Source organism: Candidatus Methylospira mobilis, assembly GCF_009498235.1.
In the GTDB taxonomy this organism is placed as follows: Bacteria; Pseudomonadota; Gammaproteobacteria; order Methylococcales; family Methylococcaceae; genus Methylospira; species Methylospira mobilis.
On the sequence record NZ_CP044205.1, the window covers coordinates 2,528,002 to 2,758,687 of the forward strand.

Consider the following 230,686-nt stretch of genomic DNA (forward strand, 5'->3'; position numbering starts at 1 on the left):
AGCCGGATGAGCGAGCGCCTTACCCAGCGCATCCAGTTCATCGGTCAGCAAAATACCGGCGCAGGCAATCGGAGCATAACGGGCGACGCCATAGGTGGAGGCTTCGGCGCGATGCGCGGTCCCGAACGCGTCCATCACAAAAATATCGCATAGCGCGGCATACTTGCGTGCTGTTTCGTCCAGATTTTTCTTCTCACCGATATTGAAGCGGCAATTTTCCAGTACGACCAGTTCGCCCGGAGCCACATCGAAACCTCCGTCGACCCAATCGCGAATCAGGCGCACCGGCTTGCCCAGACGCGCAGCGATGCTGTCGACCACCGGCTGCAATGAATTTTCCGCGGACCAGACCCCTTCCTCGGGACGTCCAAGGTGCGACGTGACCATCACGCGCGCTCCGGCATCCAATGCAAATTTCAGCGTCGCCATTGAAGCGGCGATACGCGCGTCGGATGTGACCTTGCCATCCTTGACCGGCACATTCAGATCGGCGCGTATCAGCACCCGCCGATCGGCCAGGTCCAGAGCTATCATTCGTTTGAACGTCATAAAAACTCCTCGCAACACTTGCTTCTGTTATCTAATCTTCACGCCATTTGATCGAGCACCCGATACTGGGGATCTGCTCGCGCGGCCCCGAACCGGTCAATGCCACCTGCTTCATTGCCTCGAACAGATCGCGCCGCACACCCTTGGCAGCGGGCTCCTTGCGGCTCTCGTCCAGACGCCCGCGATATTGCAGTTCCAGCCGGGCGTTATAACCGAAAAAGTCCGGCGTGCACACCGCGCCATAAGCTCTGGCGATCTGCTGCGTATCGTCGTACAAATACGGAAACGGAAATGCGAACTCATGCGCAACCTTCACCATATTGTCGAAGGAGTCTTCCGGATAATCAGCAACATCGTTCGGCATAACCGCTACCGAATGAATTCCGTAGCCGCGTAACTCCAACGCATCGCGAACGATACGCTCGCGCACCGCTTTAACATAAGGGCAGTGGTTGCAGATAAACATCATCAACAGCCCGTTCTCGCCGCGGCACTGTTCCAGCGTCCATATCCGGCCGTCGACTCCCTGCAAGGAAAAATCGACGGCTTTTCGGTCAAAGTCGCACACGGGTGTTTCTAAACGCGCCATAAAACTCAATTCACCATTTATGGATGATCTTGGGATAATACCAAATTACCGCCCAATCAGGCCAGAAAAGCCAATTCGAATGCAGAAAATCGCGATAATCAAATTTGGCCGCGCGCACTCGGATGCAATAAGGATATGATCTATGCGCGCCCGCCATAATGACAGCCGCTACGCTTACTTAAGCACTTGTGGAATCGAAAGAACTGTGTTTTCCTGATTTGAAGGCCGGAGACAAAGTGCGGCGGCAGATTGAATAAAGTTTATTTCAAGTGTGCCGATTCCATATGAGCATAACTCAAAATCGCTTTCATTTATACAGACGTATATCAGCAGACTTTCTCCGGGAATGAGGGATGGCGACTAATTCCAGCTTTACGCGCCCGCCAAAGGCCGGGACACTCATAGGCCGCGAGCGCCCTATCGCCGCATTCGCGGAGGCGAAAAACCGGCTGACGCGCGAGCATCGCCATGTCATCGTTTTCCACGGCGCAGAAGGCATGGGTAAGAGCGCTCTGTGCGCGCATCTACGCCAGGCGCTGCTGGACAAGGAAAGTAAAACGGCCCGTTTTGCTCATATCGATTTCGCATCCACGCTCAACCGCATGGCTGATCGCGGATTGCTGCGGCTACGCGCGACATTAAGCCATAGCGGCACGATCAGATTTCCCTGCTTCGATATCGCCCTGGCCCTGTATTGGCATAAAATCTACCCGCATGAAGACATGCGCAGACTACTGAATGAAACCATTGAGGATAGCGAAAACACTTTTGAAGATACCAGCCATATTACCGACGCGCTGCCTGCCGGCCTGGCGCTAGGCTATCAATGGCTCTACATCCTGCGTTGCAGAACAGCGGAACCTTGGGTCAGCCGCGGCAATCAGGTCTTGCGCGACATAGAGCGGCTGACGCCTCAGCAGCTTTTTGAAAAACTCCCGTTTTACCTCAGCGAAGACATCAGGCAGTCTCTCGACGAAAACCCGGACAAAAAAACAGTTTTTTTTCTCGACACCTATGAGGCGCTGAAGGAATTATTGCCGGCAGAAAACGGCGACAGCGCTTATGAAGCCGATACCTGGATACGCCAACTGCTGGAAGCGACTCCGGGCGTATTATTCGCTTTCTTTTCCCGGCATGCGCTCAGCTGGAAACAAAAAGAATCGGACAACTGCCACAATTACCTGGGTAATCAACACCTGCTCGAACCGTTGACTGAAACTGACGCCGAAGCGCTGCTGGGCAGCAAATCCATTACGGACAAAAGTATACGCGACGCCATTTTCCAGGCAAGCGAAAACTACCCGCTGTATCTGGAACTGCAAACCGAACATTACCAGGGCTTGATCGCCAACGGTAAAACACCGCAACGCGAGGATTTCATTGGCGCCAAAGATACGCTCATCAAGCGCATACTCCCTTTGCGCAGGCGCGATGAGGGTGAAACACTCAAACTACTGTCCGTCGCGCGCGCATTCGATCAGGAGCTGTTTGGCGAGATTATTCGAGGATACGGTACCGGTCTTGCGCAATCCGTACTCGGCGATCTGATCAATACGCCGTTCATCCAGCGCTACCCGGATCAATATTACCGCATGCATCCGGCGATACGCGCGCAGTTGCTGGACGAACTGCCCCCGGATCGGCGGGATGCACTGCGCAACTATTTGTTCCAGCGTTTCGATACGCTGTGCCAGCCTCCCAGCACCAAAGAACTTAAACCCGAACACGAGGACGCCTTTGACGAAGCCTTTTATTACTGCGACACAGACCGTGGCGAAGGCTGGCGCGTACTGGACTGGCTGGAAGCACGCCTCGATATTTTCGAGAAGGCCTCACGCTACGATTTTGCAAAGCCTTACCGGCTTTGGGCGGTGATCTTTGCCGCGCAACATTCTGACGAAAAAAACAAATTACAACTGGCGTCCACGCTGAATAATCTGGCCATGCTCCACGACGTGCAAGGCGAGTACGAAGAGGCCGAGCCCCTGTTTAACCGCACGCTGGTCTTACTGGAAGAGGCGCAAGGGCCAGAACATCCCAATGTCGCCACCTGTCTTAACAATCTGGCCATGCTTCATGAGTCGAAAGGCCGATATAACACGGCCGAGCCGCTTTATCGGCGCGCCTTGGCCATTCAGGAAGCGTCGTTGGGCTCCGAACACCTGAACGTAGCCGGCACCCTGGATCACCTGGCCAGATTACATGAAGCCCAAAACCGCCCGGACGAAACGGAACCGCTCTATCGCCGCGCACTGGACATCAAGAAAAAAATGCTGGGAGAGGATCATCCCGGTGTCGCCGCCAATCTCAATCAATTGGCCAGACTCTACGATACGCAAGGCCAGTACGCCGCAGCTGAGCCGCTTTACCGCCATGCATTGGCCATCTGGGAAAAAACGCTGGGAACCGAACACCCATATGTAGCAACAAATTTGAATTATCTGGCGCGGCTGCACCACGCTCAAGGTGAATACGCCCTGGCGGAACCGCTCTATCGCCGCGCCTTGAACATATGGGAAAAAACATTAGGGCCGGATCACCCCAATGTCACCGGCTGCCTCAATCAATTGGCCAAACTCCATCACGACAGCCACCAGTACAGCGAAGCGGAGCCGCTTTACCGCCGCGCCTTGGCCGCGAAGGAAAAAAACCTGGGCGCCGAACACCCCGAAGTTGCCGAAACGCTGAATAATCTGGCCGAGATTTATCAGGCTCAAGGCCAATTCGAGCAAGCCACGCCGCTCTATCAACGCGCGCTGGCCATTCACGAAAAAAACCTGGGAGAGGAGCACCCGCATGTCGCAGCCAGCCTTTGCAACCTGGCCAAGGTTTATCATGCGCAAGGCCAATATGATCAAGCTATCCCTATTTATCGCCGCGCATTGGACATCAGGGAAAAAAAACTGGGCGCGGATCACCCCGACCTCGCCGTCAGCCTGAACAATCTCGCCAAACTGTATCATGCGCAAGCGAGATACGATGAGGCCGGGCCGCTTTATCAGCGCGCCCTGGCCATCAAGGAAAAAACCCTTGGAGCTGAGCACCCGGATCTCGCCAAAATTCTGGCTTCCCAGGCAAAACTTCATGAGGCGCAAGGTCGACATGAATTGGCTGCTCCGTTATTTCAACGCGCACGCGCAATAATAAAAAAAACGCGCGAACCGGGAAGCTCAAGCACGCAACACGTCCCGATACAACAGCCCGCCGCGGACGCTCCAAACGGACCTGCCGCAACAAACGCATCTCCGCCCTTTCCAGCCGAGGGGTTTTCCGGCAGAAAACCAGACGTCGCGCATACGATAAGAAATACGCAATCCGCGGTGGAACAGCGCCACGCCCCCCCCAGCCAGCATGATATAGCCATACAGTCTTACCAGACTGCCTCTACCGTCAGCACGCCGCATCAGGAACTGGCGTATGGCGATATAGATCGGGAGAAACCGCTCGGTAACTATAACCCGCGTGAATCGCGCATTGAAACCGCGATACCCGATCAACCGGCCCCGCCTGCGCAAACGCCTATACCCGGCCCGGTAATTTTAAATGCGGCTCAGGAGCCTGATGGCGGTCAGCAAACGGACGCTTCGAAAAAATCCAATAAAAAAACCGCATGGTTTTATAACCGGGCAATGAACTTTTTCAAGCAGATACCGGGGATAAACCGCCCGAACACTTCTATCGACCTGATCCCTTCGGAGCAAAGCCATGGCGAACCGGATCAGGACAGACGGAAAGCTGCGCCCCAGCCCGTCAGGAGCTTTCAAAAAGACAATCCGAGTCCGGACACTTTTTCCATTGATTCAACGGATCAAAGCCGCAATGAACCGGGTAGAAACGACCCGGAGGCGGTCCCGGAGCCTGTTCAAAACCTCCCCAAAAGCAATCCGAATCCGGAGCCTTCATCTATCGATTCAACGGATCAAGGCTACGGTGAACCGGGCCCGGACGATCAGGAGGCTGCGCAGGAGCCTGTCGATGAGCTTCTGAAATACAATCCGAATCCGGACGCTTTTCCCATCGATTCAGCGGATCAAAGCCACGGTGGACCGGCTCAGGACGATCAGGAGGCTGCGCAGGAGTCCACCCCTGATCTTCTGAAAAACAATCAGAGCCCAGAGCCTTTCGCTATCGATTCAACAGATCAAAGTCACGCTGAACCGGCTCGGGACGATAGGAAGGCTGAGCCGGAACCTGCCCGTGACCTACCGAATAACAATCCGAATCCTGAGCGGTTGGCTGTCGATACGACAGGCCAAAGCCACGAGGAACCCGGTCCGGACGATCAGGTGACGGCATTGAACCCTGTCCCGGATCTGTTGAGAAACAACCCGAATCCAGAGCCCTTGCCTATTGATTCAACTGCAAGCCTATCGGAAAAAATTGACAATGCCCCGGACTCGTATGATGCAACGGTATTGATTTACAACCGAGAAATAACCGTCAAGGAAAAAACACTGGGGCCGGAACATCCCGAAGTTGCGGAACTGCTGCAGCAACTGGCAAGAATCCATGATGCGCAAGGGAATCGCGACGACGCTGCCCCCTTGTATAATCGCTCGCTGGAAATCAAGGAAAAAACATTGGGAGCGGACCACCCCGATGTAGCGGAAGTACTGCAGCAACTGGCCCGGCTTCACGACGCGCAAGGCCAGCATGACTTGTCCGCGCCGCTGCACCAGCGAGCCCTGGTCATCAAGGAAAAAAGCCTGGGAACGGATCACCCCGACATCATCGAAAACCTGGATAGTCTGGCCATGCTGCGCAGCAAACAAGGGGATAGCACGGAAGCGGTGCAACTGTATCGCCGCGCCTTGGCAATCAAGGAGCGCACCTTGGGACAGGAACACCCCGATGTCGCACAAAGCCTGATCAATCTGGCCATGCTACACGATGCCCAGGGGCAATACAAAGAGGCTTTACCGCTTTATTTCCGCGCATTGGCCATAGAAGAGAAAACTCTGGGGCCGGAACATCCTGGCGTCGCCAAGTGCCTGCATAACCTGGCAAGACTGCACTATGCCCAAGGCGAATACGACGAGGCTACCGCGCTCTACCGACGCGCACTGGACATAGAAGAGAAAACCCTGGGACCGAACCATCCCGATGTAGCCCTGAGCTTGAATAATCTGGCCATGCTGCGCCATGACAAAAAACAACTGGATGAAGCGGAACACCTCTATCGCCGAGCCCTGGACATTTTCGAAAATGCGCTGGGCGCGGAACACCCGGGGGTTGCAACCAGTTTGAACAATCTGGCAAGACTCTATCAGGATAAAAAGCAGTATGAAGGCGCCCGCCAGCTCTACCGGCGCGCGTTGGCGATCTGGGAAAAATCCCTGGGGCCGGAACACCCCAACGTAGCGAAGAGTCTGAATAACCTGGCTTCGATCTATTACACTCAGGGTCAATACGACGAGGCCGAACCACTGTATATCCGCGCGCTGGCCATCAAGGAAAAAGCCCTTGGGCAACGGCATCCGGATGTAGCAACCGGCCTGAACAATCTGGCAAGATTATTCCACGACAAAAATCTGTACGACAAAGCGGAGCCGTATTATCGTCGCGGTCTGGAAATCTGGGAAAAAACATTAGGGCCGAATCATCCCAATGTCGCAAAAAGCTTGAATAATCTGGCAAGACTCTATCATGACAAAGGCCATTACGAACAAGCGAAGCCGCTTTATCTTCGCGCGCTGGCGATCTGGAAAAACACTTTGGGACCGGATCATCCCGATATCGTATCCATCAAGAACCTGATTCAAAGGTGCAGCTACGGCTACAAGCCGCAAGACTAAAGCCGAGCGGAATCAGGGCAATCGCGCTTAAATTGACTTGAAAACGCCGATAAGGCCGGCTGGAATAATGACTATTTGCTTCGGGTAAATAACCTGAAAACAGGTGACATCGTAGCCTTCGGTTCACATCTCAACGGTAACTTCGTTCTCGATACTCTTTTCGTTATTAAGGACAGGGTGAACGTCAATAGCGGCGGGCTTTGTTCACGCTTCACTCATGTGAATGACAGTGATCCTGCCCAGTTTCAGCAGACACATTGCCAAGCGACATTTTTAAGTTCAAAGGCCTCAGGGGACAAATAGCCCAGTTTCGAATGAAGCCGTTTCCTATTCTAATACGCTTCGATGTAATCGAAGACGTGTTGTTTGGCATCGTTCCTGGTCGGGAATCGCTCTGCGTGGATCGCCTCGACTTTAAAGCCGTGATTCCAACTTTCCATGGCGGCATTATCGTAGCAATCACCTTTCTTGCTCATGCTGCAAATCAGTTGGCGTTTGGCCAGCAAAGCCTGATAGGCATTTGAACAATACTGACTACCTCGATCCGAATGGACGATAACCCCTTTCGGTCAATGCCGCCGCCACAACGCCATCGTCAGCGCATCACAGACCCGTGTAGCGGTCATACGTTCAGCGATGGCCCAGCCCAGAACTTTACGCGAAAATAATTCAAGCACAACCGCCAAATAAAGCCAGCCTTCGCCAGTCCAGATACAGGTTATATCCGACACCCATTTTTGATTTTTCACCGGCGCTTCAAAATCCTGTTCCAACCGGTTGGGCGCTACCGGCAAGTTATGATTGCTGTGGGTCGTGGCCTTGTATTTCCGTGCTGCTTTCGCACGCCAGCCCCGGGATTTCATGATGCCGGCCACCGTATTACGACTGGTGCGATACCCTTCATCATTAAGACGCTTAGCGATCCTGATCGAACCTGCTCGCCCTTTTTCAGCGTCGAAAACACGCTTAACCTCATTAGCCAGGTCTTTACGCGCTTGCTGACGCAGCAAAGGTGGGCGCTTTCTCCATTGATAATAGCCGCTACGAGAGACTGACAAAAGGCGGCACATCAAGGCGACGGCGAATTCAGCTTCAAGCGATTGAATCATGGCGTACTTTACCTCGGTTGTTTGGCGAAGTACGCCGCCGCTTTTTTTAGAAAAGATACCTCGTCTTCCAGACGGCCAACCTCCCGTTTCAGCCTGGCTAATTCGGCCTGCTGAAGCTTCTGATCTTCAAAAGGTTGGCCTGTTTGACGGCTTTTGGTTTGCCAGTTGTAGAGCATGGCTGCAGCAATACCGAGGTCCCTGGCTGTCTTAGGGACGCCATTTGCGCTTGAGTTTGGGGTGATTCGTTTCTTGCTCTGGAGTTTTCATGGGACTCCTCAGGTTGGGAGATTACTCTCTTAGCTGAGGGTCTGTGAAGTTTGGGCAAGATCACAATTATTGTCGGCGTTAGCCCTGGACATTCAGTTTAACCGCTGACTGCCTTGCCATGTTCATCAAACTCAAGCATAGTTACGTCGCCATCGATATCAATAACTTCGGCGCGCATCAAGACACCGTTTTCATGATAAACGTAGCGATGCTGAATCTCCAGCTCGCCGTAAACCAGCTTGTGCAGAGCGGTTAGACGCCCCTGCTCATCGAAGTAACCGCAGAAATAGGTATTCCGGTTTTCTATCTGCTGTTCATCCAGCTCGTTCACCAGGTTGAAAGGCAACTGCACTCCGGTGTAACTTAAAAAAAAGCGGCGCGTTCCGGATGGTTCTTCAGACATGCTGACTCCATAAGGGGTTACAGTGATAATGAATCGACATCGCTTTATTCAGTCTGCCGCGCAAATAGTTTGTGATCGACAACAGAAGCAATCAGGTGCTGAACAAGGTTATAGAAAATGATGGGCAACATCACTTGCGGATGATCGGCCAAAGCCACCGACGCCAAAACCAGCCCTGTGCCATTATTATTCATGCCAAGACCGAACATCAGCGAAACCCTGCTGTTGCGGTCGGCGTGAAAGAAATCCGCCAGCAGATAACCGGACGCGAACGCGGCAACGCATAGCGTGGTGACAACCAGCAGGATCAGCGCCAGGAAATCCACATCGGGTTGAGACAACGCCTGGGGCAAGGTCAATGAAGCATTCGAATAATTGAGCAGTATAAGCACAATATAATTGATGAGCTTCAATACCGGTTTCATCTCCGCAAATACAAGCTCTCCGATAAGCCGGCGCGCCAGAATACCGAGCAGCGAAGGCAGAATAACCCAGATGCCAAGAAAAGAAATCACGCCTCCCGACGCCAGCTCATGTAAATCCTCTGAGTAATCGCCAGAGGTCACAAAGCCGACCGTATGCAATACCAGCGGCGTCAGCAGCGGACTCAAAAAAGTGGTCAGTAAGACCAGACCAAGACTCAAGGCCAGGTTGCCATTGGCGTTTTGCGCCCACGCGGTGGAAGCGCCCGCTATCGGCATCGACGCAACCAGCGCCAGACCGACCAGTATCTGCTGCACTTCCTCTGAATTATGCCAGAGCTTCATCAGAAAACTGACGCCGACAATAAAAATCAACGGGGTCAGCAAATTGCCGCCTACCCCACCCAGCAGCAGATACGGTCTGCTGAACAGATGCGTCAATTCTTCCGTTTTGACGCCCAGCCCTGCATTGAACAGCAAAGTCGCGAGCATGATAAGCGGCAGGGAAAAAACCAGATCGCCGCCGAAGATATTAACGCCGCCCAGGTTGACATGACGTATCCATAATCCCAATCCCGGCAGTACGCTTGCAAGCAGATAAGAGGCGACAATTACCCAGATGAAATATTGATGGATGAAATGAACGATGGCGGCAATCAGATTTTTGCTGGGGCTCATGTACCGGACTCCTGGAAGATCGCCCAATCAGGAAGCTGCCTGATTTAAACGCGTATATTTCTGTTTCAGTTCATCTTCCGTTTCAGCATGATCGGGGTCTAGCTCTATACAATCGACCGGACACACTTCTATGCATTGCGGTTTGTCAAAATGCCCCACGCACTCGGTGCACAGCGCCGGATTGATTACATAAATGTCTTCGCCCTGCGAAATCGCGCCATTCGGGCATTCCGGTTCGCATACATCACAATTGATACACTCGTCGTGTATGATCAAAGCCATAGTCGATACTCTCAATTCAATACAGTAAATTTTTCCGACAGCGCCAGACGCACGCCGTCGCTGACAAACTCGGAAACATCGCCTCCCAGCTTGGCTATTTCGCGAATTACGCTGGACGAAATAAACGCATATTTCTCCGCAGGCGTCAAAAACAGGGTTTCCAGATCCTGGCATAGATGGCGATTCATGCCCGCCATCTGGAACTCGAATTCGAAATCGGACACCGCCCGCAATCCGCGCAAAATTACAGTCGCCCCCTGTTTTCGCGCACAGTCGACCAACAGACCGTCAAAACTGATCACCTCGATACACGGCACATTGGCCAGCGCATTTTGGGCCAACGCCAGCCTTTCCTGGCTCGAAAACAAGGGGGTCTTGCTCTTGTTTTCGGCAACAGCCACGATCACGCGATCAAAAATACGACCGGCGCGCATGGCCAGATCCATATGACCGTTGGTAATCGGATCAAAGGTTCCCGGATAAATCGCACAGCTTGTTTTAACTGTCATTAAGGGCTCCCTTGTCGACTCTCTTAAATGATTCCGCCGCCCATGTCGTCATGCGGAGTGACGCCGAAACAGCGCATAGGCCACATCGCCGGACTGCTTCTGCCGCAACACTTCCCAGTTTTCCGGCAGATCGTTTAATTTCGCCTCCCGTTCCGATTCAATATAAATACGCGCCGTTGCGGCCAGCCGGCCCGCGGATTCCAATGCACGGCAAACCGGCGGCGCCAATGATAGCCGGAACGGCGGGTCCAAAAAAACAATATCAAAAACCGGGCTCGCCGTTTCCAGGTAAGCAAGTACCGGTTGTTGCATTATCTGCACGCGATCGGCAGCTTGCAATACCGCAATACTGCGCTGCAGTGCCTGACAAACGGCCGGCGCCTGTTCGACCATGACTACCCGCTGTGCGCCGCGTGAAGCCGCTTCGAAACCCAGCGCGCCGCTACCGGCAAACAAATCCAGGCAGCTTGATCCGCTCAGATCCTGACCCAGCCAATTAAACAGGGTTTCACGCACCCGGCCCGGCGTCGGACGCAGACCCGGCGCATCGGGAAACAGGAGTTTACGGCTACGCCAGACCCCGCCGATAATTCTCAGTTCGTTTTTTTCGGCAAAACCGTGCGCGCCGCGCTGCCCATTAACCGGCAGGGAAGCAACGACACCCTGTTCATTTTTCATGCGGCTTTTCCGTACCGGGACCCACCAGTACGGTTTGCAACGCATCCGGCTTGATTCTGGCTTTGAAGGCCTTTTTGATATCGGCAACCGTGACCGCTTCGACCTTCCCGATAAAGGTATCCAGATAATCGAGCGGCAAGCCGTAATAAGCAATCGCGGCGACTTGCTCTATCAGTTTCTGATTGCTGTCGATACGTAAAGGGAAGCCGCCGGTGATGTTTTTGCGTGAGTCCTGCAACTCCTGCTCGGACGGCCCTTTTTCGATAAATTCACGCACGGTTTGCATCATCACGCCCAACGCGGCATCGGTCTGATCATTCCGCGTCTGCAGGCTCATCAGAAACGGACCCTCGACCCGGAACGGATAGAGATAACTGGAAGCGCTGTATGCCAGACCGCGTTTCTCGCGTACTTCTTCGAATATACGCGATACCATGCCGCTGCCGCCGAGAATATGGTTGCCGACATAAAGGGGGAAGTAATCGGGGTCCCCTACCCTGAGCACGGGCAGACCCGACAACACATGCGTCTGCTGTGATGGAAACGGCTTTTTGACGATGTTTGCCGCTGCCGGAGCATTAACCGGCGGCAGCGGAGGCGCGGCTTCACCGGACGGCAACCCGCCAAGCAGATTTCCTGCAACGGTTTCCGCCTGCTGGCGGCTGACATCGCCAGCCAGTACGATGATCGCATTGCGCGCCGTGTAATAGCGTTGATAAAACGCAAGCAAATCGTCTCGCGTCAGTTTCTCTACCGTGTCGGGATTTCCCTCCTTCGGGTGCGCATAAGGATGATCGCCGTACAGCGCCGAAAAAAGCGCAAGCGCAGCCAGATCGGCAGGCGATTCGTCACGCTGCCGCAACGCAACCAGCAGATTATTCCTTTCCCGGTCAAAATCCTTTTGATTGAACAGCGGATGCGTCAACACCTCGCGTGCGGTATCCAGCGCGGTTGCCAGCAATTTTTCCTGGGTCAGGGTACGCAACGATACCCAGGCCGAGTCGCGCGTTACGCCGCTGCCCAAATGCGCGCCCACGCCTTCCAAACGCTGGGCTATGGCGTCCGCATCCCATGAACCGGCGCCGGTATCGAGCAACCCCGATGTCATCATCGCCTGTCCGTACCGGGCCTCGTCGCGCGCGCTGCCTGCATCGAATACCACGCGCACGTCCAGCATCGGCAAGCCTTCGGTCGGTACGAAATAGGCGCGCGCGCCGTTTTGCAAGACCCAGGTTTGAATTTTCGGCGTGGCCTCCACTACGGAAGCCCAGCACAGCATCAGAAAAATCAGACCTCGCATCATTGTCTTAACGTACATGCTGGCCTCCCAGCGGCGCGCTGTCTTCCGGCGCGGCGCTACCTTCGGGTATAGGCAAAGGTTCGAGGTAGCCTACGCTGAGCCGATCCGGGATCAGGTATTTTTTGGCAACCTGCCGGATCTGATCCGCAGTCACCGCGTTGACTTTATCGACATACTGATCTATCACCTGCCACCCCAAACCCACGGTTTCCGCCACACCCAACTGCATGGCCTGATAAAAAATCGAATCGCGCTCGAACACCTTGCCCGCCAGCACCTGGGCTTTCACCCGATCCAGCTCTTCCTGGGAGACAGGCGTTTCCTGCAATTGCCTGACTTCCTCCAGCAGCGCTTTTTCGAGCTCCGGCAGGGATTTTCCTTCCGCCGCCGTACCCTCCAGGCTAAACAGCGAAGGCAGCCGCGAATACGGATCATAACCGGCGCTTACCGACGACGCCAATTGCCGTCCGCGAACCAGATGCGTGGCAAGACGCGCGCTATTGCCGCCGTCCAGTATTCCGGCCAGCACTTCCATGGCGTAAGGCTCCCACGCTTCGCTGGCCCCCTTTAACACAGGCACCTTGTATCCCATCACCAGGAACGGCAGTTTGGCCGGCACCTTCACCGTGATACGGCGCTCGCCCAATTGCTCCACTTCGCCCTGCGGTTTCGCAGGCAACAGCTTCGACGGCTTCAGCGCGCCGAAATACTTCTTCGCCAGTGCAAACACCGCCCTGGGTTCGACATCGCCGACCACCACCAGCGTCGCGTTGTTCGGCGCATACCATTGTTTGTACCAGCCGCTCAGATCGTCCAGAGCCAGACCGCCAATATCGTCAGGCCAGCCGATCACCGGATTGTGATAAGGGCTGTTGAAATACGCCAGCGCGTCGAAATGTTCCGCCAGACGCGCGCGCGGCTGATCGTCGGTGCGCATGCGGCGCTCTTCGAGTACTACCTGGTGTTCCTTGGCGTACTCTTCCGGCAGCAAGCGCAGATTGCGCATGCGATCCGCCTCCAGTTCGAAACTGATGGCAAGACGCGATCGTTCCAGCGTTTGAAAATACGCGGTATAGTCCTGACCGGTAAAAGCATTTTCACTGCCGCCATTAACTGAGATAATGCGTGAAAACTCGCCGGGCGGATGTTTTTGCGTACCCTTGAACATCATGTGTTCCAGCATGTGCGATACGCCGGTGACGCCGCCGTACTCGTAGCTGGCTCCGACCTTGTACCAGACCTGGGACACCACGACCGGCGAACGGTGATCTTCCTGCACCACGATTTTGAGGCCGTTGCCCAGCACGGTCTCCGCAACGGGCGCTGCTACCGCCCCGGCATCGAAAGATAAGACCAGAGAGACAAACCAATATAAACTTCGAGGCTTGAACATAGATAAACCATATCCTCTAATAAAATATGCGACTATTCAGCGCCCAGTATGCCATGAAAAGCATCCAACCCAGAAGGGCTGAGTAGTTACACAGGATAACCCAAAACAGACAACACCATGACCTACCCTTTGTTAAGCAGGGCATCGAAAGCCCTGAGCTGGAAAACCTACCTCGGCCTGTGCAAGCTGAACGTGGTTGGACATATCGTTTTCACCGCGATCATCGGCATGTTTCTGGCGGTGCCCGGCATGCCGCCGATTGCCACGGTCATATGGGCCTCGATCGGCATCGGTCTGGCGGCGGCATCCGCGGCCGCGCTCAATCACTTTCTCGACCGCAAGGCCGACGCCGAAATGGCGCGAACGCAGAACCGCCCCTTGCCCAAGGGAGATATCAGCTCACGCGAAGCCGTTGTTTTTGCGTTGGTGCTCGGCGGCCTGGGCATGCTGGTCCTGATTACATTCGTCAACCTGCTCACTGCGGCACTCACTTTCCTGTCGTTGATCGGCTACGCGGTTGTTTACACGGTCTATCTCAAACATGCCACGCCGCAGAATATCGTCATCGGCGGCGCGGCGGGCGCGGCGCCGCCTGTATTGGGATGGTGCGCGATCACCGGGCAGGTGCATCCGTACGCGCTGCTGCTGTTTCTTTTGATCTACGTCTGGACGCCGCCGCACTTCTGGGCCTACGCCATCGCCAAGCGCGACGACTATGCCAAGGTCAACATCCCGATGCTGCCGGTCACGCACGGTATCGAGGTCACGCAATTGCATGTGCTGTTATACACGGTGCTGCTGCTGCTGGTCAGCCTGCTGCCCTACCTGACCGGGATGAGCGGAGAGATTTATCTGGCAGGCGCAATTATATTAGGAGGGGTATTCCTGTATTTCGCATGGAAACTCAAGCAGGAAGCCAGCCAGCGCAACGCGATGCGCACCTTCGGCTATTCGCTGGTGTATCTGGTCGGGATTTTCAGCTTTCTGCTGGTGGATCATTATGTGAAGCTGAACTCGTTGTGGGAGTGATAAGCGGTGAAGCGATGGGAAGTTTGTCTGTCATGCTGCTATTTTGCCGCCTCGGGATGGTTTCAGCAAACTTGGCGAACGGTTACAGCGTTTGTCCTTGTGGACATCAAGACGGCTTTCGGTGTCTTGCTGCGTCAGCAACAGCGCGCGCATCCGTTCGGTTAACGCATGCAGGATATCGGAGGCGCTTTCCAGCTCGCGTTTTTCCTGTTGCAGCGCGGCAATTTCCATCGCCAGCGGCTGCCAGTCGAGCTCGCGAAAGTCGCCGTACTCTCGGAAAGCCGGGACAGCGACACCATGCGCAGCTTGAGCGATTTTTGTTCGCCCTGCAATGCGCCGATGCGTACACCGAGTTCGCCCATACGGTTTTCGATCAGGCGCGCATGTTTTCCAGCGCCCTGATTTTTCGGCATTGGACCAGCCCAGCACGTAGCGGCTGCGGTCGTCGAGACGGTGGCGGTGGTCTTTTTCGTGGCGTTCGCCGGGTGCCTTGATTTGACCGTTGCGCATAACCGCGCGGGTTTCGCAGCGGAGGTGACGATACGGGAGGCGCGCTGTTATCCCATGCCTTCTTTGCCTCCCCAAGTACAAAGCACTGCCATGCCTGGAGATTCTGTCTATTCCTCAGTTTGAAGTGAAACAGGTCGTTTCCTGATCAGAAATTCAAATGACTGCATTAAGGAGTATCGATAATGACAATATGCTTGACAAAGCGATGCGTAACTGTTTTCGGGCGCAGGTTTTTGTATCGTTGAAATTCGGACCGCGATTAGCAGGCAGACGGCAAGCTCACCGAAGTTCAGGGCTGCAACGCCGCCAGCACCGCCGAAGATGAACTGCCGCCGCTATCGGCCGTCATGCCCTGACTCTCTTTATTGCGTCCGAAATAACTGCGTATGCCCTCGAATATCGAGCTTGCAATGCGGATCTGATAGCGTTCATCAATCAGATTTTTCTCGTCCGCGGGATTGGAGATAAATGCCGTTTCCACCAGTACCGACGGCATATCCGGCGATTTCAGTACCACAAAACCCGCTTTTTGTATGTCGTGATGGTGCAGTCCGTGCTTTTTTTCAAGCGCGCGCAGTATGCGCCGCGCCGCGCGGTCGCTGGATTTCATCGCAGCCGACTGGGAAAGATCGAGCAAAACCGAAGCCAGCAGCTTGTTTTTGTCGCGCAATTTGACGCCGCCGACCAGATCGGCGGCATTTTCACGGTCGGCCAGCCACTTTGCCGCCACGCTGCTCGCGCCGTGTTCCGACAGGGTAAATACCGAAGACCCCCTGACATCGTCATGAATATAAGCATCGGCATGCAGGGAAACGAACAAATCGGCATGGGCGTTGCGCGCGATTTCGGCACGATGCGCCAGGTCGATAAACGCATCGCCCTTGCGCACCATGACCGCCTTCATATTCGGCTCGGCGTTGATCAAAGTCGACAGTTTCTTTGCAATCGACAATACCACGTCCTTTTCGCGTATGCCGGCGCTGCCGATCGCGCCGGTGTCCTTGCCGCCATGCCCGGCGTCTATCGCCACCACCCACTGCGGCCTGGTTTTGCTGTCGTACTTGACGGTGTCGGCCATGGCGGGCGGCGTAGCCGATTTTGCGGATTTATTTTTGTTTTTATCGGCCGCTGCCGGGACAGCGGCAACGGCGGCGGACTCTTCCATGGGCCTCAAACGTACCCGGACTTGTTTACCCTGCCCGCTGCTAGATAAGCGGTAACGGTCGCCGCGCGCAGGCGCCAGAGCCAGTTTGAGTCCGAGCTTGTCGCTACCGTTATGCAGGCGTATGGCCTTCACCGGCGCAATCGCGCGCGGCGTCTGATAGGACTGCGCCAGTTGCGCATGCGGAATATCTATGCGCACCGCGTCGCCGTTGGAGGTCACGCCAACCTGCGCCGCAACCGGGATATCGAACTGCAGCGTTGCCGATACGACGCCGTTGGCGTTTACGTCCAGCGTCATTTTCTCCAGCCGAGGCGACGCGGCTGCGTTTGCAGCGGCGCACAATCCCGGCCAAAGCAGAAAAATGACAATCAGACGTAACATTCGACCCCAAAATATAGTCAGAAAGACGGAAAATACGACAAACGCCGACTCGGAATACTCCTATGATATATACTATCAAAAAAAACCGGGCCGGAAAACAGCAAATGTTCGTTATTTTATGATAGAGTACAAATTAGGTTCGGTAATTGTTCAGCCTAGCCGCCGGAGAGAAAGTGAGGTGAGTCAGGCGAGTGCTTTCAGGGAAGGACTTGCAGCGTGGCAATAACACTGACACGCTTCCGGGTGTCTCGACTGGCTTGCCTCACTTCCGACTACACCGGTCTCGCTAAAAACCCAAGCTGAATAGTTACATTAGTTCTTTGATTCCTCAATCAAACGCAGAGCGAACACGAATTAATCAAGCGCGCTTCCAGTGCCAGATATCAGCAGGATGCCGTCCGGCAAGCGTCCAATCTACAGCCATACTGTTTTTTTCAGTATAATTATGAACACGCTGCATAAATCTCCGCTGGGAAAACACAGCGCCTATTCCGACCAGTACGATCCCGGCCTGCTGTTCGCGGTTCCTCGCACACGGCAGCGCACCGGGATCGGTATCGGCCATGAAACGGCGCTGCCGTTTCATGGTTACGATATCTGGCATGCCTACGAACTGTCCTGGCTGAACCTGAACGGTTTGCCGCAAATCGCCATCGGACGCCTGGGCTTTCCAGCTTCATCTCCGAATATCGTGGAGTCCAAATCGCTCAAGCTGTACCTGAACTCGTTCAATCAAACGCGGCTGGAAAGCGCTGCCATCTTAAAACTTGCGCTGGAGCAGGACTTGCACGCGGCCAGCGGCACCGAAATCATCGTGGAAATCGTGCTGCCGGAGCATTTTTCGGAGTTGCGGCTGTCGGAACCACCCGGTTTGCTGCTGGATACGCTGACACCGTCAATAAGTCATTACCAGCCGCATCCTGAATTACTGACCCATACGGATACGCCGGCCAGGGAAGCGCTGGTCAGCCATCTGCTGAAATCGAATTGCCCGATTACCGGCCAGCCCGACTGGGCCAGCCTGCTTATCGACTATGGCGGTCCGCGCATTGATCACGAAGGTCTACTGGCCTATATTGTATCCTATCGCCAGCATGCCGGTTTTCATGAGCATTGCGTCGAGCGAATTTTCATGGACTTGATGCGGCGCTGCCGACCCGAATACCTGACCGTGGAAGCGCGCTATACCCGGCGCGGCGGCCTGGACATCAATCCGGTACGCAGTACCGAACCGTTTCCCTATGCGCGCGCCTCCGGCCGTCTGGCCCGGCAATAATGCCGGGAACCCCGGAAGCGCGGCAGGCAAGGCCGCAAACAAGGGAATGATTCACTTCGCAACCCAAGACCTACGGCCTGACCCCATTGAATAGACTCCCCGAATTGCATTCCACCCTGAAGCTGCTTCGCAAAGCCTACGAACGCACCGGCATCGCCGCTGCCGATCACACGGGGGCCACCGGCGTGATAACCTCGCTCACATTGGCCGAAGCCTTTCTCGAAAAAATTATCGCCTGCGCACAACAGCCGACACGCGCCGTCCAGATAGCCGTGCTTGGCCCAACGCAAGCCGGCAAAAGCACCGTGGTCAACCTGCTGCTGGGCGAACGGCATGCGCAAACCAGTCCGCTGGCCGGCTTTACCGTGCACCCGCAGGCGTTTGCCATCAATCCGGACGCATCCGTTCCCGAGCCGCCGGACGCTTATCTTCACGGTTTCAAACGCTGCGCGATCCGCGATTTGCCCGCCGGAAACGGCGATGCCGACTATGCCCGGTTCGGCTGGGAACAGTTGAATCTGCCTGTCGATCATCCGCTGACGCATACCGTCCTATGGGATACTCCCGATTTCGATTCTGTAGACGCCGGCCGTTACCTGCCCGGACTGCTCAGAACCATAGCGCTTGCCGACATTGTGCTGATCGTGCTGAGCAAGGACAAATACGCTGATCAATCGGTCTGGAACATCATCGAACTGATCGCCCCGCTCAGGCAGCCCACCGTATTGTGCCTGAACAAGATCGATGCCGGCTCGGCAGCGGCGCTGGCGCAGGCGTTACGGAATAAATGGTCGCAACACCGCCAGGATGCGCCAGCTGCTTTGCTTGTCCTGCCTTATCGCAAACACGAGCCCGGCGCGGAACCGCAACTGGGTTCCGCCGAACTGTTGCAGGCAGTGCAAAAGCTTGCCGGCCGCAAAGCCGGCAGCGATGCCGCGCAGCGGGCCTGCAACCTTGTTGCGCAACACTGGGCCGGGTGGGTAGCCCCGGCCATGGAAGAGCGGCTGGCGCTGCAGCGCTGGCATAAGCTGATCGATGACAGTATCAGCGAGGCGCTTAAACTGTACCGGCGCGACTACCTCGATCATCCACGGCATTACCATACCTTTCAACGCGCCCTGGCTGAATTATTAACGCTGCTGGAAATACCCGGCCTGGCGCGCGGCATTGCGCTCACGCGGCAGTTGCTGACCTGGCCGTTCAGACAGATCGCCCGAATAGGACAAAGCGGGAGACCATCTTCCGTTGCCGACGACGACAGAGAAATCGCACTGCTGGCGCAAATTTTCGATCACATGCTGATAGCGGTAAGCGAAGCGGCGTTGTATGCCGCGGAAGACGAACAAACGCTACGCAGCTGGTGGCGCGAACTCGCGCAAAAACTGCGTTTGGAACGCGCATCGGCGGCAAGCGCTTTTCTGAGCGCGGCGTCCGCCTATCATCAGGCTTTCAGACCCGAAATCGAACAGACCGCACAATTACTGCATGCCCATCTCAGCCGGCAACCGGCGGTGCTCAACAGTCTGCGCGCCACGCGCGCCTTTGCAGATACGACCGCGCTGGCGTTGGCACTGCACACCGGCGGCATCGGCGTTCAGGACTTCATCATCGCGCCGGCGACGATATCGATAACCTCGCTGCTGACGGAAAGCGCGCTCGGACATTACCTCGGCAAGGCGCAGGACGATCTGAAAGAGCGCCAACTGCATCGGGTCGGCGCGTTGTTTCTTGATCAGGCGGAACAGGCGTTGCGCGCCCTGCCCTTGCGCATCGATCCCGGGAAGCGCTTCAATATCGCGCCGGAACGTCTCGAATCCGTAGAAAAACTGCTGGACCGACATGCACGCTGAAACCCACCCATATTTTATCGAGGCGCTGGACTGGATCAGGCAGGCCAAACAGCAAGGCTGGATCAAAGCCGACATCGGCGCCTTGCAACGGACCCTGGAACCTCCCGCAGCGGCTTTTCAATTTGACGGCGCAACTCAGCGCCCATTGATAGTCGCCTTCGTCGGCGGCACCGGCGTCGGCAAAAGCACGCTGCTGAACCGGCTGGCGCGGCAGGAGCTGGCGCTTACCAGCGTGGAACGGCCTACATCGCGGGAAGTTTCGCTCTATCTGCATCAATCGCTGCTGATCGAACATCTGCCCGGCGACCTGCCGCTTTCGCAAACCAGACACGCGCATCATCAGGACGAGCGCTACAGGCATATACTGTGGATAGACATGCCGGATTTCGACAGCACGGAAACGCACAACCGCGAACAGGTGCTGCGATGGCTGCCGCACATCGACGTACTGCTGTATGTGGTAAGCCCGGAACGCTACCGCGACGATCAGGGCTGGCAGATACTGCGCAGCGAGGGGCGCGAACACGCGTGGCTGTTTATCATGAATCAGTGGGATCGGGGAGACCCGCTGCAATTGCGGGATTTCGGCAAGCTGCTGGCGCAAGGCGGATTTGCAGATCCGGTCATTTTATGCACCGACAGCAGCGAACAGCCGGACGGAAATAGCGCCGGCGACGACTTCACCTTGCTCGAAGAAACGCTGCGGACGTTGGCGGACAGCCACATCGGCGCACAACTGGAAAGCCGCGCCCTGTCGATACGCATGCAAGAAACGCGCGAACTGCTGATGCAAATTGGCCGACGAATGGGGTGTATCGAAGATATCGTCCGTCTGAAAAAAATCTGGCGCGGGATTTGGCAAAAGCAAAGCGAGGAATTGCTGCGCGCGCTGGAATGGCCGATACGCGACAACGCCGCGTTACTGGCGCAGAAACTGTTTACTCCGGCCCTGCAAGGCAGCGGCGCCGGGGACATCGCGCCGCAGCGCCAGGACATGCTGATCTGGGACGACCACGCCCAAATGCAATTGCAGGACACGCTGCACACATTAACGCTGGAAGCCGAAAACCTGCGCCTGCCGTTTCAACCGTTACGCGAAGGGCTGATCCCGCTGCAAACCGCGGCGGCGCAACAAATACTCGCATCCGCCACGCGCGGTTTGCGTATGGCGCAGGCGCGTCCCGGCAACAAGGCGCAACGCTTTTTTTTAAAATCCGCCATGCTGTGCGAAGTGTTTCTGCCGTTGGCGGCGGCCGCATGGATAGGCAGAGATATAGTCCTCGGCTATTATCTGGGCAGCCTGAATCAGCGCGCTTTCCTCGGAGCGGACTTTGCAATCCACGCGCTACTCCTGACAGGCATATCCTGGCTGCTGCCGTTTCTGCTGCATCGCGCGCTCACGCCCTCAGCCGAGCGCGTCGCCGCCCATGGCTTGCGCAAGGGAATCGAAAGCGGATTCGGGCAGATAGATCAAATAGTCTGCCGCATACTCGATGCTTATGAAGCAAATTGGAAAGAACAGCAGGCTTGCCTTGACAGGCTGTGCTCAAGCAGTAGAATCGAAACAAGTGATCCTTTACCCAAAAACCGGTTATTGGAACGGATGCTGACAACGACTAACCAATCTAACCGCTCATGACGCAAGCATCGCCCTCTATCACGCAAATGCTTGCACCACGCACGGTTTCCCTCACCCAACCCGCTCCGCGTCCCACGAACTGCGTTGCAGCGCAGTCCGGCTACGGCGGTGCGAAGCATGCTTCGCAAAATTCCGCCTTCGCCCCGGTGGAAGAGGAGGGCCTGTGTTCGCTTCGCGATTTACACGGTAACGCACCAATATCTTCGCTTATTCCCCGGAATAATGGCGGTTATGACATCTAAGCGGACACCATCCGGGGATGGGATGTCGGCCACCGGCATTGCGATCATACGCAACGGAGAGCAAATTATTATCCGTTTCTCAGGGTCGTGGCGCCGCGACAGCGGTGCTGTCGACAGCGCAAAACTCATCAAGGATGTTTTATCGCTCCTCCCAAAACGCATCGCGTTCCAATGCGAAGTACAAAACGATTGGGACAGCCGCCTGCCTGCGTGTCTGTTCAGGCTGCTGAACGAATGCAGACAACGCAACGTCAACGCAGACATTTCCGCGTTGCCGGACGGATTGCAACGCCTGGTCAAACAGGCCATGACCGTGCCGGAACGGCAGGACGCCAGACGAGACGGTCCCAAAACGCCGCTGCTGGCCATCATCGGCGAAAACGTGCTGGCGGCAAAAACCAACGTCCACGAGTTCCTCGGATTTATCGGCTTGATGCTATTAAGCCTGCTGACCCTGATACGCGGCAAAGCCAAGATGCGCCGCGTCGATCTTATGTTGTTCATACAGGAAGCGGGCGGCAACGCCCTGCCCATAGTCACGCTGATCAGCATACTGGTCGGACTGATACTCGCTTTCGTCGGCTCGATACAGCTATCGCGCTTCGGCGCGCAGATTTTTATCGCCGACCTGGTGGGACTCGGCATGTTCAGGGAAATGGGCGCGCTGATGACTGCCGTCATCGTTGCCGGGCGTACCGGCGCCGCCTATGCTGCGCAACTGGGCACCATGAACGCCAACAGCGAAATAGACGCGCTGAAAACCATGGGCATATCGCCGATGGAATTCCTGGTGCTGCCGCGCCTGCTTGCATTGATGCTGATGATGCCGCTGCTGGTGCTATATGCCGATTACCTGGGCGTGCTGGGCGGCGCGATCGTAACTACCGGCACATTCGACATTTCCTGGCTGCAATACATCAATGAAACCAAGCGTATCGTACGCATAAACGCCTTTTTTCTCGGCATGTTCAAAGGCTTGGTCTTCGCTACGCTGATTGCCGTCGCCGGCTGTCTGCGCGGCCTGCGTTGCGGACGCAGCGCATCGGACGTCGGCAACGCGACCACCGGGGCAGTGGTCGACAGCATCGTCTATATCGTTGTTGCCGACTCGCTGATAACGATCATGGCAAACAGACTGCATATCTAACGATGTCAATACCGGATTTAAATTCGAAACAGCATGTCGTCGTTAAAAACATGACCATGGCCTATGGTGAGTTTGTCATTCAGCGCAATCTCGATTTTACCGTCAACGAAGGCGATGTCTTTATTATCATGGGCGGCAGCGGCTGCGGCAAAAGCACGCTGCTCAAGCACATGATCGGATTAATGAAGCCGGCGCACGGCGATGTCGTTCTACACGACAAGAGCCTGTGGCAATGCTCGCCCGAACAGCGTGAAACACTGATGCGCCGTATCGGCGTGCTGTATCAAAGCAGCGCGCTGTTCAGCTCACTGACGCTGGCTGAGAATGTCGCCTTGCCGCTGGGTGAATTTACCCGCTACACAGCGAGCGAAATTCGCGATATTGCCTCCTACAAACTGGCGCTGGTCGGCCTGGCGGGCTTCGAAGACTATTACCCCGCGGAAATCAGCGGCGGCATGCAAAAACGCGCAGGGCTTGCGCGCGCGATCGCACTCGACCCGGAAATTCTGTTTTTTGACGAACCCTCGTCGGGTCTGGACCCGGTCAGTTCCAGACTGCTGGACGACCTGATCATCAGCCTGCGCGATATCCTCGGCACCACCATCGTCCTTGTCACCCATGAACTGGCCAGTCTGTTTGCGATCGGCACCAATTCCGTTTTTCTGGATTCGGAGTCGAAAACCATGCTGGCCACCGGATCGCCTCATACCCTGCTCGCGGAATCCCGTGATCCGCGTATCCAGCAATTTCTCACGCGAGGAGAATATCATGCATAATCACCGCAGCGTGTGCGGCACCCATCAGGGAGAATGTCTTCCATGAGTAAACCGGCAAACACCTATGTCATCGGCGCTTTTACCGTAGGCGCCCTGATCCTGCTGATAACCGGCATCATCTTTTTCGGCGGGAATAAAATGCTGGTCAAGGATGTCGATCGCTTTGTCATTTTTTTCGACTCATCGCTGAACGGACTCGACATCGGCGCCGCGGTCAAGCTGCAGGGTGTGAAAATCGGCACGGTGACGGAAATTCTGCTGGAAGTGGATTCGGAAAAGAAAAAAATCTACAAACCGGTGGTCGTCGAAATTAATCGCCAGACCTTTGTCAATAAATATGGACAACCGGTCGCCATCCGTAAACAATACGGCGAGGACATGGACCATAGCCGGTCGTTGATTGATGCCGGACTGCGCGCGCGCCTGGAAACTCAAAGCCTGTTGACCGGCATGCTTTACGTCAATTTCGGATTTTATCCGGACGAACCGGTGGTATTAACCGGCATCAACTACCATAATCTGGAAGAACTGCCCAGCATTAAAACCTCGATCGACGAGTTGCGCACCACCGCCGACGAAATTGCCAAAAAAGTGCGCGCGATGCCGATCGACCAGATTGTGCGAGACCTTGCCGATAGCATGAGTGAAATTCGCACCATCCTGAAATCGGATGAGCTGCGCGACTCGCGTATTGCTTTGGCGCATACGCTGACCTCGCTGGAAAAGTCGGTTACTACCCTGAATCAGAACATGCAGCCGCTGTTGAACAATACCAACGGTTTATTGCAGGATACACGCGGCATGGTCAAGGATATGCACAAGGAGATAGCTCCGCTGTTAAAAAGCGCCGAAACCACGATGACCACAGCCACCCTGACGCTAAACAACGCCAAGGGCGCAATGTCTTCGGTAGAAAGCGCTATCGGCCCAGAATCCAACCTGAACGAGGCGCTGGTTGCGTTAAAAGACGCGGCGCGCTCGATCAACGAACTTTCGGATTTTCTGGAACGCCATCCGGAAGCGTTGATTTCAGGAAAAGACTAGCAGGTAATAACCGTGATGCACGCAAAATACACCCGATTAATCCCGCTCTGCTCGTTCCTGCTGCTATTGGCAGGGTGTTTTGGAAAATCCCCCGCCCCGGATTTCTACCTGCTGGAGCCGCTCGCGGAAACGGGCGCGACGCCACGAACGCAACAGGCGCGACGTCCGGTCATCGCGCTGAGCCCGGTATCGTTGCCCAAATACGTGGACCGCACCCAGATCGTTCAGGCCACCGCCAGAAACAGTTATCAACTCAACGAAACCCAGCGCTGGGCGGAACCTCTGAGCGACAATATAGATCGGGTACTGGCGGAAAACCTTGCACGCCTTGTTCCGGCCGATGTGGTTTCGCCCAATTCATCGAGTCTGGCGCGTCAGGCTGAAATCAGGATACAGATAACCATCGTCGAATTTCATGTCACTCCCGAGCAATCGGCCCTGCTGCGCGCGCAATGGAGCATACGCGATGGCGACAAAATCGCCGAATCCCGCCAGAGCGAATACCGCATCCCCGCCTCGTCCAGCGACTACAGACTGATGGTCAATGCGCTGAACGGCTGCATCGATCGGCTGAGCCGGGACGTTGCCGATGCGGCCAGACAGCAGATACGACCGAATAGTTGAATTAACTGATTTAATCCTTCGACAGGTTTACTATGAACGGAGTGTTTCATTCAGCGTTTTCCCAGGGATTTCATGGATGAACACGCACGCGGAAACCACCGACTTCCAGCAATGCGCGGCGTTGGTCGCAAAAACTGACGTAGAGCGTATCCTCGATAATGTAATAAATAGCATCCTGCTCATAGCGCTTTCCGATATCGCAAACGGCGTGAAAGCCGATATCGACCGCCCACCCTGGCTCCGCATGTCCGTCGGCCGGTGAAAAACCGGTCAGCCGCCGCATCCAGCGTCGCTGCCGGCGCAACTCGGCTTCCAATTGCCTGTCTGCGGCCAGATTCCTTGAATCGGGCCAGGTTTCGCCGGTCGTGGCATAGGCGGTGATGATCGCAAACTCGGCCGGCCAGACCTCCCAGCTTTCCCGCCGTTCGAAATGAGTGTCAAAGTACACGCGGTTCATGAGCTGAATACACCGTAACAGAACGGAGACTCAAAATTTTCTACCGCTGCAACAGTAACGATATTTAAAATCGCTGTTTGTCATATGGGGCCGGTTTTGGCGATTGAGTTAGAGAACACCAATCGCGTTTCGATGACGGAAGAAGCGCCGCCCGGCATCTACCGGCGCACGAATTTACCGGCAACGTGCGAGGCTTCAATCCGAGCGCGGTCGGCGTTATCTGTCAAGGATAAGATTCCCTACGGTTTCACCGCTTGCACGTCGCTAAACTGATTACCCCTATTATCGCGAATCTCCGCCTTAAGCTCGCCCGCCTTGTCGGGTTTGAAATAAAAACGGAAATTGGGATCGGCGCTGACCGCTATATCGGTTTGCGCGGTCATGACCGGCTTGCCGTCGAAGCTGACTTTCACCTGCTCCACAAAATGAGCCGGCTTGATGGATCGCGTCAGCTGATCCATCTGCATGCCGGTGATATTGGGATGACTGATCAGCAACTGCACCTGATTGGGCTGCTGCAATGCCAATTTGTCTCCTTCAAGCCGGAACTTCATCTTGCCCATGCGAGCGATCGCCGCATCCATATCGGCGCCGATCGGAGCGGAACAGCCGCCGCTGGCTTTGACGAAAACCCGCGACATGGTCAGTTTTCCGTCGCTGGTCTCGGCAATGGCTCGCACCGGCGTATAAGCGTTGACGCGCACGCGCAGGCCGATATCGGCTTTGCCGCTGTCAGGCGTAAAAGTGAAAGCCGCGGCGAACGGCACCGGGTTGTTGTCAATGATGAGGGTAATCGCCTTGATATATTTTTCCGGCGTCTGCGCAATTTTACTGGTAACGGAAACAGGCACCAGCGCCGGGTCTTCGGCACGGTAAGGCGCGGTCAGCTCGATAACACCGCTGCTTTCCTGGATTACTTTGTCGCCAAAAAACTTTTGCTTGAGTCCACCGTTCCAGGCAGCGTCTTCTTCGCCGCCGGCCAAAATCCCGGCAGAAAAACCCACTGCCAGGAAAAACAAAACGGCCTTGAATTGATTTATGCGCTTAAACATATTCTTATCCTCGTGATGTTGTTGTTTGTTGTTTTTGTGTAAATCAAAAGCATTTGTCCACGAAAAACACAAAAGTCACGAAAAAATGAACAGGGCTGCAACGGGCAGTTTGCTCCGTCCCGCGCTTATAGAATTTGCGTGCTTTTCGCGTCTTTCGTGGACCGTGACTTCTCCTGATTCCTGCGTGTATCGATCATTAACTATTCCCATTCCAATTCCGCAAACGCAGTCGAGATGTTGCGTTTATGAAACTCATCAAACAATTGCCAATTCCGGCGGGCGGATAGCCCTATTCCGTTCATGGCGGCTTCCATGGTTTTGCCCTGCCTGATATATTCCCGGATTTCGGCGCGCAGCATTTCCAGGTAACCCAGTTCCGCATCCGACGCGGCCGGCCAGTCCGCGCTGACCGGTCCATGACCGGGTATCGCATGCCGGGCGGGGATCGCACGCAATTTGGCCAGCTCCGCCAGCCATCCGTTCACGCTGCCGTCGACGACAGGAACGTGCGTCATGAAAAGCAGATCCGCCGCCCACAGCGTCTGCGTTTTTTCGTCGTAGACCGTCAAGTCGCTGTCGGTGTGCGCCGCAGCATGCGCGGTCAAACGCAACGTGCGCCCCCCCAGATCCAGTTTCAGCGCATCGTCTACAGCGATATCAGGTGGAATGAAGTCAGCCGGTTCCAGCACGATGTTCAGGCGTTTTCCGGCATTTTCCAGATAATACCCCGCGCGCAGACTCATGGCCTGCGCGAGCTTCCGGTGACCGACAAAATGCACGCCCGGCAGTGCGAAAGCCCGGTTTCCGTAAATGTGGTCCGGATGCACATGGGTATTGATCACATAACACACAGGAAGCGGGCTAAGAGCTTCGACAGCGACTTTTAACGCGCGCCCCTGTTCGGGGCTGCCCCCGGAGTCTATAATCGCCACACAGCGCGTCCCGGCGACGAATCCGATATTGGCGATTTCGCCGTGGTTCAGCGTATCGGGCAACTCGTCGCGGCCCTGATGCACGAAAATCCCCTCCGCCACCTGCATCAATTCGAGCGGCGCGGCGGCGGGCGCCGAAGCACAGCATATACCCCATAGAACCCCCAGCAGAATAATATGCCATTGTCGTCTATACCGGTTCACTCGCCTCGTCTCCAGCCCAAAATATTAGCAATGACTTATTATCCTCGCATCGCGCGTCTACTTTCAAGTCAGAAAACTACGATTCATATTGACATTTCAGCCCGGATAATTCAATTTACGCACCCAGACGGACTATCGGGTAAATTTCCCGCTGCAACAGGGAAAAATTCCCAAAAAACCGTTGTACCTTAGGCTTAAACTGGCATTAACTGAACGTATTCCGTAACTGCGGGATATCTGGAGGATATCATGAAACAACCCGTTAAAAGCTGGCTGATCGCAACATCGATTGCATCCCTGCTGGCAGCGCCCGGGCTCTCCCAAGCAAACGCTGAAGTAGATAATCTGAGCAAAGACCCTTCGAACTGGGCAACATGGGGCGGCAACTACGCCGGCACCCGTTACAGCACCCTGGATCAAATCAACACCCACAACGTCAAGAACCTTCAGGTTGCCTGGACTTTCTCCACCGGCGTACTGCGCGGACACGAAGGCGGCCCTCTGACCGTCAATGGCGTTGTTTTCGTTCATACCCCCTACCCGCACAAGGTTTACGCGCTGGATCAATCCACCCAGAGCGTAATCTGGGAATACGCCTATACGCCTGACAAGGATATCGATCCGAACCAGGTTATTTCCGTTATGTGCTGCGACGTGGTCAACCGCGGTCTGGCTTACGGCGACGGAAAAATCTTCCTGGCTCAGGGCGACGCAACCCTGGTAGCCCTGGATGCAAAAACCGGTAAGCTTGCATGGAAGATCAAGAATGCCGACCCTAAAGTCGGCGCAACCAGCACCAACGCGCCTCTGGTCGTCAAAGACAAAGTCATCACCGGTATGGCCGGTGGCGAATTCGGCGTGCGCGGCTTCCTGGCCGCCTACAACATCAAGGACGGCTCGCTGGCATGGAAAAAATACAGCATGGGTCCCGACGCAGAAGTCGGCCTGAATCCCGAAAAAACCACAACCTGGGTTGACGGCAAAACCGCGCCTGTCGGAAAAGACTCCAGTCTGAGCACCTGGAAGGGCGACCAGTGGAAAATCGGCGGCGGCAGCACCTGGGGCTGGTACAGCTATGACCCCGCGCTGAACTTGGTTTACTACGGTTCCGGCAACCCTTCGACCTGGAACCCGGTACAGCGTCCTGGCGACAACAAGTGGTCCATGTCGATCTGGGCTCGTGACGCCGACACCGGCGAAGCCAAATGGGTTTACCAGATGACTCCGCACGACGAATGGGATTACGACGGCATTAACGAAATGGTTCTGCTCGACCTGCCGATGAAAGACCGGAACGGCAAGGATCATGACAAACTGCTGGTGCATTTCGACCGTAACGGCTTCGGCTATACCCTCGATCGCGTAACCGGTGAACTGCTCGTTGCCGAGAAGTTCGACAAGGCAGTCAACTGGGCCAGCCATGTCGACTACAAGACCGGCCGTCCGCAGGTTGTGAAAGAGTACTCCACGCATCAGAACGGCACGGACGTCAACACCAAGGGCGTATGCCCTGCGGCTCTGGGATCGAAAGACCAGCAGCCTATCGCGTTCTCGCCGAGAACCAAGCTGGTTTACATTCCCGGCAACCACGTATGTATGAACTACGAACCATTCGAAGTTGAATACACTGCCGGTCAGCCTTATGTAGGCGCTACCCTGACCATGTTCCCGGCCGGCGTTGACGCTGTAACCGGCATCAAGAACGGCTCCACCAATCTGGGCGTATTTACTGCGTGGGATCCGACTACCGGTAAAATCGTATGGTCCAAGGATGAGCCGTTCTCAGTATGGTCCGGCGCTGTTGCAACCGCGGGCGATGTCGTGTTCTACGGCACGCTGGAAGGTTACGTCAAGGCAGTTGATGCACGCTCCGGTAACGAGCTGTATCGCTTCAAGACGCCTTCGGGCATTATCGGCAACGTAAACACCTGGTCTTACAAGGGCAAGCAGTACGTTGGCGTTCTGTCCGGTCTCGGCGGCTGGGCCGGTATCGGCATGGCGGCTGGTCTTGACGGCGAAAGCGAAGGTCTGGGTGCGGTCGGCGCTTACAAAAGCCTCGCCAACTTCACCAAGCTGGGCGGCGTTCTGACTGTGTTCTCACTGCCTAACAATTAATTATCTGCTGCTCGTAGATCGTTAATCGCCAAGGAACGCCCCGGTCGAGCAATCGACCGGGGCGTTCTTCATTTTTGCGGGCATTAAAACTACAATATCCGCTGAAATTGCAACTACTCAGCTAGCGTGTCCACTTTCAAAGCAACCCTGTCATTCCGGAAGTAAGCGCGCCGCTGTGCGGCCTGTTCACCGCACAGCGTCGATCAAGCAGAATAATCCGGTATTCAGTTCCAAACGACCCCACAAAACATCAACCAGGATAACTCATGAAAATAAACCGTCTTTTCCCGCTCGCGCTGGGAATAAGCTGTATCCTCGCCGCCCCGGCGCAAGCCTGGGAAGGCCAAACGCTGAAAGTCTGTTCCGACCCCAATAATCCGCCCTATTCCGACACTAAAGGCCAGGGATTCGAAAACAGGCTGGCTGAACTGATCGGCAAGGAATTCGGCAAAAAAGTCGAATACACCTGGTTTCCACAGCGCATGGGATTCATACGCAATACGCTCAAGGCCAAGCTGCCCGATTCGGAAGAATACAAATGCGACCTGATCATGGGACTTCCCACCGGTATTGAAATGGCGGCCACAACAGAACCTTATTACCGTTCAACTTATGTTCTGGTCATCGCCAAAAAGCGCGGCTGGGACGACATCGCCGGCAGCGACGACCTCGCCAAACTGGATGAAGGCAGGCGCGGCAAACTCAAAATCGCGATGTTCGACGGCTCTCCCGCCACAACCTGGCTGCTGAATCATAACCTGGTGGAACACGCCATTCCGTATCAGAGCATGACCGGCGATGCGAGCGTCAACACCACGCAATTGCTGGAAAAAGACTTCGCCGCCGGCAAACTCGACATGGCCATCGTCTGGGGGCCAATCGCCGCTTACCTGGAAAAACACGCAAAAGCCGGTCAACTCGTGCTGATAGCCATGAAAGCGGAACCCGGCGTACGCTTCAGCTTCCCGATTTCGATGGGCGTCAGAATCCCGGATAAGGACAGAAAAGCCGAATTAAATACGTTCATCGGCAAGCACGGTGCTGAAATCAATAAAATATTGCAGGATTACCATATTCCGCTGGTAGCCGGAGAATAAGTCATGACGACCTTAAGCAGAAAAATCATGTATGGCGCGATCAAACCGGTAATCAGTCTACTGATTACCGGTTTGTTGGCGTCGGCTGCAGGGCCGGTATTTTCCGCCCCACGCACCACCGTTCCACCCCGTCCGGTAGCGGCAGCCCCGCCGCCCCTTGAACCAAGCCTCACTCTCCCCGGCATAATCCCGTTAAACCAGCAAACCGTAAGCTACTCTTGCGGAGATGGTACGTCACTATCGGTAGCCTACATCAACACCCAGGACGGACAAAGTTTTGCCATACTGCCGATAGATGGAAAAAATCGCTTATTCGTCATTCTGCCTTCAGGCTCCGGCGCGCGTTACTGCTCGGGTCCTTATGTCTGGTGGAACAAGGGCGCGGAAGCCACGCTGTGGGACGAACGGAATGCCCGCCGTCCGCTGCTTGGCGGAACTTGCAGCTCAGGCAAATAAGAGCGGTTTTTGCCCATATGTCGCAAACCCTAAGGGGTGAGAATCTTGGTGCCGCTATCGAGGCTGACCGACCGGTTTCTCACCTCCACTGCTCCTGAATCAAGCTTGGTCGATGTTTCAACCATACTGACGGAGCGCTGTCTCACCTCCGTGGTAGTGTCATCTACATTAACTTCTTTCTGCTCCAGCACCACTTCATTTTGCGCCAGCGCTACGTCTTTTTGCTCTACCTCCACTCCCTTTTGCTCTACCGCCACGGTCTCTTTCTTAACTGCCGCTCCGGTAGCCTTTACCTCCGTTCCTAATGACTTAAAATATGCAGTTATCTGCTGTCCCTTAAACCCCTTCGCTTCAAGATGAGCGCCTTTAACCCACTCCCACTTCATAATCGACATATCGAACTTAAACGTATAAAAATTTATATATCCTCCAACATATAAATTATCGCAAAGTCCGACATATAAAGAGTTTTTTGCGCCAATCGTGACACTATTTTCAGCTCCGGCGAAATAGGACGTGGTATCGCCGTAGGTATATGTCGTCTTGTCTTCTGCAATCCACGAGGTAATGCTCCCATTCACGTTCTCGGTTGAGTTCCCCTTGATATTTTGAGTAATGTTTCCATTCGGGGCATTCAGAATTATGTCGCCCTGACTGGATGTCAAAGTAATATCATCGCTATAAGCCGTCAGCGAGATTCCGTCAGTCGGGGCAGCGGGCGATACCGGCGGGGAAGCCAAACCGGAACCCGTTGTTACGCCGAAGTTTCCGTTGTCCGTGTTGATCCAGATGTTGCCCGGCGCGGAACTGCCGGCAACCGCGCCGGCAAGCGCACCCATGCGCAGCGAAGCGTTGCCGAGCGGCGTATTCATCAATATATATTGATTACCGGCCTGATCGTGCAGAATGATTTCATTGCCACCAGCCGTGAGTATTCGTGATTGCCGCTGATTGTCGTTGGTCACCACGTTGGGGCTTATCGAGTTCGGCATAGCCCCGGTTATCACCGGCTGATCAGGATCGCCGTTGATAAAGGACAACAGGACTTCGGCACCCTTGAGCAACGGAAGATGCATGCCGTAGTCGCTGCCTGCGTATTGCGAAGACTTGCGTATCCAGGCCGAACTGCGTTGCGCTCCCTTATGAGTAATATCAAACGGCACCTGTATCTTGTATTCGCCTTTCTCATTCAGCTCGGCATATTCTCCACTGCCTTCCGCATCGACAAAGCCGATCAGTGTGCCTTCTATCTTCGGCCAGACATGTTTTATTTCCGGGCGGAACTGCACATCGGCAGAGATAGCGGAAATCTCAGCCAGATAAAAATCGGCGGAATGGCTTATCTCACCTTCGGCGGGTAAACGCAAGCCATCCGTCAATAAACCGGCTTGCGAACCTTGGTGCCGGACGGCGGTCAGCAGGTAACGCCGATTGAAACCCTGGCGAGGATGTCCCTGAACCTCCATAAATTCGCCGCAACGCAAACCTGTCGCTGTGCTGCTGCCTTGATATATATCGCCTCGCGAGCGAATGCCTTCGGCGCGCAGTTTCGCTAATTGCTCGGCTTCCGCATTGGTCTTTAAATTGTTACCGAATAAATAGACTGCACCGGTCCCCTCAGGATCAACTGCCGCCTTACCTTGAATCTCATGGCTGGCGCGCTGTTCGTTATAATCCATCACCACCACCTGCCTGGGAAGACTGCGGCTTTCCAATGTCAGGGTATTAATCCGGCGTTTCCGCCCGGGTTCGGAACCTTGCTCACCCGGCGGTTGATACTGGAGCACCAGCGCCTGATCCTTATGCGCCATGCGGGTATCGCTGAACACGACTTTTTCATTAGCCCCGGTATCTTCGTACCACCAATAAATACCCAGGCGATCCGCCCAGCGCGCGATAAAATTAAAATAGCTTTCCTTGTACTGGCAGACGTAATCCTGCTTCGGGTAATTGCTTACCTCTTCCCGTAGCCTGAGGTCATAATCGTTGCCGGTCAACCCGCTGTTTTCCAGGATGACTTTAAAAATCTCCGGACGGGATTTATCCAGATACACCTCGGAAAGGTAATAGGTCTCCGACCGCCAAAACTTCGGTACCAGCACTGCCCGGTAGCATGTCCACCCGCCTGTCTGGTATTGATAGGATAGCTCCTGCACCAGGCCACGATAAATGGTTTCCTTTCCACCTTCGCTGCCATCGTTAAGCGTAAACCGGGCCGGTTTACCCACCAGCTCGCGTTCGCTGATATCGCTATTCCTGGAAACCAGCAGCAACTCAAAGCGGTAAAGCGCGGCCAGCGCTTCTTCGCCCTCGAAACGCACCACCTCAAATGCATCCCGGGCAACATTGTCGCAAATAAAGCTGAAGCGGCGTTCCTTTCCGTTGATCTGACTGTATGTGTTCATAGTGCTATCCGATTGGCATTTTGTTTGCCGAAACAACAAACGTATGTAATTGTACAAATCATATAATCATTAAGCGGCAGGGGATTACGTATTACCTGACATACGCAAGCGCAAATGCTCGCTTCAAAGGAGACAAGCGTAACTTCTCTTGCGGCTACGCCCGGAACAGGCCTTGCCGAATGGGCGCCGGCACTCCCTTGCCGGTACAACAGGTTAATTCAGCAGCAATTCAACTCCGAATTACTCCGATACAATGGTAAACGCCCCCTCGGCATCCATTCCCAAACATATTGCGCTGAGCATGACGCCTTCGGTCATACGCGTGAGTATGGTCTGCGAAAGCTGCGGCAGCAGGCTGCTACGTAATATGAAATCGATATTGCGCGCACCGGTTTCAATTTCGGTGCAGCGCTCCGCGATCTGCGTAACCACCGCATCGTCGTAACTTAACTGAATCTTGTTGTTCTGCCGCAGACGGTCGACTATTTTGTCGAGTTTGAGACGAATAATCGCCGTTAACGCGTCGATACCCAGGGTGCGGTAAGGAATAACCGTCATGCGCGCCAGCAGCGCCGGTTTAAAATGCGCCGACAGGATAGGACGCACCGCCGATAACAGCACATCGCCCGGCACCGGCTCGCCGCCAGCTGTCATTTCGGTAATTACGTCGGATGAGAGATTGGATGTCAGGAAGATAATGGTATTGGAAAAATCGATTTCCTTGCCTTCGCCATCCGACAGCACGCCTTTATCGAACACCTGGTAAAATAGATTCATCACATCCAGATGAGCCTTTTCCACTTCATCAAGCAATACCACTGAATAAGGCTGCTTGCGCACGGCTTCGGTCAGCACACCGCCTTCGCCGTAGCCCACGTATCCCGGCGGCGAACCGATCAAACGCGAAACATTATGCTTTTCCTGAAACTCGCTCATGTTGATGGTGATGGTGGAGCGTTCGTCACCAAACAGCAAATCGGCGAGCGCCAGCGCGGTTTCGGTTTTACCCACCCCCGAAGGCCCCACCAGCAGGAATACGCCGACCGGTTGATGCGGATCTTTCAATCCGGACTTCGAGGTTTTGATTACCTCGGCTATCAGATCCAGGCCGTCGTCCTGTCCTCTGACGCGAGCCTTCAAATGCTCGGCCAGATGCAGCACGGTGCCTATCTGGTCGCGCAGCATTTTACCCAGAGGTATGCCGGTCCAATCGGACACCACTTTGGCAATGACGTCAGGGTCGACCTCGACCCGAATCAGCGCGTTATCGCCCTGCAAAGCTTTCAGTCCGGCCTCGGTCTCAGACAGCTTGTTGCGCGCCACATTCAGTTCCGTTTCCGGCGCGGAAGCCTCCAACAACTGCGCAAGCTCGGCACGCGCTGCCAGCAAGGCTTCCGCCGCGCCTTTTTCCTCTTCCCAATGGCGGCGGATCGTTTCCACTTCGGCTTGCAGCAGCGGTATGCGCTGTTCGATTTCAGCCAGCTTTTCACCGTCATGGGACTGCTGATGGTCGCGGTCACGCAACAAGCCTTTTTGTTCGCGCTCCAGCGCCTGGATTACGCGCTCCTTGTCTTCCAGTTCGGCTGGTTTGGCCGATAACGCCACCTTGACGCGCGCGCAGGCGGTATCGAGCAGATCGACCGCCTTATCCGGCAACTGACGGCCGGTGATATAGCGCGCGGCCAGCTCGGCGGCGGCAATGATGGCGTCGTCGCGCACAACGACGTGATGCGCCTGTTCGTAACTGTCCCGTAAGCCGCGCAGGATTACAATTGATGTGGCGACTGTCGGCTCGTCGAGCCCTACCAGCTGGAAACGGCGCGCCAGCGCAGCGTCCTTTTCGAAGTACTTCTTATATTCGGCCCAGGTGGTCGCAGCAATGGTTTTCAGCTCACCGCGCGCCAGCGCCGGCTTCAGCAGGTTGGCAGCATCATTGGTGCCGGCTGCGCCGCCTGAACCTATCAAGGTATGCGCCTCGTCTATGAACAGGATGATCGGCTTGCTGCTGCCCTTGATTTCATTGATAACCGATTTAAGACGATTCTCGAACTCGCCTTTTACACTGGCTCCGGCCTGCAGTGAAGCCATGTCCAGGCCGAGAATAGAAGCGGATTTCAGCGAATCGGGAACGTCGCCCTGCACGATACGCAACGCGAGCCCTTCCACAACGGCGCTTTTGCCGACACCGGGATCGCCGACGCAGATCGGATTGTTTTTACGGCGGCGCGCCAGAATATCCACCATTTGACGGATTTCTTCATCGCGTCCGAATACCGGATCCAGCTTGCCGGCCTTGGCTTTGGCGGTAAAGTCCTCGCAGAACCGGGCAATGGCGCTGCCCTCAGCACCCGTTGCAGCCCCTGAGCCGGCGGCCGCGCTACCGCCCTCGCTGCGGTCATGTCCGACGGTCTCTTCCAGCGACCCCGCCGTCGATGCGGTATAACTGGCCAGTAGCACATCGCGGTTTAACCCGCGGATCAATTGAACGTAATCGCCGCTGGCATAGAAAGTCGCACGTCCGACCACCGCTGCCAGTATCGCACCCGAGCGCACCTGCCGTTCCAGCAGGTTTACCGAACTGATAAGCCAGGCATCCTGCAATAACTCCAGCAGCAATGGCGAAAACACCGGGCGTCCGCTGTTACCTGCTTTGAAACTATCCAGCGCTTCATCCAGCGCGCGCCTGAAAATACCGGGATCGACCTGATTGGCGCTCAACAGCAAAGTCAGATCCGACGCCGGCTCGTCAAGCAATTTGCGCAGCAGATGTTCGGTGGTGATTTCATAATGGGTTCTTGCCAGACAAATCCCAGCGGCGCCTTCAAGCCCTTGCTTGCAAAAGCTGTTCAAATGTCCGACGAGTTGCTTCAAATCGACAATCAGCATGATCTATTTCCTTTATGGATAATTCAATGACAGAGTACGTACTCTCGTGAGCTTTCTATCTGTCCGGGATCAGGCTGACTGGTATGTCCCAGCCAGGTATCAAATCCCAGACTATTCCATTTTCCAGCCTTCAGGCGCGCCGAAGCCAGCACCTCCGGCTTGATGTTTAACCTCAATAGCACTCGCAACGGTTGGCGTAAATAGAATTTCAGCAAATGTTTCAGTTGTTCGGCCTGCACAGACCCCGGAGCAAAGCCGCGAAAAGCGGCGTCGTCCAGTTGCGACAGTTCTATGCGTATCGTTGCGCTGCGATCCGCCACCCGCGCGCCCAATATCGCTGTTTCTCCCAAAAGGCTGCACGCACGTCCCAAACGCGTCAACTGATCGACGGCTATAGGCTGGCGGTACATCACACAGGGGTGAATTTCGATATTCTTATTGTTGAAATAATCCCTGAGCAAAGTCGTCAGATCCGACAGAGTTTTGCGTTGCTGGTTAAAAATGCCCAGGTAACGCAGGATGCGGTGGCTATCGCTGATCTGACTGCGAACCGTGGGTTCGGACAATCCGGCAAACGCGTAAAGATACTTCAGATAGGATTCGCTATGCTCTTCATACAACTTGAAGGGAAGCTGATGTTTCAGCCAGGCCCGATAAAACAAATCATAGAGGCGGTTGGTCAGCATGTCGAGAAATTCACGGCAAGCCTTGCCTCCATCTCGATATTCCGCCAGCAGGTCTTCGGTATAGAAGGTCGGCAGCGGTGAAGTTACGCCGTAAAGTCCTAGAAAGCTGGCCGTTATCCTGACATGCCTGGGCCCCATAAGCTCAATGGCGGCGATGTCGGTACCCGGAAAAGAAAGCCCGAGATACGGGCGATAGTCCACCCGCACGTCTTCGAGCAGCTTCAGCAGGCGAACTGCCTGAAAAAAGCCGTATTCCTTGCCTTCCGCGCTTAACCTGGCAAGGATATCAGTCGATGATTCGCTACGCGTTCCGGCCATTTGATTATCTCGCCCAAGCCGGTGGTGACCAGCTCGAATTTACTGTAAGTATTGATTTCCGAGCTGGCTGCAAAAAAACGATCCATCACGCAGCCGAACAGATATAAATCGCCCTTGCCGTTAAAACAGCTTTCATCGCAATACAATCTGATTCGCCGCCCTCGCAACGGCGTACCGCGAAAAAGACGCGATTCATCGAATATTTCCATCCGCTTCAAACCGTCGATACGCCTCAGGTTGCCTTGAGATGCCGCGCTGACCGGATGTCCGCCGGTTGCGAGCAAACGCAACAATTCGCGCAAAGCCTCCACACTGGTAATACCGTTATAATTCAGCGATAAAAACGAAAGCACGCTCCACAGCATTCCCCCGTGTAAACAAGGCTCGCGTTGCGGCGTCGGCGCATTCAGGTTTTTGAAGGTAAAGCGCTCCGGAGAGCTGTCGGTTTTTACCGATATATCCCCCGGCCTCAAGCGTTCGGGAAGCCCGCCGTTGGAACAGGTCATACGGATGGACAAGGTCTCGTTTTTTTCCGGGACGCCTTGCGGATAAACGACCGATATCAAGGTTTCTATGCCCTTGCCGCTCAGATGCGGACGCCTGAACAAGCGGTAAATATTCTGCGCCTGTTCAACCGATACGGAGAAATGGCTGATTTCCTGATAATCGATTTCATTATGTTCTCCCTGCCGCAGGCCTCTGACCTGATCCACTCGGTAAACGGCATAGTGCTGCTGCCTGTCGTCCTGTGGACGAATACGGTACTCGATTTGTTTATGGTCGATCTGAATGGGATCCGCGGCATAATTGAACAGATTCAACGCAGGCACCACATTCAGCATGAACACATCGCTTTTCAAATGCAGATCGTAGATGCCGGGGTCGAACTCTATCTCGATGCTGAATTCGTTTCCCGAGCGTTTTTTCCAGTTCGAGAGACCTTCTATATCGATAAAAAGCAACTTCTCGGGCATTTGCAGGTAGTCCTGGAGAAGCTGGTGTTTCGGGAATGCCTGTGGAGGATAAGGCGTTAAATAAACGTCGTATTGCCGGCAAACCAGTGCTTCGACGCCCAGCGACACCGGCTGTTTCCCGCCGTCCACCAGCCTGACGCGCGTGGCGGTTTCCTGCAAGGCATAAAACCAGTTGCATGCTTCGCGCATGTCCAGTCCCAGGAACAAGCGCAAGCTCTGCGCCTTGAACTCGGCAAGATCGATACCATCGGCGGCGAAACGCAATTGCAATACCGGCGCCTGCCCCGCCGCCTGTTTAAGCGTTGAGCCGGCCAGCTTGATCGGATGAACATCGAGATCGGCTATGGTTTTGAAACGGCAGGAAGTGCCGTCCACCGGTACCGAAGCCAACTCGGTGTTGCGTTTAACTACGGCGGTATCGTTCAGCTTCAGGGCCGGCAAAAACTGTATCAGCGCCGCGCATGGCAACTGCCGTAAAAACTGGGGGAAGATGAGATTGCTCATTTCCTGAGCAATCTGCGGAAAATCATCGTCCAGCTTCTGCCGCACCAGCCCGGTCAGAAAGGCCACGCCTTCCAGCAAACGCTCGACATCCGGGTCGGCGGAAGCGCCGGTAAGCATCGGCGCCAGCGTGGGATTGGCCTCCGCAAACTCGCGCCCCAGCTCCCGAAGCGCAGACAACTCCGACGCATAATAGTTATTGGTGAAATTTACCATGCTTTACGACCAGGATGTACTGATACGCCCGTCGGGCTTGACCGTGGTACTCAGACGCAACGGTATTTCCTTGTCATCCACGTCGATAAAACCCTCGAGCTGAAAAGTCAAAACAATTTCGCCGTCTTCGCGTCCCTTTACCGTAATGGCGGGCTTTTTCAGCCGCGGCTCGAACAAAGAGATGGTTTCGACAACGGCATCTTGCAATGAACGAATGGATTCAGAGGTAAATCCGCTCGATACATTAGTGAAATCGGGAATACCATAACGCTCATCTATCGGAACAGAACCGCGCTTGGTATTCAGCATATAATTCAGGTGAGAAAGTACGGAATGTATCAGCACATCGACCTGAGTCTGATAGGTTCGCTTGGAACCCCGCTCCCAGCGGCTGATGCGCTCCAGTAATCGCTCTTCGTGCATGGAACGTCACATCAGTTAAAAATACGCCCGGACGTGCACAAGCTATGCGTTTGTACGCCCGGACGTATTTGCATTACCTTGAGGCTTATTGGCCGGTCCAGGAATCGACAGCTTCTATGCCGCCATCTTTCCAGGTAGTGGTAATTTTTCCATAAGTGAGCGCTACAATCTCCCAAGTAGGATACTTGGTGAAATCAGGATCCAGAATATTCTGTGTCTCGTGCTCAACCGAGATGACCACCGCATTCTCGATTTTTTTCGTAAAGTAGACAACTTCCTGACCATTTTTGTCAATATGGGTGAATTCAAGCAAAGCTTCGGTAATGGTTTCACCTGTAGTCAGCGCCTGCTGAATCTTTGGGCTGGATGCGTCGACCGATTTCCTGACAAGAAACGGATGATGAACGCGCTTACCTGTTGCCAGACCTGTCTGCAAACTTACCGGAATATCAATCTTGTGCTCATGCCCCTGGACCAGAATCTTTTTTTCATGGCCTTTAATATCGCAAGAACCGTCGATTTGACCCTGTTTTGCGCCTTTCAATGAAAAATAACTTGGTAATGCCATTTTATCTACTCCTTTACATTAAAAAAACAAAAAGCAATTAAAACTGCTGAAATATCATTTTATTTCAAGCATACCGACCAGAAAAAACGTAAAGGGAGCCCCCTATATTCGAATGAGGCCCGACCTTTAAACCAACCCGATACCGGCCGGTCTCCCCTTCAACATTTTCGACCACGACTTCTGCCTGATACAATGGTCTCCAACTGCGGACTTCGGGGAGAAGGTTATCCATGTCCGCTACATATTGACTAATCCATTTATTCAATTCCGACTCCTAGTCGCCACGCTTTCTCCATATACCTATGCTGTTCACACCGCATGACCATTATACAATTCATCAAGCGGCGACGATTAACATATATAACATTCGAGTCGAAAGTTGGCAATTAAGTTCCGTTTTCCTGCAAAAAAATAAAACAAAAAAGCGAAAACATTACTTCTTACTTCTTTTCCAGCTTGCCGACCAGAGAAAGCGTAAAGGAAGCGCCCATGTATTTGAAATGCGGCCTTACCTTTAAACCAACCCGATACCAGCCGGCCTCGCCCTCCACATCTTCAACCACGACTTCCGCCTGACGCAAAGGTCTCCGGCTGCGGACTTCGGGGAGAGGATTATCCATATCCGCTACATATTGACTGATCCATTTATTCAATTCCGACTCCAGGTCGCCACGCTCTTTCCATGTACCTATGTTCTCACGCTGCATGACCTTGATGTAATGCGCAAGGCGGCTCATGATTAACATATAGGGTAATTGAGTGGAAAGACGGTAATTAAGTTCCGCTTCCTTGCCTTCTTTTGAGTTTCCATAAAATTTCGGTTTCTGAACCGAATTCGCCGAAAAGAACGCGGCATTGTCCGAATTTTTGCGCATGGTCAAGGCAATAAAGCCCTGTTCAGCCAGCTCATACTCGCGGCGCTCGGAAATCAATATCTGCGTCGGAATCTTGGTCTGTATTTCCCCCATCGATTCGAAGGTGTAAACCGGCAAATCGCCGACCGTTCCACCGCCCTGCGGACCGATGATATTCGCGCACCAGCGGTAATCGGCAAAGCTCTCGGTGAGGCGCGTCGCGAATGCAAAAGAGGCATTACCCCACAAAAACTCCTGGTTGCCGCCCGAAACACTTTCCTTGTAGTTAAACGACTTGACCGGAACAGTGTCCGGACTATAGGGCACGCGCAGCAGGAAACGCGGCACAGTCAACCCTATGTTGCGCGCATCTTCAGATTCGCGGAAAGCTTTCCACTTGGTGTACTTCGGGGACTCGAATATGGACGCCAGATCCTTGAGGTTGGGCAATTGATCGAAATTGTCGATACCGAAAAACTCAGGACCCGCCGAAGCAATAAAAGGCGCGTGCGCCATTGCTGAAACACTGGCTACATACTGAAGCAACTTCAAATCCTGCACGCCAGGCCCAAACTCATAGTTTGCTATGACCGCTCCCACCGGCTCGCCGCCAAACTGTCCATACTCCGCGGTATAGGCGGTTTTATACAAGCCTGACTTGGTAACCTCGGGCGCGTCCTCGAAGTCTTCCAGCAATTTGTCCTTGGCAACGCTGATCATCTGCAAACGGACATTCTCGCGGAAATTGGTTCGATCCACCAGAAACTTGAGACCACGCCACGCCGATTCCAGCTTTTGAAATTCGGAGTTGTGCAGAACCGCATCGACCTGCGCGCAAAGTTTTTGATCCAGCGCGTTGATCATTTCATCAACCTGACTCTGCGTTACACGCTCGATTGAAGTCTGCGGCTCCAGCAACTGACTGATAAAAGCCTGTAAGCCCTGCTTGGTAATCGAATAAGACTCGTCATCCGGCTTGATGCGGGTCGCCTGCACCAGTTCGTCCAACAAGGAAAGTTCACCCGCGTCTGCCGCGCCCGCTGCCGCTTCGGCCAGCTTCTCGTTTTCTTCTGCCATTAGAAACCTCTGATTTTTGCTTATTTGTCGTCCTGAATACCGAGTTCCGACAGCAAACGCGCACGTGTGCCGTCATCCTGCACCAGATCCTGCAAACGTTTTCTGAACTCCGGAATATTGCCCAGCGGCCCTTTAAGCGCCTTCAACGCATCGCGAAGATGAATCAGACTCGCCAGTTCAGGTATTTTTTCGACAATCGCGTCAGGCGAAAAATCGTTCAGCGAGTCAAAGTTCATTTTCACAGCCAGGTCCGTCGCTTCGTCGCCCGGGTTACCCAGTTTATTCGGAACGGTCAGGTCCAAGGATAAATTTTGTCCCTTGAGCACGTCATTGAAATTATCCTTGTCGATATTGATCGGTTTGCGATCCTCTATCGGTGTACTGTCATCCTTTAAGGTAAAATCCCCCAGCACCATCAACTTGAGCGGAAGTTCTATTTCCGCCTGGGCATTGCCCGTCGCCGGACGATATACAATATTTACCCTTTCTTTAGGTGCAACCGAACCTTCGTTGGCCATAGCCGATCCCCACAATCTAGTATGTTTATTCAGCCTGAGCGCTAGGTTATACAGCACAACACGCTGCGAGCCGCCGCTACCTCAGGTTCCTTCGGGTCTTCATTTATAACATGTAAATATGACATATTCACTACTTGCTTGTTCCGCTCTTTGGCAGCGCCCATCGATTCTGCCGTATAAAAAACGGTGGTCTTTTATAACATGGAGAGTATGACATAGTCATAATTTGTAAGTTCCGCTGCAGGAAGCACGCTGCTATCTCTTTGTATTAACTGCAAAGGGCAACGGGCGCTTCGACTGGCGAACAGCGCACGAAATCATTGCCGGGAGCGGCATAACGACAAGCCGGCGCGCGCCTTTGCGAGAACACCAGTGAAAGTGCTTGCTTAGTATTGCCCCACCATCGCGTAAGCGTCGCCCTCTGACGCGCAAACGGTTGCGCCACGCCTAGTTGTCCCCTCACCCAGCCCCGCTCCTCGGGGACCGCACTGCAGTACAGTCCGGCTACGGCGGTGCAAAGCATGCTTCGAAAGTTCCGCCTTCGCCCCGGCGGGAGAGTGAGTCAGGCATTCGCTCCGCGATTCGCACGGTAAAGAGAACGGGTTTATTGCTGTGAATATATACTGTGAGGGCCGGAGTGAGGCTGGCAGGATCGGCAATTGCAGGGTCTCAAAATCGGGAGCCTGATATTCAGTTTTTGACAACGTGCGAACAAACGTGTAAAACAGCATCCGCTAGGGTATTTACCTATAAGCATTTGAAATAATAGGTATTTTCTATATAAATAGGTAATTAAGCATGATCAATAACAGCAAAACGCGTCAAAACGGTTTTACCTTGATAGAGTTAATGATTGTGGTCGCCATCGTAGGCATATTGGGAACCGTGGCGTTTCCCGCCTACCAGGATTACGCCATACGCAGTCAGGTATCGGAAGCAATATCGCTGGCCGGCGCTGCAAAAACAGCAATCACCGAAGTTTACATGCAATCCGGCAAAGCCCCGGCGAACAGAACGGCGGCAGGATTAAGCGCTATCGGCAGCGATACATCCGGCGCCTACGTGTCGGCGCTCGATATCAAAAACGGCGTCATTACCGCGACGTTCAGCAGTACGCCGCCGCAGCGAGCCCACACCGGCATAAATGCGAAAACGCTGACTTTCGTTCCGTTTTTAAGCACAGAGGGAGGCGTCGCCTTCAAATGCCGCGCGCTCGGCTCCTCAGCGACGACAGGCTCTGGCACCTTGATGACCGGCTCGGCTGATAGCAGCGGCAGTCTGGAAGGAAGATACGCGCCGCAGGAATGCCGGCTATAACGCGCGACCGCTATTGCCGATCAGAACGGACGAATTCTGCTGTTCCAGCCGGCGATGACCCAAGGTATACCTGACTCGACACGCGAACATGATGAATAGCCCCGATAGAAACCGGTTGAGGCGCGCCTTGCGCCTCAACCACGATAATGATGGTACAGGCCGACCCTCCCCCTGCATGCATAGGTATGATATCTACACAAGCTCCCTCTCCTGTGGGACCCCGTGAACGGATACGTAACCACAACGCAAGCCCGTTGCCGTAGTTTTTCCCTGATATTGCCTGCTGCGGCAAAGTATGGCTTCCGCACGTAATTTGGCAATTTCCTCAGCTTCCGCGTTACTTGTAAGTTTTTCTCCATACAGAAAAACTTCACCAATGCCATGGATGGGGTCAACCTGCGCACTTCCTTTTATCCCGTTATCGGCGCGATAATGCTGGTAATCCATGGTAGTCAATTGTAAAGGCACGGATCAGGTTTCAAGCGTCAGTTCCAGAAGAAGGTTTTTTGAGCCGGGGGCGGCATCCAAGGTCGGGCTGGTACTGCAATTCCCAAGTATGCGCAGTATGTGCGGTATTTACATCGCTAAAAACTATCTTTTTGCATATGCCGCCACTAATATTTTCGGCCTGATACCACCAATAAATACCCAGCCGCTCGGCCCAGCGCGTTATGAAACCCAGATAACTTTCCTGATATTGACATATATAAGGCAACGCTGGAAACTCATGCCCATCACTATACCTCCCATTATTTTTAAGTTTGACTTCATAGCCGGCGTTCGGACCGGTGCTGTCCGTAATTCAGTCTGAAATTCTCCGGCCTCTTTACGCACTCGCAACTATCAAGCCACGACATAAAGATTGTCCGATTTTACGAAAACTCAATATCAGATAAACGCAATTTATTATCAAAAAACGAAAATAACACAAAATATTTTCAGTTTTAGTTAGTCAAATATTGAGCAGGGGACTGCCCGCGGCTTAAAGCGCTAAAGAATGAGAGAATCAAATTGGCAACTGATTAGGCAATGCATAAACCGGTTATCGTCGATTCCGTGCAAAACACGGCAAAAGCCCATCACCGAACGGTTTTATGCCATGGGAAGGTTGATATCCCTCCGTCGTCGGTTTTATAGGAAGTCAAGTACTGCAGGAGTCTTTTGTCGTACCGTATCGCACCTTTGCAGGCTGGGAACAGAAGCTCTATCGGTAATCTCAGCAGTTTTGCGCGCGCGCCAGGGTTTCGGAAGGGCGCTCGCCAAAACGCACGTAATAGTCGCGCCCAAATACGCCCATATGCGTAAAGCCGCAAGACAGCGCAATGCCTGTTACCCTGTCGCAGGAAGTAGCCAGCTTCAGACGGTTATGGGCGAGCGTAAGCCGCTGCTCGCGTATCCACTGCGTGGGCGTGCAGCCAAAGCGGCGCTGAAAGCCGTATTGCAAACTACGTGCAGACAGACCGCTGATGTGTTCCAGTTCAGAAAGTGCCAACGGTTTATCCAGATTTGCCTGTATATAGTTGCAAACCTGTTCCAGGTTTCGTTGATCGACTTTTTTGTTGCTCTTACTGTTATCGATCAGAAAGAGCTCGGGCAACAACATCATCGCAAATGTTCGATAGAGCGTATCATCCAGCCCCAAAAGCGCCAATGCTTGCGGCTGGTCTTGCAGCAGATCTATCTGAGCAAAGTATGAACGCAGCAGTTTATCGAATGATATCCCTGCTGCTCGTAGCGGTACTTCCCTGTCTTGTTCATGGGCGGAATTTACAAACTTGCGCGTGCTTTCCAAGCCGGTCATTGCGCGAAGCGTATGTTCCAAACGTGACTTTTGTACGTCAAAATACACGCCGGCGTATCCATCGCCCGTTACAGTTTCGCTCCGCCCGCTGGAAAGAAGAAATGCAGTGTGGCCAGTCCGCTGGTAGTACTTGCGTTTATTTGCAGTAACGCAGCATTGTCCGGAAGTTGGAATGCCTAATGAGGTAAAAGGAAGCCTGTCCCCCTTCACCAGGAAAGGAGTAAGAGCACCTGCGAGAATGTGCATTTCACCTATGTTGATTGCCGTGGTTTTATGATGTATTTCAGCGGATAGAGGTGCTATGTCATAGTCGCCTGAAAATCCAAGACTGATGCTTTCTGCGGCCGAATCGAGAGATAAACCGCTCAGCGAGTTTCTGTCGCCAAAAGGCAATGCGGACAATTTTTTTGCTTTAGTCTTCATACATAAACCAGGCTTCTTGCAGAGCCAGGTACCGGCTGGGAGGCTGTCCGGGAACTCTACAACTAAAACTTTACATACATACATTCACTCGGACGGCGTTTTTTGATGAAATCTGCAATTCATTATCCGCCACAGTGGAGCAATTATAAACCCTGCGCAAGTCGATTCCTGCAATGGTTTCTTGCCGGCGCACGGGGCCAAGGCAGTCCGTCCGAATTACCCTTATAAAAATGTTGTCATAGGGTAATGAAGAGGTTGGCGGCCTTAGGTCCGCAGGTTGAACAGCAACAGCCAATCTTGCCGCTTTCGCTAGCATGGCCATCAGCCATGAAGGCAGTCCCGGCTTCGCGCCGCACCAGCAGCGGTATGCCGCCGTTACAAACGCTTTTGGCAAGGGCGTTGCACAGTGATCCGATAGCGCACCGCCTTAAACTCGTAATCGAAGCTGGTTTGTTCAGATAGACAACTAGCAAATCTACAACTCTCGGTTTTTGAGCCTGAGCGATTTCAGCGCTTTCCAAAAGTAGTTTTCGTGCGATTATGGAAAAACTCGACATTGCCGTCCGTAAATAAAAGCAATATCCGATAAACGAAAACCACTATCCAGAAAACGAAAAACGCAAAAATAATTAAGTTTTTTCCTAAAAAACTAATATTCACGAGCGAACAAATTCACAGTTCTGGTGTAGACTCCAGAAACTAATCCACGGGGGTATTCATGAGCGACGAAAAGAAATTGACCACCAACGCCGGATGTCCGGTTGCTCACAACCAGAACATCATGACCGCCGGGCCACGCGGCCCCCAACTGTTGCAGGACGTCTGGTTTCTGGAAAAACTCGCGCACTTTGACCGGGAAGTTATTCCCGAGCGGCGTATGCACGCCAAAGGTTCCGGCGCATACGGCGCCTTCACTGTGACCCACGACATCAGCCAATACACGCGAGCCAGGATTTTCTCTCAAATCGGCAAGAAAACGGATTTGTTTGCGCGATTCACCACCGTGGCCGGTGAACGCGGCGCAGCGGATGCCGAACGCGATATTCGCGGTTTTTCGGTGAAGTTCTATACCGAAGAAGGTAACTGGGATCTGGTCGGCAACAACACGCCGGTATTCTTTCTGCGCGATCCGTTGAAATTCCCCGATCTGAACCATGCGGTGAAACGCGACCCGCGCACCAATATGCGCAGCGCGAAAAACAACTGGGATTTTTGGACCTCGCTGCCGGAAGCCCTGCATCAAGTCACCATCGTCATGAGTGACCGGGGCATTCCCGCCAGCTACCGCCACATGCACGGCTTTGGCAGCCATACATTCAGTTTCCTCAATGCCAGAAACGAGCGTCACTGGGTAAAGTTCCATCTGAAATCGCAACAGGGCATACGCAACCTGACCGATGCCGAGGCTGAAGCTCTCATCGGCAAGGATCGTGAAAGCCATCAGCGCGACCTGTTTGAAAGTATAGAACAGGGCGACTTTCCGAGATGGACGCTGTATGTACAGATCATGCCGGAAAAAGATGCATCCAAGGCACCCTACCACCCGTTTGATCTTACCAAGATATGGCCGCACAAGGATTACCCGTTGATAGAGGTGGGGGTTATGGAACTGAACCGCAATCCGGAAAACTTTTTCGCGGAAGTGGAACAATCGGCATTTAATCCTGCGAACATTGTACCTGGCATCGGCTTCTCGCCCGACAAAATGCTGCAAGGGCGGCTCTTCGCCTACGGCGATGCCCAGCGCTACCGTTTGGGTGTGAATCACCACCTCATTCCTGTCAATGCTCCGCGCTGCCCGGCACACAGCTACCATCGCGACGGGGCCATGCGTGTGGACGGCAACCATGGCGGCACGCTGGGCTATGAACCGAACAGCTATGGGGAGTGGCGGGAGCAGCCGGATTTTGCCGAGCCGCCTATGGCCCTGGAAGGCACGGCTGATCACTGGAACCATCGCGAAGACTCGGATTACTACGCTCAGCCCGGAGCGTTGTTCCGTTTGATGACGCCGTCGCAGCAACAGGTTTTATTCGAGAACACTGCGCGCTCTATCGGCGATGCGCCGCGTGAAATTCAGTTTCGCCATATCGGCAACTGCCAGAAAGCTGATCCGACATACGGCAAGGGCGTTGCTGATGCTTTGGGTATTGCATTGAGCGAGATATCAGCCTGAGCGAAATAGATGAGTTGGCTCACAGGCGTTCAGAGACCGGCCCCAAGCGCAGTCGAAAAGCCGGAGTTACAAACACGGATGATAACTGTATCGGTATACCACCCGAGGAAAGGAACCGTGTTTCCACATCAAACCTTGCAGTGCAAGGGCAATGTGAACTCCAATGTAATTTTCCGCGTCAGTTAACCAGCGGCGCTCGGTGAGGGGAAAAGATGAAACCACGAATTATCGATTTTATACTCGGCGGGCTCAAAATACAAGTGCAACACTATGATAAGGTGTTGCAATGGAAAAGAAATATAATCACTTAAGTGCAGAGGATCGTGCCGCGATCATGTTGATGAAGTCAGATGGACATAGCCTGAGGGCGATGGCTTTGAGATTACAGCGATCTCCGTCAACGATCAGTCGCGAATTGTTACGCAATCCAGTCAAGTCTGGTAGCTATTGCGCAGGTACGGCGGGGATACGAGCGAGGCAGTTACGCCATATGGCTCGAAAGCCGCGCAAATTATTACCGGATAGCCTGCTTTTTGGCGTAGTCGATTACTTTCTGCATGAAGGTTGGTCGCCTGAACAGATTTCTGGCACACTCAAGCGCGTGTATGCAGAGCAGGGAGCCCTTACGGTGTCACATGAAACGATATACACCGCACTGTATGCCTTCCCACGCGGTGAATTACGCAGCGAACTGTTGAGCTGTTTGCGGCAATCTCACACGGGCAGACGTCCTCGCGCCAGAGGAACCGATCGGCGTGGTCAGATACCTGATATGAACAGCTTGCATGTACGTCCACCGGAGATTGAAGACCGGCTGGTTCCAGGGCATTGGGAAGGTGATCTGATCAAGGGGTCAGGCAATCGTTCTTCGGTAGGCACGCTGGTCGAGCGTAGCAGCCGCCTTGTGATGCTGGCGGCTATGACGTCCGGCACGGCTGAAGCCGCACTGGAAGGCTTCAGTAACGCATTGAACCGTGTCCATGAGCCGATGCGCAAAACCATGACCTATGATCAAGGTAAGGAAATGAGCTGCCATAAAACGCTCAGTGAGCGAGCGGGCATCACCATCTACTTTGCCGACCCTCATAGCCCTTGGCAACGCGGAAGTAACGAGAACACCAATGGACTACTGCGCCAGTATTTACCCAAAGGAACCGATTTGTCGACCTACTCGCAGGAGCAACTGGATGAAATCGCATACAGACTGAACACGAGACCGAGAAAAATTCTCGGGTTTAGAACCCCCTTGGAAGTTTATGCCGAATTCCTGCATAATTGCCAAAAGGATGAGGCTATGTGCGAATCAACAACCGTTGCACTTGGAATTTGAAACCGCCCTCATAACAGGAATATTAGCAATGGCCTCAACGCCCGCAGCCAATGCATCCAGAGGAGATTTTCAAATTGTTTATCAAGGTCGGACAGTTGATGATTTAGTGATAAATTACATGCAAAGAAACCATATTCCAGGCCTATCGCTCGCGATCGTCCAGGCGCCTTATATACCCAGAGTCGTTGCTTACGGCTTAGCCGATACTTCAGCAAAAACACTTATATCCAGCAACACAGTGTTTAATGTGGGCCAAATTACCAATGCCTACACAGCCGTCGCCGTCATGCAACTCAAGGAAGAAGGAAAGCTGGGATTGGAAGATCCTGTAACAAAATACCTGCCCAATGCCTCAAAGGAGTGGAACAGCATTAAGATTCGTCATTTGTTGACGCACTCATCGGGCCTGCCTTCCTATAACGAAGCGTCCGGCTTTGATTATAGTCAGGATTACAACCTTGACTCTATTATCGATATGGTTAAAAAGATTCCGGCGCGTTTCAAAGCCGGCCACGATACGTACAATAGCGCTACGGATTTTTATTTATTAGGCGCGATCATTGAAAAATCGAGTGGCGTCTCTTACCAGGAATACATCACAAAAAATCAAATTGAGCGCGCAGGTTTAAAATATACCTTCTTCCCATCCAGCCTCGAATCGGTTAAAAATGAGTTGCATAACGGAAGCCAGCCTTTTCTGCACGCGGAGTTCAAGCAGAATCCGGTTTTCATTAACCCGGCCGAACCGGCCGTGGGTTATCGTGACGCAAATAACGGTTGGACGGCTGTAAAACCAAATAAGCAATCAGCCACTTTTGCAGATTCAGGAATAATGGCGTCCGCTCAGGATATCAGTATATGGGATATTGCATTAGCCGGAGAGATTCTGGTTAAAAATCCGGAGAATCGTGAATTTCTATACCGCTCAGTCAAACTGGATAATGGCAAAATCAGCCCGGGGAATGCCGGCTGGCAATTTCCGGGGCATCCTGGTTTGATGTATATCAAAGGTAATATTCCCGGCTTTTCGACTTTCCTAAGCCGGTTTACAGCGCCAACGGAATTACTCTGCGTAACCTTGTTGGCCAACAAGGACAATATTCGTGACCTGGATGTGTTGGCGCGTCAAATTGCAGGCGCTTACGATCAAAAACTGGCAGCGCCTGCAGGATCGGCATGGGTAGTATCCCGCGAAAGTCCCTATACTGTAAATGAAACGCTTGATCGGGTAAGTAAAGTGCTCGAAGCAAAGGGCGCCAAAGTATTCGCCCGTATCGATCACGGCGCCAATGCAGCCGGAGCAGGAAAAGCCATGAAGCCGAAGCAGGTATTAATCGTCGGTAATCCTGCTGTGGGAACAGACTTGATTATTGCCAAACCAACAGTGGCAATTGATTTACCTTTACGCATTATGGCGTGGGAAGACGATACCGGCCAAGTATGGGCCAGCTTCACTGATCCGGTCGAACTTGGCAAGCAATATCATATAGAAGGACAAGAACAAGTATTAAACAATATGTATCAAGCCGTATATGCAGCTGTAGATAAAGCAACTACAGCCTATTAATTATCGTCTTCAGTGTCAGCCTGCGATCATTTGCAGGATGACGCATGGTTTTTATCATAACTGTTCGCTTTTGCTACGACACAAACGCAAAAGATACTACCTGTCACAATCAACGGAGGAAAATCCACAATGGGCACTTTGAACACGATTATCACCAAAGACGGCACGGAAATTTATTACAAGGATTGGGGATCCGGACAGCCCGTCGTCTTCAGCCACGGCTGGCCGCTCAACGCCGATGCCTGGGAAAAGCAGATGGTCTATCTGGCATCCAACGGCTATCGCTGCATCGCGCATGATCGCCGCGGTCACGGGCGCTCAAGCCAGTCATGGAAAGGCAATGAAATGGATACTTACGCCGACGATCTGTCGGAACTTATCGAAGTGCTGGACCTGAAAGCCGCCACATTGATCGGACACTCAACCGGTGGCGGAGAAGTCGCCCGTTACATCGGACGGCATGGCACCAAACGCATCGTCAAGGCCGTGCTGGTAGGCGCGGTAACGCCGCTGATGCTCAAGACGGACGCCAACCCCGGCGGCCTGCCGATTGAAGTGTTCGACGGAATTCGTACCGGCGTAGCCACCGACCGTTCACAGTTTTTCAAAGACCTCGCTACACCGTTCTACGGCGCCAACAGGCCGGACGCGAAGGTCAGCCAAGGCGTACGCGACGCATTCTGGTTGCAGGGCATGCAGGGCGGCCTTAAAAGCGAGCTCGACTGCATCAAGGCATTTTCCGAGACGGACTTCACTGAGGACCTCAAAAGGTTCGACGTGCCGACCCTGATCATACACGGCGGCGACGATCAGATCGTGCCGATCGACGCCTCGGCTCGCGCCGCGTCGCAACTTATCAAGAACGCGACACTGAAAATATACCCCGGCGCTCCCCACGGCCTTGCCGACACGCATAATGATGAGCTCAATACCGATCTGCTCGCCTTTCTCAAAAGCTAGGGAAAGTGGATATTTACAAGATTATTTGTAACTATTCAGCATAACCCGCTGGAGAGGAAGCGAGGTGAGCCAGGCGAGACCTGCTACGTCCATGGATGGGCGTAGAGAGCTTCCAGGGAAGGACTTGCAGCGTGGTTAATATTCCGCACGCTTCCGCATGTCTCGACTGGCTTGCCTCAACCCGGCCGCTTCGGTCATGACTCTAAAGCACTCGCTGAATACTTACGATTATTTGATCATCAGGAAAACCAACCATGACAACCTCAAACCAGAATATAAGCGCAAAAATTGATATAGGTATTTCCGAAACCGACCGACTGAAGATTGTGCAGGGACTGTCCGGCCTATTGGCCGACAGTTACACGCTCTATCTGATGACCCATAACTTTCACTGGAACGTCAGAGGCCCCATGTTCAATACCCTGCATCTAATGTTCATGGCGCAATATACGGAGCAGTGGAATGCCCTGGACCTCATAGCGGAACGCATCCGCGCGTTGGGATATCCCGCACCCGGCACCTACAAGGAATTCGTCAAGCTTGCTTCGATACAGGAAATCGAAGGCGTGCCAAAGGCATTGGACATGGTTCGTCACTTGGTGGCGGCGCAGGAAGCCACTGCACGTACCGCCCGCAGCCTTTTTCCTGCAGTGAACGACGCCAACGACCAGCCTACCGCCGACCTGCTGACGCAACGATTGGAGATACATGAGAAAACTGCCTGGATGCTGCGCAGTTTGCTGGAAGAGTAAGCACCCGCTCAGAAGAGCGGGACGAGACTTCCTGCCGGGTAAGTGGGAAAAGATTAATGGAAAAGCCGGCCCGAAAGCCGGCTTTTCTGCCGCTACGAAACCTTATAAGCCAAGATCGGTAATAAAGCGGTTGGTGTAACCCAGAGTGGAAACACTGGGCACAGAACTGCAGGTCGAAGAAGCGGTGGATTGGGAGCAAGGAGTATCCCGGTCCAGCGACCAGAAGTGCAAACCGGCCAACTGGTTGCTTATCGCCCATTGCGTCATGCTATCGACATTAGCCAGCGAGAATATCTCGCTGGATACGTCGTTGACGCCTATCATCGGCGTCAGCTCTATCTTGCTGTACGGCGTGCCGTATTTCGCATTCAGGTTCTTCGCCGCCTGGATAGCGCTAAGCCCCATATCGCAAACGCCGTTCGACACCACGCAAACGCTGCTGCCGGGCGCACCGAAATCCATGGCCATCAGGTTGATGGTATAGTTGGTCACGGCATACTGTTGTATCGCCTGCATCACATAATAGCCGGTGACATTCAAATCGCCATACGGGTTAGATGCCGCCGTTCCGTTAGAGGAAGCCAGGGTTGCTATGGTAAAGCTGAAGCGCAGCTTGGGATAAGCCGATTGCACGGCGGCCACCTGCTGTACCAGACTGTTGATCTGCGCCTGGGTTTGTCCTGCTTCTATATCGAAATCGATGCCGACCAGATTTTTCGAGGCATAGCGATTGATAAAAGTAGTCATTCCTGCAGCGCTCGAACAGGTAAATGCACCCGCAGCCCCGCCGGTCGAAACCACGTAGTTGACATTGGCGTTGGCAAATGCCTGCACATTAGCCTGCGCCAGCGCATCAGCGGCTACACCCGCCCAGTTTTCACTACCGCACTCACCGGTCGCAAACGCCCATGTCACAGCAGGCAGCTTGGCCGGTATGACATTCAGTATCGGAGTCAGCGTGCCGGTAATCGCCGTAGACATCACATTGGTATTCCAGTTCAAGGAAGTGCCGATATCCTTGTAAGGGCTGAACAACAGGCCGCTCGCCGTTCCGGTACCGGCCGGAGTAGTCGAACCACTTGAACCTGAGGAAGATGAGCCGCTTCCGGATGAACTGCCGCTGGAAGATGAACCACTGCCGGAAGACGAACCGCTTGATGAACTACCCCCTGCCGCAGCAGCTACCGATGAGGCGAAAACAACCGTCTCGTAAGTACTTCCGCTTGCCGCAGTCTGCAAATCAGCCGGCGTCACGCCGTTGAATCCGCTGGACGTAACGCCGCCCGCAGGCAATGCGGCCGCCCAGGACGCCGGCGTCAAAGTTGTGGTGCCGTCAGCGGCGATATTAACCTGAAAATTCCACGGACCGCTTTGAAACACATTATGAGCCGTCGCGGAATCCGGGAATTTCAAAATAGCCTGCCAGCCGCCGGCCCCCGAGGGTAGACTGCCTGACGACATGTTCTGGACCGCTACCGTACCGCTATACCCGCCGCTCCATGTATTATTGATGGAAAACAGCACTTGCAAAGCTGGAGTTGCGGTTGTTGCAGAACCGCTGCCGGATGATGTCGACGATCCGGAACCGCTGCCGGTTGAACTGCCGTTGGAGCTGGAAGAACTGCTCGAACCGCTGCCGGCAGCTTGCCCTGCTTCGAGATTGGCTATGGTCTGCTGAGACGCTTGCGCCGACAAAACCGAAATCACGCACGGCTGGCCGTTAAAGGTGCAGTTAGCCAAATCCACCGTCGGATTCAACACGCCCGACGCATTGAAACCGATGCTCAGCGCGCTGTTTGCGGCCACCGCGCTCTCCCACGATGGTGAAGTCAGCGTGAAAGTATGAGTGGATGCGTTATAACTTGCGTTTGCATTCCAGAAAGACGACGCCTGAACTTGCTGGCCCAGCCCTGCAGACTGAAATGTCAACGTCCAGCCATTGCTCACGGCTGCAGGCACCCACACAGCCAGAGAGCCGGTATACCCCGCCCACGAATCCGTAGCGCTACCCCATGAAGAAGCCGCGCTAATAATCGCATTTGGCACCGGTGCGGGCAAAGTCGCCGCAAAGGCGGGGAATCCGGCCACACATGAAAATATCAAGGCAGGCAATGCGCCTGTCAGTAATCGCAGCTTGCTTTTCATCTTGAACCTCCGTAAAAATAAAGCGTTAAAAACAATAGATGAATAGACGGCTACCGCCATCCGAGTTTCCGACACCGCGCAGATCGCGGCGGATCGCGCTTTTTCCAAATAGACTCCTGCTTTCTCTGCTGAGTTAAAGCTTTTACAGCTTGTAAAATAAGATGACAGACAACCGTATTAGTTCAATAACAATTTTGTAAGAGGCGTTATTCATCCCATGAATTTACGAGGCGTAGACTTAAACCTGTTAACGGTATTCGAAGCGGCATATGAAGAGCGCAGCCAGATCAAGGCCGCGGAACGAATAGGAATGACCCAGCCCGCCATCAGCAATGCACTGGGCCGCCTCAAGCATATTGCAAAAGATCCTCTTTTTACCGGAAAGTCCAGCGCCGGACTGCAACCGACGCCGCGCGCGGATGAGATTTACGATCAGATACATCAGGCGCTGAACCTTGTCCGAGCCGGGTTGACCAATGATATCGAATTCGAACCAGCAGACAGCCACCGGCATTTTTCGCTGTCGATATGCTATGGCGGCGGCTCGGTGATAGGACCCGCGCTGTACCGGAACGTCAACCGCGAAGCGCCGAACGCGCGTTTATCGATCTATTCGATCGACCCGGAAAAAGAAGCGACGGCGATGCTGCGCGACCACAGTCTGGACATCCTGGTGCATTACAACAAGTACGCCGATCCGGGCTTGATGCACGAGCTGATCTATCAGCACCAGCCTGTCATCATTGCGCGACGTGAGCATCCGCGCATAGGCGAGATGTTCACGCCCGAACAGGCGCTACAGGAACGTTTTGCGATAGTTTTCGGACATTTCCCCACTCTTAGCGTTATTTCCGAACAGGAAAACTGGTTCGATCAGGTCTACGACAGAATCGCACTGCAGGTTCCCAATGTCATGGTTTTGCTATTGGCTGTAGCGCAAACCGATCTGCTGGCGCTCACGACGCAGCAAATCGCGCACACGTTCAAAAATCTATTCGATATCAAATGCTATCCCGTACCCTGGCAGATCGAGAGAGTCCCGCTTTACATGATCTGGCACCGCTCGGCCCAGGCGGACCCGGCCCATAGATGGCTGAGGGAAAAAGTGAAGGAAAGCATACGGCACACCTGGATACCTCCTATCGATCAACGCGAGTACATAACGCAGGAATGGATTTTCAGGCATGATACGTTTACCCAGCAACGGCATGTTCAATGAAACGGCCCGCATGCCTTGTCGCTTTATATGCACTGCTCATGTTATCGATGCCGGTCTTTGCCGAGGCCGGCGAGGAAGATAATATCAGCGAGGAAGTGCAATGCCGGCGCATGGATCGCCGGAGCGACGATTACCGATTGGAAGAAATCGGCCACGTCGGCGTATACGGCAATCAGCAGGCCGCGCAGAATTGCAATCAAGCGTTCCCTGACTGCGGCTACCGGTGCGTCGCCTGTATATACAATTATCAACACGATGGAGAGGTCTGCGAAGACCGAAGCGGCAACCGTTTCCTGAACTGAGTTGCCGTCTTGCTCATTTTATGGGCTCCTGCAGGAATAAGGCTTAATTTAGGAGCGGTTAAAAAACAAGTACGACATGAATTGCTTATATATTACTGATTTTTTGGTTATTTTAAGGTATAACTGTAACGGTTTCTGATTAACAGATTCCTAGAACCAGCGCCGCACTTTTTTCTTGTAATTCGAATAATAGACGCCAAATTTCGCCTGCAGATGGCGTTCTTCGGCACACACAACCCAATAATGCATTACCAACAAAAGCGGCGGCGTCAGCAGCAAAATCCAGCCTTGATTTACGATGGAGCCCGCACCAAGATAGCAAAGCGTCAACGAAACATAAACCGGATTTCGCGAATAAGCATAGGGGCCGTCCGTGATCAAGGCCGATGCCGGTTTGCGCACATCCAAGGTCGTTTGATGGCGGCGAAAACGAAGCAGGACCGGCGCTATAATTAATATACTGGCGATGAGCATGGCCGTACCGGTAAACTGAGCGAGCGGATCGGGAAATAGCGGCCACGGCCAAAAATAGTTGAGCGCCATACCGGACAGGAACGCAGTTGCATACAAAAACGGAGGCGGTACGGCGACGCCTGGCCCCTGAAGCGGATCGGAGCTGCAACGTTTTAGTTTGTCGTTAATCCGGCCCAAAACCAGTACTCCTCGTCAGATCAATTACAGGTGTTATGGATTATTAAAGCATACAAACGCTGCAAGCGATGCATGCGCATCAAACAGACGTCTGGAACTGGAACGGATCACAAACGCGCTATGTGCACAAATATCGGGAAGATTGCATGGTAAATCGGTTACTTCTATTTCGGTTATTTATAATTCTGGCGCTATTGCATCTCGAAGGATGCGCGACAACGGCGTTACCCGACGCAGGCCTTATCAAGCGCTACGACTATGGTTACACCACGCCCAAACTGACTTTTGCGCTGCACTCGCATCTGATCGTAGTCGACCTGCGACCGGAAATCATATCGGGACACAAAGCACCCGGCTATGTTGGCGAGGCGTTCAATGTATTCGGCGCCCCGATTGATGTAACCAATGCCGATGGCTGCCAGGCGATGCACACCACGCATACCACGGAGCGCTGTCTCCCGTTCCACGAAAGCGTATACAATGCAATTCTGCGGCCGGGAGGCGGCATATCAGACTCATACAGACTGTTCGTCATCATCAATCAATGGAAAACCGGGATACGCAATGGACTCGCGCTAAACTACGATCTGGCCGCTATCGTCGAAGACAAGGATCGAAATGTTGTCGCCAAAACCCATATCATGGGATCGGATGAAAGCATAGATACCAGCGGCATCGGAGCGATCCACTTCAGAAATCACAATCAGGCTGCCGAAGAAATGAGCAAGATAGTCTCAGGCGCTCTCGCGCGCAAGCTGGAAATACTGCTGGGCGGCGACATCGCTCAGGCTTTGCGCAATCATGAATAAAGTTCAGCATGGATTACCGCAGGCGGTGCACAACATGACGAGGAGTAACTATGACCCTTGCGAATTTCAGGAACGGTAGCTGGTCCTGGAAGCGATTCGGTAAGGTGCTGTTCAGCCCCAGGCCGGATAACCTGGAACCGAAATTAGAAGCGGTCAGACAACAACTGCCTACCCCGGTGTTCTGGTTGCTGGGTAAAACCCAATCCGGCAAAACCTCGCTGATACGCGCATTGACCGGCAATGACAGCGCAGAAATCGGCAACGGTTTTCAGCCTTGCACCAAAAGCTCGTGTTTTTATGATTTTCCATCGCCCAGCCATCCACTGATCCGATTCCTCGATACCAGGGGATTGAGCGAGACCCGCTACGATCCGCAGGAAGACTTGTGCTGGTGTGCAAGGCAGGCGCACTTATTGCTGGTGGTGCTGCGCGCGCTGGATATGAATCAGGCCGAAGTGGTTGAAGCGGTAAAAACCATACACAGGCAGCACCCCCAATGGCCGGTGATCGTGGTTCAAACCGCGCTGCACGAAGCGTACCCCGACCCGCAATACGAGCATATCCAGCCTTACCCTTACCAGCATTCGCCATTTCATCAAGAAGTGCCTCATGCCTTGGCGCAAGCCCTGCTGTATCAGCGCGACTGGTTTAAGGATATCCCGGCTTATTTTGTGCCGGTCGATTTCACACTGCCGGAAGACGGCTACGAACCCGCCGATTATGGCGTCGATGCGTTATGGGAGACCATAACGGCCGCTCTGCCGGAAGGCGTCGTCGTTTTACTGCACGGCACGGAACAGCACAAGGAGTTACTGAGTTTCCATGCCAAAAAAGCGCATCCGCACATCATCAGTTATGCACTGCTCAATACCGCCGTGGGGGCCATTCCGGTGCCTGTGGTCGGACTGCCGCTGGTGCTGGCCGTGCAGGCCAAGCTGTTCCACAGCATTGCATCGATCTACGGATTGACGCTTACGCCCAAACTCTACGCCGAATTTACCGCCCTGGTCGGCGCAGGCGTCGGCGCGGGATTGCTGGCGCGCGAGCTGTTCAAGCTGCTGCCGGTCTACGGCTGGGCAGTGGCGGGAGGCTATTCCGGCGCGATGACCTATGCGCTGGGTAAAATGTTTTGCGTCTATCTTTACGGCGTTAACAGCGGCGCCCTCCCGGACCGTGAAACCTTGAAACAAACCTACCGCGATGCGTTCGCGCAGGCGCGCCTGCTGATCAGGCTCCCGCACAGCCCCAATACCCGGACGACCGATTCATGCCGATGCAATTAACGCGCTTCGCCTTGTTGCTGGGCGTATTTTTTCTGCTGCCCTGGCTGGCGCTGATCGGTCTGGGCGCTTACTGGCTATGGGAACAGAACTGGCTTTACTATGCGTTAGGCATCATCCTCGCCAACTGCCTGCTGTGTTATCGCCTGCTGAGTCGGCGCAGCAAACACGCGCGCGCGCCGCTGATCAAGCCTATAAAGATTTCTCCCGACCCCAACTGGCCGGACGCTGCACAGCCGGCCTGGAAGGAGATAGAGCAAAAGGCGGAAAGCTGGAAAACCCGCAGCGATTTATTCGCCGATCCGCACGCGATACTCCACTTAAGCAACGAGGTCTTGACCATCGTCGCCCGGCAATTTCACGCCGGCTCAAAAGATCCGATACTGGAATTCCCGCTGCCGTATCTGCTTAAACTGATCGTGCTGGTGTGCGAAGACATTCAGCATGAAGTGCTTGACAAGATACCCGGCAGCCATGCGGTCACCGTCGGCGATTTACGCCGCATCAAGCAGTTCATCGACAATGTTGATACGCTGAAAAAAGGCGTTAACGTCGCGCATTCCCTGTTCAACTGGCCGGGCGCAGCGCTGGGAACCGCGCATAGCTGGCTGGTGGGCAAAGGGATGAACGTCGTTGCCGCCGAAGTCCGGCAGCGGCTGGTCAACGCCTATATCCGCAAGCTGGGGTTTTATGCAATACAGCTTTACAGCGGCCAGCTCAGTCTGGACGACATTGCTCCGGGCGACATCTTGAGCCAGTATGCACAACAGGATATTGCGCAGGCAGATCGCGCCAATACAACGGTGGAACCGTTGCGTATTCTGATCATCGGACAGGTCAGCAGCGGCAAGTCCAGCCTGCTCAACGAAATATTCGGCGACATCAAGGCCGCTGTCGGCCGCCTGCCCGTCACCCCGGAAATAACGCCTTATGTTCTGGAGCATGACGGATTCAAAAAAATCATCGTGCTGGATAGTCCCGGCTACGGCGGCCTGGCACATAACAACATCCCGGAGGAATTGAAACGGGAATGGGACAAAGTGGATATTATTCTATTCGTCTGCCATGCCGCGCAGGCGGCAAGACAGGCGGATGCGGAACAGCTGAACGCGCTACGCGGCTATTTCCAGCAGGAGCGTAAGAATCAGACACTGCCGGTAATACTGGTGGCGGCGACGCATATCGATCTGCTGCGACCGGTCCGCGAATGGCAGCCGCCCTATAACATACAGCAACCGCAGCGCGCCAAGGAACGCAGCATCCGGCAGGCATGCGAGGCCATCGCCCATGATCTCGGCCTGGAACTGGAGCAGGTTCTGCCGGTATGCATGGCGCCGGATCGGCCGGCCTACAACATAGAGGAAGGCTTGATTCCGCTGATGCGCGAACATCTGCAGGACGCCAAGCGGGTGCTTTTTCTGCGCTGCCTGCGCCATCAGCAGGATATTGGCTACTGGCGGCGCTGGCGCGATCAAATACGGCGGAGCGGGCAAATCATTTTGAGTCTGATGCCGTAATTCTCGAACCTGAAACGTTAACAGTACAAACATAAATTCGCGATTTTTTCAATCCGGGCGTTCATTACTGCGTCGCAATATATCTTGCCCCACCCGACGGGATTGCTGCAAAATTGATCTCAAGAAAGCCATCACATTAACGGACTACCCCACTCGTTGCTTGGGTACTCGAAAGATGAATATAAAAGTTTAAGGATAAGAAGGACCATGCACTCATTCAATCAGCTCAGCGATTCGAATCGCCGTTTCACTTTTTCTTGCGCTAACCTGACACAGAATACTTTCGAAGTGGTGCGCTTCGAAGGCGAAGAAGCCTTGTCTTCGCTCTATCGTTTCGAACTGCTGCTGGCATCGAAGGATGGAGATATTGACGAGAGCGCGCTGATCGGCACAGCTGCGCAATTTTCGTTGAACGACGGTATCGCAAACGGGCAGGCTGCCGTTTATCAGGGCCTGATTCAGGAGTTTTCTTACGAATGCGAGAACTGCGGCTGGACTTTTTACCGCGCGATTTTGGCGCCCAGGCTGTGGAAGCTGGAAACCTTCGTGCTTTCCGAAATTTATCTGGACAAGAGCCGTCCCGAAATTTTCAACACCATCCTCGAAAACGCCGGGATGAACCGTAACGATTTCGAAATGCGTTTATCCAGCGACGGCGCCAATGCACCCAAACTGGACTATATCTGCCAGTATCGCGAAAGTTATCTGGCCTTTATTTCCCGCTGGGCTGAGCGGCTTGGCGTCTACTGGTGGTACGAGCAGATAGACGGTCAGGAACGAGCTGTTTTTACCGATATCCGCACCGCGCATAAAGACGAAGCGGTCACGCTGCATTATCGGCCGCCGGGCGGGCCGGATGCGCAAGTTACGCAAACGCGCCTCTGCCAGAGTCTGCGGCGTGTCGCAAAGAACTTGCCTAAACAGCTGGTTATACGTGATTTCAGCGCGAACCGCGCCAGCCAGGAACTCAAAGGCACTGCGCCAGTTAACATTGAGACCGGAACCGGTGAGCAGCACTTTTTCGGCAGAAAACTGAAAACCGTGATGGAGATCGAACAACGCGCCAGAATCCAGGCCGAAGCGCTGCGCTGCCGCGCATTGCGCTATTTTGGCGGCAGCACCGCGACCGGCCTGCGCTGCGGACATTTCGTGCAGTTGGCCGATCACCCCCGCAATAGTTTCAACCGTCGTTATCTGCTGACCGAAGTGAAGCATCGCGGCTCGCAGGCCGGCATGCTGCTGGATGGATTGGGCATCGCATCGGAACAGGACGGCAGCGATTTTTACCAAGCCGATTTTACCGCGATTCCAGATGATGTGCAGTTTCGTCCGGAAGAGCTCAATCCGTGGCCAAAAGTTATTGGCACAATCAATGCGTTCATTGATGCAGAAGGCAGCGGTCACTATGCTGAATTGAACCAGTACGGTGAGTACAAGGTGCAGGTGCCTTTTTTCATGACCCAAAAAGCTGCCTATCACGGTTCCGCGTGGATCCGCATGGCGACACCGTACGCCGGCAGCGATCACGGTATGCATTTCCCGCTGCTCAAAGGCACGGAAGTGTTGCTGTCGTTCGTCAACGGCGATCCGGATCAACCGGTGATCATGGGCGCAGTGCCAAATTCGATCAATCCCAATGTGGTGACCAACGCCAATCAGAAGCAGTCGCGTATTCGTACCGCCGGTGGTAACGAGATCACATTGCACGACGAGGAAGGCAAGCAGCATATGCTGCTCAAGACACCGAGCGGCAATACCTGGATGCGCATGGGCTCCCGCGGATTTGATCCTGCAGCGTCGAGTTATTCATATACATCAAGGGCTAGACCCGGCATGGCGCAGCAATGGCAAGCACCGCCCCCAAAAGCGCAATGGATGGGAGTGCAGCAAATGTGGCAGGGTAGAGAATTACCGGTAAATCCTTCACGGCAGCAACAGCAAAATACGTCTACGCCAATGTCCACTCAAGATAACGTATATAACACAAGCGGTTCAGAAGGATTTGAGATTAACACAGATGAATCCTTCGGGCTGAGTGCAGGCGGCGGTGTTCAAATTTCAGCTGATGTAACCAACGTTGATTCTGTGCAAGCGCCCTCTAATACTACAGGCATTACTTTTACCGCAAACTCTGGAAATATTAACTTGTCTACGAAGTCATTACCAGGGTTAATGAACGATATAACTGGCTTATATGAGGATTTAGAAGGCTATATTGCTTCGAGCTCTCAATGGGGTAAAGATATTCTTGATATAGCTTCTTTTGTTCCATATATTGGTACCATTATCGGCAGCGCTTTTCAGCCGGAAAATAATATAAACATTTATTCTGGCGGCGGGCACTATGTTTATAGTACGAAATATGTGAATTTCTGTTCTGGCAGCGCTGACAAAATAAACTTGTCATCAGATAATACGCGCGCTTTATACGGCATATCTGATCAAGCATTACAGATAACGCATCAAGCTGTATTTAACACTGACACGTACGCATATCAGATTAGTTTGGTTAGCGCCGCCCTAAAAAGCGCCAATGTTGTTCTGTCAAACATTAGTTCCAGTATTAAGAAAAAAATAGCGGAAATAAAGAATTCGGGGACAGAGTTAACCTCTATTGATTTGAAAGCGAATGATACTGGTGTAGAGCTTGTTGAACTTGGCAGTAAAATAGAGAGCGCGGAAACAAAAGTAAATAGCGTGACCACAAAGATTGAATCTAATGATGCAGATATATCCAGTAGTAGCGCTGTAATACAAAGCAATAAGATTAAATGTGTCAACGGATTACACTTATTTACTGCTGGTTAAAAAGGTGGCAAAAAACATGATTTTCATCATATAAAAATGAACAAACAACTGCAATCCCCTCGCTTTGATCTCGACAAAGCAATAATGAAAGCCAACTCTAACATTATTCCGTGGAGCAGTGGCGGGGACCTATCGTTTTATTTGTTTAAATTAAGATTGTGTGTTCCGGCGCAGCAGTCCAGGATCGGGCTATTGATCAGAGATTCCCTGGCGAATCTCTGATCAAGTCCATAGCGGAATACTATTTACTTTATATTCAATATATTGGAATTTTAAAATCGGCAAAAACGGCACTTAATCAAAGCATCCCTAGAGACAAACCGCTCCGAAATCTCTAATGCATCATTTCCTCCGCTTTTGAACCATGATATTGTCTGATCGAAAAATAGCAGCTTTAAAAAAACGCATCGCTTCCAGAAAGCTTATAACCATTCAGTTCAGCTTTACCATGCCACTACCTCGGTTACCCATGCAAGAAAACAACATCAAAACCATCTACCGCTCCGACTACGCCGCCCCCGAATATCTGGTCGGACACATAGAACTGACATTCCTGCTCGACGCCGCGCAAACGAAAGTCAAATCCCGGCTGCGCATGCAGAAAAACCCGGAATCGGCCAATCCGAACGCGCCGCTGGTGCTGAATGGAGAAGCGCTGCATCTGGAATCGGTGTCGCTGAACGGCGTGCCGCTGAAACCCGGTCATTACCAGCTCAGCGACGAATTGCTGACATTGCCGAACGCGCCCAAGGTGGACGTGTTCACGCTGGAAATCGAAACGCTGATATCGCCGCAAAGCAATACCGCGCTGGAGGGGCTGTATCTCTCCACAAACATGCTGTGCACGCAGTGCGAAGCGGAAGGCTTCAGAAAAATCACCTATTACCCGGATCGCCCGGACGTGATGGCGCGCTTTTCCGTTCTGCTGATTGCCGACAAGGAAAAATACCCGGTACTGCTGTCCAACGGCAACCAAGTCTCCAGCGGCGAACTGAAACATAATCGCCACTGGGTCAAATGGGAAGACCCGTTCCCCAAGCCCTGCTACCTGTTCGCGCTGGTCGCCGGACAACTGGACTGCCTGGAATCCGCTTACGTCACCGGTTCCGGACGCGAAGTAACCCTGCAGATTTACGCGGAAACGCACGATATCGACAAATGCGAACATGCGATGCGCTCGCTGGAACACGCGATGCGCTGGGACGAAGCGGTATACGGACGCGAATACGATCTGGATCGGTACATGATCGTCGCGGTCAGCCATTTCAACATGGGCGCGATGGAAAACAAGGGATTGAACGTCTTCAACACCAAGTTCGTGCTGGCGCGCGGCGATACCGCCACCGACGCCGATTACGAGCATATCGAAGCGGTGATCGCCCACGAATACTTCCACAACTGGACCGGCAACCGCATCACCTGCCGCGACTGGTTCCAGCTCAGCCTGAAGGAAGGACTGACCGTTTTTCGCGATCAATCGTTCAGCGCGGATCGCGGATCGCCCGCCGTGCGGCGCATTGAAGACGTCAACCTGCTGCGCACGCGCCAGTTTGCCGAGGACGCCGGACCGCTCGCGCATCCGGTCCGTCCCGACTCCTACATCGAAATCAACAATTTTTATACGCTGACCGTCTACGAAAAAGGCGCGGAAGTGGTGCGCATGCTGCATACACTGCTCGGGACCGAAGGTTTCCGCAAGGGCAGCGACCTTTACTTTGAGCGCCACGACGGACAGGCCGTCACCTGCGACGATTTCGTCAAGGCGATGGAAGACGCCAACCAGCGCGACTTTACGCAATTCAGGCACTGGTATGCGCAGGCGGGTACGCCGAAGCTGACGCTGAAAACGGATTACGACGCCGTCGCACAGCGGCTGACCCTGAATGTAGAGCAATTGTGCGCGCCGACGCCCGGTCAGCCGGTCGAGCAGCCTTTACATATCCCGCTGAAACTCGGGTTGATATCGCCATCCGGACAGGATTATGCGCTCCGTCTCGAAGGCGAAGAGGCGGGAACGACAACCACGCGCGTCCTCGACGTCACTCAAGCGCAACAGCAATTCCGCTTCGTCGATATCCCGGAAAAACCGCTGGTCTCCGCATTACGCGGGTTTTCCGCGCCGGTCACGCTGGAATACGAGTTAAACACCGAACAACTGGCTTTTCTGCTGGCTCATGACAGCGATGCTTTCAATCGCTGGGATGCCGGCCAACGGCTGTCGAGCCGGCTGATTTTGAATTTAACCGAGGAGCACCCGGCGCAAAGCGACGTCGAATTGTTGATTGGCGCTTTTCAGCACCTGCTGGAACAGCATTGGGACGACCTGGAATTACTGGCCCAACTGCTGACGCTGCCCAACGAGGATTATCTGGCCTCCCAGGTAAAGGTCGTCGACCCGGTCGCCATCCATAACGCGCGCAACAACGTCAAAAAACGAATCGCCGTTTGCCTGCAAACAGATTTTTCCCGGCTCTATGCACGGCATCACGTATCGGGAGACATTCTGCTCGATCGTTCCGGCATCGGACGCAGAAAACTCAAAAATACCTGTCTGGTTTATTTGACCGCGCTGGATAACGGCGAAACATCCGCTTTGGCTGCCGAGCAGTTCGCCCAGGCGCGCACCATGACCGACCAGACCGCCGCCCTCGCCTGCCTGCTGCGCAGCAGCGCCGCCGAAAAAAACGCCTGTCTGGAACAATTTTACCGGCAATGGGAAAACGAAGCGCTGGTAATCGACAAATGGTTTACGCTGCAAGCCGCCTGCCCGGTCACCGGCACGCTGGAACACGCGGAAGCGCTGCTGCAGCACGCTGCCTTCGACTGGGAAACCCCTAACCGCGTCCGCTCGGTAATCGGCGCTTTCTCGCAAAGCAATGCAGTCAACTTCCATCGCGAGGACGGTTCCGGCTACCGGTTTTTAGCCGATGCGATTCTGCGCCTGAACGCCATCAACCCTCAGATTGCCGCACGCATGCTGACGCCGCTGGCGCAGTGGCGCCGCTACGATACCCAGCGCCAGGCCGGCATCAAACAGGAACTGGAACGCATATTCGCCCATCCCGGACTGGCGCGCGACGTTTACGAGCTGGCGCAAAAAAGCCTGATTACGGCATAAGGGCCAAACCTTAAGGAACGGGTTTATAAACCCGTTCCGGGCCGGTAGGCGAAAACCTCATTATTCGCCGATGCGTTCGGGCTGCGCATACCCCAACCAGGTATCCAGTAAATCATGCGCCTCCTCGACGCCGACGCCATGCAAAACCGAAAAAAGCTGTAGCGTAATCGGAATATCGGGAATCCTGCTGTGCAATTCGCGGCCGACTTTCAACAGCATGCCGCGCGCCGCGCCGCGTCCCAATTTATCTGCCTTGGTCAAAGCGATATGCAACGGGCGCTTGTGGTGCGAACACCAGGTAATCATTTGCCAATCGAAGTCGGTCAAAGGATGGCGAATATCCATCAGCAAAAAAACCCCCGCCAGCGACTGGCGTTCCAGCAAATAGGTTTCCATGGATTTGCGCCAGTTTTTCTGCATGGCGTCAGGCACCTTGGCGTAACCGTAGCCGGGCAAATCGACCAGACGGCGCTGCTCGTCGACCTCGAAAAAATTCAGCATCTGCGTTCTACCGGGCGTTTTGCTGGTGCGCGCCAGGGTTTTCTGCCTGCAAATAGCGTTTATCGCGCTCGACTTGCCCGCATTGGAACGTCCGGCGAAAGCCGCTTCAAAACCATGATCCGGAGGGGTATCGCTAAGTTTGAGTGCGCTGATAAGATAGCGTGTGCGAAAATATAAATGGTTCATAAGCTATCGTCGAAATAAGGGTGCGTTTAGTCTAACCGCAATCGGTCTTCGACGCATACCGGCGCTTTTTGCTATCTTGCCAAATGCAACGTGCTTTATTTTTAACTCAGAGATTCTATATGATAAAAAAAACAATACGGCTGGGACTCATCAGCCTGCTGGCATCGGCCCCCACCTTCGCGGCCAACGATAGCGGCGACGCGTCCGCAGGACGCGGCAAAACCGAAATTTGCGCCGGGTGCCATGGCGAAGAAGGCAACGCCGCCGCGCCGATATTTCCCAAGCTGGCCGGCCAGCAGCTATCCTACCTGGAAAAACAGTTGAAAGCGTTTCGCTCCAGGGAACGCGTAGACCCGACCATGAATGCGATGACGCAATCGTTAAGCGATGCCGATATCAAGGATATCGCCGCCTACTACAACCGGCAGCAGATTACGCTGGAAAACCGGGAGCAGGATCATCGCGGCGAAAAAATCTACCGCTCCGGCAACCCCGTCAACGGCGTCCCGTCATGCGTCGGCTGTCATGGACCCACCGGCGCGGGCAACCCGGCATCCGGTTATCCGGCCTTGCACGGACAATTCAGCGCCTATCTGAGCAAAACGCTGCTCGATTATAAAAACGGCGACCGCAGCAATGACCCTAATCTGGTCATGCGCTCTATCGCCTCGCGCCTGACCGAGGCCGAAATCAATGCGGTCGCGAATTATGCATCCGGACTTTATCAATAAACCATTTTTCCTACAGGAGGACACTCATGATTAAATCACTGCTTGGCGGCTGTCTGGCCGTATTCCTGGCATTCCCGCTGACGGGCAGCGCGGCGGCGGAACACAACGCCGCTGCCCCGCAGGATAGCGGTTACGAGCGCGTCACGCCGCCGCAGCCGGTAAGCGACCCGTCAAAAATCGAAGTGATCGAGTTTTTCTGGTACGGCTGCCCGCATTGCTTTCATTTCGAACCTGACTTGAACGCCTGGCTGAAAAAGAAACCGGCCAACGTCAACTTCATCCGTCAACCGGCGGTCTTTAACGAACATTGGGCGGCGCACGCCAAGGCGTTCTATACAGCCGAAGCGCTCGGCGTGCTCGACAAGATGCATGGCGACTTCTACGACGCAGTCCAGAACAAGAAGCGCACGCTGGAATCCGAAGACGATCTCGCCGATTTTTTTGCCGAACATGGCGTTGACAAGAACGAGTTTCATAAAGCCTATCGATCTTTCAGCGTGGACGCGCGCACACGCCAGGCCGAAGCATTGGGACCGCGCTACGGCATCACCGGCACGCCCAGTCTGGTAATCAATGGGAAATACCGAGTCAGCGGCAGCACTGCAAAGTCGTTTACCAATATGCTCGATGTTACCGATACGTTGATTAAACAGGAAAGTCAAAAAGCGAAAAAGTAGGAAACCACTCAGTACCCTTCCACTTCGCACTCAGGCCAGGATATCCCGGAAAACTCAGAGGGGCAAAGTGCAAGAGCAACTTCCGCTTTGCGAAGCCTTGTTTGTAGCCGTTACATCGGTTAGCAGTCCTGTCCTCCGCAAAGTTGGGGGCAGAACTCTCTTTCCGGTTTGCTCTGCCGTTTTCAAACCAATCTGTGGGTTTACAACACGAGGACAATTAAATTTGGGTTTACCTTGGCTCATGCCCCATACTCAGTCTTTGCCGGTGGAATTTGCTATTATTCGCGGTTTGACGCAGCCGAATTCTTAACCGGCATATCCTTTACGCATACGAATCACCTTTTTCTTTGGAACAACATATGCTGCACGAAGCAATCGATTGGCTTATTAACACCATAGGCAGCCTGGGCTATACGGGCATTTTTCTGCTAATGGCGATGGAAAGCTCGGTAATACCGATACCAAGCGAACTGGTAATGCCTCCCGCCGGCTATCTGGTGCAACAAGGCCGCATGGAACTGGCGCCTGTCATACTGAGCGGTACCTTCGGCAGTTTGCTGGGTGCTTATGTCAATTATTTTGTCGCTCGCTATCTGGGACGCCCTTTTCTGTTGAAAGTAGGCCATTACGTGGGTATTAATGAACACAAGCTGGGCTATATCGAGAATTACTTTAATTCTCACGGCGAAATCTCGACCTTCATCGGACGCCTGCTGCCGGTCGTGCGTCATCTGATTTCGCTGCCTGCCGGCCTCGCCGCCATGAATCACCTCAAGTTTTCCATATATACCTTACTGGGATCCGCGCTGTGGATATCGACGCTTACCTGGATCGGCTATTTGCTGGGAGAAAACAGGGAGCTGGTTCTACAATACTCGCATCAGGCAGTATTGGCGGCAATAACCGGAAGCATTCTTCTAGTTGTCATCTACCTGGCGTATCATCGGCGAAAAAAGCTGAAACTGGCGCAAGTAGCGGAGTAGCCGCCCGGGAATAGCTGCCGTCCGCCGAAAAATGCGCCGATTGCGCGTTTTCGTAACAAAGCTGAAACACGAGCCATGAGCGAAGCTGAACAATAAATTCAGTACATCCTGAAGCCAAAATCACTGGAGATATTATGGGTAAGCATTATCATGTGACAGGTAAGCATTATCTGAACGCACTGTTTTCACCGCAAAGCATCGCGCTGTTCGGCGCCAGCGAGAAGCCGAATACGGTAGGCGGCAGAGTTTTCGCCAATCTGCTGTCCGGCGGTTTTAGCGGCCCGGTTTACCCCATAAATCCGAAATATCAAACCATACTCGATCATACCTGCTATGCCAATGTCGAGAGCATAGATCAGGATATCGACCTGGTGATCGTGGCTACGCCTGCGGCAACCGTTCCCGAGATTATCCGTTCGTGCGGCAAACGAAATGTGAAGGCGGCAATCGTGCTCTCGGCCGGTTTTGGCGAAATAGAAGGCGGAAAAGCGCTGGAGCATGCGCTGCTGGAAGCCGCTCGGGACAACGGTATAAGAATACTCGGACCCAATTGCCTGGGTTTCATGCGTCCGGCGCTGGGCCTGAACGCCACTTTCAGCAACAACATCTCCCATGCGGGCAACCTCGCCCTGGTTTCCCAATCGGGCGCGATCTGCACCGCCGTGCTCGACTGGGCCGACTCGCATCAGATCGGACTGTCCAGCATGGTCTCCATTGGCGATGCCAACGATCTGGATTTCGGCGATATCCTCGATTACCTGGCGCTTGATCCGGAAACGGAAGGCGTGCTGCTGTACATCGAAGGCATCAGAAACGCGCGCAGTTTCATGAGCGGACTGCGCGCGCTCGCACGCATCAAACCGGTGATCGTCATTAAAGCCGGCAGACATCCGGAAGGCTCGAAAGCTGCGCTATCGCATACCGGCTCGCTGGTCGGCGCGGACGACGTATTCGACGCCGCGCTCAGCCGCGCCGGCGTGGTGCGCGCATATACCATAGAACAGCTGTTCTCGGCTGCGCGGCTGTTGTCCAGTTCGTGCCGGATACGCGGCAATCGTCTGGCGATCATCACCAATGCAGGCGGCCCCGGCGTGATGGCTACCGACTGCGCCGTCGAACAGGGTATACAACTTGCCGAAATCAGCGAGGCTACGCGCAGCAAACTGGATAGCGTGCTGCCGGCGCATTGGTCGCGCAACAATCCGATCGACATCCTCGGCGACGCAACGCCCGATCGCTACCGGACGGCGGTCGAAATCTGTCTGGCCGACGAAGGCGTCGACGGTGTGCTGGTGATGCTGACGCCGCAAGCAATGACGGCGCCCGCACAAGCCGCCGAAGCCGTAGTCGAAGCGGCAAGCAAGCAGGACAAACCGGTGCTGACCTGCTGGATGGGCGAGCGATTGGTTGCGGAAGGACGCGAGGTTTTCATCAAATCCCAGGTGCCGACCTTCAGCAATCCGGAAAGCGCACTGCAAGCCTTTGGCTTCCTGGCCCAATTTCAGCACAATCAGGCGCTGCTGATGCAGGTTCCCGGCCCGCTGGAAGCAACCGACGCGCCGGATGTGGAAGGCGCGCGCCTGATCATCGAATGCGCGCTGGCGGAAAACCGCCGATTGCTTTCCGGCCTGGAAACACGTGCGGTATTACGCGCCTTTAATATCAATATGTTGCCGGCCATGCCGGCGCGCACTCCGAATGAAGCACTGGCCGTGACCGAATATCTGGGCGCGCCGGTGGCGATGAAAATCCTGTCGCCGGACATTACCCATAAATCCGATGTCGGCGGCGTGCGGCTCGGCATCAACAGCGCGCAGGCAGCCCGTCAAGCTTATGCTGAAATGCTGGACAATGTTAAACAGCACAACCCCGATGCGACCCTGGAAGGCGTCAGCATCGAAAAAATGTACACTGGGGCCAACGGCCGGGAAATTCTGATCGGCGTAATCAACGATCCGATTTTCGGTCCGGTAGTTACCTGCGGGTCGGGCGGGATTGCGGTTGAAGTGCTGCGCGACCGGGTTATCGCACTGCCGCCCCTCAACGCGGCCATAGCACATTCCATGATCAGCCGCACGCGCGTCGCCAAACTGCTCGGACGCTTCCGACATCTGCCGCCCGCCAATATCGACGCGCTGGTCAGCGTGCTGCTCGGCGTCTCGGCAATGGTATGCGAATTGCCGGAGATACAGGAAATGGATATTAACCCACTAATGGTCGACGATGAAGGAGCATGGTCGCTGGATGCGCGTATTGTGGTCGGCAATCATGCCAATATGCACCACTACAGCCATATGGCGGTTCACCCCTACCCGACAAAATGGATACAAAATATACAATTGTCGGATGGCACAGGCATCGTATTGCGCCCGATCCGTCCGGAAGACGCAAACATGGTGAAGGATTTTGTACGCTCCATGTCGCCCGAGGCGCGCTATTTCCGCTTTATGGATACCGTAAAGGAACTGAGCCCTACGATGCTGATGCGTTTCACCCAGCTGGATTATGCGCGCGAGTTCGCATTTATCGCCGTTCTGGAGCAGGGGGAGTTCGAAGCGCCGCTGGGCATCGCTCGTTACGTAGGCAACCCCGATCACGAAAGCGGCGAATTTGACATCGGCGTGGCCGACGACTGGCAGCATAAGGGTATCGGCACCCGATTAATGACCTGTCTGATGCAAGCAGCCCGCGAACAGGGATTGCACGCCATCACCGCCGACGTTCTGGTCAGCAACACCAAAATGACCAGACTGCTGGGCGATCTCGGCTTCGATAGCCACACATCCAGCAACGACCCCAGCTTGTTGAGAGTTTCCAAGAAGCTTTGATGACCGGGCTTGAGTCGCAGCCAACGCCTGCTTTCGATGTTGCGTCGTTTCTGCAAACACTGACGCAACTGCCCGGCGTTTACAAGATGCTGGATGCGCAGAACGAAGTGATTTATGTCGGAAAAGCAAAAAACCTCAAAAAAAGAGTATCGAGCTATTTCCTGAACCGCGGCGATGTTGCGCCCAAGCAGCAAGCCATGGTCGCGCGCGTACAGCGCATCGAAATTTCGGTGACGCACAGCGAAGGCGAAGCGCTGCTGCTGGAAAGCCAGTTGATCAAACGCTTGCGTCCGCGCTACAACATCACGCTGCGCGACGACAAGAGCTATCCGTATATTTACGTCTCCACGCAACATCCGTTTCCGCGCGTCAGTTTCTACCGGGGAGCCCGCAAAAAAGCCGGGCGCCTGTTCGGCCCTTTTCCCAGCGCAAGCGCGGTCAGGGAAAGCCTCAAACTATTGCAGAAAACCTTTCCGGTCAGGCAGTGCCAGGACTCTTATTACAGCAATCGCTCGCGGCCCTGTCTGGAATATCAAATCGAACGCTGCACGGCGCCCTGCGTCGACCTGATCAGCCAGGAAGACTATGCCGTCGACGTCAACCATACCGTCATGTTCCTGGAAGGTCGCAGCAACGACCTGATCGGCGATCTCGCATTACGCATGGAGCAGGCGGCGCACGAGCTCGAATTCGAAAAAGCGGCGCAATACCGCGATCAGATCGGCAACCTGCGCACGCTGCTGGATCAACAATCGGTCAGCGGGGAAAAAGGCGATCTCGATATTCTGGCCTGCGCGATCAAAGGCACGCTGGCTTGCGTGCAGATGCTGTTTATCCGTTCCGGTCTGCAGATCGGCGATCACTCCTTCTACCCGGAGATACATCAGGAATTCGAGCCATCCAGCATACTGGAAGCCTTCATTCCTCAGTATTATTTGAATCACGAAGCGCCCGGAAGCCTGCTGCTCAGCCATAACATCCGCGATCGGGAACTGTTGCAGGAAGTATTAAGCGCACAAGCCGGACACTCGGTAAAAATCACATCCAATCCGCGAGGCGAACGCCTCAAGCGTGTGCAACTGGCGCTCACCAATGCCGAAAACGCGTTGATGGCCCGTTTTGCCGGCCGGCAGAATACAATGGACAGATTATTCAACCTGGGAGAAGTCCTGGCGCTCCCTGCCCCGCCCGCGCGCCTGGAATGCTTCGATATCAGCCACACGCAAGGAGAAAAAACGGTGGCGTCCTGCGTCGTTTTCGATATGCAAGGCCCGGTAAAATCGGCCTATCGCCGCTTCAACATCGAAGGAATTACCGGCGGCGACGATTACGCCGCGTTGTCGCAGGCGGTCAAACGCCGTTACCAGCGTATCGCATCCGGCGAATATCCGGCGCCGGACATCCTCTTGATCGACGGCGGCAAGGCGCAGGTCGCCGCGGTAACCGAAGTTATTAACACCCTTAATATCAACAATTTATATATTCTCGGCGTCGCAAAAGGCCCCGACAGAAAACCTGGGATGGAAATGCTGTTCCCTTCCGGACAAAACCAGCCTATTCTATTGCCTCCCCATGCGCCCGCACTGCTGCTGATTCAGCAAATCCGCGATGAAGCGCATCGTTTTGCGATAACCGGACACCGCCAGCGCAGGGCAAGGGCGCGCAAACAATCGACGCTGGAATCGATACCGGGGCTGGGTCCGAAACGCAGGCAACAGTTATTACGCCAGTTCGGCGGCCTGCGCGAAATCAGCCGCGCCAGTGTCGACACACTCAGCCATATCGACGGCATCAGCCGGGAATTAGCCAAACGCATTTATGAGACATTACACGAACAGGACCCGCCGATATGACCATTAATCTGCCTACCAGCCTGACCTTGCTGCGTATTCTGCTGATTCCTGTTCTGATTGCGCTGTTTTATTTACCCTGGAACTATGCTCATGTGGCATGCGCTTTGGTTTTTGGCATAGCGGCGCTGACCGATTGGCTGGACGGTTATCTGGCGCGCAAGTTAAGATTAACCACGCCGTTCGGCGCGTTTCTCGACCCGGTAGCCGACAAACTGATGGTTGCCGTAACGCTGGTATTGGTCGTTCAGGCCGACCCCAATCCGTGGGTGGCGATTGCCTCGGCGGTTATTATCGGGCGGGAAATCACCATAGCCTCGCTACGCGAGTGGATGGCCGAAATAGGTCAACGCAAAGCGGTCGAAGTCTCGGCTATGGGCAAGTGGAAAACCACCGCGCAGATGACGGCGATAATAATACTATTGCTGGCGATGGATGTGTTCCAGCACCCTTTGCAGCTGGCGGGTCAATACCTGCTGCTGCTTTCGGCCATACTGACGTTATGGTCCATGATTCAATACATGCGGGCGGCTTTGGACACGCTGAAAGATTAATCTGAGATTTAGCAGAAAACGATGAAAATACTTTTCGTATGCATGGGCAACATCTGCCGCTCCCCCTCTGCGGAGGGCATTTTTCAAAATATTATCGACGGACGGGGCGTGGCCGATTTATTCGAACTCGATTCAGCGGGAACTCACGGCTATCACGCAGGCAGCCCGCCCGACCAGCGCGCGCAAAAAGCGGCTTTGGCCAGAGGAATCGATTTAAGCCGTTTGCGCGCCCGCTCCGTGGAGCATAGCGATTTTGAGATATTCGATCATATCCTGGCCATGGACCACGACAACCTGTCCGGATTGCTGTCCATGTCCCCCAAACAATACGCGCACAAAGTCGAACTGTTCCTGAATTACGCGCCCGAACAGCCTCAAAGGGAAGTACCCGACCCTTATTACGGTGGCGCGCAGGGCTTCGAACATGTCCTGGACTTGATCACCCTCGCCGGCGAGGGCCTGCTGACGGCCAGTCTGGAACGTATGAGAAGCTGAAGTTGCGCCGCTCTCTATTCAGCTACCCGGCTCCGGTGCCAACATAAGGCTGTCGAGACACGAGTGCCTGCGCCATCCATAAATCGCCTCGACAACCTCACCCGCAGCACCAAAGCCGATTGCTCCGAATAGCTACCAAATTTACTTCGTTTTTTTACCGGGCTTACTACTAGACGATCCTTTTTTCCCTGCAGGCGCTGGGGACGAGCCTGAACTTTTCGAACCGGACTTGGCGGAAGATGGTTTTGATGCCTGCGCATCCGTATGACCCGTCGCCGATGTCCGGTAATGGCTACTCTTGGACGAATGACTACTTTTGCCGTGAGATGAAGCGTGCCCACCCCTGCTCTGGTGGGCAGAGTTATTCGATTCGTCCCCGGACGAATACGCAACGTTTTTGGCATGGTGCTGATGGCCCAATAAAACCAGTCTGGTGCCCGCCCGCAACGTGCTTCTACCGCTCATATGATTCCAAGTTTTGATTTGCGCCTCACTGACGCCATACTGCCGCGCAATCGAAGCCAGCGTGTCGCCGCGACGCGTCGTATAGGCGCTTTGCTGTTCGTCGTTAGCGGCATTGCTGCGTATCGTTTCATGAACAGAAACCTCGCCGCCCGAGGACTCATAATGCCGCCGCGCACGTTCGGGCGGCTGGTAGTGGTAGTCCTCCGCCGCCGGGCTACTTGGGGCGAATTCCGTAGACAAGGCCTCAGCCGCCGCATCGTCCGGCGCATCGCTGCTCAATTGAACCCCGCCGTCATTCAGCAATTGCCCATAATCCTTACCGCCAAAAACACTGGCCCTGGAGTCCACCATTTGCGGTAGCTGCTCCTTGAAGCTCTTGTATTTGTGTGCGGGAACGAACAGGCGATAAGTACCGTCGACATCGGCTACCGGATGCTTGAAGCCCGGATTCAAATCGAGCATTTGATCGAGCGTCAGATCCGCCGCCTGCGCCGCCAGCGCCAAATCGAGTGGAGAAGTAACCTTGACCGTCTTGTACATGGCCTTGTTCGGAATAGGCCGGATATCGACTCCATATCGCGCAGGATCGGCAAATATACGGGAAACGGCAAGCAGGCGAGGAACATAGGTGCGGGTTTCCTGCGGTAAATCCAGCGACCAGAAATCGGTCGCAAGTCCGCGCGCCTGATTTCTCTGCACCGCCTTGCCTACATTGCCTTCGCCGCAGTTATAGGCGGCGACCGCCAACAGCCAATCCCCCTGAAAATCGTTCTGCAGTTTTTTAAGATACTTGATCGCCGCGCGCGTGGATGCATAGACATCGCGGCGTCCATCGTAGGAGCGGCTGCGTTTTAAACCGAAATTTCTGCCTGTGGACGGAATGAACTGCCAGATGCCCGCAGCGCTTGCCGGCGATACCACATGCGGCTGGAATGCGCTTTCTATAACCGGCAGTAACGCAATTTCGCCGGGAACATCATATTTTTCGATCTGTCTGACGATGGAATATAAAAAGGGTTCCGCCCGCTTTTGAACCCGATCTATATAGGAAGGATGGTTAACGAACCATGACACTTCCTTGTCTATTTCCCGATGCTGTATTTCGGGCAGGTTATACTGATCGATCAGACGATCCCACAGGTTATCATAATCAGCGGGATTGGCGGGAATGGTGCCCGCACCCGTGCGCCGCGGCTTTCCTGCGCGCGAGTTGGCAACTCCGGCAGTAGAGGCTGCCTGAGCATCGGAGGGAAGATGCACTACAAAGGGTGTTTTCTGCTCTGTTTTTTTTGTACTGGAACAGGCAACCAGAGAAATCGCAAGCAAGGATAAACAGCAGGCCAGGGAAAGCGCTGAGTGAAATGATTTTTCGCGGTATCTTATATCCAACAATTTTATTTCCAAAACAAGATCTTGACTGATTTTGAATAAATCAGCGCTTCCCAAGCTGAAAAAGGGTAATATTCGTTTCATCTGTGCATTCCTCGGAACGCGCATTGTAAAGCTAATCGACGGCCGTCTACCGCATAGCATCCTGACCCGACTCGAAAACCCGCAAGGACTGCGTAATATCCCGAGCGGCCCGGTAGATGTTAGACTTGCGATTCTACCATGATGTTTTTTCGACAGGTTCCGGAGTATCGCTCCGGCCAGCGCTTTAACCAGAGTCTCAACACGATGAAAACAACACTGGACAATGATGAACTCCGAAATCCACGTCAACGATTTCTTCGCTGGTATCGCTCGACTCCTGCCGGAGAATCATTGCAAGCTTGTGAAGATTCATTAATATGCGCAATGCTTAAGGGTACTTATAATGAGCGCATTTTACAAGTCGAGAGCCTGGTTTCCTTGCCATGTGCAGCACGAAACGAACTCTATGCGCGCATCATACTTTTCAAAAAAGATCGCGCGCCCTATAACAACACGCATCCGCAGCAAGTTCAAGGAGAAATGACCGGATTGCCTTTTGCCGATGACAGCATGGATAAAGTAATACTTCCTCATGTAGTCGAGTTCGAGCATACCCCCGAAGCGATAGTGGCGGAGTGCGTGCGCGTCCTTAAACCGGAAGGAGAACTGATCATCTTCGCCTTTAATCCATGGCACTTGAAAGCGCTCAGGCTTTTGTTTTCATGCGCGAATACGCAATATCCGCATCATACGATCCAGCGTTCGCTCCTGGAAAAATGGCTCCATCTGCAGGAGTGCAAGACAACTCTGGCGGCAGGTCTGAATCTGGCTACCCCCTGTCGCGTCATCGAAACGAAAACCTGGCGGGGCCGGATACGCGCGCAGTTTTCCGCAGTCTATGCGCTCAGGGCGCAGAAAAAGCGCTTGAGCCCCATTAACCCGCACCCGGTAACCACCAGTTATGCTGATATATTACCCGGCTGCATGCCTGAAATTTCCCTGTTGCGTAAAAACTGATGTCAGAAAATAAAGTTGTAATTTATACAGACGGTGCCTGTAGAGGCAACCCCGGCCCTGGTGGATGGGGCGCGCTGCTGCGGTATAACGGGCGCGAACGCGAGCTATGCGGCGGCGAAATCGACACTACCAACAATCGCATGGAGCTGATGGCGGCAATACAAGCACTGGAAGCGCTGACGCGCGACTGCGAGATCATGCTTTACACCGATTCCGTATATGTTTCCAAAGGCATCAAGGAATGGCTGCCCAACTGGATACGCAGAAACTGGAAAACAGCATCGCGCGAGCCGGTTAAAAACGTCGATCTGTGGCAACGCCTGCAACTGGCTCAACAACAGCACCGCATCGAATGGAATTGGATAAAAGGCCATGCCGGACATCCCGGCAATGAACATGCCGACCGCCTGGCCAATCGCGGACTGGATGAATTACTGGCCGCGACGCGCAATAAAACGGGCGCATAATGAAACAGATCGTTCTCGATACCGAAACCACAGGCCTGAGTCCCGATGAGGGCCATCGCATCATAGAAATCGGTTGTGTGGAGCTGATAGCCCGCAAACCGACCGGCAATCGTTTTCATGTCTATCTGAACCCGGAACGCGAAATCGACCAGGGCGCGATCGACGTACATGGGCTGGACAATGCCTTTCTGTCCGACAAACCGCGCTTTTCCGAAATATGCGCTGATTTTCTCGACTTTGTGCAAGGCGCGGAACTTGTCATTCACAACGCCGCTTTCGATGTCGGCTTCCTGAATGCCGAACTAAAGCGCGTCCGTAGTGATTCCGCCTTACTGGAAAGCTACTGTTCCATACTGGATACTCTCGCACTGGCCAGAAAAATGCACCCTGGTCAGCGCAACTCGCTGGATGCGCTGTGCAAGCGTTACGATATCGATAACCGTCACCGCGACCTGCACGGCGCGCTGCTGGATGCGGAAATACTCGCCGACGTTTATCTGGCGATGACCGGCGGACAAATGTTGCTGCTGCTGGACGATGGGGGGCAAGGTCATGCCACTGCGGGAACAAATCCCGCCGCGCAGTCTAATAATCCGTCCGCACCGGCGAATATGAGGCGCAGCGCGACGTTTCGGGTCATCCCCTGTGAAGGCGAGGAACTGTTGCATCATGAGGAAAAGCTGGATGCGATAGACCGCTATTGCGGCAATACCAGCGCATGGAGACGGTAAGCGCTGCAAACGCCCGGACCAAATTGAAAGGCATTGATGCAGATCTCCCTCACTCGCCGGTCATGAACTGTTTTTTGCGGATTGGCATGAAACGCTGCCGCAAAGGATGGATCTGAAATAAGGGAACCAACGACTTTCTTCACGCCTTGCTGAGACACATATTTCTCCTTTGATCAGTTTTCACACAAACCAAGTTTTGATTCATGATAAAGTCAAAATGAATACTAGCCTGTTACGATGCGCTGCAATCAAGGAATAGCGAGTGCTGTTGTTGCATCACCGCTGCTCCGCGAGCGCCGGTCCAAGACCGGAGGGCTCGCATAACGCCCAAAGATTCGGGCTTGAAGTTTGGTCTAGCAACAAGTTTATGGGTATGTGACCTGTCAACTTTGACAGATTATTGAAAAAATAGAAAATTTAAGCGATATTTTGGAAGAAATTAACCAGAATATCCGGACAATACAGGTTTCGGCAAGGGCGGGCTGACGTTAGCCGCCAACGGCACGGGTATAAACGCAACACCGTCACCACGTTAACCCGGGCATTGATCAGCGCTATCGAAAGTATGAAAATGCACAGAATAAAAGTGAATCTGCGGAGTTATCTGCTTATGTTCAGATACTTGCTTGTCATATTTCTGGTGTTCGCTGGTCTGTCTATGCCGCTCGACCCCGGCTTTGCCTCACCCGCAAACGGTACCTTTATCGCCACCCAAACCTGCGATGCCTACGTTTCAAAGAATAAACACACCAACCCGGATCATTACCGATTGTCCGTGGCCGTTCGATACGACATTTTAGAAGCCACCACCGGCACGGACGATGCCGTCTGGTACAGAGTACGCGTGACCGATGCCAGACCTGAGGCGCGCTGGGTTGAGAAATCATGCGGCATCGCCGCTACTGATTCGGAAAACACGTTAAATCCGGCTTCCGGAGCAATACCACCCGGCTTATGCAACATGGCCGATAAAGGCAACAGCTATGTATTGGCTGTCAGCTGGCAACCGGCGTTTTGCATATCGCATGAGAATAAACCCGAATGCGCGATAGCGGACAGGAACGCCTATCAGGCCAATCATTTCACCTTGCACGGTTTATGGCCGAACTTAACGGCGCAGTGCGGAATCGATTACGGTTATTGCGGCTCGGTAAAAACCCAGGCCCGTCAATTTTGCGATTACCCGCAAGTGGATTTAAGTCAGCAGGTGCGTAATGAACTGGCTGTGGTTATGCCCAGTGTCGCGGCAGGCAGCTGTCTCGAAAGGCACGAATGGCATAAGCACGGCATATGTCAGTCGCAGTGGAATGCGAGTGCTTATTTCAAAACCGCGATTGAAATGACCAAGCAATTCAATGATTCCGGCATTGCCGCGCTCATGGCTGCCAATACTGGAAAAACGATCAGTCAGGCGGCCTTTATCTCCACGGTCGATGCTTCGTTGGGCGCCAACGCTCACGAGCATCTACACTTAACCTGCAAAAACGGTAAACTGGTCGATATATTTATCGACCTGCCGGAAAAAATGACGGCAACGCAAAAACTGAGAGAATTGATCGCGCAGGCCACGCCCGCCCGGTCCGGCTTTTCATCCAATTGCAACGGTCAATTCGGCGTGCAGTCCCTGGGAGAAAAGTAATAACGCCTCCGCACGGCGTTTAATACCCCCACCAGTCGGCATTTTCTTCTATTTCTGCGGTTTGACGAACTGCAACGTAACTCTCAAAACTGTTGCCAATCGTCCGGGGCGTGTAATACGAGTGGATAACTTCAGATTTTCCATTATCCAGGGATGCACGTTGCTTAATATTCTTGAGGACTTTGCCAAGCAAGTCATGCCTTATGAGACGTGCGCGTAAAACATGACGGCTTAGCCCCAGAACCCGAGCCGTCAGCAGTTGATTAAATTGGCTGTGCTCAAAAGCGGCTTTCAGCAATTCGTGTTCGACTTTTTCATAAAGCGATGAGTCGCCTTCATCAAGCAAGCGCTTAAAAAGTAAACCTATTTCATCAAGCGTGGACAAATCATCCCGCCCGTCCGGCGCTTTGGCCCTAAAATCTGAAAGCTTCAGATCTTCCGGCGAGACTCGCTTGTCTTTTACGATAAGCAAAGCATGGTGGATTACATTTTCCAGCTCTCTAATATTTCCCGGCCAGGAATGCAAAATCAAAGCCTTTTTAGCCTGATCGGACAAAACAACGTCACCGCACCCAAGGCGATCACTGTAAAACTTCAAAAAGTACTCCGCCAAAGGCAATATGTCGCCTGATCGCTCCCTCAATGGCGGTAGCCTCAACGCCGCTACATTTAATCTATAGTACAAATCCTCTCTAAAACGGCCGGCTTGTACCGCTTCATCCAGTTTTACATTGGTCGCAGCAACCAGCCTGACATCAATGGGTATCGGTTTATACGAACCTACCCTGACGACCTCTCTTTCCTGCAGCACGCGCAACAATTTCACCTGCATGGCCAGAGGCAGATCTCCTATCTCATCCAGAAACAGCGTTCCGCCGTTTGCCGCCTCGAACCATCCTTTCTTGGCAAACTGCGCGCCGGTGAAAGCGCCGCGTTCATGTCCGAATAATTCGCTCTCTATCAACGACTCGGACAATGCGCCGCAATTAATCGCCAGAAAAGGGCCGTTTCGTCTATGGCTAAGTTGATGAATACTGCGCGCCACCAGTTCCTTTCCTGTTCCGCTGTCGCCGATTATCAGCACATTCAGCTCTCTGGGCGCCAGCAGGTTGATGTGCTCCAGCAACGCTTTTGATTTTTCATCTTCAAAAACAAATGCGGATGCTCTGATGGAAAGAGAAATTGCAGACGGGTTAGGATAGGTTAGGACTGACATGGGAAATTATTTGGTTTGCCTGGACGCGACTACTGTAACGCAACCGCAATATCAACAACAGACACTAAGGAAACGCTGATTTAATCGCCACCTAATTCCATATATTTATTATGGATATAAATTAACCATGGTATAATAATCAATATATTATACTGAAACGGTTTCCGGCGTATGATGAAACAGACCACCCTCCTTGACGTTCTTCTCCAGCAAAAATCGCGTACCACGCGGCGCGAGACTTTTTTGAACGCGATGGATCAGGTAGTTCCCTGGTCTGAACTGGTCGAGCTCATTCAGCCGGTGTATCCCGCTTCCGGACGAGGTCGTCCGCCTATCGGGATCGAAAGGATGTTGCGATTGTATTTCATCCAGCAATGGTACGGCTTTTCCGACGAAGGAACAGAAGATGCGCTTTATGATATGCCCCTATTAAGCCGCTTTGCCGGAATTGACCTGACGCATGAGCGTGTTCCCGATGCTACCACGCTATTGAACTTCCGCCACCTGCTGGAAGAGCATAAGCTGGCGCCGGTGATGCTGGGCCGCATTAATGCGCTTCTTGAAGCGAAAGGATTACTCATGCGCGAAGGAACGATCGTGGATGCCACGTTGATCGCAGCGCCGCCCTCGACCAAAAACAAAAGTGGCGAGCGCGATCCGGAAATGCACCAGACCAAGAAAGGAAATCAGTGGTATTTCGGGATGAAGGCGCATATTGGTGTGGATGCTGAATCGGGACTGGTTCATACGGTTGTCGGTACGTCGGCGCATGTCAGTGATGTGGTGATGACCAGCGAGTTGCTTCATGGTCGGGAACAAGTGGTCATAGCCGATGCCGGTTACATCGGCGTTGAAAAGCGCGAAGAGAATACCGGGAAAACGGTGGAGTGGTTGATCGCCATGAAGCGCGGCAAGCTAAAAGCGATGCCCGAAGGCCGATGGAAAGAAACGGTGCGCGAGATCGAAAAAAAGAAGGCGCAGATTCGTTCGCGTGTCGAGCATCCGTTCCATGTGATCAAGAACCTGTTTCATTATCGCAAGACGCGGTATCGGGGATTGGAAAAGAACACGCATCAACTACAGATTTTGTTCGGGCTTTGTAATTTGTACCGGAGCCAAAAGCGGCTGATGGGGTCGATATGAGGGATTATTGCGCCCTCAATCCGCCCGAAAGGCGGAAAATGCCGGTAAAACCGGTGGTTTTAAGAGGGAACGCATAAAAAATGCGCCAAAATAGAAAATTTAGGCTCAAAAAAATTGCGCACCGGCGCAGCAACCCAGGTTTTGGCTATTAATCAGCGGTTCCCTAAAACAGCACTTATTATAACATTTAAGAATAAATCTATTCCTTACGGAGATAAGCGACAAATAAAAATCAACGCATCATCCGTACAAACTGCCTGCCATGCGGCAAAAAAGCAGGCATTGTGTCGGAATGGCGGCACTTGCGCCGGACAAAACATTGCCGCCGCGCTGTAAACCCGGCGAAACCAGGCGTGGCATGAACAATGCTTAGGCAGAAAGGCATTTTGCAAATACATATGCGCACTATATTTAGGTGCGCTGTGTGCAACCCGTCTTTGCTTGAGCATTTATCCATGAGTAAATTGAAAATTGTTGTAGTTTCCGGAAACCTTGGCGCGCCCTCGAAAACTCTGACGCTGGCTGCGCAGATTGTTGCGGCGGTTACCGCCCATATCGATACCGAAGAAAAAATTTATCAACTGGCCGACTTGGCCGCTACCTTCGGGGTTGCCCGTAATCCAGGCGAACTTGACGATGCAGGAAAGTCGGTCATTCAAAATATCGAATCGGCCGATATTCTTATCGCGGTCACTCCTGTATACAAGGGTTCCTATACCGGTTTGTTCAAACACCTTTTTGACTTTATACATCCGCTGGCTTTAAGCGAGGTACCGGTAATTATCGGAGCAACGGGAGGCGGTGAAAAACACGCGTTGATTCTTGAACACCAGTTGCGCCCGCTATTCGGATTTTTCGGAGCTTCAACAGTACCCGTGGGTATTTATGCAACCGAAAAAAACTTCGAAAACGGCGTAATAACCGATGAAATCGTCCAGGAAAGAATTATCGCGGCCGCCCGTCAAGCCGTTGCACTCGTTCAAAAACGCACGCTGGCCCACATAAATTAACCATCATGAGCATGAAAAGACAAATTATAGATATGCGGAGCCGGCCTTCGTTTCTGCATGATTTTTACGGCGCGACGCCGGGAAGCAAGGAATACGAAGTCGCCAGATGGCTTAACAGGCGCGTGGGCTCGAACAATGATGAACATTTTATTCGTTCGAAAACGATTAATGGCTTTGTCGATGAGATTAGCGAAGCGGGAATTACCCAGGCCGTCGTCGTTGGACGCGATATTCCTGGCATACGTATTCCGAACGATTCGATTCAGGAGATTACGCTGCCGCACAATGAATTGATAGGCGTCGGCTCGGTAGATCCGCAGGCTCAGGAAATCGGAGCAACGCTGAAGGAAATCGAGCGGGCAATCCTGACGCTGGGTCTATCCGGCATCAACATCGAACCCGGGTTCGGCGCTACTCCGATGGGAGCGGACGACCCTTCTCTCTACCCGGTTTACGACGCATGCTGTCAGTTGGACGTTCCGGTTTTTCTGATGTCGGGGCCGACTTCTCCCAGCCTGGAATATACCGATCCGGCAGCGGTTGGAAAAATTGCCAGGGCATTTCCAAAGCTGTCCATCGTATGCTATCACGGGTTTTATCCCTACGTGAACGAAATGATCGGCGTCGCTTTTCGCCATGAAAATGTATACGTGGTTCCCGATATGTATATTTTCCTTCCAGGCGGCGGCCTGTATATCGAAGCGGCCAACGGCTTTATGAAAGACCAGCTCCTGTTCGGCACATCGTACCCCTTTCGTGCGATGAAGCAGACGATCGACGATTTTCTTCGACTCGGATTAAAGGAAGAAGCACTCGATCCGGTTTTGTATCAAAACGCGAAACGCTTGTTGCGGCTCGAGGTAATTTAGAGTCTCCAGCGGAGATGAGTCCCTGTAAAAGCAGGGACCCCCCGCCCCAATGATTCAGGTACGTTGTTTCAGCGACCCGGTATCACCGACCGGGCTGAAGTGATACACAGGCTCCGCGTTGCCTTTCGGCGCTTGCTCCTTGTTCACCGGCAATAACGGAAACAGCAGCTCCGCGACGCGGTAGGCCTCTTCCAGATGCGGGTATCCCGACAGCACAAAGGTATCCATGCCGAGGCCGGCATACTCCTGCAAGCGCGCGGCAACGGTTTCCGGTGAACCGACCAGCGCCGTGCCGGCGCCGCCGCGCACCAGGCCGATACCCGCCCATAGGTTCGGACTGACTTCCAGGTTCTGCCGCTTGCCTTCGTGCAACAGCGACATGCGCTTTTGGCCTTCGGAATCGAAACGGGCGAAGGCCTGTTGCGCGCTGGCGATGGTGTCGTCGTCCAGGTATTTGATCAGCTCATCGGCTGCATGCCACGCTTCGGTTTCGGTTTCCCTGACGATGATATTCACGCGTAGTCCGAAGCGTACTTTTCTGCCATGCGCCTGCGCGCGGCGGCGCACATCGTCCAGTTTTTCACATACCTTGTCCGGCGGCTCAGCCCAGGTCAGGTAGAGGTCGATCTGCTCGGCCGCCAATTCATGGCCTGCTGCAGACGATCCGCCGAAAAACAGCGGCGGATGCGGCTTCTGTGCCGGCGGGAACGCCAATTGCGCGCCTTCCACGTGAATGTACTTCCCGTTGAAGTCGACGGTTTCGCCCGCCATCAATTTGCGCCATACCGTGAGAAATTCTCCTGCGCAGCGGTAGCGCGCATCGTGATCGAGAAATAGCCCGTCTCCGGCCAGTTCCTCCGGATCGCCGCCGGCGACGACATTCACCAGCAGGCGCCCGCCCGACAAGCGGTCCAGCGTTGCCGCCATGCGCGCCGCAACGGTGGGCGAAACCAGTCCGGGACGCACCGCGATCAAAAAGCGCAAGCGCTCGGTTACCGGAATCAACGACGACGCCACCACCCAGGAATCCTCGCAGGTCTTCCCGGTAGGAATGAGTATTCCGCCATAGCCGAGATTATCGGCAGCCTGCGCTATCTGGCGCAGGTAAGGATAATCCAGCGCGCGAGCCCCCTTGAGCGTTCCCAGATAACTGCCGTCGCCGTGCATCGGTAAAAACCAGAAAATATTCATCGATGATGATCTCCTAGATACTTGTTCTTCTGCCGGGATCAGGAATAAAAACCCGGCGTCGGCGATTTGCCGTTTAATACCCACTCCCCCAGGTCAAGTAATTTATAATCGACGGGATCGTGCAGAGAATGCGTGCGCAGATTGCGCCAGAATCGATCGAACGCCGCGCTTGACTGCGTTGCGCGAGCGCCTGTTACTTCGAACAGGCGCTGCGTAATATCCAGCCCCGCGCGAGTCGCCAGAACCTTTGCCGTCGACGCCGCCACAGCGGCCTGAGCGCGCTCGGATTCGGTCAACCGTTCTTCCTTTAGCCAGGCCAGATCAAGTAAATGGGCGGCATAATCGGTAGCCAATATTGCCGCATTCAACTCGACCCAGAACTCGCCATATTTGTGCAATACATACGGATCGCTCGTTGCGTATTCCACTCCCGAGCGGAACCAGGCGCGAGACTGGCTTTTGGTGTAACTGCGCGCTTCCGTCAGTGCGCCCTCGGCGATGCCTATATAAATATTGGTTAACACCAGCTGGGCTATCAAGGAACGTAAGCCGGCGAACTCGGTGCCCAGAGGCCCGGGATCGCGCAGAATTTCGCTGTCGAGAATACGTACATCGTGAAATTCGACGCTCCCGCTATCAGTTTGACGCTGCCCCATATTGTCCCAATCGGAATTGATTTTTATTCCTGCCCGGTTGCTGGGTATTGCCGCGACTACCAGTTTCCCGCCATTTGGCGGAAACGCGGAAACAATCAGATAATCCGAATCGGTCGCTCCGGAACAAAAGCTCTTTATGCCGTTAACCCGCCAGTCCTGCTTGTCCGGCGTAATCGTTGCACGGGTATCCAGCGGATTTAAGGTATTGCCCCAGAACCATTTTCCCTGCACCGTCTTACGGTAATACTCGGGCCATTGATTCCCGTACAATCGGATGGTTGCCAGCAGCAGATGCTGAAAACCGAAAAGATGCCCCAAGGAACTATCGGCTCGGCATATGATTCTTACCATCTGCAGAGTATCTTGCCAGTTGACGCCATGACCGCCATAAGATTCAGGGATGATCAAATTCAACAAACCGCTTTCCCGTAATAAATCGCGCTCGATTTTTGCATTTCCTCCTTGACGATCACGAACGATAGCCGTCTTGGCAAATTCGGCCGACAATTGCTCGGTAAGCTCGAAAAGACGGGAAACAGCGGCTTTGTTGTGTGGCCCGAGGCTGTTAGAACTCATAGCGTAGACACCGGTGCAGGCGATCTCGCCTCCAATGCGCGCACCAGCGGCAGCACAAGCCTGCCGAAGTATTCGACTTCTTCCTGAAAATGCAGAAAGCCGCTTAAAACCAGATCGACGCCAACCGACTTTAAAGCGACTATGCGCTCGGCTATCTGCTCCGGCGTGCCGATCAGGTTGGTTTTGAAGCCGTCGTTATACTGAATCAAATCGTCGAAAGTTGATTTTGCCCAATTGCCTTCCCCTTCGGGGGACGCCTTCCCTGCCTGCGTAACCTCGTGTCCGAAAGCCTTGACTGCCTCAGGATCGGCTTTCTCTATGATTTCAGCCAGAACGGCCTGCGCTTCGTCCTCGCTGTCGCGCGCGATGATAAACGCGTTCACGCCAATTCTGACGGAATGGCCGTTAGCGCGCGCTTTGCCGCGGATGTCGTCGATCTGCGCTTTAATGCCTGCCAGCGTATTGCCGTTGGTGAAATACCAGTCCGAAACCCGCGACGCCATATCTCTTGCCGCGCGGGAGCTGCCGCCCTGAAATATCTCGGGCGCAGGCCGCTGTAACGGCTTTGGTTTAAGGCTGTAATCGTGAAAACGATAAAAATCGCCCTTGAAGGTGAAGTTATCTTCGGTCCAAATGCCGCGCAATGCCCTGATAAACTCCTCGGAGCGCCGGTAACGCTCATCGTGTTCCAGCCAGGGCTCGCCGATTGCGGTAAATTCGGCTCGAAACCAGCCGCTGACGATATTGACCGCGATACGCCCGGCGGTAAGATGATCGATAGTCGCAATTTGCTTGGCCAATACCGCCGGATGCCAGGGGCCCGGAAGGATTGCGGCTATAACGTGCAAACGTTCGGTTGCAGCAAGCAAGGCATGGCTGAAAGCGACGGATTCATGTTGATAATCGGCGCCATAACCGGCAGTAAAACGGGTTTGGGTTAATGCATAATCGAATCCGCTTTGCTCGGCAATTTGCGCCAGTTTACGGTTATATTCGAAATCCCAGCGCGTACGCTGCTCAATTTTGCTGATAACAAGTCCGCCGCTGACGTTGGGTACCCAGTAGGCAAACTTGATCGGATCGGCGCTCGCAATAAGGTTGTTGTTTGACATCGATAGACTCCAGAATTATTCCCCGCCTTCTTCGAACAACTCGAGCGGCAGCCCCACCAATACCTTGCCTATCCATTCTCTGGCGATATTGTTTGAAGGCCCCATGCCGATACCTGCGCGCGCATCGCGGAAAATACGTTCCAAAGGCCCTTTTTTGTATCCATAACCGCCGCTCACGTCCAGCGCATTACGCGCCGAGATGTTGGCAACCTCGGATGCATGCACTTTGAATTCGGTCAGCGGAATCAGAATTTGCCCCTGGGGTTGATTAGCGGCCTGAAGCTGATCGAGTTGTCTGGCCAGCTCATGCTGCCAGGGCCGCAAACTTTCTACCAGCACTTTGGATTCGCCCAGTTGTTGACGCAACACCTGGTAGTCCGATAGTTTTTTGTTGAAATCCCGATGTATGGTCCCGGTTAAATGCTCGGTGGCTCTTTCCAGCGCCGCGCGGGCGACCCCATGCCAGACCGAACCTAATCCGATTAAATAAATCGGGGACACGCCGTGATAAATAATATCCTTGCCCTTCCCTTCCTCGCCCAGATGATCGTGCGCATGTACCGCTACATTTTTAAATGACAGCGGACCGCTATGGTTGCCGCGCACGCCGAGCGCTTCCCACCGCCCGGCAGTAATACCGTCCAGTTTGGAGTCGACGATAAAAAAACTGATATCGGTTGCCGATTTTGCTCCGGGAGAGCGTGTCTGAAAAATGTAATAATCCGCCTTGCCCGCGCTGGTGGTAAACGACTTCTCCGCGTTGAGCAAATAACCATCATCACCATTTCTCGATGCTTCGCTCAGATTAAACCACCAATGGCCGCCGCTTGCTTTTTCACTGGTTGAATAAGTCCCGAGCAAGCCATTGCGAGCCGGCGCCAGCCAGCGCCGCTTCTGTTCTTCGTTACCGAACAGGTTTATGGTTTGCGCCGCTCCGGTATGCATGACGTAAACCAGGCCGGTGGAGGCGTCGGCCCGTCCGATTTCTTCTGCCACGATCGAAAACGCGACATGATCCAATCCCAGACCGCCATATTCCTTTGGCAGTAAAATCCCATTCCAGCCCGCCTTGGCCAGCGCATTCAAATTTTCGCGGGGAAAAATACTTTCCGCATCGTTTTTTTCGGCATTCGGTCTTATTACTTCATCGGCCAGAGCCCGAATATCGGCGCGCACCTGATCATAATCAATGGAACTCATTACTTTCTCCTTTTTAAAGACTTAACAGACAATAATTTTAAAAAACATCAAAATTTGAAATTAACGCCGGCACCCAGCGCCCATTCGCTGGCCGCAACGGAATAATTCCCTAATGCCAGAGTTGATGCGGTGTAATTTTGTTGGAAAGCATAGGCGCCCCAGCCATCCAGCCGGAAATGATCGGTAAAGGCATATCCGAGGCCCGCCGTCAGCGTGTTTTGCCATACGACCGGCGCCAACGTCGTTTGCACAACCTTGGTTAAATCATTGCTGTTCAATACGCCGGACACTGCGGTATTAAAAGGCAATGTCCCTACCCCGGAGAGTCCGCCTATCGTGCCGTTCGGATTATTTCTGAGTAAGGCGGTTGCGTAACTGTAACCACCTCTGAACGACCATGATCCTGCGGTATATTGCGTTCCCAGCAATGCAAGGAATTGATCCTGGTAAATATCCTGATACAGGCTGGAATTCGACCAGTTTTTCCACAACGCGTCGGCTTCGATCAGCCAGTTCGGAAGTACATTACCGGCCAGCCCCCATTGAACTTCCAAAGGCTGGGTGATTTTTATCGATTGATATTGTTGCGTCCCGCCAACTGTGGTGGAAACGACATTGGCGTAATTGTATTGCAGCGGGGTTTTAAGCGACGCACTGACCGTTAACTCATCAATGACCTTATAGGTAACGCCAAATGCGCCACGCGCGGAAATATTGTGTACGCTGGATGTCGTTCCGCCAAAATTTCCGGTCAAACCCTGCAATCCCGATGTATTGCCGGAAGTACCCAGCTGCGCCAAACCGAAGCCGATCGTAACTGCCGCACCCAGCGATAAATCAGGCGTCGCCGCCCAGCCTGCGCCGATATTCGCGCTGAAAGACAATAACTCATCCAGCAACGGCAAGGTAGCCGCGCCGCCTGAGCCGTTGCCTCCCAGACCTTTGCCCGCTCCGGCATTAATCGGGCTGCCGGTGTAGTTTGCCCCCAGACCGGAATCGACATTTAGGCCGCCGGCCAGCACAACATCAGGAAGAACTTCGCCGCTGACGGCGGCAACCGGCGCAATATAATTGCTGGCCTGACTGGGCGAACTATTGGAATAGCCATTGCTGGTTTGCGTATTGGTGACTTGAGGTTCGAGTATGCTGGCACCAAACTCAAAGTTGTACCCTTTGAACAGGCTCAAAGTCGCCGGATTGCCGAATAAGGCGGCAGCTACCTCCTGGGGCCGCGTAAACGCCGCACCGGCCATGCCGCCGGCAATGGGCTGCAAGCTCAAATCGAGATCAGTACCCGTATTCAGCGCAAACGACAATTGAGGCAGCAGTAACAGCGAGGAAGGCAGCAAGGCTTTCCTGGTCCACCTTGTAACATTAGACCTTGCAGGCTGTGTTTCCGTAATAGCGCTCATATATATCTCCTTGAATTGAATTCTGAATCAGCACTATGCGTGCTGAAACTGAGAGATACATTGCGCCATCCATGCCAAAGCGTATACTATTGATATATATTAGTTATATTTATGCTTGCCATATATACGCTGCTGCCGTTGCGGCAATTACGGAAAAGACCTGCCGCTCCAGCAGCAACGCCGGAACGGGTTGCGTCTTGTTCGCCGGCGAGCGGAAAAGCTACAGGTAAAAAATGGATTTCTACGGATAGGAAAGCGGGCGGCAGAGACAATGTATCCGCACTGCAGTTAAAAGGATAATGCGCTATTCGTCTATGCCGGGCATGCGCGACCGGTAAGCATAACGTCCAGCGCTTCGATCAACGTTTTCGGCGGGCAATCGCACACACGACCCTGGCGCGGCCCACTGCTGCCGCGCAGAAACAAATACAGCGCGCCGCCGATGTGGGTATCGTAATTGTAAGTCGCGCCCATGCGCGCTTTTAACTGTCTGTGCAGCGCCAGCAGGTAAATCACGTATTGCAGATCGTAGCGCTTTTGCAGCATCACGTTTTCCAGCTCCTCGCGGTTGTAAGCCGCATCGCTGTCACCCAGCGCATTGAACTTGTAATCGACGACGTAAAAGCGGTTGTCATGCTCGAAAACCAGGTCGATGTAACCTTTCAGCATCCCTTTCAAAATAGTGTGCTGCAGGCGCGGACGCGCCCTCCCGTCAAAGGTATGGCGCGTAACCAGCGCATCGAGTTGACGTAAATCCAAACCGTGCACCGGCAGAAGAAACTCCAGTTCAGGTTGATAGGCGTGGCGCTGCAATCCGCTCAGGGAAATTGCCGCATCCGCCAGCAACGGCATATGCAGCCAGTCGGCGAGCGATTTGCGCAAGATATCCGTCCACGACTCCCAGCCTATGCCGCGACAGAATTTTTCCAGCTCTTTGCCCGTCGGCTCGCGAAAACCCTGGCGCGCGCTGGTTTCCATCAACTCATGTATCGCCGTTCCCGGCTCTGCGCCGCGCGGCAAGGCATGAATGCCGGTGCGCGCCAACGTCAGGGCATCAAGGGACCGGTTTTCGACGGTATCGGATGCCGATTCATCCAGCCATTTATCATCGTGCGCGGTTTCAGCGGCATCCACTCCCCTCTCGTTCGCATCAGTCTCCGCCTCCAGGCGCAATGCGCTATAACTGGCTATCCACCAGGCATCGGGAATATTCGCCGTTGCGGTGCGAACCGCCGGCGCGCCGGCGCCAACGGCGCAGGTGGATGCGTTATAAGGCGTATTGTCCGGCTCTGGCGCCGCATCTACGGCGATAACGCCGGAGCCGCCGGCCAGCACGCCGAGTTGTTTCGGCAGATTTGACGGCGCGGCATCCTTTTCCCATCCCAGCAAGTAGCCCAATGCGCTGTTTTGCATGTTTTTTAGCGGCGCAACGCCCAGCCGGCACTGATGTTTGGCGCGCGTCAATGCGACGTAAAGCAAACGCATATCCTCCTGCAGGCGCTCGAAATCGTTTTTTGCTCTTGCAGTCTCGTCCCGGCTCAGATCGACCCTGAGCGCGTCATCGTCGTCGTGGTAGCGGTAATAGCTGCTGTATTGAGCGGTCACTTCGCGGAACGACGCGATAAATGGAAGAAATACCAGCGGATATTCCAGTCCTTTGGATTTATGTATGGTAATGATTTTTATCAGCTCCGCATCGCTTTCCAAGCGGATCGTCGCCTCATCCGACGACAGGCCGCCATCGGCTTGCGCAGCGGCCATTGCCTCGGCAAGATAGCGTATTAAAGCCTGCTCGCCGTCGAGGTGCGCCGCCGTTTTTTGCAGCAGCTCGGCCAGATGCAGCAGATTGGTCAGGCTGCGCTCGCCGCCGCTATCGGCGGATGAATTCATCAAACGCGAACTGACCCGGTAATCGCTCAACAGACTGCGGATCATCGGCAGCACGCCGTCTTTTTGCCAGCGCAACTGATATTGGCGGAAGCGCTCCAATTGTCGTTCCCAGGCCGACTCGTCGCAATTCAGCACCTCCAGTTCCGGCAGCGATAAATCCAGCGTCGCGGTGGCCAGCGCCGCGCGCACCTTGCGCTCATCCCGGGGTTCGGCAGCCGCCTTCAGCCAAAACAACAAATCGAGCGCTTCGCGGCTGTTGAATACCGAATCGCCTTCGGACAGGTAAACGCTGCGCAATTGCCGTTGCGCCAGCGCGGCCTGCATGGCTTTGGCTTCCTTGCGCGTTCTGACCAGAATCGCGATAGCGGAGGGTTTCAAGGGCTGAATACCCGTTTTGCCGCTAAACCCAGCCCCGCCACGGGCGGACAGATTCAACAAACGCACCATATCCGTCGCGGCCGCCTGCGCCATGTACTGGCGGTACGCCGTCGAACTGACCGGCTTTTCCTGATCCGCGCCCCAATGCAGGAAAGTCATCGGGGCAACGGCTTTCCCGTTGACGATCAACGCCTGATCGACGCCTTGCGCCGCTACGGGATGAAACGCAACCGGGTTTGCCGCCGCATTTTTAAACAGAAACGCCCCCTTATCCCTGTGTTCCGCGTGCTGGAAAATCCGGTTGACCGCCGCCACCAGACCGGCCGTCGAACGAAAATTGGTGTCCAGCGTGTAATGACGCCCGGCTGTATCGGCGTGAGCCTGCAAATAGGTATGTATATCGGCGCCGCGAAAAGAGTAAATCGCCTGCTTGGGATCGCCGATCAGCAAGCAGCCCAACCCCTGACAACAAGAATCCGGCTGATAAATGCGCTTGAAAATACGGTATTGCAACGGGTCGGTGTCCTGGAACTCGTCGATCAGCGCAACCGGATATTGCTTGCGTATGACCGCAGCCAGCTGTTCGCCGCTATCGCTCTGCAAGGTTCGATCGAGACGCGTCAGCATGTCGTTGAAATCCATGCGTGCGCGGCGCTGTTTTTCGCGGCTGTAACGTTCGCGCACCCAGAGGGCCGCATGCACGATCACCTCGCGCGTGAAGTCAGGTTCTTCGGATTCACACTGCAATAGCGTATCAACCGCAACAAAAGCGGCGTGTTGCGGCAGTTTATCCTTATGTCTGGCGTTCATGCCGAACCGGGTCTGCGCGAAACGGCCAAACCACTCCGCTTTGGGACGCGCTCCGCCGCCCGCCCAGCCGGCAAAATCGTTCAGACGCTGTTCGAAGGTATTTTTACGATAGCTGTTGCCGTGCAGCCAGCCCTGCTCCGATGCTGCGCGCAACAATGCCTCAATCTCGGCCTGCGCATTGCGCCAGGTTTGCTGCGCCTGCCGCTCCAGCGCATTGCGCGCATCATCCCATGCCGCCCACGCCGCAAACAGCTCGCGCGGATCGGTTGCCGCAGTTTCCAGCCCTTTGACCTCGGTTAACTCAAGCAACGGTTTGACCGTAGCGCTCAAAGCCTGCGGCGACGCGGCTATCTTAACCACCGCGCGCGCTTCCGCCTCGCTCAGCGTATAAAAGAAAGTTCGCCAGTAATCGCGCACCACTTCGTTGAGCAGTTCCAGGTCTGAGGTATTCACCTCCTGTTTGAACAAACTGCCGCTGTCGAACGCGTGTTGTTGCAACATGCGGTTGCACCAGCCGTGTATGGTGTAAACAGCGGCCTCGTCCATCCACAGCGCAGAGATTTCCAGCAGCCGCGCGCAGCCCGGCCATTGCGTTTCGGCGTAGCTGCTTTTAACGCCTCGCAGAAACTCATCCCCCTCTTCCCTGCCCCGGAAACAGGCAGCGGCCTGCGTCAAACGCGCGCGTATGCGATCGCGCAGCTCCCGCGTCGCGGCTTCGGTGAAGGTGACCACCAGGATATCGGGAGGCAGCAGCGCCCGATCGAAACGCGCATTTTCGCTGCCGTGTCCCAGCACCAGACGGATATACAACGCGGCAATAATCCAGGTCTTGCCGGTGCCGGCGCTGGCTTCGATCAAACGCGTACCCAATAAGGGAAAATCCAGCGGGTTCAGTTTTTGACGGTTGTCGGGAGGATTTATTGATAGATGATTCATTATCTGAGCTGCGTCGCCAGTCGCAATTAGCGCCAATCAGGTTTAATTATAACTTTTAACTCGAAGTTTGGCGTATGTAACTGATATAACTGGCTAACAGTGTTGCACACTAATATCCGCTCATCAAGCATGAGCATCGTAAGCGTGATGACTCCTGAGACTCTGATCGCAAAACTTTCACAAACTTATGCTAAATTCGGACAAACAATGAATTGTCCGCCATGTTTGAATTTATGCCTATGTCTTGCCGGCTTAACTCTCCGCCCTACAGGGCGAATCCAGCACATTGCCTCGACCAGACGGTTGCGGTTCTACATCGCCCCGTCGGCAGTGAAAGCCGCAGGCAATAAGGTCGTCGCTCATCCGCTGGCGCTTGTACTGTTGCGTAAACTGCTGCTGGCTTACTTCTCCTTTGCCGTGGTGATTACCGGCATCCAGATGTTCATGGAATATCATCATACCCGACAGGAAATTCTTAACACGCTGCAATCGTTGGCCGCCACCTTCGCTCCCGGCGCGGAATCGGCACTGTGGGAGTTTCAGGAAGCGCTTCTCAAATCGATGGCAAACGGCATCGGAACTCATCCGCCGGTAGCGCGGGTGGATATCATCGACCTGGACGGCAGCCTCAACGTTTCATGGCAAGCTGCGCCCGATCAGCAACCGTCCTCCACGCTGTTCGCGCAACAAACCTTGCTGCATGCCCATGGCGGCAACAACAAGGAACTCGGCTACCTGTGCATCGCGTCCAGCGACGCAATGCTGGTGTCGCGCACGAAAGAAACCCTGCTCTCGTTCGCCGTCAATATTTCGGCCCAGTTGCTGTTTCTCGGTCTGGTGCTCTGGCTGCAGGCGCGGAAGCTGCTGGTCAAACCGCTGGCCGAATTTTCGGCCCAGGTGCGCACGCTGTCCGGCAGCGGACAAGGGCGGCCTATCAGCCTTGGATCAAGCGAAGTAACCGAGATCAACACGCTGCAGCAAGGGTTCAACCAGCTCATTTTGCAGGGTGTAAAGCCAGCCGCGAGGCCATAAAATCTTTAGCATACTTATTTTTTCCGAATTCTGCGTTCACCCCTCTATGCGCCGAGCAGAATATTGCAATTAAATCTCATTCATGACTCCCTCTTCGCTCTATCAGGCCTATTTTCCGCCTAACGGGGTGTCCACTTCTAGACCATGACAGAATACCGCCGTTGCTTGACGATGATGCGTCTGTCCGGAATGAGACAGCCTTTCCCACCCACCCAGCTTTGGGGCAAACTGGAGGCGCATCAAAACAATGAGATCAAGCTAAACGCTGAATCGGTAGCAGTCAGTACGGTGTCGCATATATCAGGATAGAAAAGTCACGTCTGACACCGTCTTGCATCGGAAATGACCAAAACCTGGCCGATAGCAGGATTACGGCTAGCACTATGTGCGATGCCGTACAGACCATTCCCAATCTTGCCGCTAAATTGTTTTTCAGCCTAATGTGGAATGAGGCTCCATGTATGTATATCCACAATATCCGGGTCGATCCTTGCTGGCTCTTGTGATAGGAAAGTTGATTTTGCTGATACCTGGGTTTTTAGATTTATCCGTGGCCGTGTATCCCATCGTAGGTGGCGTATTGGGACCGATGCAGCATACTTCACTATAAAGTGATGATAGTACTAAGGACCGAAGCCTCGCTGTTTTGGAGCGGTTTTCTGTTTGATGCCCTTTTTCCAACGGGAACGCCATGACAGAAAAAATTCCGTGTGCGATCGATGTCAGCCTTAAAGAGAATACCTTGGAGGCTGCTTTTGTGGGTGATTGGATTTTGGATGCGGAAAATCCGCCGCTTCAAACCCTATATGCCCAACTGGAAAAACCTTCGAATATCGAGAGGCTGGTTTTCTCGACGGCGCGCTTGGGCGAATGGGATAGCCTGTTGATGACGGAATTGATCCGCCTGATCGAGCATGGCGCAAGACAAAACATCAGCGTCGACATAACGACTTTGCCCGCCGGGATTCAGGGGCTGTTAAGCCTGGTTTACGCAGTACCTGAACGGGCCGAGACACGGCAGGCGCCGCTTCATTCCCGGTGGCAGGCGGATTTGGGCAATGCCGCCTTGCGCTTTAGTAAAGACGCTGAAGCGTTTATCGTTTTTATCGGCGAGCTTGCCCAGAGTGCGTTTGACGCCGTAATTGGCAAAGCGCGATTTCGTTCTATCGATTTTTGGCTGTATATCCGGGAATGCGGGCCATCGGCCTTTCCCATCATTACCTTGATTAGCGTATTGATCGGCTTGATTCTGGCTTTTGTGGGTTCGGTGCAATTGACCTTGTTCGGCGCGGAAATTTATATAGCGGATATGGTGGGTTTGGGCATGACCAGGGATATGGGCGGTTTGATGGCGGCTATCATTATGACGGGGCGCAGCAGCTCGACCTTCGCGGCCGAATTGGGCAGCATGCAGGTCAACAGCGAGATCGACGCGCTCAAGTCCATGGGTTTTGAGCCTATGACGTTTCTGGTATTGCCGCGCATGCTGGCGCTGGTTTTGATGTTGCCGCTGTTATGCCTTTATGCCGATTTCATGGGGATGCTGGGCGGCGCGCTAGTGACCGTGAGTTTTTTCGATATGGCGTTTGTGCAATATTTCGATCGTACTGTGGCGGCGGTGCATATCAAGGATATCGCCATGGGTGTAGTCAAGTGCTCTGTCTACGGCTTGCTGATCGCGCTGTCGGGTTGCCAACGCGGCATGCAATGCGGACGAAGCGCGTCGGCGGTAGGCGAGGCCACCACTTCCGCCGTGGTCACCGGCATAGTTTTCATTGTCGTTGCCGATGCGCTGATGACCATGATCTGCAAGCGATTAGGTTTGTAACGATGGGTAAACCGTGCCTGACCATAAAAAATCTGAACATGGCATACGGCGATGTCGTCATTCAACGTGATCTCAATTTCACCATTGAGCGCGGCGATATTTTCGTCATCATGGGCGGCAGCGGTTGCGGTAAAAGCACATTGTTGATGCATCTGATCGGCTTAATGCAGCCGGTCAAGGGCGAGGTGTTTTATGGCGAAGAAAATCTATGGCAAGTGGATGCCGATGCCAGGAAACGAATTTTGCGCCGCACCGGTGTGTTGTTTCAAAGCGGTGCATTGTTGAGCTCCATGACCTTATTCGAGAATGTAGCTTTGCTGCTTACAGAATATACACATCTGGACGCCGAACGGATACGCGACATCGTCGCCTACAAACTGGCCTTGGTCGGTTTGGCAGGCTTTGAAGCGTATTATCCGGCGGAACTCAGTGGCGGCATGCAAAAGCGCGCCGGCTTGTCACGGGCCATGGCTCTGGATCCGGAAATTTTGTTTTTCGATGAACCATCGGCCGGGCTGGATCCGATCACAGCCAAGCTGATGGATGACTTGATCCGGAATCTTCGCGATCATCTCGGCGCAACTATCGTAATGGTCACCCACGAGCTGGACAGCATCCTGGCCATCGGCGACAACTCGGTATTTCTTGACACCGAAACCAAGACCATCATTGCCGGAGGTCCGCCAAAACAGCTCCTGGCCGAGTCCAAAGACCCAAAAATCATCCGTTTTCTCACTCGCGATGAAACGGCCGGCCGGCAAGCTGAAACTTGATGCCGGGATAAAGAAACATATGAGCAAACCGGTCAACCCCTATAGCATTGGCGTATTTCTGGTCGGCGCGCTGGCTCTGGCGGTAATAGCTCTGCTGATCTTCGGCGGCGGCCAATTTCTCAAGACAAAAGAGGAATACGTTATTTATTTCGACTCCGCCTTGAACGGTCTCAAAATCGGCGCGCCGGTTACCCTGGAGGGCGTGCAGATTGGCGCCGTTATTGAAATCGCGCTGGAGTTCGATCAACAGACAACACATATTATTAAACCGGTAGTCATCGAGATTAATCAGGAATTGATGCTTCGTTCCAATGGATTGTCTTTGCAGGCCGCTTCTTCCACGGAAGAAAGCCGGAGAAATGTCAAACAGTTGATCGACGCAGGCCTCAGGGCTCAACTGAAAACTCAAAGTATGCTGACCGGGCTATTGTATGTGGAATTCAACTTTCATCGTAACGACGCGATTAAATTATCCAAATTTAAATATAAAAACCTGGAGGAACTGCCTTCCGTGCAAAGCACGGAAGATAAAATCATGGACACTGCCGATGAAATTATGGCTAAATTCCGCAATCTGCCCATAGAAGCCATCGCTAACGATCTGGCGGCGACTTTAAAATCGTTCCGCGAGATCGCCACCTCGGAAGACGTTAAACAAGATCGTGCAGCCTTGAATAAAACGCTGTTGGAAACCGAAAAACTGGTCTCCAGGATGGATTTGGCAACGAATGATATACGCACGATGGTGCAGCAGTTTACCCGCGATTCCAGGCCGGTTATGATTGCGACTGAAAAGACTCTTGACACCGCTAAAAGCGTATTACTGGAATTCAACCGTTCGCTGTACGCCATGGAAGCCTTGGCCGAGCCTGATGCGCCGCTATTGCAATCGCTGGAAGAGTTACGCGGCGCGGCCCAATCGGCCAGGAATCTGACCGATTACCTGGAGCAACACCCTGAAGCGATCATCTTCGGAAAGCGGTAAAAGCGGGCGAAATTATTTCGCGCGGGTTGCTGAGGCTGCTCCCTCCTGTCATCCTGCATGAGACAAACAACCGCTCACATCCGCTCAATTCAAAACCAGCCAAGGCGTTTGCAAGCACCATACACGATGTACACGCCAAGACAGCAAACAAACAGACCAAAGATGAGACGGAGCGGCGGCCCTGCAATCTGGTTTGCGAAATAGGCGCCAATCCATGCGCCAAGTAACATAGTCGCGGCAAGAATAACTGCAGCTCGTATATCAACGTTTCCATGCCGGTAATATTCGAAAGCTGCGGCGAATCCGATAGGCGGAAGCAACACAGCAAGGCTAGTTCCCGTCGCCATGTGCTGAGAAAAACCAGCCCAGTAAATAAGTGCCGGTACGGTGACGATTCCGCCGCCTATACCAAAGAAGCCGGCAGATACACCGCTGAGCACACCGATAATCACGAATATAATCCATGGCGGCATCCGCAATATCCTTTAATATTAAGGTAACGCTTAAAACTTTACAGTGTTCTCTCCACTTTGATTAAGCGTGACGAGACAAAAGGAACAGCAACCCCTCACCCTGTTACTCCGTCCAGGGGAAAAAAGTCAATAGCTCTCTCATGCAGATTGATGCTGCGTGCTTACCGACGCGTTTTTTTGATGAACATCCACGGCGGTTCCAAAATAATTAGCGTAAATGACATCATGAATGCGTCCCAGTTCGATCTGCAATTCGTCGATAAACCGCGTCAATGCTTCCTGCTCCAATAATTCCGGCTGCGCCTGGTCTATCATCTGCTTGAGCGGCAGTAAAACCCCCAGTACCGGGGCGCTGCGCGGCAGGCGCTGCAAACAGGCCGCGACATCGCTCAGGCAAAAGTAAAACGAACGCGGGAACTGCCGATTTTGCAGCAGAAACTTCAGCACGTCGTCGGACTTGACCGCCGCCTGCATATGACGCCGGTACATCTGGTACGCGGTCAGCGACTTCAGAACGCTCATCCACAATATATTTTCGAACGGGCGCAAGGCCGGATGCGCCAGGTTGGACGACTGCACGTCGATAATGCGCGTGGTCATGTCGGCGCGTTCCAGATTCAAGCCGATGGTCATGAATTCATAACCGTCGTCATGGCTCATGCCGCCGGCCAATACGCCAACGATTTGCTGTACGCGCAGAATGATTTCATTCAGAAACGAGAAACGCCGCTTGGCCGACAGGCCTTCCGAAACCTGGGATTGCGCATGAAGAAACAGCTCGTTAATCTGCTCCCAGGCCTCGCGAGGAATAATATCGCGCACCGAGCGCGCATTTTCGCGCGCCCAGCGGCAGGAAGAAAGTATGGAACCCGGATTGTCGCCGTCGGCCAGCATGAATTTTACAACATGCGCTTCGTCCGGCTGCGCATTGCTTGCGCCAAACAAGGCATCGCAGCCGGTTATCGCAATCAGCGACGCCCAGCCCGGTCTGGCATGCTGCGGTAAATCCAGCAACAGACTGCTGTTGACATCGACCAGCCGCGCGGTATTCTCGGCGCGCTCCAGATAACGCGCCATCCAGTACAGGTTTTCCGCGACACGTGCAAGCGTAGACATATCAATTCACTCCCAAATCAACTATCCAGGTATCCTTGCTGCCGCCGCCCTGCGAGGAGTTCACTACCGTCGAGCCTTTCTTCAACGCTACCCGCGTCAAGCCGCCGTTGGTAACGTAGGTATCCTGTCCGGACAACACGAAAGGTCTCAAATCGAGATGGCGCGGCTCTACCTTGTCGTTAATCAGCGTTGGGGCGGTAGATAACAGCAAAAGCGGTTGCGCGATGTAATTGCGCGGGTCTCGACGTATCAGTTCGGCGAACTCATCCAGCTCCCGCTGCGTAGCCCTGGGGCCGATCAACATGCCGTACCCGCCAGATTCATTCGCGGGCTTGACCACCAGCTGATCGAGATGATCGAGAACATAGCGGCACTCGTCTGGAACCACGCAGCGATAGGAGGGCACATTCGGCAGTATTGCCTCTTCGCCCAGATAGTATTTAATAATTTCGGGCACATAAGTATAAACCACTTTATCGTCGGCCACGCCGGCGCCCGGCGCATTGGCGAGCGCGACGGTGCCGTGCTTCCAGGCGCGCATCAAACCGGCAACGCCCAGCACGGAAGACGGGTCGAAAGCCTCCGGGTCCAGAAACAGGTCGTCGATGCGACGGTAGATCACATCCACGCGCTCCAGCCCTTCTATGGTGCGCATATACACCACATCGTCGTCGCCAACCACCAGATCACTGCCTTCGACCAGTTCCACGCCCATTTGTTGAGCAAGATAGGCATGCTCGAAATAGGCGGAGTTATAGATGCCGGGCGTCAATACAATGACATTGGGCGCATCCGCACGCGGGGACAAGGAAACCAGGCACTGGTATAGTTTCGACGGATAATCGTCTATCGGTGCGATATTGTAATCTTCGAACAACTCCGGCAATACCCGCTTCATAACGTGCCGGTTTTCCAGCATGTAGGAAACGCCGGAAGGCACCCGCAGATTATCTTCCAACACATAAATGGTGCCGTCGCTGTCGCGCACCAGGTCCGATCCGCAGACATGCGCCCAAACGCCTTGCGGCGGATTAACGCCGACGCACTCGGGACGGAAGTTCTTGGAGTCCGCCAGCAGTTCGGCCGGAAACACGCCGTCCCTGACGATACGCTGTTCGTGATACAGATCGTCGATAAATAGATTGAGCGCTTTAACACGCTGCCGCAGACCGCGCTCCACCCGCCGCCATTCCCGCAGCGAAATGATGCGGGGAATAATGTCGAACGGCCAGGCTCTGTCTATCGACCCTTCCGACTCGGAGTACACCGTAAAGGTAATGCCCATGCTGAGAATCGCGGCGTCAGCCGTAGCTTTTCTTTCCTGCAACTCCGCTTCGGAAAGGCTGTCCAGATGAGCAAGCAAGCGCTCCAGGCCTGCTCTCGGCGTGCCGTTTTCGCAAATCAATTCGTCGAAAAAGCCGTTTACCTGATAATTCTGCCAGGATATGGTCATGCGCTTGCCGCCTCGTATAAGTTCATTATGGTGAATTCAAGCAAAATACAGGCCGTGCCGGATAAAGGTGAATATAACAAGCACGGCGATGATCGTTGCCCTGCCCGTTATAACGATCAAGAGCACATACGCACTATAATGGTGCTCACGCATCTTCATGGACATGTGCGGTGCAAAGGAACCGGGCAAAGCCTTTATAACGTGCTTGTCATTGCCCTCATTATCAGGTCTTGTATTAATGAAGAGCATAAGAGAAGATATAGGTTCAGCATTGATAAACGTTCAGTACCACTCCATCGAGAGGGACGGGCAGATAAGGGCCTGAGATGAACGGAGACCATCTGTAGCGAGGATGACATAACCTGGCTTCCTCTGCGGGGTTTACGGCAAGTTGACGGATCGGCCTTCTCCCGCTGGCTGATAAATCGACACGCTTCCGCTCATCTCGACTGCCTTACCGGCAAACCCGGAACCGGTAGCTGAATGGTTACCCGGCGTTTTACTTATCTTTAATTTTAAGGAAGCTTGATGACTTACTGTCTGGCGATCAGAGTTGACGATGGCTTGGTATTCGCCTCCGACTCGCGCACTCACGCCGGTGTCGACTATGCCAGCGTGTACAGCAAAATGCATCGCTTTGAACTCCATAATGACCGCCATATCGTCTTATTGGGGGCGGGCAGTCTGGCCAGCACCCAGGCCGTGGTCAATTTCATTCGCCGCGATCTGGAGAACCCCGGCGCGCTGTGCAGTCTCAATTCGGTGTCTTACCTGTTCGATGCCGCAACTTATGTAGGCGAAGTCAGCGTCAGGGTACAGGAACAGCACTGGCCGAGCATGCAGCGTAGCGGTTTCAGCGCGGAAGCCAGCTTTATCCTGGGAGGACAAATACAGGGTCAGCCGCATGAGATCTATCTGATTTATCCGCAGGGCAATTACATTACGGCCTCCGTCGAAACGCCCTATTTGCAGATCGGCGAAACCAAATACGGCAAGCCGATACTGGACCGCATGGCGGCGCCGGGCACTTCGCTCGAGGATGCGGCGCGTTGCGCGCTGGTTTCACTGGATTCGACCATGCGCAGCAACATTTCTGTGGGGCCGCCGCTGGAGATCGAAATCTACCGGCAAGACAGCTTTGCTACCAGTCACTACCTGAGCCTGGACACCAGCAGCCCGTTTTACTCGGCATTGAAATCGCAGTGGAGCGAAGGCATACGCAACGCGTTCAGCATGCTGCCGCGCTTTGACTGGGAATAAACGCTACCCGACAAGGAACAAATTTATTCAATCGCGAGACTATCCGAGCAAAACCTTTAGGGAAATACTGATTTAATCGCTGCCTATTTCCATATATTTATTATGGGCAATATATTGATTATGATATAATAATCAATATATTACACTGTAACGGTACCCGGCGCATGATAAAACAGACCACTCTCCTTGACGTGCTTCTCCAACAGAAATCGCGCATCACGCGGAGCGAGACTTTTTTGAACGCAATGGATCAGGTCGTTCCCTGGTCTGAACTGGTCGAGCTCATTCAACCGGTGTATCCCGCTTCCGGACGAGGCCGGGACGAACGGCAAGTGATTGTTTCCGTTCATGGGCATAGCGCCGCGAAAGCGGTTGGAGAGCCTTGTCTAACCATGAACCGAAACTGTTTATTCAGCGCTTCCCTAATTGAGAAATACACCAGGTGGCAAGGGGACTTGTTTTCCAGTTTTCACGCAGTACGCCCTCCCATCATCCAGAATTCGGACACCACCCACTATGTTATCCAAATTCTCTTCAGACAACTCTGTCGAGTTTTCCTGAATTATTTCTTTCTGTTCCGATTGTTCTTCGCTCATAAATAACTCCGTTATCGATTCACTTAATGGCGCGGTTCGATTTTTAATTCGTCCTGCCCGGTTTGAACCGCATCAGCTGGACAGGCATAATCTGAGTAACCGGGCGCGAGAAAGAGTTCTCGCCTTGCTTAAAGCAGCTTTGCCGTCATTCCTCGCTTTTATTCAATCGTCATAAAATTTGTTTAAAAAACCTTGCAGGTAGGCCGCAGGAAGAGTGAATGGGGCCGATGCTGCGCCGGCCGGTCCATACAAACGCATATTAACGCCTGTTTGAGCATGATCGTCGAGATATTTGCGGGTAAGTTCAATTTCCAACACTTCATCGTACCCGCAGAGCAATTGACAATCTGGCTTATGTTTAACCGTCAGCGCATGAAATTTTTTTCCGGACGAATCAAAAGCCTTATCGAAACCGAGCCAGTCGCCATCATAGTAACCCGTAATATCAAGGAAATAGCGCATGGCCTGGTCTCGCTCATCGCTGGCATTTAATATAATTTCTTGCACTTTTGGACCGGCGGGCTCAAAATACAAGTGCAACACTATGATAAGGTGTTGCAATGGAAAAGAAATATAATCACTTAAGTGCAGAGGATCGTGCCGCGATCATGTTGATGAAGTCAGATGGACATAGCCTGAGGGCGATGGCTTTGAGATTACAGCGATCTCCGTCAACGATCAGTCGCGAATTGTTACGCAATCCAGTCAAGTCTGGTAGCTATTGCGCAGGTACGGCGGGGATACGAGCGAGGCAGTTACGCCATATGGCTCGAAAGCCGCGCAAATTATTACCGGATAGCCTGCTTTTTGGCGTAGTCGATTACTTTCTGCATGAAGGTTGGTCGCCTGAACAGATTTCTGGCACACTCAAGCGCGTGTATGCAGAGCAGGGAGCCCTTACGGTGTCACATGAAACGATATACACCGCACTGTATGCCTTCCCACGCGGTGAATTACGCAGCGAACTGTTGAGCTGTTTGCGGCAATCTCACACGGGCAGACGTCCTCGCGCCAGAGGAACCGATCGGCGTGGTCAGATACCTGATATGAACAGCTTGCATGTACGTCCACCGGAGATTGAAGACCGGCTGGTTCCAGGGCATTGGGAAGGTGATCTGATCAAGGGGTCAGGCAATCGTTCTTCGGTAGGCACGCTGGTCGAGCGTAGCAGCCGCCTTGTGATGCTGGCGGCTATGACGTCCGGCACGGCTGAAGCCGCACTGGAAGGCTTCAGTAACGCATTGAACCGTGTCCATGAGCCGATGCGCAAAACCATGACCTATGATCAAGGTAAGGAAATGAGCTGCCATAAAACGCTCAGTGAGCGAGCGGGCATCACCATCTACTTTGCCGACCCTCATAGCCCTTGGCAACGCGGAAGTAACGAGAACACCAATGGACTACTGCGCCAGTATTTACCCAAAGGAACCGATTTGTCGACCTACTCGCAGGAGCAACTGGATGAAATCGCATACAGACTGAACACGAGACCGAGAAAAATTCTCGGGTTTAGAACCCCCTTGGAAGTTTATGCCGAATTCCTGCATAATTGCCAAAAGGATGAGGCTATGTGCGAATCAACAACCGTTGCACTTGGAATTTGAAACCGCCACCATTACCAGCGGCATCGCCTGTACCGGTGATCGCAGGCCCCCGGAAATACGTGACGCCTTTGAAGGTATCGCGCTCGACTTGAACCGCCTCATTCACGGCCGGAGCATCGTTCGGATCTACACTCAGTACGGAAGCGCAACCAGCCATGATTAACAGCAAAATCCCACACAAAACAATTTTAAAATTGAAGTCAATGCGCATTCGATATTCCAGCATCTGCAAACAAAATATTTCATGTTTTACGTTTTACGGGGCACGCCCGGAACAGGCGGGTCGGCGGCTTGCAGCTTCTCTCCGGCGGCGGCAACCCACTCGAGCTCATCGTCATTGAGATCTCTCCCGGAAAGATTTCCCGGTCCTGACGGAGCATTTTGCAGGCCGAGCTTAATAAGCACACTTTGGGTAAAATCGACACCGGGCTCGATAACCTCCCTACCGGACCAGGCGTTAAGCATTTTCGCATCGGCCTGAATTCCTTCAATTAATTTCCGGCAGTCCTCACACTCGGCAAAATGTGTCTGAAATGTTTCCTCGGAAAATCCCGTGTCCTGGGAATCAGGCTCGTCCATACGGATGATCCAGGCGCTAATGATCTGTTCACAGGCCGGATTGTTATGCATAAGCCAACCCCCGGTATTCAGATAAAGTTGCACGCAACTCCCGGCGCGCCCGATTCATTCGGCTTTTGAGCGTACCCATCGGTATGTCCAGGATAACTGCCGCCGTAGCGTAATCGTAACCCTCCAGAGCCACCAGCACCAGCGGCGCGCGCAGTTCATCCGGCAATGCCTGCACGGCGCGCTGTATCGCGCGCAAACGGTCATCTTGCGCAATCTGAACCGAAGGACAGTCTGTGTATCGCCCTGTTTCCATTTCATCGAGCTCATCATGCCGCAAAAATGCAAAGCGCCGTTCAGGCGAGCGGTTCATATGGTTGCGCGCCAGATTCGCGGCTATGCCCAGCAACCAGGTCGAAAAAAGCGCTTCGCCGCGAAACTCGGGCAAGCTGCGATAGGCTTGTAAAAATGTTTCCTGCGCCAGCTCGTAAGCGTCCTCACGATGTCCGACCAGGCGCAGCAGGAAACGATAAACGCGGCCCTGATGCCGGGAAACCAGTTCCGGAAAGCTCTGCATCAGCTCATCGCTCGAATGCAACAGGACGACAGGCTCAACATGCAAATCAGGCTCAATAGTCATGACAACAGATCACCTCAAAAATAGGATTTCACGCCAGTTGCCGCTTGGCTAGTTCGGCAAAACGCCCATTCCGGTTCATCAATTCTTCGTAGCGGCCCATTTCCACTATTTTTCCGCTCTCCATCATGATAATGCGATCCGCATGGCGTATGGTGGAAAGACGGTGGGCCACAACCACGCGTGTCGCATTGAGACGCTCGATACTTTCGCTGACCCGTTGCTGGGTGCGGTTATCCAACGCGCTGGTCGCTTCATCGAAAAACAGAATGCGAGGTCTGGAAACCAGCGCCCGCGCAATCATCAGGCGTTGGCGCTGCCCTCCCGATAAGGTGCCGGCGCCTTCATCAACCACCGTGTGCAAACCCATCGGCATCGCTTTTAAATCCTCCTCCATGCCCGCCATGCGCGCCGCCTCCATGGCATCCTCGTAGCTCAGAATTGCTGAACCGACGATATTGGTAAAAATATCTCCCGGCATCAAGCGTCCGTGCTGCAGCACCACACCGATTTGCTTACGAATCGAGACGATATCCAAGCCGGCGATATCCTGGTTGTCGTAATACACCGAACCGGATTCCGGCTTTTCAAAACCCAGCAACAAACGCAGCAAGGTCGACTTACCACAACCGGAGGGCCCTACCAGTGCGACAAACTCGCCGGGGGCGATATTTAGACTGAACTGATCGAGAACCGGCGCCAACTTGCTGTCGTAGCGAAAAGTCACCGCCGATAACTCTATCGCCCCGGAAAGCTCGCCTGCCTCCGGCTTAAGCAAATCCACTTCCGGGCTGGTTTGCAGCAATGGCTTCATGCGCTCATACAACGGAATGACATTCAATACCGCAATCAACGCCTCGCCCATGCCGATACCCGCTGTCAAAAAGTGGGTAAATGCAGTTTCGAAGCTGATAAAATTACCGGTATCAACTTTAATTGAGCCAAATGCCATCATGCCAAACAAGCTCATTGATGCAACCACCGGCAGGAACGAATCGAAAATCGACAGGCCTATCATCAAACGATGCGCACGGTAGGAATGCATATTCTGCTCGCTAAAACGAGAAGCCCAACGGGCGAAAGCGTGGCGTTCTCCGGCGGCAACCCTGAGCTTGGCAATACCGTTGAGTATCTGAAAGACTTCGCCGGATAAATCGCCGGCTATCCTGGTCAATTCACGTTCATGACGCAAACACTGCAAATTGATGACTATTGTCACCGCAACGGCAACCACGGTAATCAGCAAAGCGACCAGGGCCAAGTTTAAACTAACAAAAAACAGATAAAGAAAACTGAAGATAGAAAACAAGCCGCTCATCAGCACATGCAATACGGTGCCTGTCAGCGACTGTAAAATACTGTCCAGGCCGAAAGCGCGCGTGGCCAGATCGCCTGAAGTGTACTCGCGAAAAAAATTCACCGGCAAGCGTAATAAATGATCGATGATAGCCGCATTGGCGGAAATTTCCATATGCGCTTCAATACGCTGCAAAGCAATCGCGCTGGTCAAGCCAAAACTCGCGGAACTGATCGCTGCAATCAATAGGATGCTGCTGAGCTGAACCAGTTGACTATGTTCAGCCTCTGGGATGACCGTATTAATCAGCATGCCGGTCATAATCGGCGTCAGCAGCCCAAGCAGCGCGCTGATCACACCCAGAGACGCGACCACCCCCCAATCATATCCATTGTTTTTCAAACCGAACAGCAGCAATCCTCGCAAGGTGATCGGCCCCTCGGGAAACGTCCGGAAGAACATGAAAGCCGTATCGACCAACCGCTCGGCAACGCGCTGATTAAGCCGCAACTCAGTGCCGTTTGCCGGGTCAAGCACGCGATATCCGCCATGAGTAAGCGGTAAAATGGCCACCGGCCGGCCATCCGCCTTCCAGAATCCCAGCAAAGGCCCCACATCCTCGCCCCACCAGTCTTTCCCCATCAGCGATATTTGCCGATAATTGGCTCCCGAAGCGCGCGCGATCCTGGCGATCAAGCCGGATGACGCTGTTTCCATGTACGCGGATTGCGGAGGATGTTTAGCCTTGATACCGGTTGCAGCAAGCACCTCCGATATTGTCGAGAAAACCGGATCGGTTTCCATCGCGTCGGCTGCGGCTTCGAATTGGCGGCCCGGTTGCAATACCGCCGCCAAACCGGCGATCGCGCGCGCAAAAATACCATCGCCATCCTGTGCGCGTTGCAGTTGACGCGCATGTTCCGCAAGCCGTTCCTGTTGCTGCTCTTCAGCGATCACTTGCATGACACAGGCATAAAATAATGCAAGCGATTTATCCAATTCGGCATTGGGTAGCTCTGCTGTGTTCCAGGTATCGAGTTTCAGCGCCGAAAGCGCTGACAGCCATACCGTTGACGTCAAGGGATAACAGCCATCGCCGACCATCGGGATTCGGCCCAGCCATTCGGCCTCGCCTTGTATCGCACGAACCCAGACGACGGATTGCGCCGACGCATAGGCGGTGCCGCCCGAACTCAGACTGAAACCGGAACCGGCAGTGACAATCCGGTTTTCGCGCGGACGCGAGCGGTGGGATAAACCGTTGCCAAGCGTTTGCACCCAGCCCGACGACCAACCCCGCCAGAGTACATACTGTTCAACGTCCTGCTGCAAGTGCCGGCAGGCATCCTCGTCGAGATAGCGGCAGCAGCTACCCGGAAGAGGCTGCGCTATCAGCGCAAAACCGGCATTGCTCGTCAGTGAAGGCAGTCCCATGATGACGCCATCTACGGAAACGCGCCGCAGATGCTGACGGGCTCCCCAGCCGCCATCGGCCAGCAGCGGCACCACATGGATATCGACCGCTCCCGCGGTTACCAGCCAAACCCGCTCCGGCCCGTGCAGCAACCAGGGTTTATTACCTGAGAGTACCAGGTATTCGCCAATTTCTGGAATCGCCACTATTCCATCCTAATCAAGTTGGCATACAGGCCGCCCAGCGCCAGCAGTTCATCATGAGTGCCGCGCTGCACCACTTTGCCATGCTCAAGCACTATAATTTCATCGGCATCGCGTATGGTGCTCAAGCGGTGCGCCACGATCAGGCATGCGCAGCCCCGGCGCCGAATGCAGTCGTCTATCTGCTTTTCAGTCAGCGGGTCCAGCGCCGAAGTCGCCTCATCCATCACCAGCAAGCTTGGGGCATGAACCAGGGCGCGGGCAATTTCCAGGCGTTGCGACTGCCCTCCGCTGAAATTGGAGCCGCGCTCCGTCACCGGGCCGTCATAGCCTCCGGGCCTGTTTCCGATGACATCGTGTATCTGCGCATCCTTGGCAGCCTGCAGCATTTGACCTTCGGGTACGCTGCCATCCCACAAACACAGGTTTTCTCGTATCGTACCTTCGAAAAGAACAATATCCTGATCGACATGCGCCAGCGAGCTGACCAGAACCTGACGAGGTATCGCCGAACGCTGAAGCCCGTCGAACAGGATTTCGCCGCCCCATGGCTTGTTCAGACCAACAATCAGCTTGGCTATGGTCGATTTGCCGCTACCTGAGCCGCCCACCAGCGCGATACGCTGTCCCGGTTTCAGCGTCAGATTCAAATTTTCGATCAGGGGAGGATCGAGCGGGCTGTAACCGAAGCTGACGTTGCACAGTTCCAGCCGCCCGGTCAGGCGCACAAACCCGGCGTCTACGGATTCAACATCCTGAGTCAACGGATCGACCGGATAATGCAGCACATCGTCCAACCGGGTCAGATCGGCTTCTATTATCTGTACTTTTTGCACCAGCCCCAACAGATGACCAACCGGCCCCATGAAACTGGACATCAAGGATTGAAAAGCCACCAGCGTGCCGACCGTCATCTCGCCCTGCATCACCTGATAGCCGCCATATCCCAATACTGCGGTATGGCTGATTGCATCCAATAAGGTGGGAAGCGTACCCAGTGTAAGCGAATACAGTCCGACTTTTTGCGAGGTATTAAGCACCTTGGCCATATAACCGGACCAGCGCATGAAAAAATCCGATTCCCTGCCGCTCGCCTTCAAGGTTTCGATCATCTGTATGGCGCCCATGGTAGCGGCCATCAGCTTGGCATGGTCCTGCTGCATGCGCAGATTGCCGTCGCGGCCTACGCGGTTCAGCTTGCTCAACACCAGCAGGTTGATAATCGCAATGATAATACTCATGACGGCCAAAACCACGTCATACTGAAACATCAGCGCCGCAAAAAAAACCAGCATGATCAGGTTAACGGTATTGGTAGCCAAATCGCCGGAAAGCAATTCGGCAACGGTATCGTTCGATCCCACGCGTTGCGCTATATCACCGGCGTAACGTTGCTGGAAAAACTCGACCGGCAAGCGCAGCACATGCCAGAAAAAGCTGCCGGACATGCTGACGGCAAGCCGTTTGTCCAATCTCAACAGATAATTCTGCTGCAATGCCGTCAACGCTGCGCGCACCACCGCAGTACATGCCATGCCCAGCAACAAGGGACGCACCCAATCCTGATGCCCGCCGATGAGATAATCATCGATAAACACTTTGGTAAACGTAGGCATCAGTAAACCGGGAATTACCAGCCCCAGTGTCGCAATCACTACGAAAAGGAGCGCGCCGTGCAAGCCCGCCAAACGCGGCAACAGCCGCTGCGCCAGATTTTTTTGCCCGCCGCCTCGCTGAAACTCCCCGGTTGGCGCAAAGCTCAGCACGATACCTGTATAGGCCTTGTCGAACTCGGCGCCCGTCACCACGCGCGGCCCGCTGGCAGGATCGTTTATATAAACACGACCCTTTTTACCAAAACCCTCCAGTACCAGGAAATGATTAAAGTTCCAGAACAGGATGACCGGAAGCGGCATCTTATTCAGTTCGCCGATACTGTGACGATGCCCCTTGGCCTCGAGACCGAAAGTACGGGCGGCCTTGACGATATTACTGGCCTTGCTGCCGTCGCGCGATACGCCGCAAGCGATCCGCAGTTCTTCGAGCGGCACGCGGCGTCCGAAATAGGCCAGTACGATGGCCAGCGCAGCCGCTCCGCATTCCACCGCTTCCATCTGCAATATGGTGGGCGTCCGCGCCCGTTTGATCGCCTTCATGCCGTTATTCCAGGCCAAACAGGTGTTTGAGCCAGGGCATCACCAGCGTAATGGGAGGACGTTCCCTCAGTTTTATTTGCGCGGTGCACAGGGTGCCTCCGCTCACTTCCACTTTGGAGCCGGCGCGCGACGACCACTGCAAACCGCTGCGGGTGGACGGATTTTTCAATAGGCTTACCCTGACCGCAACAGGGGGACCTTGTTTGGAAAGCAGGCTGTCCACCACCCGATCGCGATGCAATATGGCCAGCATGCCTTCGCGAGTCGCCGGAAATAGCGAAACCGATTCCACGCGTCCAACGATAAAGCCGAATTCCTGACGCTTGGCGGTATCGGGCGAAAGCTGCACCTCCATACCTACCCGCACGTTTTTCGCTTCCCCGAGCGGCGGGAGATAAATCTCTGCTTCCAGTTCGCTGGTTTCGTCTTCGACGTCGATTATCGGCGACATCGCGTTGACGGCGCTGCCTTCCGTTGCCTTGATTTCAATCACACGCCCTTCGTATGGGCTAACCACGGTCGAAGTCAGCGTGAGATTCGCATCGTTTTGACGCAATTGACCGCGCGCGTTCTGCACACGTTCATGAATACCGATCAGTTGCTGTCTGGAGTTGGTCTCGGCGACATTGTGTTCATGCGCCAATTGTTTGAGTTGGGCATCGTAATTCTGAATGTCCTGCCGCGCCTGGAACAATGCCTGGCGCGAATTTTCATAGCTTTGCCGGGTAATGATGCCGTCCCGCAACAACGCTTCCTGACCTTGCAGAGTCAACTGCAACGACTGCACCAACTCGCCCTTGGCTTCCTTACCCAGAGCAATAGCCTTTTCCCGCTGCTTGAAATGCTGACGGCTCAATTCGAGATTGTGTTCCACCGCCTGCGCCATGACGGATTCTTCCTGCTCCAGCTCGGCCAGATTGACTTTGGCCGCATCACGTTGCGAACTCGCTACCGGCTGGGCAATGCTGGCGATGATCTGGCCTTCCATCAGACGATCGCCGGGTTTAAGCGGCTCGAGGTGAGAAATTACTCCCGCTCCCTGCGCCACAACCACATGAACGCCGCCGCGCTTGAGCAATATCCCCTGTCCGGCGATGCGGGTAGGTATGGAGCCGAACACGCTCCAGAACAGCGTGGCGGCCAGCGCCAGCATCAAACCGCTCAGCGCAATCCAGCCTCGGCGGCTGGTGACCTGCATCAATTGGTCAAGCTGTTCCGGCGCGCTCAACTGTTGCAAAGCGCTCTTGCGGAATAGGGAATCTTTCATGGCATTCTCATATCGGAGTCCGGATGCAACGGCACGGTGGTCAATCGCTCCAGATTGATATCGCGGGACTCGTCGCCCGGCGCAAACAGCGACGCCGTGGCGAAGCGATAGCGCACCACGGCATTGGCCAGATTCATTGCCGCCTGGGTTTTAGCCAGTTGCGCCTGGGTCAGGTTCTGTTCGACCATCATCACGTTGATGACGGTGGACATGCCCGCAAGCTGTTTCTTTTTCTCGCTCTGGAACGCCTGTAAGCGGCTATCGACAGCGGTCGAGGCAAACCGCAAGCTATTCATGCTCTGCTGCAAGCCGCTGGTCGCCACCTGCACCGACGAAGCAATGGAGCGCGCCAGATTTCCCTGAAGAATCTGCGCTTCGGTCATCGACGAAGCGGTTTGGCGGAATTGGCCTTTCGCTTTTTCATTGGCAAACGGAAACTCGTAACTGAGAGTTGCGCCTCCGGTATATCCCTGGATGTTTTGGCCGTAGGCTGTCAACAGATTCATCGCAACCACCGAATTGGACAATCCCGTGTAGCCAATATCCAGACTTAAATTCACCTTGGGCTTGAGCTCGCTCTCGGCGCCTCCCAGCAAGGCCTGATAATACTGCATGTGTTGCTCGGCGGCGAGCAGATCGCTGCGATGGCCAAACGCATACGCTGTCATTCTGTTCAGGTTGGAGGTTGCATACGCCACTGCATCCGTATGAGGAACAGGAAAACTGTCCGAAGGCAAAGGGATCGCAGCCAAATGGTCCGCGGGCACCCCCATCACCATGCCCAGCGTCTGACGAGCTGAGACCAGTCCCTGTTCAGCTTGCGCGCGATCCGCTTCCGCGCCCGCCAGTGACGCCTGATAGTTGTTGAGATCCGAACGCGGGATTTGGTCGGCATCTGCCAGACGAAAGCCATCCTCCAGCAATTTACGGTTTCTTTCCTCAGCCGCCCGCCAAATTTCGAGCTGTTGAGCAACCGCCACATAGGCCCAGTAGGCAGACACCGTTTTCTGCAGTTCATCAGCCACCGTCTGCCATAATTCGTAACGCGTCTTGTCGAACCCGTGCTCCGCCGCAATTTCCTGCGCAGCGGTCGCCTTGACCCCTAAACCGCGCAGCAAAGGTATGACTATATTCAGATTAATAGTCGCGGAGGTATTTGGAGCCGTATTATTAAAATCCTGGGTAGTAAATCGGGCTGTCGATACGGTCGGCGTCACCTGTATGCCGGAGCGGAATAATTGGCTCAGACCGAGTTTATAAAACATGTTATCGAACTCGGTCACTTGCAAACCGCGAGCGGTGGCTGCATATGTATTGCCATACATGATGGAGGACTTATTATGAGCAACCCCACCGGAGGCTTGCGATATGGTATTAAACTGACCGTGCGCGCTGGTCAGGCTGCCGGCCGCCGCTTCCATGCGCTGCTGCGCCGCAAGAATAATCGGGCTGGCTTCCAGGGTTACGCGCACCGCCTGCAGAAGGCCGATTTTTTCCATTGCGCCGTTATTCGGCGACACTATTTCCCCCTGCTCCACAGGAACAAGCGCTCCATATCCGGCATCGATTAAACAGCCCCATAAGAGCAAGCTGACAAGCGCGACGTACAATTTATGTACTGGCTTCATAAAATCCGTTTATGAACATACATGTATTTTCATGATTTGACTACGTTTTTACTCTGTATACGTTTTTGATATTCATCGGTTCCCAGGAAATCGCTGATTTAACCAAAACAGGCAGACGGCGGCATCGTAAAATCAACGCATTGTCAGGCGATTTTACTGCAAAAAGCTTACCGTTAGCCCTGATCCTGTCGAAGAACTTAATCAGCGCATCGTTAAACGATCCCGCTTTTCGATAATGCGATTACATCGAACGAAAGTACTATAAGGCATCACTCAACAACCACCAGCTAAAGCTGCTGGGTTGAAGATCGGCGGACTAAACCGCCAACTGAAGAATATGTGATCAAGACTAACTGACGTTGAAAATCACTTTTGCTCGCTTCCTGGCCGCTAAGGGATTTGCGGACGGCACAAGAGGATATTTCCACGATGGTTAGACATGCACACTTACATCTAAAGCCGGTGGATTTAAACCACGGACTGCCGCACATTCGTACCCGCTAAAATCGCCTTATGGAATTAAAATGCTCAAGTTAATTCCCTGCTTTGATTCGCAAAGTATTGTACTCTAAATACCTCATGCGGCTCCAGAAAACCAACCCCGAAAGGTATTCGTGCCCTGCGACACTCGCTTATTACGCCATTAAACACATCAATAACTCAAGACTTTATGCCTACGTTTCGGAACCCCCCGTCACCGAAGCGAAAAAGAGGGCGTTTCAGGCACCCTTCTATCACTGCTTTTCCTAAGTTATTAAAATCAACGCCTCCAACAACTTGATCCAGCATTTCATCAGAAAGTTCGTTTGGCTTGGCTGGAATCACCAAATGGAAAACGCTTTCGGTATTTTCTACCGCTTTAATGTTAACCCCTTCAGTAACATCTATATTTTCCTCTTGCAGTGTTTTTACTGTATTAGCTAACAGCCTGATTTTGAAATCCTCATCTGCCCAGCATTTTGCTATTATTTCCTGTATTTTTTCTGCTTGTTGAATTGCATTATTTTCAAGCGCTTCCGAATCGGAATTCATCTGAATGCTCCTATACTTTTATCTAAAAATTGACCATTACCCCATCAATTTTTCAATCTATGCTCAAGAACGCGCCGTATTTCTGATTTAATGAGGCAACACATAACGTCGACCTGTGATTGTTGACAGAGTGATGTTTTGATCATCAAAATTTATTCCACACCTTCCCCTGGAGCCAACGTCCCAATTTAGCTCTTGGCGAATTGTGCTTTTCCTCGTCGGTGGGATGTCGCCAACCACCCGGCGTAGCCCTGTAATTCGTATCAGTATGCTGGTCATGAGCTGCATATGCCAGCCCCGCCACTGCAAATATGCCGCCTCGTCCCCCTACAATCTCCTCCAACTCCTCATTTGAAATCTCGGTATTTCTTTCAGGAATGACCAAATGAAACAGGCTATTTGTATTTTCTACCGCTTTTACAGTAACGCCTTCTGGAGTATCTACGCCTTCCTCTTTTAAGGTTTTCATTGTATCGACCAGCAGCTTTTCCTTGAACGCCTCGTCAGCCCAGCATTTCAATATTAAACGGGACAATTGTTCTTCATTTTCATCAGGCAGCACATCGCCGTCAACACGTTCGATCTCGTTATTCATAATATACACCATACTACGCCAAATAAAAAATTGAAGTTTAGCCGCCTTTCCATTTCACTTAAGCGCGCCAAATCCCACCCTACTTTTTCGATAAGTAGGCTCCACCTCCAACCAACCCACCTCCAAGCCCTAATGCGCCTCCAATCTTTACCGCATTTTTTAATATATTTGCACTTTTCATAGCTTGAGCTCGTTGCGTTACACGAGCAAGGGAAAAAATCCCTCTTTTCATCATCCAGGCGTACTTAAGTCTTCCCCCAACGATATCGTCAAGTTCTTCATCTGATATATCGGTAACATTTTCAGGAATAACCAAATAATGCAAACTATCTGTATTTTCCAGGACCTTGACATTTATATCGTCAGAAATATCTACACCTTCTTCCTTCAATGTTTCCTTCGCATTAGCAAATAATTTAGCCTTGAACGCTTCGTCCGCCCAACACTTCAATATCAGACGATGAAATTGCTGACCATGTTCGTCAAGCTGCGCTTTATCTTCACTCTTGAGTTGATTAATCATAATATACCTCGGCAATGCTTTTATAAAAAAGCAGCGATAATGCTCCTAAAATATTACCACTTAAAGCATCACTTACAAATAACCATCGCCCTCCATTTATTCAATTGTTCTCATTAGATGTTTTAGCGCGCATCATGCCGGAAAGACCATACCAGAATATCCAAAGATATTTCAGTTACTTATTTCTTGAAATTGGACAACACACCGTTAAAACAAATCCTCATCTGAACTCCTTTCTTGATGATTTGCCTTGTATAACACCTGCTATCGCCCCTGGACCAAAAAACCCGATAATAACTGCGTTCCTTTAGCTGCGTGCCTGATCAATGCCCATCGTCCTTTACCACCGACAACTGCTTCTAGCTCATCATCCGACAGCGCATATGGCTTTCCTTGAATTATCAAGTGGCGTTGACTATCGATATCCGCCAGCGCTTGAGCATCGAGTCCTTCCCGCAGCGCAAACCTAGAATCCTTTATCGTTTTCATTGTATTCGGCAGCAGCTTTTTCTTGAACGATTCGTCTACCCAACACTTGGCAATCAGCCTGAAGTACAAATCCTCATTTTCATCTACTTGATATTCTGCCGGCTCAGCAACCATAAATACTTCTCTTTTTATCAGACCTTTCTTGCATCGAAAAACTAGGTAATAATTTAATTACAAAGAAATAATAGACGATAAGAATTTCATATCTGCGGAGGGTATCTTCGTTACTTTTTTCTCAAGAAATGAGAAACGCCGGCATATCCTGCTAGAGCACTCAGTGCGCCGCCGACAGCGTAAGCAACCGCTCTCGCATTAGCAGCTTTTTGTGCCATGATGACGACAGTAGAGGCGGCTCTTATTCTGCCGGCACCTCCGACAATGTCATCCAACTCTTCTTCGGACAACTCTGCAGGTTTACAGGGAATTACCAAATGCAGTAAATTTTCAGTATCTTCAACAACCTTAACAGAAACTCCTGCTTGAAGCTCAACACCTTCATTCCGCAAAGTTTCTTCAGGTTTAGCCATTAACTCGGTTTTAAAATCAGAGTTTTGCCAGCATTTTGCGATAACTTGCTGCATTTTTTGCTCTTGTTGCATTACCGCATCATCTTCTGTTGATATTTCCTGTTCGATATTCACTTTACTGCCCCTGTGATTGGCTTGTTTCAAACATTGAAAATAATTATTTTTTCAATTTATTAAGACCCAAAGCAGCGCCTGCACCAAGGCCTAAACCGGTACTGACTGCTATAATGCCCCCTGATATGGATTGGGCTGTTTTTGACAAGACTCTTATGGCCAACGCTGGATTACCATGCCTTCCAAGAACCATGGCTTTGGCTCCAGCACGACTCAATCCTTTCATCATTACAACACCATAACTGCCTCCAACAATGTCATTCAAATCTTCTTCAGATAATTCTTCAGGCTTATAAGGAATTACCAAATGAAATAACTTTTCTGTATCTTCAACAACCATGACCGATACACCTTCTTGAGGCTCCAGCCCCTCTTTTCGCAAGGTTTCGGCAGGATTGGCCATCAGCTCGGCTTTAAAGTCAGGACTCCGCCAGCATTTTGCAATAATTTTCTGGAATTTTTGCTCTTCTTGTATTACAGCATCTTCTTCGTTTTGCACTTCAGATTCGTTATTCATTTTTCTGCCCTTATGTTAGGTGGGTAATTGAAATATTTCTGATTGAATAAATTAAGCGAAGCCAGTCCCTACGTTGTCTGTCGCCAAAAAACTTCTATGGTTATCATGGTGGTGAAAAAAACCAAAAATCCACTATATCCTGTGTCTCGGCAACGAAGAAATAGACAATGGGTGACATGGAAATCGAGTTTTTCATCACCCTGCCAGGGAACCTCTGATCAAGCTCATAGCGAAAATATTATTTACCCTATATTCAATATTTTTAAATTTTAAAATCGGCAAAAATGGCACTTAATCAGACTCCCTAGGTATTTCGTTTTATCCAGTTAACGTCGCGATCTAATTCTGCTGCAATATGATCAGTTGGAAAGCTGCTCGGCTCGTTCATCATCTGGCCAGTGTGTTTAATATAGGCAACTGCTATACGAGGTCCACGTGAAGCGCGCCGAATAGTTTTCCATATTCCGCCTACAACGCCATCCAACTCCTGATCGGACAATTCCGCTGGTTTTTCAGGAATCACCAAATGATACATACTGCGTGTGTTTTCCACAGCCCTGATGGTCACTCCTTCTTGAACCTCAAAGCCTTCTTCTTTTAAAATTTCTGACGTATTCGTCAACAACTTGGCCTTGTAAGCCGCATCCGCCCAGCACTTGGCGATTAGACGAGCGAGTTGCTCGTCGTGTTCATCATATTCCGGGATTTGTTCTGCTGCTACTTCGTTCATTTCGTTACTCCATTTCAACAAAAAGTAATCGCATGTTTCTAATCCACTCTGTGCAAAGCACATGTCAATGCGCAGCAGGGTAGTGAAAAAATCGATTTTAACACCACCAACGGTGCCTTTACCTAATACAGAAACGCAGGATATGGTATGTTTTTGGATTCTTCACCACCCTGCCAAGTTATAATCCAAGTAACACGCGCTGCCAAAACTTTCTCCTTTTTAGCTTCACGCGCGCGCCCTTCGTACTCTGATGCGCCGGCGTTGGTCAAATTCTAACTCAACAAGTATATGTTTCGAGTATGACGGCTTCATGACTTAAGCAATTTATAACTGACCGGGCGTAAAGGAAATCGGAATTATCTTACCGTCACCAAGAACGTTGCCTACTAATGGACCAGGCCGCATTAGTAAGACTCGCTTCAAATTCTTTTGCTGCATTCTGTAACTGAGCATCTCTTTGAAAATTAATTATTTTACGGCAGTCGTTCCTCTAAAATTATCCCCAGACCCTTGTCGTGAATACGTAAATAACTCTCTCTTGCCCTTACCCAGATCCCGTACATTGCTATGCTTACCACCCCCAACCACTAGGGAAGCGCTGATTTAATCGGTTTTTGCGCGGACTTTCATGGCAACAGATTGATTTTACGTGTCAGTTATCAGCAATTTATGGATTAATCAGTGTTTCCCTGGATCAAGCTCAGCATCGCTTAATTCATTTACATCTGTGAAAGATATATCATTTTCTGTACTTATACCGGTCATTGAAAAAAATTTACTATAGTAAATAGTTGGCGGCTTTTACAAAACCTCATCGCCTCCTCTGCGTTTTCGACTGTTAATCCGAACAATTCTGCGGCCTCTCTAGGATTACCAGATGAAACGCGCTATCGGTATTCGCCACCGCTTTGACTGTAACGCCCTCTTGTAGCTCAAACCCTTCCGCTTTCAGCATTTCTGCAGCATTGGCCAACAGTTTTTCATTGGAGCCATCCACTACCAAACGGCTGGGAATCGACCGGGTAAATTGCTCTTCATGTTCGTCAATTTGTTGCTTTGCTTGTTCTGCTTCTGCGTTCATAAACTAGTTCCTGTCATACAGTAACAGTAAAGGCGCGGTTTGACCCGTATAGACAATCTGTCACGCCAAAACCATATTTGAGAGACCTACAGGTAAGCGCTGATTAAATTCTTCGACACGCTCAGAGCCTGTTCTGAGCGTAGTCGTAAGTGAATGACAAGCGATTGTTTTCGTTCATGGTGAGCCCTTCGACTACGCTCAGGAAAACCTTGTCGAACCATGAACGAAAACGCTTTATTCACCGTTTCCATAGTCTGAGTACCCGCGCGTTGCAAAAAGTTCTCGACTGGCCTCATTTTTTAAATTAAACAGTCGTTCGGTATTTTCGACTACGGTAACTGTTACTGCTTCAGGAACGTCGAAGCCTTCTCCTCCTGTAAGGTTTCGGCCGTATTCGCCAGCAGCTTGGCTTTGAATGCTTCATCCGCCCAGCACTTAGCTATCAGGCGAGCAAATTGTTGTTCATGTTCATCGTATTCCGCGTGTTGTACTGTCGATACTTCGCTCATTGGTTTCTCCGTGAATTAAAGAAAAACTACGGCCCGCCTTGAAAACCCTTAACCGCCTATTGGATCGCTCCCGTCGGATTCATGAGCATAAAGTCGGTCAGGAATCGTTTCGACAGTACGTACACTATTGACGACTCCGGTCGCTCCCTGACGGGTACAAAAATTAGCCCAACGCCGCGCACATAGATGAGCCATCGCGACTATAATGAATCATAAAACGCTTGCCTCTCACGGGTGGCAGCTCCCATTTTTCCTCGTGCGCGATCGTACTCTTGGTCTGCCGCGCGCTCCTCAGCCCAACGGTTGGCTGCCCGGTCACTGACGGCGGCTGAGCCAAACAAGTCGCGTCCCGCTTTGTTGATTGCGCGGATGCCGCGCCTGACGAACGAGCCGCCGCCGACAACATCATTCAACTCTTCATCTGATAACTCCTCCGGTTTATTAGGAACAACCATGTAGACTTCACGTTTGGTATTTTCCACTACCTTGACAGTAACGCCTTCCGCCATTTCGAAGCCTTCTTCCTTCAGCGTTTCTGCCGTATTCGCCAGCAGCTTGGCTTTGAATGCTTTGTCGGCCCAGCATTTGGCTATCAGACGGGCGAATCGTTCGTCATGTTCATCGTATTCCGCGTGTTCTGCTGCTACTTCGTTCATTTGCTACTCCGTGAGTTAAAGAAAAAAGGTGAATCGCTCTCGTTTTCAACCTGCTCCGTTCAAAGCGCATCTCAATAGGATAGGTCTAATCTAGTAACACGCGTTAACAAAAAAGTTCTGGGCTTTTTAGGTGCAACGCTCCATTCGTATCCTGGCGCGCTTTCGCTGGCAAAAGCCAATTTATTGACAATACATATAAAATATGAAAGTTTAATGACCCAACCATTTATGCTTGCCCGTTGGCGTCGGCGACGCCTTCAACAATTCTTACGTCTGCAATTTCATCGGCTTTGACGAGTGTATCGCGCCGTTGACCAGGAAGGTCGAACCGTCGATTTCCTGGTCACTGCCGTGACAAGAAAGCGTTCTGCATTAAATTGCCGGTTAACGTAAAGGCACGCGATATCTCTACTGCGCTCGAAAGGATATTAACGCAACGCGTCTAATGGAAGAGCGCGACTAGTAGATCGTTCCGTCAATATCATTCCAGATTACCCTATAATAGCCCTGACTCTTTGCAACGCTTAATGGGGTGTGATCATCCATTACGGGGAAAACAAAACGTGCGGCACTGTTGTTGACGGAGGAACAAAAGACGATGATGAAACTTTCCAGGTCGAGAACCGCGCCGACACGCGAAGTTGAGCGCGCCAAGGTATTGATCGTCTATCGACGAGATCAATGCTTCACCCGTTATATTTCGATGGACAAATTCGACATAGGGTAGTCAAATATGTAACCATTTTTATGGAACGATCTACTGGTTTACTCCTTGAACCCGTCAGAGACACTTCTAAAAGTTGAAGTAAACATTCTAGGCAATGCGGTTGCAGCGCTAGCAACATCTTCTGACGTACGTACTACCTTTCTGGCTGTGCGGCCCAGAAATCCAGCGGGACCCCCGCCTACCACCCCATCCAACTCCTCGCCGGTTAATTCGGCCAGACGTTCCGGGATGACCAGATGATAAACGCTATTGCTGTTTTCCACGGCTCTGATGGCTAAGCCTTCTTCTATCTCATAACCTTCCTCTTTCAAAGTTTCCATCGTGTCGGATAGCAGCTTGGTTGGCTTTGAATGCTTCGTCAGCCCAGCATTTGGCTATCAGCAGGGAAAATTGTTCATCGTACTCATCGAGTTGATGCTCTGCATCTGCGTTCATAAGCTCATCCTCATAGAAAAGGCGCGGTTCGATCCGTTGATTTTATCTGTCCCACCCGAATCGCTTCAATGACACAGTTGTGTTTTGAGTAACAGCATGTATCAAAAAGTTCTCGCCTGATCCCACTTTTATCCGGCAACAGCGTTAGCAGGCCATCCTGACACGCGGCGAAAAAAAGTTGCCTGTTATTCCGCCCAAACCCAGCAGAAAACGCGGCAAACCGGCCAAATCGATGCCCACAGCCTGTGGGAACGATTCAAGGTCATTTGCTGCTGTTCGCCAAAAAACCGCATATGGACTTTACCAATAACCGCGCCGGGCAAAATTCAATAATAATGGGTCAAAGTCAAACAAAAGCTCTGCCTGCTCCTGCCCAGAAGACTGTGCACACGCCTATTGTCGAATATCCAGCTATCTGCAAAGCATAGCCGAGCGGGTATAAAATCCACTCATCGCGTTTCAAATCGCACTCGCTGGGAATGCCGCATTAATTGGGCGCAAGTAGTTACAATGTGGGTTATGTACGCTACCGTACCGATATTGCCTGGTGTTTTGGTTAGGCTCTGAAACCAAGTCGATCCAGTTGGCTTATTTTAGATAACCTTTGGAGCATCAATCATGGCAAATACCACCACCAGCGTGAATTTAACCGGTGTTACCGGCAACGTATACGCCACATCAGGCGTTACCACCTCATACAGCAGCGTGCCGCAGACCAATGCAATCAATTTCATAGTTGGTGCGGGCGCAAGCATACAGACCGCCAACCAGAACTATACCACCGATGCAGCAATCGGCTATCATCAGTTGGAAACCATTCAGGCTCAGGGTTCCTATGCTAATTTTACCGCATGGAGCTTCTCTGGTCTGGTTACCCTGACCAATACCGTCACCGGGCAAAGTATTGTATTCCAATTAACCCAGCCCAGCGGCGTCGGCGGCGCCAACAACTCCGGTGTCAATGTTCAATTTCTGGATGGCACCCTGGCGTTTACCTCCAATGTGAGCGTCAACGGTTCGTGGACGGTCTGGATCACCCAGGGTGGTTCCGATACGAGTACTTGGGGTACCAACTCCGTGGCGATCCCTTACACTGCGGCTACCGCTGTAAATCTGACCACACTGGGCGCTGCCGGTAACAACACCGTCAATTCGTTGGTTAATTCGTCGGGCGTGACGAGCACGAGCTGGACGTCATCCGGCGGTACTACTGCCTTTACCAGCGCGAATCTGAGCGGTTTGAGCGGCAACGTGTACGCAGCTGCGAACGATACCACCACTTACACCAATGTTCCGCTGGCCAATGCAGCCAACTTCATTGTAGGCGCAGGCGCAGGCGCACTCATCACTAATCCGAACTATACCACCGATGCCGTAACCGGCCCCCATGTACTGGAAACCATACAGATACAGGGTTCCTATACCAATTTTACCGCATGGAGCACCTATGGTCTGGTTACCCTGACCAATTTCGGCACCGGGCAGAGCATTGCATTCCAGTTGACCAAACCAGGCAACGGCGCCAACAGTTCCGGCGTCAACGTACAGTTCCTGGATGGCACCCTGGCGTTTATATCCACGGTGAGCTCCAGCGGTGCGTGGGGGATCTCGATTACCCAGGGTGGTTCCGGCGCCAGCAACTGGGGTACCAACTCCGTGAGTCTCCCTTACACAGCAGCTTCCGCAGTGAATTTGACCACACTGGGCGCTACCGGCAGCAATACCGTCAATCCGAATGTGAATTCGTCGAGCGTGGGAAGCTGGCCCTCGTCGGGCGGTACGGCGCCCGGCGGCACCACCTTTACGCTCACTACCACCGTGGGCAACTTTATTGGTGGGCCTGGTAATGACACCTTTATGGGCACCTTCAGTAATGGAGGGGTTAATACGTTTCTTGTTGGAGATGTGCTGACCGGTAACGGCGGTACCAATACACTGATAATTTCGCCCAACATAGCCAATACGGCAATGACACTGGATGATACCTACTGGGCCGGCGTTTCCGGCATCCAGAATATTATTTTCAACTCAACAGGCAACGGCGCACAAACCTTCAGCACAGGCGCTAGTTTTAATTCGGCATTCACACCAGGCGGCGTTAATCTGACGACAGCATCCACTGGCGGCGCGATTACTATCGGCATGGGTACGTTTACCGGGGCTACAACACTCACAACAACTTCCGCTGCCGGCGCGCAGACTATTACAACCGGGTCAGGTGTTGCCGTGGTGATAGCATCATCCGGTGCTGGTGCGTTAAATATCAGCGGGGCAAATCTTGCGGCAGTGACCGCATTAACGACAGGGGTAGGTGCGCAGACGATTACCAATACCGGTACAGGTGCTGTGACAGTGATAGCAACCGACGTTTCAGGAACGCAGACTATTACACTGGGCAACGGTAACAACATTGTAACTGATGTTACCGGTTCGGGTGCAGTAACGGTAATCGTGGGTACGGGCTCCAATACCCTGAGTATCGGTGCTGCAACTGCAACGGGAAACACCTCAGGCATCTTCAATGTGACTTACGGCACTCACAATTCAACCGGTCCGGATAGCATCACGGTAGGTACCGGCGGCACAACCTACGCCACTGCCGCCAATTATGTGATTACGGGTGCGGTTACCGGAGACCGCTTTACCTTTGCAGCGGATACCGCTTCTTCAAATGCCGCACTGACAACAATGGGAGCTACCACAATCGCATCAATTGAGGCTGCAGTCGCGGGTCACGCGCATGCTGTCGCCTACGGCCTCGTTGGCGGCAACACTTATGTGGCGGAATCGGTGTCAGGCACCTTGGGGATTACCGATACAACGCTGATCGAGTTGCTTGGGACGCATACGCTGACTGCTGCAACGGGTTACGTCACAGTTGCTTCGCCGGATGGCCCTACGCCTACGCCTACGCCTACGCCTACGCCTACGCCTACGCCTACGCCTACGCCTACGCCTACGCCTACGCCGCAGACATTTACGCTCACTGCCGGAGTTGGCAGCTTCGTTGCAACAACATCGGGTATTAACACTTTTAACGGCACCTACAGCGACGGCGGTGTTGGAGCAGGTAATACATTTCAAATTGGCGATACTATCACTGGTAATGGTAGTAACAATACGTTGAGTATCACCCCTAATACGGCGATTTTGGGTGGAACTGCTGCTACCTCATTTACGCCACAAGCCTCACCGGTAATAAATGACAGCATTTGGAGTCACGTCAGCGGTATCCAAAATGTTTCGATTACAACAGGCGCCGGCGCACAGACTATTACCTCAGGCGCTTTTTTTAATGCCGCATTCGCGGCGGGTATCAATCTGACGTCTATAGCCGCCGGCGGTGCGATTAATATTTTTATGGATGGGAGTAATGGTGGCACCCTGTTTAACGGCGCTGCAACAGTCACAGCAACGACATCCGGTGCAGGTGCGCAGACTATTGACGCCGGCTCAGGTCTTACCACAGTGATAGCATCATCCAACGGAGGCGCGCAGACCATTGTTGGCAGCAATTTTGCTGCCGTGTCGGCAATAAACACTGGCAACGGTGCGCAGACGATTACCAGTACCGGTACAGGTGCTGTGACAGTGATAGCAACCGACGTTTCAGGAACGCAGACTATTACACTGGGCAACGGTAACAACATTGTAACTGATGTTACCGGTTCGGGTGCAGTAACGGTAATCGTGGGTACGGGCTCCAATACCCTGAGTATCGGTGCTGCAACTGCAACGGGAAACACCTCAGGCATCTTCAATGTGACTTACGGCACTCACAATTCAACCGGTCCGGATAGCATCACGGTAGGTACCGGCGGCACAACCTACGCCACTGCCGCCAATTACGTGATTACGGGTGCGGTTACCGGAGACCGCTTTACCTTTGCAGCGGATACCGCTTCTTCAAATGCCGCACTGACAACAATGGGAGCTACCACAATCGCATCAATTGAGGCTGCAGTCGCGGGTCACGCGCATGCTGTCGCCTACGGTCTCGTTGGCGGCAACACTTATGTGGCGGAATCGGTGTCAGGCACATTGGGGATTACCGATACAACGTTGATCGAGTTGCTAGGCACGTATACGCTGGCTGCTGCAACGGGCTACGTAACAGTAACTCCAAATCCACAGACATTTACCCTCACTGCCGGAGTCGGCAGCTTTGTTGCGACAACAGCCGGCGTTAACACGTTTAACGGCACCTATAGTGATGGAGGAGTTAGTAGCCCTACGCCTAATACATTTCAAATTGGCGATACTATCACTGGTTACGGAACCAACAATACGCTGAATATCACCCCTAATACAACAATTGGAGCTGGAGCTGCTGCTACTTCATTTACGCCACAAGCCTCACCGGTAATAAATGACAGCATTTGGAGTCACGTCAGCGGTATCCAAAATGTTTCGATTACAACAGGCGCCGGCGCACAGACTATTACCTCCGGCGCCTTTTTTAATGCGGCATTCGCGGCAGGCGGCGTAAATCTGACGTCGATAACCACTGGCGGCGCGATTAATATTTTCATGGATGGAAGTAATGGTGGCACCCTTTTTACCGGAGTTGAAACAATCACGGCAACAACATCCGGTGCAGGTGCGCAGACCATTGACACCGGCTCTGGTCTTACCACCGTGATAGCATCAGCCAATGGTGGTGCGCAAACCATTGTTGGTGCAAATCTGGCGACAGCGTCGGTAACAAACACTGGCAACGGCGCTCAGACGATTACCAGTACGGGTGCAGGTGTTGTCACACTAACGGCAGTAGGCTTTTCAGGCGCGCAGACGATTACAACGGGTGCAGGCAACGATATTTTAAACGTGACGCTCTCTGCCGGAGCAATCAATACCATTTCAACGGGCGCAGGCAACGATACGATTAACCTCTTTTATGCTGCTGGCGCGGCTTCAACCAACACCATTACAGGCGGCCTCGATGCGGACACTATCAGCCTGGGCAGTCAAACCACCGGTACAGTCGATACTCTGGTCTATGCGGCACTTACCGGTACCAATGATACAGGCTCGGCTATCACCGCCAACGGCGCGCACTGAGCGGTGTCGACGTTATCAGCGGCGCAAGAACGGGGGACGTAATCAATCTTGGCGCTGCTGCCGGTGCGCTGACCAACGCACTGCTTGGCGTTTTCACAGCACCGGTTGTTGCCGGTGTGGCGTCTGCGGAAATCGTGCGAGGTAATTATACTGGCGGAACCAATGGTACGTTTACTGCCTCTGCTGCTGGTACCTCATCCCTGGTTCAATGGGCCGATGCGACTGTCGGCCACGGTACGGCTGCGGTTGTCCTCGTTGGTTATGCTGATACCGGGGCTACGGCTTTTACCGGAGCGGGGCTCATCACCCTCGCTTAAGGAAATTGCGGGGAGAATGCGTGGGTAGCCGCACGCCGATTCCGAGGGGCCGCCCCCCTCACCTTTGATACAGCATTGCGTGATACACCCATTGCGTTAAAAGGCTTACGCATCCACGCATTCGTGACACACTAACGGCTCGCGTTTGAAAACGGAGGTAAGTAAATGACAACGGTCGATGGCGTTCAGCCAGCCTGGCATGATTGGATTGTAACCAACCTGCGGCGGGGGTGTAATCGGCAATCAATGATCGAATCCATGGTGCAGGCGCAATTCGACGCCGCATTTGCATCGACATGCATTGAGTGTATAGCAAAGGATATGAAAAATGGAGCATCCTCTCGTCTTTCACCCAGCGAACCTTACCGGTATGAGGCCGGCCGTATTGCCTCAGGCAATATCATTGCACTATCTGATTTCACAGTCAAAGTCGCATTTCGTTTGAATCGGCCTGATGTGGTTCTTTTGGAGGGGTTCATGAGTAATGCGGAATGCGACGAACTGGTGGCTCTGTCCAGGCAGAAGTTGTTGCCATCCACTATCGTTGACCCGCAATCCGGCGATACAAAAATAATTGCGGCGCGCAGTAGCGAAGGCACGTATTTTCAGCGAGGTGAAAATGAATTGGTTCGGCGTTTGGAACGACGCATGTCGGAGTTGATGAACTGGCCGGTGGAACGCGGTGAAGGTATCCAGATATTGTACTATCGAGTCGGCGCCGAGTATCGGCCTCACTTCGATTATTTCCCAGTGCAAGACCCGGGCAGCGCGCCGCATTTGGCGAAAGGCGGCCAGCGGGTGGCTACGTTGGTGATGTATCTGAATGATGTGGCCGATGGAGGAGGCACGTTTTTTCCAAACATCGGCCTGAATGTTACCCCCCTATGTGGCTCGGCGCTTTATTTTGCATATGCAAATTCAATGTCTCAGGTTGATCCGGCTACGCTACACGGCGGCTCGCCAGTGTTGGCCGGCGAAAAATGGATTGCCACCAAATGGTTGCGGCAAAATCAATATGGGGGATGACACATTCCAGCGAGGTGTTGTTTAGGGATCAATGGATGCGCTTGCGGCAGTCGCAAACTTGACCCATGGCTGCGGACGGGCCGCTGGTGTTCAGCCACCCGAGTCCGGCAATAAAATACGGAGAAAACGTATCGAGGAAGAAGTAAAACGGTTACGACGCGGGCAAAAAAGTTTCCGGCATCAAGCGGCATATTGCTGTGGACACGCAGGGTCTGCCGCATGCGATTGCGGTCAGTGCGGCAGAAGTAACCGATCGCCAGGGAGCGCTGGCGGCCTTCGATTGATGTTTCCCGACTCTTCAGCAGGTGCGTAGCGTGCTGGTTGATGGAGACTACAGCGGACAACCGTTTGCCGAGGCGATTAAAGAGAAACTGGGGGCAACCGTGCAAGTAGCGAGGCGTAACGAGCTACATACCTTTGCAGTAATACCTCAACGCCGGGTGGTTTAACGTTCTTTCGCCTGGTTGGAAAAATGCCGGCGTTTATGGAAAAACTGCGAGCGTGGGCTCAACACCAGCTTGCAGTTTATCCATTTGGCCTTCCTGGCGTTATTACTGAAAAGATTATGAACAGCGTCTAAGGCAGAGCCCGTACCCTTCCGCGCGTTACATTTTTTTCAAACAAGTTCAGTTGTGAAGATTTCTGATCCTGTCGCTTTGATATTTTAACGCACAAAGAAGGCCTCCACTGCGTTGTAAACAAACTTTTTATTCGCCACATCTCCGCGCCTCCGCGTCAACTAACCTCATCCGCGACATATTCGCGCTCCGTGCTACACCGAACATACGGCGTAAGATTTTTTCTGTATGGTTGAACTCGATTACAGACATCCGTCATGTTTCGAATCAGGAAATCAAAGGCATATGCCACATCAAATGAACCTGCAACAACTGCTCGGCAAGCGCAACAAGATCGTCAGCGCCGCCGAGGCCGTGCGTCTGATTCGTGATGGCGATACGGTCGCTACCGGCGGCTTTGTCGGCATTGGTTTCGCCGAAAATATTGCCGTTGCGCTTGAGCAGCGCTTTCTCGGTACCGACCGGCAATCACCGGCAGGTAGCCCGCGCAATCTTACGCTGGCGTATGCCGCCGGGCAGGGTGACGGCAAGGAGAGAGGCCTCAACCACTTGGGTCATGAAGGACTGGTAGCGCGTGTCATCGGCGGTCACTGGGGGCTGGTGCCGAAACTACAGCAACTTGCCGTCAACGATCGCATTGAAGCTTACAACTTGCCGCAGGGCGTCATCACCCACCTGTTCCGGGATATTGCCGCGGGCAGACCCGGTCTGCTCACCCGCGTCGGCCTCGGTACCTTTGTCGACCCCCGGTTTGGCGGCGGCAGGATCAACGCCATCACAAAGAAAAATCTCGTCGAGTTGATGATCATTGACGGCGAGGAGCATCTCTTTTACAAGTCATTTCCCATCCATGTCGGTGTCGTTCGCGGTACCACGGCGGACCCCGACGGTAATATCACCATGGAAAAGGAAGCACTGCCAGTTGATGCGCTGGCTATCGCAATGGCCGCACATAACTCGGGGGGTATCGTCATCGTCCAGGTCGAGCGTATCGCCGAGCGCGGTTCGCTTAATCCCCGTCAGGTCAAGATTCCTGGCATTATGGTCGATTGGGTGGTGGTCGCCGAAAAACCCGAATATCACATGCAAACCTTCATAGAGCACTATAACCCGGCGTTCTCCAGCGAGATCAAAGTACCGGTCTCTTCAATCCCGACGATGGAACTCTCCGAACGCAAGATCATTGCTCGCCGCGCGGCGCTTGAACTTAAAGCCAACGATATTGTTAACCTGGGCATCGGCATGCCCGAGGGCCTTGCCAACGTTGCCGCCGAAGAAAAGATCATCGAGTTGATGACGCTCACTGCCGAACCTGGCGTTATCGGCGGTATTCCGGCAGGAGGGCTGAACTTCGGTGCCGCCATCAACGCAGAAGCAATCATCGACCAGCCCTACCAGTTCGACTTTTACGACGGCGGCGGGCTCGATCTAGCTTTCCTTGGGCTGGCTCAGGTCGACACCTGCGGCAATCTCAACGTAAGCAGGTTCAACCAGCATCTGGCCGGTGTCGGCGGCTTCATCAACATCAGCCAGAATGCCAGGAAGGTGGTATTCGTCGGCACGTTTACCGCCGGTCAATTGGCTGTGGCGATCAACGACGGCAACTTGAAAATACTCAATGAAGGCGAATTGACAAAGTTTGTTAATACTGTCGAACAGCGTACCTTCAGTGGCGAATACGCCTTCAAGCGCGGTCAGCAAGTCCTCTACGTCACCGAACGCTGCGTATTCAGCCTGATCGAGAACGGGCTGGAACTGATAGAGATAGCCCCAGGCATTGATCCGGAATGCGACATCCTAGAGAGGATGGCCTTCCGCCCCGCGATCTCGCCTACGCTAAGGACGATGGATCCGCGCATCTTCCGAGACGAGCCGATGGGAATGCGTGACGATATGCTGGCCCGGTAATGAAAAACTGCGCTTCGCTATTCCCGATCGACTCGCTGACCGGACAATCACTAGTGACCAGCCAGCGCTGGTTCGTGCGGTAAAGTTACACATAACACACTTACTGAAAAGAGATAGAACAATGAGTGAAATTAGTATTATCGGTGCATACAACACCGAATTCGGAGCCTTCGTCGTCGAGAACGAGACCAGCGGCCTGATGACCGACACAAAGACCTACTACGATCTTCTAATCGAAGCCGGGCGCGGCGCTATCGTCGATTCGGGCCTGGAAGCGAAAGACATCGACGCCATCTATGTCGGTTCCTCTTCTCCATCATTGTTCGTCAATCAGGAGCATGTTGCGCCGATTGCCGCGGAGATAGATCCGGTTTTGCGTTTCAAACCGATGACTCGCTGTGAGAGCGCCTGCGCTTCGTCGTCGGTGGCTCTGTACAACGCCATCTATGCCGTGGAGGCCGGACGAGCCCGTCGCGTGCTTGTAATCGGCGTCGAAAAAATGAACCTGCTGCCCACGCCGCAAATGACGCATGTTTTGGCCTGTTGTTCGCATTGGCCGAGCGAGGGATCAAAGGGCTGGTCGTTTCCGATGCTGTTCGCCGCGTATGCTAAGGCTTATCAGGCCCATTACATGATTCCGCCCGAGGAATTCGAAAAAATGCTGTACACGGTTGCCGCCCTTGGCTATAAAAACGGCGCGGAGAATCCGCTCGCTCACATGAAGGATGGTCCCAGCTCCGTCGAGGCGATCATGAAACTCAACGAGCCGGATGCGCGAGGCAAGCGCCATAACATGATGATTGCCGAGCCTCTGCGTATGCACGATTGCTCGCTGGTGTCGGACGGCGCGGCGGCGCTTGTAATCACCCGGACCGCCCATGTTAGCAACAAACATCGCGCGGTGGAAATCGCCGGCATCGGCCATTCGGTCGAACGGCTGCCGGAAAACGTACGCCCCAACATGCACGAGTTGATGGCCGGGAAGGATGCCGCTGCGAAAGCGTACAAGGAAGCCAACATTACATCGGACGATATCGACTTGGCCGAAGTGCATGACTGCTTCACTATCAACCAGATCCTGTCTACCGAGGCGCTCGGCCTATCCACGGATGGCCGTGGCGGCTACGACTATCTCGATGGTCGCTTCACGCGGGACGATAAGGTGGCTGTGAATCTGTCCGGCGGCCTGAAGGCCAAAGGACACCCGGTGGGCGCAACCGGCGCCTCCATGCATACATTGATCTACAAGCAGCTCATAGGTGAAGCAATCGGCGTGAAAGCAAAGAAGGCGGATATTGGCGTGGCGTTCAATGTTGGCGGTTCCGCCGTCACTAATTGCGTCACTGTATTGAGAAAACTGTGATCGCGGCCGTAGCAAGGACAACGATGAAGAACATGATCTACAACGACATGGCGTTCTCGATAGCCAAGACCGGTAGTGGATGGGATATCACCCGCAAACTCCCGAACGGTGATATCGCCTTGGTCGGCGTGAGCCTGTTCGCTGACCTGCCGGATGGCGACGCCGAAGCTCGGGCGCAGTCGCTGGTCAGGACGATATTTCCTGTCGGAGTAAAGATTTTCGGCCCGGATGTTGCGCATCCAAACAGGGTGGATGATCTCATGATTGTCGGGCCTGACGTAGGCCATCCGAACTTCATCTACTGGGAAGAGGACAGCACGTCCTTTGCCCGGTAACGCATTCGATCAATAAGGAATACATTATGGAAATCAATGGCAGCGTGGCACTCGTCACTGGAGGCAGTAACGGCATCGGTAGTGCCGTAGCCAAATTCCTTGCCAAGCGGGGCGCCAAGGTGGCCGTCGTCGGCAGATTACAGGAGAACATTGATCTTGTCGTCAAGGACATCAAGGACATGGGTTGCGAAGTGGTAGGCATCCTGGGCAACGTCACTAGTGAAGCAGACACCGCGCGATTCATCCAGGCGACGCTGAAGGCTTTTGGCAAGCTCAATATCGTAGTGGCCTCGGCCGGCATTATTCGCGACGGTACGATGCTGAGTCTGGACAAGGACACCGGTAAGGTATCCCGCAAGATGGGTCTCAACAAGTGGCAGCCGGTGATCGATGTCAATCTGACAGGTACTTTCCTGACGCTGCGTGACGCCGCAGAAGCGATGGTTAACGGCGGATGGGAGGGGCTGCTGGTACCGATCTCATCAATCAACAAAGTTGGACAGGTCGGCCAGATAAATTACTCATCGACCAAGACCGCCGTTGCCCTGATGCCCAAAATTATCATCGGCGAATTCCTCATGCGCGGCATACGCAACATCCGCTGCGTCGGTATCGCGCCAGGCTATACCGCGACCCGTATGCTCACCGGGATGAATCAGGATGCCCTGAAGGCTCTCATAGAGGACGTGCATATCGGCCGTCTGGTTGAACCGGACGAAATCGCGGCGTTGATCTGTCATTGCGTCGAGAATGTCGCGCTCAACGCCACGACCATCGAAATCACCGGTGGCCTGTGCTATCCGAATGGGATCGCGAAGTGATTTGGCTTTTCAATCTAAATAATACAAAATTATTACTCTAATTAACTGTTTGATTATAGTCAATTTTTCCTGAAGAGACTAGTAAAAAATTGAAGGAGAAGCACCCGACTAGCCATGCTCACCTCTAACTAATGCGCATCTTTTCCGATCCAGGCATGGAGGACGCGCTCTACGATGTACCGCGCATGCGTGCTTTTGCAGGGTAAGCGTCCAGTCGTCCCGTCTACATAAAAAATAAGTCTTCCGTCATGCTTTGCATTTTCCTTGAGGAGTCGAAGCATGAATAGCATGAATAACAAGCAAGCAGAGCAGATACGCCATATCGAGCAGTGGCGAGCCAGCGGCCTGAGTCAGGTCGAATATAGCCGTCGGAACGAGCTGAAGCCGGCTACTTTCAACTACTGGGTGCGGCATCTGGATGCCGAAGCATCCGCGGTTCGCCCTCTTTCACCTTCGCGCGCCGGTTTTTTGCCGGTATCGATTGATAAAGTAGCTGAACCGGCGGCGCATGCGCTGCTATTGCGGACAAGACAGGGGTACACCCTGGAACTCTCAACGTCGACTTCTCCTCGCTGGTTGGCGGAGCTGCTGCAATGTCTGGATTGATCGCTCATCCCGTCCAGATTTGGTTCAGTGTCGCGGCGGTGGATATGCGTCGCGGCATCGACGGTTTATCAAGCCATGTGCAGCAGGTGCTGGGACATGCGCCTTGCGCGGGGTCGGCCTTCGTGTTTCGCAATCGTGCGGGTAATCGCATCAAAGTATTGCTGTGGGACGGCACCGGAGTGTGGTTATGTCAGCGCCGTTTGCACGAGGGCCGCTTTATTGGGCCGAAGGCGGGAGAGCCCTGTGTTTCTCTCACAGTCGCGCAATGGGAATGGCTGATTGCCGGGGTCGATTGACGGCGCTTGTCGTCTGTCCCGTCGGCGGATTTACGGGCTTGAACAGCGCCTGCATTTTCCGTAAAAACCTGCTGAAACCCAGCATTCATGCGGGTTTCAGCGTGACTCCCTACCGAGCATCGGGTATAATAACACCATGAATTTACAAGCTAAACTCGATCAACTGAATCTGGAAGCAGCGGCCAAAACACAGCTGGCATCGGCGATCGATTCGTTGATCGAACAGGCGCGGCAGGAAACTGAACAGCAGTTCGACGCAACGCTGAAAGCCAAGGACGATGAAATTCGTATCAAGGACATCAAGATCGAGGCGCTGACCCTGGAGCTCAGCATCCTGCGCCGCACCCGCTTCAGCGTCAAAAGCGAAGCACTGCCCGCTGTGCAGCGCGATCTGTTCGAAGACACCTGGAACGAAGACCTCTCCGCCGTTGAAGCGCAAGTCGAACAGCTGGTCGAAGAACAACCCTGCACCACCGTCGCCAGACCCAGGCGTCCGCGCGCAGGCCGTCAACCGCTGCCAGAACATTTGCCGCGCATCGAACACCGTCACGAACCGGAATCCTGCCTGTGCGGACAGTGCGGTAAAGACTTGGTCAAAATCGGCGAAGACATCACCGAACAGCTGGATGTCGAACCGGCCAAATTCTTTGTCCACCGCCATATCCGCCCGCAATACGCGTGCAAGGCCTGCGAGACGGTCAAGGCTGCGCCGATTGCACCCGCCATTATTGATGGCGGCATGGCGGCGGTCGGCTTGCTCACCTGGGTGATGATCGGCAAATACCAGGATCATCTCCCGCTCTATCGTCTTGAACAGATCGCCGCGCGCGACGACGTGATCCTGTCGCGTTCGACGCTGGCAGACTGGGTTGGTCGTGTCGGTGTGGCGTTACAACCGCTGGTAGACCGGCTTGCCTGGCATCTGTTGCAGCGCAACGCCCTACACGCCGATGAGACGCCGGTGGCGCAACTCGATCCCGGCAACGGCAAAACCAAAAAGGCCTACCTGTGGGCCTACCGCAGCAATGATCTGGAACCGGGGCCTCGCATCATCGTCTTCGACTATCAGCCCGGACGTAGCGGCGCACATGCGCGCCACTTCCTCGGCAACTGGCACGGTCACCTCATGGTCGACGACTATGGCGGTTACAAATCCCTGTTTGCTGCCGACCGCGAGGGCGCGCAGCCCTGTATCGAACTGGGCTGCATGGCGCATGCGCGCCGGAAATTCTTCGATTTGCATAAAGCCAATAGCTGCCCGATGGCGCTGGAAGCCCTGCAGCGTATTGCCAGGCTGTACGCGATAGAAGGCGAAGGCAAAACGATGGACATCGAAGCACGCAAGCAACTGCGCCAGGAAAAAAGCAAGCCCGAACTAACAGCCCTGCATGACTGGCTGATCGAAACCCGCGCGCGTACTGCCAACGGCGGCGGCTCCGCCAAAGCGCTGGATTACGCAATCAAACGCTGGCCTGCCCTGATCCGCTATGCCGACAGCGGCCATCTGCCGATCGACAACAACCCGGTGGAAAACAGCATTCGTCCTATTGCCATCGGCAAAAAGAACTGGCTGTTCGCCGGTTCCGAGCGTGGCGGTCAACGCGCCGCCGCAATACAGACCTTATTGGGCACAGCCAAACTCAATGGACTTAACCCGGCGCGCTGGTTGAAAGACACGCTGGAAAAACTGCCGGTCTGGCCCAACAGCCGTATTGATGAGTTGCTGCCCTTTGCCGTTATGGATATTAAACCGCAGGCGTAAGCGCAGGAATAGATGGTGGCGTTACGCGCTTACTTTGCAGGGATGGACTTGTTTGATGAATCAACGCCGGAAGAAACAATGATTCTAAACTTCCGTCACCTGTTGGAAACACATCAACTGACGGTGGAGATCATGAACGCAATCACCGGAACCTTGGAACAGAAGGGCCTGTTGCTCTAAGACTGCACGATGGTGGATGCGACGATTATCCATACGCTGTCTTCCGCCAAAAACGAGAAGAAACAGCGCGATTCAGTGGTATTTCGGGATGAAAGTTCATGTCGGAGCAGATGTCCAAAGCGGTTTTGCGCACACGATATCGGGCGAAGCGGATGTGAGCCAATTAATTTAGCGAGACGAGCCATGTTGACATAAGGAGGAGAATTGCGCCCGGTTGCCCGCAACAGAGCAGCTTCAGAGGGTAAAAACCAGGAAATCAACGGATTGAGGGCGCATTCCTGCTAATTTTAAAAAACCAATTTTTGTTGGAAGGCACGACTTATTCACTTCCGGGCTGGTTCAGACTTTCTTTAATTCAATTACCCCCTCACCGGGACGCGCGTCAAATCAAGTAGATGAGGATAACGCGGATCTATGGATTCAGGCAGCGCCAGGCGTTGCAACGGCTCTCCGCCCCTGGACTGAAATACGGCCGACTCCGGCACAGGGATTGAGAGAATGCGTACTTCGCCATGTAACGGCACGCCGCCACTCCGCCATCCCGACACCATCGTTGTTTGCGGCGCGCCCTGTACTCTCCAATCAATATTCCGATAGCGGGGCGGATAATAGCTGCAACCACCTATGGTCCGCTGTGTCCACCTATCCAGGATATCGAAATGCAGCGCAGTTTCTACCGGCAAGGTCGGATGCAGGGTGGAAACCGGTTGCGCGGCCTTGTAACGCACGCCGGCCAGATAATGTCCGGAAACAGCCGTTTCCTGCAACGGCACCCAGGCATTGTTGCAAATCAACTGGTAGCGTGTCGTATTAAAGCTGCCGCTGCAGCTTACCTGCAAACGCGCATTGGCGGTATCGACGAAACGCGCGATGCCCTGAACCGCCGGCTCCTCGGCCAGAATCGGCCACGGCTCGTGGGCATGGCGCAGTTCCAGCGCAATATCGCCGAATTGTACTTGCCCCAATACCGGAAAAGCCAGCGCCAGAAAAGGCTCAAACCATGCCGGCTCGAATGCCAGACCCACCGTTGCGAGATCCTGAATTATTTCCTGCAGATCGCGCCATAAAAAACCGGGAAGCATGTATTTATCGTGTATATCGATCCGTTTTCCGTCCATACCCCTATCCGTCAAGGGATGACGATCCAGATAAGCCAGCATGCCGCGCAGCAGCAGGGATTGCAGGCCGGCCAGTTCAGCATTCGGCGGCGACGTAAACGTTCGCAGCGAGATTCTGCCCTGCCTGTCCTGATCGCGATCCGGCGGGTACAGGCAATCCATATCGATTTCCGTGCGGTGAATATCGTAGGCAACATCGCTCAACACATGCCGCAACAGGCGATCGATCAGCCATGGCATGGCTGCTTCCCCTGCAGGAATTCGCGCCAAAGCGATATCCAGCTCATATAACGCGTCGTCGCCGCCTTCGTCCGGACGCGGCGCCAAACCGCCCGGCCCGATGGCTCGGTCGGCAAAAAAATAGGATAGACAGGGATGGCGGCGCCAATAGTCAATCAAGGAACGCAGCAAGTGCGGCGTGGTTAAAAACGGGCTGCGCGCCGGCGTCGCGCCGCACAGAAAAATGTCCGAACGCATATCCGTCAGGCTGGGGCTACCATCCGCCGCACTGCATGACCCCGCAAACCCAAAACCTTCCGCTTCCGCGTACGCCAATTGCAAATGCGCATAATGGTCGGCCCAGGATGCACTTTCCGGCAGCGTCAGCTTGATCGCGCCGGCTTCCGGTTCTATCAGCCAACGGCGTAAACGCGCATCGACGGGAGGCTCGTAGCCTTCGGGGATGATCGTAAAGCCGGTTTCACCGGCAATGCGCTCCAATGAGTCAATCACGCTGAAATAGTGATCCACAGACAGCATGGGCGGCAGAAAAACGTGGACTGCCCCCTGTCTTATTTCAATGCATAAGGCAGTGCGCGGAAAGTTTGGCTCTGATACTTTTACTGAGGGGGCGTTTACTGTAACCGCTAACGCTGTTGATACATCATCCGTTTTTTCCCTCACCCTTCCCAGTGTTTCCGGGCGGTCCTGCCCGGAACCCTGCGGGCAGGCTTCGCTAGACCAAATTTGTTCCATACAAACTTGTCCCGAAGGAAGAAGGTTACTTGACTCATCCCACGGCGATTGAGCGACATCCGCTAAAACATCCTCCTGCAACGACAGCGCCTGCAACGGCAGCCGCAAGCCCAGGGGGGAAGAACCCGGCGTAAGATAAAGGCGCTCGCGACGGAACGGCCAATATCCGCTGCACCAGCGGGACGCATTCACATCCCATTGCAAAGGCAACACAAAACCCGTCGGATCACTGCCGGCTTGCGACAACAGCACGGCAATCCGCCGCCGGCTTTCGGCGTCCGATAAAGCAGCAGGCCGGGGCGGATATCCGCATACGGAGCGTTGCTGCCAGAGTTGTTGCAGGCCATCCTCGTATGCCGGAATGATAAATTCGGCAGATACTCCCAGCATTTGCGCCAGTTCTTCGGCTATTGATTTTGCATCGGCGAGTTCAGGCCGGCGTATGGATGGTTTCCGTAGCGGCGCGGGAGATATCGATAGCCCGTCTGCGCGAAAATAATAGCTCAAACGCCAGCGCGGCAAAGTCTCTCCGGCATACCACTCGCCTTGTCCGAGATGGAAGCTCCCTCCCCCGCCCAAACGCGCGCCAATATGGCACAGCAGCGCTTGCGCCTGTGCGTAGCTATCGCCGCCATCCGCACCGTGAAAGGAAATTGAGCGCCCCATGCGAAGCCCTGGCGTCTGTTGCGTCAGGGTCTCATCAATCCGGGCGCCTAACGCCTGGATTGCACGCCAGTCCGCTGCTGAATACGAAGCGGACTGGGGCTGCGACGTCAGCCGTTCGACCGTGGTAACTTCACGGCAGGTCAGTTCGCATGCTTCGTAAAAACCCGCCACAGCCTGTACCCGCAACCGATCGGGAGCCGAGGCAAGGGGTATATGGGCTTCGGCTGTGAAAATACCCAGCGACGGATCAAGCCCGACCCAGCCCGCACCGGGCAAAAACACTTCCGCCCAGATATGCAGAATGGCGCTATCCGAAGCCGTAACGCCGTCTGACAGCAATACCCGGAACCCAGAAGTAAATCTTGCTGCAAAGCCCAATGCGCGCAACACTTCGACCAGAAACCAGGCCGGGCCGGTATCCGGGCCGGGTATTTGCCCTATTAAGCGCGACCGATCGGCCGCCTTTACGCCTTCATTGATGAGTCCCCGGGCAAAATCCTCGGAAATGTGCTGGTTGATACGACTCAAACAGGCGATGGTCGTCAACGGTTCCCTGTCAAGCCGCTCGCACCAGGATTTTACCGTCGCCGGCGTTTCTCCGCTGCTCAAATAGGCGCGAAGTTCACGCTGCGACTGCTTATCGTACTCGAAAGGATATAGCGTTGCCGCAGACTCCAACAGAAATGCGAACGGATTGCAGGGAGTCAGCGCGGCTATCAGCTCTACGGTTATCGCCAGCTCGGTCAGCGGCTCCGGAAGATCCAGGCGCAGCAGATAATTGCCGTAGGAATCGCGTACCGTATTGATAAAATGCGAGCCACCTTCAACCTTCAGGCTATAAGACGAAACCTCCTCCCGGCAATGCGGCGCTGGCCTCAAACGCAACCAATGAGTAGACAAACGCGTCGGCCGCGCGAAACGGTAATCAATGCGATGGGTCAAGGCTATGCGCGTACTCATATCGGCGACCTCAAATCAAGCGTACAAGGAAACGCGGCGTTCGGCGCTTCATCGGACGGCTCCCTGCCACTGAACAAATGCGCCGTATCGGATATCGTATGTCCCCAATCGGCAAAACGCGATGCCCGGCGCGTTTCGGCCTCATAGGCGTTGACCGGAAAAGCGTCATAGGCAAGCCCCCCCGGATGCGCGACATGATAAACGCAGCCATGCACTACGCGCCCCAGTTTTTTGTCGAACACATCGAATGTCAGCGGCGCATCGACCGGAAGCGTGGGATGCAAACCCGCGATCGACGGCCAGGCCTTGTAGCGCACCCCGGCGACATACTCTCCCGTCACACCGGTAGCCTGCAATGGCAAGCGACGGCCATTGCAGGCTACCAGAAAACGCTCCTTATCGAGACCGCTGCATTTGATTTGCAGCCGTTCCAGTGAAGAATCGACTCCGCGCGCCTGCCGGGCCGAATCGTCGCTGCCCAAGACCGGCCAGGGTTCCAGCGCCATGCGCAGTTCCAGCTCCATTGAACCCGCCTGCAAACGTCCGAAAACCGGAAAGCGGAATTCGAAGAACGGCGCATACCACTGCAGTTCGAACGGAAAACCGGCCTCGTTTAACTCACTGATCACACCGCTGAAATCGGACCAGACAAAGTGCGGCAGCATGAAACGGTCATGCAGCGCCGTTCCCCAGCGCACCAGTTTATGGCGATAAGGCTGTTCCCAGAAACGCGCCACCAATGCGCGTATCAGCGACATCTGCGCCAGACTCATTTGCGGATGCGGCGGCATTTCGAAACCGCGAAACTCCAGTATACCGAGCTTGCCGGTGGCCGAGTCAGGCGAAAACAGCTTGTCTATCGAAAATTCGGCGCGATGGGTGTTGCCGGCCAGATCCACCAGCAAATTTCTCAACACGCGATCCGTGATCCAGGGAGCCGCGTGTTTTTCCATTTCTTCCAGCGCCAGCTCCAGATCGTCCAGGACGCGGCTGCCCTGCTCATCGACGCGCGGGGCCTGCGAGGTAGGCCCGATGAAGCTGCCTGAAAACAGATAGGACAGCGCCGGATGATGCTGCCAGTAGGTCAGTAGCGAACGCAGCAAATCGGGCCGCCTCAGCAAGGGACTGTCCGCGACGGTTGCCCCGCCCAGAGTGACATGGTTGCCGCCGCCGGTACCGGTATGTTTGCCGTCGAGCATGAACTTTTCCGCAGCCAGACGCGACAGGCGTGCCTCTTCGTAAAGTATCGTTGTTGTACGCTCCAGTTCGGCCCACGATCGGGAAGGATGGATATTCACTTCGATGACGCCGGGATCGGGCGTCACCTTGAACGAGCGCAAAGCGGGATCGAACGGCGGTTCATAGCCTTCGATTATCACCGGAATATCGAGTTGCGCGGCAGTATGCTCCACCGCATTTAACAGCATGCGGTAGCGCGCCAGCGTCGCTGCCGGCGGCATGAAAATATAAAGCCTGCCCTGGCGCGCTTCCATGCATAAGGCGGCATGAACAAATTCAGGCGTAATGCGCCACTCCTCCAGCCTCGGTCGAACGCCGTCCGGATAATTGAACTGTGAAGGCGAGCGTCCGGACTGAGCCAAAACCTCTTGACGCATGACCAAGCGCTCTGTTTCGAATGAGCTCACCGGCAATAACTGTTCCCAGGGGAGACGCAAGCCCATCGGCGAACTGCCCGGCGTCAAATATAATCGATCGCTCGAAAACGCCCACTGCCCGGACTGCCAGCCGGATGACATATCATCCCAGCGCAACGGCAATGCAAAACCGGTCGCTTCATCCAGTCCGCGCGCCAATGCCAGACTCAAATCGTCTCGGTACTGCGGTGCTCCGTCTATACTGATCGGGTTGTAATTCCCAGGCTCATTGCTTTCACGCCACAAATAATACAGCCAGTCCTCATAAGCGGACACGATAAAACCCCGCGGCACATGGAGCTGCTGCGCCAGGGCATCCGCAAAACGGCGGGCATGTTCCGTGGTAAGACGGTAATCCCGCGTTGCATCGGCCAACAAGGCCGGTTCTTGCCATAGCGGCTGCGCGTCCGTACTCCAAAAGCAACCCAGCGCCCAACGCGGCAACGGTTCGCCCGGATACCATTTCCCTTGTCCATGATGCAGCAAAGCCCTTTGCGCAGCGTACGCCGGCGACAGACGGCGCAGTAACTCGCAGGCGCGCTCGAACTTGTGTCCGCCCAACGCTTCCGTGGTCCATTCGGCACTTTCCATATCGTCGATGGAAACGAAGGTCGGCTCGCCGCCCATGGTCAAGCGTACGTCCCGGCTGAGCAGCACCTCATCGACCTGTTCGCCGACGCGCCTGATTTCCGTCCACTGTGCATCGCTATAGGGACGAGTCACGCGCGGATCTTCATGGGAGCGAATCACCCGGTTGTCGTACTCGAAATCGACCTCGCACGGATCGGAAAAACCGACGATAGGCGCGGCGCTGACCGGATCGGGCGTGCAGGAAAGCGGTATGTGCCCTTCCCCGGCGAACAGTCCCGAAGTCGGATCCAACCCGACCCAGCCCGCTCCGGGTATATAAACCTCCACCCAGGCATGCAGGTCGGTAAAGTCCCTGTCGGTTCCGGAAGGGCCGTCCAGGGCCGACTGATCCGCCGTCAATTGCACCAGATAGCCCGAAACGAAGCGCGCCGCCAAACCGATATGACGCAATATCTGCACCAGCAGCCAACTGGTGTCGCGGCACGAGCCCAGCGCTTTCTCCAGCGTGGTTTCGCAACTTTGTATGCCGGGATCGAGGCGGATCGTGTAATTGATTGCTTGCTGAAGACGGCTGTTGAGCTCCACCAGGAAAGTCACAATAGCGCAAGGCTCCCGTGCGATGGAAGCCACCCAGCGCGTCAACAGCGGGCCGTCTTCAGTGACCTCGAAATAAGGCGCCAACTCCTGAACAAGCAGAGCATCATATTGAAAGGGGTAGCTTTCGGCATATTTTTCGACAAAAAAATCGAACGGATTGATCACCGTCAGCTCCGCCGTCAACACCACCGCAACCGTCAACTCGGTAAGCTTGCCGGAAAAAACCGCGCGCGCAATAAAATTCCCGAACGGGTCCTGCTGCCAGTAGGTCTGGTGATCGCCGCCCGAAATATCCAGCCGGTAATGATGAATCGGCGTTCGGGTATGAGGAGCGGGCCTGAGCCTTATCAGGTGCGGCGACAGCGATACCGGCCTGTCGTAGCGATAGCGGGTGGTGTGTTCGATGTTGACATGAATAGCCACGGGTAGCAGGCCTCTTTAAAAAACTTCGTAAACAAACGATGAGCCGGAAAGCGACTATGCCCGGAATATTGATAGAATAGTATGCAATCTAAATACCAAACACTGTCATTATGCACGCAAACAAGATTCCGGAAGCGTCCGCCGTGGTTACCGACGTAGTCAGCGCCCGTCTTCCTACCCGCTACGGCGAGTTCGCGCTCCACTATTATGCAAATTCATCGGATAAAAAAGAACATCTGGCTCTGGTCATGGGCGACGTAAGCAAAGGAGAAAACATATTGGTGCGCGCGCACTCCGAATGCCTGACCGGCGATATTTTCGGCTCCATGCGTTGCGATTGCGGCGACCAGCTCGACAAGGCCCTGGCCATGATCGGGCAGGAAGGCAAAGGCGCATTAATCTACCTGCGTCAGGAAGGGCGCGGCATCGGCCTGCTCAAAAAATTACAGGCCTATAACCTGCAGGATAGCGGTCTCGACACCGTGGAGGCCAACCTGCACCTCGGCCATCGCGAAGACGAGCGCGATTACGCCATTGCCGCCGCCATATTAAAGGCGCTGAACATTGCATCGGTACGGCTGATCACCAATAACCCGCTCAAACTCGAAGCGCTACGTGCGCTGGGCATACAAATCAACGGACGGGTGGCGCTGGAAATCGCCGCGAACACTGAAAACGCGGACTACTTGCGCACCAAGGCTGAAAAAATGCGGCACTGGCTTTCAGTTCCTGCCGCCGTACCCGCGCAAAAGCAGCCGGACAGGAGCTGAAGCCGCGAATGCTTAGTGATGCACCGTCTGAGGACGGCTTGCGCCAGCATCGCCGCCGATACGATCCTTTTCTACGACTGTCGCGCCATCGACTTTAAGCAGGATAACCCCCTGATCAAGAACGTATCGGCACTCAATCTTTTTACCTGTCCCGCCGGCGTTGTTCCATTTCAGGTTGACATAAGTCATGCGGTCGCTATCGGACTCGTCAGGTTTGTAGGGGTGGGTTCCAATTTGCGCGCGCGCAGCTTCCGCACACTTATCGGTTCCGAGCGAATTCAGCATGCTCGAGGTCTGCAAAAGAACGCCCTGCTGCTTTTCCTGCGGCGTTTCCTTATTCAGCGCGACTATGCCAAAACCCACGGCCATGACGCCAATGAAGGCCGCCAACAATTTAATCGGTTGAAACTCCATAGTAACCCTCTCGTTCGTTACCTTGCTAATCGCTAAGCGAATGCCTGGCAGCCTCTCCCGCCGGGAAAGGCTGGGCGATGGAAAACCGGCATAGCGCACAAGCTTTTGCGAGAAAGGAAACGGCGCTTGCGCTACGACCAGTCAGGGATAAAGCATAAAGCGAAGGAACTATAACAAAAATAAGCTGCTTGTCATACAGAATGATTCTCCTGCCGCCGTAAAACAACCGTTCCGGGTTGAAAGCGGACAAGCTCTGTGTCAGGATGACTCCCGCGGGGAAACCCACGTGATTTTCAACTTTACGGAAGGTTAACATGCTGCAACAAGAACGCGATCAATTGACCCATTTTTTGTCGGCGCTGGAAAGCGCCACCATCGGCAACAAAGAGGCCGACGCCGAGAAACTCATCAAGGAAAGTCTGGCGCGCCAGCCCGATGCCGGCTACTTATTGGTGCAACGTTGCCTGTTAATGGATCAGGCGCTGCAGAACGCGCAAAATCAAATTGCCGCGCTGCAACAGCAAGTGAAGAGTAACGAAGCCGGCAGGCAAAGCAGCTTTCTCGGTTCCAACCCCTGGGGCAGAGCGCCGACAGGCGAAGTTTCGTCCGTCCCGGTACCCGGCGCAGGAAACTACCAGATGCCCGGCAACGCCAGAAACACGGCCGGTCCCGCCGCGCCATGGCAGGGTCAGCCCGCTCAAGGGGGAGGCGGCTCAAGCTTCCTCGGCAACATCGCCACCACTGCCGCGGGCGTAGTAGCAGGCTCTTTTCTGTTTCAGGGCATCGAAGGCCTGATGCACCATCAGGGCGGCGGCTATTTCTCCGGCAACGAAGGGCATGAAGCCGCTGCGGAACAAACCACCATCAACAACTATTACGGCTCTGACGATACCGGAAACGAAAACGGTTATAACTCGTCCGACAATGGCTTTTTGGCATCAGACGACCAGGACTATTCCTCGGATGACGACAGTTCCGATTGGGTTTAAAAACAGGCTGGCGGCACTGATACGCGGACGCTTCCCGGGTACGGGCGGCGGACGCGGCATCAGCGCCGCCAACCCTTTGCCAACGGCAGCCGGACAACCCGCAGCATCGGCGCGGCGCGGCCTGAATTGGCGCATGCTGCCGCTTTTCACGCTGGCGCTGACGCTGGCCGGTTGTGTGTGGCTGCACGTACTCGAACTCAAAAATCAGATTACCGAATTCGATACCAATTTCTCCGTTAAGGTAACGGATCACTTCACCGTATACTTTCTCAATCCCGTACTGCACGCGGACGATTACTTTACGCTGGCCAAGGTCGAACCGACCAAAAAAGCCACCACTCCGGAAGGCAGCCGCTGGACGCAGGTATTCACCAAACTGGATGCCGCAGGCAAGGCCGAAACGAAGAAAACGGTGGTTTTCACTTTTGACTTCAACAAGGAAGATCTGCTTGCCAAATGGGATTTTTCCCCTGCTTTCCTGGTCTTCATGCCCCCCAAGTTTCTCGAAGCCGCCATACGCTCTTTAGGCAAAAGCAAGGTCAATACCGACGAAAGGCATGTACAGGTCGCGCCCGAAGACCTGCCCAAAGTGCGCGCGGAACAACCGACCCGTGAAAAAATATACGCTACTTTGGGGCAGCCCAGCGAAATCACCCAGGAAGACGGTATGACCATGGAAGTCTATCGTTTTCGCACCGAAACCACCTATGTTAAAGAAGAGTACCAGACCCGCCATCAAGCGTACGCCAATATGTATTACGAACCCGGCGGCGACATAGTGGAAAAAGTCAACGCCCGCTTTCTGGGACTCAAATTTGCGGTCGATTTCCGCAATTTCATCGAATTACGCGCAGCCGGAAAAAGCAATTAATGCCGTCTCACACGACTCATAGCAATAAAAACCATTTTTTTCTTCTCAGTCTTGGCGCACTCGGCATCGTTTATGGCGACATAGGCACCAGCCCGCTGTATTCGATGAAGGAAATTTTCAGCCCCGCCTATGGACTGGCACTCACCTCCGACAACGTTCTCGGCATCCTGTCGCTGATCTTCTGGGCGCTGACGATCATTATTTCCCTGAAATATGTCATTTTTGTCATGCGCGCCGACAACAAGGGAGAAGGCGGCATCATGGCGCTCATGGCGCTGGCGCTGCATCCGCGGCGGCGGCGTTTCGGCAAGAACGTAATCATCGCCATCGGCCTGTTCGGCACCGCCCTGTTTTACGGAGACGGCATAATTACACCGGCCATTTCGGTGCTGAGCGCAGTGGAGGGACTGGAAATCGCCGCGCCCAGCCTGCACCCGTACATCGTACCCATCACGCTGATCGTACTGATAGCGCTGTTTTCCTTTCAACGCTACGGAACCGCAAGGGTCGGCAACCTGTTCGGTCCGATCATGCTGGTCTGGTTTCTAGTGCTGGCGTGGCTGGGAAGCTGCAGCATCTATGCCCATCCCATGGTATTACAGGCAGTCAATCCCACGCATGCCGTTAAATTCTTCCTGCAGCACGGCAGTCTGGGTTTTTTTGCCCTAGGCGCGGTCGTCCTGGCTTTCACCGGTGCGGAAGCCCTTTACGCCGACATGGGACACTTCGGTAAAAAACCGATACAGCTCTCCTGGTTTTTCCTGGTCTTCCCTGCCCTGATTCTGAACTATTTCGGCCAGGGCGCGCTATTGCTGCGCGATCCTCTCGCCGTGGAAAATCCGTTCTATCTGCTGACACCGCAACAATATCTTTACCCGATGATCGGACTGTCTACCGTGGCTACGGTCATTGCATCCCAAGCGGTGATCTCCGGAGCGTATTCGATCACGCAACAGGCAATCCGCCTGGGATATTTACCAAGAATGCACATGCAGCATACCTCCAGCACCACGCAGGGACAAATTTACGTTCCGGCCATCAACAACGGTCTGCTGATTTTGATTGTGCTGGTCGTGCTGGCGTTCAAGGAATCCAGCAATCTGGCGGCCGCATACGGCATTGCCGTAACCGGCACCATGGTCATCACCACCATGCTGGTCACTTTCGTCGCCATAGATACCTGGAAATGGCCCCGGCCGGTTGCAGGCGCGGTATTCGGATGCCTGCTCTTTGTCGACGCCGGCTTTTTCTGCGCCAACGCCGTCAAGATTCCTCATGGCGGCTGGTTTCCGGTACTCGCCGGGTTGATATTATTTTCGATAATGTCGGTCTGGAAGAAAGGACGGCGCGTCCTGACTTCATCTTTACAGCGCACCTCAACCTCATTAAGTCATTTCATCGAAGAGATCAAAACCACACCTCCGCTTCGAGTGCCCGGCACCTCGATTTTCCTTTACAGCCACAACCTCAGCATGCCGTATGCGCTATATCAGAACCTGCGACACAACAAAATACTGCACGAAAAGGTTGTACTGCTAACGGCAAAAACCTTTGACGTTCCCTATGTAGCCGAGCGCGAGCGTTTTCATATAGAGGATCTCGGTTTTAACTTCTACCGGATTACCCTGCATTTCGGCTTCATGGAAGTACAGAATATTCCGCGAGCGCTGACCGCGCACGAACCCGTAGAACCTCAACTCGATATCGCCCATGCCTTGTATTTTTTAGGCCGGGAAACGCTGATTCCCTCGGATAATCCAGGGTTGAGCCCCTGGCAGGAACGGCTGTTCGTCCTGCTGTTCCGAAACGCCTCCAGCCCGATTATTTACTTTGGCCTCCCCACCGATAGAGCAATCGAACTCGGAGCCCTGGTTAGAATATAACGGCGGACGAAACTCCCGGATACTTATTGCGCGGCAAAACAACGAGCATTACAAAATAGTGTCGGTGGTATATTGAACTCCTAACGAACCCCATATATAATGGGCGGAGTTGGGTCGTTAGCTCAGTCGGTAGAGCACCGCACTTTTAATGCGATGGTCCCGCGTTCGAGTCGCGGACGACCCACCATTATTTAAACTTAAAATCAAGTAGTTACTATAAATCTAACTGTTTTTTTATGCTGTCGTCATTTCGATTTCCGGTTTTTTGACGATCATGCAGATCTAATCAGCGTTAATCCTGGCTGATACTTCCCATCACAAAGCAGCTCAAACACACGCTATAAGTCTGGTGACTTCCACCTTACTGTAGTGAGTAGTAATATGTGTCATAACAAGTCCTGACGATCTTCAAAACTCACACTAAGTGCGCGTAAACGCAGGCCAAAAGTGTGCCTTAAATCATGAACCCGCACATTGATCCTGCCACCTGATTTTATCCACTCTTGGGACAAATGACCCAGTTTCGAATGAAGCCGTTTGCTATCAGATGGAACAGAGTAACTGGATCGCACAGGCCCTGGCAGAACCGTATCGGTCGGCGAATAAAAAATATAGCGCGTATGACCTATCCTCGGCAGCAGAAAACTGGCGGTTTCCGTATATTTATGTCAAGATATATAAGCATACCCTTGAGAAGATTGGGCTGTTTGCGCGGCAACCGCACGGACACCCAAATCAAAGCAGACTTCATTTCTTCAAACCTGTGATCTTGTGATCGTATTAAAATCCAGAACCGCAGTTAAAGCATATTCCATGAGCAATCGAACAAAAATCCGGATGAGCCGCGTCTGTCTGAGGGCAGTTTTGACCATTATGATCCTGGCGCCGCTCGCGCAGGCCGAAACCCTTAGCATGCCGGCTCCCGGCAACGAATTGATCGGAGAAATCCGCTATGTACGGGCAAAGTACGAAGACACGCTGATCGACATCGCACGCGAAAACAGCATAGGACAGGACGAAATGGTCATGGCGAACCCCAAGGTGGATCGCTGGCTGCCCGGACGCGACACCCTGGTGCTGTTGCCGCGGCAGTACATCCTTCCGGCAGCGCCGCATAGCGGGATCGTAGTCAATATTCCGGAAATGCGGCTTTATTTCTACCCTAACGCCGGCCCCAATCAACCGGCGTCGGAAGTGGTTACTTACCCGATCAGCGTAGGACGCATGGATTGGCACACCCCGCTGGGTACCACCAAAGTCGTGTCGAAAATCAAGGACCCGGCTTGGCGCCCGCCGAAATCGATTAAAGCCGAGCATGCCAGAGACGGTGAAATTCTCCCTGATGTTGTGCCTCCGGGTCCAAATAACCCGCTTGGTCAATATGCAATGAAACTCGGCGTGCCGGGCTACCTGATACACGGCGTCGATGTCGATAAATCCTACGGTATCGGCATGCGCGTGACTCATGGCTGCATACGCATGTACCCGGAAGATGTTTCCAAGCTATTCCCGGAAGTCAGTGTCGGTACGCCGGTTCATCTGGTCAACCAGCCGGTCAAAGTGGGCTGGCTGAACAACGAGCTGTACATGGAAGTCAGCCAGTCTCTGGACGAGGACGCAATCAGCTACGATACGCTCTATCGCACAGCGATGGCGCTTATCGCCCAAAAAACCGCTGACCGGAAAGTCGTACTGAACATGCAGGTCATACAACAAGCGTTGCACAAGCCAAGCGGAATTCCCGTACAAATTTCAGGAAACGCCGCAAACGCCAACGCGCCGGCATTACCACCCAAGCTTCCGACCAATCAATCTCCGGAAGTTTTTTAGCAGCAATTCAGCTACAGGCCTTGGGTCTTGATCCGGAGTAAGGGAAGTCTCCAAGACACGCGGATGCGTGTCGATCTGCCAATTGCGCAGTGAATCAATCCGTGTAGGCTCGATTTTTACGGCGACTGACCGGTTGTTGTGCCGTCAACCTCATGCCGTCATCTCTCGGCGCGTCGCACCGGTTGTACTGAGTAATTAAAAAGCGACTACTCAGTGAGTGACTTCCACAATAAAGCTCATGACACAAATCACACAGGACGCTTCCTGCGCTCGCCGGTATATTACCGGCTCAAGCCTTCTTCAAAAAACAGGCTTTAAGCATGAAACTACCGGCATCCGTTTTGCAGTCCACTTCGTGGTCGCCCCCTACCAGACGGATGCTTTTGATTTTAGTACCCACTTTCAGCGTGATGGAAGTGCCTTTAACTTTCAGATCCTTAATCAACACGACCGAATCGCCGTCGCTCAGCACATTGCCATGGGCGTCTTTTATCACCGCATCGGCAGATTCGCCGGCGTCGGCGATTTCATTCATCGGCCATTCATAGCCGCAGTCGGCGCAAATATTGTTATCTCCGTCCGGATAGATATTTTCAAGAGAACATTGGGGGCAGGTAGGGATAGCGTACATAATTCCTCTCAAGTTATAATCAATTAAAGATTATACGGGATAGTGAATATTCCAGAAATGGAAAACTGCCGACACATCAGCACCAATCGCGCCGTTCTCCAGACACTCCCGCTCCAGTTATCAATTTACGCCCAGTCCTTCACCATAAAAAAACCCCGCATAGCGGGGCTAAAAACGCACAATACCGAGAGAGTCGGTTTGTACCATGTATAATAGTATTTTATTTCAAAGCCATTACCTTAAGCGCCTTGGCGTCGGCAGCGACCTTCTTGCGCTCGGCAGCGGGCAGCGGAATCAGACCTTTATCGGCAAGGTAGCCTTCTTCGCCGGAAGCTTTTTCACTGGTAAATTCGGCGATATAGGCTTCAATGCCCGGTATCAACGGAACATGCGCTTTCTTCACATAGAAGAATAGCGGACGCGAAATAGCGTACTTGCCGCTTGCAATATTATCGAACTTGGGCGCCTGGCCATCAATGAGCGCCCCCTGAATCTTGTCGGCATTCTGTTCAAGATAGCTAAAGCCAAAGATACCAAGCGCGTCTGCATTCTTTTCCAGCTTCTGGATAATCAGATTATCGTTTTCGCCAGCTTCAATATAGGCGCCATCCTGGCGCACGGTCATACAGGTACTCTTGAAAAAGGCTTCATCTGTTTCATGCTTGGCCTTCAACCAGGGAATAGCCTTGCAGCCGCCTTCCAGCGCCAGCTCGGCAAAAGCGTCACGGGTTCCGGAGGTCGGCGGTGGACCCAATACCTCGATTTTGGTGGCCGGCAAACGCGGATTGATTTCGCTCCACGTTTTGTACGGATTATCGACCAGAGTTCCATCTTCAGGATGCGCAGGATCGGGTACGCGTTTGGCCAGAGCCAGAAAAATTTCTTTCAAACTTAAATCAAGCTTCTGCTTGTTCTTTTTGGAATAAGCCAGCACGATGCCGTCGAAGCCAATCTTGACTTCGACTATTTCGGTTACGCCGGCCTTGGCGCAAGCTTCCAGTTCGCTCTTCTTGATTGCGCGTGATGCGTTGGCGATATCGATAAACTGCGGTCCTACTCCGCCGCAAAACAGTTTGATGCCGCCGCCGGTCCCTGTCGACTCCACTTTAGGCGTTTTGAATTTGCCAGCTTTACCCAGATTTTCCGCCACGACAGTGGAAAACGGATAAACGGTGGAAGAACCCGCAATGCTGATGCTGTCACGGGCGCCTTCGGCGCTCACGCCCCCGGAAACCGACAGCAGCAGCGATGCTGCAAGCGCCATATTGGCTTTGGACTTCATTGTATACTTCATTGGAACCTCTTCGTTTCAAATGACGCTATTTCAAGGATTACAGCTAAAATCTCCCCGACTGTACAAGCCGGGAAGCCACACTATTTCAACATCAAGGTAATAAAGATGACTAACTCAATACTTCCCAGGTTGATACATTAAATAACCCGTATAAAAGTAATTTCATACCGCAACCACTACACATTACTTCACGTACTTTATAACCAACACGTGTGAAACCCGGTATTCCAGCACAGCATCCGTCGCTTCACGATTCTGACTGTAGACGGTTTCAGAACCGCCCGGCGCACTGGGGTCGCCGGAAGCGCCGCCGGCACAATTTTCACCGCCCTGGTTACCGGGCGATGAGCCGCACCCCTGAGCGACCGTATCGACGATCTTGCTTTCAGAAAGCAGCACGATCGCGGCATCGCCGCCTGCCTTTTGCGTAAGCTTTGCAATGCTCTGATTATAGCTGTCCTGGCTATATCCGACATTTCTCCGCTTGTCGTTGATAACGCCCAGAACGATATATTTTTTGTTGGGTACGCCCTTGTCCCAAATATCGATTCCGGCTACCGTGACCGGTTTTACGGCGACTGTCTCGCTCGATAGATCCTTGTATTCCTTTTGAGTCATGGAGCGGTCGAACGAATCCTTTGCGCAGCCCGAGACCATAATGAGGGATAAGATACCCAGAATTATTCTGATCATGATTACAACACCCTGATTTTATTTAATTATTAAATTACTCGCCATTGCATGGCGCAGACCGTTAGAACTGGTATTGTATCTGGAAGCGCTCATACCAGTCGTGTCCCCTTGACTGGTTGCCCTGCGCCACGCCTATCCGGTTCCTGATCGAAAGGCCGTCCAAAGCGGAATCCTTGGGAAAGAAGTAGGTCACGTCCGCGTCGGTTTCATTGGATGATCCGTTAACATAACTGGTGGACGCCCAGCCGTTGCCTGCAGCACCATTGGCGTTTCCAGCCAGATAAAACGAAGCATAGGAAAGTATGACTTTGATCTGCTTGTCCATGAAGAAAGAGGTACCGGCAATTTTCCATGCCTGTCCGGACGTATTTTTTTCGATGATGCCGTTAATCATCTGCGTCGTGTAAAGCGGATCGGTTGAGTAACCCCAACTGTAGGGCGATACCAGGTTACCGTTCTGGAAAGTGCCCTTTTTTGCAACGATATCGTTCCACGCCGCGGTAAAACGTATCCATTGCGTATCGACGCCCGCTATCACACCGTAGGCCTGGGTGGCCGCAGCCGCGCCGCCGGAGGACTTAGCCAAAGCCAGCATATTGGACCCGTCGGGCTCCTGGTTGGCGAACTGGGCGCCGATGAGCGGATCGAATCCCGTTCCGGTCTTCCACAGATAACTGCCGTCCAGCCACAGCAACTGCGAGAAATTATAGAACTGATGCCACCATACCTGTGCGGAAAGCGCGTCCTTCGATGTCCCGTATTTGGCGCCAAATGCGAGCGCGCCCGGCGTGCTCTGATTGTTAAGCGCAGCTAAACCCGCCTGGCCCTGCATATGCCCCGGCATGTAGAGGTTGTTCGCTAGGTATGTCGTATCCGAGCGTCCCTGGAAGTCAAAGATTCTTAACCCGACCAGCGACAGTTTTTTCAGCTCCGCATTGTCATGGTCTTTGAAAGGATAGAGTTCACCGTACACCGCGCGCCAGGAGCTCGGCGTCATGCGCGAGTCGGAAGGCATGATCCAGGGCGTGTCCAGCACCTGATCCGGCCCGCGAACCATGAAATACCTATTGGTATATTTCATGTAGGCTTCTTTCGCTACCCAGAATGACCCTGACGGCAAGCTCATGTCGCCATGGTAATTCGAGTAATTGGCCAACTGCTGCGGCATGGCGGGTTTCGGGTTGACGCCGATGCTGTTTGCCGCGCCGAGCGTAAAAGCGGCCTGCAATCCATAAACGGGAGCGGTCAGAAATCCCGCGAATCCGCCCAGCGAGAAGGAGTTTTCTCCCAGCGGACTTTTGCTGCCGGTATCTTCTCGGGCGAAGAAGTACGCCCTGAGGTTTCCATGGAATTTGGTCTGCTTGATCCAGTCCAGAATGTCGGTATACGACCCCTCATCATACAGGCCGCCGTTTTCCAACTTGGCAGGAGCCGCGCCGACCATATTGGCGGCAACGCCGGTCTTGGCTTCGCTTTCCAGACTTTGTCCGGCGCCTGCCGTCGCGCTACCCGGGGCCGGCTCCTGCGCGAACGCCACCGCCGTGCCTGCAAGCAGGCATGCAACACCTGCTCTTGCCAGCAAATTCAAAAAAACCGGCCCTAAACTCTTTTTATGGGATAAACTGGACATCAAATCTCCTACTTTGACATTGACTTTCGACTTCAGCTGCTTCCTTCATTAACAGTTGCCAACTGACATAACGCTCGATTGCCTTTCTCGGGTAAATCCCCCTTAAACAAAATTCGTCAGTTTCCGCGTTTGATTCACCACTCAAAAAAATCAATGACACTTAACAGCTTCATGCTTATAAAACCGAAACATATGCACGACGTTTCGCCTACGGCGAGCTTCGCTCCCTTTAAGGCTCTACCTGCCATGTTAAAGGCTCGGCCAGCACATACTCGCCATAAGGCATGCTTCACAAGGCTCATTTATACAAATATATTGTTACATGGTAATGACAATGCCGGACCACATATCAGGAGAGCTACTGGTCAGACACAAACATCGGTCTCATTCCCACCCGGCTACAGCAGAAAAAAATCAGGAAGCTTGCCGTGTTTCTATACTTTTGCCGACGTCAAATAATGCGGGCCAGAACCAACCCGGACTCGAAGTTACCGGTTTAAGAAGGTAATCAATGAGCCGATATTTCCGGCGGAATTGGCGCATGAGACCTTGTCCAATACCTGTCTGAATGGTTTCCTGACATGCCGAACCGGATACATAAAGAATGGCACGCACTATGCTTGATTTAATAACCAAAACCGCTATATGTTACATAGATCAGGAGAGACTCATGACCAACCACGTTTACAAAAAACTCGAATTTGTCGGCAGCTCCCAAACCAGCAGTGACGACGCCATAAAAAATGCAATTGCCAAGGCAGCGGCAGGCAGCAAACATCTCGACTGGTTCGAAGTCGTCGAGACTCGCGGACATCTTGTCAATGGCGAAATTTCCCACTTCCAGGTAACGATTAAAGTAGGAAGCAGAATCGAAGACTGAGTTGGGACCGATACGGAACGGCTGATTTAATCAAAAAACGCCGACTCCAGTATCGGTTGCTATTCGTTTTTGTGATAAAAAGCGATTAAATCAGAGTTCCCATAGAACTAAAAACGGCGCCAATTCAGGATCAGACGCCGTTTTCTATGGGCTTTGCAGGAATCAAGCTGAGCGTTTCAGCTAGACAATCAGCTTTTCTTCGATAGCCGAGCACCTGAAAAACGCCGGATTCGCTTCGCTATAAATCCGTACGGATTACTGAATACGAAAACATATAAACCCTCTTCAGCCAATATGCACCCTTTCCATTATTGTCATGGAATCGTAAAGTCAGAGATCTGGATAGAAATCGGTATCCGCTGCAACGGCGCTTTCGGCCCGCTCAAGGGTTGGATACCGACAGCGCTACAAGTGCTAAAAGGCGATTAATGATCAATTATATTATTATTCTGTTACGAATTCTGTGATGATCTTTAATGGCAACGCTGGAAAGGCGTTTTATAAACCATTTGAATAATTCCAGAAACCTGAGCCCCTTAAACATCTTGGCAGGTCGACTTGAAAAAGCTTATAATGTGGTGATAATTTTTCTATTGACGCTGACGGGAATTATCATCAGTTTTCTCTTCATTGCCATTTCCCTGGCACGGTCGGCAGCTGCTTGCCATTCATCGGTGGGTTCTTCATCACTAATTATGATCAGCCAAGGCAAACAGTAAGCAATACCTGTTTTTATACTCAAGCTTACGAGCCTCCTAACGATCCAAAGCCTTATTAACCGCCCAACCCAATGACAGGTCGCCGTCAGCTATAAGCGGTTCAGTTGGCCCAAGTTGATGAGCTTGCGGAATCGGTAAAGTCTCTGTCACATACCCTCCGGTTATAATGACGCCTACCTCGACAGAACAAGCTATAAACACCATCACGCCTTCTTTCGCCTACAAACTGCGACAACCCACCCGGCACTTAATTCACCCATAGGGTTTCCGGACATCGAACTTGATGTATCAAGAACCAACATACAAGCGCAACGCGGCGCTGGGCTTTCAACAATATCGCTCATGACAAGTCCTCACTAAAAAGTCGATTTATTGTAAATCCAGCCGGCTTTATTGAACTAATGTCAGTAGCCGTATGGTCTCCTCCGCCAAAGGTCGCGTTGTAAAAAAGGCTGCAACCAAGGTAGACGAGACCGGCGGAGGAATTGACTGTCACGCCACAAACTTTTGCACATTGCGCCCGGCTGGTACCCAAGCCGGACATTGCTCGTAAATCAACAGCAAAAAAACACTAACTGATGCCAAACCAGCAGCGCGCGCTTTCCATGCCCGTAATTGCAAGGAAAAGTCAAAAAGCGCCGTTTCCTTTTTCCGGTACGTTTTTTGTGTGTTCATTCATAAAGAATGACTTATCCGGATATTAACGATCATAAAATTACAGGAACCAGCATGAGCACTCGCAAACTCAGACGCGGCGCCTTCATACCCGGCGCTGGTCAGGACGTAGCCGCCTGGCGTCACACCGCGCACAGGCATATGGCGCGCTCAATCTCGAACACTATAAACGCATCGTACAAACCGCCGAGCGCGGCAAGTTCGACGCGATGTTTCTCGCGGATAACCTGGCCGCCAATTTCGACGTCAACCTGTCTATTGGACGCGGAGAAAAGAGCGCGGGCTTTGAACCGGTCACCCTGTTTTTGTCGCTGTCGATGATTACCTCACGAATAAGATTTATTGCTAATGCATCAACGACCTACGAAGATCCCTATCAATTGGCCCGTAAATTCGCCTCACTCGACTACCTGAGCAACGGACGCGCCGGATGGAACGTGGTGACATTCGTCGACATCGTCAAGGCGCTCTGGGACAACTGGGAAGACGATGCACTGATCCGGGATAAAGTCGGCAGGCATATTTATCGACCCGAACAAGGTCCATGCGCCCAATCACAAAGGCAAATACTTCCAGGTTCAGGACCGTTGAATATTGCGCGTCCGCCGCAAGGCTACCCGGTAATCGTCCACGCGGGCCAATCCGAGCCGGGCAAGGAGCTGGCGGCGAGAATAGCGGAAGTCATATTTACCGCGCAGCAGTCGCTCGCCGATGCGCAGGCATTCTATGCAGGCATTCTATAAAGATGTGAAAAACCGCCTCGCCCAATCCGGAAGAACGTTCGATCAGCTTAAAATCATGCCGGGGTACCCCCTTTCGCGGGAAAACCGAGGCTGAAGCGAAAGCCAAATATGAATAGTTACAGGAGTTAATTCATCCGGAAGCCGGACGGGCGCGGACACTGGAGCATAGTCGGCTCGGTCGTACAAATCGTCGATCGGTTGCAGGAATGGTTCGAAAACGATGCGGCTGACGGCTTCAATGTACTGCCTGCCTGCCCGGCAGTCTGGACGACTTCGTCGACCTGGTCATCCCGGAGTTGCAACGGCGAGGGCTTTTCTGCACAGAGTACGAAGGCGGCACGATACGCGAAAATCTGGGATTGGCGCGCCCGCAAAACCAGTTCGCGCCCGGTAGGCAAAACGGGGCATAACAACCATCAAAAACGGGAGAGAGCGGCAAATCCCACAGAGATAACGCCTCCCCTCATTGGAGATTATCTTACATTAATCGACAAATCAGGCGCTCTCGCTGTAAACCCGCCCCTGATACCCCGCCAAAAACCACAGAAATAGAATGGCATTATTATTGCAGACTAGCGAGAATCCGGTGCTGAATACTTAGCCGGTAACCAACTTTTGGATTTAAGAGCATCATGTCGGATAAACGAAAAACTCGATACTTCATACGTGTGGCGGCTACGCTGTTAATTGCGCTGCTTTCGGTTTCCAGCCTGTCCGCTTGCTCCAGCTCCCAGGCAGGCAACGATTACGATCCAACCAAGATATAATCCGGTTATCGCCGCTTGGGGTTTTGTAGAAATCAGTTTCCCGAGAAGAGATGAAGCGGCTGAACTTTTTTGGCGGATGCGCCGGCGCTCATTCACCCTAGCCGTCGTCGCTCGTCTGTCAAAGCGACAGGGTGGGTAAGCGTAACGCACCCACCGGCTCAACATCTCGATGTCAGAACAGGCTTCGGCTTCCATGCTTCGTAGCAGGTAAAGGACTGCTCTTTCTGTCGAAATCCTCACATAGAACATCTCAAACGTAAAAAATGAACGCTGAAAGCTATTTAATGGGCGTCCGCCGTAAATTCGGGCAAGGTTTGTTATTAAACCCCAGTGTAGCTGCAGTCGTTCTGGACGAAAGTAAACGGCTTTTGCTCCAGGAAAAATTCAACGAAGCCTGGAGTCTTCCGGCCGGCGCGATTGAATCGGGCGAATCTCCTCGGGAAGCCGTCATCCGGGAAGTTTGGGAAGACACCGGATACAACGTAACGGTAAAAAGCATTATCGATGTTTTCGGCGGAAGAGAATTTCGATATACCTATCCGAATGGCGATCGGATTGAGTATGCCGTAACCCTTTTCCATTGCGAAATTACCAGCGGAGATAGCCCTTTTATCGATACGGAGACGAAATCCATCCGTTATTTCTCTGAAAACGAGATGCCGGCGCTTGCGCTGCCCTACCCCATTGCAGCACTATTCCTCAAAGATTCATATTCCACTCCCCCGTAGCATTCTGGGCAAGCGAAACGCGCCCAAAACAGCGCTCACGGACTAGAATACTTGGTTTCAGTAGCCTCGCAATCGTAAAATAGACATTTACTCAACAACTTTTTTGTGCTTTCGGGACTCGCATCATAGGTGCATCGCAAGCCTGTCTGTCGGTCGAAACCGATTAATATGATACTCCATGCCATCCAGCGTGATGCGGCGGAACATGCTGCAAACAAGAACGGCAATCGAACAGTTACTTTTCCAATTGGCAAAATAATCTCATGAGCGCATACCGCATAGCTCCAACGCCCTCGTCGACGCTACCGGCAGGCATCCCTTTCATAGTCGGCAATGAGCTGGCTGAACGCTTCAGTTATTACGGCATGCGCGCAATTCTGGTGGTTTTCATGACCCGCTACCTGGTCGACGCAAGCGGGACCCCTGCCCCAATGTCCGACAGTGAAGCCAAGGGTTATTTCCACCTGTTCGTGTCCATCACCTATCTCACGCCGTTCCTGGGCGCACTGCTGGCCGACGGTTTACTCGGTAAATACCGCACCATCATTGCCTTGTCGCTGGTTTATTGCCTCGGACATTTCGCATTATCGCTGGATAGCACGCGCATGGGACTGCTGCTCGGTCAATCGTTGATAGCGCTCGGCGCCGGCGGCATCAAGCCCTGCGTTTCCGCTCATGTCGGCGATCAGTTCGGAAGCTCCAACCAGTATTTACTAAGCAAGGTTTATAGCTGGTTCTATCTGGCCATCAACCTGGGCGCGTTCGTATCCATGCTGCTCATCCCATGGCTGCTCGAACATCACGGTCCGGCCGCGGCATTCGCGGCGCCTGGCCTGCTGATGCTGCTGGCGACTATCATTTTCTGGTCGGGACGCTATCGCTTCGTGCATATCCCGCCCGCAGGCGCGCGCTTCGTCAAGGATGCCTTGAGCGGAGAAGGTCTGCGTTGCCTGGGGCGTTTAACCGGCATTTATCTGTTCATCACCATGTTTTGGGCGCTGTTCGATCAGACAGGGTCGTCCTGGGTATTACAATCGCAGCAAATGGATCGCGTGCTGTTCGGCTACGAAATCCTGCCGTCCCAGATACAGGCCGCCAATCCGCTGCTGATTGTTATACTGACGCCGCTGTTTTACCGGGTGCTGTATCCGGCCATGGCGCGCATCGTCGCGCCGACCGCACTGAACAAAATTGCCGCGGGACTGTTCATGACGGTTGCGGCTTTTGCGCTGTCGGCCTGGATACAAACGCAAATCGACACCGGAATCAAACCGAACATCATCTGGCAGCTACTGGCTTATCTGCTCCTTACTTCCGCCGAAGTCATGGTATCGATCACCTGCCTGGAGTTTTCCTATACCCAGGCGCCGCTGACCATGAAGTCGTTTGTGATGGCGCTCTACATGGCGGCGGTCGCGCTGGGCAACCTGTTCACCAGTATGGTGAATTTCTGGATTGAACACGCCACAGTCGGCTGGCTGAACGGCGCGGGATATTTCTGGTTTTTCACCGGGTTGATGCTGCTGACCGCGCTGGGTTTTTTCGGCTATAGCCGCGTTTATCGCGAGCGCGCGTACATGCAGCAGGAGCAGTGATCAGGCTATCGTATATTCCCGGCAACCCGCTCAAGCTGGCGCGCCAACTGCAACCGGCCAGCAAGCCATGCCGTTCCACAAGCAATGTTTTAACTTGGCAACAGAAAACCTGTATATAAGCGTGGCGCGGACTCTGCTGCGCATCAGTAAACAATAAAACACTTGGGACTCCACAGTGAAATTCAACATGCTCCGGTTCACCATCGCATTCTGTTTTTTTGCATTAATTTTTGTAATGGCCGCGTCAGCCGCAACGCTGCTGAACGACACAAAATTTCCTGCGGAAATCCGTATCGGCTATCAAAAATCCGGCACACTGTTTCTGCTGAAGCATGCGGGAGCATTGGAAAAACGTCTTGCTCCGCTCAGAGTCGTCGTGAAGTGGTCGGAGTTTCAGTTCGGCCCGCCGATGCTGGAAGCGCTGAATGCCGGAAAACTGGACTACGCGACTACCGGCGAAACGCCGCCGGTTTTTGCTCAAGCCGCCAGACATTCCACGCTGGTTTATGTGGGCCAGGAACGGCCGTCACCGCGTAGCGAAGCCATCCTGTTACCCGAGCACTCGGGGATTTCCGCACCAGTCGAGTTAAAAGGCAGGAAAGTTGCGATAGCGAAAGGCTCGAATGCCCATTATCTGTTGATCAGCGCCCTTGCCAAAGCGGGACTGGGCGTCAAGAATATTCAACCGGTTTATCTGAACCCTTCCGACGCCCGCGCCGCCTTTGTAATGGTCAACAAAAACCGGACACCTGTGTTCAGGCAGCGTTTCTATAAAATTCCCGCTCGAATTCGAGCGGGGACTGATAGCCCAATGTTGAGTGTGGTCGGAGGCCATTATAAAAAGCCAAATAATCGATCACACTCAGTTTTGCCACCGCTTGGGTCTTGAATTTTTCGTAGTTGAGCTGCTCATGCTTCAAGCTGCGAAAAAAGCGTTCCGTCGGCGCGTTGTCCCAGCAATTCCCTTTGCGGCTCATACTCTGTTCCCTCTTCATCACTTCTAAATGCCGGCGATATTTCCGGCTCGCATACTGGCTGCCACGATCTGAGTGATGCAACAGACCGGGTGGCGGCTTACGGCGCCAGAAGGCCATTTGCAAGGCCTTGACGAGTGAGGTCCGCATATGATCATCAATCGCCCAGCCCACGACCTGACGGGAAAACAGATCGATCACCACCGCGACATAAAGCCAGCCTTGCAGGGTCCACACGCAGGTAATATCTGTCGTCCATACTCGATTGGGCTTGGCAACCTGGAATTGCCGATCCAACCGGTTGGGTGAGAGCCTCGTTATGGTTACTATCGGTGGTGACCTTGACTCGCCTGGGATAGCGAACCTTCAACTTTAAATCTCGCATGATGCTCGGTTTGCACCGGGCACGCCAGGGTTTCGTCAAGGCGCGAACGGCACAGGCCAATCAGATTCGAGGACTATTGGCCGAATACGGAATTGTTATACCCAAGGGTATTGGCTATATCGCCAGACGACTGCCGGAAATTCTGGAAGACGGCGATAATGAATTGCCGGATGCCTTTCGTCAGCTGATAGAGCGCTTGGGAACGCATCTCAAGGAGCTTGACCGGCAAGTTGATGAACTGGATGCCCAGATACAGGTGTGGCACAGAGGGAATGATGCCAGCAAGAAATTGGAGAAAATCCCCGGCATAGACCCGATCACAGCGAGCGCCTTGGTGGCCTCGATTGGCGACGCCAAAAACTTCGAGAATGGCCGACAACTGGCGGCGTGGCTGGGTCTTGTTCCTCGTCAAAATTCCAGCGGAGGAAAATAAACCCTGCGTGGCATCAGCAAGCGTGGCGACACCTACCTCCGAACGTTGTTGATCCACGGCGCGCGCGCCGTGATAAGGGTCTCGGAGCACAGGCTTGAGCAAGCCAATGGCTGGCTCACTCGGATAGTGGACAGGCGAAACAAGAATATCGCAACGGTGGCGCTGGCCAACAAGAATGCCCGCATTGTTTGGGCGCTGCTGGCACACGAAAGCGAATTTCAGCCAGATTACTCCGTGGCGGCAGTCGCTGTGTAATAGAACGGATTGATTTTAGATAAATTAAGCTTAAAGAAGAGGGTTAACTCCACCGATTGCACAGGCAATCATTGTTATGATGGCAAGACAGGTCAGACCGTGACCGAATAAACCTGAATGAGACAAGGCACGTTTGAGTGCGCCATTTTGTTGAGGATTCGGTCAGCGCATTCCATCAGGGACAGAGGCGACGGCCTCGATTAAGTCCGAATATATGGCAGCAATCTTTATCTGAAACCACCTTCATCAAATGAACGCTTGGCAAAACCGGGGCGACCATATATGTCTCATGTTGGGGTATGAAATAGGCGTGGCTTGCAGCGCTCTTTGTACATCTGAACATGAGAAAAAATGAACGGCCGGGTGTATGGTTTATTCAAACACCCGGCTACTAACACTAAGTTCTTTTGTAGTGCGTTGTGATTTATACACATGAAGTGCATGCTTCAACGCGTCGACTAATGCTTCGTGTTCGTCGTCACCACAAAATATAATCTCAATCGATCCTAATTCGACTGGAGGTGCGCCGTTAACTCTGATCTTTATGTGTGGCGAGCCGTGATTTGTTAGCCCAAAGATCGTACGGCTATGATCTACGCTATCGCGTTGTCCGCCATCAGGGTAATTGGTACCTGCATGCACGCTTATGTGGCTGTAGTTACCAAATGTTTCTTCAGAAATTGGGATGCTTATAGTAGCCATAGTAACCTCCGGTTGGGATAGTAGAAATTATCTTACTTGTGCAATTAGCTTCCTTCTGTTTATCGTATTCCAAGAGTTCATTCTGCGCGCAGGCTATTGTACAGCATAGCGCGGCAGACATTGAGAAGCTTGGCGACTGTTGCCTGGCTTTCTCTTCGATCGAGCAATTCTCGTGCGTGTTTGCGCTGGTCTTCTGAAAAAGAAGGTTTGCGCCCCAACTTCGCGCCGCGTTGCTTTGCAGCTTTCAATCCGGCCTGCGTGCGGATGAAAGCAGCTATCATCGACCAGCTATTGACCGAAGAACGCGCGCTGTTCGATTTCGAGCGCATCGCCGAGGCCGTTGCCGACATGCGGGTGCGCCGCCACCCGCATGTTTTCGGCGAAGCCGTAGCGAGAACGAAGTTGCGGTAAAACGCAATTGGGAGCGGATCAAACAGGAAGAGCACAGCGAAAAGCACGGTGAAACGGAAGCAGCGCCAGCGTGCTCGACGGCGTAACCAAGACGCTACCGGCGCTGATACGCGCGGAAAAGCTGCAAAACCGCGCCGCCCGCCACAGTTTCGACTGGCCCGACGTCGAGCCGGTTTTTTCGAAAGTGGAAGAAGAGCTGGCCGAAGTACGCGAAACCTGCCGATCTGGAGACCGGGAGCATATACGGGAGGAAATCGGCGATTTACTGTTCGTAGCAGTCAACCTGGCTCGTCATTTGGACGTAGAACCGGGATCCGCGTTGCGCGCCGCCAACGACAAATTTTCCCGGCGCTTTCGCTGCATTGAGCAGTGTCTGGCCAGGCAGGAACGTAGTTTGTCGAATGCGACGCTGCTTGAGCTGGATGCATTATGGGATGCGGCTAAACGGGTACTCTCTAAAACCTGACCCAACGGCAAAGAATGGTCTGATTATCAAGACTCTTCAGCCAATTCGTATCGCATGGTCGCAGTCGTCATTCCGGCAGGGATTGCCGTCCATGGCTCCGGATACCCGCTTCCCGGTGGGTATGACAAGCGTGTTGGTTCGGCTGAAGGATCTTGCTTCCCTGGGACAGTCAAGCCTTTCCCTCCAACGTTTCTTCCGCCGCAAAAAAACGCCGCACCAGCGGCAACGAGCGCGTGCGCCGCATCGGCGGCAGGCTGTTCAGGAAAACCTTGCCGTAGGATTTGCTGATCACGCGCGGATCGCACAGCATGAACACGCCTCGGTCGTCGCTGGAGCGTATCAAGCGCCCTACTCCCTGACGCAACGCAATGACCGCCGCCGGTAACTGATGCGCGCCGAACGGACTCAAGCCTTTCTGCTTCAACGCATCCAGCTTCGCGTTCAGCACCGGATCGCCCGGCGCGGCGAACGGCAGTTTGTCGATAATCACGCACGACAACGCCGGACCGCGTACATCGACGCCTTCCCAGAAACTTGATGTGCCGAGCAGTATGCCGTTGCCTGCCTGCCTGAACGACTCCAGCAAACGCGCCTTGGGCTGAGTGCCTTGTACGAACAACGGGTATTCCACCAGCTCTTTCAAACGAGCCGCCGCATTCTGCATCGCGGCGTGGCTGGTGAACAGAAAGAAAGTGCGCCCGCCGCTGGCTTGCAAGACGGGCACGGCCGCGTTAATTACCGCATCGGCATGATCCGGCGCCGAAGGCTCCGGCAGTTCCAGCGGCAGATAAAATATACACTGCTCGGGGTAGCTGAACGGACTGTCCCAACTGCGCGCCTCCGCGTCGAACAATCCCAGCGTCTGGGTGAAATGCTCGAAACGCCCGGAAACGCTGAGCGTAGCCGAAGTAAAAATCCAGCTCGCCTTGCTGCTGCGCTGAAACTTGGCGAACTCCTCGACAGTATCCAGCGGCGTGCGATTGAACACGAAACCGCGCCGGAAGGTTTCGAACCAGCGCACGCTGCCGCCCTTATTTTCAATCTGAAACTCGGCCAGAAGCGCCAAAATGTCATCGCAACGCTTCCAACATGATTCCAGCCCCTTGCCGCATATTGCAGCGGCGCGCAGCAGCGCCGACAACTCCGACAAACGCGTTTGCAGTTCCTCGAGGCGCTGCATCGCTTCCGCATTGGCGCTGAATTCAGTCCAGGCCGCTTTCATCGGCTCCACACCCATGGAAAGCCGCAGTTCGCTTACCGCCAGTTCCACCCGGTCAATAGCCTGACCCAGCTCGCGGTCGCCGCACGCATCCTTGAGCTGTTCAGCCAACGCGTCATGACAAAGTTCGGTCAACTGGCGTGAAGACAAGATCAGCCCCAGAAATTGGGACGCCGTTTCGGCAAACTGGTGCGCTTCATCGATAATCACAACATCCGCTTCCGGCAATAGCTCGCCGAAACCGTCGCTGCGTATCGCCCAATCCGCCCACAGCAGATGATGATTAATCACCAGGATTTCGGCCTCCTGCGCGGCCTTGCGCGCCTTCAGTAAAAAACAGTCGGAAAGCTGCGGGCATTCCTGGCCGAGACAATTGTCGGCGGTCGATGTCACCCACGGCCAGATTACCGACGATTCTGCCACGCTCTCCATCTCTGCAATATCGCCCCTGCGCGTGGTTGCGCCCCAGCGCTTGATCGCCTCTATCGCCCCAACCTGGGAGCGCAAGTCGTCATGACGGAATACCGACAGGTTATACAAACGATAGGGACACAGATAATTGGAACGGCCCTTGAGCAAGGCCGCGCTAAACGGCACTCCCAGCACTTGCCGCAGCAGCGGCACGTCCTTGTGGAACAACTGATCCTGTAAATTGCGCGTGCCGGTCGAGACGATCACTCGCCGTCCGGATAAAATTGCCGGAACTAGGTAAGCCAGGGTTTTGCCGGTGCCGGTGCCGGCCTCGGCAACCAGCGTCTTCCTGCTTTTTATCGCCTCGGCAACCGCTTCCGCCATTTCCAGTTGCGGTTGGCGCAGGCGGTAGCGTTCGACTTTGGCCGCCAGCAGACCGTCAGGGCTGAAAACCTGACTGAGGCTGATCACTTTAAACCACCGGGTTCGCCTTGGACGTGGTCCGTAGCGGCTTGGACGGAAACGGATTAGGCGGTTGCAACAAACCGGATGGTTTGATTCTAACCAGCAAACGTAATTTTCGGTATTCGGCGCGAGGCACGCTGTCAGGCATCAGCAACAAGGATTTCCGTCCCCGGGCGGTCTTGAAGTACAGGAACGCAATCTTGCCGAGTACCAGCGAGCCGGCCGATAAGGTCCCCGCCAAAATTTGCCCGTTTCGCAGATGCAGCAGCCAGCCCTGATCAGTGCGAAACTCCAGCGCGCTTATTTTAACGCGCCCTATGTTGTGCAACTGCAGCCAGCAGCTTACGCCGATCAGCACGGTCAACCCTACCTTAAGCCACAAGGGAATACCGGAGACACCCACGGCCAGCAAAGCCCCACTATGCACCAGCCACACAAACCACCACAATGAACGAGACGGTACAGGATCAAGCCTTAACATCAACACATCCTCTGATCTTGATGATCAGTTTACACAGTAAAACATCCTGGGCGGGTTCTTCCCGCGCCAACAACCAACCCGCAAGCACCGGGTCGGGAACATCCAGCAAACGTATGAAAGCCTGCCTTTCCTCTTCAGTCGCCTGCGGAAGATGGCGCAGCCGGTAGCAATCCAGCAATCGGTCCAGCTCCCGCATGCCGCGGCGGCAAGACCAGGCTATTTGTCCGGGGTCGCGATTCACGTCGTCACAACTGCCGCTCCATCAACATACGCTTGATCCCCGCGATGGCTTTTGCCGGATTCAGGCCCTTGGGACAAGTCTGAGTGCAGTTCATGATCGTATGGCAACGATACAAACGGAACGAGTCCTCCACCGCATCCAGCCGCTCGCCACGAGTTTCGTCGCGGCTGTCCATGATCCAGCGCCAGACTTGCAACAATACCGCCGGCCCCAGATAACGATCGCCGTTCCACCAGTAACTGGGGCAGCTGGTGGAACAGCAGGCGCAGAGTATGCATTCGCTCAAACCCGCCAATTGTCCGCGCTCATCCGGACTCTGCAATCGCTCGCGATCGGCGGGAGCGGGGGTTTGCGTGGAAAGCCAAGGCTTGATCGCGGCATATTGCGCGAAAAAATGCGTGGTGTCGACTACCAGATCCTTGATTACCTGAAGATGCGGCAACGGGTAAATACGAATCAGATCGCCGCATGACGCCAGAGGACGGGTACAGGCCAGCGTATTCTGACCATCAATGTTCATCGCGCAGGAACCGCACACGCCCTCGCGGCAGGAACGCCGGAAAGTCAGGCCTCCATCGGCTTCGGCCTTGATTTTTATCAGCGCATCCAGCACCATCGGGCCGCATTGGTTCAAATCCAGCTCGAAGTTTTCGATACGCGGCTTGGCGCTTCGTTCGGGATCGTAGCGATAGATCAGGATACGCCGCATACGCCGGCTTTTGTCGCGGCTGACGCGTTGCGCCATAGCCGGGCGCTTGAACCATAGCATCAGACGTTGCAGAAATCCGGGGCTCGTCATGGCTTCAATATACGCGCGGTTGCGGCGGGAATACAGTCACCGCATCGGTAAGCGTATAGAGATGCACAGGCCGGTAGTCGATATCGACCTTATCCGGACCATGCAGCCAGGCCAGCGTATGTTTCAGCCAGTTTTCATCGTCACGCAACGGAAAGTCTTCGCGCGCATGCCCGCCCCGGCTTTCCTCCCGCTTTAACGCGGAGAAGACGGTCACCAGGGACTGTTCCAGCAGATTTTGCAGCTCCAGACATTCCGCCAAATCGGTATTCCAGATCAACGAGCGGTCCTTTAGCTGAATATCGTCGAAGCGTCGTCTTGTTTCCATTAATTGATCCAGTCCTTCCTGCAAGATTCCGGCATTGCGGAAAACGCCTGCGTGGTTCTGCATGCAGGTCTGCATGGACAAGCGCACTTCCGCAACGCGATGCCTGCCTTGCGCGTGACGCAAACGATCGAAGCGCTCCAGCGTTGCGGCGCAGGCATCGGCGGGCAGCGAAGCATGTAACGCATCCGCTCTGATCAACTCAGCGCACCGCAATGCCGCAGCGCGTCCGAACACTACCAGATCGAGCAGCGAGTTCGATCCCAGACGATTGGCGCCATGCACGGAAACGCAAGCGGCTTCACCGACAGCCATCAACCCCGGCACCGGTGTTTCCGGGTTGCCGTCGATCAGGGTAAGCACTTCGCCGCGATAGTTGGTCGGGATGCCGCCCATGTTGTAGTGTACGGTGGGTAACACCGGAATCGGCGCTTTAGTCACATCGATCCCGGAAAATACGCGCGCTGTCTCGGAGATGCCCGGCAAGCGCGCATGGATCACAGCTGGCGTGAGGTGTTCGATATGCAGCAAAACGTGATCTTTTTTCGGCCCGACTCCGCGGCCGGCCTGGATTTCGAGCGTAATCGCGCGGCTTACGACATCGCGCGAGGCCAAATCCCGCGCATGCGGCGCATAGCGCGTCATGAAGCGCTCGCCTTCAGAGTTGGTAAGGTAGCCGCCCTCTCCTCTCGCTCCTTCGGTAATCAGGCAACCGGCGCCATAAATTCCGGTCGGGTGAAATTGTATGAACTCCATGTCCTGTAGCGGCAAACCGGCGCGTAATACCATGGCGTTGCCGTCCCCGGTGCAGGTGTGCGCGGAAGTGCAGGAAAAAAAACTGCGCCCGTATCCGCCGGTAGCCAGCAGCGTCGAATGCGCGCGGAACAGGTGCAGGCTGCCGTCGTCCAGCCGCCATGCCAGCACGCCACGGCATTGCCCCTGATCCATGATCAGATCGAGCGCGATGTATTCGATGAAAAACTCGGCCTGATGGCGCAAGGATTGTTGATACAGGGTGTGCAGTATCGCATGACCGGTCTGGTCAGCCGCGGCGCAGGTGCGCTGGGCGTTGCCATTGCCGAAATGGGTGGTCATACCGCCGAAGGCGCGTTGATAAATGGTGCCGGTCGAGGTGCGCGAAAACGGAACCCCCATATGCTCGAGTTCGATTACCGCCGGCATAGCCTCCCGGCACATGTATTCGATTGCATCCTGATCCCCGAGCCAATCGGAACCTTTGACGGTGTCGTACATATGCCAGCGCCAATCATCTTCGCCCATATTGCCAAGCGCGGCGCTGATGCCCCCCTGCGCAGCCACGGTATGGCTGCGCGTAGGAAATACCTTGGTCAGGCAGGCGGTTTTCAATCCTTTCTCCGCCAGCCCCAGGGTGGCGCGTAAACCCGCGCCACCCGCCCCTACAACGACGGCATCGTAATAATGGGTGCTGATCGGATAGGCAGGAGTCAATGTCACTGATTCAGCCCTTGAAAACAATAATGCGGATCAGGGTGTAAACCGCCAACGACGCCAACAGCAGCAAGAGCAGGTGTGCAGTTATCAGTCCGAAAAATTTGAGCGCGCGCAGATGAATATAATCGTCTATCACAACCTGAATTCCGATCGCGGCGTGACAAAACATCACTACCAGCAGAAAAACAAGTATTAGCGTATTCCATGGCAAAGTCAGCCAATGCATAATTTCAGCATGAGTCGCATAGGGGAGAGAAGCAGCTGACAGCGCAAACCATAGCACCAGAGGAATCAATGCCGCAGCGCTTGCGCGCTGAAGCCACCAATGCGACGTGCCGCTTCGGGAGGTTCCCAAACCTAAAGCAAACCTGAGAGGCGTGCGATAGTGTTTTTCCATCGGCTTATATGTCCAACCCTGGTTTGCTGTTAATAAAATCAACCAGCGCGCTGCAACGAATAACAGGCGCGCCGAAATCGGGAGCCGGAGTTTCAGCCGCGTTGTCGCAGCCATACGCGGAAGGAGCCCAGCGTTTGGCCGGTTCCCCGCGCCAGTCGGCGGCCGGCAACCCCTGAAGTTCGGTTTGCTTGAGATGCAGACCATAACATCCGCCCGTCAAAATCACGGCGGCGCTAAACTCGAGCATGGCGTACCTGTGTAGTGAGTCGCGCAGCATGCCCCTGCCGCTATCCCAGAACAAATGCCGTAGCCCATGACAGAGATGCATAAAAAGTGCGAACAGCCACAGATACAAACTACTGATACCGGCCGAGGATTGTAAAAATGCGTGTATAGGTTCATAGGCTGACGGCCCATCAGCCACCTGCATCAACCAGAACACCCATACCGGCAAGCCCAGCGTTAACAAGACGCCGGTAACGCGGTGCAGAATCGACAGCACCGCGGTTGGAGGAAAACGAAAAATGCGCAGATGAGGGGAAAGCGGACGTGTCATAGTGTTCAGTTAAACGCCAACAGGCCGGTATCCCAGCATTCCGGCGCCTCGTAACCAAGCAGGTTTACCGTGGTGGAGGCAATATTGCTTAAACCGGGCGCTGGGATGTCCGCCAGCGTCACGGCATTGTTCAAAGTGTTGCCGTACAGAATGAACGGCACCGGGTTCAACGTGTGAGAAGTTTTCGGCTTGAACGAACCGTCCGCATTTTTTTGCGGTTCCCCGGTTTTGCGATTGAGCTCATACATTTCGTCGGCGTTGCCATGATCGGCGGTAATTATGGCGGCGCCTTGCAGTGCATCAATTACCGGCAAAATACGGCTCAAGGCCAGATCTACCGTTTCGACCGCCAGCGTAGCCGCCTGCAGATTCCCGGTATGTCCCACCATGTCGCCATTGGCGTAATTCACGCGCAGAAAACGATGGCGTCCGCTCTGTAGTTGCACGATCAGTTCATCGGTTATTTCGGCGGATTTCATCCACGGGCGTTGCTGGAACGGCACAAGATCGGACGGAATTTCAATATAGGTTTCCAGCTTCTCATCGAATTTACCGCTACGGTTGCCGTTCCAGAAATAGGTCACATGACCGAATTTTTGGGTTTCAGAAATTGCCAGTTGCGCGACGCCCGTATGCGCCAGAAACTCGCTCATGGTGTTGCGTATGGCTGGCGGATCTACCAGGAAATGTTTGGGAATATGCAGATCTCCGTCATATTGCAGCATGCCGGCATAGACAATATCAGGTACGTGCACGCGGTCGAACGCAGAAAATTCGCTTTCTTCAAAAGCCCGCGAAATTTCCATGGCGCGGTCGCCGCGAAAATTAAAGAACACTACGCTGTCGTGATCTTCGATTCTGCCCACAGGCTCGCCGGCATCGGCAATGACAAAAGGCGGTAAATCCTGATCGCCGACGCCGGGATGTTGCGCGCGCAGACCGTTGACCGCGGCTACCGCGTTATCGAAGTATGGGGCATTGCCCAATACATGGGTTTGCCAGCCGCGTTCCACCATGGCCCAATCGGCTTCGTAGCGATCCATGGTTATCGACATGCGCCCGCCGCCGCTGGCTATGCGGATATCGAAATTCTCGCCGCGCATTTCGTCAAGAAATGTTTCGAACGGTTGCAGATAGTCCAGCGCGGAGGTTTCCGGCACATCGCGTCCGTCCAGCAGTACATGCACGCGTACGCGCCCAACGTCTTGCTGACGCGCCTGTACGATCATGGCCTTGAGATGATCGATATGAGCGTGTACGTTTCCATCCGAAAACAGCCCGAGAAAGTGCAGTGTCGAATCGTGTTCGCGCACATTGCGGATCACGCGAAGCCAGGCATCGCCGCGAAAAATGCCGCCGCTCTGTATCGCCTCATTGACCAGCGCAGCTCCCTGATGGTAGATACGGCCTGCACCCATTGCGTTATGCCCGACTTCGGAGTTGCCCATGTCGTCATCGCTGGGCATACCGACCGCGAGTCCGTGCGCTTTAAGTAGCGTATGAGGGGAATGCGTGAGCAGAAAATCCAGCGTCGGCGTCCAGGCCTTGCGCACCGCGTTGCCCTCCAGCGCGGAACCGGAACCGATACCGATTCCATCCATCACTATCGTCAACAGAGGCCCGTTGATCCCGGGGAAAACAGGGTGTTTATTCAACACAAGACTGTTCAAGCAAGACTCCGGCTTAAAAACTATGGCGCTATGCTACGCGACACGATCACAACGCGCAATGATGTTATCCGATGATTTCAGCATTAAATTTCCGCAATCCTCTTCGGCGCTATGACCTGCAAACCGGCTGATTTATAACAATTAATATTGAAAATAGCATAATTCATAACCAAAAACCATATTGATATAGCCAATCGCTCTTGTCACCAAGCGGAACTGTTCGTGATTATAACCTTGAAAAGCACAGATTTATGATGCCGCCAGCCTGTTTTTGCTCGCGCCCCGTATGGATCAGGCATCCCTCGCCATGGAGTACCAGGACGTTGAAACAGATTGCACAACGTATCAGCCAGCCCAAATCGGTCAATTCTGCTGCGGAACAGGCTATGCACGTCAAAAAGCTGGCCGATAGCCATTCCAGAAAACTGGATAATCTGGCCAAAGGCATGCCGATTCTGGATGGGACCGAGGTACTCGATCTCATTATCGAGTATGTGGAGACTAAAGATGAAGACGCGTTTTGCACCGTACATTTGATTAACGAAGAAGCAACCCACCTGATTTGCAAAGCCTCCAGCGCCGCTTTATCAACGCTGAAGGCGTCGCTGTCCAACCTGGAAATAGAAGATTTTCCGAATTCTCTGGCTATAGCGGCACAACAAGGCATACGCGCCGTTGTCGAAGATCTCCGTTGTCACGCCGACTGGCAACACCACCATGCACGCACGGCGCTGGCCGGCTTGATTGCCGTATGGATAGAGCCGATTCGCGCCTCAACCGGGAAAGTTATCGGCACTTTTTCAATCTTTCGCAGTAGTAGCGCGGGCCCTCCCTCCGACAATGACCTTGATCGACTGCAAAATGCATCGAACCTTGCCAGAATAGCTCTCGAACGCAAAAGCCTGCAGGAAGAATTGTTGCTCGCGGCCTCCGTTTACCAAAACAGCAGCGAGGCCATCATGATCACCGATCAAAAAGACTATGTCGTTGCAGTAAATCCCGCTTTCACACGCATCACCGGCTATCCCGAATATGAGGTCATCGGTAAACCGCAACGGCATTTCAAACAAAACCGGGCCGGCGGCGCATCGTATAAGAAAATCATGCAGATACTGAGAGCAGACGGACACTGGCAAGGCGAAATATGGAGCAGGCACAAAAATGGCGCGGAACTCGCCGTCTGGCTTACGCTTAACAGCATTCCGGATGAAATCGGGGATGTATACCGGCATATTTGCCTGTTCTCCGATATCACTGAAAAAAAACGTTCGGAAGAATTGATCTGGAAACAGGCCAACTACGACGCACTGACGCTGCTGCCGAATCGCCGCCTGTTTTTTGATCGTCTGCAATTGGAAATCAGCAAATCGAAACGCACGGGAAAGACGCTGGTATTGATGATGATCGACCTCGACGGTTTCAAGGCCGTCAACGACCAGCTGGGGCATGCCGCCGGCGACCACCTGCTCAAGGAAACAGCGAAGCGCCTCCGCGGGTGTGTACGCGAAGGAGATACGGTAGCACGTTTGGGCGGTGATGAATTCATCCTGTGCATCCCGCAAATCGGCGATATCGCCTGCATAGAGCGTATAGCGCGCAGCATCAATCAAATACTGGCCAGATCAATCGGATTGGCGGACAAGTTTCTACGCGTATCAGGCAGCATCGGCATCGCAGAATACCCAAAAGACGCAGACAACATGGACGACCTGCTAAAACACGCGGATCAAGCCATGTATGCCTCGAAGAAGCTTGGGCGCAATCGCTACAGTCGTTTTACGTCTTCAATCCACGAGGAGAGCGAGCAGCAGCAGCAGTTGATTAACTGCCTGCGTTACGCGCTTGATGCGCGGCAGTTCAAAGTGCATTTCCAGCCGATTGTCGATTTGGCCACTGACCGCATCATCAAGGCGGAAGCGTTATTGCGCTGGACCCACCCGCTGATGGGCAAGATCAATCCCGCAGTTTTTATTCCGATAGCGGAAGAAATCGGCTTGATCGGTGAAATTGGCGATTGGGTCTTTCAGCAAGCTGTTCAGTACGCCAAACGCTGGGGCCAATGTTCATCCACCCGGATACAAATCAGCATCAATATTTCGCCAATACAACTGCTGGACGGTGGTTCTCACAACACCTGGACAGAGTTTCTGCAAAAAGATACTTCGAGCGCGGCCAATCTGGCCATCGAAATAACCGAAGGGCTGTTGCTCAATGAGCATCGAGAGGTCACGGAAAAACTGATGCGTTTCCGCGAACTGGGCATACAGATCGCTCTGGATGATTTCGGCACGGGCTACTCTTCCCTGTCCTATCTGATGAAATTCAAGGCGGACTATATTAAAATCGACCGCTCGTTTATAGAGGGTTTGCCGACCGACCCATCCTGCATCGCGCTATGCGAAGCAATCATCGCCATGTCGCATCGTCTGGGGCTGAAAGTGATTGCCGAGGGCGTCGAAACCAAAGCGCAACGCGACCAGCTTCGGGATATCGGCTGCGATTATGCACAGGGATATTTGTTTTCCAAACCGGTGCCTGCCGAGGAAATGGAACAGTTGCTTCTTGCCCAATCAGTATTGGCTAGCGCAAACCAGACTGCCAAAGGCACATGAGCAGCAGAATACGCCCCTCCCAACATCAGGCATATAACACTTTCAGCGCTGCTGAAAGCTTATCCGGACATTGCTGAGACCGTAAGACGTCATTTCCGCTTTCAGGCCTTACGCGTTGTAGTAAAAATAGTTACCGAATTAGGTTCTGTTGACGTATCACCGCAACCAAATGAGAGCTGAGACGAAGTGAAGGAAGGCCATGTAGTTGCGAGCCGTTTTTTCAAAACGCGAAAATATTCTCCGGTAATGTTTGATTTTGTTGAAGAAGCATTCAATCAGATGGCGTTCCTTGTAAATAAGCCAATCGCATTCGCGCACCTTGTTTCGATTGCAGCGCGGAGGAATCACGGCTTTCATATCCCTCGCTACGATGGCCTGGTCCAGCGCATCGCTGTCATGGCCTTTGTCGCCGACAAACGCACGGACACCCGCCGGCGTCAGCGCCGGCAAGGTTTCAGCCTGCCCTCCGGTCAGTACGAATTCGAGGGGATTCCCCAAGGCATCCGTGATGGCGTGAATCCTGGTGCTGAACCCGCCCTTCGATTGTCCCCCAAGGCTTCGTCCCCGGCGTTGCCGCCCGCCGCGCCACCGGTGCAGGGATGAGTCCGGTTGATGGTGGAGTCGATAAACACGCTTTGCACATCAGGATGATGGATGCATCCGGCGAACAGCGACCGCCAGACCCCATGCCTGCTCCAGCGGGAAAAACGCTTGAACACGGCGTTCCAGTTGCCATGCGCTTCCGGCAGCAAACGCCATTGAGAACCAGATCGAAGAATTTGCAGAACAGCGCCAGAAAGGCCCGGCACCGTTCCCCGGACGTCGACCGGACATGCCGATGCTTCACCAGTATGGGATAGATAACGCTCCAGTCTTCGGCGCTAATGTCGAGTCGGTTAGCCACTTTACGAAGTGGTTCCACCTTCGCTGGTGGCGCGTGTTCATGTCAAAAGAACCCAGAACATTTTGACGTGAGAATAAAATTCCATTAAAGTTTGTAGCTTAATACTCCTTGGTGCCCGGACCGATCAAAAACCGGTTCGGGTTAAACGGGAAGCAGGTGCGCCGAAAAGTCCCCGACAGGTAAAGCCTGCGCTGCCCACGCAACGGTAAGCGAGTCTTAACGCATGCTCTATAAACGTCACTGTGTGCTTGCATACACATGACGAAGACGAGATGCGCTGATGGTAGCAATCCATCGCTCGCCAGTCCTGATACCGGCCAAAGGAGCTGCTTAGAACCCGCGATGGGCGGGTGCAAGCTGGACAAACCACCGGTGGCGCACCGGGTTGGCGTTCCTGGTTGTATCTCTCCCGTCTGTTTTTCTATTGTCTTATCAATAAAACCAAGGGAGATACCCATGACTACTCTATCGCTCTCCACCCTCACCGAAACCCGTAATCTACGCCAGGTTCTGTCTGCTGTTTCCGCCATGGTGCTGGGTGGTTTACTGATACTCACCGTGGGCTTTGCGCCGCTGGACACAGTACATAATACCTCGCACGATACCCGGCATTCGGCCAACTTTCCCTGCCATTAACCCCTTCACAATCCGTGTTTATCCCTATATTGCGTACTGCAGCCATAGCCGGCTTGCTGGCGGCGTTGCTGTTGACGCTGCTGCAGGCGCTGTGGGTAACGCCGTTGATTCTGAATGCCGAAACCTATGAAAACAGGGCTAATGTATTTGGGATGAGCGCACAGCTCGCAACCGAAGCGCAGGCAGCAGATAATTTCTGGGGACGCACGGCCGGTACAGCCCTGGCCAACGCGGCGATGGGCTTGGGGTACGGCCTGATTTTAAGCGGTCTTTATTTGCTGCGCCGTCCGTCCGGGTCCGGACTGCTACAGGGTGTGGCATGGGGCTTGGCCGGCTATACGGTGTTTTTTGCCGCGCCAAGCCTGGGGTTGCTGCCCGAGCTGCCCGGCACGGCTACTGCCGAGTTAAGCGCGCGCCAGCATTGGTGGCTGGGTACTACATTGGCGACAGCGGCAGGTCTGGCCCTGCTGTTTCTGCAAGCGCGGCGTTTGCTACAGATGCTGGGACTGCTATTGCTGATGCTGCCCCACTGGCTCGGCGCGCCGCAACCGGCATTAGCCGTCAGTCTGGCGCCGGAAGTCCTGCAAACGCAGTTCCGCGTGGCGACCTTGATCTGCAATGCCTTATTTTGGCTGCTACTGGGAATATCTTCAGTCTACCTGTTTCAACGCAGTATGGAGGATAATGGGTGAGTCCGCCAGGAAAAGTCTGGTTCGTAGGCGCGGGGCCCGGAGATCCCGATCTGATCACGGTCAAGGGACGCAAGCTGATCGAACGGGCCGATGCGATTCTTTATGCCGGTTCGCTGGTATCGGAAGCCGCGCTACACTGGGCCAAGCCCGGCTGCGCCGTGGCCGATTCCAAGGACATGACGCTGGAGCAGATAAGCGGCTGGCTGATCGAGCAGGCAGGCATGCATGCGACCATAGTGCGTCTGCAAACCGGCGATCCCTGTCTTTACGGCGCGTTGATAGAAATGGTGCGTCCCCTTGATGCGATGGCTATCGAAGTCGGCGTGGTGCCCGGCGTCTCTTCGGCGATGGCTTCGGCGGCAGCGGCAGCGGAAAGCCTGACGCTGCCGGAAGTTACCCAGACCGTAATCCTGACGCGTGTCGAGGGCCGAACGCCGATGCCCGAGCATGAATCGCTACGCGAATTAGCCGCTCATCATTGCACCTTGTGTCTGTTTCTTTCCATCACATTGCTGAAAGAAATAAAACGCGCGTTGATGGATGCCGGATGGTCAGATGATGCGCCGGTGGTAGTAGTGCAAAAAGCCAGCTGGCCCGATCAGGAGAAAATCGTACGCGGCACTTTGCGCGATATACGTACGCGCTGCATGGACGAAGGCATTACCAGTCAGGCGATGATTATCGTCAGCCCGGCACTGGGCGCACGTCATTGGCCTGATATAAAACGCTCCAAGCTTTACGACCCTGGCTTCTCTCATCGTTTTCGCAAAGCGGAACATTCATCATGAACAAAACAGATACCCTGTTGCTGGTAGGTCACGGTTCCCGCAATACGGCAGGCAACCTCGAAATTGAACAGTTTGCCGGGCAATGGCGTGCGCGGCATCCGGACTGGCGCATTGTGGTCTGCTTCATCGAGTTCGCCGAGGTGTTGCTGGCAGCGGGGCTGGATTTGGCAGCGCGCGACAGTCAGCGCGTGATCGTGGTCCCACTGATTCTCAATGCCGCGGGCCATGTCAAAATGGAAATACCCGAAGCCATCGAACATGCTCGGTTGCGCCACCCCGATACCGAATTCGTTTGCGCGCGTCATCTCGGCGCGTGCGAAGAAATCCTCGCGGTTTTGAAGCGTAATCAACGGAGCGCCCTGGCGCAACTGGACTACCCCGATCCACACAACACCGGCGTCATCCTGATTGGGCGCGGCTCGTCCGACCGGGTAGCAAACGGCGAAGTGGCGAAGATCGCGCGCTGGCTGTACGAGGAAAGCGCTCATTCCCTGGTAGATATCGCCTTCACCGGCATCACCTATCCGCGCCTGGAGTCCGTTGTGCAACGTCAGGCAACGCTAGGTATGAGACAAATCGTCCTGCTGCCCTACTACCTGTTTACCGGCACGCTGATCGAACGCATCAAGCGTCAGAACGAGCGCTTGCGCATGCAATACCCCTCCATTCATTTTGCATCGGGCGATTACTTCGGCTTCGAACCGGAAATACAGGCCCTGCTGGAGCGTCGCATCGACGAAGCAAACGGTGTGGCCCAGGCCCGCGCGATGATGGAGTGCGACGGCTGCAAATACCGCGAGTTTGCCGCCGACCAGGGCAAAGGACATCAGCATTAACTGTGCTGCATGATTGCGCTATGTCTGTCATTCGGTCATGCGAGGGTATACGCACAATACAAGCCTGCTTCCAGGTAAATACCGCGATTTAACCAAGCAAAATACTCAGGCATTATTTCGATTCGTGATATTATTGATGAACGATGATATGGAATGCCTTGTTCAGCGTTTCCCGCAACGTTTTGCAAACCTGGCGGTCGGGAGAAATAGCCCGCCCGACCATACTACTTACAGAACAAAATATGAGCAACATTATCACCGAACAACTCACCGAAGCCGGACGCCGCATCGAACACGACTCTTTTGCGGTTGTCGACGCGGAAACAGGCGCCCATGACTACCCGGAGGAGGAATGGCAAGTCGTCCGACGCATGATCCACGCCACCGCGGATTTCGAGTTTAATGGTTTAACCCGTTTTCACCCTTCCGCCATTGAGGCCGGGATTGCAGCCATCCGTAATGGCGCGCCGCTGATCGCCGATGTGGAAATGATTTGCGTAGGTTTGTCGCAACCGCGCCTGGAGCATTTCGGCGTGAAAGCTCATCATTTCATCGCCGACCCGGACGTCATTAGCGAGGCCGGAAAGCAAAATAGCACGCGCGCAGTGCAGGCGATGCGCAAGGCGCAGACATTAGGGTTACTGGAAGGTGGAATCATCGCAGTAGGCAACGCCCCCACCGCATTACTGGAAATTGTGCGCATGATCGGACAGGAAAATCTTAAGCCGGCGCTGATAGTCGGCATGCCGGTAGGTTTTGTATCTGCTGCGGAATCCAAGGCCGCTACAGCTGAATTAACGGAAACGCCCTGGATCATCACTTCGGGACGCAAGGGCGGCTCGACTCTCGTGGTAGCCGTAATCCATGCGCTGCTGGCTCTGGCCGAGGCGCGCCGCTAAGTCTCATGAAAAAAAGGGTCAAAGGAACGCGCAAAGGTTATACCACCGGCGCCTGCTCCGCCGCTGCGGCGCGCGCGGCCACTTTGGGGCTGATAACAGGTGGTGTACCGGAAGAAATTGAATGCGAGTTGCCGAACGGTCAGTGCGTGCGCTTTGCGGTAATCGAGGGCGAATGCCGCAAAGGCGAATACGCCCACGCCGTCGTCATCAAGGATGCCGGCGACGACCCTGATGTAACCGACAAGGCGCCGCTGACCGCCGATGTCCGGCTGTTATCCGACTGCATCGGCAGCGTGGTGCTTAAAGGCGGCGCCGGGGTCGGTATCGTTACCCGACAAGGTCTCGGCCTGGAGGTCGGCGGTCCGGCCATCAACCCTGTGCCGCGCCGCAATATCGAGCACAACGTCCGCGCAGTAGGCGACTTTTTGCTGCAACGATCCGGACTGGAAGTCTCCATTTCCGTACCCGGCGGCGAGGAAATGGCTAAAAAAACATTGAACTACCGTCTCGGCATCATCGGCGGTATTTCCATACTGGGTACGACCGGCATCGTCCACCCCTACTCCACCGCAGCCTTTCGCGCCAGCGTGATTCAAGGCATAGAGGTTGCAGCGCGCCAGGGACAGGAAACAGTCGTGCTCACCACCGGCGGGCGCACCGAAAAGTTCACCATGCGCGAGTTGCCGGAACTGGCCCCCGCCTGTTTTGTGCAGATGGGCGATTTTCTGAAATATGCGCTGGATAGCGTCGTCGAATGCGGAATTCGCCATGTCGTCATCGGCGGCATGATCGGCAAACTCACCAAAATTGCGCAAGGAGAAACCATTACCCATGCCAACCGCAGTGAGGTCGATACCGGTTTGCTCGCCGAAATTGCTACCGGCATCGGCGCGCCTCCCGAAGTCTGCGAAGAAATCCGCAACTCGGAAATGGCGCGCTACGCCAGCGAGCGCATGGAAGCGCTCGGCATGATCAGCGAGTTTTACCAGGCTTTGGGACGGCGCGTGATTCGGACTTTACGCACGCGCTATCCTGATCAATTCAGCTTGCGCATACTGATGTGCGATTTCGAGGGCGATAAACTGGCCGAAGTTTCCGGAGCTGATAATCATGTCTGATCGCTGCCGCATCATCGGCGTACTCGACAATGGCGCTGCCGGGATCACTGCCGGTGCTTTGCGCCTGATTCACGAAGCGGAGCTGGTGATCGGCGCTACGCGCACCTTGAAGCTGCTCGCTGCAGCTATCGACGTCAATGCCGAACAGCGCGACTTGAGCGGGCAACTGACCCAGGTTCCGTCCTGGGTCGCGCAAGCCCTGGAACAGGGCCGCAGCGTAGTGGTGCTGGCCAGCGGAGATCCGTTGTGCCATGGCATAGCCGCTTATCTGGCCGGAAAACTGGATCGCTCCACACTGGAAATCATACCCAATGTTTCCACGCTGCAATGGGCTTTTGCGCGCCTGGGGTTGAGCTGGCAACACGCTGCGATTGCATCCGTGCACAGCCGCGATGCCGGAGAGTGGGTGTCCGGCGCAGGACCGGAACATGGACTTTACGCATTACTGCAGCAGCTACGCAACGCCACGCTGGTCGCTGCATTTACCAGCCCGGAAAACAGCCCCGACCGTATCGCGCGCATGCTGCTCGCCGAAGGCCTGGCGCCGGAGTTCGAAATACTGGTTGCGCAACACCTATTGCAAAAAGACGAATGCATATCGGATTGGTTGGCTGTCGAACAAGCCGCGCTGCAGCATTTTGCCGACCCCAATATCGTCATTCTGCACCGTAAACAACCGCAACCCGACGAAGCCTTATTCGGCTTGCCCGACGAACGCTTTCACCAGCGTACGCCGGAGCGCGGCTTGATTACCAAGCGCGAAGTCCGGGCGGTGTCGCTGGCGCGCCTGGAGCTGCGCGCGCACAGCATCGTCTGGGACATCGGCGCAGGTTCCGGAGCAGTCGGCCTGGAGGCGTCGCGTCTGTGTCCGCACGGGCATGTTTACGCCATCGAAAAAAACGAGGCCGACTACGCCATAGCGCTGAGTAACCGCGCAAGCCTGAAAGCGGCCAACTACACGCTGATCCATGGACGCGCTCCGCCGGACATTTCCGGTTGGCCCGATGCCGACGCCATTTTTATCGGCGGCTCCGGCGGCGAATTGCGCGAATTGATCCTGCTGTGCTTGCAACGCTTGCGCAGCGGTGGTCGGCTGGTGATTAACTTCGTCACCATAGAAAATCTGGCTAACGCCGTGGAAACGCTAAAAGAGTCGGGCGCTCCGTGGGACGTAACCCAACTGCAAGCGGCACGCAGTCGGCCTATACTCGATCTGCATCGCATGCAGGCGGAAAACCCGGTGTGGATCATCAGCGCGGGGAAGCCGGGCAATGAATAACAGACAAGGCCGTTTGTTCGGCGTTTCGCTCGGTCCCGGCGACCCCGGTTTGATTACCCGGCGCGCCTATGCATTGCTGCAACGCAGCGACGCGCACTGGACCTACCCGGTACGGCGAAAAAATGCCGAAAGCCATGCCTTGCAGATCGCATTGCAATCGGGGCTGGCATTGCCAGCGGAACACACGCCGCTGGTTTTTCCGATGACCCACGACAGCGAAATTCTGGCAGGTTACTGGCTGCAAGCCGCCGAAACCGTGCAGGTGCGCCTGAATAGCGGACAGGATGTGCTGTTTCTAGTGGAAGGCGACGCGTCCACCTACTCGACTTTCAGCCATTTGGCGCGCACGCTGTCCGCCCTGGACGATCAGGCGCGTATCGAAACCATTCCCGGCGTACCGTCCTTTAATGCCGCCGCCGCCAGTTTCGGCATGCCGCTGGCGGATACCGACGAAACCGTGGCGATTATCCCCGCCGGTTACGGCATCGCGATGATCGAACGCCTGCTGGATGATTTCGACACGCTGGTGTTATTGAAGGTCAAACCACTGCTGGACGATATCCTGGAGCTTTTGCAACGCCGCCAGCTGTTGCCTTATGCCGCATTCATCGAAAAGGCCGGCACCGAGTTCGAACGCATCGAAATCGATGTCACCGCTTTGCGCGGCGAAAAAGTTAATTATCTGTCGTTGTTGCTGGTGAAAAATCCGAGCAGGGAGCGAAGCGAAGTACAGCGCGGCTGCCGTAAAAAGTCTGAATGATGGGCAATGGAGAGACAACATGGGACATATTTTCGCCAATATTGAACTGAGTAATCCACGCAAGCCTGAATTGCGTCCATTGGCGGTCACGGCGCTGGCCGATACCGGCGCTTTGATGCTGTGCCTGCCTGAGGATATTGCACTGCAACTCGATTTGCAAACAGAATCGTTACGTGAAGTTACCGTAGCAGATGGCCGCTCAATGACCGTGCCTTACGTCGGGCCGGTGAAAGCGTCGTTCGAAAACAGAATGTGTTTTGTCGGGACGCTGCTGATGGGAGATGAAGTGTTGCTCGGCGCTGTACCTATGCAAGACATGGACCTGCAGCTGTCGCCTGGTCATCAAAGGGTAACGGTAAACCCAAACAGTCCCAATATCCCTCATGCCCGAGTAAAAAAGAACATTAATCAACACTCGGAGTAAGCATTAATGCATTCAGCCCCAAATGCCCCGGCGCCATTGATTGCGCTGGTAGCAATCACCAAACACGGCGTCGCGCAAGCAGCGAAACTGGCCGAACTGCACCCCGACGCGGAAATCGCGGTACCGGAAAAATTCGCGACCAGCTTGACGTCATTGACGAATACGATACACGCGCTGCCCGGCGCATTGAGCGGTCACATCGGCGACTTGTTTTCGCGTTACGATCAACTCGTATTTTTCGTATCGCTGGGCGCGGTGGTACGCCTGATCGCCCCGCATCTGAAATCCAAGGAGGAAGACCCCGGCGTGCTGGTGGTGGACGACAACGCGCGCTATGTAATTCCGGTACTGTCAGGCCATGTCGGCGGCGCCAACGCCTATGCCGAATATTTGGCGGCGCTGCTGGAAGCGGAAGCGGTATTGACCACGGCGTCGGATGTAGGCAAAACCATTCCGGTCGATATACTCGGGCGCGAATTGGGCTGGCGGGTGGAAGCGCCAAAAATCAACATTACGCGGGTATCCGCGCATGTTGTTAACGAAGAAGCCGTCGCCTTCGTCCAGGAGGCCGGAGCTATAAACTGGTGGACGCGCCCTACCCCGTTGCCCGCCAATATTCATTTATTCAAAAGTTTCGAGGAAGTCGATCTCGAGCGGCATCGCGCTGTGCTGTGGGTAACCCGGCGTGAAATAGCGCCTGAACTGTGGGCGCAACTGGAAGAACGCCTGGTGGTCTATCGACCACCCGAGGAACGATAAACATGCGCGTGATGTTAGGGCTAGGCTGCGATCGCAACGCTTCGCTGGATACCTTGCTGCAGGCAATCGAACAGGCGCTGAGCAGCGCCGGCTTAACGCCGCACGATGTAGCCGGAGTGGCCAGTATCGACAGGAAAAACGATGAAACCGCGCTGCTGCAGGCAGCGCGGCAACATGACTGGCCGTTGCATTTTTTTCCGGCGGAAACCTTGGCGCAAGTGCCGGTGCCAAACCCATCGGAAACAGTGCGCAAATACATGGGTACGCCGGCGGTGGCTGAAGCAGCGGCTTTGCTGGCATCCGGCGGCGAGTTGATATTGGAAAAATACAAATACCAGGGTACGGACGGAAAAAACGCCACAGTATCGATAGCGAGAATGAATGATGGCAAATAGCGGCAAAATTTTATTAGTGGGCTTCGGTCCCGGTTCAGTCGAACACATGACCCAGCGCGCGCGCGCTGCGATAGCCGAAGCGGACGTGGTAATCGGCTATTCGACCTATATAAAACTGGTTCAGGATCTGCTCGAAGGCAAGGAAGTAATCCGCAAAGGGATGACCGAGGAAATCGACCGCTGCAGCGAAGCCTACGAACAAGCGCTGCAGGGCAAAACCGTGGCGCTGATTTCCTCCGGCGATATCGGCGTCTATGGCATGGCCGGGCCAACCTATGAAGTATTACTGAAATCAGGCTGGACGCCGGACAGTCATATCAGCGTGGAAGTCATTCCCGGTGCAACCGCGCTGAATGCCTGCGCTGCGCTGGTTGGAGCGCCTCTGACCCATGACTTTTGCTCTATTTCGCTGTCAGACCTGCTTACGCCGTGGCCGGTTATAGCCAAGCGGCTGGAAGCGGCGGCGCGCGGTGATTTCGTGGTCGCACTGTACAACCCGAAAAGCGGCCGCCGCACGCAGCAAATTGTCGAAGCGCAAGCCATATTGCTGCGCTATCGGAGCCCGGAAACACCTGTAGCCATCGTCAAATCCGGATACCGGCGCCGACAGGCGATTTACAAAACCACCCTGGACAACATGGCAGAGTGCGATATCGGCATGCTGTGTACGGTGCTGATCGGCAATAGCAGTACTTTTATACGCGAAGGGCTGATGATCACCCCGCGCGGCTATGCCAACAAATACGACCAGCTAAACGGCGCAACCAGAGGCGGCGAACAGGCAGGCCGCTCGCTGAGCATGGGGTTGATCGGTTGGCATGCCTGCGTGCGCAAACATATCAGGGAACAGCCGCAGCTTTCGCTACGCGACATTGCACAATATTTCGATACTTCCCTGGCTGAAATACTTGCCGCCATTGCTACCAGAACGCCTGAAGAAGAGACAGGACCTTATCAGGCGAAAGCCTTGCCTGCGGACAATATCGAAAAAGTTCTGGAATCTGCGAAAACCTGGGGCCATTTGCGCGCAATAGTCCGTAGCCAGGGCGGCGCAACCGCGGAATTGTTGCTGCAGGCGGTTAATCTGGTCCGGCGCGGAGATTGGCTCAATCTGGTCAATGAGCATTTTCATTTACACGTCGATATAAGCGGTATCCAGCGCGCATGGTTTTTTAGCCGCGCCGATCTACAGCATGGCGTCTATTTTTGCGACAAGCACGGCAACGCAGTATTTTCGTTGTTGCTGGTCAAGCAGGGACTAACTTACGATGCCGGATCATTGGCAGCTTTTAAAAACACAACCGAGCAATTCGGACTAATCTACCTTCACGTTGCAGAACCTGTTGAAATCGAGGAAAAATCCGATGAATGACGATACCCGGACCGCCATACCAGAAAAACCGAAAATGGCCGACTATAAACGGCTCCTGCTGGTTTGCACCGGCCCGCGCTGTACGCTGAACGGGGAAGGACAGACACTGTTCGATGGTCTCGGTGAAAAATTCAAGGCGGCCGGCATAGATCAAGGCCCGTTGCGTGTTAAGCGTACCCGGGTTTCCTGTTTCGCCACCTGCAAGGCCGGTCCGATCGTCTGCGTACAACCAGATGGAATATGGTACTACAATGTCAACGAAGCCAATCTGGACCGTATCATTCAGCAACACCTCGTTGGAGGAGAACCGGTCGAGGATTTAATCTACCACCGCGGGCCGGAATTGTGAAAGCCAAATCGCAACAGTGACCAAGCGTTTATAAGATACGTCCACCCGCTCGCTTTCAGTAGGGATACTGAAGACAGGGGATTAATCGGGGCTGCGCCGTTTACGCGCCGTAGAACTGTGCTGCGGCCCCGTACACCATCATGGCCTGTCCCTGACGCATAGCCAGAAGACTAGGCCTTCGGAAAGTAACCTCCCCGGATCAAGTCCGGGGCAGGCGCTGTCGGCTGGATACCGGCATTCCCTGTCGCCATGACGGTTTTTTCCGTACAGATCTGAACGGACGGAAATGCTTTATACAGTTTCCACGTTGGACTTGCTACTAATGCGCAGCGACAACTGCCTTGATTTGCTCCAGCGTCAGATAGCCTTTCTTCTCCGTGTCGATATTCTCAAAACCCGCTGCAATGCGCGGCATTCCACCCTTGGCCTCTTCCAGCGTGAGTTTGCCGTCACCATTCTTGTCCGCCGCCTTAAAGCGGGTTTCAGCCAACTGGATCTGTTCATTGGCAGTTTGGGCATATGAGGCTCCCGTTGCGGCCAGGCATATTCCGATGCTCAAGACGACGCGAGGTAATTTGTTGGACAGATACTTGAAAAACATTTTTTCTTCCTTTTCAGTAGAGGAACTTGAAACATTGAAAACGATAACCTGTTAAAGCAACCGGCCGGACTGTCATTTTTCAAGGGAACCCAGAAGTACAATCACGCTGTAATTCCCTCGATAATCGATGTTTGAAAAAATAGCTATTAAATCTTGAACTCTTCCTTATCGCGCCCGACAGACTCATAATGTCTGAGCCATTTCGGCTTGGCGCCTACTCCGCCCCAAGTCGAGCCGCTGTCAGGGTCACGGTATTTTGCAACGATATTCGGCTTGTTACGCCCTGAAGCCTTGCCGCCTTCACCACGAAAACCCAACTGAGCTGCGGTAATGCCATATTCATGTATCTTCTGCTTGATTTCGGCAATCACATTGGCCAGCTCCTGCTCGCGTATTGCTTCAGCCTGCCTGGATAGTTCTGCAATTCTTTCCTGTAATTCTTTATATGATGTAGACATATTCTCTCCCATTGATAACTACCCGTATAATGTGCCATTGCACAGGCATATTAGTCAAGCGTTTTATTCGATGGTATAATTAAAATATTGTAAACCTAAACAGGACAGGCAGCCAATTCATCTACTTGCTTCCATCGTTCAGAAAGCGGCAACAAACCCCAGCATGGATATGATGGAATTAGTGAATTGCGTAGTTCCACCGCTGGTTTGACCATACAGTTGCAAGCGATGGTTAATGGTCCAGACAAACCCAGCGCCCACGGCGTTCTGTTTGGGTTTATTGTCGTTATCATACGATGATAAAACCTGGGGTCCACGCGGCAAGCCCATAGCATTGTAATATCCATGCACGAATACAGCAAAGTCCTTGCTGAAAAAGTCGCGCTGAAACGCCCATTGAAAAACGAACTCCCAGGCATTAACTGATGAATTTCCCTGCGTAAGCGTTCTCGTCGCGCCCAAGTTATACTCGAAGTCGATATCAAACGGCAACGACTGATCGAAGTTGAAGCTAATTGAAGGCTGAGTTCCTTGATAAAAGGCCGGATTACTGCTAAGCCATGGCGTCTGTATATAGGCTTCCAGGCCCGCTGCCGGAAGAAAATACTTCTGATTTTCTCCCCACAAATGAATCTTGGTATCGAACGCAATCGGAGAAAAACCCCATGCCTGCGAAGCCCCGCCGCTCCACGATACCCCATTGCCAAACAAGCGCAGCTCGATATTGTCGGTAGCGCCGTAACGCAGCAGAAATTCGGAATTATACTGGGCAGGATTATTCGTTCCGGTCCCGTAGTAAGTAAAGGGAGACAGCTCGAAATAGCCGCGCCCTTGCGGAAGGGTAAATGCGCTGTTGGGGAAGTTCGCCAAATCGGAACCCGGGTTGCTGACATCGATCTGCGTACGCCATTTGTCTATGTTTTCTGGAAGACGCGCTCGCGAGCGATTGTAACGGCCTTTAAAAAACTCATCCATGGTATCGTCAGCCACCTGCTCTCCGTAGGCGCTAATAGCGGATGCGCCGGGATCGGCATGCACGGGATGCCCATCCTCCGCAGCTACAGGCTGGAGATCGGCGTCTTTCATTATATCGGCAACCAACAACCGGCTATATTCCTGCACCTGCCGGTTAAAACTATCCTGAGCCGCAGTTTCTTCAACAGCAGTGGAAGCGTTTGCGGGAGCGGGCCCCGATGCCGCCGCAGAAGTTGACAATACAGAATTTTTTTCAGAAGGAATTTTCGTATCGGCCGATTTGACCGGCAAGGCGCATCCTGTCAATCCCGAAACAAAACACAGAAGCAGGGCAATATTATAGTTGGATATCAGCATACATATCTTCGCGCCATTCCCCCATGCCATTATTTTCTCCATATTCCGATTGCATGTACCAAGAGTCGCTGAAATAATAACAGAATATTTAAGGATGCTGTCCGGGTTGAAAATGTCCGGACTTATAAACGGCAGCCCGCAAATGGAACAGGAGGCAGCACATGCGCCACGCTTTAATTTTAACCGCACTCTGGCTCGCGTTCAGCCCGCTGCGTGTACTTGCAGCCGACGATGCGAGTTCGGCGCAAAGCGGAGCTGTTATCGAGAAGGCGGACCTCGCAGCACGAAAAAAACTCATCCACGACAATCTGCCCCTAACCGAAACCGAGGCGCGGGCTTTCTGGCCGCTTTATGAAGCCTATGAAAAGCAGCTTAAGCAACTGGGCGAACGCAGAAGCGCGAATCTGGGGCGGCTGGGAGAAGACTTCGAAGCCATGAGTAACGAAAACGCCGCGAAATTCATACGCGACAACCTGAAAATGCAAAGTGATCGCCTGAAAATAACGTCTCAATATTTCAAGGAACTGGAACAGGTTTTGTCCGGAAAAAACCTGGCCAGATATTACCAGATAGAATATCAAATACGCGCTACGATAGATGCCAGAATTTCAGAAAGCATTCCACTGGTAAAATAAGTCAACACCGGCAATATGCTTTTCAGATCTCCTTTCCCGCCAGACACTAAAGAATAACAATATGTTGCGAAAAAACTTTGCCTTGCTGCTCTTGATGCTTACCGCGGGCGGATATTGCGCAGCGGCCCCGGCTCGGGATTTATCCGCCATCGCTTCCTTACCCAGCGACTCATTCGTACACAAATCCATGGAGGCGCGAAAGAAACTGATTCATAAGCACTTGCCGCTGAATAGTCGCGAAGCTCACGATTTCTGGCCTATCTATGATGAGTACCAACAGGAACTGATGCTCGTCTACATACAGCGCAAAGCCACTATCACAAAACTGGGGCGCCACTTCGACGCCATGACCGATGATTTTGCCAAACAGTTTGTAATGGAATCCATCGCACTGCAGGAAGAACGCCTGCATGTGCTGCATAATTATTTTAAAAAGTTCGAAATCGTTCTTCCCGGCAAGCAATTGCTTCGTTTCTACCAGATAGAAAATCGCTTCCGCAGCGCGGTTGATGCGGAACTGGCGGAAAGGATTCCGCTCTTGAAATAAAAAGCAAGGATGCGGCGAAAAAACTTCCTTAACCGATAAGACACTCCCCGATTTTAAGGATTTTCCGTTCGCCTCGCGTGTGTTGAATAACGAATCGAAATCTTCGCAATGACCGTTAATTCGTTCAAGGTTAGACAGGTTCGCCGCGAACAGTTTTTTGCGTCATTGGACAAAATGACAGCGGGCCTCTGAACGGTTATCATCCATCGCTGCCGGCTTATCAGGTTTTCTCGCTCCAGCCTTCAATTCCCTACGATTATCTACACGGCTCGCCATGCAGTCAAACCACAGGAACCCTGCCTTGAATACAATACTATCAATGCATTATATCATATCGTCAATTAATGCATTTTCAGCATGGGATTTTTATTGTGATAGGCCTTATAATAGCAGGACACAATGCGCTCGACGGGTACGGATCGTGGCGCACACAGAAATTCATAGAAATTCAGATTTTCCAGTCAGTCAAGTAACGCAATATGCAATCATACAGTGATCATATTGAAAACAATAGCTTGGATCTATACTGAATATGAAATGCTCGGCAAGGATTGTAGCTGCATTCAAGATTAGGCACGCGCCAGCGTGTTTTGTTCGATTCAGGGGCGCCGGCCAGCCTGCTGCGGCAAACACATTGCCGGTAAAAGCGTTATGACAACAGACAAGCAGCAGGCGAACGCTCCAGAAAAAACACCCTCAACGGGAGAGGCTGCTTTTTTACGCGTGGAAGCTGAAAAGGTGGATCGATTGATGGATCTGGTCAGCGAACTCAGTCTCAGCGTTTCCGAGGCCGTGCACAGCCCCGACCTGGAAGGCCTCGAACTCTCCGAATTCGAAAAATCCGCACACCGCCTCAATATGGTCGTGCGTGAAGTGCAGGATGCGGCTTCTGGCCTGCGCATGGTGCAGATCGAAGGCGTCTTCAAGCGCATGCGCCGCATGGTGCGCGAACTCGAACGTCAAACCGAAAAAAAAATCGAACTGGTGCTGGTTGGCGAGACCGTGGAAATCGACAAAATCGTCGCTGACCGGCTTTACGATCCGCTGGTGCATGTGGTGCGCAATTCCGCCGATCATGGCCTGGAAAGCCCGCAAGAACGCATTGTTGCCGGCAAACCGGAAACCGGGCGCATCACGCTCACCGCGGAACAGCTCGGCGGCGACATACAAATTACCATTTCCGACGACGGGCGCGGGCTGAACCGCGCAAAAATTCTGGCGCGCGCGCGTTCGCGCGGATTGTTTGGCGCCGATGAAGAGCCCAGCGACAATGATCTATGGAAAGTCATCTTCCAGCCCGGCTTTTCCACGGCGGAAACAGTGACCAACATTTCAGGGCGCGGCGTCGGCATGGATGTGCTCAATACCACCATGAAAGAACTGCGCGGACGTATCGCCGTGCACAGCGAGGCCGGCAAAGGCTCCCGCGTCGTCCTCTCCATACCCTTGTCGCTGGCCTTTCTGGACAGCCTGATCATGCGCGTCGGCGCGCGCCTGTACGCAGTGCCGGTGGAACAGATAGGCGAAGTTTTTCGCCCGCTGGCCAGCCAGACGCAGACGGTGTCCGCCGAAGACCATAGAGAACTGGTGCGCGTGCGTGAAAGACTGATACCCGTATGCCGTTTACAGCAGTTTTACCAGGAAGTATCGAACAGCCCCCTCCCCGCGCTCGATAGCCAGATCATGGTGGTGCTGACCACGGCCGCCGGGCCGGTAGGGCTTACCATCGACGAAATTTACGATCAGCAGCAGGTGGTGATGAAACCGCTGCCCGGCCCGCTGGCCCATGTGCGCGCCAGCGTCGGCTGCGCGCTGCTTGGCACCGGCGAAGTGGCCATCGTGCTTGATTGCGAACAGCTTGCGCAAGGGGTCGGCATCGCATGACCGGGGTCAGTTCACCAGAAAACATTACCGATACGGATGAACAGGCGATCCGCCGTATACAGCGATGGCTGCGCACGCGCAGCGGCATGAGTTATCAGGACAACAAACTGATACTGTTGGCCAACCGCCTGATGCGCGTTTGTTTCCAGTTCGACATATCCGGTATGACGGCTTTGGCCGAACAGCTGGAAAGCAGCAACAGGAACGATGTGCAGATCGCGGTCATGAATGCCGCATCCACCAATCATACCTATTTTTTCCGTGAACCCGAAGTTTTGAGTTTTTTCGAGTTAAGCATCCTGCCGACCTTGCCGCAAAACAATGTCAGAATATGGAGCGCGGCTGCCTCGACCGGCGATGAGGCTTATACCACTGCCATCCAGATCTGCGAACGGCGCGGGGTCGCCTGGGCCAGCCAGAATCTAGCCATACTCGGCACCGATATCAGCGCCAATGTGGTCAACCAGGCCGAAGGCGGCATTTATGGGGAAAATCATGTTACCCACATACCCGCAACCTGGCTGGGCAAACCGCTCGACATCGGCAACTACCTTGCGCCGGCGGGCCTGAGACAATACCGTATCAGCGATAATATACGCCCGTTATGTACTTTTAGACGAATGAATCTGACCGCCCTGCCCTACCCTTTTCAAAAGAAATTTCATGTCGTGTTCTGTCGCAACGTGCTGTATTACTTCGATCGCGCCACACAACACGATGTTGCCGAAGCGATTTACGACGTAACTGTTCCGGGCGGCTGGTTACTCACCAGCGTAACGGTGTCGCTACGGGATCTTAAAACGCGCTGGGTGAACATACAACCGGGCGTATACCGCAGGGGGCTAGGCGCATGAACATCACGCATAAACGCCGCATTCGCGTCCTGATAGTCGACGACTCGGCTCTGGTCCGGCGCATACTTTCCGACGGCATCAAGCGCGACCCCGACCTGGAAGTTATCGGCGAGGCCTCCAACCCTTACGCCGCGCGCGATATCATGGTGGAAAATCGCCCCGATGTGATCACCCTGGATGTGGAAATGCCGAAAATGGACGGAGTAACCTTTTTGAAGCATTACATGCCGGTCATGCCGATACCAACGCTCATGATCAGCTCCCTGACGCAACAAGGACAACGCATCACCCTGGACGCGCTGGAATCCGGAGCTGTAGACTTCATACCCAAACCGCAAGTCGGCGTAGTCGACGAACTGCCGAAACTGCAGGACGAAATCAACCGGCGCATCAAGGCCGCGGCTCAAATCAGCGTCGCCCACCTCAAACGCGAAAACCGCCGCGAAGTTCGTGCCGTTACCAACCTGGGAAACACCACGGACCGCGTTATCGCCATCGGATCTTCCACCGGCGGCGTCGAAGCCTTGACGCGCATCCTGCCTGCCTTCCCTGCCGACGCGCCCGGCATCGTCATCGTTCAACATATGCCGGGCGGATTTACCCACAGCTTTGCCGAACGGCTGAACGAACTATGCAGAATGCAGGTGAAGGAGGCCGAAGAAGGCGACCGTGTGCAACCTGGTCGTATATTGCTGGCTCCCGGCGGCCTAAAGCATATGACCGTGATACGCTCAGGAGGACAGTACCGCATCACGTTGATAGATGGCGACCCGGTCAATTACAGCCGCCCTTCGGTTGATGTGCTGCTTAACAGCGTCGCACGCGCTGCCGGCGTTAATGTCGCAGCCGCGATACTGACCGGCATGGGCAAGGACGGCGCCGAAGGCCTGCTGGCGATACGTCAGGCAGGCGGGCGCACGCTGGCGCAGGACGAAGAAACTTGCGTAGTGTTCGGCATGCCGAGCGTGGCCTGGGCGATGGGAGGCGCCGAAAGTTTGGCTCCATTGGAAAACATACCCGCACTGCTGGTCAACGCCCTGCAACGCAGGGATAATTAACCACATATTTAGTCTGGAGAATAACCGTGTCGGAAATCGAACAGTCCAAAAAAACGCGCGGCGCCGATGAAGAAGAGAACACCATACTGGTTTTTCATGACGAAGACAGTATTGAGGACATGTACCTCACTTTCGGCGTCTCGGGGGAAGAGTACGGTATCGGCATCAGTTATGTTACCGAAGTGGTCGGCATCCAGCGCATCATGGAAGTGCCGGATGTGCCTCACTTCATCAAGGGCGTCATCAATCTGCGCGGCAAGGTTATCCCGGTAATGGATGTACGTCTGCGTTTTAATATGGAAGCCGTCGAGTACAACGAGCGAACCGTTATTATCGTATTGGATATCAATAATGTACTGGTAGGCCTGGTAGTCGATTACGTCAGCGAAGTATTGGAAATACCGGCTGCCGATGTCGAAAAACCCGCGCAACTCAAGGGGACTCACAATGAGAACAGCGTCATCAGGGGTTATGGTAAGCGTGACGAGCAAGTGGTCATGTTGCTGAACATAGAGCGGCTGGTATCAGATCACGATATCGATCTTGGATGCATAGTCAAAGAAAACCAACAGAACAAATGATCCTATAACCTTACGCAAAGGGTGAAAATTATGTTTCGTGATACGAAAATGGGTATGCGCTTATCCCTGAGTTTTGGCTTCATACTTATTTTGATGGCCTCAATCGCTTGGTTCGGTACGGCGCGCTTGGGCGAACTCAATGAATCTATTAAGCTGATAAGCGGTGACCGCTATCCGAAAACGGTACTCGCGAACGATATCATCAAACAGGTCAACATTGTTGCGCGCGCAATGCGTAACGCGTTGTTGCTAACAGATAAGGAACTGGCAGCTAAGGAACTGGATCGCGTAGAGGAAGTACGCAAGGCGATTAATGATGATATGGCCAGACTGGAAAAAACGATCACTACAGATCAAGGCAAGGCGACGCTGGCTGCTGTGAAGGATGCCCGATCCAAGTATTTGCTTGTGCAGGACAACTTCATACGCATAATGAAGAGCGGTCAGAACAAGGAAGCCTCCGTTTATCTGATGGACGAAGTGCGTCCTCTCTTTACACCCTACATGGATGCCATCACCAACCTGATCAACATTCAAAGCGAATTGGTGGAGAAAGCCGGCCAGGAAGCGCAGGCCAATTATCAATCGGCATGGCAGTTGATGTTGCTGCTGACATGCCTGGCGCTTGTGTTGAGCGGCATCGTTACGTTCTGGGTCACGCGCAGCATTACTCGCCCGCTGAAAGAAGCAGTTGATGCGGCGGACAAGATCGCCGTAGGCGATCTCTCCTTCAAGCTACAGGTTGATCGGAATGACGAAACCGGCCAAATGCTCAAGGCAATTGTAACCGCGCAGAATGCGGTAAAGGCCATGATTGCAGACGCTGTCCTGCTGGCTAATGCCGCAGTGGAAGGAAAGCTGGCGACCCGGGCCGATGAAAGTAAACATCAGGGTGAATATCGCAAGATCGTGCAAGGCGTCAACAACACGCTGGACGCAGTGATCGGGCCGTTGAACGTCGCGGCCGACTATGTCGATCGTATTTCCAACGGCGATATCCCGCCAAAGATTACCGACAAATATAACGGCGATTTCAACGCCATCAAGAATAATCTGAACAAAGCCATCGACGCGGTCAATGCCCTGGTGGCAGACGCCAACCTGCTCTCGGTTGCTGCCGTACAGGGTAAACTGGCGACGCGCGCCGACGCCGGCAAGCATCAGGGCGATTTTGCCAAAATCGTGCAGGGCGTCAACGACACGCTGGACGCGGTCATCGGACCATTGAACGTCGCGGCCCATTATGTGGACCGTATCTCCATCGGCGATACTCCACCAAAGATTACCGATACCTACAACGGCGATTTCAATACCCTTAAAAACAACCTGAATATCTGTATCGACGCCATAAATCAGCAAGTCGCGGCCGCTCAGGGCATTGCCGCAGGCGATTTGTCGGTCAAGGTCACGGTACGTTCGGAGAAGGACGAACTGGCCAAGAGCCTGATTCACGTGACCGATGTACTGGGTAATTTGCAAAAAGAGATGGGACGCTTGACCGATGCGTCCAATAAAGGGCAACTGTCCGAGCGCGCCAAGCCGGAACGGTTCGAAGGCGCATATGCCGAAGTATTGCGCGGCACCAACGAAATGCTGGATGCAATATTGCTGCCGATCGGCGAAGGCAACCGCATCCTGTCGCTGATCCGAGGCGGCAATCTGCGTGAAAAAGTCGAGATCATCTGTCACGGCGATCACCAGAAAATGAAGGAAGCCGTCAATGGCGTTCATGGCTGGTTAAGCGAGCTTATCAGGTACATTACCGGCATCGCCAATGGCGATCTGAGCGTGGAAATGGGCAAAGCCTCGAACGACGATCAGATACACGAGTATCTGCTGCTGGTCAAAAACAACATCAATGCGCTGGTGAATGACGCCAACCGATTGTCAGTGGCGGCGGTCGAGGGCAAGTTGGCGACGCGCGCCGACGCCGGCAAGCATCAGGGCGATTTCCGCAAGATCGTGCAGGGCGTCAACGACACGCTGGACGCGGTTATCGGGCCGTTGAATGTCGCAGCAGGCTACGTGGATCGCATCTCCAACGGCGATATCCCGCCTAAGATTACCGACAACTACAATGGCGATTTCAACCTGATCAAGAACAACCTGAACAAAGCCATTGACGCGGTGAATACGCTGGTTGCCGACGCCAATACCTTGTCGGCAGCAGCGGTCGCCGGCAAACTGGAGACGCGCGCCGATGCAAGCAAGCACCAGGGCGACTTCCGCAAGATCGTACAGGGCGTCAACGACACGCTGGACGCGGTTATCGGGCCGTTGAATGTCGCAGCAGGCTACGTGGATCGCATCTCCAACGGCGATATCCCGCCTAAGATTACCGACAACTACAACGGCGATTTCAACCTGATCAAGAATAACCTGAACAAGGCCATTGACGCGGTGAATACGCTGGCTGCCGACGCCAACACGCTGGCGGCGGCAGCGGTCGCCGGCAAACTGGCGACGCGCGCCGATGCGAGCAAGCATCAGGGCGACTTCCGCAAGATCGTACAGGGCGTCAACGACACGCTGGACGCGGTTATCGGGCCGTTGAATGTCGCAGCAGGCTACGTGGACCGTATTTCCAACGGCGATATTCCGCCGAAGATCACCGACAGTTACAACGGCGATTTCAACCTGATCAAGAACAACCTGAACAAGGCCATTGACGCGGTGAATACGCTGGTCGCCGACGCCAATACGCTGGCGGCGGCGGCGGTTGCCGGCAATCTGGCGACGCGCGCCGACGCCGGCAAGCATCAGGGCGACTTCCGCAAGATCGTGCAGGGCGTCAACGACACGCTGGACGCGGTTATCGGGCCGTTGAATGTCGCCGCAGGCTACGTGGACCGTATTTCCAACGGCGATATTCCGCAGAAGATCACCGACAGTTACAACGGTGACTTCAACCTGATCAAGAACAACCTGAACAAGGCCATCGACGCCGTCAACGCACTGGTGGCCGATGCGAACGCCTTGTCGGCGGCGGCAGTCGCGGGCAAACTGGCGACACGCGCCGATGCGAGCAAACATCAGGGAGACTTCCGCAAAATCGTGCAGGGTGTCAACGACACGCTGGATTCCGTCATCGGCCCGGTCAACAATCTGGCGGCGGCCATTGCGGAACTGGGCAACAACAATCTCAGCGCCGAACTGAAAGGCGAATACCGCGGCGACTTCCTGGAGGTCAAAAACTCCTACGAAACGGCCATGGTTCGCCTCAACAATACCTTGCACCAGATCGTCGACGCGGTCGAAGGCGTAGGGCAATCTTCAGAACAGCTCAATGTGGCTTCGCAAAATATGGCGGCAACCTCGGAAGAGCAATCCTCCTCGGTAGAAGAAGTCACATCCAGCCTGGAACAAACCGACAGCCAGGTCAAAGCCAATACCGACAACGCCAACATGGCCAACCAACTGGTAACCGGCACCGCCCAGGCCGCCAACGAAGGCCAGGCGCGCATGGAAGACATGGTGCAGGCGATGACGGCGATCGACGCCTCGTCGCAGAATATCGCCAAGATCATCAAGGTCATCGACGAAATTGCCTTCCAGACCAATCTGCTCGCGCTCAACGCCGCAGTCGAAGCGGCGCGCGCCGGACAGCACGGACGCGGATTCGCCGTAGTCGCGCAAGAAGTGCGCAATTTGGCGGGACGCAGCGCCAAGGCCGCGCGCGAAACCGCAGAAATGATAGAAAACTCCGGCAAGCGCGTCACCGAAGGCGTTGCGATCACGCAAAAAACACGCGAAGCGCTGGGCCAAATCGTCGGCAATGTCGTCAAGGTAAAAGATCTCGTTGCAGAAATCGCTACCGCAAGCGTTGAACAGTCACACGGCGTCACACAAATCAATGTAGCAATGAATCAGGTTGCAAAAGCCGCCCAGGAAGGCAGCTCGCAAGCCGCCGAGCTGGCTGCTGCGGCCAATCAGCTTAGAGATCAGTCGAACCTGATGCGCAACGAAGTACGAAGCTTTACCTTGCGCAACACGCAAAAAACCGGCGCTTCGACTGTTCACAATCTGGAAAAGCTATCGCCGGAAATGCTGCATCAAATGGGCCTGGGCGACAATAAGCAGGCTGTCTATGCACCTGCTTCGGCAACACAGCACAGCGCCGGACACAAGAAAAGCGCGCCAAAATTGACGCTGCCGCTGGATGCCGATGAGCGTGGATTTGGCGATTTTTAACTCTATGGACTGGAAGGCAAGAATGATATTTTTGATTTGTCGCTCTGGTACAGAAAACCGGAACCCAGACGCCATGGATAGCCTCGGAGCAATATTTTAGGGGCGGGCTTCCCCCGTCCGGCTGGATACCGGCAATAAATGCCGGTATGACGGCTTATTAACGCAGGCACATTGCCTGCTAAACGAATTTCAAAGTAGTAACATGGCAACAACAAACAGGTTACAAAAAATGGCTACACACAAAGTAATGGTGGTTGATGACTCAGTCATGATGCGCACCGTCATCCGCGGATTTATGCGTAACATGCCGGAATTTGATATCGTCGCTTATGCCGAAAACGGCAAGAAGGCGCTCGAAGAGCTGGATAAACATAAGGATCTCGAACTGATCCTGCTGGATATCGAAATGCCTGAAATGGATGGCTTGACATTTTTGCGTCACGCCAAACTCAAAAGCAGGGCAAAGGTTATTATTTTGTCTTCCGTCGCCGTAAGCGGTTCGCCTCATGCCGCTAAAGCGCGCGAATTGGGCGCAAACGCAATAGTCACCAAACCGTCGGGGGCTGTTTCCATGGATCTGGTGGATAAACGCGGCGCCGAATTGACGCAAACCATGCGTAAACTGGTGGGGTTGCCCGTATAACATCTGAAAACAATCATCGTAACTATTCAGCGCCCTTTGACTTTTGACCGGTGCCGTTAAGTTAAGTCGTTCGTGGGCGTAGCGCCGCGAATGCGGCTGGAGAGCCTGTCGAACCATGAACGAATTAACTATCAAGACCGCAGGATTTCGAAGGATTTTCCATTCATCCTTCGACAAGCTCAGGACGAACGGAAAATCGGATACTGAATAGTTACCAATCATCTAGAGGTCAGTGATGTCGGAAGAACTGGATGAAGTGTGGGGTCTCTTTGCAGCAGAAGGCAACAGCTCGCTTGATGAAGTAGAAGAGCGTCTGTTGCATTTGCGGGACCATATAGGCGATGCCGACTCTATTGCCGCGCTATTCCGCGCCATGCACACCTTTAAAGGCAATGCGCGCGTAATGGGGCTGGCCAACATCGAAGCGGTTGCGCATGCTGCGGAGGATCTGATAGGTCTGGTACGCGATGAAGGCGTAGCGCTTGACGAAGAACTTAATGATCTGATTCTCGAAACCGCGGATCATTTGCGTAAATTGCACGAACAAAGCGCCACGAGCCGCAGAGATGTCGATGCCGGGCAAAACGCGCATTTGCTGGAACGTCTGCACGCCCGATTCCGGCAGCCGCACACCGGCAGCAATTCAGCACAGGCTGCCCAGCCGTCCGAACAAGCCATGGAGTTCCCGGCGCCCCCCCCTGAGTTCGAGCCGATGATCTTTGAGCCTATTCCGGAGGAAACGAACGGAACCGGGACACAAGCACTGAGCTTTGATTGGCCGGGACTGGAACCCGCTCGGACCAACGAAGAGCCGGAATCCATTATTTTCGACGGCGGAAACATGGACGGCAGCCTGTTCAGCGATCCGGTCTACCGTGAGGTTTTTAGCGGATTAGCGCAGGATACGCTGACCAATCTGCAGACGCTGAGCGAGCAAGACCCCGATCTGCCGGAAACGATACAAAGCTTCGCCGAAGAAGTGGAAAGCCTGCGGCATGCCGCGCAACAGATCGGCCTGGATTCGTGGCAAAGGATTTTACAGAACTATCTCGATCTCCCCTACGCCGGCCCCGATGCACGAGCAGGCTTGCTGGCGAGCCTGAAAGCGCTGTTTCAACGCGACATATCGGAAGAGCCCCGGCCCCAGGGCGACCGTGAATTGACATCCGCTGTGGATTCCGTCGACAGGATTGAAGAAATGCGGCATGCAGCCGGGGACCCGGCCAGACGTTTCCTTGACAGTCTGCGCGCACCGCTGGAAATTCTGGCGCGGCGCGGACAGCACGTTTTAGGCGGTATCGCCACCACTGCGGAAGAATTCAATCACGTCGTCGGCGAAATAAGGCAAATGGCCGAAGCTGCGGGATTTGTAGGCGTTGCCGATGCGATGGAACGCCGCATGATGGACGGCAATGAGCCGGATACTTCCGAGAGTGCTGTCAATGCGCACTTTAATGAAATGGAGTACCGTCTTTATGAGGAACTCGCGGCGATCGCCGAAAGCGAGCTGCATGATCGCGAAGGTTTACAGCTGGATCCGCAAACCATACTGCGATTATGGTGCGCAGATCATGTGTTCGAATCCTTGCTGGATATCCGCGAACACCTGGAGTATCTGGGCAATCAGGATGATGTCGAAACTCATTGCGAAGGCATCAAGTCCTGTTTACGCCGCGTTTATCACGCCTGCCATCATTATCACCTGGACACGGCGGCGCATTTGATCATGTCCATAGTCGATCTGGTCGCGCGCGTGGAAACAGGCGAAATGCATGCGGATACGGTGCTGCTTTTCATCATAAAATCGTTCGTGCACGATATGGAGCTGATTCTGAATGCGGTAGAGCATGGCGAATACGCCGATCTTACGCAACTGGATCGCCTGCAGGAAGTCGCAACTGAGCTGCCGTTTATCAGCAGCGGCGCAGGCTCATCATCGCTGGTAGAGTCGCGGCTCAGTTTGCCCCGCGCATTTCACAAGGTGCTGACGCCGGAAAGCGTACATGACGCGCTCACCGATTTAAGCGCCGGTTACCGTTTTTATATCCTGCGCGCCGACCTGAACAGCGATGAAGCACTCAGCGAACGGCTGATAGCCTGGGTCAGCACCGGTAAGGCGCATTTAATCAGTAATGTAACCGTTTTCATCGAAGATTACACTCTGTTCGATTTTTTACTGTCCACGCCTTTGCAGGAAGACGAAATACGCGAAACCATTGCCCGCCTCGACTCCAGCGGAAAACTGCTGACGCTCGAAGCGGTGCTGGTCGATCGTAAACCGCATGCCAGACACATTGAATCGCTGGCCGCGGAATCCGGCGCATCCGAATCCGCCGGAGAAAGAGGAAATCAAATTGCAGCGGATCAGTCTGTAAACAGCGAAAGCACCGAGAACGTGCAAGCGCTGCGTCTTATCGGCGAACTGGTCACCGGGCAGTCGCAACTGCAACATTTACTGGCGCGCCTGCAGGAAAGCGATCTGGGCCGAGATATCGATCAGATTATCACCCAGGCATCCGGCAACTGGACCGGCTCGCGCGACAGCATACACGTCCTGCTGGCCGAACACCAGATGGCGCTCGAGCATCTGGCGCAAATCCATATCCAGAATTCCACTCTGCTCACGCAGTTGCAGGAAGAAACATTAACGCAGCGGGTGCGTTCCGCAGCACTGCTGCTGCAACCGTTGCACGCTTATGTGGGCACGCTGTCGGGCCATTCGCACCGTAATGTCGAGCTGGAAATCAGCGGTGAAGAAGAAAACCTGGATTTCAGTTTATTCGACCGGCTCAAGCCGTTGATACGCCATTTGCTGGATTTCATCATCTGGCATAGCATTGAGCTTCCCGAGCAACGCAAAGCCGTCAACAAGCCGGAACACGGGCGTATCAAACTGACGCTGAGCACCCATGAGGGACATGTCAATCTGCAACTGGAGGACGACGGCAAAGGCATAGATTTCAATGAAATTGCCGAGCGGACACAGAACAGCAAACCCACCCTCAATCTGGTTCTGAGTGAGAATTATGGTCGCATAGGCGACAACGACAACTATGAAGGCCATGATCTTGGCGCAACGCGTCTGGAATTAAGGCGTCAGGGAGGCGATTTACGCATCGCCGGCTCGCAGCTGGGCGGCTTGCGCTTCAATCTGACCTTGCCGCTGGCTACCGTTGTCCTGGACGGCATGGTGATACGCGTGGGAGAAGTCCGGTATATCGTCCCGATACAGGCGATACAGCGCATCGTAAGAGCCGGTTCCAAGGAACTGACGCAGGTTTCCGCCAATGAGGGCGATTATCTGCTGTGCATGGAAAATGAGAAAGTCCTGCCTATCCAGTTTTTACGCCGTAACGGGCATGGTCAAAACGAGGATGGAAAGGTACAACTGACCGCGCTGCTGCATAACCGTGAGAAATCATCCGCGGACGAGTTGAAGTATTTGTTTGTGGTTGTCGGCGGACATGGCCAATCGACCGCGCTTGCCGTAGACGAGTTGATCGGACAGCAGCAGGTGCTGATTCGTCCGCTGGAAGGCTATTTATCCAGCATACGCGGCGCTACCGGCTGCGCCTTGCTCGGCAGCGGCGATGTCGGCATCGTCCTGGACATGAGCCTGTTACTGGAACAGGCGACTGCAGCCATGGCGGAAGCTTGATTCCTTTTGATTTCGTAACCCTATTCAGCTAGCATCGCCTATCCTCGCAGGAGCGGGGCTTCAGCCCGCGATCGGCCTGTTGTCCCGGGCTAAAGCCCGCTCCTAAAAAGACTTTCAAAAGCACATTGCGCGTATTTTTGGTAAACGGTTCCGGCGATCTGAATTGTCGCCATGATATCATCAGATACAGCCTGGAGGTTTCGGTAGACCGGCAATCAGACACGCGGTTCTGACGGCGCTTTCGGGAAACAATCGATGCAGATAAACCGAATTGCCTTTTTCGTCTCCCATACATTTTTGCATCAATTTGACGAACATCCGTGCATTGGGTAAGTGGTTAAACTGGTCGTAATAAGCACGCAGATGATAAATGACTTCCCAATGCGCAGCTTCCAGACGGATGCCGGCCTGTTGCGCCAATGTGCCGGCGACGCTCTCGTCCCATTGCGTCGCATCCAGTAAAAACCCGCTCGCAGTGGTCTCCAGATGTTTATCGTTTACCTGCAACACCGGTCTCTTCTCTCAATGTAATTATTCAGCGTACCTGCTGGAGAGAAAGCGAGGTGAGTCAAGCGAGACCTTCTGCGCCCATGGACGGGCGCAGAGAGCTTCCATAATGAACGGACTTGCGGCGTGGTTAATATTATACCGACGCGCTTCCGCTTTTCTCGACTGGCTAGCCTCTCTTCCGACTGCTTCGGTCATGACTCAAAATCACTCACTGAATATTCACCTCGCTGTAAGCATTACAGAAATCCGTATCCATCCTCGTCAATACTCGCTTCGATAACCATCAAAACCAGGACAGACAACGCGACGCGGCGGCCGCCAGATCAACGAATGCTGCATAATCAATACACTGTAAGCTATGAGGAAGCCGCGCCTCGGTTATGCCATGCATTTCCAGCGCATCCCGCATCACTCTCCACTGCAGGTTTATTCTGGTGGCGCATTTTTCCGGATGGCGACAAACAAGCGCCCCTGCTCCCAGTATCAGGACAACATCGCCCTCCTCCGCTCGTGACAAACAGGCTTCAAGCGCTTGGGGTTGGCTCAGCAGATGTAGTGTACTCATAGTGTCAACCGGCCACCAGCACTTGCTGCCGAGCCAATAAGCGCGACAATTCGTCTTTATCGATAAAACGCACCGGAACGGGCAGGTCTGCCGCTGTGGCCCCGCGTGCGGACAAAGACTCGGTTTCCACCCAGGGCGGCGCGAGATCGTATAAATCGAACGCCGCTAGCATTTGCACGACATTGCTCCGACTATTGCGCCCTGGCAGCAGGTGCAATACACCCTCATCCATAAACACCACAGTGGCGATCTGATCGAATGCCGCCGTGGTCAGCGCCATATCCAGTAACTCGCCGGCGCGAAAGTCATCATCAGGCGCATGTCTTATTACAAAGCAGAATTGTTTTACGGCCGCCATGGCAATCAGTCATCGAAAGCAATAAAACGATCCGCCTGCAGACAGGCATCCATCCACATGCCCAAACCGCCGAGACGAAAGCCCTCCGGCAGAGATCGACCGGCAAGCGGGCCGTCCGCTTCATCGGTGTGGATCACTGCGCGCCGATAGGCCGCAGACACGCAGACAACCAGATCGATCCGCTTTTCCAGCGCCAGGCGCGACCAATCATCAGGCGCGCTTGCGCAATATACGCCGTCGTGATAGAAAAACACGCGTGCTACCTCGTGTCCGGCCCGGAGCGCCGCTTCGACAAAACGCAGGGCCGACAAGCTCGCCGGACTATCAGGCCCCGCGTTGACTTGAATTGCGAACTTCATACCCCCATATTTTTCCCGTGCCGTATCCCAAAGACAAATATTGCTAAATGTCTACACGCTCTAAACTGACTGCAACCCTGTTGATAGTCGCCCAGTTGACTCTGTACGGTCAAACAACGGCGGCAGCCGTTAACCAGTACGTATCCCGCAACGCGCCGCTCGATCTGCGCAGCAGCGACATTACCGGGCAAGCATCGCCGGTAGAAAACAGGGCTGCCGACGATAATAGCAGGGAAATGCATCTACCGGAAATCGGCGACCCTTCGGGAACCCTTTTATCGACGCACGAGGAAATCGAGCTGGGCGCCGCTTTTTTCAGAAGCCTGCACGGACAGATACACATTAACGAAGACCCCGAAACCACGGATTATATCCAGCGCATAGGCCAAAAACTGTCTGCGAACAGCGCCGACCCGGAGCATGCCTACCACTTTTTCGTGGTCATGGAACCCAACATCAATGCTTTCGCCGGCCCAGGCGGCTATATCGGTGTCAATTCCGGTTTGATATTGACCACGGAGGCTGAAAGCGAGCTGGCCTCGGTACTGGCTCACGAAATAGCTCACGTCACCCAGCGTCATCTTTATCAGGCATATCAGGCCGCGTCACGCTTGTCCTTGCCTATGGCGGCGGCAATGCTGGCGGGTATTTTGATCGGAGCAAAGACCGGCAATGCGCAGGCCGGTGAAGCCGCCATTATCGCTGCGCAGGCGGCCAACCAGCAGTTTCAGATCAACTTCACGCGAGACAATGAAGCCGAGGCCGATCGCGTGGGCATGCAAAACCTGTCGAAATCCGAGTTCGACCCGCGCGCCATGCCCGTTTTCTTCGAACGCATGCAGCAAGCAACGCGTTTCGCAGGCAATGCGCTACCTGAATTCCTGATGACTCACCCGGTTACCGTTTCGCGTATTTCAGACACACGCGGACGCGCAGAAAAATACGCCTATCGGCAATACGAAGATTCTTTTGTATATCAAATCATCAAAGCCAAATTACGGGTGCTGAGTGCGACGGACCCCTTCGAAGTGGAAAAATATTTCCGCACGACCAACAATCATGGCACGCTACAGCAGCAGGATGTGACTCGTTACGGTCTGGCATTATCCCTGCAGGCCCAAAAAAAATACGACGAGGCCCGTCCGTTACTGCAAAAACTGGTGATCCAGCATCCCGATCAACCCCATTTCGTTAACGCGCTGGCCAGACTCGAGACCGATGCGCATCGCTACCCGGAAGCCTTGAAGCATTACGATATGGCTCTGGAACGATTTCCGGAGAATCGCGGAATTGTGTTCAATTATGTAAGGCTGCTGCTGTTGATGCAAAAACCTTTGGAAGCGAGAAACCTGCTGAATGCGCACAGCGCCACGCTCGCTCCGTCCACGGAGTTCTATGAACTGCTGGCGGAATGTTACGGCGAATTACACAATGACGCGGAATCGCACCGTTATCTCGCCGAATACTATTATCTTAACGGACAAACCCATACCGCCATCAAGCAAATGAAACTGGCTCGGCAGCACGCAGGCAACAATTTCTACATCAATGCGGTGATAGACGAGCGCTTGCAGGCGCTGCAAAAAGAAGAGCAGGAAAGCAAGGAAAAATAAGGCGATGCTATATCAGTTCAAGACGGCGTTCAATGCGCTCGATTCTTGCGGATATCTTTGTCCAGTTCGTATTGCTGCCTGATATCGGTCTCTTCGCCTATAGCAACAACCTCCCTGCGCACCGGATTCATGCTGCTTTCGAGACTGGACATTCTCTATTTCAGATCAGTTACGTCATCAGCCACTTGATCAAGTCGGCTGCGAATATGCCGCAAATGTTCAAGAACGAGCTTTTCAAGGCTTTCATACATGATAACTCCTAAAATATCGACTTTTCAATCATGTGGGTACGCTGCCGCTACTGTTCAAAGGTACGCATAGCGTACCGTTCCGCCCTACGCCATGTAAAAGCGACTACTTCACAACGCGCAGCTTGGGCCGGCCTCTGACCGGCGGCTCTGGCTCGGGCGGCGTCGGAGGCTGCTCGTTGTTACCGTTTTCCTCGACGTCAAATACCATACCCTGGCCGTTTTCACTGGCGTAGATGGCCAGCACCGCATGCACGGGCGCCATGACATGCATCGGTTTACCGCCGAACCGGGCGTTAAACTCTATCCACTCATTGCCCAGACTCAAGCCCTGGGTTGCTTCCGTACGTAAATTCAGCACGATCCGGCCATCCTCAACATACTGTCGCGGCACTTCCACGCCTTCTACCGCTGCATTAACCAGTAAATAGGGGGTGTGATCATTGTCCAGTATCCACTCATGGATAGCTCGAACCAAATAAGGTTTTAACGGTGTCATCATTCAATCTACTCAGCGAAGATAGCCCAATACATCCATTTCGCGTTCCTGATCGCTTAATGATAACAGGAAAGACTCACGGCCGAATATACGCCGGGCATACCCGGCGATGGCGTCGGATACAACCGGCGCATTAATTCCCAACGCAGGAAGCCGCCACAGAAGCGGCGCCAATACGCAATCGACCAGCGAAAACTCGTCGCTGAGAAAAAAGGGATGCGCAGCAAAAAGCGGACCCGCCGCCAATAACTTTTCATTGAGCAGTTTGCGCGACTTTCCGGATTTCTTTTCATTTGCGCCATCAATCTCGCTCAGCAAGCCGTACCAGTCTCTGTCGATACGATAAATCAGCAGGCGCGCTTTCGCTCTCGCTACCGGGTCCATCGGGTTCAGCGGCGGGTGCGGGAAACGCTCATCCAGATATTCCATCACTATGCGGGATTCGTACAACACTACGTCGCGATCCAGTAAAGTAGGCCAGATCAAGCCGGGATTCAATTCGCTCAGACCGGAGGGAGGATGGGCGGGGTCGACTAATTCGATATCCACATCGACATCCTTTTCACGCACGACAATACGCGCACCATGCCCGCGCACTTCTGTGGGCGGACACAACAACGTCATTCCCGACTTGCGGCCTATCTCTGCCGTCACCACCCTAACCCCATAGAAATAACAAGTCAGTGCCTTGTCTGCTAAAAACAGTAATTGTATGCCTGCGGCTGCGGTATTTCACAGGAGCGGCCTTCAGCGCTCGCGAATCGCAGACCGCACGCGGGCTAAAGGCCGCTCCTGCAAAGATAGGCAACGGCAACCGAATTGTTACAAATAAACAACTATCGGAATAGAATAGCAAACCATGCTATTCGATACCTTTCCAATAAATTTTTTTCAGCTTATAGAATAACACAACAAATATCAGCAAACCGAACAGCACATACTTGCCGGTCCTGATACGCTGTAATTGCCCCGGTTCTGCGGCATAGACAAGGAAATTGACAATATCAGTCACCGCCTGATCGAATTGCGCTTCGGTCATTTTTCCTTGACTCGCAGGAACCAGATGATCTATCGCGTCCACTCCTGCTGTTTTCCGGTATACGGGTTTTTGCATGCCCTGCAGCTCCCAAAGAACATTAGGCATGCCGACATCGAAGAACACCAGATTATTCGAGCCTGTCGGACGCGAAGGATCCAGATAGAAACCCTTGAGATAAGTGTACAGCCAATCCGCCCCACGCGCGCGCGCGATCAGGGAAAGATCGGGCGGCGCGACGCCAAACCAGACCTCACCGTCCCTGGAGCGCATCGCGGTCTGCATGGTGTCGTGCACTCTGGCATCCGCCATCATAATGGACTTGCTCATTTCCTGCTCGCTAAGCCCATAATCTCCGGCAAAACGGGAATAACGCAGATGCTTGACCGAATGGCATCCTATGCAATAACTTACATAATACTCGGCGCCTCTGCGTACCGAGTGAATATCGAATACGTCAACATCGGCATCCTGCAAATGCGCCGCACCGCCGGCACCTGCGGCCGCAGCCCAAAGCAGCATAGCGCAGAACAGGAGTTTTTTTTGTAAGTCCAGGTGATTTTTCAAAAATAACATACGCACCTTAATCGCAGTACTTGCCGCAGGTTTTTTTTATGCTTTTATCGACAGGTTCGTAATACGAACTCAGTTTGCGCCAGAACTGTGTGGCGGCCAGCCAAGCCAATCCGGTTCTGACCCAATGCCAATGCAACCCTTCTCTTTGCGCCAACGGAATGATGGGTTCGCGCAAGCGATCCGGAAGCGCCAGTGTTTTTTCCCGCCCGGAAAAGAGCATCAGAAATACGAAAAAGCCAAAATAAACCGCAGTGAAAATCCGCGCCAACAAGGCGTTGACAGGCGAAACAGATAATGTGCCGAGTACCCCAAGCCCAAGAAAGCTGATTACAAACAATAACAGCAGCAATTTGAAAATACGGCTGCGATATCTGATCGACTTCACCGGACAACGATCTATCCACGGCATAGCAAACAGGATGCCTACAGCCGCCGCCATTGCTATCACGCCGCCCAGCTTGTCCGGCACTGCGCGCAAAATCGAATAAAACGGCGTGAAATACCAGACCGGAGCGATATGTTCCGGCGTCTTGATCGGGTTTGCAGGATCGAAATTAGGCGACTCGAGGAAATAGCCGCCGAATTCCGGCATATAAAATACGACGGCGGCGAAGATCAGTAAAAATACCGACACTGCAAACAGATCCTTGACCGTATAATACGGATGCAGCGGAATACCGTCTTTCGGAATGCCGTTATCATCCAGGTTTTTCTTGATTTCCACGCCGTCCGGATTATTCGAACCCGTCGTGTGTAACGCCGCCAGATGCAAAACCACCAGGCCCAGCAACGCCAGCGGTATTGCGATCACATGAAAGGCAAAAAAGCGGTTAAGCGTTGCGTCGGATACAACAAAGTCTCCACGCAGCCATAGCGCGAGATCTTCGCCGACTACCGGAACCGCGCCGAACAGCGAAATGATGACCTGCGCGCCCCAGTAGGACATCTGCCCCCACGGCAGCAGGTAGCCCATGAAAGCTTCCGCCATCAGCATAACGAAAATAACCATGCCGAACAGCCAGACCAGTTCCCTGGGCGACTTGAAGGACCCATAAAACAGCGCTCTGAACATGTGCAGGTAGATCACGATGAAAAATGCCGAAGCGCCGGTGGAATGCATGTAGCGTATCAGCCAGCCCCAGCTGACATCACGCATGATGTATTCGACCGAGTCGAAAGCCATGGCGGCATCGGGCTTGTAGTGCATGGTCAGAAAAATACCGGTCACAATCTGATTGACCAGCATCAGCAGCGCCAATGATCCGAAAAAATAAAGGAAATTAAAATTCTTCGGAGCGTAATAACGCGCCATATGATCGTTCCAGAAGGATACGATAGGCAGCCGTTCATCTACCCATTGCAGCAGACTTGCAGACATTTTTCCCATCATGCGGCTTCTCCCTGATCGGAACCGATCAATAGTCGCGTTTCGCTCAGATAAACATGCGGTGGAATTTCAAGGTTGCGAGGCGCAGGAACGCCTTTATAGACGCGCCCGGCCAGATCAAAGCGTGAACCGTGGCACGGGCAGAAAAAACCGCCCCGCCAGTCGGCGCCCAGATCGGCGGGAGCGACTTCCGGCCGGTAGTTGGGAGAGCACCCCAGATGCGTGCACAGGCCGACCGCAACGAAAACCTCGGGACGGATCGAACGAACTTCATTTGCGGCGTTCGCGGGCTGCTCGGATTCTTTTGACAAGGGGTCGAGGAGAATATCAGTAAACCCGTTTAATGTCTTGAGGTTTTCGTCCGTGCGTTTCAAAATCCAGACCGGCTTGCCGCGCCACATGACCCGTATCAATTGGCCGGGCTCCAATTTACTGATATCGACTTCCACCGGGGCCGCAGCTGCCTGAGCCCGCGCGCTGGGCGCCATGGAAGCCATAAAAGGGGTTACGGCCAGTCCTGCTCCGACTATGCCGGCTACGCTCGCTACCTTGGTTAAAAACCAGCGCTTTTCTGCATCAAGCTCATCCGCTGCGGTCTGTTCCACTGATGCCATCAGTCTTTCACTCTTGTTATGTTGTTTGTAAATGGATTGTTTACCCATTTTAAACGCAAGCGGCCAACAAGACAATTGTATGATTATAAATACATAAAAAACAAATAGTTAAATAATAACCCGATGTAGCTCATCGACGAATATCCGATTTTCTTCCGGCGTTCCCACGGTGACGCGCAGGCAGCCGCTGAGCAGTCCGCCCGCCGGGTCCAGATTCTTGATAAGAATGCCTGCATCCCTCAGTCCGTTAAATACGTCTATTGCGCTCATGGACAGTACGCGGAAAGTAATAAAATTGGCTTCACTGGGGTAAGTACGAATCGACGCGATTTCATTCAGCCGCGCCAGCAACCACCGACGCTGCTCGCGGATAAGCCTGACTTGCGCATCGAAAACCGGCGCATGCGCCAATGCAAGTTCGGCGCTGGCTTGCGTCAGGATATTGATATTATAAGGAAGCCTCAGCTTGTTAAACTCGGCTATCAGACCTGGATCGCCCGCCATATAACCCAGACGCAACCCGGCCAGCCCCTGTTTGGATAGTGTCCGCATCACTAATAAATTAGGAAATTCCGGCAGGAGCGGCATGAAGCTGCTGTCGGTAAATGCCGCATAGGCTTCATCAACGACCACCAGCCCCGGCGACAACGCCAGAATTTGTTCAATTTCGTCCCGGCGAAACAAATTTCCGGTCGGGTTATTCGGATAAGCCAAAAAAATCACTGCCGGACGAAGCGTTTCAATTGCGGCGATCATAGCCGGCATATCCAGTGAAAAATCGTCCGATCGCAAAGGTACGCCCTCGAAACGCAGACCTAAACCGATTGCTATCTGCCGGTACATGACAAAGGTCGGTTCAGGCGCCAGGACAACTGCGTCCTGACCCGCTATCGCCATCAATATGATTTGTATCAGTTCGTCCGATCCGTTACCGAGCAATAACGCGCTTTCGGCCGGGATATTGAATGATGAAACCAGCGCTGCGCACAATGCCGCCGAGGACGGATCGGGGTAACGATTGGGCTTGACTGTGCGCAAACGCTGCAGCCATTCGTTAACCAGCTCTTCCGGCCAATCGTACGGATTTTCCATAGCGTCGAGTTTGATAAAGTTCGTGGCGGGCGGCACATGGTAAACGGAAAGTTGTTGCAGTTCCGGTCTGAGCAGCGCTTTAACCCTGTCTGTTGCGTTATACATGCGGATTTGATGCCGTACGTTTTTTACTGATTGCAGGAGCGGGATCGGAGCGTTACGAATGTTGAATTCGAAATTCGGCGGAGCGCGCATGCGCTGTCAACCCTTCTCCACGCGCCAGCACGGAAGCGGTTTTGCCTAAGACGTCCGCACCGGGGCCTGAACAAAAAATCAGACTGGAGCGTTTTTGAAAATCGTAAACGCCCAGCGGCGATGAGAATCTCGCCGTGCCTGAGGTCGGCAACACATGATTGGGGCCGGCGCAGTAATCGCCCAGCGCTTCTGCGGTATGCCGCCCCATGAAAATAGCGCCGGCATGGCGGATACCGCCCGACAGGCTTGCCGGATCGGCAACCGAAAGTTCCAGATGCTCAGGCGCAATGCGGTTGGCGACTTCTATCGCCTGATTCAGGTCCCGAACCTGTATCAATGCGCCGCGGCTGTTTAAAGACGCCGCAATGACCTCCTTACGCTCCATGCCTGACAGTAACTTTTCCATGCTGGCGGCCACCGCCTCCAGATGCCCTGCGTCGGGACTCACCAGTATCGCCTGGGCGTCTTCATCGTGCTCGGCTTGCGAAAACAAATCCATCGCAACCCAGTCGGGATCGGTTTGACCGTCGCCAATTACCAGTATTTCCGAAGGGCCGGCAATCATATCAATGCCGCATTGACCAAAAACCAGTTTTTTGGCCGTCGCAACGTAAATATTACCGGGCCCGACGATTTTATCCACGCGTGGCACCGTCGCCGTTCCATAGGCCAGAGCAGCGACTGCTTGAGCTCCCCCCACACGGAACACGCGGTCGACTCCGGCAAGGAATGCCGCGGCAAGCACCAATTCATTGAGTTCGCCGTCCGGAGTGGGAACTACCATGATGATTTCGGGAACCCCGGCGACCTTGGCGGGAATCACATTCATCAGCACCGAAGATGGATAAGCGGCTTTTCCTCCGGGTACATAGACGCCGACACGATCCAGCGGCGTCACCTGCTGACCCAGCACAGTCCCGTCCGCTTCGGTGTAACTCCAGCTTTCGGTTTTCTGATGCCCGGCATAAGCGCGTATACGCGCTGCGGCTGTTTCCAGCGCCTGCTGCTTCTGGCTATCCAAACCTTTCCAGGCCTGCTCCAGTTTATCGCGGCTTAGCTCAAGCTGATCCATGCGCTCAACCGCATAGCGATCAAAGCGGTGCGTATAATCCATGAGCGCGGCATCGCCCTCGTGTCTGACCCGCTCAATGATTTCCAGCACACGCTGATGTATTGCGCTATCGCTCGCTTCATTCCACGACAACAACGCATCCATCTGGCGTGCGAAATCGGCATCCAGCGCGTTCAACCGGCGAATTTTCAGTTCAGACATAAGAGACCTATATAAAACTCAAAAAACCTCAACAATACGGAGTGGAAACTGCAATGCCGCTGATTTTACAAAACCATACAGCAATACCGGGCGCGATTCATGATGAGGGTCAGCGGGTTAGATTGTCGAGACTGGCCGGGATGGATTCACGGCATGGATGGTATGGACCGGTACGTTTCCGCATGGTTCGTTCTACCGCCGCATCATACCGAGAGCGGAACAGTCTGGATTTACCCTGTGATCAAGCATCTTCCCCGCTATACGCGCGCAGCAACGATCTGCTCCATCCTGCGTAGAAAATCGCTTACCACCTGATGCTTGGTTTTCATTGCCGCCTTATTGACAACCAGGCGGCTGGAAATCGCCATGATTTCCTCACGCGCTTCGAGACCGTTGGCCTTGAGCGTATTCCCGGTATCGACCAGATCGACAATCACATCGGCCAAACCGACCAGAGGCGCCAGTTCCATGGAGCCGTACAGTTTGATGATTTCAGATTGTACGCCCTGTCCGGCGAAATAGCGCTGCGCCAGTTTGACATACTTGGTCGCTACGCGCAGACGCTGCCCGGACGGTACATAATCCCTGCGTGCAGCAGTCATCAAACGGCAACGCGCGATGCCCAGATCGATAGGTTCATAGAGTCCCTCATCGCCGTATTCGGCCAGCACATCCTTACCGGCGATGCCCATGTCGGCGGCGCCATATTCCACATAAGTCGGGACATCGGTGGCGCGAATCACCAGCAAGCGGATATCAATGTGGTTAGTCGGCAATATCAATTTACGGCTTTTATCCGGATCTATGGTCGGCACGATCCCGGCCTCAGCCAGTAAAGGCAAGGCATCCTCGTAAATTCTACCTTTGGAAACGGCCAGTGTCAGCATCTGCGCGAAGCTCTAGGAGGGTAGCGCTGATTTATTGAAAATCAGCAGCTTTCCGGTTTCAAATATCATATGTTTGAAAGAAACAATGGAGAGGCGTTGCTCAATCGGCGCTCCCTAGCTCGGGATTCGGCGTATTTCCGCACCCAGCTGGCACAATTTTTCTTCGATACACTCATACCCCCGGTCTATATGATAGATGCGATCAACGATGGTTTGCCCCTCGGCCACCAGTCCGGCCAGCACCAGACTGGCGGAAGCGCGCAAATCGGTCGCCATAACCTCGGCGCCGGTCAATTTCGGCACGCCATGAATAATGGCGGTATTGGATTCCAGGCGTATGTCCGCACCCATGCGCTGCATTTCCTGCACATGCATGAACCGGTTTTCGAAAACGGTTTCCGTAATAATGCCTATGCCCTCGGCTATGCTGTTCAATGCGGTAAATTGCGCCTGCATGTCGGTAGGGAAAGCGGGATACGGCGAGGTGCGCAATGAAACCGCCTTCGGCCGTCTGCCCTGCATATCTAGTTCGATCCAGTTTTCTCCGCACTCGATCAACGCCCCCGCTTCTCTCAGCTTCAGTAAAACGGCGTCCAGCAAATCAGGGCAAGTGTCCTTGAGCCTGACTTTGCCGCCGGTCATCGCCACAGCAATCAGGTAGGTGCCCGTTTCAATACGATCAGGCAATATATTATAATGCAGGCCCTTGCCGGAAAGCGCCGGCACGCCTTGTATTTCGATTACATCGGTGCCGGCGCCGTGTATCTTCGCTCCCATGGCAATCAGGAAATTCGCCAGATCGACTACCTCAGGCTCTCTTGCCGCATTTTCCAGTATGGTGGTGCCTTCAGCCAGCGTAGCGGCCATCATCAGATTTTCGGTGCCGGTTACGGTAACCTGTTCCAGAACCAGACGGCAGCCCTTGAGGCGCTCAGCGGTAGCGTGAATATAGCCATTTTTGACATCAATACGCGCACCCATCGCAGTCAGGCCTTCCAGATGAAGATTGACCGGTCTGCTGCCGATGGCGCAGCCCCCTGGTAAGGATACATCCGCCTTGCCGAATCTAGCCACCAGCGGTCCAAGCACCAGTATCGAAGCGCGCATGGTCTTGACCAGTTCATAAGGCGCATAGAAACTATCTATGGTATTGGCGTCTATTTCGATATTCAGCTTTTCATCCACCGTCAAACTGACCCCCATACGGCCCAGCAACTCCATGGTCGTGGTAATATCGCGCAGGTGGGGAACATTACCAATGCTGACCGGGGATTCAGACAGCAAGGCGCCGGCAAGTATCGGTAAAGCGGCATTTTTCGCGCCGGAAATGCGCAACTCACCCGATAACGGGGTACCGCCTGTAATTAAAAGTTTATCCATTGCCGTTCTACTCTGAAATCTCTGATTCACTTGGTTATTCAAGCAGATCACGTTGACTGATGAATGATCGCGTCCACTCCCGCAACGCGGGCGATCGCTTGTAATTGCTGCGGAACATTTAAAAAAAGCACGACTCGTTTAACTGCGGAGGACTGCTTGCGCCACTCCAGCATCAAAGCCAACCCGGCGCTATCCGCATGCTTGATGCCGGAAAGATCGAGCCTAATCATTCCTTTCGCACCGGACGTCGCGCCCAACAGTCCGGAAGTCCTTTCAAGAACGCTGTTTGCGGTTTCGAACGTCAAATCTCCCACCAAAAAAAACACCCCCGGAGATCGCTCTACGATGCTGAATACCCCGGCGTCGGATACGCCGTTTTTCGTTGCCATGGATTCAGTGCTGACCATTTTTCCGGGTTTCGCGCGGCGCTGCGGACACTACACCGGCTTTAACCGGCGTAGCCGCGATTTTTTTAGCCATAGCAGGTGGTTTTGGTTTTTCGGCGCTATGCGCCGCAGGAGCCGGTTCAGCCTGTTGTTTATTAGACCCTTCCTCCGCCTTGGAAAACAGGAAACGACTGATGAGCTGCTCCAGTATCATGGCCGACTGCGTCATTTCTATTTTATCACCATCCGTGAGCGGCTCATCCAGCGCACCAGGCGTTAATCCGATGTACTGTTCGCCGAGCAGACCCTGAGTCAGAATACTGGCGCTGGTATCGCTGGGTATCGTATTGAAATACGGATCTATCTTCATTTCCACAACCGCTTCGAAGGATTTCTTGTCAAAACGGATCGCACTGACTCTGCCGACACGCACACCCGACATTGAAACCGGCGCGCGCACTTTCAAACTGCCGACATTGGAAAACCGGGCGGTAACGGTATAGCTGTTGTCTTCAAACTTCAGCGCGCCCAGGTTGCTAACCTGCATGGCCAGAAAAAACAGTCCCAGCAGACCCAACGCAACGAATACGCCGACCCATGTTTCCATAACCCTCGATTGCAGCATTATTCAATCTCCAAACATCAGCGCAGTCAGAACGAAATCGCAACTCAGCACAGCAAATGCCGAACTGACAACCGAACGCGTAGTCGCACGACTGACACCCTCGGAAGTAGGTACCGCATCGTCGCCTTCAAAAACTGCTATCCAGGTAACTACGGCGCCAAAAACCATGCTTTTGATGACGCCATTCAGAATATCATCGTAAAAGTCGATCTGGGCGCGCATTTGCGACCAGAAAGCGCCCTCATCGACGCCCAACAGACCGACACCGACAAAATAGCCTCCCACCACACCCACCATGCTGAACAGCGAGGCCAGCAGCGGCATGGAAATCAGGCCGGCAAAAAAGCGCGGCGCAATAATGCGCTTGATCGGATCCACCGCCATCATTTCCATGCCGGAAAGCTGTTCGGTCGCCTTCATCAAACCTATTTCCGCGGTAAGGGAAGAACCGGCCCGCCCCGAAAACAGCAGCGCGGTAACAACCGGCCCGAGCTCCCTTACCAGCGAGGTCGCCACCATGACTCCCAGCGCCTGCTCGGCGGCGAAATCGGACAGTACATAATATCCCTGCAGTCCAAGCACCATGCCGACAAACAGCCCCGACACCAGTATGATCATCAGACTCAATACCCCGACTGAATACATCTGGGTCACCAGTAAACCCGGGCGGCGTAGAATGAGCGGCAGGCCGGATAAAACATGCAGCATGAACAGGCTGGCCCTGCCCAGTTTCGCCACTCTGAGCAATGTATTTCTGCCCAATGTCCGCAACAGGATCTCCATCGCTTAGTTCAACTCCATCAGGTCTTCGGCATAATCCCGAGCAGGGTAATGAAATGCGACCGGGCCGTCAGCCAAACCGTCCATGAATTGCCTGACCCAGGGCGACTCCGAGCGACGGATATCATCCGGCGTGCCCTGCCCGGCAACTTTTCCGTCGGAAATCAGATAAACATAATCGGCAATACTAGCCGTTTCGCGCACGTCATGGGAAACCACTACGCTGGTCAGACCCATCTCGCGGTTTAAATCGCGTATCAATTTGACCAGAATGCCCATGGAGATCGGGTCCTGGCCGGTAAAAGGCTCGTCGTACATCACCATCAACGGGTCCAATACGATAGCACGCGCCAGTGCAACGCGCCGAGCCATGCCGCCGGAAAGCTGGGCCGGCATCAGATCCCGCGCACCGCGCAGTCCGACGGCCTGCAGCTTGATCAGCACCAGCGTGCGAATCACCGTTTCGGGCAAGCCGCTATGCTCGCGCAGAGGGAATGCGACGTTATCGAACACGGATAAGTCGGTCAGCAAGGCGCCGCTCTGAAACAGCATGCCCATGCGCTTGCGTAACCGGTAAAGCGCATCGGGACGCTGCTCGTGCACCGTAACGCCGTCAAAGACGACGGTTCCCGCGGATGGTTTGAGCTGTCCGCCGATCAATTTAAGCAGCGTTGTTTTCCCCGTGCCGCTGGGTCCCATAATGGCAGTAACCTTACCCTTGGGAATATCGAGGCATACACCGTCGAAAATTTTCCGTTCGTCTCGGAAAAAGCTCAGGTCGCGAATGGAAACAAGAATATTTTCCGGGGAGCAAACGCCTGTCATGCGATAACTTTGCAGCCATATGTGTTCTGTAAGCTGGCTATTGTCCCTGACTGACAAGTTAACCGTCAACTTTAACTGATCAAAACCTTGCGTCAACATGTGAAACCTTGGCCTTGTTCATGACATAATGGCGGCTTGAAGTTACAGAATCCTATGCATCCGAACAATTCAAACAACCCGCCACTCAACAGGCCCGACCATTGCGACAGCCGATTAGACCGGCGCTCCGACTTGCTGCGTCTGGGCGCCAGAGTGATCGAAGTTGAAATTCAGGCGCTTTCAGGCCTGATACCGCGATTGGATCACGGTTTTGCCGATGCATGCGAACTGATGATGGCCTGCAACGGAAGAGTCGTTGTAACAGGCATGGGGAAGTCGGGGCATATTGCCGGAAAAATTGCCTCAACGCTGGCCAGCACCGGAACTCCCGCCTTCTACGTCCACCCCGGCGAGGCCAGTCATGGCGATTTGGGCATGATTACCGGACAGGATATCATCCTGGCCTTTTGCAACTCGGGAGAAACATCCGAATTATTGACGATATTGCCGTTTATCAAGCGCATCGGCGCGCCGCTGATAGCGATTACCGGCAACAGCGGCTCCACCCTGGCGCGTCAGGCCGACATACATCTTGATATTGGCGCGCCCGACGAAGCCTGCCCGTTGGGACTGGCGCCGACTTCCAGCACAACTGCGTCACTGTCCCTGGGCGATGCGCTTGCCGTCACGCTGCTGCAGGCCAAGGGCTTCACACGCGAGGACTTTGCTTTCTCCCACCCCGGCGGCAACCTGGGAAAACGTTTGTTTTTACGCGTGAAGGATATCATGCACACCGGAGACGCCATTCCCTGCGTCGAACAGAATGCGCGCATCAGCGAAGCCTTATTGGAAATGACCGCAAAGAAGCTGGGCATGACCGCCATAATTGACGAAAATAAACGGGCCACCGGCATCTTTACCGACGGCGACTTGCGGCGCCTGCTGGAGCGCTCGACCGATATCCACGCCACTCCCATAAGCGCAGCCATGACTCGCACTTTTACCGGCATAGCCCAGGACCGTCTGGCAACGGAGGCGCTATGCGTAATGGAAGACAAACGCATCAGCGCGCTGCTGGTAACCGACGAACAGGCGCGACTCGTAGGAGCAATCAATATGCACGATTTACTGGAATCAGGGATTTTTTAATGGTCGAAATTTACAAACGCGCCGCCGCAATTAAACTCGTCATTTTCGATGTCGACGGCGTATTAACCGATGGGCGCCTGTTTTTCGACGAGCAGGGCCGCGAATATAAAAGCTTCCACGCCAGAGACGGGCTCGGCATCAAACTGCTGCAGCAAACCGGCGTCAAGGTCGCCATCATTTCCGGCAGAAAGGCGCCATCGGTTTCCGCGCGCATGCAAGGATTGGGTATCGCTCCCGAACTCATATTCCTTGGCGAGGACAACAAACTCGAAGCCTTCGAAAAACTGATGGCGGCGCTGAAATTGACCGATATGCAAATCGCCCATGTGGGAGACGATCTGCTCGACCTCCCGCTGTTGCGACGGGTAGGCCTGGCAATCACCGTTGCAGACGCGCACCGATCCGTTATACCGCACACGCACTGGCAGACACGCAATCCCGGCGGTTGCGGCGCCGCCCGTGAAGTCTGTGATTTGATCATGGATGCTCAAGGCACTCTGGACCAGATAATACACAGGCACTCATAAACCATCGAACATTAAAATACGATACCGAGCCTGTGAAAATATCGATTTCAACCAATGTCCTCGGCCATACCTTCTGGTTGCTGCTGGTCGCCGGAACCTGGTGGCTGGCCAACTACATAAAAATTATCGAACCCACGTCCAAACGTGAAAGCGGTCAGGTCGATTACTATACGACAAATCTGATACGCACCGTGATGAACGCCGAAGGAATTCCCAAAGAAACGCTTATAGCCGAAAGGATGACGCACTACAAGAACGACGACCACAGTTTTCTGGTGAAACCGGTCATGACATTGTTCAAGGAAGGGAAAAAACCTTGGATCATACACTCCGATACCGCGACCTTACTGGAAGGAGGCAAGACCATACTGATGCACGACGACGTACTGGCGACAAAGGAGCTGGACGAGGGAGGTCAAACCGAGATTACCACCCGCAATGTTACCTATATACCGGATAAAAATTATGCCGAAACCGCGGAAGACGCCCAGATGATTGCGCCTCATGACAAAGTTACCGGACACGGCGCGCAAATCTATTTCGAACCGGACCTTCTAATCACGCTGTTGAGCCAGGTAAGGAGACGGCATGAAGTACAATAAATATTTGAGTATTTCAGGGTTGACCCTGGCCTTATGCGCGGTGAACTGCTTCGCGCTGGAAACGGACGGCAAACAGCCGATCTATATCGAGGCGGATAACGCTGTTTATGACGAAAAAAAGGAACTGACCATCTACACGGGAAACGTTCATTATCAGCAGGGCAGCATTGAAAGCTGGTCGGACCGCATGGAAGTTTTTCAGAAAGACGGAAAAACCGATAAAGTAATCAACTTCGGCAACCCTACCCGTCTGAAGCAAACGCCGGAACCCGACAAAGCGGACTGGCATGGCCTGGGTTTGCGCTCGGAGTATTATCCGGAAACACGCATATTGATACTGTTCGACAAAGCCCTGGCCTGGCAAGGCGTTACACCGGAGAAAAGCGACCGCGTAACCAGCGACCGCATCGAATATGACATTGAGCACTCGATCATGAAGGCCGGCGTCACGACTAAAAGCGGAGAAGCTCCGCCCAGCTCCCAGCGCGTACATGTCACTCTGGAGCCGTCCGAAGTCAAGGAAGCAAAATGACAAGACACAGCACGCTTTCGGCATCGCACATCAGTAAAACCTACAATAAGCGCAAGGTGGTTAACGATGTTTCCATCAGCATGCACAATGGGGAAATCGTCGGGCTGCTCGGACCCAACGGCGCCGGGAAAACCACCAGCTTCTACATGATAGTCGGATTGATCCGCCCGGACAGCGGCAGCATACACCTGGACAATCAAGCCATTACCTACATGCCCATGCATGCGCGCGCGCGCAAGGGTATCGGCTATCTGCCTCAGGAAGCCTCCATTTTCAAAAAACTGAGCGTAGCGGATAACCTGCGCGCTGTGCTGGAATTACGCCCTGAATTGACGCGCGGGCAGCGCGAAATCCGAATCGAAGAGCTGCTGGAAGAGCTCAGCGTGTCGCATCTGCGCAACCAGCCGGCCATGGGCTTGTCCGGCGGCGAAAGACGCCGTGTAGAGATTGCGCGCGCTTTGGCCTGCGAACCCCGGTTCATGCTGCTCGACGAGCCGTTTGCCGGCGTAGACCCCATATCCATCATCGATATCAAAAAAATTATCGAACACCTCCGAGAGCGCGGCATCGGCATATTGATCACCGAACATAACGTCAGGGAAACGCTGGGAATCTGCGATCGCGCCTATATACTCAACAGTGGAAGCGTGATAGCGGCGGGCAGCGCCGCCGAGGTAGTCAACAATCAGGAAGTCCGCGATGTCTATCTAGGCGAGCATTTTTCGCTTTAGAATTTCAGGAATCCATCCCTCAATCGAATGTTTACTCTGGCCCGCACACCTCCGGACTGCGTTGCATGAAGTCCGGCTACGGCGGCGCGAATCCCCGCCTATGCGCCAATGGAGAAGAAAGCCGCTGTTTTCCTTTGCAGTCCCGCGCAAGCTCGATTAATATATCCAAGTTATCCATGCAATAAACAGACCATCAAGGCAAAAGGCTCGCTTCAACATCATGAAACAATCTCTGCATCTCCGGCTTGGGCAACAATTGGCCATGACTCCCCAATTACAGCAAGCAATCAAGTTGCTGCAATTGTCTACACTGGACCTGCAACTGGAAATACAGCAAGCGCTGGATTCCAATATGATGCTGGAATTGGCTGAAGAGGAAAACAGTGTCGCCGAACAAATCGAGACGCCGCGGGAGGAAGCGGAATACGCCGAACTATCCAACTTCAACACGGCTTCAGAGATTCCGGTCGAACTCGGAACGGATTCATCATGGGACGATGTCTACGGCAATTCCCAGAGTTATACCGCTTCCGCCGCTGAATACGATAATGACGATTATCTGCAACAATACCGGCCGACGCAAACACTGGAAGAGCATTTAATCTGGCAGATGGAGCTGACGCCTTTCAGCGACCAGGATAAAGCCATAGCGACAGCCATCATTGATGCGATCAACGAAGACGGCTATTTGACAACATCCATTGATGAGATACATCAAGGCCTGCTGAGCCAGATGGAAGAGCTTGACCTCAGCGAGCTGGTAGCCGTGCTTCACAGAATACAACAATTCGACCCACCCGGCGTCGCCGCCGCCGATCTTGCGGACTGCCTCAGCATACAACTGCGGCAACTGGCCGACGACACGCCATGGAAGGCGAAAGCGCTCGAACTGACCGCTCATCATCTTGCGCTTCTAGGTTCCAGAGATCTGACGAAACTGCGCCGCGTGCTGGATATGAGCGAAGACGAACTGGCCGAGGTGGTTGCGCTGATACGAACTCTGGAACCCAAACCCGGCAGCCGCATCCAGCTTGATGAACCGCAATACATCGTTCCCGATGTATTTATCAGCCGCAAGGGAGGGGACTGGATCGTGTCCATCAATCCGGACACCTCTCCGGCTTTACGCGTAAACCCATATTATTCCAACCTGATTAAACGCGCGGACAACAGCTCCGACAATATCAGCATGAAAACGCATTTACAGGAAGCGCGCTGGTTTATCAAAAGCCTGCAAAGCCGCAATGAAACCTTGCTCAAGGTGGCGCGCTCCATCGTCGATCACCAGCGCGACTTTTTCGAATTCGGAGCACGCGCGATGAAACCGCTGGTGCTGCGCGAAGTAGCGGAAGAGGTCGGCATGCACGAATCCACCATTTCACGCGTAACCAACCAAAAATACATGCATACCCCCAATGGCGTGTACGAGTTCAAATATTTCTTTTCCAGTCATGTGGGAACCGAAGGCGGCGGCGAATGTTCCGCCATCGCGATCAAGGCTTTCATCAAGGAACTGATAGAAAACGAAGATCCCAATAAACCGTTAAGCGATCACAGCCTATCCGAAGCCATGAACAAAACCGGCATACATGTTGCACGCAGAACCGTCGCGAAATATCGCGAGGCAATGAATATACTGCCGTCAAACGAAAGGAAACGGACCTTTTAAGCCATGAAATTGATTATCGTCAGCGGATTGTCCGGCTCAGGCAAAAGTATTGCGCTGGAAACATTGGAAGATTGCGGCTATTACTGTATAGACAACCTGCCCATAGCCCTGCTGAACGGCTTCATCAGTGAGGCAATGATCACCAATCGCGTCACTTTCCAGAAAACCGCCATAGGCATCGACGCGCGCAATCCAGGAGAAAGCCTCGAACACTTCCCATCGACTCGGGCGATGATGCAGGATCATGGCATTGATTGCAGCGTGATTTTTTTACAAGCCGCACCTTCGACATTACTGAAGCGTTTCAGCGAAACGCGCCGCAAACATCCGCTAACGGATGCCGCACATTCGCTGCCCGAGGCCATCGAGTGGGAAAGAGGCGTATTAGAGCCTATTTCCAGGGAAGCCGATCTGGTTATCGATACGACTTATACCCATGTACACCAACTGAGGGAATTAATATTCGAGCGCGTAGGCATGCGTAACGAACATTTAATGTCCCTTTGCTTCCAGTCTTTCGGATTCAAGAACGGTTTGCCTCTGGACACCGACTTTTTATTCGATGCGCGCTGTCTGCCTAATCCGCATTGGGAACCCAACCTCAGAAGTAAAACGGGGAAAGACAGGGAAGTAAACGATTTCCTGTCCGCTATCCCGGAAGTTATGAATTTTTTAGGCGATATCAACGCCTTCATGGAGCGTTGGCTGCCCCGCTTCGAAGCGGAGCGCCGCAGCTATCTGAACATATCGGTAGGCTGCACCGGCGGGCAGCACCGCTCGGTTTTTTTGATCGAAGCGCTCGCCCGGCATTTTCAGTCGTCGTCTTATGACATCCTGGTACGTCACAGGGATTTATCGTAACCTTCCCTATTCTGCTTCTGGCTTCCAGGTTTGCACTTTTAATAGTTACATATTTTTAATGTAACCGACGAGTTTTTTATCCTCTCTGGCGGTATGACTAACAAACCATTCAAATAAAAACTCAAATACGTCATGCGCTGAAATATCTCCGGAAATAAATGGATTGTATTTCTCGTGAATTTCCTCCAGTAGCTTTTTGTGCATTTCCGCATGTCGTCTGTCGTCCGGATAATTATATTCTATCATTATATTTTCTTCGCTCAGAAAATGAAATTCAGCGTACTTGTTGATTTCCTTGAATACACGAATCAGCTTTTCCTTTGACTCGCCTTTTGTTTCCGTTTCATGAAAATCTATGATCAGACTTAAAAACAAACGATGTTGCGAGTCGATCTTTTCATTACCAATTTCATACTTGCTTTCCCATTTCAGCATTGCGCCCTCCTTTTAAAATAAGCCAATTATTTCCTGATTACAATCATTACCGTTACTTGCCGCATTGGGATTGACAAAAAACGGTTGGTATTTTATAAGAAATTTAAAATATGAATGTATATCTACTCGACTGATCGGATAGTATATTATCCAAATACGCGCTGCATTGCGCAAAGTATCGGCAGAGCAATGACGCTGCCGCTAAACATATCCCCAATCGCGCGAGTCACTTAGTCCCCTACACTTAGAACAGCAAGCAAATCGCCGAAAACCATGGAAGCATAGCTCATTTGAAAAATCGCGGACGGTGAAGCGGAGTGGACCGCGAAACCGAACAGAAATGAGCCCAAGAGGCTGTACGAGAATATACCTCCTGTATTGACGCAGTGAAAATTTATTCAATACAGCGGTTATGACGCGCTGTTGATGGACTTATCCCTTGTATTTTTATCGCTGGTGGCTCGCGTCTTTAACATTCCCGTCCGAACGCTATTCGCTTGGTTGCTGAAAAAAGTCGCCTGGGTCGCCCCAAGAAAATTACGGTGGACGACCTTAAGTGGCTATAGTATGCAGCAATTATGGCTAACCATTGAATCACACTGCCGGGCCATTCAGGACTCAGATCCCAAAGGCCTCTTTACAACTCCCGCCGACAAGATCCCGCCAGGATTTTAAAGCCTGTCTCGACGAAACCTTTCCAGAGGCCATGGCGAAAGCCAAAAGGCATCAGGCACGCCTGTGATTTGGTCGATTAAGCCGCGGTTTTTGGATAGTCAACCTGTCGCTCCACACACTGCCAACCCATCAATATGCCGGCCATAAACGCTCCCTCCCGCCAAAATCAGCCGCTTTTGCAAGAACAAGTGCGAAAAGATCGTTTTTATGACAAAATCAAGAATTTTAGCGGGGGGAGTATTTACATGCGCGTTATCCTTCTAGGCAGTCCCGGCTCCGGCAAGGGAACCCAGGCCAAATTCATTTCGGAAAAATTCGGGATTCCGCAGATTTCCACCGGAGATATGTTGCGGGCCGCCGTACGTGCAGGCACGCCTCTGGGTCTCGAGGCCAAAAAAATCATGGAGGCGGGACAACTGGTTTCCGATGAAATCATACTCGGTCTTATCAAGGAGCGTATTGTCGCCCCTGACTGCAAAAATGGGTTTCTGCTGGATGGTTTTCCGCGCACCATAGCTCAGGCCGATGGATTGGAAGAGATGGGCATTGCCCTGGACCATGTCGTTGAGATCGACGTGCCGGACGAAGATATCGTGCAACGCCTGAGCGGCCGCCGCGTACACTCCGAATCGGGGCGCACTTACCATGTGGTTTTCAATCCGCCGCACCAGGCGGATCTGGACGATGAAACCGGCGAGCCGCTGATCCAACGCGCCGACGACCGCGAAGAAACGGTGCGGCAGCGTTTACAGGTGTATCATGAACAGACACGCCCATTGGTTGACTACTATCAGAATAAAGCCAAAACCAACGGCGGAGTAAAGTTTTCATCAATCCCCGGCATCGGGAGCGTTTCCGGGATCACTGAAAAAATGCTGGCCATACTGACGGAGTAAGCGTATCACCGGCGACATCAAAAATACTACAACATGCAGGCGGGGTACCAAAATGAGTCAAAAAACCCTCTACGACAAGCTATGGGACGAACATGTGGTTCAGACCGATCCCGATGGTTCCACACTGATCTATATCGATCGGCACCTGATCCATGAAGTAACCTCGCCCCAGGCGTTCGAGGGATTGAGTCTGGCCGGGCGGCAGCCCTGGCGCATAGACGCCAATCTGGCGGTGGCGGATCACAATGTACCGACCACCGGGCGCGAACACGGAATTGCCGATCCCGTTTCCCGGCTGCAAGTAGAAACGCTGGATGCAAACTGCGCCAAATACGGCATCACCGAGTTCGGCATGAATGATCCGCGCCAGGGCATCGTGCATGTCATCGGGCCGGAGCAAGGCGCTACGCTGCCGGGCATGACCATCGTATGCGGCGACTCGCACACATCAACGCACGGCGCTTTCGGCGCGCTGGCTTTCGGCATCGGCACTTCCGAAGTCGAACATGTGCTGGCCACCCAGTGCCTGGTGCAGAAAAAAGCCAAAAACATGCGGGTGCGCATTGATGGCGTGGCGCCTGACGATGTGACCGCCAAAGACATCATACTTGCAGTCATCGGGCGACTCGGCACCGCCGGCGGCACCGGCTACACCATAGAGTTTGCCGGAGACGCGATCAACGCGCTCAGCATGGAAGGCCGCATGACGGTATGCAACATGGCAATTGAGGCCGGAGCCAAGGCGGGACTTATCGCGGTTGACGACACGACGTTGGCTTACCTGAAGGAGCGCCCCTACGCGCCGAAGGGAGAACTGTTCGATCAGGCGGTTACTGCATGGAAACAGTTGCATAGCGATGCCGATGCGCAATTCGATGCGGAAATCGTGGTGGATGCAGGCAAGCTGCAACCCCAGGTTACCTGGGGAACATCGCCGGAAATGGTTATCGCCATAGACGCGCGCATTCCCGATCCGGCTGCGGAAGCGGATGGAGTCAAGCGCGAAGCCATGACCAGAGCACTGGAGTATATGAGCCTGCAACCGGGAACGCCTATTTCGGAGATTCGGATCGACCAGGCTTTTATCGGCTCCTGCACCAATGCGCGCATTGAGGATTTGCGCGCCGCAGCAGCCGTCGCCAAGGGCCGCCACAAAGACTCGGGCGTTAAACAGGTGCTGGTATCACCCGGCTCGGGTCTGGTCAAACGTCAGGCTGAAGACGAAGGTCTGGACAAAATCTTCATTGAAGCGGGATTTGAATGGCGCGATCCCGGCTGCTCCATGTGTCTGGCGATGAATACCGACCGCCTGGAACCCGGCGAGCGCTGCGCGTCTACATCCAACCGCAACTTCGAGGGACGCCAGGGCTATATGAGCCGTACCCATCTGGTCAGCCCGGCGATGGCCGCGGCGGCAGCGATAGCTGGTCATTTTATCGATATCCGCGCCCTCGCACCCGTGGCGAAAACGGAGCAAGCGGCAACGCTCGCCGACACTTCCCCGGAAACTATCCAAACCGGGACGGAAGTAAACAGCGCTGCTACGGCACACGACGCAGCGATAAGCAATGCCGAGAACGCGGAGCAATCAGAAGCAGCGCACCTCGAAGCATCCTCTTCTCATGTGCGGAACGAGGATAACGAAGCACAGACCTATACGCATGTGGCGCCACATCACGCGCCGTCCGCAGTGTCTGGCCCACGCAAAAAAAGCGCTCACAGCGACCGCAAACGCGCTAACAAATCGAGATGAGAGGAGAAATACCACCATGCAACCTTTCAGAAAAATCAATTCGCGCGTAGTCCCGCTGGATCGTCCCAACGTCGATACCGATGCGATTATCCCGAAGCAATTCCTGAAATCGATCAAACGCAGCGGTTTCGGACCTTACCTGTTCGATGAGTGGCGCTATCTGGACAGAGGCGAACCGGGCATGGATTGTACCCGCCGTCCGCTGAATCCTGAATTTATCCTGAACAAGCCGGTCTATTTCACCTCACGCATCCTGCTGGCGCGCGAAAATTTCGGTTGCGGCTCTTCGCGCGAGCATGCGCCCTGGGCGCTGGAAGATTACGGTTTCAAGGTCATTATCGCGCCCAGCTTTGGCGATATTTTTTACAATAATTGCTTCAAGAACGGCCTGCTGCCTATTATCTTGAGCAACGCCGAAATTGACAGCCTGTTCAAGCAATGCTCGGTAAGCTTTACCTTGACGGTCGATTTGTCCGAGCAAATCATAACAACCTCGTACGGCGAAGAAATACCGTTTATCATTGACCCTTCGCGTAAACATCGTTTGCTGAAAGGACTGGACGACATCGGCTTGACCTTGAAACATGCCAATGCCATCCGCGC

Annotated in this window: 207 protein-coding genes, 1 tRNA gene, 7 pseudogenes and 1 riboswitch (2 of these 216 running past the window's edge); of the genes and pseudogenes, 109 read left to right on the forward strand and 106 right to left on the reverse strand. The window is 53.7% G+C overall.

All coding sequences use genetic code 11. The features are described 5' to 3' along the window. Window positions 1-549, reverse strand: partial view of a phosphoglycerate kinase gene (locus F6R98_RS11405; RefSeq protein ID WP_153249128.1) — the 5' portion only. Its footprint begins 633 nt before the window's first position; the window shows 549 of its 1,182 coding nt (coding positions 1-549); its start codon is at window positions 547-549; the stop codon falls past the left edge of the window. 31 nt (window positions 550-580) lie between these two features. Next, window positions 581-1,138, reverse strand: coding sequence for a thioredoxin family protein (locus tag F6R98_RS11410; RefSeq protein WP_153249129.1), 558 nt, complete (start codon window positions 1,136-1,138; stop codon window positions 581-583). A 353-nt stretch (window positions 1,139-1,491) separates the two neighbouring features. On the opposite strand from F6R98_RS11410, the gene F6R98_RS11415 reads away from it, so the two are divergent. Continuing rightward, the gene (locus F6R98_RS11415; RefSeq protein ID WP_153249130.1) at window positions 1,492-6,933 is read left to right on the forward strand and encodes a tetratricopeptide repeat protein; all 5,442 of its coding nucleotides are present in this window, start codon (window positions 1,492-1,494) and stop codon (window positions 6,931-6,933) included. 332 nt (window positions 6,934-7,265) lie between these two features. Here F6R98_RS11415 and F6R98_RS22775 read toward each other — a convergent pair whose 3' ends face one another. From F6R98_RS22775 to F6R98_RS11465, 10 genes are all read right to left on the reverse strand, one after another. Next, window positions 7,266-7,409, reverse strand: coding sequence for an IS3 family transposase (locus tag F6R98_RS22775; RefSeq protein WP_194269902.1), 144 nt, complete (start codon window positions 7,407-7,409; stop codon window positions 7,266-7,268). A 93-nt stretch (window positions 7,410-7,502) separates the two neighbouring features. After that, window positions 7,503-8,144: an IS3 family transposase gene (locus tag F6R98_RS11425; protein ID WP_153249131.1), complete on the reverse strand. Its 642-nt coding sequence runs from the start codon at window positions 8,142-8,144 to the stop codon at window positions 7,503-7,505. After that, complete coding sequence (locus tag F6R98_RS22780) at window positions 8,051-8,284, reverse strand: transposase (protein ID WP_407079313.1); 234 nt, start codon at window positions 8,282-8,284, stop codon at window positions 8,051-8,053. The genes F6R98_RS11425 and F6R98_RS22780 overlap by 94 nt, the downstream gene beginning before the upstream one ends. A gap of 122 nt (window positions 8,285-8,406) precedes the next feature. Further along, entirely contained in the window at window positions 8,407-8,712 is a 306-nt protein-coding gene (locus F6R98_RS11435; RefSeq protein ID WP_153249133.1) for a DUF6156 family protein, read from the reverse strand. Window positions 8,713-8,756: 44 nt separating this feature from the next. After that, window positions 8,757-9,812 carry a bile acid:sodium symporter family protein gene (locus F6R98_RS11440; protein ID WP_153249134.1) on the reverse strand — a complete coding sequence of 352 codons (1,056 nt, stop codon included), beginning with the start codon at window positions 9,810-9,812 and terminating at the stop codon, window positions 8,757-8,759. A 27-nt stretch (window positions 9,813-9,839) separates the two neighbouring features. Then, window positions 9,840-10,094, reverse strand: a complete 255-nt coding sequence (locus F6R98_RS11445; RefSeq protein WP_153249135.1) for a YfhL family 4Fe-4S dicluster ferredoxin — start codon at window positions 10,092-10,094, stop codon at window positions 9,840-9,842. Window positions 10,095-10,105: 11 nt separating this feature from the next. Continuing rightward, window positions 10,106-10,603, reverse strand: a complete 498-nt coding sequence (gene coaD, locus F6R98_RS11450; RefSeq protein WP_153249136.1) for a pantetheine-phosphate adenylyltransferase — start codon at window positions 10,601-10,603, stop codon at window positions 10,106-10,108. A 48-nt stretch (window positions 10,604-10,651) separates the two neighbouring features. Continuing rightward, window positions 10,652-11,281: a 16S rRNA (guanine(966)-N(2))-methyltransferase RsmD gene (gene rsmD, locus F6R98_RS11455; protein WP_153249137.1), complete on the reverse strand. Its 630-nt coding sequence runs from the start codon at window positions 11,279-11,281 to the stop codon at window positions 10,652-10,654. Beyond that, complete coding sequence (locus F6R98_RS11460; protein WP_153249138.1) at window positions 11,271-12,599, reverse strand: M16 family metallopeptidase; 1,329 nt, start codon at window positions 12,597-12,599, stop codon at window positions 11,271-11,273. The genes rsmD and F6R98_RS11460 overlap by 11 nt, the downstream gene beginning before the upstream one ends. Then, window positions 12,589-13,974, reverse strand: coding sequence for a M16 family metallopeptidase (locus F6R98_RS11465; RefSeq protein ID WP_153249139.1), 1,386 nt, complete (start codon window positions 13,972-13,974; stop codon window positions 12,589-12,591). The genes F6R98_RS11460 and F6R98_RS11465 overlap by 11 nt, the downstream gene beginning before the upstream one ends. A gap of 117 nt (window positions 13,975-14,091) precedes the next feature. Here F6R98_RS11465 and cyoE point away from each other — a divergent pair, with 117 nt between their 5' ends. Beyond that, the gene (cyoE, locus tag F6R98_RS11470; protein WP_153249140.1) at window positions 14,092-15,003 is read left to right on the forward strand and encodes a heme o synthase; all 912 of its coding nucleotides are present in this window, start codon (window positions 14,092-14,094) and stop codon (window positions 15,001-15,003) included. A gap of 30 nt (window positions 15,004-15,033) precedes the next feature. Here the strand turns inward: cyoE and F6R98_RS11475 are convergent, their stop codons facing one another. Then, window positions 15,034-15,513 (reverse strand): hypothetical protein, encoded by a 480-nt coding sequence (locus F6R98_RS11475; protein ID WP_153249141.1) that lies wholly within the window; start codon window positions 15,511-15,513, stop codon window positions 15,034-15,036. 289 nt (window positions 15,514-15,802) lie between these two features. Continuing rightward, entirely contained in the window at window positions 15,803-17,059 is a 1,257-nt protein-coding gene (locus F6R98_RS11480; RefSeq protein WP_228124840.1) for an N-acetylmuramoyl-L-alanine amidase, read from the reverse strand. Window positions 17,060-17,504: 445 nt separating this feature from the next. Between F6R98_RS11480 and queF the strand changes: the two genes are divergently transcribed. The 7 genes from queF (at window position 17,505) to F6R98_RS11515 (ending at window position 25,657) form a co-directional block, all read left to right on the forward strand. After that, entirely contained in the window at window positions 17,505-18,335 is an 831-nt protein-coding gene (gene queF / locus F6R98_RS11485; RefSeq protein WP_153249142.1) for an NADPH-dependent 7-cyano-7-deazaguanine reductase QueF, read from the forward strand. A gap of 86 nt (window positions 18,336-18,421) precedes the next feature. Next, entirely contained in the window at window positions 18,422-20,185 is a 1,764-nt protein-coding gene (locus tag F6R98_RS11490; protein ID WP_194269904.1) for a GTPase domain-containing protein, read from the forward strand. Next, window positions 20,175-21,824 carry a GTPase gene (locus F6R98_RS11495; RefSeq protein ID WP_153249144.1) on the forward strand — a complete coding sequence of 550 codons (1,650 nt, stop codon included), beginning with the start codon at window positions 20,175-20,177 and terminating at the stop codon, window positions 21,822-21,824. Before F6R98_RS11490 ends, F6R98_RS11495 begins: the two co-directional genes overlap by 11 nt. 231 nt (window positions 21,825-22,055) lie before the next feature. Further along, window positions 22,056-23,213, forward strand: a complete 1,158-nt coding sequence (locus tag F6R98_RS11500; RefSeq protein ID WP_228124841.1) for an MlaE family ABC transporter permease — start codon at window positions 22,056-22,058, stop codon at window positions 23,211-23,213. 2 nt (window positions 23,214-23,215) lie between these two features. Then, window positions 23,216-23,989, forward strand: a complete 774-nt coding sequence (locus F6R98_RS11505) for an ABC transporter ATP-binding protein (protein WP_228124842.1) — start codon at window positions 23,216-23,218, stop codon at window positions 23,987-23,989. 42 nt (window positions 23,990-24,031) lie between these two features. Further along, a complete protein-coding gene (locus tag F6R98_RS11510; RefSeq protein WP_153249145.1) occupies window positions 24,032-25,033 on the forward strand; it encodes an MlaD family protein in 1,002 nt (333 codons plus the stop codon). Between the two features lie 15 nt (window positions 25,034-25,048). Further along, the gene (locus F6R98_RS11515) at window positions 25,049-25,657 is read left to right on the forward strand and encodes a PqiC family protein (RefSeq protein ID WP_153251028.1); all 609 of its coding nucleotides are present in this window, start codon (window positions 25,049-25,051) and stop codon (window positions 25,655-25,657) included. 70 nt (window positions 25,658-25,727) lie between these two features. Here the strand turns inward: F6R98_RS11515 and F6R98_RS11520 are convergent, their stop codons facing one another. The 3 genes from F6R98_RS11520 to F6R98_RS11530 form a co-directional block, all read right to left on the reverse strand. After that, complete coding sequence (locus tag F6R98_RS11520; RefSeq protein ID WP_153249146.1) at window positions 25,728-26,114, reverse strand: DUF3293 domain-containing protein; 387 nt, start codon at window positions 26,112-26,114, stop codon at window positions 25,728-25,730. 239 nt (window positions 26,115-26,353) lie between these two features. Continuing rightward, a complete protein-coding gene (locus F6R98_RS11525) occupies window positions 26,354-27,166 on the reverse strand; it encodes a quinoprotein dehydrogenase-associated SoxYZ-like carrier (protein ID WP_153249147.1) in 813 nt (270 codons plus the stop codon). Window positions 27,167-27,366: 200 nt separating this feature from the next. Beyond that, window positions 27,367-28,302: a quinoprotein relay system zinc metallohydrolase 2 gene (locus F6R98_RS11530; protein ID WP_228124843.1), complete on the reverse strand. Its 936-nt coding sequence runs from the start codon at window positions 28,300-28,302 to the stop codon at window positions 27,367-27,369. Window positions 28,303-28,551: 249 nt separating this feature from the next. Here F6R98_RS11530 and F6R98_RS11535 point away from each other — a divergent pair, with 249 nt between their 5' ends. From F6R98_RS11535 to F6R98_RS11545, 3 genes are all read left to right on the forward strand, one after another. Further along, window positions 28,552-30,417 (forward strand): methanol/ethanol family PQQ-dependent dehydrogenase, encoded by a 1,866-nt coding sequence (locus F6R98_RS11535; protein ID WP_153249148.1) that lies wholly within the window; start codon window positions 28,552-28,554, stop codon window positions 30,415-30,417. 266 nt (window positions 30,418-30,683) lie between these two features. Further along, window positions 30,684-31,514 (forward strand): quinoprotein dehydrogenase-associated putative ABC transporter substrate-binding protein, encoded by an 831-nt coding sequence (locus tag F6R98_RS11540; protein ID WP_153249149.1) that lies wholly within the window; start codon window positions 30,684-30,686, stop codon window positions 31,512-31,514. A 3-nt stretch (window positions 31,515-31,517) separates the two neighbouring features. Further along, entirely contained in the window at window positions 31,518-31,970 is a 453-nt protein-coding gene (locus tag F6R98_RS11545; protein WP_153249150.1) for an MliC family protein, read from the forward strand. A gap of 29 nt (window positions 31,971-31,999) precedes the next feature. Here F6R98_RS11545 and tssI read toward each other — a convergent pair whose 3' ends face one another. From tssI to tssB, 9 genes are all read right to left on the reverse strand, one after another. Next, on the reverse strand, window positions 32,000-34,375 hold the full coding sequence (gene tssI, locus F6R98_RS11550; protein WP_153249151.1) for a type VI secretion system tip protein TssI/VgrG: 2,376 nt from the start codon (window positions 34,373-34,375) through the stop codon (window positions 32,000-32,002). Window positions 34,376-34,615: 240 nt separating this feature from the next. Continuing rightward, window positions 34,616-37,261: a type VI secretion system ATPase TssH gene (gene tssH, locus F6R98_RS11555; RefSeq protein ID WP_153249152.1), complete on the reverse strand. Its 2,646-nt coding sequence runs from the start codon at window positions 37,259-37,261 to the stop codon at window positions 34,616-34,618. 23 nt (window positions 37,262-37,284) lie between these two features. Next, complete coding sequence (tssG, locus tag F6R98_RS11560; protein ID WP_153249153.1) at window positions 37,285-38,265, reverse strand: type VI secretion system baseplate subunit TssG; 981 nt, start codon at window positions 38,263-38,265, stop codon at window positions 37,285-37,287. Further along, complete coding sequence (tssF, locus tag F6R98_RS11565; protein WP_153249154.1) at window positions 38,217-39,956, reverse strand: type VI secretion system baseplate subunit TssF; 1,740 nt, start codon at window positions 39,954-39,956, stop codon at window positions 38,217-38,219. Before tssF ends, tssG begins: the two co-directional genes overlap by 49 nt. A gap of 3 nt (window positions 39,957-39,959) precedes the next feature. Continuing rightward, window positions 39,960-40,379: a type VI secretion system baseplate subunit TssE gene (gene tssE / locus F6R98_RS11570; RefSeq protein ID WP_153249155.1), complete on the reverse strand. Its 420-nt coding sequence runs from the start codon at window positions 40,377-40,379 to the stop codon at window positions 39,960-39,962. 85 nt (window positions 40,380-40,464) lie between these two features. After that, entirely contained in the window at window positions 40,465-40,947 is a 483-nt protein-coding gene (gene tssD / locus F6R98_RS11575; protein ID WP_153249156.1) for a type VI secretion system tube protein TssD, read from the reverse strand. 64 nt (window positions 40,948-41,011) lie between these two features. Continuing rightward, window positions 41,012-41,212 carry a type VI secretion system contractile sheath large subunit gene (locus F6R98_RS22785; RefSeq protein ID WP_153249157.1) on the reverse strand — a complete coding sequence of 67 codons (201 nt, stop codon included), beginning with the start codon at window positions 41,210-41,212 and terminating at the stop codon, window positions 41,012-41,014. 175 nt (window positions 41,213-41,387) lie between these two features. Then, the gene (gene tssC / locus F6R98_RS11585; RefSeq protein WP_153249158.1) at window positions 41,388-42,878 is read right to left on the reverse strand and encodes a type VI secretion system contractile sheath large subunit; all 1,491 of its coding nucleotides are present in this window, start codon (window positions 42,876-42,878) and stop codon (window positions 41,388-41,390) included. A gap of 20 nt (window positions 42,879-42,898) precedes the next feature. After that, window positions 42,899-43,396 carry a type VI secretion system contractile sheath small subunit gene (tssB, locus tag F6R98_RS11590; protein ID WP_153249159.1) on the reverse strand — a complete coding sequence of 166 codons (498 nt, stop codon included), beginning with the start codon at window positions 43,394-43,396 and terminating at the stop codon, window positions 42,899-42,901. Window positions 43,397-44,194: 798 nt separating this feature from the next. Here tssB and F6R98_RS11595 point away from each other — a divergent pair. Then, complete coding sequence (locus tag F6R98_RS11595) at window positions 44,195-44,713, forward strand: pilin (protein ID WP_153249160.1); 519 nt, start codon at window positions 44,195-44,197, stop codon at window positions 44,711-44,713. A 478-nt stretch (window positions 44,714-45,191) separates the two neighbouring features. Here the strand turns inward: F6R98_RS11595 and F6R98_RS22790 are convergent, their stop codons facing one another. From F6R98_RS22790 to F6R98_RS11615, 3 genes are all read right to left on the reverse strand, one after another. Continuing rightward, on the reverse strand, window positions 45,192-45,428 hold the full coding sequence (locus tag F6R98_RS22790) for a contractile injection system protein, VgrG/Pvc8 family (protein WP_194269906.1): 237 nt from the start codon (window positions 45,426-45,428) through the stop codon (window positions 45,192-45,194). Window positions 45,429-45,929: 501 nt separating this feature from the next. Then, window positions 45,930-46,937, reverse strand: a complete 1,008-nt coding sequence (locus F6R98_RS11610; RefSeq protein WP_194269907.1) for an AraC family transcriptional regulator — start codon at window positions 46,935-46,937, stop codon at window positions 45,930-45,932. 236 nt (window positions 46,938-47,173) lie between these two features. After that, window positions 47,174-47,494 (reverse strand): thiamine pyrophosphate-binding protein, encoded by a 321-nt coding sequence (locus F6R98_RS11615; RefSeq protein ID WP_153249163.1) that lies wholly within the window; start codon window positions 47,492-47,494, stop codon window positions 47,174-47,176. A gap of 161 nt (window positions 47,495-47,655) precedes the next feature. On the opposite strand from F6R98_RS11615, the gene F6R98_RS11620 reads away from it, so the two are divergent. The 5 genes from F6R98_RS11620 (at window position 47,656) to F6R98_RS11640 (ending at window position 53,722) form a co-directional block, all read left to right on the forward strand. Beyond that, window positions 47,656-49,113: a catalase gene (locus F6R98_RS11620; protein ID WP_153249164.1), complete on the forward strand. Its 1,458-nt coding sequence runs from the start codon at window positions 47,656-47,658 to the stop codon at window positions 49,111-49,113. A 286-nt stretch (window positions 49,114-49,399) separates the two neighbouring features. Continuing rightward, window positions 49,400-50,443: an IS30 family transposase gene (locus tag F6R98_RS11625; RefSeq protein ID WP_153247527.1), complete on the forward strand. Its 1,044-nt coding sequence runs from the start codon at window positions 49,400-49,402 to the stop codon at window positions 50,441-50,443. After that, window positions 50,433-52,010, forward strand: a complete 1,578-nt coding sequence (locus F6R98_RS11630) for a serine hydrolase (protein ID WP_228124844.1) — start codon at window positions 50,433-50,435, stop codon at window positions 52,008-52,010. The genes F6R98_RS11625 and F6R98_RS11630 overlap by 11 nt, the downstream gene beginning before the upstream one ends. A 129-nt stretch (window positions 52,011-52,139) precedes the next feature. Beyond that, window positions 52,140-52,970, forward strand: coding sequence for an alpha/beta fold hydrolase (locus F6R98_RS11635; protein WP_228124845.1), 831 nt, complete (start codon window positions 52,140-52,142; stop codon window positions 52,968-52,970). 254 nt (window positions 52,971-53,224) lie between these two features. Beyond that, on the forward strand, window positions 53,225-53,722 hold the full coding sequence (locus F6R98_RS11640) for a Dps family protein (RefSeq protein WP_153249165.1): 498 nt from the start codon (window positions 53,225-53,227) through the stop codon (window positions 53,720-53,722). 102 nt (window positions 53,723-53,824) lie between these two features. Here F6R98_RS11640 and F6R98_RS11645 read toward each other — a convergent pair whose 3' ends face one another. Beyond that, complete coding sequence (locus tag F6R98_RS11645) at window positions 53,825-55,867, reverse strand: cellulose binding domain-containing protein (RefSeq protein WP_153249166.1); 2,043 nt, start codon at window positions 55,865-55,867, stop codon at window positions 53,825-53,827. Between the two features lie 217 nt (window positions 55,868-56,084). Here F6R98_RS11645 and F6R98_RS11650 point away from each other — a divergent pair, with 217 nt between their 5' ends. Both F6R98_RS11650 and F6R98_RS11655 read left to right on the forward strand, forming a co-directional pair. Continuing rightward, window positions 56,085-57,086, forward strand: a complete 1,002-nt coding sequence (locus F6R98_RS11650; protein WP_153249167.1) for a LysR substrate-binding domain-containing protein — start codon at window positions 56,085-56,087, stop codon at window positions 57,084-57,086. Further along, the gene (locus tag F6R98_RS11655; protein ID WP_153249168.1) at window positions 57,083-57,388 is read left to right on the forward strand and encodes a hypothetical protein; all 306 of its coding nucleotides are present in this window, start codon (window positions 57,083-57,085) and stop codon (window positions 57,386-57,388) included. Before F6R98_RS11650 ends, F6R98_RS11655 begins: the two co-directional genes overlap by 4 nt. A gap of 150 nt (window positions 57,389-57,538) precedes the next feature. Here F6R98_RS11655 and F6R98_RS11660 read toward each other — a convergent pair whose 3' ends face one another. Continuing rightward, on the reverse strand, window positions 57,539-58,039 hold the full coding sequence (locus F6R98_RS11660; RefSeq protein WP_153249169.1) for a methyltransferase family protein: 501 nt from the start codon (window positions 58,037-58,039) through the stop codon (window positions 57,539-57,541). A gap of 146 nt (window positions 58,040-58,185) precedes the next feature. On the opposite strand from F6R98_RS11660, the gene F6R98_RS11665 reads away from it, so the two are divergent. From F6R98_RS11665 to pepN, 5 genes are all read left to right on the forward strand, one after another. Then, the gene (locus F6R98_RS11665; RefSeq protein WP_153249170.1) at window positions 58,186-58,848 is read left to right on the forward strand and encodes a hypothetical protein; all 663 of its coding nucleotides are present in this window, start codon (window positions 58,186-58,188) and stop codon (window positions 58,846-58,848) included. Window positions 58,849-58,898: 50 nt separating this feature from the next. Continuing rightward, the gene (locus F6R98_RS11670; RefSeq protein ID WP_153249171.1) at window positions 58,899-60,131 is read left to right on the forward strand and encodes a YcjF family protein; all 1,233 of its coding nucleotides are present in this window, start codon (window positions 58,899-58,901) and stop codon (window positions 60,129-60,131) included. Then, window positions 60,116-61,645 carry a GTPase family protein gene (locus F6R98_RS11675; protein WP_228124846.1) on the forward strand — a complete coding sequence of 510 codons (1,530 nt, stop codon included), beginning with the start codon at window positions 60,116-60,118 and terminating at the stop codon, window positions 61,643-61,645. The genes F6R98_RS11670 and F6R98_RS11675 overlap by 16 nt, the downstream gene beginning before the upstream one ends. A gap of 207 nt (window positions 61,646-61,852) precedes the next feature. Beyond that, a complete protein-coding gene (locus tag F6R98_RS11680; RefSeq protein WP_153249172.1) occupies window positions 61,853-64,453 on the forward strand; it encodes a type VI secretion system Vgr family protein in 2,601 nt (866 codons plus the stop codon). Window positions 64,454-64,922: 469 nt separating this feature from the next. After that, complete coding sequence (pepN, locus tag F6R98_RS11685) at window positions 64,923-67,571, forward strand: aminopeptidase N (RefSeq protein WP_153249173.1); 2,649 nt, start codon at window positions 64,923-64,925, stop codon at window positions 67,569-67,571. Between the two features lie 60 nt (window positions 67,572-67,631). Here the strand turns inward: pepN and yihA are convergent, their stop codons facing one another. Continuing rightward, complete coding sequence (gene yihA, locus F6R98_RS11690) at window positions 67,632-68,258, reverse strand: ribosome biogenesis GTP-binding protein YihA/YsxC (RefSeq protein WP_153249174.1); 627 nt, start codon at window positions 68,256-68,258, stop codon at window positions 67,632-67,634. Between the two features lie 119 nt (window positions 68,259-68,377). On the opposite strand from yihA, the gene F6R98_RS11695 reads away from it, so the two are divergent. The 7 genes from F6R98_RS11695 (at window position 68,378) to F6R98_RS11725 (ending at window position 76,376) form a co-directional block, all read left to right on the forward strand. Beyond that, window positions 68,378-68,989: a c-type cytochrome gene (locus tag F6R98_RS11695; protein WP_194269908.1), complete on the forward strand. Its 612-nt coding sequence runs from the start codon at window positions 68,378-68,380 to the stop codon at window positions 68,987-68,989. 26 nt (window positions 68,990-69,015) lie between these two features. Further along, a complete protein-coding gene (locus tag F6R98_RS11700) occupies window positions 69,016-69,666 on the forward strand; it encodes a thiol:disulfide interchange protein DsbA/DsbL (RefSeq protein ID WP_153249176.1) in 651 nt (216 codons plus the stop codon). 359 nt (window positions 69,667-70,025) lie between these two features. Continuing rightward, window positions 70,026-70,649, forward strand: coding sequence for a DedA family protein (locus F6R98_RS11705; protein ID WP_228124847.1), 624 nt, complete (start codon window positions 70,026-70,028; stop codon window positions 70,647-70,649). A gap of 134 nt (window positions 70,650-70,783) precedes the next feature. Then, window positions 70,784-73,477 (forward strand): bifunctional acetate--CoA ligase family protein/GNAT family N-acetyltransferase, encoded by a 2,694-nt coding sequence (locus F6R98_RS11710; RefSeq protein WP_153249177.1) that lies wholly within the window; start codon window positions 70,784-70,786, stop codon window positions 73,475-73,477. After that, window positions 73,477-75,330: an excinuclease ABC subunit UvrC gene (uvrC, locus tag F6R98_RS11715; protein WP_153249178.1), complete on the forward strand. Its 1,854-nt coding sequence runs from the start codon at window positions 73,477-73,479 to the stop codon at window positions 75,328-75,330. The genes F6R98_RS11710 and uvrC overlap by 1 nt, the downstream gene beginning before the upstream one ends. After that, entirely contained in the window at window positions 75,327-75,881 is a 555-nt protein-coding gene (pgsA, locus tag F6R98_RS11720) for a CDP-diacylglycerol--glycerol-3-phosphate 3-phosphatidyltransferase (RefSeq protein ID WP_153249179.1), read from the forward strand. The genes uvrC and pgsA overlap by 4 nt, the downstream gene beginning before the upstream one ends. Window positions 75,882-75,902: 21 nt before the next feature. Next, window positions 75,903-76,376: a low molecular weight protein-tyrosine-phosphatase gene (locus F6R98_RS11725; protein ID WP_153249180.1), complete on the forward strand. Its 474-nt coding sequence runs from the start codon at window positions 75,903-75,905 to the stop codon at window positions 76,374-76,376. A 141-nt stretch (window positions 76,377-76,517) separates the two neighbouring features. Here the strand turns inward: F6R98_RS11725 and F6R98_RS11730 are convergent, their stop codons facing one another. After that, a complete protein-coding gene (locus F6R98_RS11730; RefSeq protein WP_153249181.1) occupies window positions 76,518-78,314 on the reverse strand; it encodes a transglycosylase SLT domain-containing protein in 1,797 nt (598 codons plus the stop codon). A gap of 324 nt (window positions 78,315-78,638) precedes the next feature. Here F6R98_RS11730 and F6R98_RS11735 point away from each other — a divergent pair, with 324 nt between their 5' ends. The 4 genes from F6R98_RS11735 (at window position 78,639) to F6R98_RS11750 (ending at window position 82,108) form a co-directional block, all read left to right on the forward strand. Next, entirely contained in the window at window positions 78,639-79,271 is a 633-nt protein-coding gene (locus F6R98_RS11735; protein WP_228124848.1) for a class I SAM-dependent methyltransferase, read from the forward strand. Beyond that, a complete protein-coding gene (rnhA, locus tag F6R98_RS11740; protein WP_153249183.1) occupies window positions 79,271-79,738 on the forward strand; it encodes a ribonuclease HI in 468 nt (155 codons plus the stop codon). Before F6R98_RS11735 ends, rnhA begins: the two co-directional genes overlap by 1 nt. Then, on the forward strand, window positions 79,738-80,469 hold the full coding sequence (dnaQ, locus tag F6R98_RS11745; protein ID WP_153249184.1) for a DNA polymerase III subunit epsilon: 732 nt from the start codon (window positions 79,738-79,740) through the stop codon (window positions 80,467-80,469). The genes rnhA and dnaQ overlap by 1 nt, the downstream gene beginning before the upstream one ends. Window positions 80,470-81,079: 610 nt before the next feature. Then, window positions 81,080-82,108: a ribonuclease T2 family protein gene (locus F6R98_RS11750; RefSeq protein ID WP_194269910.1), complete on the forward strand. Its 1,029-nt coding sequence runs from the start codon at window positions 81,080-81,082 to the stop codon at window positions 82,106-82,108. 19 nt (window positions 82,109-82,127) lie between these two features. Here F6R98_RS11750 and F6R98_RS11755 read toward each other — a convergent pair whose 3' ends face one another. Further along, complete coding sequence (locus F6R98_RS11755) at window positions 82,128-83,324, reverse strand: sigma-54 interaction domain-containing protein (protein ID WP_153249186.1); 1,197 nt, start codon at window positions 83,322-83,324, stop codon at window positions 82,128-82,130. Between the two features lie 174 nt (window positions 83,325-83,498). Here F6R98_RS11755 and F6R98_RS11760 point away from each other — a divergent pair, with 174 nt between their 5' ends. The 4 genes from F6R98_RS11760 to F6R98_RS11775 all read left to right on the forward strand — a co-directional run bounded on the left by F6R98_RS11760 (window position 83,499) and on the right by F6R98_RS11775 (window position 86,346). Then, window positions 83,499-84,467 carry an IS5 family transposase gene (locus tag F6R98_RS11760; protein WP_153250884.1) on the forward strand — a complete coding sequence of 323 codons (969 nt, stop codon included), beginning with the start codon at window positions 83,499-83,501 and terminating at the stop codon, window positions 84,465-84,467. A 114-nt stretch (window positions 84,468-84,581) separates the two neighbouring features. Continuing rightward, the gene (locus tag F6R98_RS11765) at window positions 84,582-84,803 is read left to right on the forward strand and encodes a hypothetical protein (protein ID WP_153249187.1); all 222 of its coding nucleotides are present in this window, start codon (window positions 84,582-84,584) and stop codon (window positions 84,801-84,803) included. Between the two features lie 119 nt (window positions 84,804-84,922). Continuing rightward, window positions 84,923-85,477: an FMN reductase gene (msuE, locus tag F6R98_RS11770; protein WP_153249188.1), complete on the forward strand. Its 555-nt coding sequence runs from the start codon at window positions 84,923-84,925 to the stop codon at window positions 85,475-85,477. An 11-nt stretch (window positions 85,478-85,488) separates the two neighbouring features. Beyond that, a complete protein-coding gene (locus F6R98_RS11775; protein ID WP_153249189.1) occupies window positions 85,489-86,346 on the forward strand; it encodes an amidohydrolase family protein in 858 nt (285 codons plus the stop codon). A gap of 54 nt (window positions 86,347-86,400) precedes the next feature. Here the strand turns inward: F6R98_RS11775 and ssuD are convergent, their stop codons facing one another. From ssuD to recB, 6 genes are all read right to left on the reverse strand, one after another. Continuing rightward, entirely contained in the window at window positions 86,401-87,537 is a 1,137-nt protein-coding gene (gene ssuD / locus F6R98_RS11780; protein ID WP_153249190.1) for an FMNH2-dependent alkanesulfonate monooxygenase, read from the reverse strand. Window positions 87,538-87,575: 38 nt separating this feature from the next. Next, a complete protein-coding gene (locus tag F6R98_RS11785; RefSeq protein ID WP_153249191.1) occupies window positions 87,576-88,769 on the reverse strand; it encodes an acyl-CoA dehydrogenase family protein in 1,194 nt (397 codons plus the stop codon). Then, on the reverse strand, window positions 88,766-89,881 hold the full coding sequence (gene sfnG / locus F6R98_RS11790; RefSeq protein WP_153249192.1) for a dimethylsulfone monooxygenase SfnG: 1,116 nt from the start codon (window positions 89,879-89,881) through the stop codon (window positions 88,766-88,768). Before sfnG ends, F6R98_RS11785 begins: the two co-directional genes overlap by 4 nt. 15 nt (window positions 89,882-89,896) lie before the next feature. Continuing rightward, the gene (locus tag F6R98_RS11795; protein ID WP_153249193.1) at window positions 89,897-91,081 is read right to left on the reverse strand and encodes an acyl-CoA dehydrogenase family protein; all 1,185 of its coding nucleotides are present in this window, start codon (window positions 91,079-91,081) and stop codon (window positions 89,897-89,899) included. Window positions 91,082-91,128: 47 nt separating this feature from the next. Then, the gene (locus F6R98_RS11800; RefSeq protein WP_153249194.1) at window positions 91,129-92,493 is read right to left on the reverse strand and encodes an OmpP1/FadL family transporter; all 1,365 of its coding nucleotides are present in this window, start codon (window positions 92,491-92,493) and stop codon (window positions 91,129-91,131) included. A gap of 312 nt (window positions 92,494-92,805) precedes the next feature. Beyond that, window positions 92,806-96,507 carry an exodeoxyribonuclease V subunit beta gene (gene recB / locus F6R98_RS11805; protein ID WP_153249195.1) on the reverse strand — a complete coding sequence of 1,234 codons (3,702 nt, stop codon included), beginning with the start codon at window positions 96,505-96,507 and terminating at the stop codon, window positions 92,806-92,808. Between the two features lie 303 nt (window positions 96,508-96,810). Between recB and F6R98_RS11810 the strand changes: the two genes are divergently transcribed. From F6R98_RS11810 to F6R98_RS11830, 5 genes are all read left to right on the forward strand, one after another. Beyond that, window positions 96,811-97,539 carry a hypothetical protein gene (locus F6R98_RS11810; protein WP_153249196.1) on the forward strand — a complete coding sequence of 243 codons (729 nt, stop codon included), beginning with the start codon at window positions 96,811-96,813 and terminating at the stop codon, window positions 97,537-97,539. Window positions 97,540-97,996: 457 nt separating this feature from the next. Continuing rightward, a complete protein-coding gene (locus F6R98_RS11815; protein WP_153249197.1) occupies window positions 97,997-98,149 on the forward strand; it encodes a DUF3096 domain-containing protein in 153 nt (50 codons plus the stop codon). An 81-nt stretch (window positions 98,150-98,230) separates the two neighbouring features. Beyond that, window positions 98,231-99,367, forward strand: a complete 1,137-nt coding sequence (locus tag F6R98_RS11820; RefSeq protein WP_228124849.1) for an MlaE family ABC transporter permease — start codon at window positions 98,231-98,233, stop codon at window positions 99,365-99,367. Window positions 99,368-99,369: 2 nt separating this feature from the next. Further along, entirely contained in the window at window positions 99,370-100,140 is a 771-nt protein-coding gene (locus F6R98_RS11825) for an ABC transporter ATP-binding protein (protein ID WP_153249198.1), read from the forward strand. Next, window positions 100,109-101,125, forward strand: coding sequence for an MlaD family protein (locus tag F6R98_RS11830; RefSeq protein WP_228124850.1), 1,017 nt, complete (start codon window positions 100,109-100,111; stop codon window positions 101,123-101,125). Before F6R98_RS11825 ends, F6R98_RS11830 begins: the two co-directional genes overlap by 32 nt. Before the next feature lie 89 nt (window positions 101,126-101,214). On the opposite strand, the gene F6R98_RS11835 is transcribed toward F6R98_RS11830, so the two are convergent. From F6R98_RS11835 to F6R98_RS11845, 3 genes are all read right to left on the reverse strand, one after another. Next, window positions 101,215-101,598, reverse strand: coding sequence for a sulfite exporter TauE/SafE family protein (locus F6R98_RS11835; RefSeq protein ID WP_153249200.1), 384 nt, complete (start codon window positions 101,596-101,598; stop codon window positions 101,215-101,217). Between the two features lie 138 nt (window positions 101,599-101,736). Beyond that, entirely contained in the window at window positions 101,737-102,714 is a 978-nt protein-coding gene (locus F6R98_RS11840) for an alpha-E domain-containing protein (protein WP_153249201.1), read from the reverse strand. Between the two features lies 1 nt (window position 102,715). Beyond that, window positions 102,716-104,167 carry a circularly permuted type 2 ATP-grasp protein gene (locus F6R98_RS11845; RefSeq protein WP_153249202.1) on the reverse strand — a complete coding sequence of 484 codons (1,452 nt, stop codon included), beginning with the start codon at window positions 104,165-104,167 and terminating at the stop codon, window positions 102,716-102,718. Window positions 104,168-104,695: 528 nt separating this feature from the next. Between F6R98_RS11845 and F6R98_RS11850 the strand changes: the two genes are divergently transcribed. Further along, complete coding sequence (locus tag F6R98_RS11850) at window positions 104,696-105,427, forward strand: proteasome-type protease (protein ID WP_153249203.1); 732 nt, start codon at window positions 104,696-104,698, stop codon at window positions 105,425-105,427. A gap of 164 nt (window positions 105,428-105,591) precedes the next feature. Further along, window positions 105,592-105,747, forward strand: a pseudogene (locus F6R98_RS22050) (IS5/IS1182 family transposase); the annotation flags it as partial. A 102-nt stretch (window positions 105,748-105,849) separates the two neighbouring features. Here F6R98_RS22050 and F6R98_RS11860 read toward each other — a convergent pair. Next, the gene (locus tag F6R98_RS11860; protein ID WP_153249205.1) at window positions 105,850-106,023 is read right to left on the reverse strand and encodes a hypothetical protein; all 174 of its coding nucleotides are present in this window, start codon (window positions 106,021-106,023) and stop codon (window positions 105,850-105,852) included. Window positions 106,024-106,185: 162 nt separating this feature from the next. After that, the gene (locus F6R98_RS11865; RefSeq protein ID WP_153249206.1) at window positions 106,186-106,530 is read right to left on the reverse strand and encodes a hypothetical protein; all 345 of its coding nucleotides are present in this window, start codon (window positions 106,528-106,530) and stop codon (window positions 106,186-106,188) included. A 53-nt stretch (window positions 106,531-106,583) separates the two neighbouring features. Here F6R98_RS11865 and F6R98_RS11870 point away from each other — a divergent pair, with 53 nt between their 5' ends. Beyond that, window positions 106,584-107,627: an IS30 family transposase gene (locus F6R98_RS11870; RefSeq protein ID WP_153247527.1), complete on the forward strand. Its 1,044-nt coding sequence runs from the start codon at window positions 106,584-106,586 to the stop codon at window positions 107,625-107,627. On the opposite strand, the gene F6R98_RS11875 is transcribed toward F6R98_RS11870, so the two are convergent. The 17 genes from F6R98_RS11875 to F6R98_RS11955 form a co-directional block, all read right to left on the reverse strand. Next, window positions 107,590-107,838 (reverse strand): hypothetical protein, encoded by a 249-nt coding sequence (locus F6R98_RS11875; RefSeq protein ID WP_153249207.1) that lies wholly within the window; start codon window positions 107,836-107,838, stop codon window positions 107,590-107,592. The genes F6R98_RS11870 and F6R98_RS11875 overlap by 38 nt on opposite strands. A gap of 38 nt (window positions 107,839-107,876) precedes the next feature. After that, window positions 107,877-108,257 (reverse strand): hypothetical protein, encoded by a 381-nt coding sequence (locus tag F6R98_RS11880; protein ID WP_153249208.1) that lies wholly within the window; start codon window positions 108,255-108,257, stop codon window positions 107,877-107,879. Then, on the reverse strand, window positions 108,250-108,834 hold the full coding sequence (locus F6R98_RS11885; protein WP_153249209.1) for an RNA polymerase sigma factor: 585 nt from the start codon (window positions 108,832-108,834) through the stop codon (window positions 108,250-108,252). The genes F6R98_RS11880 and F6R98_RS11885 overlap by 8 nt, the downstream gene beginning before the upstream one ends. A gap of 28 nt (window positions 108,835-108,862) precedes the next feature. After that, window positions 108,863-111,748, reverse strand: coding sequence for an NHLP bacteriocin export ABC transporter permease/ATPase subunit (locus F6R98_RS11890; RefSeq protein ID WP_153249210.1), 2,886 nt, complete (start codon window positions 111,746-111,748; stop codon window positions 108,863-108,865). Beyond that, on the reverse strand, window positions 111,748-113,901 hold the full coding sequence (locus tag F6R98_RS11895; protein WP_153249211.1) for an NHLP family bacteriocin export ABC transporter peptidase/permease/ATPase subunit: 2,154 nt from the start codon (window positions 113,899-113,901) through the stop codon (window positions 111,748-111,750). Before F6R98_RS11895 ends, F6R98_RS11890 begins: the two co-directional genes overlap by 1 nt. A gap of 4 nt (window positions 113,902-113,905) precedes the next feature. Next, window positions 113,906-115,168 carry an NHLP bacteriocin system secretion protein gene (locus F6R98_RS11900; RefSeq protein ID WP_153249212.1) on the reverse strand — a complete coding sequence of 421 codons (1,263 nt, stop codon included), beginning with the start codon at window positions 115,166-115,168 and terminating at the stop codon, window positions 113,906-113,908. Further along, window positions 115,165-116,688: a TolC family protein gene (locus tag F6R98_RS11905; protein WP_194269913.1), complete on the reverse strand. Its 1,524-nt coding sequence runs from the start codon at window positions 116,686-116,688 to the stop codon at window positions 115,165-115,167. The genes F6R98_RS11900 and F6R98_RS11905 overlap by 4 nt, the downstream gene beginning before the upstream one ends. Before the next feature lie 768 nt (window positions 116,689-117,456). Next, window positions 117,457-117,828 (reverse strand): NHLP leader peptide family RiPP precursor, encoded by a 372-nt coding sequence (locus F6R98_RS11910; protein ID WP_153249214.1) that lies wholly within the window; start codon window positions 117,826-117,828, stop codon window positions 117,457-117,459. Between the two features lie 145 nt (window positions 117,829-117,973). After that, a complete protein-coding gene (locus F6R98_RS11915; RefSeq protein WP_153249215.1) occupies window positions 117,974-118,423 on the reverse strand; it encodes an NHLP leader peptide family RiPP precursor in 450 nt (149 codons plus the stop codon). 79 nt (window positions 118,424-118,502) lie between these two features. Next, window positions 118,503-118,946 carry an NHLP leader peptide family RiPP precursor gene (locus F6R98_RS11920; protein ID WP_153249216.1) on the reverse strand — a complete coding sequence of 148 codons (444 nt, stop codon included), beginning with the start codon at window positions 118,944-118,946 and terminating at the stop codon, window positions 118,503-118,505. Window positions 118,947-119,210: 264 nt separating this feature from the next. Further along, window positions 119,211-119,549, reverse strand: a complete 339-nt coding sequence (locus F6R98_RS11925) for a hypothetical protein (RefSeq protein WP_153249217.1) — start codon at window positions 119,547-119,549, stop codon at window positions 119,211-119,213. A 110-nt stretch (window positions 119,550-119,659) separates the two neighbouring features. Next, entirely contained in the window at window positions 119,660-120,076 is a 417-nt protein-coding gene (locus F6R98_RS11930; protein WP_228124851.1) for an NHLP leader peptide family RiPP precursor, read from the reverse strand. A 43-nt stretch (window positions 120,077-120,119) separates the two neighbouring features. Beyond that, window positions 120,120-120,593 (reverse strand): NHLP leader peptide family RiPP precursor, encoded by a 474-nt coding sequence (locus F6R98_RS11935; protein ID WP_153249218.1) that lies wholly within the window; start codon window positions 120,591-120,593, stop codon window positions 120,120-120,122. A 304-nt stretch (window positions 120,594-120,897) separates the two neighbouring features. Next, the gene (locus F6R98_RS11940; protein WP_153249219.1) at window positions 120,898-121,323 is read right to left on the reverse strand and encodes an NHLP leader peptide family RiPP precursor; all 426 of its coding nucleotides are present in this window, start codon (window positions 121,321-121,323) and stop codon (window positions 120,898-120,900) included. An 838-nt stretch (window positions 121,324-122,161) separates the two neighbouring features. Next, complete coding sequence (locus tag F6R98_RS11945; RefSeq protein ID WP_153249220.1) at window positions 122,162-122,404, reverse strand: NHLP leader peptide family natural product precursor; 243 nt, start codon at window positions 122,402-122,404, stop codon at window positions 122,162-122,164. A gap of 341 nt (window positions 122,405-122,745) precedes the next feature. After that, window positions 122,746-122,913, reverse strand: a complete 168-nt coding sequence (locus F6R98_RS11950; protein ID WP_194269914.1) for a hypothetical protein — start codon at window positions 122,911-122,913, stop codon at window positions 122,746-122,748. Window positions 122,914-123,113: 200 nt separating this feature from the next. Further along, window positions 123,114-123,569 carry an NHLP leader peptide family RiPP precursor gene (locus tag F6R98_RS11955; RefSeq protein ID WP_153249221.1) on the reverse strand — a complete coding sequence of 152 codons (456 nt, stop codon included), beginning with the start codon at window positions 123,567-123,569 and terminating at the stop codon, window positions 123,114-123,116. 598 nt (window positions 123,570-124,167) lie between these two features. On the opposite strand from F6R98_RS11955, the gene F6R98_RS22475 reads away from it, so the two are divergent. Then, the gene (locus tag F6R98_RS22475; protein ID WP_265588089.1) at window positions 124,168-124,296 is read left to right on the forward strand and encodes a hypothetical protein; all 129 of its coding nucleotides are present in this window, start codon (window positions 124,168-124,170) and stop codon (window positions 124,294-124,296) included. A 38-nt stretch (window positions 124,297-124,334) separates the two neighbouring features. On the opposite strand, the gene F6R98_RS21635 is transcribed toward F6R98_RS22475, so the two are convergent. After that, window positions 124,335-124,616 (reverse strand): hypothetical protein, encoded by a 282-nt coding sequence (locus tag F6R98_RS21635; RefSeq protein WP_194269915.1) that lies wholly within the window; start codon window positions 124,614-124,616, stop codon window positions 124,335-124,337. Then, the gene (locus F6R98_RS11960) at window positions 124,588-124,731 is read right to left on the reverse strand and encodes a hypothetical protein (protein WP_153249222.1); all 144 of its coding nucleotides are present in this window, start codon (window positions 124,729-124,731) and stop codon (window positions 124,588-124,590) included. The genes F6R98_RS21635 and F6R98_RS11960 overlap by 29 nt, the downstream gene beginning before the upstream one ends. A 618-nt stretch (window positions 124,732-125,349) precedes the next feature. Here F6R98_RS11960 and F6R98_RS11965 point away from each other — a divergent pair. The 11 genes and pseudogenes from F6R98_RS11965 to F6R98_RS22055 all read left to right on the forward strand — a co-directional run. Beyond that, window positions 125,350-129,792, forward strand: coding sequence for a beta strand repeat-containing protein (locus F6R98_RS11965; RefSeq protein WP_153249223.1), 4,443 nt, complete (start codon window positions 125,350-125,352; stop codon window positions 129,790-129,792). A gap of 482 nt (window positions 129,793-130,274) precedes the next feature. Next, window positions 130,275-131,135: a 2OG-Fe(II) oxygenase gene (locus F6R98_RS11970; protein ID WP_153249224.1), complete on the forward strand. Its 861-nt coding sequence runs from the start codon at window positions 130,275-130,277 to the stop codon at window positions 131,133-131,135. Window positions 131,136-131,284: 149 nt separating this feature from the next. Continuing rightward, window positions 131,285-131,704, forward strand: a pseudogene (locus F6R98_RS11975) (IS5 family transposase); the annotation flags it as partial. A gap of 306 nt (window positions 131,705-132,010) precedes the next feature. Continuing rightward, the gene (locus F6R98_RS11980; RefSeq protein ID WP_153249225.1) at window positions 132,011-133,621 is read left to right on the forward strand and encodes an acyl CoA:acetate/3-ketoacid CoA transferase; all 1,611 of its coding nucleotides are present in this window, start codon (window positions 132,011-132,013) and stop codon (window positions 133,619-133,621) included. Between the two features lie 121 nt (window positions 133,622-133,742). Further along, complete coding sequence (locus tag F6R98_RS11985) at window positions 133,743-134,984, forward strand: thiolase C-terminal domain-containing protein (protein ID WP_153249226.1); 1,242 nt, start codon at window positions 133,743-133,745, stop codon at window positions 134,982-134,984. A gap of 32 nt (window positions 134,985-135,016) precedes the next feature. Next, window positions 135,017-135,319 carry a hypothetical protein gene (locus tag F6R98_RS11990; RefSeq protein WP_153249227.1) on the forward strand — a complete coding sequence of 101 codons (303 nt, stop codon included), beginning with the start codon at window positions 135,017-135,019 and terminating at the stop codon, window positions 135,317-135,319. 26 nt (window positions 135,320-135,345) lie between these two features. Continuing rightward, complete coding sequence (locus F6R98_RS11995; RefSeq protein WP_153249228.1) at window positions 135,346-136,140, forward strand: SDR family NAD(P)-dependent oxidoreductase; 795 nt, start codon at window positions 135,346-135,348, stop codon at window positions 136,138-136,140. Between the two features lie 279 nt (window positions 136,141-136,419). Continuing rightward, window positions 136,420-136,746 (forward strand): IS66 family insertion sequence element accessory protein TnpA, encoded by a 327-nt coding sequence (gene tnpA / locus F6R98_RS12000; protein WP_153249229.1) that lies wholly within the window; start codon window positions 136,420-136,422, stop codon window positions 136,744-136,746. After that, entirely contained in the window at window positions 136,734-137,042 is a 309-nt protein-coding gene (gene tnpB / locus F6R98_RS12005; RefSeq protein ID WP_153249230.1) for an IS66 family insertion sequence element accessory protein TnpB, read from the forward strand. Before tnpA ends, tnpB begins: the two co-directional genes overlap by 13 nt. Before the next feature lie 169 nt (window positions 137,043-137,211). Further along, a complete protein-coding gene (gene tnpC / locus F6R98_RS12010; RefSeq protein WP_153251037.1) occupies window positions 137,212-138,804 on the forward strand; it encodes an IS66 family transposase in 1,593 nt (530 codons plus the stop codon). Between the two features lie 33 nt (window positions 138,805-138,837). Continuing rightward, window positions 138,838-139,150 (forward strand): annotated as a pseudogene (locus tag F6R98_RS22055) (IS5/IS1182 family transposase); the annotation flags it as partial. Between the two features lie 193 nt (window positions 139,151-139,343). Here F6R98_RS22055 and F6R98_RS12020 read toward each other — a convergent pair. Both F6R98_RS12020 and F6R98_RS12025 read right to left on the reverse strand, forming a co-directional pair. Beyond that, window positions 139,344-142,703, reverse strand: coding sequence for a transglutaminase family protein (locus tag F6R98_RS12020; RefSeq protein ID WP_153249232.1), 3,360 nt, complete (start codon window positions 142,701-142,703; stop codon window positions 139,344-139,346). Beyond that, window positions 142,700-145,969 (reverse strand): transglutaminase family protein, encoded by a 3,270-nt coding sequence (locus F6R98_RS12025; RefSeq protein ID WP_153249233.1) that lies wholly within the window; start codon window positions 145,967-145,969, stop codon window positions 142,700-142,702. The genes F6R98_RS12020 and F6R98_RS12025 overlap by 4 nt, the downstream gene beginning before the upstream one ends. A gap of 110 nt (window positions 145,970-146,079) precedes the next feature. On the opposite strand from F6R98_RS12025, the gene ribA reads away from it, so the two are divergent. Then, window positions 146,080-146,739, forward strand: a complete 660-nt coding sequence (gene ribA, locus F6R98_RS12030; RefSeq protein ID WP_153249234.1) for a GTP cyclohydrolase II — start codon at window positions 146,080-146,082, stop codon at window positions 146,737-146,739. 12 nt (window positions 146,740-146,751) lie between these two features. On the opposite strand, the gene F6R98_RS12035 is transcribed toward ribA, so the two are convergent. Next, a complete protein-coding gene (locus tag F6R98_RS12035; RefSeq protein ID WP_153249235.1) occupies window positions 146,752-147,153 on the reverse strand; it encodes a hypothetical protein in 402 nt (133 codons plus the stop codon). 314 nt (window positions 147,154-147,467) lie between these two features. On the opposite strand from F6R98_RS12035, the gene F6R98_RS12040 reads away from it, so the two are divergent. From F6R98_RS12040 to F6R98_RS12060, 5 genes are all read left to right on the forward strand, one after another. After that, complete coding sequence (locus F6R98_RS12040; protein WP_153249236.1) at window positions 147,468-148,142, forward strand: DUF2076 domain-containing protein; 675 nt, start codon at window positions 147,468-147,470, stop codon at window positions 148,140-148,142. Further along, a complete protein-coding gene (locus tag F6R98_RS12045; RefSeq protein ID WP_153249237.1) occupies window positions 148,117-149,013 on the forward strand; it encodes a hypothetical protein in 897 nt (298 codons plus the stop codon). The genes F6R98_RS12040 and F6R98_RS12045 overlap by 26 nt, the downstream gene beginning before the upstream one ends. Continuing rightward, on the forward strand, window positions 149,013-150,896 hold the full coding sequence (locus F6R98_RS12050; RefSeq protein ID WP_153249238.1) for a potassium transporter Kup: 1,884 nt from the start codon (window positions 149,013-149,015) through the stop codon (window positions 150,894-150,896). The genes F6R98_RS12045 and F6R98_RS12050 overlap by 1 nt, the downstream gene beginning before the upstream one ends. A 111-nt stretch (window positions 150,897-151,007) precedes the next feature. Further along, window positions 151,008-151,083: transfer RNA gene (locus tag F6R98_RS12055), tRNA-Lys, on the forward strand. Between the two features lie 686 nt (window positions 151,084-151,769). Then, on the forward strand, window positions 151,770-152,726 hold the full coding sequence (locus tag F6R98_RS12060) for a L,D-transpeptidase family protein (protein ID WP_228125238.1): 957 nt from the start codon (window positions 151,770-151,772) through the stop codon (window positions 152,724-152,726). Window positions 152,727-153,015: 289 nt separating this feature from the next. On the opposite strand, the gene F6R98_RS12065 is transcribed toward F6R98_RS12060, so the two are convergent. The 4 genes from F6R98_RS12065 to F6R98_RS12080 all read right to left on the reverse strand — a co-directional run bounded on the left by F6R98_RS12065 (window position 153,016) and on the right by F6R98_RS12080 (window position 156,974). After that, window positions 153,016-153,357, reverse strand: a complete 342-nt coding sequence (locus tag F6R98_RS12065; protein WP_153249239.1) for a zinc ribbon domain-containing protein YjdM — start codon at window positions 153,355-153,357, stop codon at window positions 153,016-153,018. Between the two features lie 220 nt (window positions 153,358-153,577). Then, window positions 153,578-154,651 carry a PstS family phosphate ABC transporter substrate-binding protein gene (locus tag F6R98_RS12070; RefSeq protein WP_228124853.1) on the reverse strand — a complete coding sequence of 358 codons (1,074 nt, stop codon included), beginning with the start codon at window positions 154,649-154,651 and terminating at the stop codon, window positions 153,578-153,580. A gap of 183 nt (window positions 154,652-154,834) precedes the next feature. Continuing rightward, window positions 154,835-155,344 carry a hypothetical protein gene (locus tag F6R98_RS12075; protein ID WP_153249240.1) on the reverse strand — a complete coding sequence of 170 codons (510 nt, stop codon included), beginning with the start codon at window positions 155,342-155,344 and terminating at the stop codon, window positions 154,835-154,837. A gap of 61 nt (window positions 155,345-155,405) precedes the next feature. After that, window positions 155,406-156,974: a hypothetical protein gene (locus F6R98_RS12080; RefSeq protein WP_153249241.1), complete on the reverse strand. Its 1,569-nt coding sequence runs from the start codon at window positions 156,972-156,974 to the stop codon at window positions 155,406-155,408. A 670-nt stretch (window positions 156,975-157,644) separates the two neighbouring features. Between F6R98_RS12080 and F6R98_RS12085 the strand changes: the two genes are divergently transcribed. Then, entirely contained in the window at window positions 157,645-157,854 is a 210-nt protein-coding gene (locus tag F6R98_RS12085) for a dodecin (protein WP_153249242.1), read from the forward strand. A gap of 568 nt (window positions 157,855-158,422) precedes the next feature. Here the strand turns inward: F6R98_RS12085 and F6R98_RS12090 are convergent. After that, on the reverse strand, window positions 158,423-158,596 hold the full coding sequence (locus tag F6R98_RS12090) for a vWA domain-containing protein (protein WP_153249243.1): 174 nt from the start codon (window positions 158,594-158,596) through the stop codon (window positions 158,423-158,425). Between the two features lie 768 nt (window positions 158,597-159,364). Here F6R98_RS12090 and F6R98_RS22060 point away from each other — a divergent pair. The 5 genes from F6R98_RS22060 to F6R98_RS12110 all read left to right on the forward strand — a co-directional run bounded on the left by F6R98_RS22060 (window position 159,365) and on the right by F6R98_RS12110 (window position 163,970). After that, window positions 159,365-159,991, forward strand: coding sequence for an LLM class flavin-dependent oxidoreductase (locus tag F6R98_RS22060; RefSeq protein ID WP_228125239.1), 627 nt, complete (start codon window positions 159,365-159,367; stop codon window positions 159,989-159,991). A 632-nt stretch (window positions 159,992-160,623) separates the two neighbouring features. Then, entirely contained in the window at window positions 160,624-160,758 is a 135-nt protein-coding gene (locus F6R98_RS22480) for a hypothetical protein (protein WP_265588090.1), read from the forward strand. A 263-nt stretch (window positions 160,759-161,021) separates the two neighbouring features. Further along, window positions 161,022-161,486: an NUDIX domain-containing protein gene (locus F6R98_RS12100; RefSeq protein ID WP_153249244.1), complete on the forward strand. Its 465-nt coding sequence runs from the start codon at window positions 161,022-161,024 to the stop codon at window positions 161,484-161,486. Between the two features lie 263 nt (window positions 161,487-161,749). After that, complete coding sequence (locus F6R98_RS12105; RefSeq protein WP_153249245.1) at window positions 161,750-163,081, forward strand: POT-type proton-dependent oligopeptide transporter; 1,332 nt, start codon at window positions 161,750-161,752, stop codon at window positions 163,079-163,081. Window positions 163,082-163,490: 409 nt separating this feature from the next. Next, complete coding sequence (locus F6R98_RS12110) at window positions 163,491-163,970, forward strand: ABC transporter substrate-binding protein (protein ID WP_407079314.1); 480 nt, start codon at window positions 163,491-163,493, stop codon at window positions 163,968-163,970. Here F6R98_RS12110 and F6R98_RS22795 read toward each other — a convergent pair. After that, window positions 163,921-164,352: pseudogene (locus F6R98_RS22795) on the reverse strand (IS3 family transposase); the annotation flags it as partial. The gene F6R98_RS12110 and the pseudogene F6R98_RS22795 sit on opposite strands and share 50 nt — an antisense overlap. An 89-nt stretch (window positions 164,353-164,441) precedes the next feature. Between F6R98_RS22795 and F6R98_RS12120 the strand changes: the two are divergent. Beyond that, a pseudogene (locus tag F6R98_RS12120) lies at window positions 164,442-165,128 on the forward strand (IS110 family RNA-guided transposase); the annotation flags it as partial. 372 nt (window positions 165,129-165,500) lie between these two features. On the opposite strand, the gene F6R98_RS12125 reads toward F6R98_RS12120, so the two are convergent. Next, window positions 165,501-165,830 carry a hypothetical protein gene (locus F6R98_RS12125; RefSeq protein ID WP_153249246.1) on the reverse strand — a complete coding sequence of 110 codons (330 nt, stop codon included), beginning with the start codon at window positions 165,828-165,830 and terminating at the stop codon, window positions 165,501-165,503. Window positions 165,831-166,094: 264 nt separating this feature from the next. On the opposite strand from F6R98_RS12125, the gene F6R98_RS12130 reads away from it, so the two are divergent. Beyond that, window positions 166,095-166,241 (forward strand): hypothetical protein, encoded by a 147-nt coding sequence (locus tag F6R98_RS12130; protein WP_153249247.1) that lies wholly within the window; start codon window positions 166,095-166,097, stop codon window positions 166,239-166,241. Between the two features lie 70 nt (window positions 166,242-166,311). Then, window positions 166,312-166,707: a MazG nucleotide pyrophosphohydrolase domain-containing protein gene (locus F6R98_RS12135; protein ID WP_153249248.1), complete on the forward strand. Its 396-nt coding sequence runs from the start codon at window positions 166,312-166,314 to the stop codon at window positions 166,705-166,707. 169 nt (window positions 166,708-166,876) lie between these two features. Here the strand turns inward: F6R98_RS12135 and F6R98_RS12140 are convergent, their stop codons facing one another. Genes F6R98_RS12140 through gpmI form a run of 8 tightly spaced genes read right to left on the reverse strand, consistent with a single transcriptional unit; the run spans window position 166,877 to window position 174,729 of the window. Then, window positions 166,877-168,808, reverse strand: coding sequence for an ATP-dependent DNA helicase (locus F6R98_RS12140; protein ID WP_153249249.1), 1,932 nt, complete (start codon window positions 168,806-168,808; stop codon window positions 166,877-166,879). 1 nt (window position 168,809) lies between these two features. Continuing rightward, a complete protein-coding gene (locus F6R98_RS12145) occupies window positions 168,810-169,283 on the reverse strand; it encodes a protein YgfX (RefSeq protein ID WP_153249250.1) in 474 nt (157 codons plus the stop codon). Then, on the reverse strand, window positions 169,270-169,524 hold the full coding sequence (locus tag F6R98_RS12150; RefSeq protein ID WP_153249251.1) for an FAD assembly factor SdhE: 255 nt from the start codon (window positions 169,522-169,524) through the stop codon (window positions 169,270-169,272). The genes F6R98_RS12145 and F6R98_RS12150 overlap by 14 nt, the downstream gene beginning before the upstream one ends. 4 nt (window positions 169,525-169,528) lie before the next feature. Then, window positions 169,529-170,269 (reverse strand): succinate dehydrogenase iron-sulfur subunit, encoded by a 741-nt coding sequence (locus tag F6R98_RS12155; protein ID WP_228125240.1) that lies wholly within the window; start codon window positions 170,267-170,269, stop codon window positions 169,529-169,531. A 58-nt stretch (window positions 170,270-170,327) separates the two neighbouring features. After that, window positions 170,328-172,115 (reverse strand): succinate dehydrogenase flavoprotein subunit, encoded by a 1,788-nt coding sequence (sdhA, locus tag F6R98_RS12160; protein WP_153251043.1) that lies wholly within the window; start codon window positions 172,113-172,115, stop codon window positions 170,328-170,330. A gap of 10 nt (window positions 172,116-172,125) precedes the next feature. Then, window positions 172,126-172,515, reverse strand: a complete 390-nt coding sequence (gene sdhD / locus F6R98_RS12165; protein ID WP_194269917.1) for a succinate dehydrogenase, hydrophobic membrane anchor protein — start codon at window positions 172,513-172,515, stop codon at window positions 172,126-172,128. A gap of 4 nt (window positions 172,516-172,519) precedes the next feature. Further along, complete coding sequence (gene sdhC, locus F6R98_RS12170) at window positions 172,520-173,071, reverse strand: succinate dehydrogenase, cytochrome b556 subunit (RefSeq protein WP_153249253.1); 552 nt, start codon at window positions 173,069-173,071, stop codon at window positions 172,520-172,522. Between the two features lie 5 nt (window positions 173,072-173,076). Beyond that, window positions 173,077-174,729 (reverse strand): 2,3-bisphosphoglycerate-independent phosphoglycerate mutase, encoded by a 1,653-nt coding sequence (gpmI, locus tag F6R98_RS12175; protein WP_153251044.1) that lies wholly within the window; start codon window positions 174,727-174,729, stop codon window positions 173,077-173,079. 335 nt (window positions 174,730-175,064) lie between these two features. Here gpmI and F6R98_RS12180 point away from each other — a divergent pair, with 335 nt between their 5' ends. Further along, window positions 175,065-177,353, forward strand: coding sequence for a putative bifunctional diguanylate cyclase/phosphodiesterase (locus F6R98_RS12180; RefSeq protein ID WP_194269918.1), 2,289 nt, complete (start codon window positions 175,065-175,067; stop codon window positions 177,351-177,353). Between the two features lie 156 nt (window positions 177,354-177,509). Here F6R98_RS12180 and F6R98_RS12185 read toward each other — a convergent pair whose 3' ends face one another. After that, window positions 177,510-177,950 carry an IS5 family transposase gene (locus F6R98_RS12185; RefSeq protein ID WP_153249255.1) on the reverse strand — a complete coding sequence of 147 codons (441 nt, stop codon included), beginning with the start codon at window positions 177,948-177,950 and terminating at the stop codon, window positions 177,510-177,512. A gap of 80 nt (window positions 177,951-178,030) precedes the next feature. Then, window positions 178,031-178,162: pseudogene (locus F6R98_RS22800) on the reverse strand (transposase); the annotation flags it as partial. 187 nt (window positions 178,163-178,349) lie between these two features. Continuing rightward, window positions 178,350-178,593: riboswitch (cobalamin riboswitch) on the forward strand. A gap of 120 nt (window positions 178,594-178,713) precedes the next feature. Between F6R98_RS22800 and F6R98_RS12195 the strand changes: the two are divergent. From F6R98_RS12195 to F6R98_RS12255, 13 genes are all read left to right on the forward strand, one after another. Continuing rightward, the gene (locus F6R98_RS12195; protein ID WP_153249257.1) at window positions 178,714-178,893 is read left to right on the forward strand and encodes a CbtB domain-containing protein; all 180 of its coding nucleotides are present in this window, start codon (window positions 178,714-178,716) and stop codon (window positions 178,891-178,893) included. Window positions 178,894-178,907: 14 nt separating this feature from the next. Further along, window positions 178,908-179,585 (forward strand): CbtA family protein, encoded by a 678-nt coding sequence (locus F6R98_RS12200; RefSeq protein WP_153249258.1) that lies wholly within the window; start codon window positions 178,908-178,910, stop codon window positions 179,583-179,585. Further along, window positions 179,582-180,373 (forward strand): precorrin-4 C(11)-methyltransferase, encoded by a 792-nt coding sequence (cobM, locus tag F6R98_RS12205; RefSeq protein WP_153249259.1) that lies wholly within the window; start codon window positions 179,582-179,584, stop codon window positions 180,371-180,373. The genes F6R98_RS12200 and cobM overlap by 4 nt, the downstream gene beginning before the upstream one ends. Next, window positions 180,370-181,209, forward strand: a complete 840-nt coding sequence (locus tag F6R98_RS12210) for a sirohydrochlorin chelatase (protein ID WP_153249260.1) — start codon at window positions 180,370-180,372, stop codon at window positions 181,207-181,209. Before cobM ends, F6R98_RS12210 begins: the two co-directional genes overlap by 4 nt. A 242-nt stretch (window positions 181,210-181,451) precedes the next feature. Continuing rightward, a complete protein-coding gene (locus tag F6R98_RS12215; RefSeq protein ID WP_153249261.1) occupies window positions 181,452-182,108 on the forward strand; it encodes a precorrin-8X methylmutase in 657 nt (218 codons plus the stop codon). A 5-nt stretch (window positions 182,109-182,113) separates the two neighbouring features. Continuing rightward, window positions 182,114-183,226, forward strand: a complete 1,113-nt coding sequence (locus tag F6R98_RS12220; protein WP_153249262.1) for a cobalt-precorrin-5B (C(1))-methyltransferase — start codon at window positions 182,114-182,116, stop codon at window positions 183,224-183,226. Next, entirely contained in the window at window positions 183,219-184,505 is a 1,287-nt protein-coding gene (gene cbiE, locus F6R98_RS12225; RefSeq protein ID WP_153249263.1) for a precorrin-6y C5,15-methyltransferase (decarboxylating) subunit CbiE, read from the forward strand. The genes F6R98_RS12220 and cbiE overlap by 8 nt, the downstream gene beginning before the upstream one ends. Beyond that, complete coding sequence (gene cobI, locus F6R98_RS12230) at window positions 184,498-185,265, forward strand: precorrin-2 C(20)-methyltransferase (protein WP_153249264.1); 768 nt, start codon at window positions 184,498-184,500, stop codon at window positions 185,263-185,265. Before cbiE ends, cobI begins: the two co-directional genes overlap by 8 nt. A gap of 19 nt (window positions 185,266-185,284) precedes the next feature. Next, window positions 185,285-185,689: a clan AA aspartic protease gene (locus F6R98_RS12235; RefSeq protein ID WP_153249265.1), complete on the forward strand. Its 405-nt coding sequence runs from the start codon at window positions 185,285-185,287 to the stop codon at window positions 185,687-185,689. A 6-nt stretch (window positions 185,690-185,695) separates the two neighbouring features. After that, entirely contained in the window at window positions 185,696-186,448 is a 753-nt protein-coding gene (locus F6R98_RS12240) for a cobalamin biosynthesis central domain-containing protein (RefSeq protein WP_153249266.1), read from the forward strand. A gap of 2 nt (window positions 186,449-186,450) precedes the next feature. Then, entirely contained in the window at window positions 186,451-186,843 is a 393-nt protein-coding gene (locus F6R98_RS12245) for a cobalamin biosynthesis protein (RefSeq protein ID WP_153249267.1), read from the forward strand. Beyond that, a complete protein-coding gene (gene cobJ, locus F6R98_RS12250; protein WP_228124854.1) occupies window positions 186,830-188,215 on the forward strand; it encodes a precorrin-3B C(17)-methyltransferase in 1,386 nt (461 codons plus the stop codon). The genes F6R98_RS12245 and cobJ overlap by 14 nt, the downstream gene beginning before the upstream one ends. Next, window positions 188,208-188,564 (forward strand): (2Fe-2S) ferredoxin domain-containing protein, encoded by a 357-nt coding sequence (locus tag F6R98_RS12255; RefSeq protein ID WP_153249268.1) that lies wholly within the window; start codon window positions 188,208-188,210, stop codon window positions 188,562-188,564. Before cobJ ends, F6R98_RS12255 begins: the two co-directional genes overlap by 8 nt. Before the next feature lie 319 nt (window positions 188,565-188,883). Here F6R98_RS12255 and F6R98_RS12260 read toward each other — a convergent pair whose 3' ends face one another. From F6R98_RS12260 to F6R98_RS12270, 3 genes are all read right to left on the reverse strand, one after another. Next, window positions 188,884-189,165 (reverse strand): EF-hand domain-containing protein, encoded by a 282-nt coding sequence (locus F6R98_RS12260; protein ID WP_153249269.1) that lies wholly within the window; start codon window positions 189,163-189,165, stop codon window positions 188,884-188,886. A gap of 146 nt (window positions 189,166-189,311) precedes the next feature. Beyond that, a complete protein-coding gene (locus tag F6R98_RS12265) occupies window positions 189,312-189,623 on the reverse strand; it encodes an H-NS histone family protein (RefSeq protein ID WP_153249270.1) in 312 nt (103 codons plus the stop codon). Window positions 189,624-189,761: 138 nt separating this feature from the next. Then, entirely contained in the window at window positions 189,762-190,985 is a 1,224-nt protein-coding gene (locus tag F6R98_RS12270) for a transporter (RefSeq protein ID WP_153249271.1), read from the reverse strand. 131 nt (window positions 190,986-191,116) lie between these two features. On the opposite strand from F6R98_RS12270, the gene F6R98_RS12275 reads away from it, so the two are divergent. The 9 genes from F6R98_RS12275 (at window position 191,117) to F6R98_RS12315 (ending at window position 205,006) form a co-directional block, all read left to right on the forward strand. Further along, window positions 191,117-191,590 carry a hypothetical protein gene (locus tag F6R98_RS12275; protein ID WP_153249272.1) on the forward strand — a complete coding sequence of 158 codons (474 nt, stop codon included), beginning with the start codon at window positions 191,117-191,119 and terminating at the stop codon, window positions 191,588-191,590. 61 nt (window positions 191,591-191,651) lie between these two features. Then, on the forward strand, window positions 191,652-192,137 hold the full coding sequence (locus F6R98_RS12280; protein ID WP_153249273.1) for a hypothetical protein: 486 nt from the start codon (window positions 191,652-191,654) through the stop codon (window positions 192,135-192,137). A gap of 651 nt (window positions 192,138-192,788) precedes the next feature. Then, entirely contained in the window at window positions 192,789-194,021 is a 1,233-nt protein-coding gene (locus F6R98_RS12285) for a chemotaxis protein CheA (RefSeq protein ID WP_153249274.1), read from the forward strand. Then, on the forward strand, window positions 194,018-194,875 hold the full coding sequence (locus F6R98_RS12290; protein ID WP_153249275.1) for a CheR family methyltransferase: 858 nt from the start codon (window positions 194,018-194,020) through the stop codon (window positions 194,873-194,875). The genes F6R98_RS12285 and F6R98_RS12290 overlap by 4 nt, the downstream gene beginning before the upstream one ends. Then, window positions 194,872-195,933: a protein-glutamate methylesterase/protein-glutamine glutaminase gene (locus F6R98_RS12295; RefSeq protein WP_153249276.1), complete on the forward strand. Its 1,062-nt coding sequence runs from the start codon at window positions 194,872-194,874 to the stop codon at window positions 195,931-195,933. The genes F6R98_RS12290 and F6R98_RS12295 overlap by 4 nt, the downstream gene beginning before the upstream one ends. Before the next feature lie 26 nt (window positions 195,934-195,959). After that, on the forward strand, window positions 195,960-196,514 hold the full coding sequence (locus F6R98_RS12300; protein WP_228124855.1) for a chemotaxis protein CheW: 555 nt from the start codon (window positions 195,960-195,962) through the stop codon (window positions 196,512-196,514). Between the two features lie 30 nt (window positions 196,515-196,544). After that, on the forward strand, window positions 196,545-200,705 hold the full coding sequence (locus tag F6R98_RS12305; protein ID WP_153249277.1) for a methyl-accepting chemotaxis protein: 4,161 nt from the start codon (window positions 196,545-196,547) through the stop codon (window positions 200,703-200,705). A 229-nt stretch (window positions 200,706-200,934) separates the two neighbouring features. After that, a complete protein-coding gene (locus F6R98_RS12310) occupies window positions 200,935-201,348 on the forward strand; it encodes a response regulator (protein WP_153249278.1) in 414 nt (137 codons plus the stop codon). A 235-nt stretch (window positions 201,349-201,583) separates the two neighbouring features. Further along, a complete protein-coding gene (locus F6R98_RS12315) occupies window positions 201,584-205,006 on the forward strand; it encodes a chemotaxis protein CheW (RefSeq protein ID WP_153249279.1) in 3,423 nt (1,140 codons plus the stop codon). A gap of 180 nt (window positions 205,007-205,186) precedes the next feature. On the opposite strand, the gene F6R98_RS12320 is transcribed toward F6R98_RS12315, so the two are convergent. The 4 genes from F6R98_RS12320 to tusD all read right to left on the reverse strand — a co-directional run bounded on the left by F6R98_RS12320 (window position 205,187) and on the right by tusD (window position 206,798). Then, on the reverse strand, window positions 205,187-205,516 hold the full coding sequence (locus F6R98_RS12320) for a TusE/DsrC/DsvC family sulfur relay protein (protein ID WP_153249280.1): 330 nt from the start codon (window positions 205,514-205,516) through the stop codon (window positions 205,187-205,189). Window positions 205,517-205,799: 283 nt separating this feature from the next. Continuing rightward, a complete protein-coding gene (locus F6R98_RS12325) occupies window positions 205,800-206,081 on the reverse strand; it encodes a DsrH/TusB family sulfur metabolism protein (protein WP_153249281.1) in 282 nt (93 codons plus the stop codon). Between the two features lie 4 nt (window positions 206,082-206,085). Beyond that, a complete protein-coding gene (locus F6R98_RS12330) occupies window positions 206,086-206,439 on the reverse strand; it encodes a DsrE family protein (RefSeq protein ID WP_153249282.1) in 354 nt (117 codons plus the stop codon). A gap of 5 nt (window positions 206,440-206,444) precedes the next feature. Then, entirely contained in the window at window positions 206,445-206,798 is a 354-nt protein-coding gene (gene tusD, locus F6R98_RS12335; protein ID WP_153249283.1) for a sulfurtransferase complex subunit TusD, read from the reverse strand. Window positions 206,799-206,845: 47 nt separating this feature from the next. On the opposite strand from tusD, the gene F6R98_RS12340 reads away from it, so the two are divergent. Continuing rightward, window positions 206,846-208,411: a beta-barrel assembly-enhancing protease gene (locus tag F6R98_RS12340; protein WP_228124856.1), complete on the forward strand. Its 1,566-nt coding sequence runs from the start codon at window positions 206,846-206,848 to the stop codon at window positions 208,409-208,411. Window positions 208,412-208,440: 29 nt separating this feature from the next. Here the strand turns inward: F6R98_RS12340 and F6R98_RS22485 are convergent, their stop codons facing one another. The 14 genes from F6R98_RS22485 to F6R98_RS12410 all read right to left on the reverse strand — a co-directional run bounded on the left by F6R98_RS22485 (window position 208,441) and on the right by F6R98_RS12410 (window position 220,214). Beyond that, entirely contained in the window at window positions 208,441-208,563 is a 123-nt protein-coding gene (locus tag F6R98_RS22485) for a hypothetical protein (RefSeq protein ID WP_265588091.1), read from the reverse strand. 202 nt (window positions 208,564-208,765) lie between these two features. Then, window positions 208,766-209,158: a ClpXP protease specificity-enhancing factor gene (locus tag F6R98_RS12350; protein ID WP_153251048.1), complete on the reverse strand. Its 393-nt coding sequence runs from the start codon at window positions 209,156-209,158 to the stop codon at window positions 208,766-208,768. A gap of 12 nt (window positions 209,159-209,170) precedes the next feature. Continuing rightward, window positions 209,171-209,812: a glutathione S-transferase N-terminal domain-containing protein gene (locus tag F6R98_RS12355; RefSeq protein ID WP_315699084.1), complete on the reverse strand. Its 642-nt coding sequence runs from the start codon at window positions 209,810-209,812 to the stop codon at window positions 209,171-209,173. 208 nt (window positions 209,813-210,020) lie between these two features. Next, window positions 210,021-210,770 carry a cytochrome c1 gene (locus tag F6R98_RS12360; RefSeq protein ID WP_228124857.1) on the reverse strand — a complete coding sequence of 250 codons (750 nt, stop codon included), beginning with the start codon at window positions 210,768-210,770 and terminating at the stop codon, window positions 210,021-210,023. Window positions 210,771-210,777: 7 nt separating this feature from the next. Then, window positions 210,778-212,160, reverse strand: coding sequence for a cytochrome b (locus F6R98_RS12365; protein WP_153249284.1), 1,383 nt, complete (start codon window positions 212,158-212,160; stop codon window positions 210,778-210,780). Continuing rightward, window positions 212,157-212,771 (reverse strand): ubiquinol-cytochrome c reductase iron-sulfur subunit, encoded by a 615-nt coding sequence (gene petA, locus F6R98_RS12370; protein WP_153249285.1) that lies wholly within the window; start codon window positions 212,769-212,771, stop codon window positions 212,157-212,159. Before petA ends, F6R98_RS12365 begins: the two co-directional genes overlap by 4 nt. Before the next feature lie 108 nt (window positions 212,772-212,879). Then, on the reverse strand, window positions 212,880-213,968 hold the full coding sequence (hisC, locus tag F6R98_RS12375; protein WP_153249286.1) for a histidinol-phosphate transaminase: 1,089 nt from the start codon (window positions 213,966-213,968) through the stop codon (window positions 212,880-212,882). 52 nt (window positions 213,969-214,020) lie between these two features. Beyond that, window positions 214,021-215,331, reverse strand: a complete 1,311-nt coding sequence (gene hisD, locus F6R98_RS12380) for a histidinol dehydrogenase (protein WP_153249287.1) — start codon at window positions 215,329-215,331, stop codon at window positions 214,021-214,023. 257 nt (window positions 215,332-215,588) lie between these two features. Next, window positions 215,589-216,218, reverse strand: coding sequence for an ATP phosphoribosyltransferase (gene hisG / locus F6R98_RS12385; protein WP_153249288.1), 630 nt, complete (start codon window positions 216,216-216,218; stop codon window positions 215,589-215,591). A gap of 114 nt (window positions 216,219-216,332) precedes the next feature. Then, window positions 216,333-217,598 (reverse strand): UDP-N-acetylglucosamine 1-carboxyvinyltransferase, encoded by a 1,266-nt coding sequence (gene murA / locus F6R98_RS12390; protein WP_153249289.1) that lies wholly within the window; start codon window positions 217,596-217,598, stop codon window positions 216,333-216,335. 47 nt (window positions 217,599-217,645) lie between these two features. Continuing rightward, the gene (locus F6R98_RS12395) at window positions 217,646-217,987 is read right to left on the reverse strand and encodes an STAS domain-containing protein (RefSeq protein WP_194269921.1); all 342 of its coding nucleotides are present in this window, start codon (window positions 217,985-217,987) and stop codon (window positions 217,646-217,648) included. Between the two features lie 4 nt (window positions 217,988-217,991). Further along, window positions 217,992-218,609, reverse strand: coding sequence for an outer membrane lipid asymmetry maintenance protein MlaD (mlaD, locus tag F6R98_RS12400; RefSeq protein WP_194269922.1), 618 nt, complete (start codon window positions 218,607-218,609; stop codon window positions 217,992-217,994). Between the two features lie 3 nt (window positions 218,610-218,612). Beyond that, complete coding sequence (gene mlaE, locus F6R98_RS12405; protein ID WP_153249291.1) at window positions 218,613-219,392, reverse strand: lipid asymmetry maintenance ABC transporter permease subunit MlaE; 780 nt, start codon at window positions 219,390-219,392, stop codon at window positions 218,613-218,615. A gap of 3 nt (window positions 219,393-219,395) precedes the next feature. Beyond that, the gene (locus F6R98_RS12410) at window positions 219,396-220,214 is read right to left on the reverse strand and encodes an ABC transporter ATP-binding protein (RefSeq protein ID WP_153249292.1); all 819 of its coding nucleotides are present in this window, start codon (window positions 220,212-220,214) and stop codon (window positions 219,396-219,398) included. A gap of 153 nt (window positions 220,215-220,367) precedes the next feature. On the opposite strand from F6R98_RS12410, the gene F6R98_RS12415 reads away from it, so the two are divergent. The 7 genes from F6R98_RS12415 (at window position 220,368) to rapZ (ending at window position 226,324) form a co-directional block, all read left to right on the forward strand. Then, the gene (locus tag F6R98_RS12415; RefSeq protein WP_153249293.1) at window positions 220,368-221,402 is read left to right on the forward strand and encodes a KpsF/GutQ family sugar-phosphate isomerase; all 1,035 of its coding nucleotides are present in this window, start codon (window positions 220,368-220,370) and stop codon (window positions 221,400-221,402) included. Continuing rightward, entirely contained in the window at window positions 221,402-221,929 is a 528-nt protein-coding gene (locus F6R98_RS12420; RefSeq protein WP_153249294.1) for a KdsC family phosphatase, read from the forward strand. Before F6R98_RS12415 ends, F6R98_RS12420 begins: the two co-directional genes overlap by 1 nt. Window positions 221,930-221,961: 32 nt before the next feature. Further along, window positions 221,962-222,531 (forward strand): LPS export ABC transporter periplasmic protein LptC, encoded by a 570-nt coding sequence (gene lptC / locus F6R98_RS12425; protein WP_194269923.1) that lies wholly within the window; start codon window positions 221,962-221,964, stop codon window positions 222,529-222,531. Next, window positions 222,518-223,063 carry a lipopolysaccharide transport periplasmic protein LptA gene (lptA, locus tag F6R98_RS12430; RefSeq protein ID WP_153249296.1) on the forward strand — a complete coding sequence of 182 codons (546 nt, stop codon included), beginning with the start codon at window positions 222,518-222,520 and terminating at the stop codon, window positions 223,061-223,063. The genes lptC and lptA overlap by 14 nt, the downstream gene beginning before the upstream one ends. Continuing rightward, window positions 223,060-223,794: an LPS export ABC transporter ATP-binding protein gene (gene lptB, locus F6R98_RS12435; RefSeq protein ID WP_153249297.1), complete on the forward strand. Its 735-nt coding sequence runs from the start codon at window positions 223,060-223,062 to the stop codon at window positions 223,792-223,794. Before lptA ends, lptB begins: the two co-directional genes overlap by 4 nt. Window positions 223,795-224,014: 220 nt before the next feature. Further along, window positions 224,015-225,463 carry an RNA polymerase factor sigma-54 gene (locus F6R98_RS12440; RefSeq protein ID WP_153249298.1) on the forward strand — a complete coding sequence of 483 codons (1,449 nt, stop codon included), beginning with the start codon at window positions 224,015-224,017 and terminating at the stop codon, window positions 225,461-225,463. Between the two features lie 3 nt (window positions 225,464-225,466). Beyond that, window positions 225,467-226,324 (forward strand): RNase adapter RapZ, encoded by an 858-nt coding sequence (rapZ, locus tag F6R98_RS12445; protein ID WP_153249299.1) that lies wholly within the window; start codon window positions 225,467-225,469, stop codon window positions 226,322-226,324. Between the two features lie 45 nt (window positions 226,325-226,369). Here the strand turns inward: rapZ and F6R98_RS12450 are convergent, their stop codons facing one another. Further along, window positions 226,370-226,759 carry a bacteriohemerythrin gene (locus tag F6R98_RS12450; RefSeq protein WP_153249300.1) on the reverse strand — a complete coding sequence of 130 codons (390 nt, stop codon included), beginning with the start codon at window positions 226,757-226,759 and terminating at the stop codon, window positions 226,370-226,372. A 920-nt stretch (window positions 226,760-227,679) separates the two neighbouring features. Between F6R98_RS12450 and adk the strand changes: the two genes are divergently transcribed. The 3 genes and pseudogenes from adk to leuD form a co-directional block, all read left to right on the forward strand. Continuing rightward, complete coding sequence (adk, locus tag F6R98_RS12455) at window positions 227,680-228,330, forward strand: adenylate kinase (protein ID WP_153249301.1); 651 nt, start codon at window positions 227,680-227,682, stop codon at window positions 228,328-228,330. Window positions 228,331-228,382: 52 nt separating this feature from the next. Continuing rightward, a pseudogene (gene leuC / locus F6R98_RS12460) lies at window positions 228,383-229,774 on the forward strand (3-isopropylmalate dehydratase large subunit); the annotation flags it as partial. A 325-nt stretch (window positions 229,775-230,099) separates the two neighbouring features. Continuing rightward, window positions 230,100-230,686, forward strand: the 5' portion of a protein-coding gene (leuD, locus tag F6R98_RS12465; protein ID WP_153249303.1) for a 3-isopropylmalate dehydratase small subunit. Its footprint extends 61 nt past the window's final position; only the first 587 of its 648 coding nucleotides appear in the window; its start codon is at window positions 230,100-230,102; the stop codon falls past the right edge of the window.

Bases quoted from the DNA above. Each gene is read 5' to 3' on its own strand.
- F6R98_RS11830 (WP_228124850.1), top strand. From the start codon at position 100,109: ATGAAACGGCCGGCCGGCAAGCTGAAACTTGATGCCGGGATAAAGAAA.
- F6R98_RS12450 (WP_153249300.1), bottom strand. From the start codon at position 226,759: ATGCTGAAATGGGAAAGCAAGTATGAAATTGGTAATGAAAAGATCGAC.
- F6R98_RS11525 (WP_153249147.1), bottom strand. From the start codon at position 27,166: ATGTTTAAGCGCATAAATCAATTCAAGGCCGTTTTGTTTTTCCTGGCA.
- mlaE (WP_153249291.1), bottom strand. From the start codon at position 219,392: ATGGAGATCCTGTTGCGGACATTGGGCAGAAATACATTGCTCAGAGTG.
- hisG (WP_153249288.1), bottom strand. From the start codon at position 216,218: ATGCTGACACTGGCCGTTTCCAAAGGTAGAATTTACGAGGATGCCTTG.
- F6R98_RS11510 (WP_153249145.1), top strand. From the start codon at position 24,032: ATGAGTAAACCGGCAAACACCTATGTCATCGGCGCTTTTACCGTAGGC.
- recB (WP_153249195.1), bottom strand. From the start codon at position 96,507: ATGAATCATCTATCAATAAATCCTCCCGACAACCGTCAAAAACTGAAC.
- adk (WP_153249301.1), top strand. From the start codon at position 227,680: ATGCGCGTTATCCTTCTAGGCAGTCCCGGCTCCGGCAAGGGAACCCAG.
- tssC (WP_153249158.1), bottom strand. From the start codon at position 42,878: ATGGCAGAAGAAAACGAGAAGCTGGCCGAAGCGGCAGCGGGCGCGGCA.
- F6R98_RS11960 (WP_153249222.1), bottom strand. From the start codon at position 124,731: ATGAACGCAGATGCAGAGCATCAACTCGATGAGTACGATGAACAATTT.
- queF (WP_153249142.1), top strand. From the start codon at position 17,505: ATGAACACGCTGCATAAATCTCCGCTGGGAAAACACAGCGCCTATTCC.
- F6R98_RS12145 (WP_153249250.1), bottom strand. From the start codon at position 169,283: ATGTTAAGGCTTGATCCTGTACCGTCTCGTTCATTGTGGTGGTTTGTG.
- petA (WP_153249285.1), bottom strand. From the start codon at position 212,771: ATGGCATCAGTGGAACAGACCGCAGCGGATGAGCTTGATGCAGAAAAG.
- F6R98_RS12330 (WP_153249282.1), bottom strand. From the start codon at position 206,439: ATGGCGGCCGTAAAACAATTCTGCTTTGTAATAAGACATGCGCCTGAT.
- F6R98_RS11880 (WP_153249208.1), bottom strand. From the start codon at position 108,257: ATGCATAACAATCCGGCCTGTGAACAGATCATTAGCGCCTGGATCATC.
- cyoE (WP_153249140.1), top strand. From the start codon at position 14,092: ATGACCTACCCTTTGTTAAGCAGGGCATCGAAAGCCCTGAGCTGGAAA.
- F6R98_RS11505 (WP_228124842.1), top strand. From the start codon at position 23,216: ATGTCAATACCGGATTTAAATTCGAAACAGCATGTCGTCGTTAAAAAC.
- cbiE (WP_153249263.1), top strand. From the start codon at position 183,219: ATGTCTGATCGCTGCCGCATCATCGGCGTACTCGACAATGGCGCTGCC.
- F6R98_RS12420 (WP_153249294.1), top strand. From the start codon at position 221,402: ATGGTCGAAATTTACAAACGCGCCGCCGCAATTAAACTCGTCATTTTC.
- mlaD (WP_194269922.1), bottom strand. From the start codon at position 218,609: ATGCTGCAATCGAGGGTTATGGAAACATGGGTCGGCGTATTCGTTGCG.
- F6R98_RS11910 (WP_153249214.1), bottom strand. From the start codon at position 117,828: ATGAATTCCGATTCGGAAGCGCTTGAAAATAATGCAATTCAACAAGCA.
- F6R98_RS12415 (WP_153249293.1), top strand. From the start codon at position 220,368: ATGCATCCGAACAATTCAAACAACCCGCCACTCAACAGGCCCGACCAT.
- F6R98_RS12305 (WP_153249277.1), top strand. From the start codon at position 196,545: ATGTTTCGTGATACGAAAATGGGTATGCGCTTATCCCTGAGTTTTGGC.
- murA (WP_153249289.1), bottom strand. From the start codon at position 217,598: ATGGATAAACTTTTAATTACAGGCGGTACCCCGTTATCGGGTGAGTTG.
- tssF (WP_153249154.1), bottom strand. From the start codon at position 39,956: ATGGTAAATTTCACCAATAACTATTATGCGTCGGAGTTGTCTGCGCTT.
- F6R98_RS12130 (WP_153249247.1), top strand. From the start codon at position 166,095: ATGAAAGCAGCTATCATCGACCAGCTATTGACCGAAGAACGCGCGCTG.
- F6R98_RS11800 (WP_153249194.1), bottom strand. From the start codon at position 92,493: ATGAGCGCTATTACGGAAACACAGCCTGCAAGGTCTAATGTTACAAGG.
- F6R98_RS11950 (WP_194269914.1), bottom strand. From the start codon at position 122,913: ATGAGCGAAGTATCGACAGTACAACACGCGGAATACGATGAACATGAA.
- F6R98_RS12290 (WP_153249275.1), top strand. From the start codon at position 194,018: ATGACCGGGGTCAGTTCACCAGAAAACATTACCGATACGGATGAACAG.
- F6R98_RS11545 (WP_153249150.1), top strand. From the start codon at position 31,518: ATGACGACCTTAAGCAGAAAAATCATGTATGGCGCGATCAAACCGGTA.
- F6R98_RS11775 (WP_153249189.1), top strand. From the start codon at position 85,489: ATGAAAAGACAAATTATAGATATGCGGAGCCGGCCTTCGTTTCTGCAT.
- F6R98_RS11725 (WP_153249180.1), top strand. From the start codon at position 75,903: ATGAAAATACTTTTCGTATGCATGGGCAACATCTGCCGCTCCCCCTCT.
- F6R98_RS12065 (WP_153249239.1), bottom strand. From the start codon at position 153,357: ATGTACGCTATCCCTACCTGCCCCCAATGTTCTCTTGAAAATATCTAT.
- F6R98_RS12075 (WP_153249240.1), bottom strand. From the start codon at position 155,344: ATGATCAGAATAATTCTGGGTATCTTATCCCTCATTATGGTCTCGGGC.
- F6R98_RS11675 (WP_228124846.1), top strand. From the start codon at position 60,116: ATGCCGATGCAATTAACGCGCTTCGCCTTGTTGCTGGGCGTATTTTTT.
- F6R98_RS11410 (WP_153249129.1), bottom strand. From the start codon at position 1,138: ATGGCGCGTTTAGAAACACCCGTGTGCGACTTTGACCGAAAAGCCGTC.
- F6R98_RS11440 (WP_153249134.1), bottom strand. From the start codon at position 9,812: ATGAGCCCCAGCAAAAATCTGATTGCCGCCATCGTTCATTTCATCCAT.
- F6R98_RS12110 (WP_407079314.1), top strand. From the start codon at position 163,491: ATGCTGGAAGCGCTGAATGCCGGAAAACTGGACTACGCGACTACCGGC.
- F6R98_RS12310 (WP_153249278.1), top strand. From the start codon at position 200,935: ATGGCTACACACAAAGTAATGGTGGTTGATGACTCAGTCATGATGCGC.
- yihA (WP_153249174.1), bottom strand. From the start codon at position 68,258: ATGAACCATTTATATTTTCGCACACGCTATCTTATCAGCGCACTCAAA.
- F6R98_RS11995 (WP_153249228.1), top strand. From the start codon at position 135,346: ATGGAAATCAATGGCAGCGTGGCACTCGTCACTGGAGGCAGTAACGGC.
- F6R98_RS11850 (WP_153249203.1), top strand. From the start codon at position 104,696: ATGACTTACTGTCTGGCGATCAGAGTTGACGATGGCTTGGTATTCGCC.
- F6R98_RS11730 (WP_153249181.1), bottom strand. From the start codon at position 78,314: ATGAAACGAATATTACCCTTTTTCAGCTTGGGAAGCGCTGATTTATTC.
- F6R98_RS11885 (WP_153249209.1), bottom strand. From the start codon at position 108,834: ATGACTATTGAGCCTGATTTGCATGTTGAGCCTGTCGTCCTGTTGCAT.
- F6R98_RS11500 (WP_228124841.1), top strand. From the start codon at position 22,056: ATGACATCTAAGCGGACACCATCCGGGGATGGGATGTCGGCCACCGGC.
- F6R98_RS11700 (WP_153249176.1), top strand. From the start codon at position 69,016: ATGATTAAATCACTGCTTGGCGGCTGTCTGGCCGTATTCCTGGCATTC.
- sfnG (WP_153249192.1), bottom strand. From the start codon at position 89,881: ATGTCAAACAACAACCTTATTGCGAGCGCCGATCCGATCAAGTTTGCC.
- F6R98_RS12085 (WP_153249242.1), top strand. From the start codon at position 157,645: ATGACCAACCACGTTTACAAAAAACTCGAATTTGTCGGCAGCTCCCAA.
- F6R98_RS11840 (WP_153249201.1), bottom strand. From the start codon at position 102,714: ATGTCTACGCTTGCACGTGTCGCGGAAAACCTGTACTGGATGGCGCGT.
- F6R98_RS11460 (WP_153249138.1), bottom strand. From the start codon at position 12,599: ATGTACGTTAAGACAATGATGCGAGGTCTGATTTTTCTGATGCTGTGC.
- lptA (WP_153249296.1), top strand. From the start codon at position 222,518: ATGAAGTACAATAAATATTTGAGTATTTCAGGGTTGACCCTGGCCTTA.
- F6R98_RS12260 (WP_153249269.1), bottom strand. From the start codon at position 189,165: ATGTTTTTCAAGTATCTGTCCAACAAATTACCTCGCGTCGTCTTGAGC.
- F6R98_RS11935 (WP_153249218.1), bottom strand. From the start codon at position 120,593: ATGAATAACGAATCTGAAGTGCAAAACGAAGAAGATGCTGTAATACAA.
- F6R98_RS11920 (WP_153249216.1), bottom strand. From the start codon at position 118,946: ATGATTAATCAACTCAAGAGTGAAGATAAAGCGCAGCTTGACGAACAT.
- F6R98_RS12265 (WP_153249270.1), bottom strand. From the start codon at position 189,623: ATGTCTACATCATATAAAGAATTACAGGAAAGAATTGCAGAACTATCC.
- F6R98_RS11965 (WP_153249223.1), top strand. From the start codon at position 125,350: ATGGCAAATACCACCACCAGCGTGAATTTAACCGGTGTTACCGGCAAC.
- F6R98_RS12350 (WP_153251048.1), bottom strand. From the start codon at position 209,158: ATGACACCGTTAAAACCTTATTTGGTTCGAGCTATCCATGAGTGGATA.
- F6R98_RS11540 (WP_153249149.1), top strand. From the start codon at position 30,684: ATGAAAATAAACCGTCTTTTCCCGCTCGCGCTGGGAATAAGCTGTATC.
- F6R98_RS22775 (WP_194269902.1), bottom strand. From the start codon at position 7,409: ATGAGCAAGAAAGGTGATTGCTACGATAATGCCGCCATGGAAAGTTGG.
- hisC (WP_153249286.1), bottom strand. From the start codon at position 213,968: ATGTATAACGCAACAGACAGGGTTAAAGCGCTGCTCAGACCGGAACTG.
- F6R98_RS11535 (WP_153249148.1), top strand. From the start codon at position 28,552: ATGAAACAACCCGTTAAAAGCTGGCTGATCGCAACATCGATTGCATCC.
- F6R98_RS11495 (WP_153249144.1), top strand. From the start codon at position 20,175: ATGCACGCTGAAACCCACCCATATTTTATCGAGGCGCTGGACTGGATC.
- F6R98_RS11990 (WP_153249227.1), top strand. From the start codon at position 135,017: ATGATCTACAACGACATGGCGTTCTCGATAGCCAAGACCGGTAGTGGA.
- F6R98_RS12060 (WP_228125238.1), top strand. From the start codon at position 151,770: ATGATCCTGGCGCCGCTCGCGCAGGCCGAAACCCTTAGCATGCCGGCT.
- F6R98_RS11815 (WP_153249197.1), top strand. From the start codon at position 97,997: ATGTATGTATATCCACAATATCCGGGTCGATCCTTGCTGGCTCTTGTG.
- F6R98_RS11760 (WP_153250884.1), top strand. From the start codon at position 83,499: ATGAAACAGACCACCCTCCTTGACGTTCTTCTCCAGCAAAAATCGCGT.
- F6R98_RS11610 (WP_194269907.1), bottom strand. From the start codon at position 46,937: ATGAAGACTAAAGCAAAAAAATTGTCCGCATTGCCTTTTGGCGACAGA.
- F6R98_RS12255 (WP_153249268.1), top strand. From the start codon at position 188,208: ATGAATGACGATACCCGGACCGCCATACCAGAAAAACCGAAAATGGCC.
- F6R98_RS12040 (WP_153249236.1), top strand. From the start codon at position 147,468: ATGCTGCAACAAGAACGCGATCAATTGACCCATTTTTTGTCGGCGCTG.
- F6R98_RS11900 (WP_153249212.1), bottom strand. From the start codon at position 115,168: ATGAAAGATTCCCTATTCCGCAAGAGCGCTTTGCAACAGTTGAGCGCG.
- F6R98_RS11475 (WP_153249141.1), bottom strand. From the start codon at position 15,513: ATGCGCAACGGTCAAATCAAGGCACCCGGCGAACGCCACGAAAAAGAC.
- F6R98_RS11825 (WP_153249198.1), top strand. From the start codon at position 99,370: ATGGGTAAACCGTGCCTGACCATAAAAAATCTGAACATGGCATACGGC.
- tnpA (WP_153249229.1), top strand. From the start codon at position 136,420: ATGAATAGCATGAATAACAAGCAAGCAGAGCAGATACGCCATATCGAG.
- F6R98_RS11595 (WP_153249160.1), top strand. From the start codon at position 44,195: ATGATCAATAACAGCAAAACGCGTCAAAACGGTTTTACCTTGATAGAG.
- rapZ (WP_153249299.1), top strand. From the start codon at position 225,467: ATGAAATTGATTATCGTCAGCGGATTGTCCGGCTCAGGCAAAAGTATT.
- F6R98_RS12270 (WP_153249271.1), bottom strand. From the start codon at position 190,985: ATGGCATGGGGGAATGGCGCGAAGATATGTATGCTGATATCCAACTAT.
- F6R98_RS12395 (WP_194269921.1), bottom strand. From the start codon at position 217,987: ATGGCAACGAAAAACGGCGTATCCGACGCCGGGGTATTCAGCATCGTA.
- F6R98_RS11845 (WP_153249202.1), bottom strand. From the start codon at position 104,167: ATGACCATATCCTGGCAGAATTATCAGGTAAACGGCTTTTTCGACGAA.
- F6R98_RS21635 (WP_194269915.1), bottom strand. From the start codon at position 124,616: ATGGAAACTTTGAAAGAGGAAGGTTATGAGATAGAAGAAGGCTTAGCC.
- rsmD (WP_153249137.1), bottom strand. From the start codon at position 11,281: ATGAAAAATGAACAGGGTGTCGTTGCTTCCCTGCCGGTTAATGGGCAG.
- F6R98_RS11955 (WP_153249221.1), bottom strand. From the start codon at position 123,569: ATGAACGAAGTAGCAGCAGAACACGCGGAATACGATGAACATGACGAA.
- msuE (WP_153249188.1), top strand. From the start codon at position 84,923: ATGAGTAAATTGAAAATTGTTGTAGTTTCCGGAAACCTTGGCGCGCCC.
- F6R98_RS12440 (WP_153249298.1), top strand. From the start codon at position 224,015: ATGAAACAATCTCTGCATCTCCGGCTTGGGCAACAATTGGCCATGACT.
- F6R98_RS12080 (WP_153249241.1), bottom strand. From the start codon at position 156,974: ATGTCCAGTTTATCCCATAAAAAGAGTTTAGGGCCGGTTTTTTTGAAT.
- F6R98_RS11875 (WP_153249207.1), bottom strand. From the start codon at position 107,838: ATGCGCATTGACTTCAATTTTAAAATTGTTTTGTGTGGGATTTTGCTG.
- F6R98_RS11625 (WP_153247527.1), top strand. From the start codon at position 49,400: ATGGAAAAGAAATATAATCACTTAAGTGCAGAGGATCGTGCCGCGATC.
- F6R98_RS12105 (WP_153249245.1), top strand. From the start codon at position 161,750: ATGAGCGCATACCGCATAGCTCCAACGCCCTCGTCGACGCTACCGGCA.
- F6R98_RS11640 (WP_153249165.1), top strand. From the start codon at position 53,225: ATGACAACCTCAAACCAGAATATAAGCGCAAAAATTGATATAGGTATT.
- F6R98_RS11735 (WP_228124848.1), top strand. From the start codon at position 78,639: ATGCTTAAGGGTACTTATAATGAGCGCATTTTACAAGTCGAGAGCCTG.
- F6R98_RS12340 (WP_228124856.1), top strand. From the start codon at position 206,846: ATGTCTACACGCTCTAAACTGACTGCAACCCTGTTGATAGTCGCCCAG.
- F6R98_RS11985 (WP_153249226.1), top strand. From the start codon at position 133,743: ATGAGTGAAATTAGTATTATCGGTGCATACAACACCGAATTCGGAGCC.
- F6R98_RS12070 (WP_228124853.1), bottom strand. From the start codon at position 154,651: ATGAAGTATACAATGAAGTCCAAAGCCAATATGGCGCTTGCAGCATCG.
- F6R98_RS12020 (WP_153249232.1), bottom strand. From the start codon at position 142,703: ATGAGTACGCGCATAGCCTTGACCCATCGCATTGATTACCGTTTCGCG.
- F6R98_RS11435 (WP_153249133.1), bottom strand. From the start codon at position 8,712: ATGTCTGAAGAACCATCCGGAACGCGCCGCTTTTTTTTAAGTTACACC.
- F6R98_RS12285 (WP_153249274.1), top strand. From the start codon at position 192,789: ATGACAACAGACAAGCAGCAGGCGAACGCTCCAGAAAAAACACCCTCA.
- F6R98_RS12410 (WP_153249292.1), bottom strand. From the start codon at position 220,214: ATGACAGGCGTTTGCTCCCCGGAAAATATTCTTGTTTCCATTCGCGAC.
- F6R98_RS11785 (WP_153249191.1), bottom strand. From the start codon at position 88,769: ATGAGTTCTAACAGCCTCGGGCCACACAACAAAGCCGCTGTTTCCCGT.
- F6R98_RS11655 (WP_153249168.1), top strand. From the start codon at position 57,083: ATGAAACGGCCCGCATGCCTTGTCGCTTTATATGCACTGCTCATGTTA.
- tssD (WP_153249156.1), bottom strand. From the start codon at position 40,947: ATGGCATTACCAAGTTATTTTTCATTGAAAGGCGCAAAACAGGGTCAA.
- F6R98_RS11980 (WP_153249225.1), top strand. From the start codon at position 132,011: ATGAACCTGCAACAACTGCTCGGCAAGCGCAACAAGATCGTCAGCGCC.
- F6R98_RS22475 (WP_265588089.1), top strand. From the start codon at position 124,168: ATGATGAAACTTTCCAGGTCGAGAACCGCGCCGACACGCGAAGTTGAG.
- F6R98_RS11465 (WP_153249139.1), bottom strand. From the start codon at position 13,974: ATGTTCAAGCCTCGAAGTTTATATTGGTTTGTCTCTCTGGTCTTATCT.
- F6R98_RS11795 (WP_153249193.1), bottom strand. From the start codon at position 91,081: ATGAGTTCCATTGATTATGATCAGGTGCGCGCCGATATTCGGGCTCTG.
- F6R98_RS12035 (WP_153249235.1), bottom strand. From the start codon at position 147,153: ATGGAGTTTCAACCGATTAAATTGTTGGCGGCCTTCATTGGCGTCATG.
- F6R98_RS12365 (WP_153249284.1), bottom strand. From the start codon at position 212,160: ATGATGGGAAAAATGTCTGCAAGTCTGCTGCAATGGGTAGATGAACGG.
- F6R98_RS22485 (WP_265588091.1), bottom strand. From the start codon at position 208,563: ATGTCCAGTCTCGAAAGCAGCATGAATCCGGTGCGCAGGGAGGTTGTT.
- tusD (WP_153249283.1), bottom strand. From the start codon at position 206,798: ATGAAGTTCGCAATTCAAGTCAACGCGGGGCCTGATAGTCCGGCGAGC.
- F6R98_RS11945 (WP_153249220.1), bottom strand. From the start codon at position 122,404: ATGAACGCAGAAGCAGAACAAGCAAAGCAACAAATTGACGAACATGAA.
- cobI (WP_153249264.1), top strand. From the start codon at position 184,498: ATGAATAACAGACAAGGCCGTTTGTTCGGCGTTTCGCTCGGTCCCGGC.
- F6R98_RS12315 (WP_153249279.1), top strand. From the start codon at position 201,584: ATGTCGGAAGAACTGGATGAAGTGTGGGGTCTCTTTGCAGCAGAAGGC.
- F6R98_RS22480 (WP_265588090.1), top strand. From the start codon at position 160,624: ATGTCGGATAAACGAAAAACTCGATACTTCATACGTGTGGCGGCTACG.
- F6R98_RS12325 (WP_153249281.1), bottom strand. From the start codon at position 206,081: ATGAGTACACTACATCTGCTGAGCCAACCCCAAGCGCTTGAAGCCTGT.
- F6R98_RS12045 (WP_153249237.1), top strand. From the start codon at position 148,117: ATGACGACAGTTCCGATTGGGTTTAAAAACAGGCTGGCGGCACTGATA.
- F6R98_RS11635 (WP_228124845.1), top strand. From the start codon at position 52,140: ATGGGCACTTTGAACACGATTATCACCAAAGACGGCACGGAAATTTAT.
- F6R98_RS11870 (WP_153247527.1), top strand. From the start codon at position 106,584: ATGGAAAAGAAATATAATCACTTAAGTGCAGAGGATCGTGCCGCGATC.
- F6R98_RS12240 (WP_153249266.1), top strand. From the start codon at position 185,696: ATGCATTCAGCCCCAAATGCCCCGGCGCCATTGATTGCGCTGGTAGCA.
- F6R98_RS11860 (WP_153249205.1), bottom strand. From the start codon at position 106,023: ATGAGCGAAGAACAATCGGAACAGAAAGAAATAATTCAGGAAAACTCG.
- tssG (WP_153249153.1), bottom strand. From the start codon at position 38,265: ATGGCCGGAACGCGTAGCGAATCATCGACTGATATCCTTGCCAGGTTA.
- F6R98_RS11415 (WP_153249130.1), top strand. From the start codon at position 1,492: ATGGCGACTAATTCCAGCTTTACGCGCCCGCCAAAGGCCGGGACACTC.
- F6R98_RS12100 (WP_153249244.1), top strand. From the start codon at position 161,022: ATGAACGCTGAAAGCTATTTAATGGGCGTCCGCCGTAAATTCGGGCAA.
- cobJ (WP_228124854.1), top strand. From the start codon at position 186,830: ATGATGGCAAATAGCGGCAAAATTTTATTAGTGGGCTTCGGTCCCGGT.
- F6R98_RS11480 (WP_228124840.1), bottom strand. From the start codon at position 17,059: ATGTTACGTCTGATTGTCATTTTTCTGCTTTGGCCGGGATTGTGCGCC.
- F6R98_RS12360 (WP_228124857.1), bottom strand. From the start codon at position 210,770: ATGTTATTTTTGAAAAATCACCTGGACTTACAAAAAAAACTCCTGTTC.
- F6R98_RS11520 (WP_153249146.1), bottom strand. From the start codon at position 26,114: ATGAACCGCGTGTACTTTGACACTCATTTCGAACGGCGGGAAAGCTGG.
- pgsA (WP_153249179.1), top strand. From the start codon at position 75,327: ATGACCATTAATCTGCCTACCAGCCTGACCTTGCTGCGTATTCTGCTG.
- F6R98_RS11820 (WP_228124849.1), top strand. From the start codon at position 98,231: ATGACAGAAAAAATTCCGTGTGCGATCGATGTCAGCCTTAAAGAGAAT.
- F6R98_RS12215 (WP_153249261.1), top strand. From the start codon at position 181,452: ATGAGCAACATTATCACCGAACAACTCACCGAAGCCGGACGCCGCATC.
- F6R98_RS11970 (WP_153249224.1), top strand. From the start codon at position 130,275: ATGACAACGGTCGATGGCGTTCAGCCAGCCTGGCATGATTGGATTGTA.
- rnhA (WP_153249183.1), top strand. From the start codon at position 79,271: ATGTCAGAAAATAAAGTTGTAATTTATACAGACGGTGCCTGTAGAGGC.
- F6R98_RS11750 (WP_194269910.1), top strand. From the start codon at position 81,080: ATGTTCAGATACTTGCTTGTCATATTTCTGGTGTTCGCTGGTCTGTCT.
- F6R98_RS12155 (WP_228125240.1), bottom strand. From the start codon at position 170,269: ATGGCGCAACGCGTCAGCCGCGACAAAAGCCGGCGTATGCGGCGTATC.
- F6R98_RS11645 (WP_153249166.1), bottom strand. From the start codon at position 55,867: ATGAAAAGCAAGCTGCGATTACTGACAGGCGCATTGCCTGCCTTGATA.
- F6R98_RS11915 (WP_153249215.1), bottom strand. From the start codon at position 118,423: ATGAATAACGAGATCGAACGTGTTGACGGCGATGTGCTGCCTGATGAA.
- uvrC (WP_153249178.1), top strand. From the start codon at position 73,477: ATGACCGGGCTTGAGTCGCAGCCAACGCCTGCTTTCGATGTTGCGTCG.
- F6R98_RS11705 (WP_228124847.1), top strand. From the start codon at position 70,026: ATGCTGCACGAAGCAATCGATTGGCTTATTAACACCATAGGCAGCCTG.
- tnpB (WP_153249230.1), top strand. From the start codon at position 136,734: ATGTCTGGATTGATCGCTCATCCCGTCCAGATTTGGTTCAGTGTCGCG.
- F6R98_RS11445 (WP_153249135.1), bottom strand. From the start codon at position 10,094: ATGGCTTTGATCATACACGACGAGTGTATCAATTGTGATGTATGCGAA.
- F6R98_RS12275 (WP_153249272.1), top strand. From the start codon at position 191,117: ATGCGCCACGCTTTAATTTTAACCGCACTCTGGCTCGCGTTCAGCCCG.
- dnaQ (WP_153249184.1), top strand. From the start codon at position 79,738: ATGAAACAGATCGTTCTCGATACCGAAACCACAGGCCTGAGTCCCGAT.
- sdhD (WP_194269917.1), bottom strand. From the start codon at position 172,515: ATGGAAAAACACTATCGCACGCCTCTCAGGTTTGCTTTAGGTTTGGGA.
- sdhC (WP_153249253.1), bottom strand. From the start codon at position 173,071: ATGACACGTCCGCTTTCCCCTCATCTGCGCATTTTTCGTTTTCCTCCA.
- F6R98_RS11710 (WP_153249177.1), top strand. From the start codon at position 70,784: ATGGGTAAGCATTATCATGTGACAGGTAAGCATTATCTGAACGCACTG.
- ssuD (WP_153249190.1), bottom strand. From the start codon at position 87,537: ATGAATATTTTCTGGTTTTTACCGATGCACGGCGACGGCAGTTATCTG.
- F6R98_RS12050 (WP_153249238.1), top strand. From the start codon at position 149,013: ATGCCGTCTCACACGACTCATAGCAATAAAAACCATTTTTTTCTTCTC.
- F6R98_RS11665 (WP_153249170.1), top strand. From the start codon at position 58,186: ATGGTAAATCGGTTACTTCTATTTCGGTTATTTATAATTCTGGCGCTA.
- pepN (WP_153249173.1), top strand. From the start codon at position 64,923: ATGCAAGAAAACAACATCAAAACCATCTACCGCTCCGACTACGCCGCC.
- F6R98_RS11515 (WP_153251028.1), top strand. From the start codon at position 25,049: ATGCACGCAAAATACACCCGATTAATCCCGCTCTGCTCGTTCCTGCTG.
- F6R98_RS12210 (WP_153249260.1), top strand. From the start codon at position 180,370: ATGAACAAAACAGATACCCTGTTGCTGGTAGGTCACGGTTCCCGCAAT.
- F6R98_RS12195 (WP_153249257.1), top strand. From the start codon at position 178,714: ATGACTACTCTATCGCTCTCCACCCTCACCGAAACCCGTAATCTACGC.
- F6R98_RS11940 (WP_153249219.1), bottom strand. From the start codon at position 121,323: ATGAACGAAGTAGCAGCAGAACAAATCCCGGAATATGATGAACACGAC.
- F6R98_RS12235 (WP_153249265.1), top strand. From the start codon at position 185,285: ATGGGACATATTTTCGCCAATATTGAACTGAGTAATCCACGCAAGCCT.
- F6R98_RS11620 (WP_153249164.1), top strand. From the start codon at position 47,656: ATGAGCGACGAAAAGAAATTGACCACCAACGCCGGATGTCCGGTTGCT.
- F6R98_RS12125 (WP_153249246.1), bottom strand. From the start codon at position 165,830: ATGGCTACTATAAGCATCCCAATTTCTGAAGAAACATTTGGTAACTAC.
- ribA (WP_153249234.1), top strand. From the start codon at position 146,080: ATGCACGCAAACAAGATTCCGGAAGCGTCCGCCGTGGTTACCGACGTA.
- tssI (WP_153249151.1), bottom strand. From the start codon at position 34,375: ATGAACACATACAGTCAGATCAACGGAAAGGAACGCCGCTTCAGCTTT.
- F6R98_RS11835 (WP_153249200.1), bottom strand. From the start codon at position 101,598: ATGCCGCCATGGATTATATTCGTGATTATCGGTGTGCTCAGCGGTGTA.
- coaD (WP_153249136.1), bottom strand. From the start codon at position 10,603: ATGACAGTTAAAACAAGCTGTGCGATTTATCCGGGAACCTTTGATCCG.
- F6R98_RS12245 (WP_153249267.1), top strand. From the start codon at position 186,451: ATGCGCGTGATGTTAGGGCTAGGCTGCGATCGCAACGCTTCGCTGGAT.
- F6R98_RS11650 (WP_153249167.1), top strand. From the start codon at position 56,085: ATGAATTTACGAGGCGTAGACTTAAACCTGTTAACGGTATTCGAAGCG.
- hisD (WP_153249287.1), bottom strand. From the start codon at position 215,331: ATGTCTGAACTGAAAATTCGCCGGTTGAACGCGCTGGATGCCGATTTC.
- F6R98_RS11925 (WP_153249217.1), bottom strand. From the start codon at position 119,549: ATGGTTGCTGAGCCGGCAGAATATCAAGTAGATGAAAATGAGGATTTG.
- F6R98_RS11695 (WP_194269908.1), top strand. From the start codon at position 68,378: ATGATAAAAAAAACAATACGGCTGGGACTCATCAGCCTGCTGGCATCG.
- F6R98_RS11895 (WP_153249211.1), bottom strand. From the start codon at position 113,901: ATGAAGGCGATCAAACGGGCGCGGACGCCCACCATATTGCAGATGGAA.
- F6R98_RS12220 (WP_153249262.1), top strand. From the start codon at position 182,114: ATGAAAAAAAGGGTCAAAGGAACGCGCAAAGGTTATACCACCGGCGCC.
- F6R98_RS12295 (WP_153249276.1), top strand. From the start codon at position 194,872: ATGAACATCACGCATAAACGCCGCATTCGCGTCCTGATAGTCGACGAC.
- lptB (WP_153249297.1), top strand. From the start codon at position 223,060: ATGACAAGACACAGCACGCTTTCGGCATCGCACATCAGTAAAACCTAC.
- tssB (WP_153249159.1), bottom strand. From the start codon at position 43,396: ATGGCCAACGAAGGTTCGGTTGCACCTAAAGAAAGGGTAAATATTGTA.
- tssE (WP_153249155.1), bottom strand. From the start codon at position 40,379: ATGCACGAAGAGCGATTACTGGAGCGCATCAGCCGCTGGGAGCGGGGT.
- tssH (WP_153249152.1), bottom strand. From the start codon at position 37,261: ATGCTGATTGTCGATTTGAAGCAACTCGTCGGACATTTGAACAGCTTT.
- F6R98_RS11680 (WP_153249172.1), top strand. From the start codon at position 61,853: ATGCACTCATTCAATCAGCTCAGCGATTCGAATCGCCGTTTCACTTTT.
- F6R98_RS11670 (WP_153249171.1), top strand. From the start codon at position 58,899: ATGACCCTTGCGAATTTCAGGAACGGTAGCTGGTCCTGGAAGCGATTC.
- F6R98_RS11755 (WP_153249186.1), bottom strand. From the start codon at position 83,324: ATGTCAGTCCTAACCTATCCTAACCCGTCTGCAATTTCTCTTTCCATC.
- F6R98_RS12280 (WP_153249273.1), top strand. From the start codon at position 191,652: ATGTTGCGAAAAAACTTTGCCTTGCTGCTCTTGATGCTTACCGCGGGC.
- F6R98_RS11615 (WP_153249163.1), bottom strand. From the start codon at position 47,494: ATGTCGAGTTTTTCCATAATCGCACGAAAACTACTTTTGGAAAGCGCT.